Below are 230,686 nucleotides of genomic sequence, written 5' to 3' on the forward strand. Positions count from 1 at the left end.
TGTATAATGCCACGGCAATATTTTATCTATTCTTACATCCACCTTGGTGAGATATTGCCCATGCTACGTATCGCTAAAGAAGCACTGACGTTTGACGACGTCCTCCTTGTTCCCGCACACTCCACTGTCCTGCCTAACACGGCTGATTTAACCACCCAACTGACGAAAACCATTCGTCTGAATATTCCTATGCTGTCGGCTGCGATGGATACGGTAACCGAATCTGGTCTGGCGATTGCGCTGGCTCAGGAAGGGGGGCTGGGCTTTATTCATAAAAATATGTCTATTGAACGTCAGGCTGAAGAAGTCAGCCGCGTTAAGAAGCATGAAAGCGGCGTGGTCGTTGACCCACAAACCGTTACGCCAAATACCACATTGCGTCAGGTAAAAGAATTGACCGAGCGTAATGGTTTCGCGGGTTACCCTGTTGTTGCCGAAGGTAATGAGCTGGTCGGTATTATTACCGGTCGTGATGTCCGCTTTGTGACCGATCTGGAACTGCCAGTCAGCGCGGTCATGACGCCGAAAGAACGTCTGGTCACGGTGAAAGAAGGCGAGGCGCGCGAAGTTGTTTTGCAGAAAATGCATGAAAAACGCGTGGAAAAAGCGCTGGTGGTGGATAGTCATTTCCGTCTGCTCGGCATGATTACCGTGAAAGACTTCCAGAAAGCGGAACGTAAACCTAACGCCTGTAAAGATGAGCACGGCCGTCTGCGCGTCGGTGCGGCGGTTGGCGCAGGCGCCGGTAACGAAGAGCGCATTGATGCGCTGGTCGCAGCGGGTGTTGATGTACTGCTGATTGATTCCTCACACGGTCATTCCGAAGGCGTGTTACAGCGCATCCGTGAAACGCGTGACAAGTACCCTGATCTACAGATTATTGGCGGCAACGTAGCAACCGGTGCGGGCGCCAGAGCGCTGGTGGAAGCCGGCGTCAGCGCCGTGAAAGTTGGTATTGGCCCTGGCTCCATTTGTACAACCCGTATCGTGACCGGTGTGGGTGTGCCGCAGATTACGGCCATTTCTGATGCGGTTGAAGCATTGGAAGGCATGGGGGTACCGGTTATCGCCGACGGCGGTATTCGCTTCTCCGGCGATATCGCCAAGGCAATTGCAGCAGGCGCCGCCTGCGTGATGGTCGGTTCCATGCTGGCAGGGACGGAGGAATCTCCGGGGGAAATCGAACTGTATCAGGGCCGCTCTTTCAAATCTTACCGCGGTATGGGGTCACTGGGCGCGATGTCCAAAGGCTCTTCCGACCGTTATTTCCAAAGCGATAATGCCGCGGACAAGCTGGTGCCGGAAGGTATCGAAGGCCGCGTAGCCTATAAAGGCCGCCTGAAAGAAATTGTTCACCAGCAAATGGGCGGCCTGCGTTCCTGCATGGGGCTGACCGGATGCGGAACCATCGACGAACTGCGTACCAAAGCCGAATTCGTGCGCATCAGCGGCGCCGGTATCCAGGAAAGCCACGTTCACGACGTCACCATTACCAAGGAATCACCGAACTACCGTATGGGTTCATAAGGTGATTTGCAGGCTGATTTAACTCGTTAAACCCGGTACTCTTTTTGAACAGCTCAAGGCTGTTCGCCGGGTTTAATCATTTTTGCTTTTTCGTATTTTGGAATACGCCTTTCATGACAGAAAACATTCATCAACACCGCATTCTCATTCTGGATTTCGGCTCGCAGTACACGCAACTGGTAGCGCGACGCGTTCGTGAACTGGGCGTTTATTGTGAACTTTGGGCATGGGATGTCACAGAAGCGCAGATCCGTGGATTCAATCCAAATGGAATTATCCTTTCCGGCGGCCCGGAAAGTACCACTGAGTTTGGTAGTCCGCGCGCGCCTGAGTACGTTTTCCAGGCCGGTGTACCGGTTCTTGGTGTTTGCTATGGTATGCAGACCATGGCGATGCAGTTGGGCGGCCACGTTGAAGGCTCCAACGAGCGCGAGTTCGGCTATGCTCAAGTGGAAGTAAAAACGGACAGCTTGCTGGTGCGTGACATTCAGGATGCGTTGAGCGCTACAGGCTCGCCGTTGCTGGATGTGTGGATGAGTCACGGCGATAAAGTCACGGCGATCCCTGAAGGATTTGTGACCGTTGCCAGTACGGATACCTGTCCGTTCGCCATTATGGCTAATGAAGAAAAACGCTTTTACGGCGTACAGTTCCATCCGGAAGTCACCCATACCCGTCAGGGACAGCGCATGTTAGAGCGTTTTGTTCGTGATATCTGCCAGTGTGAAGCTCTGTGGACGCCGGCCAAGATTATTGATGATGCGGTTGCCCGCATCCGTAAGCAGGTGGGCGACGATCAGGTGATTCTCGGCCTGTCCGGCGGTGTGGACTCCTCCGTCACCGCAATGCTGCTACACCGCGCGATTGGCAAACGGCTGACCTGCGTATTTGTGGATAACGGTTTGCTGCGCTTGAACGAAGCCGATCAGGTACTGGAAATGTTTGGCGACCACTTTGGTCTGAACATTGTCCACGTTCAGGCGGAAGAGCGTTTCCTGAGTGCGCTGGCGGGTGTGGATGAGCCGGAAGCGAAACGTAAAATCATCGGCCGGGTTTTTGTTGAAGTCTTCGACGAAGAGGCCAGCAAACAGTCTGAAGTGAAATGGCTGGCGCAGGGAACTATTTACCCTGACGTTATCGAATCCGCTGCCTCCGCAACGGGTAAGGCTCACGTCATTAAATCTCACCACAACGTCGGTGGCCTGCCGAAAGAGATGAAGCTGGGTCTGGTTGAACCGCTGAAAGAGTTGTTCAAAGATGAAGTCCGCAGGATCGGCCTGGAGCTGGGCTTGCCGTACAACATGCTTTACCGCCATCCGTTCCCGGGACCGGGCCTTGGTGTGCGTGTGCTGGGCGAAGTGAAGAAAGAGTATTGCGACCTGCTGCGTCGTGCCGACGCGATCTTCATTGAAGAGTTGCACAAAGCCGACCTGTATAACAAGGTCAGCCAGGCATTTACCGTCTTCCTGCCGGTTCGTTCTGTGGGCGTAATGGGCGATGGCCGCAAGTACGATTGGGTTGTTGCGTTGCGCGCGGTCGAAACCATCGACTTCATGACCGCGCACTGGGCGCACCTGCCGTATGAATTCCTCGGCCGCGTCTCCAACCGCATCATCAACGAAGTGGACGGCATCTCCCGCGTGGTTTACGACGTATCCGGCAAGCCGCCGGCGACGATTGAGTGGGAGTGAGTTTTTAGCATTCACTAAAATCCGCTAACGTCTAAAATCGCCAGTAAAATCATAGGATTTACTGGCGATTTTTGTTTTCTGGTAGCTATTGATTTCCATCCTGTTCCGTTCATTTTACCGTGGGTGTTTACGGTAAAAACAGAACAGGCAGAGGGGGACCGCATGTTGGCGGAAACTAAGCTCAAGGCGTTAAAGCCCAAAGACAAACTCTACAAGGTGGCCGACCGTGACGGCTTGTATGTTACTGTCGCTAAATCTGGCCTGCTCACCTTTCGTTTTGACTACCAGATCAACAGTCGCCGTGAAACGCTGACGATTGGCAAAGTATCCAATTATTTCGTTGGTGTCGGCGCGAGACGGGATACTTACACCCTTCCAAACTCAAGCCACACAGTAATCAGGCCCTGCAACCTGGTACAGCCTCAAAAATTACAGGTATAATCCCACAAATTATTCAACGGGTTTAGAAACGAAGATGACAAAACTCACCTTACAAGAGCAGATGCTAAAAGCTGGATTAGTGACCAGCAAAAAAATGGTCAAAGTCCAAAGAACGGCTAAAAAATCACGCGTTCAGGCTCGTGAGGCAAGAGCGGCTGTGGAAGAAAATAAAAAAGCACAACTTGAGCGTGATAAACAGCTAAGCGAACAACAAAAACAAGCTGCTTTATCTAAAGAGTATAAAGCTCAGGTGAAGCAGCTCATTGAAATGAACAGAATTGACATTTCAAAAGGCGATATTGGTTTTAACTTCACAGATAATAATTTAATTAAAAAAATAGTTGTGGATAAGATGACTCAAGCTCAGCTGATTAGTGGTCGTCTCGCCATTGCTCGTTTGGTTGTTAATAACAGTGGCGAGAGCGAATACGTCATTATCCCCGCGAGCGTAGCCGATAAAATTGCGCAGCGAGATGCGAACAGTATTGTATTAAATAGTGCGCTTAGTCAGGAAGAGCAGGATGAAGAAGATCCGTATGCCGATTTTAAAGTGCCCGATGATTTGATGTGGTAATTAACGTTTTGCCGATGCTTATGTATGAAAAGTCCCTCAGGACTTTTCATTAAGATTTTATGTTCAGCCAGTTCATGGAAAAACGCAGTGTTATTCTGGATAGTTGCCAACACCTTTGCGGCCTGCCAGACTGGATTACGTCTTTTGGCTTCCCGGCTTTTTATCGTATCTACGCCAGTGTCTTTTTGCTGTTCCGGGTGTAAACGGGCGTGACCGTCAACTTGGTGCAGCGTCGCCGAAAGCCGCAGCACAGACGTTAATTATTAATTAAATGCAGGATGCTAACGCTGTGCGACCATCCGTAATATTCCCGGTTGCTTTACTTATCTCTATATCGCCCTATCTTTTGCAGAGAAGCCGGCATATCGTGTTATGAGCATTAGCTCATCAACAGGAACAGAAAGATGCGTGACCTTCCCCCAACAGCCATGCTGCGCGCGTTTGAAGTAGCTACTCGCCACACCACGTTTACCTCATCCGCCGCAGAGCTATTTATCACCCAAAGCGCGGTCAGTCATCAGTTGAAAAAGCTGGAGGAGATATGGGGCCTGTCGCTTTTTCAGCGTGGTAAAACCCTCAGTCTGACGCCCGCCGGCGCTGCGCTCGCGCCCATTGTGCGCGAATTCTTCAGCAATCTGGAAACCACGCTTGCCGATCTGCGTGAGCAAAAAAGTCGTGTGCGATTGCGCTTGAGTACCACATATTCTTTCGCGCTGAAGTGGTTGCTGCCACGCCTGCCGGAATTAACGCGTCTGCATCCGGAGATTCTGGTGACTCTGGAAAGCACGGATAAAACCATTAACTTCACCAGCACCGATTCCGATGTGGCAATCCGTTTTGGTCACGGTAATTATCCAGCGCTGCACACGGAGTTTATGTTCCGCGAGCAGCTCTTCCCGGTTGCCAGCCCGGCACTATTACAGCGCTTTGGAACACCGTGTGAACCGGCCGAACTGCTGCGCTATCCGCTGCTGACGCGAGACGGTGCCGATCTGGTGCCGAAATGGGACGTCTGGTTTAAGCTGGTCGGCATAAATACTGATGTGTTGCACGAGAGCGTACGCTTCGCCGACACAAATATGACGATTGAAGCGGCGCTACTGGGTCAGGGCATTGCGTTAGCACGCAGCGGACACGTTGAAAAAGAGATCAACGATGGCAGTCTGGTGCGGCTGTTTGATGTACCTTTTCCTTCACCGGCCGCCTATTACTTCGTCTGCCCGAGAGGTATCGAAACGCAGCCGCACATTATGAAATTCCGTAGCTGGTTACTGGCAGAATCACAACAGGCGCAGCTCAGTTACCGTTAAAGCATGAGTATTTATTCATGCCACGATGACGACACTTCACTTTTAATCCGGGCATATGCTGTTTAGCATCAGCACATGCCCAACCATATTATCTTGCTAACGTTATTCGCCGCCTTGCTGCATGCCAGCTGGAACACCCTATTACGTGGCGGTACAGACCGGCTGTGGTCGATGACCATTATGTGCGTGACGATTGCCCTTACCTGCGCCGTAATCACGCCGTTTCTGCCGCCACCTGCCAGCGCCAGTTGGAAGTACGCGCTGCTTTCGGCCCTGCTGCATGTCGGCTATAACCTGTGTCTGATACGCAGTTATCAGAGCGGGGATCTCGGGCAAACCTACCCGATTGCGCGCGGTTCTTCGCCGCTGCTGGTGACGTTTGCGGCGGCAATATTCGCGGGGGAAAAAATTGAATTTAACACGCTTGGCGGCATCATGCTGGTTTCCGCTGGTATTCTGATGCTTGCCGTGAGAGGCCGCAAACTGGCGATGTCGGGCCTGCAATATACACTGGCGACCGGTGCTTTTATCGCCGCGTATAGCGTGGTGGATGGTATGGGCGTGCGCCTGTCCGGCAATGCGCTCTCCTATACCGTGTGGATGAGCGCGTTATGGGGAGTGCTGATGCCCGCACTCTATATCGTGCTGCGCGACAGTAAAAGTTTACTTCGCTGGCGGCCCGGTTTACTCCGCGCGGCGGCAGGTGGTCTTGTTTCGCTACTGGCTTACGGAATCATCATTTATGCCATGACGGTTGCACCGATGGGAACTGTCTCAGCGCTTCGCGAAACCAGCGTACTGTTTGCCGCTGTATTGGGTTATCTGTTTCTCGGCGAAACGCTAACGCTGAGAAAAATGCTGGCGTGCGTGGTGATTGCCACCGGCACGCTGATGATGGGTTAATCACATCAGGAGAATACAAGATGTCTGACCGTCCTACGATTGCCCTTATTGGTCCGGGCGCTATCGGTACTACCATCGCGGCTGTACTGCATGAAGTTGACCGCACACCAGTCCTTTGCGGGCGCACCGCGCATCCGCAATTAATTCTGCGTCACGACGAGTGGGAAGTTGTAGTGCCGGGCCCGGTATTGAGTAATCCGGCGACTATCAGTCAACCGTTCGATCTGGTGTTTATAGCGGTGAAAACCACCCAGGTAGCTGACAGCGCTGACTGGCTGGCCGCGCTGTGCGATGAAAACACCGTGGTGTGCGCACTGCAAAACGGCGTCGAGCAGAAAACCCAGCTGGAGCCCTATGTCAACGGTGCAAAGGTGGTGCCTTCGGTAGTATGGTTCCCGGCACAGCGCGAGCCGGATGCCTCAGTCTGGCTGCGCGCCAAACCGCGCCTGACGCTGCCGGATGTGCCGCAGGCAAAACGGGTAGCTGATGCACTCAGCGGAACACGCTGCGCGGTTGAGCTGTCAAACGATTTTATCTCCATCGCCTGGCGTAAACTGCTACAGAATGCGGTAGCTGGTCTGATGGTACTTGCTAATCGTCGTGCCGGCATGTTCTCTCGCGGGGATATCACTGAACTGGCACTGGCTTATCTGCGCGAGTGTCTGACGGTAGCACGTGCGGCAGGTGCGGTACTGAACGATAACGTTCCGCAGGAGATCGTTGACGGTTTTCATCGTGCTCCTGCGGATTTAGGCACCTCAATCCTCGCCGACCGACAGGCTAACCGCCCGCTGGAGTGGGATATCCGCAACGGCGTGGTACAGCGTTACGGTCACTCACATGGTATTCCTACGCCCATCAGTGACGTGCTGGTACCGCTGCTGGCGGCAGGGAGTGGGGGGCCGGGTTGAAGTCGCTACGAGATCAAGAGTGAATTGCTATGGTTAATCGAGACACTTTTGGGCTGCCGCTCGGGATGTTTTTTTCATGCATTGTGTCCGATCCTCGCGCTACTCAGTCAATTTATTTGATGCATTATGTTAAACAAACGATATTTATTCTCATCTGGTAATGCGTAAAGTAGAGATAACTCAAGGCTGGAACAGGCTTGCTTCATCATGAACGATGTCCCGCCTGCTGATAATTTCCCTGAAAACAGGATAAACACGTCATGAAAAAGATTGGATTTTTGTCATTTGGTCACTGGACGCCGTCGCCGCAGTCCGGAACCCGTTCGGCCGCTGACGCGTTGCTGCAATCCATCGATCTGGCTGTTGCCGCCGAAGAACTGGGTGCAGACGGGGCCTATTTCAGGGTGCATCATTTTGCCCGTCAGCTCAGCTCGCCGTTTCCCCTGCTGGCAGCGATAGGAGCGAAAACCCGGAGTATTGAAATCGGCACTGGTGTTATCGACATGCGCTATGAAAACCCGATGTATATGGTGGAGGATGCGGGGGCGGCGGATTTGATCGCCGGCGGGCGTTTACAGCTTGGTATCAGCCGTGGCTCCCCGGAGCAGGTGATTGATGGCTGGCGCTATTTTGGTTACGTCCCTTCCGAAGGGGAAAACGAGTCTGATATGGCGCGCCGTCACACCGAAGTGCTGTTGGACGTGTTACGTGGCGAAGGCTTTGCGCAACCCAATCCACAGCCGATGTTCCCGAACCCGCCGGGCCTGTTGCGGCTTGAACCTCATGCCGAAGGTTTACGCGACCGTATCTGGTGGGGTGCCGGTTCGAATGCGACAGCGGTGTGGGCCGCGAAACTGGGGATGAACCTGCAAAGTTCCACGCTGAAAGACGATGAAACAGGCGAACCTTTCCACATTCAGCAGGCAAAACAGATCCGTGCGTATCGCGAGGCCTGGGCGCAAGCAGGGCACACACGTACGCCACGGGTCTCGGTCAGCCGCAGCATTTTTGCCCTGATGGACGATCGTGACCGGATGTATTTCGGTTCAAGCCGTGACGACAGCGATAAGGTCGGTTTCCTTGATGAGAAAACCCGGGCGATTTTCGGGCGCGGCTATGCCGCAGAACCGGACAAGCTGATCGAACAGCTGAAACAGGATGAAGCGATTGCCGAAGCGGATACTTTATTGCTGACCGTGCCGAATCAGCTGGGCGTGGATTACAATGTGCATGTTATCGAGTCCATCCTGAAGCATGTTGCTCCGGCAATGGGCTGGCGCGACGAATAAGTTTGCAATGAAAAACGCCTCGCATGTTTTACGATATGCGAGGCGTTAAGTCTGGATTCCGCTGAGCAGGATTATCTTATGGGGTAGTCTGCGGCTGTAACTGATAGATCCATGCAGTAACGTGCTGATCATCAGCCGTGGTCACTTCAACAGCTAAAGCAATGAATACCCCAATGCGCTGAAAAAGTGTCTAGTTTCATTCCCCGTCTTTCCAACTGAAATACTGTGCTTTATCCGGTAAATCATCTAATTATATATAGAGGACTTTTGTTATCTTATCCGCCGTTGCTTGAAGTAGCGTGATAAGGTCCACCATATCAGAGAGACTTTTCCTCACATGCGGCGCTGATATACTCAGACAGGCGATCACTTTTCCTGCCGGATCAAAGACAGGTACGGCAGCTCCCACCACGCCGATCACAAACTCTGAATCATTCACGGCATAGCTTAGTTCCCGCGTCTTAAGTACCTCGCGCTTCAGGTAGTCGGGGTCAATAATGGTGTTCGGTGTCACTTGCTCCCATGGGCCGCTCAGTAGGTAGGCGTCCAGAAGCTTATCAGACATATTGGCAAGGAATATCCGACCGCTGGAGGTGCAATGTAGCGGTGCTTTGTGCCCTCTTTCAAAATATAACGTAAGAGGAGATTTGCTTATAGCACTATCCACGTAAATGACATCCGAACCACGAATCACCCCTAAGCTACATGTTTCATCCGTTTTCCGGGCGAGTTCCATCAATAACGTATGTATAGGGCTTTGTGAAATAGAGGTGGATAAAGCGCCCAGCGCAAGCTGAAGCAGGCGCGGCCCAGCCTGGTATTTCCCCGATTCTAAGGATTCTTCAAGATAACCAAATGCTTCAAGATTATTGACTAATCTATGAGCAGAAGTTTTCGGCAATCCCAATTCTATCATCACATCCGAGACAGCAAAATTGTGGCGCCGGGAGAGTAATTCAAGTGTTTCCAGAGCACGTTCTGTCGGTGATGACTCTTTGGTTTTGGGATTGTCCTGAAAGATGTCTGCTTCGCTCATCATACTCGCCGTTTAATAAATGGATTACCGCCATTTGTTAAAATTTTTTTGACTTAGGCTCTAGCCACTATAACTATTTTCGATGAAACAATAACGCACTTTCAACCAAGATAGTAGTTCTAATAAATTGAAAGTTAGGAACCAGAAAATTGAAAAAATATTATGAACATAAAATATATAAAAAACAATAACAAAGAAACCTTTCTCCATTTATGCTTCATTGCGGTGCGTGCGTTTTAGTTGGGTTTGATGTCCGAATCAGATGAATAAAAAGATTTTTTTCTATTATTTTACAGAATATAATTTAAGGGTTCCCCAAAATGATGCATAAATATATGCTTCATGGTCATCGCGACAAGGGGAAATGAAAAGAAATCATACAAATCATATGAATACAGAAATTTAAATCATTGGCATGGATAATGCTTTTCCCAATTTGTTGTTTGTTTTGTTCCGAAAAATCAAAATTAGAGGGCGAATATGATGCACAAAAGTTCACTGACATTCACAGCATTTGTTGGTTTGTTGTCATTTGGTGTTCAGGGTCAGGTCAATGCCGCTGGCGTGCTGGACAAAATCAAAGATACAAAAACCATTACCATAGGTTACCGGGAATCCTCTGTACCTTTCTCCTATATTGGTAACGATCAACAGCCCATTGGATATACCATTGATCTGTGCAAGCATGTCGTTAATGCGCTGGCCAAGTCTGTAGCTCAACCCTCACTGAATGTGAAATACATTCCGGTTAACTCGGCAAATCGTATTCCGCTGCTGAAAAATGGTACTATCGATATGGAATGTGGCGGGACATCCAGCAGTGTAGAACGCCTGAAACAGGTTTCTTTTTCGGTTGCGACCTTTGCCAGCCGTCCTCGCTGGTTGGTCAAAACCAGTGAGGGAATCAAATCGGTTGATGACCTCAAAGGCAAGAATATTGTGGTTACTCAGGGCTCCAATGCTGTTCCCCTGGCCGTTGAAATTAATAAAAAGGATAACCAGAGTCTTCGTATCCAGCAGGCGAAGGATCATGCTGAATCCATGATGATGCTGTCCCAGGGTAGGGCTAGTGCTTTCCTGGAAGATGATATTCTTCTCGCAGCCAAGAAGGCTGATGCGCCAAATCCTTCTGACTACACCATACTTGCCGGCGGTTATACGGTGACGTATTACGGCATCATGTTGCCGAAAGACGACGCTCCATTTAAAAAGGTTGTTGACGATGAACTCAGCAATTTGATGGCTTCCGGAGAGTTTGAAACCATTTACAAAAAATGGTTTGAAAGCGCGATCCCCCCTAACAATATCAATCTCAATGTTCCAATGGGTGAACAGTTGCGCGCCCGTGTTGCCCATCCTAGTGATGAAGTGCAGTAACCGAAGAAGCCCCTTGTCCAAAGCAAGGGGTATCGGACAATCAAGGAGTTAACATGGACATCCTTTTTCAGACAGCCCCTGACGGAGAGCTTTACATAAGCTGGTTATTGTCAGGTCTGTGCTGGACACTGGCTCTGGCCATCTTTTCTGCAATGCTGGCTTTCTGCATTGGTGTACTGGTAGGGATTTGCAGAAGTGCGGACAGCTTGATACTGAACATCATTGGGCGCATTTATGTGCAGGTATTCAGGAATATTCCTCTTATCGTACAGATGTTTCTGGTTTACTTCGTCTTGCCGGATATGCTGCCGCCATCGCTGGGGGATCCGATAAAACAGCTTGGGGCTCCCTGGGGAAGTTTTATTCCGGCGCTGATTTGTCTGAGCCTGTATACAGGAGCCCGTATTGCGGAACAGGTGAAAGCGGGTTTACTCTCCTTGCCCCGAGGGCAGAAGGAAGCCTCTGAAGCCATCGGACTCAATACGGTACAGAAATATATGCTGATCCTGCTGCCACAGGCGCTGAGAATTATTGTTCCAACGCTTACCAGTGAGGCTATGGGGGTATTCAAAAATACGTCCGTGGCGCTGGCCATCGGTTTACTTGAGCTCACTGCTCAGGCACAGCAAATTAGCGAATTCACCTATGAAACCTTCGAGGCATTTTTTGCTGCCACAGTTTGTTATGGCGTACTGGCTTTAATTATCTGGACGGTCATGACGTACGTTGAGCGACGGATTTATGTCCCAGGTTTTTCGTACGATCGCCCGGGAAAAGGCGCCGGCCTGTTTAGCAAAAGGGGCAATAAAAATGCAGCTTGATTTTTCAACTGTCGCAGCATCCGTACCTTTTCTGTTGACCGGTCTGAAATTCACGCTGGAATTGACGGCAGCAGCATTTATCGGGGGGCTGATTCTGGGGACGGCGCTTGCACTTTTCCGGCATCTGAATGTTCCCTTTCTAAGCGGTTTTTCAGTCGCCTACGTTACTGTCATGCGGTCAATTCCGCTTATTATGGTTCTGTTCTGGCTGTTTTTTCTGTTGCCACTTTTTCTGCAATTTTTCAATCCGGATAATCGCCCGGTGCCCATAGGACCGGTTTACACCGCGTTCGTCACTTTTACCCTGTTTGAGGCCGCCTATTTCTGTGAAATTATCCGTGCCGGACTTAATTCCGTGCCAAAAGGGCAATATGAGGCGGCAAATGCATTGGCGATGAATTCATTCCAGGTATATACATGGATCATCTTACCGCAGGTTATTAAAACATCTACGCCGATAATACTGACACAGCTGATTATTCTCTTTCAGGATACCTCTCTGGTTTACGTTTTGTCGCTGACAGATCTTTTGGGCGCAGCGACCAAACTGGGACAACGTGATTCGAAGTTGACCGAATATTATATTATTGTTGCGGTCATCTATTTCATTATCAGTTCATTGGCATCGGAACTGGTTACCTGGTATGCACAGAGAAGAAAAACCTTGCCCTTAATGAAAGATGCACAATGATTTAACAGTGGAGTTATCTATGTTTACATCTGGTTCTGATGTTATTCTGCGTGTTAATGGTCTTGAGAAATTTTACAATGAACAGCAGGTTTTTAAAGGCATTGATCTTACTGTTCGTCGCGGCGAAAAAATTGTTATTTGCGGACCATCAGGATCGGGTAAGTCGACATTGATACGTTGCATTAATGGTCTTGAAAAGTATCAAGGGGGACAGGTGATAGTATCGGACTCTCTGACTGGGAAAACGATAATAGATATCCGTGAAATACGAAAAAAAGTCGGAATGGTTTTCCAGAGTTTTAATCTTTTCCCTCATTTAACTGTTTTGAAAAACTGTATTATCGGGCCAGTAAAAGTGTTGGGAATTTCTCGTGATGAAGCGGAAGCGCGGGCTGAGAACTTTCTCAAACGCGTTAAAATCTTTCCGCATGCGCATAAATATCCTGGACAGTTATCAGGTGGCCAGCAGCAGCGTGTTGCCATTGCCCGGGCATTATGTATGGCTCCGGATGTGATGCTGTTTGATGAACCCACTTCTGCTCTGGATCCAGAAGTTGTCAAGGAAGTACTGGACATCATGGTGACGCTGGCGGAAGACGGTATGACGATGTTGTGTGTGACACATGAAATGGGGTTTGCCCGACGTGTTGCTGACCGCATTATATTCCTGGATGGAGGAAACATTCTGGCGGATGAGCCCCCTGAAGCATTCTTCGGTCCTGATGCGAACCTGAGAATAAAAGAGTTTCTTGGACAAGTTATGGCTTAGGTTAATTTAATTACCCTCCCACAGTTACTTTCAATTCTTTAGAAAAAAGTTGTTGATTTTTGTTTTTTTGTGAACTGAATTATTGTTTGTTAGTAAACTATTCGTAACATATGTATTACTGTTTAAATATGTTGAGTGGTTCTTATTGAATTTCTGAAAATATATGGACTAAAAATGAAGCCTGTTTAATGATTAAATGAGGTGATGGCTGTTATAAATAAATGGATTTATCAAAAAAAACACCATCATTTGAAGTAAATGATGGTGTTTTGAAAAAAAAAGCCCTGGTGTTGGTGTTGTAGCAGTAAAATTACAGCATATTTTTATTTAAATCAAAGTTACAGCTTATTTCTATTTAACTCATTATATTTTAAGTATACCGAACATTTCCTCAATCTATGAAAAATGCTCAGAGGTTTTTCTCAACTATGGCGGAAAACGAATCCACATCATTTTCGTCATTAAACATGGCGAAGGACACACGAATGCCATCCCGTTCAGGAGATACGCGAACCTTGTTTTCCGTGAAATAGGGGAACCATTTGTCTGCATCCAGTCGGAAAACATAAATATGAGGTGCACGCAGATGCTTTTCTCTCGGCCCTACCAGAGCAATCCCCAAGCGATCCATATGATCTAACAGACGGTCTCCCAGGGCATACAAATGTGTTTCAATGTTTTCAACGCCGATGCCTTCTATCAGGTCAATCGCGCGGCCTAACGCAGTAATAGTAGGCAAGTTATAGTTACCGACCTCAAAACGACTGGCCGTCGGCTTCAACGCCATATTGTCGCGGGATGCGAGGAAATCTGCCGGTGGATTTTCCAGACTGGCTGCCGCCATAAATGTTGGCACCAGGCCCTTCACATTTTCGTTGATGTAAAGGATCCCCAACCCCTGCGGAACCAGAAGCCCTTTGTGGGAACCACAGGCCATCACCGATATACCCATTTTTTTCAGGGAAATAGGCGTGATTCCTACACTCTGCATGGCATCTACCAGCAATAAGATCCCTTTCTCCTGACAGAACTCGGCAATGCTTTCGACATCAAATTTATGGCCGGCATGAAATGTGATGTGAGAAAGGGAAATGATACGGGTACGTTCATCAGTGACATGACGGAATGAGTCGGCGTTCACCTTTTCTGTCATGGGGATGAAACGCACCTCAACCCCTTTTTTCTCTATATTGAGAAAGGCATAAGTATTATTTGGATGATCGCCCTCAACCATCAGTACGTTGTCGCCTGCGCGGAATGGGTACGCGTTGGCTACCATGTTAATGCCTTCAGAGGTGTTTTTGGTGAAAGCAATTTCAGAGGCTTTCGCATCAAAGAAACGAGCAACCTGAGAGCGCACATTCTCCAGTCGCTCCAGCCATACTGCCTTCGGTCCACCACTGTACAGACTTTCATCCAGAAAGGTTTCAACACTGTCCTTCACATCAAGCGACAACGGTGACTGATGTGCCGAATCCAGATAGAGATAGTTTTTCGTTACCGGGAATCTTGCACGAACGTCATTAACGTCGTAGCTCATACTGCACCTCGTTTACAAAGTAACATGGCTGACTATACAAGCATCTGTTCAGTTGAATGGCAGTATGCCGCCGCATCGGGTTCATATGATGATCGTTGACCTTTCCTATGAACTAAGAATAAAGGCAATATGAATTTAAGTCAATAATTGGAACCATTAGTTCCGATAAAAATTAATAATTATTTTATGAGATATCAGGGTTTCATTTTAATTTTATGATTTTAAATGATTTTTAAATGCATACTGGTTCGGAAAAAAACGGCCTTGCATGTATGCACCTAAATTGTGCCCGTGTTAAAGGCAATTGCCTCATTTTTGTATTTTTATTTAACTATATGAAAATATTTAAATAATATGAAATTTTCAAATGTGTTTTACCAAATTGCCCCTGACAGGCAACGATCTCGTTTTGGGTGTCCGGATTGAATGGCAGGTTTTTTGAACTTAATATGATTTTATTCCAAAATATCAACCAAAATGTTCCGTATAATTTTTTTCTTTCCCCCGTTTTTATGCTTAAAAATCAACTTTTTATGCCTTGTGTTTTAATTTATTGAAAGTGAGGCAATAAATCTCAGGCGTGTGAAATGGAGTTGATTACCGAGTGGCATTCTGTCGCCAGGAAGAGTCGGAGGTCGAAATCCGACTATTTGTGAGGGGGCGCTACACCACAACCTGTATAATGTTCAGAAATTCTTCAAGCCGCCGTAGCGCGGGGGCTGGGGCTCTGTTATCCGTCACCAGATGATCCAGTTCGCTCCATTCGCTGAATTTGAACAGGCCCGCAATATCAAATTTGGTACTGTCGCTGACAACCACTCTGACTTTGGCGCAGTCAACCATTGCCTTTTTCAATTCGGCTTCTTCGTAGGATACGGTACAAGGGCCTGTCGTGCCGGAGAATCCGTCTGTTCCCAGAAAAGCAACGTCTGCTCGTATGCTGTTGATCCCACTGACTCCCCAGGTTCCTACCGCCCCCATACTGGTGCTTCTTAATTTGCCACCCAGCAGATAGACGTCGTTGCTGCTGGAAGCCAAAATCTGCGCGCTGGTCAACGAATTGGTGAAGATCTTCAGATTTTTCTTCAGCGCAAGTAGTCTGGCAAGGCTGTATACGGTACTGCCCGTGTCCAACACCACCACGCCGCCTTCGGGAACAAATTCCAGTGCTGCCTGGGCCAGCTTGTTCTTTATTTCCGTGTTTTCATTATTTTTTTTATCAAACGGTCGTTCTATCTCCAGAAAATTGCTGATGGGAACCGCCCGCCCATGATTTTTTTTGACAATCCCTTGCTTCTCCAGCTCGATCAGATCCTTTCGGATGGTTTCCGTTGACACGTTAAAGCGCTCGGCCAGAACGCCGACGCGAACACTGCCTTCCGTGATCAGCACTTCAGCCAGATGATTACGTCTTTCCTGGGCAGAACTTAGCGACATGCCGATATTCCTTATTCCTGTTCTCTGCAAATACTCGATGGCATACAGACCTCCGGGTTTCGGCCCGAATTTGCCTTTCCGTCCACCATGATAATCAACCATACCGTTCCGCCGCTACCCGTCGCCAGGTAATCATTCGTGTTCACCCCAGGTTTGTGATCCTGTCCGCATTTTGTATTTTGGGATTTGACAACGATAATCGCAATAAATATGTTGTGATTATATTGTTTTTCGCAATAAATTACATTGTAAATATCCAAATATCGCAAATAAGGTTCAGGAAAATGAAAATACAACTGGCATTGGATGATATTTCACTAAGTGACGCGCTGGCGTTGCTGGATAACGTTCACCCGTACATCGATATCGTTGAAGTGGGAACGCCTTTCATTATTCAGGATGGGATGGTTCCTGTGAGCGCCATCAAGGAACGCTTCCCGCAACTTCATGTTCTGGCGGATACCAAAATCATGGATGCGGGAGACTATGAGGCGCACCTGGCCTTTGCGGCGGGAGCTGATTCCATCACGGTATTGGGCGTCACCGACATGCTGACTGTAAAAGCCTGCCTGAAAGCCGCCGAGCCTTTTGGCGGCACCGTGGTCATCGACATGATCTGCGTGCCTGAACTCGAAGCGCGTGTGGCGCAACTGGAAGATGCTGGCGTTAACGCGCTTGCCGTGCATACCGGTGTTGATCAGCAGGCAGCCGGGCGTACGCCTATGGACGACCTGAAAACGATGAAAGCCTGTAGCAAACAGTCTGTGATTTATGTAGCCGGCGGGATTGGTCTGACGACTATCGAACAGTATCACCAGGCCGGTGCGGATGTCGCCATTATTGGCAGCGGCATTTGTAAGGCGGCGGACCCCATCGGAGAGGCTCGCGCGATTGCCGAAAAGATTCACAACTGATTGAAAAAAGGAAATATTATGAATGGCTGCAAGTATTCAGAAAAAATCCTCAGGGAATTGCAGGGGACTTTATCCCAGATTGACGATACTCAGGCGGAAAATCTGGCCGAGCATATCCTCGCATCTGGAAAAATCCTGGTCGCCGGCGCGGGCCGTTCCGGTTTCGCCGTGAAGGCATTTGCCATGCGCCTGATGCACATGGGCTTTGACGCTTATGTGGTTGGAGAGACGGTAACGCCTAACCTTGAGCCGGAAGATCTGCTCCTGATTGGATCCGGCTCCGGAGAAACAGGCAGCCTGGTGACGATGGCGACCAAAGCGAAAGCGCTGCACGGCAAACTCGCCCTAGTCACTATCTTCCCGGAATCCAGTATTGGCAAACTGGCGGATATGACGGTGCGAATTCCGGCGCCGACGCCGAAAGCCAAAGCCGATAACGGTCTGACGTCCATTCAACCGATGGGCTCTTTGTTTGAACAGAGTCTGTTTCTCTTCCTTGACACCCTCATCCTTAAGCTGATGGAAAAGAAAAGCAAAGACTCCGACACCATGTTCAAACGGCATGCCAACCTCGAATAATTCAATAATCAGGCAAATGAAAAAGCCGGACTGCTCTGGCTTTTTATTCTCGTTCTTACCGTACCCTAAGAGATTAATAATTATGAAAATGTCCGGAAAAAGAGAGCGTATACAGGCCATCGGCGGATTTCTTTCCGGGATGGTATTACCCAACATTGGTGCTTTTATCGCCTGGGGCTTGATTACTGCGTTGTTCATTCCCACCGGGTGGATTCCCAATGCCCATTTGGCTCAATTGGTGGGACCGATGATTAAGTATCTCCTGCCGTTGCTGATTGGTTATACCGGCGGTAAGGCGATCGCCGGTGAACGCGGCGGCGTCATCGGTACGATTACCACGATGGGCGTGATTGTTGGCGCGGATATCCCCATGTTTCTGGGCGCGATGGTGCTGGGGCCACTGTCGGGCTATATCATCAGAAGATTCGACAAACTGGTGGAAGGCAAGGTCCCCGTCGGATTTGAAATGCTGGTCAATAATTTTTCTCTCGGCATTATCGGCATGCTGTTGGCCCTGCTGGCTTACAAAGGTATCGGTCCAGTCATTCTTGAGGTTAATACGTTGCTGATGGATGGCATCCAGTTCATGGTCAAAACAGGATATCTCCCCCTCTTGTCGATTGTGAATGAACCCGCGAAAGTCTTGTTCCTGAATAACGCTATCGAACAAGGCATTTATGCGCCTCTGGGTCTTCAGGACTCGCTGGCGAATGGCGGAAAATCCATCTTCTTTATGCTCGAAACCAGCCCGGGGCCAGGGCTGGGCATTTTGCTGGCATTCTGGCTGTTCGGTAAAGGCGCCAGCAAAGAATCCGCTCCAACGGCGGTGATTATCCATTTCCTCGGCGGGATTCATGAAATCTATTTCCCGTATGTACTAATGAAACCGATCATGATTATTCCGATGATCATCGGGGGAATGGCGGGGGTAATCACCTTCATGTTCTTCAACGCCGGTCTGGTCGCGTTTCCCTCCCCCGGCAGTATTTTTTCCTATTTGGCCATGACGCCCAGAGGGGGATTTACCGGAACAATCGCCGGGGTTCTTGTCGGAGCCGTGGTGTCTTTTGTCATCGGCTCTGTACTGCTGAAACTAAGCCGCGGTGGGGAAGGCGATTTTGCCAGCTCCCGAACGAAAGTTCAGGAGATGAAGCGCAAGGGTAAGGAAGCGTTCGGTGCGGGCCGCGCTGCGTCGGCGCAGACCATAGCCACCCTGCGGGATGTGCCGGCGATTCGGAAAATCGTGGTGGCCTGCGACGCCGGGATGGGGTCGAGTGCGATGGGGGCCGGCATGCTGCGCAAGAAAGTTAGCGAAGCCGGCCTGTCGAACCTTGCCGTGACGAATAGCGCGGTGAATAGCCTGGCGGGAGATGAGGATCTGGTGATTACGCACCGGGATTTGACAGACAATGCTTGCCGCGTTTCGCCCGGTGCGCAACACCTGTCGTTGACCAACTTTCTGGATGGACGTTTCTATTCCGAACTGGTGACAAAACTGCGATCGGCGCACAGTCCGGCTGATTCTCTGGGCAAGGGGGGACCGACGGCCGCGGCGGAAGATCCTGCATTATTTTCTCTGACCGCAGAACATATTTTTCTCAATCTTCATGCGACAAACAAAGAGGAAGCTATACGGTTCGCGGGAGAGCAACTGGTCAAGGGCGGATATGCCGAATCCGAATATGTGGAGGCCATGCTGGAGAGAGAAAAGCTGACTCCGACTTATCTGGGCTATTCCATTGCGGTTCCCCACGGCACCGATGCTGCGAAGGATCGGGTACTGAAAACCGGCATTATCTTCTGCCAGTATCCGGACGGCGTGAAATTCGGTGAAAACGAAGAGGATGTCGCCTACCTGATAATTGGAATAGCCGCAAAAAATAATGAACATATTCAGGTTATCACGCAACTGACGAATGCTCTTGATCATGAAGAGAGGATGGCGCGGCTGATTGGAGCCAAAAATAAACGGGACGTTATGGACATACTTAATCCTGGTAACGAAGAGTAGAACCCAGTCTGGTGTTAATTCCGGAGTACGAATATACATACTCTGCGAGGAACCGAAAAAATGAAGAAAGCCATTCACTTTGGTGCGGGAAATATCGGCCGGGGGTTCATTGCATTGAATCTGACGAAATCTGGCTATGAAGTGGTCTTTGTCGATATCAATAATGAAATTATTGACGAGATTAATCATCGTAAAACTTATACGGTCAATTTTGTCGGGGATCAGCAAAGTAGTGAACAGGTGACGGGGGTGTCGGCAATAAATATTGCCGATGAATCAACCCTTAGCCAATTAATAAGCGAAGCCGATCTGATTACCACCGCTATTGGCCCGCATGTACTGCCGGTCATTGCGCCATCCATCGCGAAAGGGTTGGCTAAGCGGGTGGGCATTAATCATACGCCAGTCAATATCATCGCTTGTGAAAATATGGTCGGCGGAAGTTCGGCATTAAGGAAATATATCCGCGATTGCCTGGATGAGGATCTGAGGGAAACGGTGGACATGCTTACCGGTTTCCCGGATGCCGCCGTGGATCGCATCGTTCCGGTGCAACATAACGCGGATAAACTGCTGGTGAATACGGAACCCTATCAGGAATGGGATGTAAATCGTTCCCGGTATAAAGGTGAGATACCGGAGATTGCCGGGCTGTCGTGGGTGGACGATCTCACCCCTTATATTGAGCGCAAGTTGTATACCATTAATACCACGCATACGGCGATTGCCTGGCTGGGCGCGCTGTACGGCTATCCTCTGGTCCGCGAAGCTCTTAAAGATGAACGTGTTTTATCCCTGGCGAAGCAGGTATTGGCTGAAACCGCCGCCTTTCTGATTGCCAAACACGGGTTTGACCCGATAAAGCATCAGCAATATCTGGATACGACGCTGGTTCGTTTTGCCAACCCGTGGATCGATGATGCCGTGGCGCGCGTCGGCCGCGCGCCAGTGCGTAAAATCAGCCATGGCGAACGGCTCATGGTGCCGATGCTGGGCGCTTATGAGCAAGGGATCGAGCCGAAGGGACTTGCCATGGCAATAGCCGCCGCCTGTCTGTACCATGACGCGGAAGATGCTGAAGCAGAGGCGCTTCAGGAAAAAATTATTCGGGACGGTCTCAGCAAGACCTTACAGTCTCATACGGGGCTGTCCGCAGCGCACCCGTTACTGAAGTTGATCGAATTTAGTTATGCCGAACTCAAAAGTGACGCCTGATGGCGTTTACCACAGGAGGAAAAATGGCGCGGATCGCGGTCGATATGGATGAAGTCATCGCAGACTTCAATGTGAAGATGGTGGCGGCTTTTAATCGTCGTTTCGGTGAAACATTAACGTTGGAACAGCTGAAGGGTCATACTATTCAACAACTACGGTCGGATCTGCGCGAAGAAATTAACCAGATGATCGGAGAGCCCGATTTCTTCGGTGATTTGCCGGTAATACAAGGTAGTCAGGAAACGCTTAGGCTGCTGGCTCTGAAATATGATGTTTTCATTACAACGGCAGCGATGGAATTTCCTTGGTCATTTAATGCGAAATTCCACTGGCTCAGAGAGCACTTTCCTTTTGTTGATCCACTACACATTGTTTTTTGCGGCTACAAGGGAATTTTACACGCGGATTATCTGATAGACGATAACGCCCGGCATTTCGTCGATTTTACCGGGGAAGGTATTTTATTTTCCGCCCCGCACAATATTTATGTAACGGGATGTCGGCGCGTGAATAACTGGAATGATATTGCTGAACTGTTTTTGTAATGGCAATTAATCAGCGGTGGCAATGGGGGAGCGATTGCCTTTTAACCGTGTGAATGAATGTTTCGGAATGGTGCGATTGCACCAACGCTGGGCAAATCAGTCGTGATTTTTTGCGGAAATAAAGCATAATCTGGCGGAAATGCGCTATTTTTATTTTGGCCTTCTTCTTGCATAACAATATATCAGTATATCAAAACAAGGTGGGGGCTATTATGACTACATTAAGCAAACTGGCTGTTGGTGTTCTGGTTGCCGCGGGTCTTGTATCATTCCAGGCAGGCGCGAAAGAGTGGAAAGAAATTCGTATTGCGACGGAAGGCACTTACAAGCCTTTCAGCTATATTGAAAACGGAAAACTTACCGGTTTTGACGTTGATATAGCGAATGCACTTTGCGAGAAGATGCAGGCAAAATGCAGCATCGTTTCTCAGGAATGGGACGGTATGATCCCCGGACTGATGTCTGGTAAATATGATGCGATCGTCGCAAGCATGTCGATTACCGCCGAGCGTATGAAAAGGATCGATTTCACGGATAAATATTACGCCACCCCGGCTCGTTTCATCGCGGCCAAAGACAGTGAGGTCACGACTACCTCCCCGGAGGCGCTTAAAGACGTGACCGTTGGCGCTCAGGGATCGACGACCCAGGCTTCCTATCTCGAAGACAAATATAAAGACACTGACGTAAAACTGTATAAGACGGTTGATGATGCCAATATGGATCTGGCGAACGGACGCATTGATTTAGTGTTTTCTGACGCCGCGATTCTTTCCGACTGGATGAAATCAAAGGATGGCAGCTGCTGTAAATTTGTTGGAGAAGATGTACGCGATGAGAAGTATTTGGGAGAGGGAAAAGGTGTCGGTATTCGTAAATCGGACGCCGATCTGCGGGAGCAATTCAATACCGCAATCAAGGAAATTATCGCGGATGGAACATTCGACAAAATCAACCAGAAATATTTCGATTTCTCAATCAAGTAATATGATGTGATTGGTGCACAAACGTAGGTAAAGCTATGGTTGATTACTTAAACTATTTGTCTTTTGGAAGTGAAGGATGGGCTAAGCCCATCCTTTCCGGAGCATTACTTACGATCGAGTTGGCGTTGGCAACATTGCCGTTTGGTCTTGTTGCCGGCTTGCTGTTGGCAAATGGGATGAATAGCCAGAAATTATGGTTACAGAAACTGTGCATCATTTATGGCACGGTATTCAGAGCGCTTCCTGAGTTGCTGACTATTTTTATTATTTATTATGGTTCTCAACTGGCGATCAAAAGCTTCAGCGATACCATGGGGTGGGAAACGCCGCAGATAAATGGTTTTATTGCCGGGCTGATTGCGTTGGGCGTCGTATTTTCCGCTTTTTCCTGTGAAATTTTTTACACCGCCTTACGGACTATTCCAAAAGGACAGTATGAAGCGGCTTATGCCCTGGGATTATCAACGAAGAGCAGCTATTTCCGCGTTACCCTGCCGCAAATTTGGCGAATTGCTTTGCCGGGATTAGGGAATGTCTGGTTGGTGCTGTTGAAGGATACTTCACTGGTATCGGTGATTGCATTATCGGACCTGATGCGGCAAACCTATGTAGCGGTAAATTCAACAAAAGAACCTTTCTTCTTTTATGCGCTGGCTTGTGCCATTTATCTGGTGTTTTCGGCGGTTTCGGGCGTAATACTCAGTTTTCTTGAGCGCCGCACGAACAGATTCTATGTACGGGGTTAAACCATGTTAGAGCTTCTGGAACAATATGGACCCCGAATGTTGGCGGGGCTGGGATTAACGTTAAATATCGTCCTGATCTCTGTTTTTATCGGGGCAATAATTTCTGTTTTAATTTTGGCTATGCGGTTATCTTCTCTTGGCTTTTTACGCAAGATGGCATATGTCTATATTTATTTCTTCCGCGGTACGCCGCTTCTGGCGCAAACGTTCCTTGTCTATTATGGCGCCGGACAATTCCGGCATGAACTTCAGCATATAGAATTATGGTGGTTTTTCCGTGAAGCGTACTGGTGCACGATATTCACGTTTAGCCTGAATACTGCCGCTTATCAGACGGAAATATGGCGTGGCGCCATACAGTCTGTACCTGCCGGACAGCAGGAAGCGATTTATGCTCTCGGAATGAGTAGAACCGACGGTTTTCTGAAGGTCATTTTACCCCAGTCTGCAATTATTGCGCTGCGGCCATTGGGTAATGAACTTATCCTGATGCTCAAATCTTCGGCTATTGCCAGTACCATCACGGTTATGGAAGTGATGGGAACCACTGCGCTGGCATTCTCCAGAACGTTTGATTTCCAGGTTTATTTATGGGCTGCGGTTATTTATCTGGTGATGGTGGAAATAATACGCCGGATAATTTTATTGATAAGTCAGCGTTTATCTAAACATTTAACTAAAGCCTGAAAATATCGTAGGTGTGATAATGAACTCAAAATCTTCAGACAATAAAATCATTGTTCAGTTTCTTAGTGTGAATAAGTGGTATGGGGATTATCACGCCTTGAATAATATCGACCTCAATATCACTAAAGGCGAAAGAATTGTCGTCTGCGGACCTTCCGGTAGTGGAAAATCCACCCTGATTCGTTGTGTGAACGGTCTTGAGAAATATCAGGAAGGCCGGCTGGTGGTTAATGGCACCGATCTGGGCGTCACCCGTACCGGAGATGATAAAGTGCGTTGCGAGACGGGGATGGTATTTCAGAGTTTCAACTTGTTCCCGCACCTGACGGCGTTGGAAAACTGCATGCTTGCGCCGCAGTCGGTGTTGAAATTGTCAAAAACTGAAGCTCGTGAAAGAGCGGTCAAACATCTGACCAGGGTGGGGATGGATCATAAAATAGATCAGTATCCCAGTCAGTTATCAGGCGGCCAGCAGCAACGCGTGGCTATCGCCCGGGCTCTTTGCATGTCGCCCCAGGTATTACTTTTGGACGAGCCGACTTCTGCTTTGGATCCTGAAATGGTGAAAGAAGTGCTTGATGTCATTCTGTCACTTGCTGAAAGCGGAATTACCATGATGTGTGTAACGCATGAAATGGATTTTGCCCGTAAGGCTGCGGATAGAGTTATTTTTATGGATCAGGGGCAGATTATAGAAATCAGTGCCCCGAACGTCTTTTTCACCAATCCGCAATCAGAGCGGGCTCGTCAGTTTATTGGACAGATTTCGCACTAAATGACAGGCCGCTGCCAATATGTTTACCCCAGCAGCTGTTGCAGCCCTGATTTTGTTTCCAGCTGTGCCAGAAGCGCATCGTTTTTTTCAAAGTAATGACGGTGTTTTTCCAACAGTATCATCAGGCTATCGTAAATTTCGAGATTGATTGTCATTAGTTTATGTGCGCTATCTTCATCACGATCGCGTATGGCCTGATAAAGGACGCTGTGTTCTTTGATAACCGATTCGTAATGCTGTTCTACAGAGAAGGCCAGACGGCGGACACGGTCCAGGTGCCCGGTGCCGCCGTGAAGCGTCAGCCAGATTTCCGATTTATTAGCGCATTTGGCAATGAGCTTGTGAAACGCATCATCAAGCGCGAAGAAGTAGTTGGTATTTTCGCCAGAGGCTGCAAATTTTTGGCGGTTGATTATCTCTTCAAATTCAATCGCCATTTCTTCATTAAAGAAGCGGGCGGCCAGACGGGCAATCCGCGGCTCAAGGGATTCACGTAAAAATTGACCATCAAGCACCATTTTTATGTCGATGGGACTAACGAAGGTTCCCTGATTGGGCCTGACAATAATGAGGTTTTGGGCCGCCAGGGAGAGTAGGGCCTCGCGCACGGGTGTCCGGGAGAGACCAAGCTGTGCGGCAATTTCCTTTTCCTGAATGATTTCACCAGGAGGAAGACGCATCGCTATGATGGCATCGCGCATCAGGGTGAAGACCTGCATGGTCTTTGGTAAACGATGGTCGAGCATATCTGTGGAAAAAAGGAAACTCATTGATACACCTCATGAAAGCCGGGCTATAGTGCAAAAATTAATGCATACCAATATATCACGAATGAGGTTGGAAACAGATGGAAAAAGGTCATCCTCTTTTTGTTTGCAACTGAAAAGGCAACAGCCTGATGATCAAGCCGGTAAAACCGGCAAGGCTTATTATTATTTTTTCTTATGATGGGCTTTTAACTCGCAATTTAAGCCATTAATGGCTTTATTTGAGACATCTGATATGCCAATATATCACTCATCGATAATCAACGGTGCTTACTCATGTCAGAGAATATGATATCTGAAAAGAATGCTTCAGAAGCATTAACCGCAAAGCAGAGTGATATCGATCTCTGCTTTGCCGAATTAGTCCTGAAACGGCATTACGCAATTAACAAGGAAGTGAAAAAACTGCACAGTGAGCGCGATCAGACCTTTCTGGTGGGTACTGAGTATGCTGATAAGTACATAATCAAATTCACTCATCCAAGTGAAGATCCGCTGGTTAGTAATTTCCAGACTGAAATGATGCGTTATATCAACGAGCATGCGCCAGAATTTCCGATTCAAAAGGTTATTCCGACAATAAGTGGAGACTATGAACTTAGTCTGGACTGTCTCGGGCAACAGCGCACGGTTCGCGTCGTCAGCTATCTGGAAGGAATGCTGATGGCAAACGCGCCCCAGACTGCGAAACAAAAACGCAATCTGGGTCGGCTGGGCGGCAAACTGACCGGGATATTATCCGGGTTTAAACACCCCGGGCAGGACCATGTTTTGCTGTGGGATATCCAGCATGCTTCGCAACTACGTAGCTATATGTCTGCCGTGATCGCGCCGGAACGGCAGGCTATGCTCAATTTTTGCCTCGGTAATTTCGAACAGCGGGTTAAACCGCGACTGCCGTCTTTGCGAAAAAGCATCGTACATAATGATTTGAATGGGGATAACGTATTAGTGGATCCCCGCTATACCGATAATGTTACGGCAATTCTCGATTTCGGCGATTCGGTGTATACCGCGATCGTCAACGATATTGCGGTAGGGGCAAGTTACCAGCTTGGGCTAGATGAAACGTTGCTTGAGGGGGCCCTGGCATTTATTGATGGCTATACCTCGGTTATTCCTCTAACGCCGTCAGAATCCAGCCTGATGTTTGATTTGATTCTGATCCGTATGTTTGTCCGCATTGTTATTACCGAGTGGCGCGCGCAGCAGTTCCCTGAAAACCGGAAATATATTTTAAGAAATACCGCCATGAGCTGGTTGCAGTTGGAACAGTTGCTGGCGGCGCCCGTGAATGACATGCGCTCATTATTTCAGTCTGTCTGTAAGGAGTAGTTATGCCTCAGTCTTTTTCTGCGACAGCCGGTATGCAAAACGGTTTTGATATTTCACGACTGAACGAATTGAATCAACGTGAGAAGAATATGGTTACTCGCCGGCAGAAATTACTCGGTCCCTCGTATAAGTTAATGTACGAACATCCGGTGGAATTTGTCCGGGGCGAAGGTGTCTTTCTTTATGATGCCGAGGGAAATGCCTATCTGGACTGTTATAATAATGTTCCTTCCGTAGGGCATTGTAATCCCGCGGTGGTTGACGCCGTTTCCAAACAACTGGCCCTATTAAATACGCACACTCGCTATATGGGCGAGAGCATACTCGACTATTCAGAACAGTTGCTGAATACGTTTGACTCCGAACTCGGCCATGTAATGTATACCTGTACGGGCAGTGAAGCTGTCGATCTTGCATTGCGTATTGCCAAATTTTACACCGGCGGTACCGGGATAATCGTCACTGACTATGCTTATCACGGCATTACCACTACTGTGGCGGCGATTTCCACCACGATGGGCGAATATGTGCCGGTCGATCAGCATGTCAGAACTGTCCGCGCTCCCGATGCCTGGCGTGCAGGCGACGGCGTAGATATCGCCCAGCGTCTGGCGGACGATATTGAGGCCGCCATTAAAGACATGCATCGGCATGGTATCAAGTTCGCCGGATTTATCGCGGACAGCATATTCTCCACCGACGGTCTGCTGACGGAACCCGCAGGGTTTTTGCAGCAGGCGCTCGGGGTGGTGCATCAATATGGCGGCGTTTACATCGCTGATGAGGTGCAGCCGGGTTTTGCCCGTACCGGCAGTCATATGTGGGGCTACCAGCGTCATGGCATTGTTCCAGACCTGGTGGTGATGGGGAAACCCATGGGTAATGGCCTGCCTATTGCGGGGGTTGTCGCCAAACCCGAACTGCTGGACGATTTTGGGCGTAAGGTTCGCTATTTCAACACGTTCGCCGGCAATCCCGTCTGCATCGCTGCCGCGCAGGCGGTATTAAATGAAATCCAGACCAAACATCTGCAAGAAAATTCCAGGATTATAGGCAACTATCTTTTGAATGGTTTCCGCGCTATCGCTGAAAATTACCCTCAGATAGGTGACGTGCGCGGCGCAGGACTTTACCATGCGATTGAGTTTGTTAAAGACACCAGGAGTAAGGAGCCGGACGCCGAAGTAACCCGGCAAGTGGTTAGCGAACTGCGTGAACGTCGGGTGTTGATCAGTACGACCGGTAAGGGGGGAAATAGCTTGAAAATTCGTCCCCTGTTAACATTCAGGCAGGAGCATGCCGATAAGTTGCTCAACACGTTTGAAGATACGCTGAAATCAGTCATAGGTTAAACCTAAGGAATTATCGTGGCATTCCGTCATGTTCTGATCGTTATCGGTGTTGTCGCCATGTGGGCATTTAATGTCGTGGCGATTAAATTAGGCGTGACGGAATTGCCGCCGCTGTTCATGACGTTGTTGCGATTTGTTGTGGTTGCCGTCGTCGTCGTGCCTTTTACCCGAATTAACCGGGCGCAATTGCGCACCGTATCGCTGCTGGCCTTTACCTTCGGTTTCATGCATTTCTCTCTGTTATTTGTGGCGCTACTCTATACCGATGCAGGAACCGCGGCGATCGTCGTTCAACTGGGGACGCCTTTTGCCATGATCATGGCAGCGCTGTTCCTCAAAGAAAAACTCCGTTTGATTCAGGTTCTTGGGATCTTGCTTTCGCTTTCCGGGGTCTTTTTCCTGGCTGGCAGCCCATCGCTGGCATCCGGGCTGGCATTGGTCTTGCTGTTGACCAGCGCGTTGGGATGGGCCATCACAAATATTATCGTGAAAAGTTCTCCTGCCATACATCCGTTGACGATGGCTGGATGGTTGTCATTCTTTGCGATCCCGATGGTCGGTACGGCGTCGTTGATATTTGAGCACGACCAATTCACTTCCCTGATTCACTCATCCTGGCGGGGATGGTTTGCGGTACTTTACAGCGCACTTGGTTCATCGGTCATCGCCTATTCTCTGTGGTACTGGTTGTTAAAAAAATATCCAGTGAATAAAGTGATACCGTATTCTTTATTGAGCCCTGTATTTGCTATTTTCATGGGAGCCTATTTCCTTGACGATAGCCTTAATCATTATAAGTTAATTGGCGCAGCACTTATTGTTGGAGGGATATTTATTGCATTAGTTAATCTTAAAGACATATTCAAAACACCAGGGAAAACCATTGTTAGTTAAAATAAGAACGTTTTTAAAACATTATAAATGAATACCAGGCATTTGATGTAAGAAGTTTAAACCGATTCAGCGATGATTCAACAGATGAAATCGTCGATCGGAAGCAAATCAGGCAGTACGTTGCTTGAGGCTTGGTGAGCGGTGCAACAATGGCGATAGGTCTGCTACCGACCTATCGCCGAATAGGTATCGGGGCTCCGGTATGGCGCGGGTGCGGAAATCGCCGTGCGCCGGAGAACAAGGAGATGATTAAACAACAAGGCGATATCGTGCCAATTGAGCCATGAAATACAGGCGCTGAACAGATAAAACAGGCGCGCCGTTACCATAACATTGCAAAATGAATGGTGGCGGCGCGCCTGTTTCCGTACCCTGACAGATAATAATAGTCAATGCCCGATAGGAAGCGATAAGCCAGGTGATTGATCGCGTGAATTCCAGTGGATGAGATATAACGCACATTTCTGAAGAGGGAATTATTAATTCCCCTTTTTTATCTCTTCAGTTGGGTTATTAATACCAAAGAGATTTACGCAAGGGGGAAGAACAACATGAACAAAACAGAATTCTCTCAACGCATTGCTCAATTGGATAATCTGACGGAAACGGATAAACGCATTGTTGCTTATTTTGATAAGCATTTTCTGTCGATACCCTACAGTAAAGTTATTGATATTTGTAAGGAAATAAACATCGCGAAATCAACACTGGGGCGTTTTATGATAAAAATCGGGTTTAATGGCTTTCAGGATTTTAAACAGTCCACGATTAAACCTGAGCTTCGCAGAAATATTTCTCCAATAGAAAGATTTAATAGAGAAAACAACATCAACAGCGGGGCGGAGTATATCGAAGGCTATTTCGGTAAAATATCTGAAAACATTAACAATACACTGGAGAAAATCAATAAAAAGGATCTGGAAAAGGCTGTTGATCTGATCTGCGATCCGCAAAAAAGATTGTATGTTATCGGGAGCGCCACCGCACATTCGCTAGCGGAATATTTTTATCTGCTGGGGAGGTATATCAAAAGAGATATCGTTTTACTGGATGCGAATATTGCTAACCTGCCGCATAAGCTGGTTGATTCGCGCAAGGGTGATGTCTTGTTGGCAATATCATACTATCGGTTTTCCAGTGTGACTACGCGCTTGGTCAGGTGGTTTCATCAGAACCGGGGAGATACGGTGGTGATCACTAACCGTGATGTGAATCCGTTCAGCCATTTTGCCACCGCATTGCTCCTTATGGACAGTCAACATGGCGGCCTTTTTAATAGCCGAAGTTCCGGGTTTGTTCTTGTGGAAGCGTTGGTTAATTATATGGGAGAAGTAACAGGAAATGAACTCGGTAATAACTTTGACGTCATGGAATCATTATTTGAGGAGTTTAATGTCTTTAATAAATAGTGATTAAATATTTTAAAAGTAAACTTCTGGTTTAATTCCTATATATGAGTATCTGTCTATAGATAGCTCTATATTATCACTGCAATAAACATAGCAGATAAATCTTTGCTGTTTTCTATCAAAAGAGGTTTGAATTATGAGTGATGGAAATAAAAAAATAGTACCGGCTTGCCCTGAAAAACAGATTATTACCACGTCTCAGGGGAAATTATCATTCCGCTCTTCCGGGGATGGCGAAGTCATTATTTTTTTACACGGTCTTTTGGGAAGTTCCAAAGCATGGCCATTCCAGTTTGCCGAGTTGTCTCCTGCTTATAACGTGATCGCATGGGATGCGCCGGGCTACGGCGACTCCACTCTGGTTGAGGCGGATATCGGGGCTTACGAACAAGCGTTACATGAACTTATTCAGCATTGCGGCGAGAAAAAAATCTCCATCGTGGGGCACTCGATGGGCGGGACGGTTGCCAGCCGATATGTCGCCAGACATCCTGATAAGATAAAGCGCCTGGTGTTATCCTGTACCCATCCGGGCTATGGCGACCCCGAAACCGCACCGGCCTCGGAAAAACTGGAAAAACGCCTTCAGGAACTCGCTAAGATTGGTCCCGAGGCTTACGGCTGGAACCGGGCGCATGATTTATTACCTTTCCCCGACATCCCCGAGTCGATTTTGTCATATGCGGCAAATATTGCCTCTGAAACTAATCCGGAAGGTCTCAGACGAGCCTCGCGCATGTTGCAGCTTGCCGATAATCGCCCGCTGCTGCCGAAAATAGCCGTTCCGACACTCATATTAACCGGGGAAAAAGACCATGTTGTGCAGCCGAAGTTAAAAGCGGAGCTGCTTTCTTTAGTTCCTTTTACGCAACATATTGAAATGGCGGGTCTGGCGCATGCGCCTTATTTCCAGGCGCCAGAATATTATAGCTCTCTGATCAGGGATTTTATATCCAATAACTCAATACAATAGGGGGATGAGATGGCTGGATTTATAATAGGAATATTGATTACGATATTTGCCGCTTATTTTATTATAAAAAATTATCAACCACAGGCTGTACTGCTTCTGGCCGGATTAAGTTTATTGTTAATTACGGTAATCTTTTTTCCTGAACAATCTATATTGTACGGCAAGGCGAAATCAATTGGTTGGGTTGGCGGGGATATTTTCGCGTTTGTCAAAGAGTCTTTGACAACGCAGGTGGCGGGCATTGGTTTGATCATTATGGCGGCGGGCGGATTTGCCGATTATATGGATCATATCAAAGCCTCTAATTCAATGGTTGATATGTGTATCAAACCCTTGCGGATGATAAAGGCTCCCTATGTCATTCTTTCGATAGGATACATATTATCTCAGTTACTTCATGTCGCGATATCCAGTGCGGCAGGGCTCGCCATGCTGCTGCTGGTCACTTTTTTCCCGGTGCTGGTGAGGTTAGGGGTCAGTAAGGCGGCGGCCGCATCAATGATCGGCATGTCCGCGTTTATGGATCTCGGCCCGGCGGTGGGAACGGCTAACCTGGCGGCGAAACACGCCGGTATGGAAACCGCGGTGTATTTTGCCCATTATCAGATGCCGGTGGCTATCGGCGTCATGCTGACGGTCTCAATACTGATATTCTTCACCGCACGCTATTTTGATGCCAAAGATGGACACGTGGTGGTTCAGCAATCTGACGAGCAGCCAAAAAATGAAGATGAGGTCAGGGTTCCGGCGTTTTATGCTTTTCTGCCTGTATTCCCGGTTGTTCTGGTTATTGTCTTCAGCCCGCTGGTGGTCAGCACTATAAAGGTTGATGTTGTCACCGCGATGATTATCGGTACCCTGCTGGCGTTTTTTTGCGAACTGTTATTGAAACGGGACTTTAAAGCGGCGTGCAAAGGCATTCAGGTCTTTTTCAAAGGCATGGGCTCGATGTTTGCCAGCATTGTGTCGCTGCTGGTCTGCGCCGATGTTTTTGCTCAGGGATTACAAATTATAGGCGCCGTGGATTTCATCATACAGACGGTGCAGACCGCAGGATTCGGTTTCGGCAGTATGACCGTTGTCATGGCGATTTTGGTCTGCGTCACGGCCGCTCTGACGGGATCTGGCGTTGCGGCGTTTTTCTCGTTTTCTGGTCTTGCGCCAGGCATTGCCGCCAAATTCGGTGAAAGCGCGGTGAATATGATTCTGCCTATGCAGTTGATGGCCGGAATGGGCAGAGCCATCTCGCCGGTTTCAGGGGTGATCATTGCCGTCAGTAAAGCCGGGGAGTGTTCGCCATTTATGATTGTCCGCAGAACGCTTATTCCCGGACTTGGCGGTATGGTGACGATGTTAATTATTAATGGCTTTCTTAATTGAGAGGTGAACCGATTATAAAAAAATAAAGAATAGAATAAGCCTGTTTATTAATACATGCCCGGATTTCCGGGTAATAAATCCTGCGTTTTCAAACGGGATGCTTAACCGTGATGAAAATAAGAACTTTCTTTAAAAATAACACAATTATCGATGTTGTATGAGGTATGTTATTTATCAATGACAGGATAATATAATGAAAAAATATATTGCTTTTTATTCCTCTGTACTCTTTTTTATTACCACCTCTGTTCATGCAGTAACCGTATATAACAATAAAGATACGCGACTGGATATCTATGGCCGTGTCGAAGCGCAAATGGGCAATGGGTGGACGAACGATAATTCTAACGCCGCCAACCTGACCGGGCGGCTGGGTTTTGAGGCACAGCAAAAGCTGGATGAGTCCTTTAACCTGTTCGGCAAACTGGAATGGCAGGTTACCACGCAAAAGAATGACACCAAAAATACGGAGGATAACTGGGATGTTCGCTACGCTTATGCCGGCGTCGGCAGCAAGGATTATGGCAGGATCATGGTCGGTCGTACCCGCAATCCGATGTATCAATGGATGGGGCTGACCGATCGGTATATGAATTATACCGCCAATGTCTATTCAAACTGGGTGGGTAGCCGCATTGATTCATCCTGGCAATGGAACCGGCAGGACGGCACGATCCAGTATGAGTATGAGAATAACGGGGTGGATGTCCGCCTTGCGTATGTAATGGGAAATGGCGCCGCAGACAGCACGATTGATGACGGGTATATGGCCAGTCTGGGTTATTCCTTTGATATTCAAATCGCCGGAAAGCCGTTAAAGATAAAGCCGGTGATTGCCTGGCAGTCACTGACCAAAGATCCTAAAAACACGACGCTCAGCGGTAATTATACCGACTATAGCCAAAAAGGCGCGGGTATCCGGTTGAATTATGACAAAGCCTGGCTTGCGGTGAATATCGGCAGGCAAACCTATGAGCGTCAGGGGCGGCCGGATATAGATTATGACGTGTTCGATTCTTTAGCCGAGTATTGGTTTACCGATAAAATCGCGTTACGCGGTGGTTATTCTCAACTGATTGAAACAAAGAATAACTATGTGCATCGCAGGCAGTGGGTGACAGAAGCTGAATACCGGCTGAAAAGGAATATCCACTTCTCCGTCACCTGGATTTATGATGAACGGGAAAGTTACGACTCCGCTGAAAATCTGTGGATAGCCGGATTGCGTTACGATTTCTAATCCATGAGTGAAGGAATAAAAAATGAAAAACAAAGCTGGCTGGATTATTTTTCTGACCCTGACGATGAATTTCGCTTACGGCGCGGAATTACCGGCGGAAAGCGGCAGTTTCAACGTTGAATTACCGCAGAACGGCAACAAAATGGAGGTATTTAGTTACAAGCCCGCGGGCGCCACTAAAGATACGCCGGTTGTATTTGTCCTCACCGGTTTAAATCGTAATGCGGCTGAATATCGCGATTCATGGATCGAGAATGCCAGAAAAAATAAATTAATCGTTATCGCGCCACTTTTCTCAACAGCCGATTATCCCGGGGTTGATGGTTACAATATGGGGAATATGGAAAATAAACAGACGAATACCCTCAATCCCCGGGAGGCGTGGGCATTCAGCGTCATCGATCGGCTGTTTGGCGATATGCAAAAGCAGGGGATTACCCAGCAGAAAAGCTATTATCTGTTTGGTAACAGCGCGGGCTGTCAGTTTGTCCATCGGATGATGACGTTTGTTCCTGAGGCGAAAGTAAAAGCCGCAATTTGCGCCGCCGCAGGCTGGTGGACTATGCCTGATGTGGAAAATCCCTGGCCCTACGGTCTGGATCAGGCGCCGGTTAAGGTGACGCAAAAACAGCTGGCGGATTATTTTGCCAAGCCCGTGTTGATCACGGTAGGCGCAAAGGATAACGATCCGTATCATCCATTGCTGCGTCGCTCTTATCAGGCAATGGCGCAAGGCGATAGCCGGCTTGAACGGGCGCAAACCTACTATCTCACGGGCCAGCAGAAGGCTAAGCGCTATAAAGTTGATTTCAACTGGCAGTTCACGACGCTGCCGGACGTTGGCCATAGTGGAAGCAAGATGTCGGCCTACGGCGCTGAACAGTTTGCCTGGTTTGAACAGCATGGCGCGTTCAACGTGCAGCCATAGCGGAGAAGTTATCGGGAAACCATAAACGAGGACATCAACGTTCCGGGGGAGAGGCCGCCAGCTAAATCAGGCTGGTGGCGCTAGCCAGACGCTGCACCGGGGCGATGGGTCCGACCTGATTATCGGCAATCAGCGCAGGCGCACCGTTTTACGCCATACCGGCGCGGCCTGAAACAGCCGCTTGCCCGGCACACGCGGCGTTGATGAAGGAAGTAATAACTCGATGATGGCGTTCGCCATATCCGTCAGGGGTTGGGAAAAGGTTGTCAACTGATAGCCGACCCAGCCAGCCTGTTCAATGTCATCAAAACCGATAACGCAGATATCCTCGGGAATACGCAAACCAAACTCATGACGCGCAACGTCGATAAAACCGCAGGCAATCAAATCCGTGACGCAAAATACGCCATCCGGTCGCTCTTGATCCGCGAGCAGTTTTCGCGCTGCGGCCGCGCCGGTTGCATAACTGGCCGGTCCCGGACGCTCTAACCGGCACGGTTCCCGGGCATAACCGGCGGCTTCAAGAAACTTCGTTTCCCGAATGACCATACTGGGCGATCGGGCGGAGGAGGAAACCAGCGCGATGCGCTGACAGCCCGCCTGTGAAAGCATGTGGTAAGCATCCGCCATCGTCGATGTATAGTCGATTTCGATGTTGTCGGCGCCATCAAACTGCCCCATACGGTTAATCAGTATGACCTGCTGACCGCTTTGCAGGCAGGTTTCAATCAGTGACGCCTGAGGCGTGCCTGACAGAACAATGGTGGCGGCGGCGCGGTAATTAAGGGTCTGACGCAATGCCGCGTTCGAATTTTCTTCTCCGCCATCCGTGTTGATCACCATGACTGCGCGCTGCGCCTGATGCAGACGCCGGGTGATCTGGTCAAGCAGGCTCGCCTGATAAGGGGCGCTGAGGTTGCCCCCGAGAATACATACCGGGCGGCAGGCCGCTTTGGACAGGCCGCGCGCCAGATGATTCACGTGGTAGTTAAGCGCTTCGGCGGCGGCCAGAACCTTACGGCGCGTTTCGGCCGACACGCTGCTGCCGGGGGTAAAGGTGCGGGAAACCGCCGAACGGGAAACACCGGCCAGGCGGGCCACTTCCGCGGCGCTGGACATGCCTTTATCCGACAGAGCAGCCATCTGTTTACCTCTTATCTGTTGGTTGCTTATATTTTTTGTTGGGCAACGCCCAAACCCGCAGCTATTAATGTCTGTTCCATCTCAATGGCTCGCTGCGCCAGTGAAATCAGCTCCGGCTTCGGGGTTTCGTACCACTCATCCGGGTGCAACTGACGTTTATCCCGGATATGCGCGATCGCCGATGCTAACGTGGGGTAGCGTTCCGGGCATTCCAAATGGATAAATAAAGCGACTAACGTCACAGAACGGCTGCGTCCCCCACGGCAGTTGACCAGAATATTGCCCGGTTCCCGGTTGCGGTAAGACGGCTTGTCGGGAATTTGTTGTAACAGGGCGGAACGCATCAGGTGATAGCCGGCATGCAACATGGTCGGCGCGTTCCCCGAGCCGTCGACCAGCCCGAGTTTATAGTAGCGGATAGGGCCAGAGCCATGGCCGATCTGATGGGCGCGCATATTTGGTTCCGGCGAGGAGACCCAGTCGATATCGAGGTTTACTGCGCAGTTGATGACGGTCCTGATGTCATGCTGTTCCAGCAGCGCCAGATCGGTCGCTCCGTCGGCGCCGCCGATATAAATATCCATGCCCCAGCCGGGAAAGTCGGATTCTATCAGGCTGATAGCGGGGCGGGCGTAGTGTGGCGCGGCTGATTTGGCGTCTGCCGAATCATCGGCAAGGGGCATCTCTGCTGTGGCGACAGGGATCCCGGTGGCACGCGCCAATGCCGGTGCCACATCCGGCGCCGCGGCTAACACCGGGCAGCCGTTAAAGATTTCTGTGATAGTCGTAGGCATATATCCGGTACTGCCGCCGGCTTCACGCACCAGCAGTAAACCGGCCAGACAGTCCCAGGCATTCATATGCAATTCGGCGTAACCGTCGGTCCGGCCTTCCGCCACCCAGGCCAGCGCCAGCGCGCCTGACGATCCGCGGCGCACATTCGCTCCCTGGCTGAGTATCGCGGTCATCACGTCCAGATAACGCCGCTGGGGGATTCGGGTGGACCAGCCAAGTTCGATAGTGGCGTTATGTACATGATCAGTTTGGGCGGTATGCAACGCCTGACCGTTTTTCTGCGCATAGCGGCCGCGACGCGCCATATACAGTTCCTGACTCATTGGGTTGTAAATGGCGCCCAGCTCGGTGATGCCCTGATGGACGAACGCCATAGCGACGCAAAAGTGCTCGATGCCGCGCGCAAAATTGGCGGTGCCGTCGATGGGATCGACCACCCACAGGCAGGCGGTGTCACAGGCTTTACTGCCGGTTTCCTCGCCCAGCAGGGCATCGTCAGGAAACGCATCGGCAATGGCCTGGCGAATCTGCTGTTCTACCAGAGTATCGGCTTCGGTCAGAAAGTCCTGGGGGCCTTTAAGCGAGAACTCCCCCGGCTGACGGGAACGAAAGCGCCGGAGTGCGGTAGCGCCGGCGTCGAGAATAATACGTTTTAACGCGGCTTCACGCCGCTCCAGATTAATTTGAGTCAAGGAACGCTCCCGATACGAAAATAGCGGAGAGAACCAAAAGCCCCCTCCTGTTGCGATTTTATTTCTGGTAGTTCAGATTCCAGAGATCCTGCCAGTCCTGGCGGCTTTGCCAGTCGGTTTTTGCCGTTGAGGTTTTATATACCATTAACTCATCGCGATATTTTTCGATCCCGGAGGCTTCATCCGCCGGCAGTTTTATCGTCTGGTTGGTGGACATCTTGCCGTCCACCCCCTGCGGCGCGATGCCTTCGGCGGTCATCAGGTAATGCATAAACAGCCTGGCGGCGTTCGGGCTATGGCTTCCGGTGGCGATAACCCCCAGACTCGGGTAATTCCAGCCGATAAACGGCTTCATGCCGTGGCAAAGGCCCAGTTTCATACCCTGTTTGTTGTCACGGAATTTCGCCGTGGAAACCAGTCCGACGAAATCGCCTTTGCCATCTGGCGCGCCAATCGCTTCGGCGGCATCGTTGTCGGAATGCGTCAGCAGCGGACTATTGGCCGCCAGCGCTTTCACGAACGCCGCCGTTGCCGAGCTTTCTTCCGTTTGCAGCGGTTTGCCGAACTCCTGTTGATAGGCGTCGCGCACCAGTTGATCGTAGTTGGCGGCCATCTGGCTGAACCAGTCCGTGTAGGCCGGCTTGCTGGTCGGATCCTGCATCGCGACTTTGCCGCGCCACTTCGGTTCGGTCAGTTGCCAGATGTTAGCGATCGGGCAACTGCTGTAATGCTCGGTATTATAGGCAAAGACATTCGGCGCCAGCACCACCGTCATCGGATCCTGATAGTGCGCCGGAATATGGGCTTTCATGTCATCCGGCACCCAGCTTTGCACATAGCCTTTGCTCAGCAACTGCGCCATGCCGGCGGGGGCGTCTTCTATGATCGCGACATCGGCTTTGACATTACGCGCCTGCGCTTCACGGCTGATGATCTCGATAATCTGCGGTGCATCGGCCTTAATACCCACGGCGTTAACGCCGTATTGCTGGCTGAAATCTTTAGCCTGCTGAACGATCTTGCCGGTTGAGGCGTAGACGGTGATCGGCGCTTCTTTTTTCGCTTCGGCAATCAGCGATTGCAGATCGAAGGACTCCTCGGCGTGCGCACCGGTCGCGCACGCCGCGAGGATGACCAGGCTCGTTATCAATTTGCGATTCATAACATTTCCTTGGGTTGCAAGTTTGGGTTGGTCTTGAGCGAATGCTTTTTACCGTTGCCGCCGTTAGCGCACAGCGTGATCCTGGCGTTGCCCCTGCTGATTGAAAAAGTGCAACGAGGCCGCGGGCAACTGACAGTGCACCTGCTGATTGGCCTGCCAGCGTGGACGTAATTGTGTGGAGTGGAATAGGCGATCGCCGTCTCTGACCAGCTCAATCACCCAGCTACCGCCGGTTGGCATAATGTTGTCGATAATCATCGGCACGCTATCAGTCTGCGGCCGTTCGGATAACAGGACTTCTTCGGGACGAATGCCGCAGACATGCATCTCGTTCTGCGGGGAAACGCGCTGCTGAATATGCGTTGCCAGCGCGCTGGACGGCTGATTGAGCGGGATCATGTTCAGTTTCGGGGTGCCGATAAACTCGGCGACAAATCGGTTGGCGGGTCTGGCATAAATATCATCGGGCGTGCCGACCTGTTGTAAATGTCCGGCGCTCATTACCGCGATGGTGGTGGCGAGGGTCATCGCTTCCCATTGATCGTGGCTGACAAAGACAATGGTGGTGCCAAAGGTTTCGTGCAGCCGGCGCAATTCCGCACGCATTTCCAGACGCAGGGTGGCATCAAGATTGGATAGCGGTTCGTCGAGCAGCAATACGCCGGGGTTGACCGCCAGCATGCGGGCCAGGGCGACGCGCTGCTGCTGGCCGCCCGAAAGCTGGGCCGGATAGCGGCCGGCATATTCGGCGATGCGCAGCTTTTCCATCACATCCTGACAACGCGTCACGCGCTCCGTGGCGGGGACTTTTTGCAACCGCAGGCCAAAATCAACGTTCTGCTCAACCGTCATATGCGGCCACAGGGCATAGCTCTGAAATACCAGGCCGACGCGGCGCTGCTCCGGCGGAACAAACCTTGCCCGCGCAACGGAGTCCATCACCGTATCGCCAATCGTAATTTCGCCGCCGCTGGCGTGTTCAATGCCGGCAATCATGCGCAGGATGGTGGTTTTACCGCAGCCGGATGGACCAAGCAGACACATGAACTCGCCGTCTTTGACGGTCAGGTTGATGGCGTCCACGGCAGGTTTCTGGCTGCCGGGATAGGTTTTCATCAGGTTGGTCAGGGTAATTGCAGGCATATCAATTCTCCAGTCCTTCAGCCAGACCGGTACCGGAAATCTTCTGGATCAGTACCGTTCCAGCCCATGAAATCAGCGCGATCATCAACACCACGGCATTGGCCGCCTGCTGGTAGTTGTAATCAATCAAACGCAGGGAATAGGTAGTGAGAACGTCAGTGGCGGGGATCGCCAGAATAATGAACAGGCTGACGCCCTTAATACCAGAAATAAACGGCAGCAGAATGCCGGTAATCAGCGGCGCTGCCTGGATGGGGATCACAATCCGTCCGATACGGGTAAACCACCCGGCGCCGGCGACACGGGCGGCTTCTTCCGGCTCTTTGCCCAGTTGGGTCATCGCGGCGATACCTGAGCGGCTGGCATACGGCATTTTTTCCGCGATCAGCGCAATCACCAGTATCAGGGGCGTACCGTACAGGGCGGGCACCGGACCGCGAGCAACGGCGAACAGCGACAGGAACGCGGCGGCAAATGCAATGCCGGGAACCAGATAGGGCAGGAAGGTAATCTGGCGTAGCAATCCCCCGACCCAGCGGAAGGAACAACGTATCACCGCATAGCCCACCAGCAGACCCAATATGCCCGAGGCGAGTGAGGCGGAACCGACAATAATGACGGTATTCCATACCGCGCGCCAGAAATCAGGCGTAAGCAGAATACCGTTATGCAGCGCCACCGTATCCAGGTTATGACCAATCCAGAAGTCAAAGGTGAAGTTATCGGCGGTAAAGCGTCCGGGCAGCTTCATGATGGTGGAAAAAAACAGGGTGAGGAGCGGAATGACCACGCCCAGCAGCACAAAAACAAGCGCGATGCCGGACGTGGCGAAACGCCAGCGGCCAAGCTGACGACGGCGATCCATCCCGCCTTTACCGCTCACGGTCACGAAGCGTCTGGCTTCGCGCAGCATCCGCATATCCAGCAGCAGCGTGATCATGCCCATCAGCATAATGACGGCGGCGATCACCGCCGCAACGCCGGTCTGGCGCGATCCCAGCGCCCGGTACAGACCGGTGGAAAGCGTATCAAAGCGTACGGGTAAGCCGAGAATATAAGGAATGGCGAACTCGCCGATACAGTCGGCAAAAATCAGCAGAGCGGCCGACAGCAGCGCCGGACGGACCAGGGGGACAACGATTTTAAATGCGATAATCTTACGCGACGCGCCGAGTACCCGCGCGCAATCTTCCAACTGGGTGTCCATTCGTTTCAACGCGTTACCCACGATCAGGATAACCAGCGGCGCGTAGTGGAGCACCATAATCACCACGATCGGAAAATAGCCGTAAGCCAGCCAGTCAGGCGTATGGAAGCCGAGCGTTTCCAGCCAGCCGGGTTGACCGCCCACGGTGTGGTTTTTAAAGAGGGTGGTCCAGGCCAGAGCAAAGGTCCAGGATGGCAGCATGAACGGCACAATCAGCGCGGTTGCGAACCATTTCCGCCCGGCCATATCGGTACGATTGACCAGCCAGGCCAGCGTTACGCCGATGACCAGCGCGCCGAACACGGTACTTACCGCGACGGCAAGGGTGTTGATCAACGGCGTCCACAGCAGCAGGTCAGACATGCGCGACGCCAGCGTGCGCAGCAGATAATAGTCGGTAAAGGCGCCTTCGACGGCGTGTACGCGTTCGCTATCGCCGTTTTGTACCACGATGGCGTCGAGCAGAATGGACAATACCGGGGCCAGAATAATCCAGGCAAATAGCAATATCAGCACGATGCCAATTAAGTTCGCCGGCTCGTGACGAGCGATGGCAAACCGGTGTCGTAACTTGTACCACCATGAAGGTTCTGTGTGGTTAACCGTTTCGGATGTCACTTGGCTTATCTCTTTTCTGGTCTCAGACAGGAAGGACTATATCGGGGCTTTATGACGGTTCGGTGATTGTTTTGCACATATGTGCAATTATTTTTATACCCGACGGTTGGCTGTTTTGTGCGGCAGGGGCGTCCGGCTGAATTCGGTAAACAAGGATAGGCAAAGCAGGGGGCGGTCTGATCGATTTGTCTGTATTCCCGGGGATTTCCATATGGGCTTTTTAATCGCCAGACATCACGTTTCCTGTCGTCTATAGAACGTCACCCGGTTTAAGCAAGCATAAAGTAAAGCTTGGTCAAGATATTAACCGACGCTTTAATCTGTCTGCCAACTCACTGTAAACTGCCTGGATGAATTTTTAACCGATATCGCATGTGGAAACATGCGCTCAGTCATATCCGTTTCGTTCAATTCCTTTTCAGTGGATTAGTTGCTATATGACGTACCTTAAAGCGTTGGGTCTTGGTTTTATCTGTGTACTGCTGCTGTCATTTTGGCAGAGTTGGGCACATTCAGCGCGGAGCGAAGGGGCGTCCGGCGGCCAGGGCTGGTGGTCGTCCCGGCGCGATTCTGCCGGAGTGGCGCCAAATCCGGTACAGTTTCGCGATATCGCGATCGTTCAGGTTTATGCCGCGCCCACCTATGGCTGGCGCGGTCTGGTCGCGGTCCATCCGTGGATCATTTTCAAGAACGCGGGGGAAAGCCAATATCGCCGCTACGAGGTGGTCAGATGGGGCAGCGATAATGTCATTCGCCGCAACTATGCCAATCCCGATGGATTCTGGTATGGCTCGATGCCGAAGCTATTGGCGACGCATCGCGGCGCCGAGGCGGAAGCCATGATCCCGCGCATCGAAGCGGCGATTGAAAGCTATCCCTGGCCGCATACCTATCGCGCCTGGCCGGGTCCGAACAGCAATACGTTTATTGCTCATATCGGCCGGGAAGTGCCGGAACTGAAGCTGGATCTGCCCGCCAATGCCGTCGGTAAAGATTACCGGACGATAACTCATCCCATTGGCTTACCGCCGTCGGGCAAGGGGGTACAGATATCGCTGCTGGGGGTTCTTGGCGTGACGGTAGGCGTGGAAGAGGGGATTGAAGCCAACATTCTGGGGATGAATATTGGCGTAGATGTTAATCCCCCTGCGCTGCGCTTACCGTTTATCGGCCGACTGGGTTATGACAATGTGGAAAAGAATAAAAGCTGAGTCTGGTTCGCCGGCGCGTTCCTGTTTCTCAACGCCACAAAAAATCTGAGCTTGAAGATGGCAGGAGGCGATAAAAAACCACGGCGTGAATTGATGTAGTTCAGCTTGTTGTCACATTTCTTATGTAACGATGTAATTTAGTTGCATCTGGTGGTTTTCCTGACAGACAAAGGACATTGAGTATTCATGGCGTCGGTGTGCCGCCGGAATGACCGTTGTTTACCTGCCTGAAAAGCGGTTGCTCCAGATATTCTCACCACACGGGTCATTTCATTACGTTATGTTTAGCTTAATGGTTTTCAGCGATATTTTATTGTGTTTGCTTTTGGGGGTTGGGCTGGGAGTTTGTGGGGGAATGCTTGGCATTGGCGGAGGATTGATCGCCATTCCGATATTAGGCATCCTTTTCAATATGGATCAGCACCTTGCTCAGGGAACCGCGCTGGTCATGATTACGCCCAATGTTCTGATTGGGTTTCTGCGCTATCGGCAGCGTAATAGAATCGATGCGCGGGTGGCGTTGATCATGTGCGCCTTTGCCTCGGTGTCTTCATACCTTGCGGCGCATATCGCATCGTCGATCGACGTCTACCACCTTCAGCGCGCCTTTGCCCTCTTTTTACTCCTGCTGGCGGCGTACTACATGTGGCAGTGGTATAACCGGCAGCGTAATCAAGCGCCGGGAATCGTGTTATCAACCAGATACCTGCCCTTACTGGGAGTGGCGAGTGGGGTGATGTCAGGCATTTTTACCGTGGGCGGCGGGTTGGTGGTGGTTCCGCTATTGGTCACGCTGTTTGCATTCGCCCAGACGCAGGCGCAGGGGATGGCGCTGATATTGGTCGTACCGGGGGCGCTGGCGGCGCTGCTCTCGTATTCGCAGGCGGGTAATGTCGACTGGCTCATCGGTATTCCTCTGGCGCTGGGCGGCATATTCAGCGTGTCCTGGGGCGTTGCATTAGCACACAAACTGCCGGTTGCTTATCTGCGCGCCGCATTTTGCCTGGTTCTGGTCGGTGTGGGAATCACGATGCTGGTACTGAAATAACAGGCGGCGCGGGTTACCGGCAAGAACAAATGCTTATTGGCGATAGCGCAGAAGGAAAGAAAAATACCGTCTTGCAGCCATAGCGGACGCTGACAGACGGTATTCAAGGATGATGCGGATTATTTTTGCTGCGCAATGACGTCAGCAAGCGTCTTCATTTGTTCAGTAATCAATGCCACGATTTTTTCGTCTTGCAGATTACCCCGATCGTCAAAACCACCGGCAAAGGCATTCGAGAACACTTCCGGCTTATTCAGCGGGTGAATGTTCAGGAAGACGCAGGTTTGACGCAGATGGTATTGTGAGCGGGACGTTCCCATCCCGCCGCCGGCGCCCATCAGGGCGGCTGGTTTGCCGTCCAGCACATGGGTATCGGGAAGACGGGAAAGCCAGTCGAGGATGTTCTTGAGCGCGGGCGCCATGGAATAGTTATATTCCGTACAGGCGAAAACAAATCCGTCGGCGTTTTGCGCCTGACGAGCGATACGCTGCACGGATTCGGGCACGTCGGTCAGGTCGGCGTTGTAAAAGGGCACATCCAATAGATCGGCGATTTCCAGTGAAACACCCGCCGGAAGAACAGATTGGGCTGCACGCAGCAGTCCCCGGTTGGTAGAGGCCTTCCGCAGGCTGCCTGCAATACCTAACAGTTTAATCGTGCTCATCGTGTTGTCCTTAAAATTCAGCATCAATATCGACAATAGAAATTAATTTGTGGTTCACAAACTCTTTGATTCCCAAACCAGTGAGTTCACGTCCGTAGCCCGAACGACGAACGCCGCCGAATGGCAGGTCGGCTTTCACCCGCGTCGGGTGATTGATGTACACCATCCCCGTGGAGATTCGTTTTGCCACTTCCGCACCGTGCGCCGTGTCGCGTGTGAACACGGAACCGCCAAGGCCAAAGGGCGAATCGTTGGCAATGTTGATCGCGTCATCTTCATCCTTGGCGCGAAATAGCATGGACACCGGACCGAAAAACTCCATGTGATAAGCCGGATTATCCGGTGTCACATCCGTCAGGATCGTCGGCTGAACGAAAGCGCCTTGTCGAGGCACGCTGGGACCGACTTCCAGCGCGACGGCGCCGTGAGACACGGCCTGCTGGATTTTTTGTTTTACTTCATCGGCCGCTTCCTGTGAAGAGAGCGGGGCCAGCGTGGTGTTTTCGTCGAACGGATCGCCTGCGCGCAGCGCCGCGACACCTTGTGTATAGCGATCCAGAAATTCGTCGTATACCGCGTCAACGATGATCATTCGTTTGGAGGACACGCAGACCTGGCCCCCGTTCCAGTGACGGCCAAACACGGCCCATTTCGCTGATTTTTCCAAATCGGCGTCGGCCAGAACGACGAACGCATCGGCGCCGCCGAGTTCCAGCGTCGATTTCTTCAGGGCCTTGGCCGCCTGCTGGGCCACCGTTGCTCCGGCGCCTTCTGAACCGGTTAATGCCACGCCGTGAACGCGGGGGTCGTCCAGAATCATGTCAATATGGTGACGGGTGGCATACAGATTGATAAAGGCGCCATCCGGCAACCCCGCATCCTTCATCAATTGTTCAAAGCGGGCGGAGCTTTGCGGTACGTTCGACGCATGTTTCAGGAGAATGGTGTTACCCGCGGAAAGCTGCGGCGCAATAATGCGGGCGATCTGGTAATACGGGAAGTTCCACGGTTCGATAGCCAGCAGCACGCCTAACGGTTCATGAACAATCTGAGCCGTCGCTTCTTTCGGATTGGCGACGGGCAGCGTTTCCGGCGCCAGTAAACGTTCTGCGTTGTGGACATAATACTCGAAGATTTGGGCAGACAATTCGACTTCTGCATGCGCTTCGCCAATCAGTTTCCCCATTTCCAACGTCAGTAAACGCGCGAATTCGTCTTTATGCTGGCGCAACAGGTCTGCGGCTTTTTGCAATATTGCCGCCCGTGTTGAAAAAGAGGCGTTTCTCCAGCCAAGAAAGGCGCTATGCGCTTTGGTGATGGCGTCCGCGACAATCGTGTCGGTGGCGTCCGGGAACGTTTTGATGACCTCGCCCGTATACGGATTGGTTGTTGCATATCCCACTGTAAACCTCCTGAAAACAAGATGTTCAAAAGTATGGTGCTCACATGAGTTTCGGCGATCGCACTACCTGCGTGATGAGGCGGAATGCACCGAGGATTGACGCTTTCTCCCTGTCATAATAGACAAGGATTCGTATAACCGTGTCATCTGGCTATGATACGCTTTATCACGGTCGTGAAGTGAATTTTCTGGATGGTAATTGCAGCGTCGGGCTGTGCGTGTCATGGCGCCGGTATACGATCGTTTCACCGGATAGGGCGGATTTTTATGGTATTGGCGTCCTGCCGGAAAAATTTAAATCCCAATGGCGGGTGGTCGTAACACTGATTGAATTTATTAGCGGGCCAGCACGCTCATTGCCGTAATAATCGGGCCGCCCACGGTACGTTTCAAGGCGCCGATCGCCAGGCCTTTCAGCAAGGTTTTTGCGCCACGCCGAATCGTGCTGTCGATGTAATCCCTGTCTTTGGCCGAACGCAGCCAGCCAAGCTGCTCAAACTTCTCGAGCAATTGTTCGACAGCAACCTTACGACTATCAAAACAGATAGCCACCGATCCTGCATAGATACGATGGGTTATCTCCCGCACACCATCCAACTGCGCCAGCTGCCGGACAACGTGTTCTACCTGTTTGGGGTTCCGCTGAATATAGTCGGAACGGACGCGAACACGGTTCTGGGTCTGGTGCAGGTAGGGGGTCATGGCAACCTCGAACATGAAAATTGGAATGCGAATAATTTACGTTACCAATATTAACTTGTCCACTTATTGCCAGTAAACCTGCTGTTTTTTTGCCCTCCGGCTGACAAAAGCCAGAACCACTTGATAAACCGCAAAGAATCAAAACCACACCGGCTGATAATGACTTTATATTTGTAGGGTTTTTATGTTTGCCTGCTATTAGGCCAGACGGGTTTTAATATCAGGAGGACGATGTCCGCCACGATCGCAGATGATGCAGGAAACAATATGGAGTCAGATGATTTAAGCGGGCTGATGATGTTACGTCGTTTTATGGCTGTAGAACATCATATACCGGGACGCATACGTTTACGTTTCACCAATCGGCTGATCCCCGGTCTTGGTAAGGGAAAGCTGGAAAAACTTGAGGCGTTATGCCATCCCGACAATGCGCTGCGCAGCTATGCGCTCAATACCCATACCGGAAGCCTGTTACTGGAGTATGACGTCAGGCAGATCAAACCGGCAGTGTTGACGCAGCTTTTCGGTGCGGATGATGCAGCGGCCCGGCAAGTGCTGGAACAGTTGATTCAGACGCTCTCGCCGTCATCCTAATCATGAAGGAATCGAATATGAGCAATGATAATAACAATCCTGTGAATCCGGGGGGCGCCTATTACCCTCCGTTTGGCTATCCTTACTACCCGCCCGCTCCCACCCCCGCGCCGGAGGCGCCGCCGCCTCAGCAGCCCATGTATTGGCCTCACCCTCCGATGTGGTATCCACAAATGATGCCGGGATTCCCGCCAATGGGATATCCCATGCCGCCACAGGCTATGGCGGCGGCGCAGCCTTCTCATCCTGCCCAGCCCGCTTTTGACTGGAACCAGCAGGCGCAGAGCATGGTGGAAAATATGATGGGCGAACAGGCCGGGATACTGAAAAACATTATCGGGACGGTTGGTATGGATGATAAAGAATTCTGGAAAGGCGCCATGATCGGCGCTGCGGTCACGCTGTTGTTAACCAATGAGAGCGTGCGCAATATGCTGCTGCAAACCGTTGCCAACACGGGCGATTTACTCAAAACGGGCGGTGCCAAAGTCAAAGATGGCGTGAAAAGCGGTGCGGAAAGCCTGAAAGAAACCGCAACCACCAGTTCGACTATTTTCCGCGATACGCTGAAAGCCGGGAAAGAGGGCTTTAATGAATCGGTAGAGCGCCATCGTCAACAAGGGCAACCCGCAGGCGAGGAACCGCAGAATGAGCAACAATCGTGACAGCCTGAGCCCGGTGAGCCGAGCCGTCATTGCCGGTGCGCTGGTGGGCACCACGGCTTCTTGCGTTGAACAGTGGCGTCGCTATCAGAACGGCGAGAAAACGTTGCACCAGACTGCCGCCACCGTGATGTGCGACGCCGCCAAAGGCGGAATGGTCGGCGGCGTGGTGATGGCCGTCGCGAATGCGACCGCCGGTCGGCCCGCGTTAACGTTGCTGACATTGCTCAGTGCCGGTGCTGCCGGCATCTATCTGATGGATGCGATAAGTAAAAAGGACGCACATAATGAAACCGTCTAATTATCCTTATGCTTACTACCCGTATTATGCTGCTTATGTCCCGGCGCCTCCGGCGGCGCCAGCGCCTTATCGTCAGGCCAACGGCAGGGCGCATTTGCTGACTGGCGTGGTCGCCGGAGCGGCGATTGCCTATTTGCTGAGTAATCGCGACGTTCAGCAAGGGATCACGACAACGGCCAGCAAAGCGTGGGGAACGGTTCGTGGTGAAGTAGAAGAGTTAAAAGAACGTCTGGCCGATTTACAGGCCGAGTTAGAGTACTACCGTAATCGCGAACAGGACGCTGAGTGATCCATCATTTGCCTGACACCATCTCGCTGGTTCATCAACTGCCGGGACGGATACGGCTGCGCATTCCACAGATGCGGTATCACCCGCAGGGCCTGGTCTGGTTGAAACGCCAACTGCTGTCTTTCCGCGGTGTCAATGGCGTTCGTCTGCGTCCTGAAGCCTGTTCCGCGGTCATTACCTACGACCGCGGGCAGACCAAAGGCGATGCCCTGTTGCAGAAGGCGCTGGCGCTGGATTGGCCGACGCATACCGAGGGGGAGTACGACGCTGAATATTGTAATAGCGATAACCTGCTCAATCTCGGGGGCGTGGTGCTGGCTCAGCTGCTGCCCAACAATTGGGCTGCGCTGCCAGCCTTATTGTTAACCGCGCCTACTCTGGTGGAAGGCGCAGAGAGCCTTGCGCACGGCCAACTGAAAGTGGAAGTGCTGGATGCGATGGCATTGGGATTATCGATGGCGCGGGGCGATCACCGTACTGCGATGATCACCCAATCCCTGCTGACGCTCGGTGAGTACCTCGAGCAGGAAACCAGCCGTCACTCCGATGCGCTTCTGGCGGATCTGATGCAACCCAGAGAACACGCGGTCTGGGTTGAGCGGCAGGATCGACGCGCAGCGATCCAAAGTAGCGAGTTGGTGAATGGCGATTTGATGTTGTTGGGGCCGGGAGACAATATTCCCGCCGATGGAACGGTTCTGCGCGGCGTGGGGCTGATTAATCAGTCATCCATGACCGGTGAGAGCGTGCCGGTTCGCCGGGAGCGCGGCGCCTGGGTCTACGCGGGCACTCAGGTGCAGGATGGCAATATTACCGTTCGCGCCGAACGGGTTGGCGATGAATCGTCAGCCGCCAATATCCGGCGCTTTATCAGTGATTCTCTAAGCCAGCGCAGTGAAACGCAGCGTGTCACTCAACAAATGGCCGATCGGCGGGTCGCCATCACCATGGGAGTCGGCGCGATGGTTTTTGCTTTAACCCGTGACTGGCAGCGTCTGGCCTCCGTCTTTTTGGTCGATTATTCATGTGCGTTGAAACTGAGTACGCCGATTGCGTTTAAATCCATCATGAGTCGTGCGGCCGGTCAGGGATTACTGCTGAAAGGAGGGCGGGCGATTGAGAAACTGGCCACCGTCGATACCGCGGTATTTGATAAAACCGGCACGCTGACGCATGGTGATATGCTGGTGACCGACGTGGTCAGTTTTGATCCGAAAAAGGCCTGGGCCGAGCGCCTGCTGGCTATTGCCGCCTCTGTCGAGGAACACAGTAACCATCCGTTGGCGAAGGCGGTGGTTGCCGCGGCCGCCCATCATGAGTTACCGCATATTAATCATGGTGAAGTAGAGTATGTCATCGCCCACGGTTTACAGTGCGAGATGGATGGCCATCGCATGGTGGTGGGCAGCCGTCATTTTCTCAGTTGCCACTGTCATATTGATTTTATCCCGTTTGAAAACGAAATTGCCGCATTGGAAGCATTGGGACGCCACCTGCTGTTTATCGGTCTGGATGATAGTCTGGTGGGAATGATTGGCCTACAGGATGATGTTCGGGCAGAGGCCGTGAACGTGATTCAACGGTTGCGTGAACTGGGCGTGAAAAACGTCATCATGTTGACCGGTGACGGCGCTGAGAAGGCACAACAACTGGCGCAGGCGTTATCGATCGATCGCTTTTTTGCCCAGGCGACGCCGGAAAGTAAAGTCGACATCGTCCGCGATCTGCAACAGCAAGGCCATCGCGTGCTGTTTATCGGTGATGGCATCAATGATGCCCCGGTATTAACTCAGGCTGATGTGGGGATGGCGATGAACCAAAGCACGGAACTGGCGCAGCAGGCCGCCGATGCGGTGTTGTTGCAGGATAGTCTCGACGGGGTGGTTACCGCCTGTGAAATGGCGCAGGCGGCGATGCGGTTGGTTAACAGCAATATCCGACTGACGGAGTGGGTGAACAGTTCTATCATGCTGGCGGCGGCAATGGGCTGGCTGAAACCGACTGCCAGTGCGTTATTGCACAATGGAACCACTCTGGGCGTGTTACTGCGTTCATTGGCGGCGGCCAAAAACCGCCGGCATCCCGATGCCGGTAGCGCTGATTAATGCGGCGGGCTATCGCGGTCTACATTGACTGCTTGCCCGAATCGTCATAACGGCAGGAAAGCGGTACGATTCCACGCTTTCGCCTGCGATGCGCCTGAGCAGGGTTTCAACGGCCAGATAGCCTTGTTCATACATACAAGTGCTGATACTGGTTAGCGGGATCTGTAAATGCGCGGCCAGCGGCGTGTCGTTATAGCCGACTACCGCAATATCCTGTCCTGGTATCAACCCGCGGTTACGCATGGCGCCGAACAGCCCGATGGCGAGAAAATCATTAACGGCAAAAATGGCGGTAGGGCGTTCAGGCTGCGCCAGCAAGGTTTCTCCAATGGCAAAACCGGTCGCGGCGTCGAACGGTCCGTGGATAATGTTGTGGGGGAGAATAGTGATGCCCCGTTCGCGGTAGTAATCCAGAAAGTGAGTCACGCGCTCAAGAGCATTACTGCTATGAGCCTGACCCGCAATAATGCCAACCCGCGTATGACCTTGCTCAAATAAATGCTGTGCGGCCATACGCCCGCCTTCACCGTCATTCGAAGTGACGGAACATAGCTCCCCTTTACGACGGCTGACCAGCACCAGCGGGATGCGCTGCTTTTCCAACTCGCCGATGAAATCTTCTTCGGGCGTACAATGCGCATCACTGATGATCAAACCTTCTACATTTCGTGCCAGCGCTTTTTCAGCCAACTGCCGCTGGCGTTCAGGCCGATCGAGCGTATTGGCGACAAAGGCGGTATAGCCGTAATCACAGGCTGCGGCGTCAATGCCTTCATATATATTGGCCAGCACGATATCGGACAGTTGCGGCACCAGTACGGCGATCTCGCGGCTATGCCGGGTTTTCAGGCTAATCGCGTGAGGATTGGGCTGATAGCCGAGACTGGCGGCTAACTCACGAATGCGTTCAATGGTTTCTTTCGACGCCACGCTGGCAATCCTTGCTGTATCACCATTCAGTATGCGCGACACGGTAGAGACATGAACATTCAGTTGTTCAGCAATACTGCGTAATGTGGCGGGACGTTTGCTCATTGAATGACCTTTTCAAAATGATAGCCCGATCCATGGTAAAGGTTCGATGATATTTCCGTCATAAAATTATGCGTACGGCCGACCAGAATGTATACGATTGGCCGGGTGATCCAGACTGGTGCGTCATGCCCTGTTTTATTGCATATCAGGTTTTCTTACTCTACCCAAACGTTTGGGTGAAATTTTAATTGTTTTTTCTGTAAAAGTAATCCATTGATAAAAAATAAAATTCCTCCTTTGTTTCTTGAAAAGCCGTATTACTGAGAAAGTTGGTACATACATTGCGTCTGTCATAGGCAAACGACTCTGACAACCTAAAGGGAAGTGCCAACATGCGATATAAAACTAACCGACGTTCTTCTCGTTTTACTCTCCTGACATTGGCCGGAGCGCTGGCGGTAAGCGCATGGACTCCGTTTTCTGCTTCCGCCGCCAGTACCCTGAGTATCGCGATGACCGCAGCCGATATCCCCTTGACACTGGGACAGCCGGATCAGGGCTATGAAGGCAACCGTTTTACCGGCATCACGCTGTATGACTCGCTGGTGCTGTGGGATCTGTCGCAGGGGGAGAAGCCCAGTGAACTGGTTCCGGGGCTGGCAACCGAATGGCATGTGGATCCGCAGGATCATACCAAATGGATTTTCAAACTGCGTCCTGAGGTTAAATTCCATGATGGCACCTCGTTCAACGCCGACGCGGTGGTCTGGAACGTTGATAAGGTGCTGAATAAACAAGCGCCGCAATATGCCCCGGCGCAGATCGGCAACACGGCGTCTCGTATGCCGACGCTGCTTTCCGCGCGCAAGATTGACGACCTGACCGTGGAGCTGACCACCAGCGAACCGGATTCCATATTGCCATTCGGCCTCACAAATCTTTTTATCGTGTCTCCGTCTGCCTGGCAAAAAGATTTCGATGCGGTTCCCGCTTCGGTTACGGATCCCGCCGAGCGTTCTAAACAAGCCTGGACGGCCTTTGCGTTTCACGCCGTGGGCACCGGGCCGTTCAAAATGAATAAGCTGGTGGCAAGGCAGCAGCTTATGCTGGATAAAAACCCCGACTATTGGGATCCTAAACGGATACCGAAAGTGGATCATGTCATGTTGATCCCGCTGCCTGAAGCCAATGCGCGGACCGCCGCGCTGTTATCCGGACAGGTCGACTGGATTGAAGCCCCCGCACCTGACGCGATGGCGCAGATCCAGAGCAGAGGCTTTAAAATTTATGCCAATGCGCAACCGCACCTCTGGCCGTGGCAGTTCTCATTCGCTCCCGGCTCCCCCTGGCTGGACAAGCGCGTGCGCCAGGCGGCAAATCTTTGCCTGAACCGCAGCGAGCTTAAGTCCTATCTTGGCGGCTATATGCAGGAGGCCACCGGGACGTATGAAAAGGATTCGGCATGGTATGGCGACCCCGATTTCAAAATCCGCTACGACGAAGACGCCGCACGTAAAATGATGAGCGAAGCCGGCTTCAGCAGCGCGAAACCGGTAAAAGTGAAGGTGCTGACATCCGCATCGGGTTCCGGCCAAATGCAGCCGCTGCCGATGAATGAATATATTCAGCAGAGCCTGAAAAATTGCTATTTCGATGTGGATATCGTGGTGATGGAGTGGAATACCCTGTTCAGCAGCTGGCGTCTGGGCGCAAAAGATCCGGCCGCCCAGGGAGCCGATGCGATTAACGTCAGCGCCGCGGTTATGGACCCCTTCTTTGGCCTGATGCGTTTTGCCAGTGAAAAAACCTTCCCGCCGGTCTCCACCAACTGGGGTTATTTCACCACGCCGAAAATCGAAGAGCTGATTAGCAAAGCGCGTAATGCTTTTGATCCCAAAGCGCTGGACGCCGCAACCGCTGAATTACATAAGGAAATGGTCGACGAAACGCCCTTTTTGTACGTCGCTCATGATATGGCGCCCCGTGCTATCTCGCCTGCGGTCAGCGGCGTGGTTCAGGCTCAGAGCTGGATGATCGACCTTACCTCGGTTGTAAAGGGAAACTGAGTGGCGGTCTCTCTCCGGCCGGCTTATCTCCGTATTTCCCCTGATCAATGCGCCGGGCGTGTGTTTAAACCCGGCGCAGACTACCGGCCCTGAGGGAAACGTTAATCGCGCTTAAGTGACCGGCATCAACGGTGTCGCGGGTGCTTTGTATCTTCGGTCTGCGAGGTTTGTCATGCTCACTTATATTATTCGTCGCCTGCTGCTGGCGACGCCTATTCTGCTCGGGGTGGCGCTGGTCTGTTTCATGCTGGTGCATATGACGCCAGGCGATCCGCTGGTTTCCGTTATGCCGCCGGACGCGTCCGAAGCGCTACGGCAGCAGCTTATCCAGGCCTATGGTTTTGATAAACCCTTGCCGGTGCAGTTCGGCCTCTGGCTGTGGCATGCCGTGCAGGGCGATTTGGGCATGTCTATCGCCAGCGGCCGTCCGGTAAGCAGCGAAGTGATGAATGCCGTGGGCTATTCACTGCGCCTTGCCTTGCTCGCCTCGTTCATCGGTTTTGCTTTAGGCAGCCTGTTTGGTTTTGTGGCGGGCTATTTTCAGGATAGCTGGATTGATCGAATCGCCTCCGCCTTTTCCATCTTTGGCGTCAGCGTGCCGCATTATTGGCTGGGTATGCTGCTGGTCATCATTTTTTCTTCACAGCTTAACTGGCTGCCTGCCACCGGCGGCGGTCCGATGGGGGCGATGGATTGGGCCTGGGATTGGGCGCATCTGAAATTCATGTTATTGCCCGCCATTACGCTATCCGTCATCCCAACGGGCATCATCGCGCGGACCGTGCGTGCGCAGGTAGCGGAAACGCTGGCGCAGGAATTTATTATCGGACTGCGGGCCAAAGGGATCGGCGAATTTGCGCTATTTACCCATGTGGCGAAAAACGCGGCGCCTACCGCGCTGGCGGTGATGGGGTTGCAGATCGGCTACCTGATGGGGGGCTCCATTCTGGTTGAAACCGTATTTGCCTGGCCGGGAACCGGGCTGTTGCTCAATTCGGCGATTTTCCAACGTGATTTGCCGCTGCTGCAAGGCACTATCTGGGTGCTGGCGCTGTTCTTTGTTCTGCTCAATTTGCTGGTTGATATCCTGCAAACGCTGTTCGATCCGCGCATCAAGAGGGCCTGATGATGAATCTGAATCTTGTTCGCCCGGTTCCGCAACTGGCGCCGACAGAAAAATCGCCGGGATACTGGCGCGTCGTACTGGAACGGGTGATGCGCGATCCTTCGGCGCTGAGCGTGGGGGCGGTGATTTTATGTCTTCTGATTCTGGCGGTGCTGGGGCCGTGGATCGTTCCGAGCGACCCCTATGCCACCTCCATGTTCAATCGCCTGAAACCCATCGGCTCTCCTGGCTTCCCGCTGGGGTCCGACGAGCTGGGGCGCGATATGCTGTCGCGTCTGCTGCTGGGAACCCGGTTGTCTTTATTTATGGGGATTACGCCGGTGGTGATCGCATTTTTTATCGGTTCGACGATTGGCATTATTGCCGGCTACGCGGGCGGTTGGCTGAACAGCGCGATCATGCGTACCGTCGATGTTTTTTATGCGTTTCCTTCCGTATTGCTGGCGATTGCCTTATCCGGCGCGATGGGCGCCGGGGTGGTGAATGCCCTGATCTCCCTGACGCTGGTTTTTGTGCCGCAGGTGGCGCGTATCGCGGAGAGTGTGACGACGCAGGTGCGCAACCGCGATTACATCGAAGCGGCGCGCGCCTCCGGCGCTTCAGCGTTCACCATTATACGCACTCAGGTGTTGGGGAATGTGCTGGGGCCGATCTTCGTATTCACCACCGGCCTGATTTCGGTATCGATGATTCTGGCCTCGGGGCTCTCTTTTCTGGGGCTGGGAGTCACCCCGCCGGAGCCGGAATGGGGATTGATGCTGAATACGCTGCGTACCGCGATTTATACCCAGCCGTGGGTCTGCGCGCTGCCCGGCGTGATGATTTTCGTCACCTCGGTCTCTTTTAATATTCTGGCCGATCGTCTGCGGATGGCTATGGCTGTACGGAGTTGACTATGGATAATCACGACATCGGCGGGCCGGCTCAGCCGCTGCTTATCGGGCAGAAACTGGTCAAACATTTTCCGGTGAAAGGCGTGCTGGGAAAACGCGCTCTGGTGCGGGCGGTTGACGGCATCGATTTCTCGGTGCTGAAGGGGGAAACGCTGGGGGTTGTGGGGGAGTCCGGATGTGGAAAGTCCACGACCGCCCGCGTACTTATGCAGCTGATTGAACAAGACAGCGGCGAGCTTATTTTCGATGGGCAGTCCGTCGGCGGCCAGCGATTGCCGCTGCACCACTACCGGCGCCAGGTGCAAATGGTATTTCAGGATAGCTATTCATCGCTTAATCCCCGGCTGACCATGGAACAATCAGTGGCATTTGGTCCGCTGGTGCATGGCGTCGGCAAGCGGGAGGCTCAGGCGCGGGCGCGGGATTTGATGGCGCGCGTCGGGCTGGAGCCGTCACGTTTTGCCGGTCGTTACGCGCATGAATTATCTGGCGGACAGCGCCAGCGGGTCAACATCGCCCGCGCTCTGGCTGTCGATCCGCGTCTGGTGATCCTTGATGAAGCGGTATCCGCGCTGGATAAATCCGTTGAGGCGCAGGTGATTAACCTGCTGTTGGATCTGAAAGATAGCCTGAGTCTGACCTATGTATTTATCAGTCATGATTTGCACGTTGTGCGCTATCTCTCCGATCGCATCATGGTGATGTATCTGGGGGAAGTGGTTGAAATTGGGCCGGCGGAGGCGCTGTTTGCCGGGGCATTACATCCTTATACCCGCGCGTTGCTCAGCTCCATGCCATCCATGGACCCGACGCAGCGTACGCTGCGATCCCCGTTGAGCGGCGATCCGCCCAGTCCGATCGATCCGCCTTCGGGCTGCCGTTTTCACACGCGTTGCCCGTATGCCGAACCGGTGTGCGCGCAGCGCACGCCGCGGTTGTATTCCGCCGTGCATCAGCATTTCGCCGCCTGCCTGATGATTGAGCCCGACAGCGGACATTCGCGGCGTTCCGCCGATCTTATCCCCGTTAAGGAGGCCTGAATGGCAGAGCAACTCATGATCGATGTACGGGATCTTAAGGTGCGTTTCCGCCGGGGCAACCAGACGGTATCGGCGGTCAATGGGGTGAGCCTGGAGGTGGCCTGCGGCGAAGTTCTGGCGCTGATTGGCGAATCCGGTTCGGGAAAAAGCGTCACCCTGCGGGCCCTGATGCGTCTCCATCCTGAACGTAGTACCGCCATTGAAGGCCAGATTCATATCGCCGGCCAGGATGTGATGGCGCTTTCCAAAAGCCAGCTGCGCGCCCTGCGTGGCCCGGTGGCGGCGATGATCTTTCAGGAACCGTTGCTGGCGATGGATCCGGTTTATACCGTTGGCGCGCAAATCATCGAAGCGCTGCGCCAGCATCGCCCGTTGTCTTATGCCGAGGCGCGGCTTGCGGCGCTGGAGGCTCTGCGCCGGGTGCGCATTCCCAGCCCCGAACAGCGGCTCGATGCCTATCCGCATGAAATGTCCGGCGGGATGCGTCAGCGGGCGATGATCGCGCTGGCGTTATCGTGCCAGCCACAGTTATTGCTGGCCGATGAGCCGACGACCGCGCTGGACGCGACGGTGCAAATCCAGATACTGATCCTGCTGCGCGAGTTACAGCAGGACCTCGGTCTTTCAATCGTTTTCGTGACGCATGATATCGGGGCGGCCGTCGAGGTGGCCGACCGGGTTGCCGTGATGTACGGCGGCCGCATTGTCGAACAGGCGCCGCTACAGGAGCTATTGAATAATCCCCGCCACCCATACACCCAGGTGCTGCTGAGCACCCGGCCGAAAGACGGGCTCAGAAAAGGCGAAAGGCTGGTCAGTATTCCCGGCTCACCGCCGGACCTGACGCGCTTACCCGACGGGTGCGCTTTTTCTCCCCGCTGCCCGCGCGCCAGCGATGTGTGCCGCAGCCAACTGCCGGCTTCGCAGAACGTGGCCGCCGGGCATCAGATTCGTTGTCATCACTGGCTGGCAGATCGCCTGAGCGATCCGGCGTCATGAATGAAGGAATAATCACTATGCAGGATAATGCGTTTGCTTTTATGCCCTACCCGGCGGTTGCCGTCGGGCACGCGCCGCAAGGCCCGCTGGCCGGGTTTACGTTCGCGGTGAAAGATCTGTTTGACGTGGCGGGTTATCCGACCGGGGGCGGCAATCCTCACGTGCTCGCCATGTCGGGGATAAAACAGCGCACGGCGCCGACGGTGCAGCGGCTGCTGGATGCGGGGGCGGAACTGGTGGGGAAAACCCATACCAACGAGATGGCGTTCTCCATGAGCGGCAAGAATATGCATTATGGCACCCCGCGTAACGGCGCGGCGCCCGATCGTATTCCCGGCGGATCGTCATCGGGTTCGGCGTCGGCGGTGTCTAACCATCTGTGCGATTTCGCCCTCGGCACGGATACCGGCGGTTCGGTGCGCACGCCGGCGAGTTACTGCGGCCTGTACGGATTGCGCCCCAGCCACGGCCGGATTTCTCTACAGGACTGTCAGCCGCTTTGTCCGAGTATGGATACGGCGGGCTATTTTACCCGCGACGCCGGCTTGTTCGCCCGGGTCGGGGAGTGCCTGCTGGGTGAGGACGACGCGCCGCTGCCCGCCCGGCCGGAATGGGTGATTGGCGAGGCGCTGTTTGCGTTACTGCCCGCGGCATCGCGAGCGGCGCTGTTGCCCGCGCTGGAACAAATCAAGGCCGTCGCCGGCGAATTGGCGCCGCTGGCCGGACCGCTTCCTTCGCTGGAGGACGCTTACTGGGCCTTCCGTTTTATTCAGGGACGCGAGGCCTGGCTGGCGCAGGGGGAAAGAATAAAGCGTGATGGTTTGGTCCTGGGGCCGGACGTTGCCGGTCGTTTCGCCTGGAGTGAAAGCGTGACCGATGAGCAATATCTTACTAGCTGTGCTGTTCGTGAGCGTTTTCGCGCGGCCTGGCAGGCGCTGGCGGGCAATCGTATTCTGGTCTTGCCCACGGTGCCGGATATTGCGCCGCTGCTGAACGCGAATGATGCTGATATCGAAGAAACCCGGCGTTTGTCTCACCATCTGTTAGCGATTGCCGTACTGTGCGGCGTACCGCAGGTTAATCTGCCGCTGGCGCAAAAAGAGGGCGCGCCGCTGGGGATTTCTCTGATTGGGCCTCGCGGCAGCGATCTGAGTCTGGTCAACGCCGCCGCGCAGATTGGCCGCCCGGATTTTTTGCCTGCGGAGCGATAAATTGGGATTGTTGCCGGCCTGTTTGTTAGACATACTGTAAAACAATATGGCTGGCGGTCGCTCGCTCGATCATCTCCATATATTAGTGTGAATTAAATGACTCGGGGTGCCCGTGCGGTAACGCATGGCTGAGAAATACCCGTATTACCTGATCTGGATAATATAATTATATTATTTATCATGGTGTTATGAATTGTTTTCCCTATTCACTTCCCTAACCATTCCTAATCTTAGGGAAGTGAGGTGGTACCTATCTCGCTCAATCCCCTGAAATACTCTGCAACAAAACACCAGAAACTGTGCTTTTCGTTTCCTGTCTTCCATCTGTGAGATAGCGTTGTTGCTATTGCTTGGCATAAGATAACGCTCAGATAAATCGGGCATAAAAAATCGTTCGGTATCAGAACAGGATAATAAGAATGAAGTCAGGTGAGGTTATCAAAGCTGCGAAGCAATGGTTCAGGCTGAGCAACTATGATGTTTTACAGGAAATCACGTTAAACGACCTAAGTGACGAGCTGAGTCGCCGGGCAGTTTTGTTCCGTTATGATTCCACCAATGAACAAAGTCCACGCTATCAGCGCTATCTAGAAGAAGAAGCCAAGATACTGGCTGGCACTCCGCTATTAATCAGCTCAACCAAAACTATCCCCCCATCATCCAAAAAGAAAAACCCTCTGGCTGATGCCACATTACATGTTCAGCATATCACCGTTGGGGATATTAGCCGCTATGAGGCAGACTTACGGAAACTCAATTTACTCCAACGTAGCGATGCTTCGCCTGATGCACCATCAGTACCAGTATCAAGAGAACAGGGTAAACAGCGATTAACGGACATCGATCGTCTGAATGATGATCACCCCTTGTATCTGTGGCTAAACATCAAACGTCTGACTGATGATGAAGTTATCGAACATATCAAAATCATGCTCCCACAATGGCGTAAGGAGTATGGCATAACGGAACCAGAGATCGGTTTATTTCGCTTTGGTCTGAGCACGATTAAGAAAGTGATCTCCCTGAGAACTATCCCTATGCTGGACCTGATGTTATGGGCTAATCATCGAGGGGTAAAAATCTCTAACGAGCAAATGTCACGTTTACTCTATCCGAATGATTCAGAGGTGATTAGAGGAGGAGCGCAAATTAAGGATACCGATAAACCTTTTGCGGAAAAAGCACGGACCCGTGAGTTTGCGCGTTTGTTTAACCTCTATCTGAGCAAAGACAGCTACATGATGGATGTCAGAGTGGCTGATGCCATGAAGATGAACGAAAAAGAAGAAGAAAACTAACCTTTCCCACTATCTCCGGGAGCCTGCCATCAAGACAGGTTCCCTTATGCAAAACCAGCGACATTCGCACATTTTCATTTTCCCCAAAATCATATCCCTTCATTGTCTCGAAAGATGTTGTTTACCAACGTCTGCATCTTGTCATTGCCACTTTCCCTAGAATTACTCCTGTCGAAACAAACAGGAGAAGACAATGAAAAATAACAATAAAAATCAACAACGAACAGCGCTCCATGAGCAAAACGAAGTCACACCAAGAAGGCTTATCCGCCTCCCGGAAGTGCTCAAAAGGGTAGGGTTAAGTAGGGCAAGAATGTATGGACTGATCAATGCTGGTCGCTTTCCTAAACAGGTCAGGATTGGTCTGAGATCGGTTGCCTTTATCGAAAGTGAGATAGAAGCGTGGATGGATAGTGTTATTGCTGCCCGTAATGAATCTCACCAATAATATTTTAATAACAACAAGAGGAAATAAAATGAATAATCAAGAAATGAAAAATATCAAAGAGTCATCTACCAAAACTTTTGTAGCTATGGCGAAGAATCTTTATATAACGGGGATACGTATATATAAAGAACAAGAAGAATATGAGGTATTGGCATCCATTATGTTGGATAGTAATAGAACGGAATCATATATTTTGCATGTTAAAGAATATCTGGCAACACGCTTTGATGAACATATGGAAGAAGCAGGTAAAAGAGAAAGACTGATTTATGTTGATATGGATAAAGTTATGTCTGAAATGAGATATGTACATACTCAAGCATTACTTTTTAGTATGAGCTAACAACAGAATATTCGGCCCCGAAAAGGGGCTAATAAAAAACATAATGAATTAAATAAGCATTTAACTATGAGGATATAAATATGTCTAAAGAGAAGATAGGTGTTAATAAATCAACTGAACTGTTCTATGACCTTGCCTGTAGATCATTTTTCGCAAGCTGGAATATGTTCATGGAAGTCAATGGTGATGGTGACGCCAATGATTATTTAGATGACCCGGATTTTATGAGTCCATTTATTATCCATGTGATTAATCATATTCAGAACAACTTTGAAAGATTCACTGCCCAAGAAGGAAATCACAGTGATATTAATCAGGTTAACTTTGAACTGGTCGCTGCCATGTTAGTAGGGTATTCAGAAAGCTTTAGAAAGTAAGAACTAATCTTGCCCCGTAAGGGGCTAACAATAGTAATAAAGGAAAATATAAATGGCTAATAAAATATCTGTAGTAGTAAGCATGTTGTGTGACGGAACTCCAGAAGTAATGAATACCATTCAAGAAAGCTTTGATGTGTTTGTTGCCCTTAGTGGGTATTCAGTAGAAGAAATGATAGAGAATAAGGGTTTGATTGATGCCTTAAATCGACATATCAATAACGATTTAGTTGATGAGTTAGATCTGGAATATGGCTCTGTTATTGTTAACATATTTTATAACAACTAATTATTTTTACTAACCATTAACATAATAAAAGGATTAAAGATGAAAGAGATTATATTAAATAAGAATGAAAAAGAACTAAACGAACTTATTGCCAATATCTTGCAAGGATACTGTGATGAAATATATACCATTTATGAAAAACATCCTGAAACAGCAATCGATATTTTGAAGGATGGCTTCATGTCAAGCGTCATATATGATGTTTTGATAACTCGTGAGATGAAGAAATACTCTATCAGAAATGATGTATCTGATATCAATAGAAGAGATTTAAAAGCCACAATCTTGTATTGGCATCAAGAACACATTATTGAACTTGTTTCGAAAAATATAAATCAGGATGAAAATAAAGATCCTGTTTATTGGAAGATAAAAATGACAGTTGTTTGATATTAAGATGTAATGAGTATTCCCTCGAAAGAGGGAAATAACATGAATGATAAAAATGAGGTAATCAATATGATTGATGAATTCCATGTTATGTATATGTATAAAAAAGTCCAAGCTGAAGCTGCGACGACAGATATGAAAACACTGGAACAGCTTTTGAAGAAATTCCGTAAAGTTGTTGCGGAGCGCCGGGAAGAATACTATCGGGAGATTGGTGAGAAAAAGGCTCAGAATTTGAGGGCTAAGAGATTACAACAGTTGCTTGAGAAAATGGGGCGTGATCGTGTATCACCGGAGGATCTCATTGACTGGCAATAGCCAGTCATAATAATGTATCTTTACCAAGCAACGGAGGTGTCTATGGGCTGGGAACTTCACATAATAAGAACAGAAAATTGGTTCGATAGTTCAAGCAATCCAATCAGTAGTGAGGAATGGCTCCAGCTTGTTGATGATGATAAAGAACTATCAATAAATCGCAAGAATGGGGAGTTTTTTGCTATATGGAGTGGTCAAAGTGAACACGATGAACCTTGGCTTGATTGGAATGATGGAAGGATTTCAACTAAGCATCCTGATGAAGCTCTTTATTGTAAGATGTTGCAGATAGCTGATAAGCTAAATGCTGTAGTCGTTGATGAGGATGATCATAAATATTTACTTCAAAGTGATCTTATAAATCCAACATGGGCAAACTCATCACCGAGTAGTAAAAAACAATCTTTATGGGGAAGATTAATTTCAAAGCTAAAATAATATTTTTATAGTGTGTTATCAGAGATACTATCAATCTCTTCTTTTTTAATGGTCTTAATCTCAGAAATATAAGAGTCCCAAAGTTGAATACATTCTCTGGCTAGTTGTAAAGCATCATACAATGTGTTGTTGCATAAAATTGTATATTTGCATTTCATTACTTTGCCACTCCCTGATCCTGTAAGCCAAGTTGACGTTTCTTTTTGTTTACCTGCAATATGAGGCTGACGGCCAGTTCGTAATGAACGAGTTAAATTACAATGTTTAGAACCATTAGCCAAATCTGCACATATCTTCAACGCTTGATGTTTATTGATGAATATATCCACCTGACTCGCATTAATATTTAACCGATTAAGATGAATAAACCAATCTCTTATGTGATAGCAGTGAATGAAAAAAGAAATGACATCATCATCATAACCTTCTTTATCATGGTCTGAAGAAGAAAATATGCCTGAGTAGATTTTCTCCATTCGAGTAAGGTATCTTTTACTTCTTTCAATCTGTTCCATTTATCGTTCCTGTAGACTTCATTATCAATTGATTAGATTACCAGTATTATATTATTAAGGTATGCATTTAGAAAGACATTTTCCTGCGTTTGGGCTTGATGATTCGAACTCTGAATTTCTCAAGACTCTGTTCAACAGAGCGCTAAAACTCAAGTGTAGCTTCTGTGTGCTGTTTTATAACCAAGGCAACTATTTCGTCATCGCTTTTATCAAGAATATTTCTCTTGTAGAGGCTATACGTTCCGATCTTGTCAATGTTTTTAGAAGCAAAAGTGCAAGCTTGGTTAACAGGGTTAAGCGCATCGATAAATTTATCAAGCAGAGATTCTTTCTTCCTGTCGAGCCTGAGTAGTTCAGTATGAGCAGATTTAAATTTCTTTGCTTCAGTGAGTTGAGTTGCATCAGAGCGCAGCCAGCGATATTCCTCTCTGTACTCAGATATTGATATATGTTGTTATAATGCTTCAACGGTAGTTAAATATTTAATTAAGCCATCGTTGTCCAACGTTACATTCTTCATATATGCCGAGTAAATAAAATAGTATATATATTACGATTTATGGAATGGCTGTCAAGCAGTATAGGAAAAAATAAGGGAAAGTGTCAGGTAAAGTCGTAACTAATACATATTAAATACAAAATATTCAACCTGAAGATTTATTAAAATTTCACTTTTCTCTGTTGAAGTCCGCCTTGTGCAGGTCTTTTTATAGACTTCCAGCTCCTTCCTTGTTATATATTTTTCATAACCCACAAAAATGTGATGTGTATGAACCCTTTCCCGCAGCAAACTCAAAGCTATAATTTCTTTTACGATGAATCTAATAACGTCCGTAAACTATATCTTTCCAAACAAATTGATGGTTATAACATTGACCATGATCCTGATAAGCATAACAGCGTAAACTTCGTGTTAGCCGGTGTTGCTCATACTGATTCCTCATCGAATGCTGACTTTGACGACTTACGCCAGCGCATACAGCTACACGCCAACGCTAACGAGTTCAAGTTGAAACACATAGCTAAAGGCGACTTCCTGACTATGCTCACCTCCAAGAAGCTTACAGCGTTCTTTGAGTGGCTTCTCTACGGTGATCTCTATTTACACTACTTCCATCTGAATATGGAGTATTGGGGATACGTTGACATCATTGATGACTGTATCCTGTTTGGGCGTGAGAAAGGTTTTATCAGAATAACGAGTGATGAACTGTTCTATGGCTACATGATGGCAAACAAGGATGCACTACATACCTACGTCAAGGCTAACAAGGTTCCTTTCATTCAGTTCCTCAAGTCCTATGACTTCCCTTACATCGAAGGCCGGGAAAAGGACTTCATACAGGGGCTATCAAGCCAGATCACCGCTCATTGCGTAAAACTATATACAGCAGCTAATAAGGATTATTTTCAGCTCCGGTTAGCTCATGGCCTGCAGCAGCTCCTGATGGCCTGCTCTGACCAAAGCATAGATGATATGACACTCACTATGGATATTAGAGATGAACCGCCTGCAGACGACGATAACCGCCTTGTAGATGGCTTTGCTATCTTCTACCAGAACCGGGCGCAGATGTTTGAGGCATCCAGCCATATCTTTGACATAGAGAAGGTTGTTGAAGCTGATTTAGTTGAGGCCGCAGAAGCTAATCCAAATTTAGCAGCACTTAACTACTCTTTTGCTGATTCTAAACAAAATCCACTTATTCAGGTTAGTGATGTTGTCGCTGGTTTTATGCAGCACTATTTTGATTACCTTAATAGCAACAGCTATGAACAAATTATTAATGACAGAAAGAATCTTAATGAAAAACAGAGATTAAATATGGAGTTTTTACGACTCCTGATTAATAAATCACATGATAACAATCCAACATTATTACATTGTATCATGTCAGCTTTAGAACATGAAAAACACAAAAAATTTACTTACCCGGATGAACCTTAATATATGGATGGACTTAACACCCCTTTTATCTTGTGTTTACCTATACCGCTTGTGCTGTTTTATTAATTAATACCATGCTTTAATTTTATTTTTATTGAGAGTGTAATGTAATTGACATGCCCCAGAATTAGTCTGTTTTTCTCAGACTGCTTTCGTAGATGTTCCTCGTGGATCAAGCTCTTGATGACTGAAGCCGGAACAGCTCTGATATTATCAGACAAAAACTGGTAAGGATTATTCGCCTGAATGTTTTCAACGGTGGTAAGTATTTTATCCACATCAAGTTTTTTATCAAAAGAAATGATACGGTTATTACCATCTTTTGAGATTAATTTAGCTGTATTCTCTAAATTATCATGACTTTTTAAATTAAATGAGCCTATAACAGTATTGCGACCTTTGTGATATAAAGCTTGTTTTTGATTTTCACAATAACACTCAAGGTAAGAATAGAGTTTGAACTCTTGTATACCAAATGTTTCCTCAAGCATAGTCATTTGTTCTGCTAAGATATTCAGAATATCATTTTTGGATAGTTTTTTATGAAGTTTTATTTCAAGTGAACCGGGTATTTTTTTTTCATTTTTTCTTCTTGTTATTATTATGTTTTTCAGGAAACAGCTTTTAAATGGTTGGCGGTATCAACTAAGTCTTTTCTAGCTGCTTCATTTTCCTTTGTTCGCTTATATACTTTTCTGGGTTTATCGATCTTGATGCTGTTTTTAGGATTGGGAATAGCGTTATTCTTTTTCTTCTTACTGAAAATAAAGGCATCGGTATAGATCTCTTTAGTTTCAGTTTCTAAAGCTAAGCTTCGTCTTTCTTGTTTTGAGTAATCGGTATAGTTTTCTGGATATTGTTCAATCTCAGCATTAAGGCTTCTGGCATTACTTAAATGCTCTTTACGTTTCTCATCAAGTTGGTGACTCATACCCTTGGCGAAAATATTCGAGTTAATATACAGGTGTCCATGATGCTCAACGAGGATGCCTTTCTGTTTTAGCTTTTTGAATATGTTTGACATATTTCCTGATGCAATATTCAGCGCCTTACAGAGTGATGACTGAGAAAGGTTTATAAGGTTTCCGAACTCCATGTATTCTAAGATGTAAGTTAATACACGGAATTCATTCTTAGATATATCCAGATCAGAAAAAACACGAAAGTTAGATGTAAAAGCAAAAACATAGGGCTGTGCAAATGATATTGCTTTATCTTCTTCTGTTGCAATAACGGTAGTTGATTTTATATCTTTGTTTTGCAACAAGTGTCTTGCGATATCAATCTTTTGTTCAGTAGTTAATGTTTCAAATAAACGAAGTAGTTCAGTGTCATTAGTATTCATATTATTCTCTCTTATAGTTTTTATTCTGTTATTTTTAATACTATGCAGAAAAATAAAAGTCAATAGTTAAACTATAAATAAAATAGTACTTTTATTATGATATTGCTATATGTTAAAAAATCTATGTTCAAACATAGATCTTGCTATGTTCGAACATAGGATGGATCTATGTGCGCACATAGGCATTTGCTATGTTCGAACATAGCAAAAAAAGGTGTGAATCCTTGATTTTATTGGGCTGGGGTAGTGCTTATAATTAAACAATTAGTAAGAAGTTAAGAGAGTAAAGTTTTCCATTTGTTTTATGCTGGAGCGGTTTTACAGAAAATATGTGCTTTTCTTCATACTTATTTTCAGCGAAGTGATTGTTTCATACAATCACGAAGCGCTGCTTTTTGTTACTAAATTTATAATCATAGTATTACTATAGGGGAAGAGCTTTTCTCTTAACTTTATTAGCGGCTATCGCCGCAATTCTCTATGGATAAATCCATCATTAACAGGGGCAAGCCCTGTTTCAGCAATGTGATTGTTTTGGACAATCACTAAGTGCTGCTTCTTTGAATATAGTTTTCCTATACGTTTAAGAGCAAATGCTATATGTTATCGCGGTAATGCTATGTTCAAAAATAGGATCAATTTTTTATTTTATGATGGAATGATCTGGAAAAGATCTTTCCTCTTTTTATTATCAATATTGAAAAGTTACCTCATCAAGATGAAAATACATATTTCAGAGTTAGGGCGTAGCCGTGCGGCAGCACATGAGCGTTAGCTCATAAGATAAATATCTTTTCAAAAGAAGATTAAAACATTACGGAAAACGTTATTATCCAAAAGTTAAATTTGATTTTCCTAAAATAAATATGGTATTAAAAAATAAAACAAAAAGGAAAATAAAAGAATGAAAAATATTAAGATTATTACACTCTTTCACGCCCATGAAAAAATTCCATTTCTGACCTGCATAGTAAAAGACATGGAAGAAAATGAACAAGGAATAAATCTTTTCCTTGAAAACGGTAATAACATTTATGTGAAAGATTACGATTCTTACTTCTTATCAGAATCTGCAAATGCCTGTGATAGTGAGCGAATGGTAAATGTTTATGGGAGATTAATTTCTGAACTCAGCCAAGTCAGCGAAGAAACAATAAGATCGCTGATGTCAGAAACTGAAACCTATAACAGTCAGCATCCCAACACGCCCGTTAGCAAACTGGATGATTATTATTACTGTGGCAGAATGAAAGTTAATGGCCCGGATGAACCCAAACTGATGAACGCACTTGGCCTGCAAGATCTGTATGAGGCTCTACAGCAAGATAGCTTTCTGTCGGTGCTGGAAGCCGATGGTGATATCGTTATCCACGATAACACCGGCTATCCAGTGGCTGAGTATTTACATTCTGGCATCATCATTGGCATAGAGCCGATAAACCTTGCATATAGGCGAGATCTGACCAATGGCTATGTGGTGATGTTTAGAAACAGTGAATACGAGCAAGAGATGGAGGGCGATCTCTATGAGGCACTATCTCAGGCTGTTGATAGGCTTAAGATCGCTGTTGTGTTGTATGGGAATAAGTAATAACCTACTTTATAGAACTCTCCATGGAACAGTTATGGTAAAATTAAAAACATAGCTTGTTTTAAAAATATTTATTATCCATATAAAGCTTTTTATAAAATTTATTTTTTAATTAATAGAGGAAATTATGGCCGGAAAAAGACAGCATTTTATTCCCCGATTCTTACAACGAGGATTTTCTATAGAGAAAAATGGGAAGTATTTTTCTTGTTTATGCAAAAAAGAATTTATAAAAGAAAATATATTAATTGAAAATATTGGTTTGGAAAATCAGTTTTATACCTTGAATGATGATTTCTCAATTGATGAAGAGATAACCAAAAAAGAAACATATATATACTCTGGGATTGTCCGCAAACTATTGGATGAATCGTTTTTATTAGATGATAAAGTTGCTCTTGCAGATTTTATTTATCATATGGAAATAAGGACTAAAAGTTTACGAGCTAATTTTACAAACTCAGCATCTTATTTGATTGATCAAATGAAAATGAGGTTCTTAAGTAAGGAATCAATTTCTACGTACTTTGAAAAAAACATTATGGCTGATCCATTAAAACTAGATAAGTTGATTAAAGTAGAATTAAATAAGCTATCTGCCCCTCATTTTATGCATCAAAATATTAAGCAATATTTACTTGATAATATTCATATCTGGCTACCAAATATAGCTGATGAATTTTTGTTGCAACTTATACCGATGTTTGAAAAAATGATTGATTCAGGTATTCCAGAAGCAGCTAAAAAAGGTCATCTAAAAGGGCTTGAATTGGATTCCAGTTTAAAAATAGAAGAATATAAAAAATTATATTACAGAATAATAAAAACAGATCAACCATTAATATTAGGTGATTGCATAGTCTTTTTTGAGGTGAAAGGAATGCGAAAATTCAAACCATTCTATGAAAAAGATGATGATTTGAAATCAATATTTATGCCATTGGATTCATATACATTACTGTATGGCGCTAAAAATCCAGAAGATAAACCAGATATTAATGAAATTAATTATGTAATGGCGAAATGTTCAACTGATTTTTTTATTTGCAAGAATTATATTTCACAAGTTGATGAACTTCAAAAAATAATTGGTGATAATTCCTATCTCTTAACAAATGAAGATATAGATAAAATAATTGAACCATTGATAAGTAATGTACTAGGATGAGCTTTGTCTATTAAAAAGGAGTTTGTTCGCATTCACTCCTTTTTTATAAACATAACCCAGTAAATAAAATTTGAGATTTTATTTATTAATCCAACAACCCACGAGACACCTTACTCGCCGTTTGACTGAAATTATATCGGTCAACAACATTCCCTTTGAACCAAATATCCAATGATTTCATATGGGCTGTGTTGCTGTTCTTAAGCAGGGCTAGGCCGGGAATGTAGTTTGAGATCTGGCTCTCGCCTGACATGCTGGAATAGGACCACATTTCTTGCCCATCATTAGTAGCTCGTGTCTGAGGCTCCCCGAATGCGTTAATAACATCTTGCTGGGTAGTTTTCCCTTTAACGATTTTGGTTTTTACGGTTTGTTGGGATTCATCTTTCAGGGATTTGTTGCCATAAGTGGTGCAGGCAGAGAGAGGAAGGATCATCATTGCCGCAATAAGCAATTTTTTCATGTTATCTCCATAAATAAAAACTATTTCATCGACGTGTTTAAATATCTTCTATGGCTATAGAATATATTTCTGAAATACCAATATCCAACGCTCGCAAAGACCTTGATTGCCTGCAGAAGATTTATTCACGGCTGGGATATTTACTTTCCAAGCCGGATTATGAATATCATCGGTTAAGATCGTTATCCCTGAACGTTGATTCGCTAAAAGCTTTTCTTTTCCATTAGCGATAGCGGCATTATTCATTCCGCGTAAAGTGCCATTACCATAAAATTTACCTGCTTCTGATATAGTGTAGTTAATTTCCCTGATGTTGTCATAAGAGTAGGTTTTATCTTGTTCTTTATTAAAGATGCGAACGGTGCGCTGCTTGGTATCAATGACAAACCCCGTATTCTGGCATTCATACGATAAAACATCACCGTCCAATACTTCTGAAAAAGAGTTGTAATGCTTCTTTTTTTGTATGTCTATGGTGGTCATGATAATGATAAAAGCTACCACTAAAAATATGATAAGAACAGCTTCCACTTCGCCTGTCTCCGCACCAATGCCTTAACTACATCCGTTAATCATTAAAAGACGCTTCTGGCTTGGTTTTCTTCTGCTGAAGCATCTATCCCTGCGTGGCAAGCATACCACTCCGAAAGCCGAACTCAAGCAAAATGATCGGTATAACAGATCGATTATTATATATTGATAGTTAATAGCGATTAAAAATCGTTTATCGATCGGTGTTTTAATTAGTTTAATCGATCGAATAACTAGTTATGATAGTTTATATCTATCATTATTTTGTTTTTGATCGTTATAAACGATATGACGACAGGAAAAAATAATTAAATTATATCAATTGGTTAAACAGGTTGTTTTGTTGGAGCATGCCTATTAGAGCCTGATGAAGCTTCTACTGGCGCAGGTAGAACACCTAAGAACACGCATTGGTAATCATTCAGAAAGGGATGGAAAGATGAAGAAGATTTTACTCGTTACTTGCACAGCTCTGGTTTTGGCGGGATGTGGTGAGAAAGGCGACTTTGAGAAAGCGATTAATGCGAAAATTTCAAAGTCCAAGCTGTGCTACTCATTGCAGGACAATAACATTGTATTTAATAAAGGTTTTCCTATCCGGGTTAACAGTGGCTATCGTTCTGCCGGATACAGCGCCAGCGATGAAATTTTAAGGGGGTTATCTGATCAAGGGTTGCTTGCTGTTTCGAGGCAGTCTAACGGCTTTAGTAGCGTTGATGTTCTGGAAGTGACGGATCAAGGCCAACAGGTTGAGTTTTGGGACAAAAAAGACGGTGCCTGTGTTGGTCATCGTGTTGTAGCTGAGATAACGAACTGGACAGAACCCAGTGAAGCTGATGGCCTAAAAGTGACGCAGGTTTCATATACATGGAAATTGGCCGATGTGCCGGGATGGGTTGATAAAGATGTCTTCTCTGGTGTGAAAGGTATGGCTGAACCAGAAGAAGCCAAAATTGTTCTGGTGAAAACCAATAACGGCTGGTCGGCTCGGTAATTTCAGGAAAAGACGCTATGAACACTATCTATTGGGTGATTTTCATGGGGCTGCTGATAAACATACCATCACTGGCACCGGTGCTGTTTCTCAAAAAGATACAAAAGAACTTGAAGGTATCGTTGGCCCTTAGACTTTTTCTGCTTAACGCTTTCTTAGTCATATCTCTGGTAACGTTATCCCAGAACACTACGCAAAAATATGGGCTGTTCCCGATATGGCTGGTATTTACTGCTATTGGGCTGTTCGTGGTCATGCTAATTCCAACCGTAAAATTTACTCGTAAGTATTTAACCGTCGGTAAAAGCCGGGTTGTTATGCTTTCATCATTCCTGATCGCCTATGTCGTAAGATTTCATGGCGTGTTTTCAGATGTGAATGGCAGTGGATATACGCTTAATGGATACAATGTGGTATGGACGTTGTTCTTCTTGTTTGCGTGTCTACTGGCTTATCTCGGTTGTGCTGGGGATAAAAATTATTCTGGTGCTTCTGCGCCGTCATCTACACCGCAATCAGATTATTTTAAACCGACCAAAGAGTACGAGACACAATCACAAATCGATTATGATATTGCTGTGAAGGGATCAAGTGTTCTATCTGATCCAAATCTGAGCATCGTTGAGCAACAGCGTTATAGAGATGCTATAAAGAATAGTAAAGATACAGATTTGGAGTGATATTTTTCTTGAGATCGCACAAAGAATAGTAATTGGGTAAATATAATAAAGGGATTTTTTCATAAGATGCCGGCCATCGATTGATGGCCGGAATATATTATCTGCTATTTTATTTGTCTTTATCAGAAATAGTCACATCCATTCTTCTTCTCTCAATGGTTTTAATAATATTCATGATTATCACATCTCGATTTTGTCTCGAGGTGGATTTTATACCAATTGTATTAGCCAGTGCCTTTAATGATTGTATTGTTGGAAATAACAATTCATTAGAAAGGTTTTTATTTATTTCTTCTATAGGTAAATTTTTCATTTTATCCGCATACTCAGTGAATTCTGCATGAGTTGCGTTATTAGCAGATGCTACAGATAATTCTTTTGACTTTTTATTGCTAGAGGATATAATCTTACTTTGTTTATTTTTTTCTTCCAGTAATCTTAATATGTCATCTAATGCATAATCCAAGTTTTTATTAGGATAGAATGACATTATTTTTGTTATATATTGAGCAAGGGATATTAACTCATGAGTCTTTATCATAAATCCTCCAGTTTTTCGCACAATTCACTTACTACTTCTTCGAAATAGTTACTCTGCTTTTCCGCATTCGCTTTAGAACGGGGTAAATTGTCATAGCTATAAACAGTAAGGTTATTTTCTGCCGCAACAGATATACCATCTCCATCTGTAATATACTTCTCAAAAACCATTCCGGGATGTTGGGATTTTACATCGTTTATTGTTCCTTCATGTGTATCTTTAGGCTTTTTATCATACTCATCGACCATGTTGAATATAATTCCTAGCATTTCTGTGTCGGTGAAGTTAATCTGAGAATTAGAGTACTGTATCATTCCTCTGAAATTTGTATTCAATTTATCCATCTCTGTTTTGATAAGAGATATACCCACAGTGGATAAGAAATCTGGTATTGCTGGAATTAGATATAGTTCACTGGCAAAAAAAGCATTTTGAGTAACTAGATTAATATTCGGGGGACAGTCAAGAAGTATATAATCATACTCATCACTTACTTGGTCAATAGCATGTTTTATAATAGCCATTTTTTCTAATTCAAGTTCTGTTTCTTTTTGATGTGTGGCTGCACTTTTCTTTTCACGCGCCAACATCATATCAACAAGAACTAATTCGTGATGGGATGGAAGTAAATCAACATTTTTCCATACCTTACCGGGCCTAGCACTTATTGATTTTTTTATAATGGCTTTTTTTGTATCAAAAACATTACCATCAAAATAATCATCAAAAATATTTTTTAGTGTCGGTTTTTTATCGGTGTAAACATATTTTACGTATCCATCAACCCCTAGAGCCAGATAAGATAAATTGGATTGTGGGTCTAAGTCAATTAATAATACTCTCGGGTGTTCATCTGAGTTCCGCATTAGCCCTACACCAAGATGTAATGTTAAAGTGGATTTGCCAACTCCGCCTTTCCAATTTATCATGCTGATTATTTTAGCCATGTGAATATCCTTTTGTTAACTTTTATTTTAATCAATCAATACACTTTTTCTTTAACAAGGTCATAATTTTTTTCTGATATTTCTGAATTCTACTTGCATCATATAATTACATATGGTTACTATTAAACTCTATATTTTTATAAAAAATAATCCCGTATCAAAAATTTTGAATTCTTGAGTATATCAATGAGTTTGTTTTTTTTGAACACATCATTATTCGATTTTAACCCTTTCGGTAGCATAAAATTTTGGATGTCTGAGTTTTGGTGTTTCTGGTTTCATACCAGTTGAAAGTGTTGGTATGTAGTCCAGATCGCTATCAGTCAGTTCGCGCAGCGGACGACTTGGAAAACGTCTGATCTCCTCTTTGGTTGGACTATAAGTGTCATTGTTAAATTTGGCACGTCTTTCATACTCAGCGCGTGCCACATAGATACCCAGCACCTCATCAAACACGTAGTTTTCAGCAATACGCTTATCGTGATCAGCATCAATGGAAACAGGAGCTGGTTTCTTTCTGGCCCAGACAAATTTCTCTTTTATATATTCAACCACCAACAAGGTGAAACGCTTGAACAAACTAGTCTGACGAGGTTTAACCTGCTTCCTCTTACTTTTAACAGGAGCGCGTTTGGTCGCTTTGGCCGTTGAAGAGGATGAGGTTTTCAATTTAGTGCGTGTATGAGGTGCAGGGGCAACCAGAACAGGCTTTTGGCCTTCTGATGATGACTGTGAACCTGTTTCAGGTAAGACAATTTCAACAGGCTCTGACATTTCGGATACGGTGAAACTTCTAAGGTCAACAACGATCTGTAGATCCAAGTCCTTGAAGGTGTTGTATGTAGCCAGCGCTTCTTGTTTCATCTCATCACGAACAGTCTGTTCAGCAGCACGCTGCTCCTGAACCTGTTTGCTGTTCCACTTGGCACGATGAACACGTTGCATTGGTGGACGGCTGGTTGCTGTTGCCTTGGCAAGCCATAGTGCTTTTTCTTCAACATTTAATGTAATAGCAGCATTTTCGAGTGCTTCATTGTGCTGAGTATCAATTGAACGGTGATCAATACGCTCATTGCTGCCAGCTTCAGTAAGATAGCGATTGGCAATCGCAGACCATGATTCACGCCAAAGGATTACATTTTTCTTGTCATTCCAGCTTCTATCTTTTTTGCCAAAGCCATCAGCGGTGATTGGCTTTAATGTCAACATCACATGCGCATGAGGATTTTTACCATTGAGATCATGAAAAGCGATATCAGCAATCATTCCCTTATCAACGAAATTTTTCTGACAGTATTCGGCTACTAATTTTATCTTGTCTTCATTGCTAATTTCAGTGGGAATAGCAACATCAAAATAACGGGCTGTTTGACCGTCTTTCTGACGCTCAACCTTTTCAACTTCATTCCATAGTGCGGTAGAGCTTTCAATAATATGAGCGGGTGCGGAAACAGGTGCTAATATCTGATGATGGAATAAATCGGAACGATGGCTGAAATCATAGGTATTGCCTGTGCGATCATCTGTTATTTTGCAACGCGCATGGTAGGCAGCCTTCCTACAGGAAGACATGCCCTCCGAGCGTTTCACAATTTTAAACTCCAGATGAAATATCGCCATAAAATACAAACCTCAAATATAACTATGCTGCTGTTAGTTTTTCGTAAGAAAAACTTTTGTGTTGATGTTGACCTTTCTTTTAGCCTGCGGCAGGCAACCGTCGGTAGACCCCACACGCTCACGAAGTGAGTGTATAAGTGGGCATTGTTTTTTTGAACAATGTAAAACCCTCTACTTAATTAATACGAAATATATTAATGACTGTAAAACAAAACGCCGAATTAAGCGGCGCAATCTGGATGAAAGGGCGAAGTATTCCGCGATATTACATAGATGGGTTTTAGATAGCGTCCGAAGGACAAGAGAAGTGTTAATTTATCCCGCCGTAAGGCGGGAAAGACCTAAAATAAGAAAATAAGAGTCTCGTTAGATAGTTTTTCCTGTTGCACAATTCACAGGTTTAAATAAAATATTAGATTAAAAATCAATAGGTGAAATTAAAAGCACTAAATAACAAAAATAAGTAACGCGGAGAGATCGGGTTTTTTAACACAGGGTGATTTTGCATACTATGTTTTTAAATTTCATTTTTCTTTTCACTTTATCACCATTATTTTTTCTGGTCTGACCTGTTTTGTGTAAGTGAGCGCTAGCAAAATATCTAACTAAAAACATGATTGGATAAACACAATATTAACAGGGGCAGACCCTGTTTTCAGCGATGTGATTGTTTGCGACAACCACAAAGTGCTGCTTTTGACAAAGATAACTATATCGAATAAAACCAGTATAGTCATCGAACTAAAGGATAAATATAATGAATAAAAAAGATGAGAGACCAATAAAAGCAAAGAAACCGCTTGAGCATATCAATTTATGCATAACACGAGATTTTTATTTTTATGGTAAATTTTATGATGAGTTAAAGGAAATCATAAAAACATATAATGATAGAGGATGCTGATATACAATTTAATGCTACTATTGAACGGTTCAAGCAGATAGTTTTAATGAAAATGATTGATTGGTTAGATAGCGGTAGGATCGTGCATTCTGACGTTCCAATGGTTATTACTATTTTTCAACAAGAAGCTTATGGATTCAATTTTCGAAAACTAAAAATAAGATTATACATAAATGACGGACTGATTAAAAAGTTTGGTAAAAGAATCGAGTATGGGATGGTTAAATGGTAAGGGATTTGAGTTAAAATACTAAAGAGTAATATTGAATATTGATTATACCATGTGTTATGTTTGATAATGTTTAGGCCAAGTGATAGAGGTATTATGGAATGCTACAATAATAACTTGTTTGCAGGATCTAGAAGATAAGGCTAAAGATCAAGCTTTTGAAGATGCGAGGAAAGGTTTAACCGATAAAGAATTCAAAACCATCGCCTATAAAATTGTATTTAAAGAACAAAATAAGAAAGAAGAGTTTTCAGGAAGAACTTATTACGAAGAGATAGATTTTCAAGAAGAACAAAGTATTCAGAATAATATATTTTATATTCATGAAAGATATAAAGTATATAAGGATTATGCATATGGGGTAGGGTTAACAATAGTTGTTAATGAAAGAACCTTGGATCAAAAAGCTGTTGAAAGAGCTATCGAAGACTTTTATAAGCGTGGCGAGAAAGAATGGATAAATGATAATCCTGTTGACAAAAAAGAGCTTGTGGAACTTTACAACGAGGTTTTTAAAAAGACAAATTGTGGTTCCGCTGCAATAAAAATGGATTAATTTTTAACCAGTAAAACAGAGGTTCAGTTATGCAGATCATCCCCGTCAGTCCTGAACACATTGCCAGCATTCAAGAAATCTATGCTTGGCATGTTATGAATGGAAAATCAGTCGGTTTTAAACACGGACGTTGGGTTGATACGGTTATTATGCAAAAGGCGCTTGGTGATGGGGATACGACTCTTCCAGAAGAATAAAATATCTGTATTGTGGCTGAACTTTTACCATAGGGACAAGCCCATTACAGCAGATGTTTTACCATGATTCATTTGTTTATTTTTTTATATTTAAAAATGAAATTAATTAATAAAAACATGGAGGTAATTAATATGACAACCCATAAAGTAATATACATATAGTCATAATAAAATTCAGGGTTTCCATCGTAAAGACGATTGTGGTTATAAGAGTAAGGGATGTAAATTGCATTTGATAATTCTGCACATGATATCGCGATAGCAATGATGTAATAAAACAGCGAGTTTCTGTTATGTTTGTTTTTTTTAATGCCATTAATTATTAATTTCAAACAAATTAGAGACACTACCGATAATATAATGAAGTCAACGGTCATTTAAAAAATCCTTGAATGGTTATAATTATTTTTATTTTAATATTTTTTTAAATAATAATCCAGAAAAACTCTATTTTTGATAAAAACCACAACGAACAAAATGCTATGAAAAATGCGTTAAAAAAATCATATCGTTCTTGTATGTTTATAGCTGTTTTCGTGAAAACATTTTTTAGATTTCCCAAATAAGTTATAGAGGGCTTGGTATTAAAATACTACACGCTGAATGTTATTTTTTCAATTTGCCATTTCAATAAAAATAAAGTAAACAATAACAGACGTGAAATAAAAGGAGAACAACATGAGGCTTGGTGAGTTGGATGAGACAGCATTAATTTTAATGACAATAAATGCTGTTGCTTGGGGAATAAATATTGGGCTATTAAGTATGTGGATTATCAGATAAAAATATAATGTTATATCCTGTTGATAATTATTCAAAATGTGTTAATTGAATTGCACTGAATATTACAAGGAGAGGGTATGCATAAAAATCATGATGAGGCCATTGATTGGGTAGCAAGACGATTAATTGAGGATGGTATCTACACCGATATTGAACAAGCTTATTCCGATGCAACAGATATCATTAACAGAAAGAGAGAGGAGGTTAGACTCAAACAGGAAAAGGATTATTTCCGTTTTCGTATTAAGACTATAAAGAAAAGAATAGCATCTGGATACGAATACGCAAATATTCCATACAAACCGAAAAAACCGATAGTTAAAAACAACAATTCAGATTCATTTTGGGATTGGGATTCTGACGACAAATAAAACAATAAGAATATAAAGGAGAAAAACCATGACAACAAAAACAATCAAACAACAAATTGCTTCCGCGCAGGAACGTTTATATTTCTTGGAAGCTAAAAAGAAACAACAAACTAAAAAAGAAAATACCCGCCAGAAAATTATTTTCGGCGCAGAGGTTGCAAAAGTCTTAGGATGTGATATTGGTTATGTAGATAAAGAGTTAGTCTTTGGTGTTTTACTTAACATATCCAATCTTCATGAGAGTGATGTTGAGGCATACAGAGCACAAGGACAAACTTATATCGAAAGTATTTTAAATAAATCCAAGCAGTAAATTTTCTCTTTTCACGTCCGAACGGTGAACCGGTTTAAAACTTGTTTTTAGACCGGTGAACTGTTGATAAATACTAAAGATAAAATCATTATCATGCTAATTAGTTGACTAGCCTTATTAGGAATAATCTTGGCTTTATTCGTGTGTTTCTAACAAGACATTTGACGGCTAAGACGATAGTATAAACGCAGACTAAATAGGTTGACAGGGAGTCGTATGAGTAAGCGTAGTGATATTCTTGAAGATCCTTTCAATGCCAAGCTATCTTCACAATCATCTGGACTTATCTATACCGAAGAGTTGGGATGGATAGACCTTGGTCATGCACGGGGAGCTGATATCGTTGATTTACTTCAAAAATTTCGAACCGGAGAGTCAGGTAGCAAAGATACGTACCGGATCAGATATAACCAAATGATGTTTATTGGTCATCGTTCAATTGGTACGGGGCGATTTGTTGAATGGGAGATAAAACGAGGCAGAACAAATTCTGAGATTGAAAGTATTGCTTTGGCAATGATGATGCACACATCTTATAATTTTGAATATTGGCAAACTCATTTTGGTTGGTTCACTGATAGTGGTTATAGTGCGGAAGATTTGATCTCTAACCTTCTGGGTTTTTATTATGCGATTTCATCTAAAAACTATCTTTTGAATCTCAAGACTGTTTCTCAGGAAGCTGCTTTTCGTCGTTGGGACTATTATGGATCGTTAGGGCAGCATAAAAACAAATCATTTTTGCCGCTGCTTTTTCCTGATCCTCAAATATCCGGTATAAAGCATCAACCATACTTTGGTAAGTTGCCTGTATGGATGCAACGCATAATTCCTTTTACTGATGTTCAGTCAAGTATTGCTTATCCGGTTAATAAAAATGGTATGAGTCTCAGTTTTTTTGCTCCGAAGCATGTGAAGGTCTGATGATGAAATTAATACGTGGGCTTATTATTTTTATTGCGGTTTTTATACTATTAATTCTTGCTATAATGTGGGGGATGGGAAAAACTATTGATGCTCGCCCTGAGTATAAACAAAGTGATTTTTTTAGTTATCATTATTTTACTGATGATGAAATCCAGAATGCTCCACGAATTAGCGCGGACTATAGTTTTAAATTCCGCGCTCAAGATGGAATGGTGCCATTAATGAGTAGTATTATCTTTAAAAATGTAAAAGATGATACGCCATTAAAAAAATATGTTGAATCTTTGGGATATAAATATATGGGTAAAGATGAAACATATGGTGACCATTGGAAAGACATGGAAACTAACACTACGTTTTGGTTGTGGGTAAGCAAAAATAAAAATGAAGTTATTTTGACTAAAGAAACCTATTATTAATTTATTTCCGCCAGTGTGATTACTGGCGGTTTTTATTCAGTAGTAAGTCTGTCAGAACATGTCGAGTTTAAATAGCGAAATCTTCCAGCTTCTTACCGTTTTCAAGCGCGGTAGCAACAGCTTTAGGCGTCCGTCCCTGACCCGTCCATAACTTTTCGTTACCATTTTCATCAACGTATTTATATTTAGCTGGACGGGGAGCACGTTTAGCTTTTGCTGATTTACTTGTGGACACCGAGCCAAGCAGTTCAGCCGGATCGATGCCATCTTCCAGTAGCTGGGCGCGTAAAGCTTCGATTTTGGCCTGACGTTCAGCCCGTTCTTTTTGACCACTTGCTTCTTCTTCACGGCGATCTTCAACAATAGCCGTAAGCTTTTCCAGCATTTCTTCCAGTGTTTCCAGATCGATTTCACGCGCCTGAGCACGCAGGGTACGAATGTTATTTAATACTTTAAGGGCTTCACTCATTGGGCGTCATCCTGATGGAGGAATAAATCATGGTTAGGTGGTATGTCAAAATTTGACAATTGGCAACGGAGAATTATATATCAATAGAACTAAGGAGGAAATAATGAAGAAGAAAAAATCAACTCGCAATCCCCTTGAAGACACGGCTATTTTAACGCGTTTGGCACGAAAAGCATCCAGAAAAGCGATTAAAGAGGCTTTTCAGTCTGGTGTGGCTATTCATTATATTGCTGAAGGGAAAATTGTCAGAGAATATCCTGATGGTAAGAAAGAAATTATCCATTAAAAATGTTTTATAAAATCATCAGTTTTAATTGACTTCATGATAAATAGTGATATTTATATTGAAGTAATAAACATTTTTTTAGTTTTTAACTCTCCATAAAAGGCAAAGGTATCATCCTTTGCCTTTTCCATATACCTCGTCGTTAACCGTTCATCGGTAAAAAAGCTAAGTATCCGTTTTTTGCTCTTGTTCAATAAAAATTAATTGATTATCTCTTTTTTATCATTTAAATGACAAAGGAGATAAAAATGATCTTGTTGAAGAAAAGAAAAAGTAAAAAAGGGTTTTCCCTGCTTGAACTACTTTTAGTTCTTGGGATTATCGCAGCGTTAGTGGTTGCGGCATTTATTGTTTATCCAAAGGTTCAGTCCTCGCAAAGAGCCACAGCGGAAAGTAATAATATAGCGACAATTCAGGCTGGGGTAAAAGCACTTTATACGGCAGTATCCAGTTATTCCGGGCTAAATGAAACAGTAGCGGTTCAGGCAAGTATTTTTCCTGACAATATGTTAGTCAGCAGCAAACCGGTAAATGCTTTTAAAGGCAACGTCTTGTTAGGCACATCAACCGATAGTCCTTCCGGCGTGGCTAACTCGGCATTTACTATTACCTATATTGGTGTCCCAGCATCCGAATGCACCAAGATTGTTTCTGGCGTTGGCGCTAACTTTTACAGTGTAGCGATTGGAACGGGCAGCACAGCATTAACAACAGGAAACATCAGAAAAGCCAGCAGTGATATGAATATGGCGACCGTGGCGTCAACGTGTCAGTCTGGTGGAAACAGCAATACTATTACCTTCACATCATTATAAATAAAAGGGCATTCGCCCTTTTATCAATTAATCCCTTATAGATATCTTGACCACTTTTTTATTTTTGCTAATTGATTAATAGGTGAAATAAAAAAGGACGAGAAAAAATGAATAAATATAAAAAAGGGTTTTCCTTACTGGAAATTATTCTGGTGTTAGGTATTGGTGCGGCAACGGCTTTCATGAAGTTTCAGGATATGAAAAACGATCAAGAAGGCATCATGGCAAATACCGTTGGATCGCAAATGAAACAGATGGGAGAAGCGGTAAACCGTTATATCAGCATCCGCTATGACAAACTATCAACCCTGTCTTCCAGTAGCAGTCAAACCAGTGATCCGGGGCCAAGAACCTGTTCAGCGGCAGGCTGTGAAATCACTTACCAGACATTGATTAATGAAGGCTTATTACCTGCTGGCAATAAAGGGGTTAACACGCAGAAGTCCTCTTATAAGATCTTATTGAAACGCTCTGGCACCTCACCCAACTATGTTGTTAATGGCCTAATCACAACAACATTACCGTGGATTGAAGGTAGTAGAGTTCGTTACGACCTGTTAGGCCGTGCCATGCAGGCCGCAGGAATTGATAGCGGTATGACGCAATCATCAACCGTTGCATCAGGATCGGGTGGTCAATGGACAGAGAACCAAAATAGCTATGCGGGGATCAATGCGGCGGGGCTGTTGGCTTATTGTGTTGGTTATGACAGCGCTATGTATTCGGTTTATCTGCGTCGTGATGGGACATTGCCAATGACGGGCGATCTCAATATGGGTGGGAATGACATCAATAATGTTGTGGACATTGCGGCATCAGGAACCGCGACAGCCACAACATTGAAATCAACAGGGGCAACCAATGTTGGAACCACGTTAACGGTTGCAGGCGCATCCAGTCTTAAAGGTGCAGCATCTTTAGGCTCAACATTAACCGTTGCCGGGGCTTCTTCCTATACGGGAGTAATGACGGTTAACAACAATATCAACGCGTCAGGAACAATCACCGCAGGCGGTCAGCTCATTGGACATAACACCGCCGGAGATAAATTTTCTATTGGTAGTGGAAATACTAACGCCTATGAATTCCGTCTGGATGCGGCCAAGCCACTTACTATTTGGCGTAATGGTGGTGAAGCGACAGAAGAAAGATTACTTGTTTCAGGTTCGCAACGAAACCTTGGAGATTTGAAAATCGTAGCCAGTGGTTCGGCTACCGGTTCAATCACGTCATCAGGAAATATTACATCCGGTGGCACAGTAGCTGCTCAGTATTTACAGCCAACATCGACGGTGGTTGCCGGGGCTGCTTGTTCTGCTTCGGGAATAATTAGTAAAGACTCTGGAGGTGCTTTACTCACCTGCCAATCAGGTAAATGGACGGGGATTGATATTAAACAAGGAGCCTTATGTGGGTTTTCATCGGATGATCATAGTTATGGAAATATTAATGTATATTTATGCAAAGGTCATAATCCGATGGTTTCCTGTCCAACAGGTTATATTAGATCAAAAATATTTCAAGCTGATGTGAATTATTTATATTCCTGTGTAATTACAGAAAATCTAAGTGGTGAATGATATGGATAATATATTATTGGAGAACGTAAATGAAAGAATTAACTATAAAAAAGGATTGTTGTTATTTATATGTTTGTCTTACAGTGGAGTCGCTGCCTCTGAAGAGATGATATTCAAATCACCGGTTGGTAGCCTTTATTTACTTGAATATAACAACGAATATACTGGCGCTAATGTATTAAAGCTAACAATGACACATGTCTCTGATGATGCATGTGCAAAGCTTGCTCCTGAGTTAGCTGGTAAATATTTTGAAGTGCAGGTAAACAGTCAATATGTTCCATTGACTCCGCCTGCATCAGGAACAACATGGAACCGAAATTATGTTGTTGTTGATAAGGCCGCTGCGTTATGTCAATCAGGGAAAAATAATACCATAGTAGTGAATCATTTTATCTATCCAAAAACGTATGCGTTATATAACGAAAATGGCGACATTGTGAATTCAGTAAGTGGTTCGTCTGCCAAAGAAAACATTGTTAACAGTAGCTATGAAATCTACAGAAAAACTATGCAGACCAGAGAGAACCATCAGTTATCAGTTAAATAAGGACACATTATATGAGAAATAAAAAAGGATACTCAATATTAGAAATGGTATTAACACTGGCTATCGTGTCCGGTGTGGCCTATGCGGTGTTGAGTTATTATCGCAGTGAAAAGAAAGACAGGGCAATAAGGGAAAACGCCCAACAGATTGAAACGATATTCAAGGCATCGGATTCCTATCTTATTGGTTTAAGATCTGATGGCTCCAATCAGGACAGAAACAAGATCTCCATGCAGATCCTGAAAAATATGAATGCGTTGCCGATAAACCTCGGTGCGTTTACCAAACAGGAGATACTGGTTGATACGCTGCCAGCCGCGCAGATACCAGAGCCAGAAACGAATGAGAGCAGTAATCAACCAGAAGAGCCGGAAATCATACCGGAAACCCCATCCATACCTGAAACCCCGATTGTTGATAACGTCTCTTTCCCTGATGAATGGCTGAAGAGCGATCCTGTCGTTGTGGTTAATAATCCAGTTCCTGTTGAGCCAATACCTGAGATGCCAGTAGAAACAACACCGGAGCCAAGTATTCCGGTAGAGCCTGTTGAGGATGATACGACTACAGGTGCCGTTGAGAAGGAGATAGATGAAGCATTATCAAAAGAAAGCTACTTCCTTTGGAGTGATGGGGGAAAATACGATGGATATCAAATAACAATTGCTATGAAATTAACAGACGGCATTTTATATGTTCTACAAGGAAATGATAATCATAATCTCACTCCATTATTACATTCAGGAACTACCTACTTAAATTATAATGAAAAAATATCAAATATGTTGAAACAAACGCAGGTGGCGGATTTATCATATGGTTCTTCCCTATATACATCGACTACTGATTGTTCCAAACTGTCTAATAGCTATTATGATGAATGTGCGTATACATCTGATTATGCATATCTAAATTACTCTATTTATAATGCATTTAATATCCCTAAAGTATTAACCACAGATAAAGCTGCAAATAATTTAATCAACTATTGGGTAAATAATAACTTATCTTCGCTAAAAGGAGAAGTGAGCAGTGGTGGATATGCATGTAAAGTTCCAAATATAAAAACAAGAAATATTTTAACAGCAAAACCGAATAATGGTCTATGGCTGTCATATGAATTAGCTACAGATGGGATGTTGTATATCGTTTCTACAAGCAGTTCTTCTTTGTCTTGTAATTCTAATAGCAATCGAACCATCACTAAAGTGGGTGATTATTGGTAAAATTTTTAAGAATAAATAATGTTGTTAACCAGTTTAATAAAATGATAAATATATTTGACAAGCAAAAAATAATATATTACTTAATATATGTCTTTAAAGATATTCACTTCAATAAAGTGTCTGATTGCTCCATATATGGAGAGTTTGTTTACAGCTCAATGGGCTGATATCGTTGCCCCAAATGTGGGGCTAAGTATTCTATCCTATGGATAGTGCCTCAATGAGGCAGTAAAATGGCCTAACGGCCATTTTTTGCGTTTCAGCTTATTATAAAAATTTATTCGGAAATTAACTCACTTCTTTTGTTTGGTAGGTTCGATATAGAACATCGAGCCTTTCCCACAACACAAAAGACAGGATCTCTTTGGCTTGGGGATTTTCAACCTCAACAACAGCGTAAATTAATGCCCGACATTGATCGATGATTTCTTCAAGTTCCAACGGCGTGTTATCGAACATAATAAGCCTCCGCTGCTGGATATTGAGATGTAGCAAAAAAGCTAATATCCAGATGCAGATTTTCAGGTGGGGAATAGGTAAACTGACAGACAGCCATAGCGTTATCCTTCTAACGTTGTGGTTAGCCCCTGTCTGGTATTGCTGTACCTTTCAGGGGCGACTGGTGTTCAGGGGGGCTTGTTAAGGCACGTACCTGATTGGCTGCAATTTAAGGCTAGGATTGGTGCTAGTCAATTGTTAATAGTGGTACAAGAAAATCTACGGTTGGCAATTCAGGTCTGCATAGTTCAGATCTGCTGAACAGTTGGATGAATAGATTAATGGTTTGAGTATAAATTAACTTTATATGCCTGACAAACCTTAAGTTTTAGGGTTGTCAGGCCAAAGTGAATTTGTACTAGAAATAAAAATTTTCGTCATTTGACTCATTTACGTTTGTAAATAAGGTACCACAAGTTAAGTAGTCATCATCGTTATTTTCAATTGTCTCGGTGGATATTGTAATATCATGTAATACATTTTTAACACTATTTCCCATTCCTCTTACTCCTGTTTCGTCCATAGAAATATATATATAATCTTCGTCACTATTCTCATTAACCTTTGTTATTGAGGTTCCTGCATTGATTAAATCGTTATCGTCTGATTCAATTGTGAAAGTTCTTAATGTTGTATCATTTAATTTTAATAAATCATCTGGAAGATGTTTTTTTTCATATGTTTCACTGTAAAGCATTATATATGGTTTCATGTGAACATTCCTAAATTATAAATAATTATATTATATGTGTGTCGGGAACGGATAAGAAAATTTCAGTTTTTATTTCCGAACTGCTTCCTGAAGATAAAGTAATAATGATAAATGCTATTATCCCAATACAAATTGCACGATATAAATATTTTTCGGAGTTTTTTACGATCCCTGAAAAATATCTTACATCATCATTTTTAGCCAACCAATCTCTATACAATGATTTTGTTAGCTCATGCTTATAGCTTGAGTTTTTAAGATCTTTAAATGATGATTGGTAAAATGAGCTTACCATCATTCCTTTTCTTAGGAATAAAGCCAGATTAATGATCTGGGCTGTGATTATTATAAGCAAATAACAAAAAAACAAAGATAAATAATTTGATAAATCGGCTATGGATATTTTTGTATATAAATAGGTTAAGGCACCAGTTAAAGCGAGCATGATAGTTGTATAGTGAGTTATTTTATTTCGTACGGTTGACATACTATCATTATTTTCTGATATTTTTTGCTTTAAAAACTCATCTTGGTTTTTTATTTTCTCAATAGGCTGATTATCAATGTGTATCTTATAATCATTCACCAGTGATTCTATAATATCTTCTTTCTTTCTTCCCCATTTTAGGTCGTAGTCTAAAACAAAAAACGAATTGAAATTTTCTTTTTCAAAGAAAATACAGCCTTCTTTTTTATATGTAAGAAAGTAAAAAATACGACTTCCAAATGGTATAGTAATTAAAGATATTCTTACATTTACATGGCTGACCTGTTCCATTTTTTCAATAGTATCAAAATTATCATCAATAGATGTATGAAAGAGTAATGAATAATTTAATATTTTTACAACAATGAAAATGATTTTATTTATCATTTAAGTATCTCATTATTTCTTTTGAAATTTCCAGTTCGGTTTCGTGTTCAAGCCATGCCCATTGTCCATTAGCATTCATTTCCAAAAAAAACCATTCTTCATTAAGAACTACAAAATCAAAACAACCGAAATTAATCTCAAAGAATTGCATATAAAGCAAACATTTATCTTTTATTTTCTTTGGTGTATCGGTTCTACTGTATATGATTTTATTATTTTTCTTTCTCCAGTCAATTTTATTTTCAGATTCAATTTTTACGGGGAAAAATTCTTTATCCACAACTGTAATTCTTACTTCGTATTGTTTTTTTGAATATGTTTGGAAATAAGCCGGGCAGAACTTTAGAGCATTAATGTCTTTGTTTCTATCAAATATATTTGTTTGAACAATTTCTTTGCTCTGTTCATCCTCGACAACTCCATTAGATAGAGGTTTAACTATAATTTTAGCATCCAAATGAGACATTAATAGACGGGCGCTGTTTGTTAAACAATAATCTGGAGTTGAAAATCCAATCTTATTAGCTATTTTCGCTTGTAATATCTTATTATCTGCCTTTCTAAGGACAGATGGTCGGGATAAACATTTCCCATCAAAAGCTTCAACTATTCCTTCAACTAGTGAGAAAACTTCTCTATAACAATGATTGTGATATTTTACATCAATCACATCATTAAGGTTTTCTGGAGTTGGCTTTCTATAATAAATAGATGAACAATCTTTTTCTAAAATAACGCCGTAATATTTATTTCTTATCTCGAACCCATTCTTAGTATAAGATACCTGATATTCGGAAAATTTATCAATGTTGAAAACATAAAAGTTATCAACACCTTGTCTTTTAGTTATATAATCTATGGTTTTATCAAAACTCGATGTTATAACTAAAATCATAAATTAATCTCACCCTATTTTTCTTTTATATTATTACATTGCTGACTTGTATGCAAAACATGCAACGCGATCGCATATCAGCCTTCCTTGGCGTATGCGTATAACTATTACATACGAGCAAACTCAAACGGCCTAACCATATCGTTGCTATTGGCATCCAGAAAATCAGCCCACCATTGCAGCATCAGGCGACGCTGTTCAAGGTGTTTGGCCTTATGAGTATAGGCCGCGCGAACATTGTTCTTTTCCATGTGGCTCATCTGAAGTTCTACCACATCTTCCGGCCAGATACCCGATTCAATTAAGGCACTGCATGCCAGCGTTCGTAAGCCATGACCACACAAATCGGTTTTGGTGTCATAGCCCATTTTGCGTAGCGCCTTGTTGATGGTGTTCTCACTCATTTACTTGTATCCGCAAGTTTAGGCAGTCCCTCTTGCCATTCCTTTGGCTTCTTGTTGATGATATTTTTCTCAAACCACTGAAACCAAACAGGCCAAGCCTTATCGACCTTTTTCTGAAAGGCTTTTGGTTGGTAAGTTGCCAGAATCTTTGACATTACCATACTGAGGCTATGACCTAACATCAGGTCTACAATAATGGGATCAATTCCGGCCTCGTTGCTCATCATTGATGCCGTACTGCGTCTCAGATCGTGAGTCGTAAAATCATTTCCTACCGTTTCTCGTAGCCTGACAGCGGAATGAGACATCGTGGTATGTCCGATATGTGTCCATATCTGTTTGCTAAGGTTATGCTTTGTCCAAGACCATTCTTCTAACAGACTGATCAGGTAGTCAGGAAGAGGGTATACACGCTCCTGTTTTGTTTTGGTGCGTTCTGCGGGTAAGGTCCATGTTTTAGCCTTTAAATCTATTTCAGGCCATACCAGCTTTGCTGATTCCGACTTGCGAGTACCAAAGACCATAATAAAGCGCATCGCTGCATGAGAAGGGGTGTTACCCAAGGAATGCCAGAGTATGCGGTATTGTTCTGCCTGTAGATGGTTATCACGTATTTTACCTATTACAGCAGCAACTTTTTTTCTGTCATGGATCTCTGACAATTTTTGCGGAACATACACGGGTTGTCCCGGTTGTTGCCCCTGTATGCCATGCACCTGAAAGGCATATAACATCACCATTTTAATTATCTGACAAATACGATGAGAAGCGTTGCTGACCCCCATCGCCAAAATATGAGAATAGACATGGTGGTAAGTAAGCTGCTCAGGGTCTACGTTATGCAGGGCTTTACCATGTTTATTCCAGATCGCCCGTCTTCCCGGTTTTGACGGTTTAGCGCATTTTACTTCCAGCCACTCCTGAACCAGACCATCCATAGTGGTGGGTTTTCCGGTGAGTGTTTTGCTGGGTGCAAAGCCTTGTCTGGTTTTTTGTACCTGTTGCAAATGCCATTTTCTGGCATCTTCCAGACTGTAGGCTGGATAGGTGCCTAAAGTAACATCATTGCTACCTACAATATAACGCCAGCTTTTTGTTATCACGCCTGATGGATTTCTTCGGGCAGCAAAGTACAATCCTGTTAATCCGTTGTTGAAGACGATTTCTTTCTTCATTGTCTTACCATCGGGGATGGTGAAACGCTGGATGTCAGTTTTAGTTTTGAGCATTGGCATTATCCGATTTTTTCACGTCCCTAGTATGTACCTAAAATGCACCGAGATGAATAGAAATCTTATGAGACATAGTGAACTATTATCTAATTGTTTTATTGCTACTATTTAACTTTGTTAGATGTTCTGAGACACTAGCTTTCTATTTGAACTGGATAATGCCAGCGGAGGGAAGTCACGGTATTCCCCAACCGGTTACCGCCTTCTTGAACGCCGGTTGGGAGAATGATGAATACTCGACCTGTCCCTTTGCCTGCTGCCTGTGCGGCGGCCTGTCTAACACAATTTCATGCGCTGTCTCCGCTTGTACACTGTCTGACCAACGATGTGGTGCAGTCGTTTACGGCGAATGTCCTGCTGGCGTTGAACGCGTCGCCCGCGATGGTTGTCGACCCCGGCGAAGCCGCGCAGTTCAGCGCGCTGGCGGATGCGCTGCTGATTAACGTAGGGACGCTGGAGCGGGATCGCGCAGAGGCCATGCTGGCTGCGGTTCACAGTGCGAATCAGGCGGGAACGCCGTGGGTGCTTGATCCCGTCGCCGTCGGTGGACTGACGTTCCGCACGCAGTTTTCTCATGAGTTATTAGCCCTGAAACCGGCGGCGGTTCGTGGAAACGCCTCAGAGATCATGGCGCTGTCCGGGCTGAACGCACAGGGACGCGGTGTGGACAGTACCAACGATTCGTTAAGTGCGCTGCCAGCCGCTCGCGATCTGGCGCGCCGTCTGTCTGCCGTCGTCGCCGTGACGGGAGAAATCGATTACGTCACCGATGGTGAACGGGATTTTTCGATTAACGGCGGCGATAAAATCATGACTCGCGTCGTCGGAACCGGCTGCGCCTTATCCGCGGTGACGGCGGGATTCTGTGCGCTTGACGGCGATCGGTTGCAGCATGTGGCGACCGCCTGCTATGTCATGTCGCTGGCCGGCAGACTGGCTGCGTTACAGGCCCAGGGACCGGGCAGTTTTATCCCGGCCTTTCTCGACCGGCTTTATGGTCTGCGTGCGGAGGATCTGACATGAAACGGATTAACGCACTTACGATCGCAGGCACCGATCCCAGTGGCGGCGCGGGCATTCAGGCGGATTTAAAAACGTTTTCCGCGTTAGGGGCTTATGGCGCCTCGGTCATTACCGCGCTGGTGGCGCAGAACACGCGCGGCGTGCAGTCGGTCTACCGGATTGAACCTGCCTTTGTCGCGGCCCAATTGGATTCGGTGTTGAGTGACGTCCGTATTGATAGCGCCAAAATTGGGATGCTGGCGCAGGCGGACATTGTTGAAGCCGTTGCCGAACGGTTGCATCATTACCCACTGCCTTACCTCGTGTTGGATACGGTTATGCTGGCGAAAAGCGGCGATCCGCTGCTTTCGCCCGAGGCCGTGGAGGCGCTGCGGCGTTTATTGCTCCCTCTGGCGTCGCTGATTACGCCGAACCTGCCGGAGGCCGCCGCGCTGCTTGATTGTCAGCCTGCCGCCAGCGAGCGGGAGATGGTCGAACAGGGGGAAGCATTGCTGGCAATGGGGTGTCAGGCGGTATTGATAAAGGGCGGACACCTGAGCGAAGAGGAAAGCCCGGACTGGTTGTTCAGCCGGCAGGCATCGCCGCTGCGTTTTACCTCCCCGCGAGTCAATACCCGGCATACGCATGGCACCGGGTGTACCCTCTCCGCCGCGCTTGCGGCATTGCGACCGCGGCATGCGTCCTGGGCGGATACGGTGAGAGAAGCCAAAGCGTATTTACAACAGGCGTTGCAACAGGCGGATTCGCTGGAGGTCGGGCAGGGGATCGGGCCGGTACATCATTTCTATCGCTGGTGGTGAAAGAAAGGAATAAGAAAATCACCTGGATAAAATAGTCTGAATTCATGGACATCCTGACATACTCCCGGTAATTTTTGCTGATAAATAAGCGGGTTGCTCTTTAAGTGGTGACTCGTTTTGCCTTGATTTCTTCATTCCTGTATTTGCATTTAAAGAGGACAACAAGTATAAGCCGTTGGCATTGTGGCGCGGACTCAGGTCGTGCGGCACGATGATAAACAAGTCGTCGGTAAATCGTGATCAGAGGCAGTAGTGACACATAAGAATAATAACCTTGCAGGCGAGCAAGAGCGCAGGCAGTACCAGCAGCCGTTAAACAGCAGTGAGGGAAAGGCGATGGCAGGTTCAACACGTGGCATCATGATCGCCAAAATACTTCAGACGATACTCAATGTCGGATTACTGTTATTGGCCACCATACTGGTTATTTTTCTGGCCAAGGAAACCATTCATCTGGCAAAGGTATTATTGTTCAGCAGCGAGAGGGACTCTGCCTATCAGTTGATCGAAGGTATTGTTATCTATTTCCTCTATTTTGAGTTTATTGCGCTGATCGTGAAATATTTCCAGGCCGGATATCATTTTCCGCTGCGCTATTTTATCTATATCGGTATTACTGCGATTATCCGGCTGATTATTGTCGACCACAAAAGCCCGAGCGACACGTTGATATACTCGGGCGCAATTTTGTTGCTGGTGGTGACGCTTTATCTGGCAAACAGTAACCGGCTAAAACGCGAATAATCCCGATTCCGGTTATACCGACAGGCCGCCATACCTGCTATCCCAACAGGGCGCACTGTGGCGGCAAACGACACTGAATGGCGGCGGGCAATACCTCGATATGAAAACGTTTTGCCCTGAGCGGTTCACCGTCCAGATTGAATGTCATCTCGTCCGGCGCGATGATTTCCAGCCAGGGTAACGTAGCGGAAATCATGTTCTGGTTTTCACTGCCGGTGAACCACGTCTGTAGCATATTGGGCAGCAGTTCCTGCGCGGAAAGCACGCTGAGCTCCAGAAACCCGTCGTTAATCAATGCCTCCGGGCAAAGCTGTTGTCCTCCGCCTGCCTGACGGCCATTCCCCACGGCAATGACCAGCGTATCGCCCGACCAGCTAAAGTCCGGCCCGCGGATCTCACAGCGTTCGGATTGCAGCATATCCATGCGGAATAGCGCATGGAGCACATAAGACGCGCCCCCCAACGCCGATTTCATCCTGGCAGGCGTTTCTGTGGTAATCCGCGTGGTGAATCCGCCTGTCGCCATGTTGATGAAATAGTGTTCGTCATTCACTTTCGCCATATCGATCGCCGTTGCCCGGCCTTTGATCGCCAGCGTCAACGCGTGGTGCAGGTCGATGGGGATCTGACAACTGGTCGAGAAGTCATTGGCGGTTCCCAATGGAACAATGCCAAGACAAGGGCGTCGTCCTTCCGGTTGTCTGGCAATCGCTGCCGCAACCTCATTAACCGTGCCATCGCCGCCTGCGGCGATCACATTGTCGGCCTTCAGGCGGATTGCTTCTTCTACATAGCGTTGCGCATCGCCAAATTCCCAGGTTACGCGCACATCCAGATGATAGCCGTCCTGACGCAGCGCCCCAATCGCCTCACGAAGTTCCTCATTATCTGCGCTTTTCCCGTTCAGAATCAGTAAAGTCATCGGGCGTTTATCCATAGCATTCTCCATATCAGGACATTCAGATGAAAGGCGGCGGATTTAACCCTGATAATCATAGTCAGGAAATACCAACACAGGTATCAGAAGAATCGGTGAATTGAGCGCCGTGGGGGCACGCGTGCAGTCAGGATCGTGTGGCGACGGGAGATATGTTGAGGGACAGATAAAGAAAAAGCCAGCTCAAGGGAGATTGAGCTGGCCAAGGAGGTGGTTCCTAGTAGTATCACTACGCTTATTTTTCGTTCTAGATTTTCTCAGCAAGGCAATACTAACCAGAAGGATTGGTCATTGATGTGATCCGATTCTAATATTTGTCAAAAACCATGTTGTTTGTGGTTATACCCGCTATATTTATCCCGCTTTATCGGTGATTTTGCCTGCCGGATCCGGTAACGACGAAGGTGCGTCATGCGTTGACAACCGATTACCGGCGGCAATCGGTTGTCATACCGGACTATTTGGCGTTTGGATTACGGGTGGTGGTGCCGGGCAAATTACGCAACAGCAGCGCATATTCCAGCGCAACATCTGCGGGAACCGGCAAATAGACAATGTGTCCGTTACCCGGCGCGACGTCTGCCGCCTGGCCTTTGGCATTTTGCATGGCTTCAATGGTGAACTGAATATTGCCGCCGGGCGTCATCATTTCCACACTGTCGCCGCAGGAAAATTTGTTTTTTACCGCCACTTCCGCCAGACCGTCACGGCGCACGCCGGTAAATTCACCCACAAACTGCTGGCGATCGGAGACGGAATAGCCGTAGTCGTAATTCTGGTAATCTTCATGGACGTGGCGGCGCAGGAAACCTTCGGTGTAGCCGCGGTGGGCCAGACCTTCCAGCGTTTGCAGCAGCGTCGGATCGAAGGGTTTCCCCGCGGCCGCGTCATCAATGGCACGACGATACACCTGAGCGGTGCGGGCACAGTAGTAGAAGGACTTGGTGCGGCCTTCGATCTTCAGCGAATGAACCTGCATTTGCGTCAGGCGTTCTACGTGCTGAATCGCGCGTAAATCGCGGGAGTTCATAATGTAGGTGCCGTGCTCGTCTTCAAATGCGCTCATGTACTCGCCGGGGCGCTGATTTTCTTCCAGCATAAAGACTTTGTCGGTAGGCGCGCCGATACCCAGCGTCGGCTCAACGTTTTTCACCGCAATGGGTTCGTGCTGGTGGACAATATTGCCCGCGTCGTCTTCTTTTCCTTCCTGTACGTTATATTCCCAGCGGCAGGCGTTGGTGCAGGTGCCTTGATTGGGGTCGCGTTTGTTGATGTAGCCGGACAGCAGGCAACGCCCGGAATAGGCCATGCACAGGGCGCCGTGGACAAAGATCTCCAGCTCCATTTCCGGCACCTGTCTGCGGATTTCCTCGATCTCTTCCAGCGACAGCTCGCGGGATAAAATTACGCGGCTGAGCCCCATTTGCTGCCAGAACTTCACCGTGGCCCAGTTCACGGCGTTGGCCTGAACGGAAAGATGAATCGGCATCTGCGGAAAGTTTTCCCGTACCAGCATAATCAAGCCGGGATCGGACATGATCAACGCATCCGGCCCCATATCAACGACGGGTTGCAGATCGCGCAGGAAAGTTTTCAGCTTGGCGTTGTGGGGCGCAATGTTGACCACAACATAGAATTTTTTACCCAGATCGTGCGCTTCCGTAATGGCTTGCGCCAGCGTCTGGTGGTTGAATTCGTTGTTGCGGACTCGCAGGCTGTAGCGGGGTTGACCGGCATAAATCGCATCAGCGCCATAGGCAAAGGCGTAACGCATATTTTTCAGCGTACCGGCCGGAGAAAGTAATTCCGGTTTGAACATGGGAGAGCTCTCGATTCTGATCACAAGTCAGGCTGCTCCCGGCGGGAGCAGTAAAGGCGGCGATTCTAGCGCTAATAAATAAAAAATGCAGCAGACGGTCTACAAAAAGTAGGCCTATTCTTTGATGTGCATCAAGTGTGACGGCCCGCGAAGTCACATTGCCTCACGGGCGTGATGATGGCGATTAACGGCTGGCGATAACCGACTTGCCAAGTTGTTCGCGATTATGCAAACGATACAGATCAACCAGCGGACCTTTTGGAATGATGCCGGTAGGATTCAGCCATAAAATGCCGTAATAACCGGCTTTGATATGATCGATGTTGACGGTTTCCGCGATACCCGGCCACTGATAAAGTTCGCGCAGGTAGTTCGACAGATTCGGATAATCTTCAATACGGCGCAGATTACATTTGAAGGCGCCGTGGTAGGCGACATCAAAACGAATCAGCGTAACGAACAGACGCCAGTCCGCTTCGGTCAGGGTATTACCGGCAATATAGCGATGGGTTGCCAGATGTTTTTCGAGTTCATCCAAGGTGCTGAACAGGGCGGTAACCGATTGATCGTAGCTTTTCTGCGTTCTGGAGAAGCCCGTTTTGTACACGCCGTTGTTCACATTGTGATAGATCGTTTCATTCCAGCTATCGATCTCGCCACGCAGGGCGGCCGGGTAAAAATCCAGACGGTTATCGTTCAGATCGTTAAAGGCATCGTTCAGAATGCGGATGATTTCTGAGGATTCATTGTTAATAATCCGGCCTTCCTGACGATCCCACAGTACGGGAACCGAGACTTTTCCCGTATAGTGCGGCTCGCTGGCGGTGTAAAGCTGGTGCAGAAAACGAATGGGCGCAACATGTTCTCCCGCATCCTGCGGGGTAGAAAATTCCCAGCCGTTATCGCCGATGCGCGGCTCTGCTATGGAGACCGGAATGATCTTCTCCAGCGTTTTCAACTTGCGGAAAATCAGCGTACGCGATGCCCACGGACAGAGATACGAGACAAAAAGCTGGTAACGCCCGGCTTCAGGAACAATCTCGGTTTGCCGGAATCTGGTTTTCTGCCGATGAAAGGCGCCGTTTTTTATTTCTTCGGCCGCGACATCGCCGCTGACCCATTTGCCGTCTACTAAACCTGACATCGTATTATCCTCTAAATGGGCCTCGCCCCGGCGTTGCCCGTGCATCATGTTTCAATTTGATGAAACGTGGCCTGGTTTAAACCTCCTCACAGGGCGCCGCTTCCCAGCGATAGCCCATCCCGTAAACGGTGCGGATAAAGGAGGTTTCCTCATCAAGCTGTTCCAGTTTGCGGCGCAGGTTCTTGATGTGGCTATCGATCGTGCGATCGGTGACGACGCGGTAGTCGTCATAGAGTTTATCCAGCAGTTCCTCACGGGAAAAAACCTTGCCCGGTTCGGTGGATAATGTTTTTAACAGCCTGAACTCTGCCGGGGTCAGGTCGAGATTCTGGCCGAGGTAGCTGGCCTGAAAACCGCTTTTATCGATCAGTAACGCGGTTTTCTCCATCGGTTGGCGGGGATCGTTTTGCCAGCCGCAGCGGCGGAGTAAGGTCCTGACTCTGACCACCACTTCGCGTGGGCTGAAGGGTTTGCAAATGTAATCATCCGCGCCGATTTCCAACCCGAGCAGGCGATCGATCTCTTCGCTGCGGGCGGTCACCATAATGATGGGCACGTTGGAGAACTGACGGATGGTGCAGCAGATGGTCAGGCCATCGCAGCCCGGCAGCATCAGATCCAGCAGAATCAGGGCGGGTGGATTTTTTCGTACCCAATCAACGACGTCACTGCCGTTGGTGATCCAGTGGGTTTGATAATCTGCCGCCTGAAGATAATCGACCAGTAATTGTCCCAGCTTTGGCTCGTCTTCAACGATCAATACGGGTAAAGGATTAGCGAAAGTCGATTCAGTTGTCATTATTCCGGGTTCTGTTGTGACGCGTTATTCCGATGAATGTAAAGGTAGCTCGACGGTAATCAACAGGCCACCCCATGAGGAGTGTTCAGCATACAGTCGTCCGCCATGAGCCTCAACGATATTATTGCAAATGGCCAACCCCAGTCCGGAGCCGCCGCTGGCGCGATTGCGCGAGCTTTCCGCCCGGTAAAACCGTTCAAAAATCAGCGTAAGCTGTTCATCGGTGACGCCGGGGGCGCTGTCCTGCCAGGTTATCAGCAGCTGCTTCTGACGCAGCGCAACCTGGATAGCCAGTTTCCCTTGCTCATCAGTATAGCGCAGGCTGTTTTCCAGCAGGTTATTAAACAGCTGGCTCAATCGATCCGGATCGCCGAAAACCGTAGCCTGTAAAACCATAGCCTGTAAAACCATAGCCTGTAAAACCGGTGCCTGTAAAACCGGGGATGGCGAAGGACAGTCCATCGTCAGCGTTATGTGTTTTTTCTGATAGCGATCGCTGAATGCGGCAATCGCGATATGCAGCAGTTGCACAATATCCACGGGAACCTTGCGATAGGCCAGCGCGCCCAGATCGGAGAACGACAGCTGGTGAAGATCGTCGACCAGCTTGGTTAACGTCGCCACTTCCGCCTGTAGCGAACTCAGCGAATTGGCATTAGGTTGCCGAACGCCATCCTGTAACGCCTCGAGTTCTCCACGCAGTACGGCCAGCGGCGTGCGCAGTTCGTGGGAAACATCGGCCATGAAATCCCGTCGGGACTGTTCATTTTTTTCTAATGCACTGGCGAGCTGATTAAAATCCTGTGCCAGACGGCCGAGTTCATCGTGCGTACTGGCGGATACGCGTGCGCTAAAATCTCCGGCGGCCAGATGGTGTATGCCGTTTACCAGCCGTTTTACCGGGGCCAGCAGACCGCGTGCGGTTAACCAGGTCACAATAATGGCCAGCAGGGTCGACAGCGCGACAATCAGCCAGCTGGTTCGCTGCTGCTGCTTGTCAAAATTGATATCGGCATCGCGGGTTAGCCGTTCGATGGGAGAGGCGACAATCCAGCCGACCGTCTGATTCTGGACGATAATCGGCTGCCACGTGCTATCCCTGGATACCGGCGCCGGAGAACCAAACAGCCTGTTTTTGGCGGCATCCAGCACCCAGAGGCGTACTCGCCAGCCCTGCATGCTGTTGCTGGTATTGTTGTCGTCAGTACTCTGATCCATCGAATGCAGCATTTTAAAAACCAGCCGTTCGTTATTTCGCAGAAACGACCAGTCGCCTCGCAGCTGATATTGCTCGGCCAGCGCGTCACGCAACTGAATGACCCGTTGTTCGTTGCCGTTCTTGATGTAGTCAATAAATCCGCGCTCGAAGCTCATGCGCACGCCCCAGTGCATGGTGATCAAGACCAGCATACAGGTGGCGAAAATGGCGAGGAAAAGCTTGGCGGTAATTCCGAATTTCATAGCAACCTCACGACCGACGGGAAAGCGTCGACTGTTTGATGGTATCCGGCGGTACGCGATTAAAAATCAGGGCCGGCAGCGCGATGATGACCATCATGCTGAGATAGGTATAGAGGAACACGGCGTGCGTTTCTGATGCGCCCATGTTCATATGCTGCTGTGAAAACATCCCCAGCAAAATCCCGGCCACGCTGACGCCCAGACTGGTGGAGAGCTGCATGGTCATGGAAAGCAGGCTGTTGCCGCCGCTGGCAAGGGCATCCGGCAGATCTTTCAGCGTCAGCGTATTCATGCAGGAAAAGCGAATTGAATTCACGGTGCCGAGGAAAAACAGCACCACGGGCAGCAGCCACATCCAGTTCATTAACGCCACCAGCGCAAAGAGCAGCGTCACCAGCGCCAGCAGTAAGGTCGAGGCCACCAGCATACGGCGATAGCCAAACCGATTCACGATTTGCACCACGACGCGTTTGATCCCCATGCTGCCCAGCACCATGGGGATCATCATCAGCCCGGCATGAAACGGTGAAAATCCCATTCCCAGTTGCAGGAACAGCGGCGTGGTGAATGGCAGCATGCCGCTGCCGATGCGGGCCAGCAGCCCGCCGGTCAAACCGATGGAAAAGGTTTGCGTATTGAACAGTTGCAGGTTAAACAGCGCCCGGCTGTTGTTGCGGGCGTGCAGCCAATAGCTCAGCAGGGAAATCAGCCCGACGACGATCAAGGCGAAAATAACAATGGGCGGAATGCCGAGATTGTTGTGTCCGTCCAGCGCCAGCGTCAACGTCGCCATCCCCACGGCGAGCCACAGAAAACCGCGAATATCGAAACGCTGCGTTTGCATGGTGTAGTTCGGCATCAGAAACCAGGTGGCCAGCGCGCCGGCAATTCCCACCGGCAGATTGATCAGGAAGATCCAGTGCCAGCTGGCGTATTCCACCAGAAAACCGCCGAGGGCCGGCCCCATCAGCGGACCAATCTGACCGGGAAGGGTCACGAAGGTCATCGCCGCCATATACTGATCGCGCGGCACAATCTTCATGACGGTCAGGCGTCCGACCGGCACCATCATTGCCCCGCCGACGCCCTGAATCACACGGGAGATCAGTAATTCGTTCAGGGTTTCAGAACGGGCGCACAACAGCGAACCCAGCGTAAAGAGCAGGATGGCGGAGAAAAAGATATTTTTAACGCCGATCCGATCGGCCAGCCAGCCGCTGGCCGGCAGCATGACGGCGACGGTCAGCACATAGGACACAATCACCGAGTGCATATGCAACGGGCTTTCATTCAGGCTGGCGGCCATCGACGGCAGCGCGGTATTCACGATGGTGGTATCCAGCGTTTGCATAAAAAAGCCGAAGGCGACGATCCAGAGTTGCCAGCGCACCGAGGCGGGCTGAGTGATCATTCTTCAGGATTCTCCTGGTGACTGAATGGAAAATATACACGTTTATCAACACGCTATGGCGGCTCGTTCTGAAGGCATCTCTCCCGGCCCAGCCCCTTTCACGCCGGATTTGTGCTAATTAGCGCGGCTTTCTCTATTTATTGGTATCGGTTTCTTGCGCCGCAAATTCCGCAGTTTATCAAAGAACAGGTACACCACCGGCGTGGTGTAGAGCGTGAGTAGCTGGCTCATCACCAGTCCGCCGACAATGGTAATCCCCAGCGGCTGGCGCAGCTCGGCGCCGTCGCCGCTGGTAAGAACCAACGGCAGGGCGCCAAACAGCGCGGCCAGCGTGGTCATCATAATCGGGCGGAAGCGCAGCAGGCTGGCCTGAAAGATAGCGTCTTTGGCGCTGAGTCCGCCAGTACGCTGCGCCACCAATGCAAAATCCACCATCATAATCGCATTCTTTTTAACGATACCTATCAGCAGCATGATTCCAATCAGCGCGATCAAACTGAACGGCGCATCAAACCACTCCAGCGCCAGTAACGCCCCCACGCCGGCTGAAGGCAGCGTGGAGAGAATGGTTAACGGATGCACGTAACTTTCGTATAGCACACCCAGTACAATATAGACCGTAACGATCGCCGCCAGAATCAACACCAGCTGAGAAGATTGCGACTGCTGGAAAGCCTGCGCCGTACCGGCGAACTGTCCCCGCACGGTGGAAGGCACGCCCAGCGAGGTCATTGCCCGCTCAATCGCGGCGGTCGCTTCGGAAAGCGTCCCCCCTTCCGGTAAGTTAAAGGCAATGGTTGAAGACGCAGACAATCCCTGATGGTTGACCGACAGCGGCGCGTTAATTGGCTGCCAGCTGGCAAAGTAAGAGAGCGGGATCGGTTTACCGTCAGCGCTGATGACAAACATTTTATCCAGCGAGCTCACATCCTGCGTATAGGCGGAATCCACTTCCATCACCACCTTGTACTGATTGAGCGGCTGATAAATGGTGGAGATCTGACGCTGGCCGAACGCATTGTTCAATAGCGCATTGACGCTGGAAACGCTGATCCCCAACTGCGCCATGGCATCGCGATTATAGGACAGCGCCATTTCCGATCCTTTATTCTGCTGATCGGAGTTCACATCGGCCAGTTCGGGCAGCTTGCTCAGGGCCTCGCGGATTTTCGGCTCCCAGGCGCGCAGATCGCCGAGATCGTCAGACAACAGGCTGAACTGGTAGCTTGCATTCGCTTCACGCCCGCCGATGCGGATATCCTGCACCGGCGTTAAAAACAGGTTGGCTCCCGGTTCTTTCGACAGTTTGATCCGCAGGCGGCTGATGACCTGCTGGGCGCTGACATCGCGTTCGGACAGCGGCTTGAGGGAAATAAACATCGAACCGCTGTTGGTTCGCGTCCCGCCGGTAAAGCCGGTCACGTTATCCACGGCGGGATCGCTGCGGACGATGGTCATGAAATCCTGTAGCTTCACTTTCATTGCCTGGAAGGAGATGCTTTGATCCGCCTGAATGAACCCCATAAGCCTGCCGGTATCCTGCTCGGGGAAAAAGGTTTTTGGGATGCTGATATACAGCCAGACACTCAGCGCCATCGTTCCCAGCAACAGCATCAATACCCAGCGGGTATGGTTAAGCACCCACTTGAGCGAACGGCCGTAGTGCCGCTGTACCGCCGTGATAACCCGGCTGAAACCGCGTTTACGCGGTTGGCTTTGTTTGGGCACGGCCCGCAGCAGCCGGGCGCACATCATGGGGGTCAGCGTGAGTGAAATCAGCAGAGAAATCATGATCGCCACCGACAGCGTTACGGCAAATTCCCGGAACAGCCGGCCCGGTAAGCCATCCATCAGCAACAGCGGGATGAAAACCGCCACCAGCGACAGACTCATCGACAACACGGTGAAACCGACTTCGCGTACCCCTTGCAACGAGGCTTGCATCGGCTTCATCCCTGCTTCAATGTGACGGGAAATATTTTCCAGCACCACAATCGCGTCATCCACCACAAAACCGGTCGCGATGGTGAGCGCCATCAGTGACAGGTTATTCAGACTGAACCCGCACAAATACATGGCGGCGAAGGTGCCGATCAGGGAAACCGGAACGGCTACCGCAGGAATGAGGGTGGCGGGCCCGGAACGCAGGAACAGGAATACCACCAGAATGACCAGCGCGACGGCAATCACCAGCGATTGTTCGACCTCGGCGAGCGAGGCGCGGATGGTCGGCGAGCGATCCTGAGCAACGTCGAGCTGGATCGCCGCGGGCAGGCTGGCGCGCAGTTCCGGCAGGGCGGCGCGCACATTATCTACGGTATTGATGATGTTGGCGTCGGGGGTGCGGCGGATCATCACCAGAATGGCGGGTTTGGAATTGGACATGCCGGCGTTACGCGCATCTTGCACCGAATTTTCCACCGTCGCCACATCGCTCAGCCGTACGGCGGCCCCGTTGCTGTAGTGAATAATCAACGGCTTGTAGACGTCGGCGGTCTTCAGTTCATCGTTGGTCTGTATCTGCCAGTTTTGCTGGTGGTTTTCGATATTGCCGAGCGGTTGACGAACATTGGCCTGACTGATGGCCTGACGCACGTCATCCAGCGAAATCCCCTGATTAAACAGCGCCAGCGGATTGAGCGCCACACGCACTGCGGGCAGCGAACTGCCGCCGATCGAAACATCCCCCACGCCCTCCATCTGGGAAATTTTCTGCGCCAGTTGGGTTGATGCAAAATCGTAGAGCTGTCCCTGATCATAGGTATCGGAAGACAGCGTCAGGATCATAATCGGCGCATCGGACGGGTTGACCTTCCGATAGGTCGGACGACTCGCCATGCCTGACGGCAACATATTCTGGGCGGCGTTGATGGCGGCCTGTACATCACGGGCGGCGCCGTTGATATCCCGATCGAGGTTGAACACCAGAATAATGCGCGTACTACCGAGCGAACTGGTGGACGTCATTTCGCTGACGCCGGCAATCCGGCCCAAAGAACGCTCCAGCGGCGTGGCGACCGAGGAGGCCATGGTTTCCGGCGAGGCGCCCGGCAGCGAGGCACTGATCGAGATCACCGGGAAATCCACCTGCGGCAGAGGAGAAACCGGCAGCAGGCGAAACCCAATCACGCCACAGATGGCGATAGCCAATGTCAGCAGCGTGGTGGCAACCGGCCGGTGAATGAACAGGGCGAAGAACTTCACTCGGTTTCTTCCTCCTGACGCGGCGCACGGCGTAAATGCAGCGCCAGCCTGTCAAACAGCAGATAAATCACCGGGGTGGTAAACAGGGTCAGGATCTGGCTCATCACCAGACCGCCGACCATACAGATTCCCAGCGGTTGCCGTAGCTCCGCACCCACGCCGGTGCTGAGCATCAGCGGCAAGGCGCTGAGCAGCGCCGCCATGGTGGTCATCAGGATCGGACGAAAACGCAACAGACAAGCCTGATAGATGGCGTCATAGGGGGTCATGCCCTGTTCCCGTTCGGCGGCCAGCGCGAAGTCGATCATCATAATGGCGTTCTTCTTCACGATACCGATCAGCAGAATGATGCCGATAATGGCGATCACATCCAGTTCGCTGCCCGCCATCATCAGCGCCAGCAACGCCCCCACTCCCGCGGTGGGTAAGGTCGAGAGGATGGTTACCGGATGGATAAAACTTTCATACAGCACGCCAAGCACAATGTACATGGCGACAACGGCCGCCACGATCAGCCAGACGGTGCTGCTCAGCGCCGCCTGAAACGCCAGCGTACTGCCCTGGAAACGGGTCGTGATATCCGCAGGCAGATTCATCTGCTGTTCCGCCTGGGTGATGGCATCCACCGCTTCACCCAGTGAGTAGCTGCTGCTCACGTTAAAGGAGATGGTGGTTGAGGGAAATTGATCGATGCGATTGATCGCCAAAGGCCCCTGACGCTCCTCAACGGTCGCGATGCTGTTCAGTGGAATGGTGCCGCCGTCGCTGCTGATTAACCGTATGTCATTCAGCGCGTCCAGACCGTTGTTGTTGGCGGTGTTGTGTTCCAGCACGACGCGATACTGGCTGGCCTGCGTATAAATTGTGGAAACCAGACGTTGTCCGAACGCGTTATACAGCGCGCTGTCGACCTGCGACATGGTAATGCCCAGACGGCTGGCGCTGTCGCGGTTGACGTTGACATAGGCAATCGGCGCCCGATCCTGCCAGTCGCTGCTGACGTCTTCCAACTGCGGCAGTTTTTGCAGCTCCGCCATCAGCTGCGGCACCCACAGACTCAGTTCGTCCAGCGACATGGCCTGCAACGTAAACTGATATTGCGTGCGGCTGACCTGGGTATCGATAGTCAAATCCTGCACCGGTTGCAGGTAAAGCTGAATCCCGGGGATCTGTGCGGTCTGCTGTTGCAGCCGGCTAATGATTTCGGGAATACGTTCGCTGCGTTCACTGAGCGGCCGCAGATTGATCTGTAAACGGCCGCTGTTCAGCGCCGCATTGGTGCCGTCAACGCCCACGAAGGAGGAGACGCTCTGTACCGCCGGATCCTTCATGATGATCGACGTCACCTGCTGCTGACGATCCGCCATATTACTGAAGGAGACGGACTGCGGCGCCTGCACGGTTCCCTGAATAATACTGTTGTCCTGTACCGGGAAAAATCCTTTGGGGATCCACAGGTAGAGCAGGATGGTCATCAGCAGGGTGCCTAATGCGACGCTCAGCGTCAGCCATGGATGATTCAGTACTTTGCGCAGATAACGACCATACGCCTCCACCAGTCTGGTAAAGAACCGTTCGCTGGCGCGGGTAAAGCGGTTCTGTTTGTGAAGTGACTGATGGCTGAGCATCCGGGCGCACATCATGGGGGTGAGGGTGAGCGAGACCACCGCTGAAATCAGAATGGAGACGGCCAGCGTGATGGCGAATTCCCGAAACAGACGGCCAATGATGTCACCCATAAACAGCAGCGGGATCAGTACGGCAATCAGCGAGAACGTCAATGAAATAATGGTAAAACCGATTTCCCCGGCGCCTTTCAACGCCGCATTAAGCGGTTTTTCCCCCTTTTCGATATAGCGGGTAATGTTTTCGATGACCACGATCGCATCATCCACCACAAAACCGGTCGCGATGGTGAGCGCCATCAGCGTCAGGTTGTTGATGGAAAAACCGAGGAAATACATGGCGGCAAACGAGCCAACCAGCGAGAGCGGCACCGCGATGCTTGGGATCAGCGTGGCAACCGCATTACGCAGAAACAGGTAAATCACCATCACGACCAGCGCGATAGCCAGCAGCAGCTCGAATTGTACATCTTTGACGGATGCCCGGATGCTGGTGGTGCGATCGGTCAGCGTGGTGACCTCAACCGTTTTCGGCAGGCTGGCCGTCAATCCCGGCAGCATGTTGCGGATATTGTCGGTGGTGGTGATCACGTTGGCGCCCGGTTGGCGCTGAACGTTGATAATGATCGCTTGCTGTCGATTGGCCCAGGCGGCCAGATGGGTATTCTCCGCAGCCTGTTCGATGGTGGCGACGTCACGCAGACGTACCGGCGCGTCATTATTCCAGGCGACAATCAGCTGCCGGTAATCTTCAACGGATTTCATCTGATCGTTGGCGGAGAGCGTGACGGAGCGCGTCGGGCCGTCGAGGCTGCCTTTGGCGGAATTGACGTTGGCGGCGGTGATCGCCGTGCGGATCGTTTCGCTGGTTAACCCATAGGCCGCCAGCGCCGGCGCGTTCAGTTTCACCCGGACCGCAGGGCGTTGTCCGCCCGCCAGCGAAACCAGACCGACGCCGGCCACCTGCGAGATTTTCTGCGCGATACGATTATCGACCATGTCCTGAACCTGCGTCATCGGCATGGCGCTGGAGGTGACCGCCAGCGTCATAATCGGCGGATCGGCCGGGTTTACCTTGCTGTAGGTCGGCGGATAGGGCAGATCGGTCGGCAGCAGATTGGTCGCCGCGTTAATGGCGGCCTGCACATCCTGTTCCGCAATATCCAGCGACAGTTCAAGCTGGAATTGCAGGGTGATGACCGACGCCCCGCCCGAACTCTGAGTCGACATCTGTTTCAGCCCTGACATCTGGCCGAACTGCCGCTCCAACGGTGCGGTAATCGCCGAGGTAATCACCTCGGGACTGGCGCCGGGGTAAAGGGTGATAACCTGAATCGTCGGGTAATCCACTTCCGGCAGGGCCGAAACGGGCAGCGCGCGATAGCCGATGATCCCCGCCAGCAGGATGGCGATCATCAGCAGCGTGGTGGCGACCGGACGCAGTATAAAAAGCCGTGATGGTCCGCCACCACTGGCTGGCACGGTATCCTGCATCAGGATTTCTCCCCGGTGGTTACCGGTGTTTGCTCTATTTTGGCCGAGGGCAGCACCTCGACTTTTGCCCCTTCCGTCAGACGGTCAATACCATCGGTAACGACCTGCACCCCGGCATCCAAACCTGCGGTAATCACGATTTGCTGACCGTATTGAATGCTGGTTGTCACCTGTCGTTTGCTGACTTCCTGTTTATCATTCAGTATCCAGACAAAACGGCCTTCGTTGCCCATTTGCACGGCGGCGGCCGGAGCAACCACGGCATTTTGCAGCGTATCAACCTTCATACGGATGTTGACGAACTGATTAGGGAACAAGGCATCATCCAGATTTTCAAAGCGCGCTTTGAGCTTAATGGTGCCGGTGGTGGTATCGATCTGGTTGTCCATGCTGAGCAGGCTGCCCTGCGACAGCTTTTTCTGATTGGCGCGATCCCAGGCCTCGACTATCGGCGACTGGCCCGATTTTTGCGCATTCAGAATCGTGGCGATTTCACCTTCCGGTACGGTAAACACCACATCAATAGGGTGTGTCTGCGTGATGACGATAAGTCCGTTGGTATCGCCGCTGGTGATGTAATTCCCCACGTCCACCTGTTTCAGACCGACCCGGCCGCTGATGGGCGCGGTAATTTTGCTGTAGGCCAACTGGAGTTCTGCACTGGCCACCGCGCCCTCATCGGCCTTCAGGGTGCCTTCCGCCTGACGGACCTGCGCAATTTGCGCATCCAGTTCCTGACGGGAAATCAGGTTGGTTTTCACCAGTTGCTGATAACGGGATAAATCCTGACGAGCATTTTCCAGCACCGACCGATCTTTTGCCAGTTGGCCCTGAGCCTGAGTCAGCTCAACCTGAAAAGGACGCGGATCAATCTCTGCCAGTAAATCGCCCGCGTTGACCTGCTGCCCTTCCTGAAAGTGCAGGGCCATCAATTCACCGCTCACGCGGCTGCGGATGGTCACGGTGTTGGCGGCGGTCACGGTGCCGAGGCCGGACAGGTAGTAAGGGACGGCGGCCGATTGCGTCAACGCCGCCTGTACGGGCGGCAGCACTCTCATCGCCGCCCGTCGTCCAGCGCTGCCGCCTTCGCGTGACTGTTGCGCGGTGCTGTTTCCTCCCGGACCTGCAACGGCCTGGGGTTGACTGAAATGTCTCCAGAGCAGCAGGGCTGCAATGATGATGGCGGCAACGAGTATCAACAGACGTGAGAGGCGTTTGGCATTCATAATAATTGGATTAATCTCTCCAGATTGCGCTGAGAACGGCTCAGGCTCCATAAAAAACAAGACACTACATAAACCAGGTTTATCATACTAGTTTAAACAGTTCATACAGGACAAAAATGAAGGAAATGTGGAAGATGTGTCAGGGTTTGTAGGGGGGTATTTCGACTTGCGAGACGGGCTGGATATTATCACAGAAATGCCACCTTGTCCTGGCAGGGTAGGTGGCAAGGTGGCATTGGGTATTTCGGGTGAACGGTTAAATCAATCTTGCAGCAGGTGCGCCGCGATTTTTACAACCAGTTTGCGCAGCGGCGCGGGTTGCGTCAGCGTCGCCATCGGACGGTGTAATTCGCCGGGGAATAACAAGGCGAAGTCGCCGGGTGATAAGGCCAGCAGCGTTTCGTTGCTGATGTTTTCATAGAAACCATAGTCCCGCTCGGTGTCGAATTCCATGGTCGGGGATTGTCCCTGAGTTCCGGGCGCCGCACCGATATATTCATGGCCTTCGATTAGAAAATGAAGATCAATGTAGTAACGATGTAATTCCGGCTTCTGTTCATGCAGGGGCTTCGTCTGCCCGATGATATGGTTCAGATAAATTTCACGGCCTTCAATGTCCTGTTCGCCCGCGGGGAGCGTGGCAAGATCCAGCTTACTGATAGCGTTAAGCGTCCGGCGAATGGCATCGGGATAACCGGGGTTGTCCAGCGCGTTTTCAAGTGTGTCGACGATCATAATCAATCCTTGTTTTTATACCCTTTATCTTTCAAAGGCCTGCCGCTCGCCGGCACCTCGAAACCTGTGGGTATGGCGTGTATTTTCAGGCGTATTGCGGCGTTGTCTCCTGGGGCAACGCCGTCACGCAGCGGTTGACCACGCCGTCAAATGACGTGGCGATATCGATAGGGATAACGTCGGTTTCCCGCTCATCGGGGCACTCAAGGGTAGCAAACTGACTTCTCAGCAGACTTTCCGGCATGAAATGACCCGCGCGGCGTTTCATCCGGTCCAATACCAGTTCATAGTCACCGTGCAGCCACAGGAAGGCCAAATCGTTATTTCCTTCCCTTAGCCGATCGCGATAGCGCTTTTTCAGGGAAGAACAGACCAGAATACCCGTCTCGTTTTTTTGTTGCAGGCTATAGGCCACATCGCTCAGGCGTTCAAGCCAGGGCATACGGTCGTCATCGTTCAAGGGATGACCCGACGCCATTTTCTGGATGTTGGCGCGCGGGTGCAGGTCATCTCCATCGATGAATTTGGCATGGAGATGATTGGCCAGCGCTAGTCCGACGCTGGATTTTCCCGTGCCGGACACGCCCATGATGATGATACATTTACCGGACATAATACCCTCTGTCAGTTACACTGCGACCAGCATGCCACCGTCAACAAACAGCAGGTGTCCGTTGACAAAATCCGATGCCCGGGAGGAGAGATAGACGGCGGCGCCGATTAACTCCTCGGGATCTCCCCAGCGTGCGGCGGGCGTCCGTTTACATAACCAGCCGGTAAATGCCTGATCATCGACCAGCGCTTTGGTCATCTCGGTTTTAAAATAGCCGGGAGCGATGCCGTTAACCTGAATGTTATGGCGGGCAAGCTCCACGCACATGCCCCGCGTCAGCATTTTTACCGCGCCCTTGGATGCGGCGTAAGGCGTGATGGTGTCGCGGCCTAATTCACTCTGCATCGAGCAGATATTAATGATTTTCCCGCTCTGACGTTTCACCATATACCGGGAAACCGCCTGAGAAACCAAAAAGACAGATTTTTGATTAACGTTAATGACATCGTCCCAATCTTTTTCCGGAAATTCGGTAAAAGGATGGCGACGCTGGATGCCGGCGTTATTAATTAACACATCAATGGCGCCAATATTCTCTTCTATGTAATGAATCGATTCCTGAACGGCGTCGTGGTCGGTAACGTTAAATGCGGCGGCATGAGCCTGAAAGCCCGCTTCCCGTAATTTCCCGACGGCATTTTCCGCGCGTTCGGTGGTGATATCATTAATAATGACTTCCGCGCCAAATTCAGATAAACCTTTAGCCAGCAGAAAGCCGATGCCTTGTGCAGAGCCTGTAATAAGCACTTTCTTTTTTGATAGTGAAAACAGATCTTTCATAAATAATTCCTGATGGCTGAGTAAATCATGTTTAGGGTCAACGTTATTTTATATTTCGCAATGTCATGAATACGGCACGGATGAATAAAACCATCCAGCATTAACCGGGCCAAAAATTAACAACGTAATATTGGATGATGGTTAATACGATATTGATGACGGATAACGAAATAAAACGATAAATTATGTGGGATTATGAAACCGTTTTACGGCAGGTAAAACTGTGATGAAGATCACCTTTAAAAGTGTTACTGCGGGATGTTACCGCTTACGTGACACTCATCCGCTCCACATGAGAGACAGCGATAAATAATTGCAGTAAATAGAGGGGTATTTTAATTTAACCACTTGATAAATAATAAATTTAATTTATATGGAGGGAATGTTACCGCCGACGTGGCGGGGTATCATGCTTTCCATGATGGGGTATCGCAGGGCATAATCCTGCTATCTACTTACGGTATTTCTCTGGGACTCCGGCATGAAAAACCAGCGTGTTACGTTACAGGATATCGCTTTACTGGCAGGCGTAACGAAAATGACAGTGAGCCGCTATTTGCGTACTCCGGATAAGGTGTCGCCAGAAACCGGCGAGCGTATCGCTCAGGTTATGGCCGAAGTGAATTTTACACCGGATAGCCAGCCTGACGCGGGAGGCGTGCGCAGCCCCCGTATCGGCGTTCTGGTGCCTTCTTTTAATAACCAGATTTTTTCCGATCTGCTGGCAGGCATTGAATCCGTCACGCTTGCCCAGGGCTATCAGACGCTGGTGGTTAACTACGATTACAATAAAGCGCGTGAAGAAGAACAGATCATTAATCTGCTCTCTTTTCCCATCGCCGGCCTGATCCTGACGGATTCCGAGCACACGCTACGCGCCGATAAATACCTGAATGCCGCATCCATTCCGGTTGCTCAGGTGATGGATTTAGAGGTGATCCCCGGCCGTATTGTGGTCGGGTTTGATAATTACCGGGCCGCTTATGATATGACCTCGACCCTGCTGGCCAGTGGGAAAAAGCAGGTGGTCTATTTTGGTTCCATGTCTGACCGGCGTGATAGAAAGCGTTATCAGGGTTACAGCCAGGCGATGTTGGACGCAGGGGAGCAGCCGATGCATATTACGCCAAACCGGGTTTCCTCCATTTCAATCGGCGGCGGGATGCTGGCTCTGGCTCGCCAGATGTATCCACAGGCCGATGCGATTTTCTGCACCAATGATGATATTGCCGTCGGTGTGTTACAGGAATGTCTGCGACTGTCACTTGATGTCCCGGCTCAGATGGCGATATCCGGGTTTCATGGTCTTGATATTGGTCAGGCGACAACGCCGGTCATGGCCAGCGTCATTACCCCCCGTTTTGAGATGGGGAAAGTTGCCGCAGAGATTTTACTTAAGAAAATCAATCAGATTCCTACTATTGAATATGTTGACCTGCATTATCGTATTTCGCTCGGCGGTACGCTGTGATTTTCACTGACGCCATCTTCTTCTGCATGCGGATATGGCCGCGGGCAGCCCGTTTTCTTCCCTGAATGAGTGGTATGGATTGCGCTGCGCGGTGGAAAATGACGGCGCGATCACGTTACCAGTAACATATTTTGTTAACATGATTTGCAGTGATGTCCGTCACAAAATTGAACATCAAAAACAGGTGTGATAACCGCAACGAAGAAAAGGCCTTATCAGAAACGGAATATGCAGTTGCGCGCGGACCAGCGAATTGAACTGCGAACCGAACGGGTGACACCGGTGTCGATAGTGCTTTTTTAATGATTTTTATTAAATCTATCAGGTGGTTATGTAATGAAAAATGATGCTCAGTCTGTCCTGGTCGTGGCGCCGATTTTGCCGCATCTGATGAATAATCTGGAAGCGAACTTCACGGTACATAAACTTTTTGAGCAGGAAAACCCGCAGGCATTTCTTGCGGCGCAGGGTAAAAATATCAAGGGGATCGTTACTCGCGGTGATATTGGCGTAACGAACAGCGTGCTTGAAGAACTGCCGAATCTGGGGGTTATCGCCATATTCGGCGTGGGAACCGATGCCGTTGATCTGCAATATACCCGTCAGCGGGGCATCGCCGTGACAACAACACCGGGCGTGTTGACGGACGACGTCGCAGATACCGCGCTAGGGTTGATACTGTCCGTCTGCCGCCGTTTATGCCAGGCCGATAAATTTGTGCGGGACGGCCAATGGCTGCATGCGGGCCTGCCGCTGGGAACGAAAGTGACGGGAAAACGTATCGGCATTTTTGGTATGGGGAACATCGGCCGCGCAATTGCCCGCCGTGCCGCCGGTTTTGACATGCAGATTGCCTATACCGATTTGAAAGAAAACCCCGCTCTGCCGTATCAATATGTCGCGGAATTACCGGATCTGGCAAAACAGAGCGATATTCTGGTCATCGCTATTTCAGGCGGACCGGGTCGTGAAGGATTAATTAATGCTGATATTTTCTCGCTGATGCCTGAAAGCGCCATCCTGATTAATATTGCCCGGGGCAATATGGTGAATCAGCAGGATCTTATTGATGCGTTGCAGCAGAAAAAAATAGCCGGCGCAGGATTGGATGTATTTAGCAATGAGCCTCATGTTCCCGACGAGTTTATTGGCATGGATAATGTGGTTTTATTACCGCATATCGCCAGTGCGACAATAGAAACACGTATTCAGATGAGTAATATTGTTTTCTCAAATATCGATGCTCATTTTAAAGGTGAGAAAGAGCCTACGGCGATTTATTAATTAACTTATTTTTTAACTTTAATCGCGCCACTAATTTTTTATCTGTTTTATGTACGGACAATCCTCTGTTGTTCTCATTAACTGTTCTAATCAACAGAGGATCGTTTCTCTTATTTTGAAGAGGCATGACAAGCATGGACAATAAGATCCCTAATGCTCGCTGGTTACGTGTCATCGTTCCTATCATGATTGCATGTATTATTTCTTTTATGGACCGGGTCAATATCAGTTTTGCGCTGCCTGGAGGAATGGAGACGGATTTAGGCATGGGCAGCCAAATGGCCGGACTTGCCGGAGGCATATTTTTCATTGGCTATCTGTTTCTGCAAATTCCCGGCGGACGGATGGCGGTGCATGGCAGCGGTCGGAAATTTATTGCCTTTTCCCTGTTCGGGTGGGCGATTATTTCCATCCTGACCGGTCTGGTAACCAATCACTATCAATTGTTGTTCCTGCGCTTTTTACTGGGCGTTTCGGAAGGCGGGATGCTGCCGGTGGTTCTGACGATGGTCAGCAACTGGTTTCCGGAAAAAGAAATTGGCCGCGCGAACGCGTTTGTCATGATGTTTGCCCCGCTGGGCGGCATGTTTACCGCGCCGTTATCCGGGTTCATCATCAACGCGCTTGACTGGCGCTGGCTGTTTATTCTGGAAGGCGGGCTGTCGGCCGTGGTTCTGGTGATGTGGTGGTTTGTTATCAGCGATCGTCCTGAAGAGGCCAAATGGCTGTCTGAAAAAGAACGCCATTATCTGATCACGGAGCTGGCCCGGGAGAGGGAAGAACGGGTCCGTATCGCGCCGGTGACCAATGCACCGTTGAAAGAGGTGTTTCTGAATAATGGTCTGGTTAAGCTGATTATCCTGAATTTCTTTTATCAAACAGGTGATTATGGTTATACGCTTTGGCTTCCCACCATTTTGAAAAACCTGACCGGCGGCAGCATGGCGTCGGTGGGCGTTCTGGCTATCCTGCCGTTTGTCGCGACCATTCTGGGCATTTATGCCATCTCCATTCTGGTGGATAAGACCGGTAAACGTCGTCTGTTCATTATGCTGTCGCTGTTCTGCTTTGCGGCGGGTTTGATTTGTTCAGTGCTGTTCAGAAATTATCCCGTCGCGTCTTACATTTCTCTGGTGGTGTGCGGTTTCTTCCTGAAAGCGGCAACCGGGCCTTTCTGGTCTATTCCGGGACGGATTGCCGTTCCTGAAGTCGCAGGGGGCGCTCGCGGCGTGATTAATGGACTGGGGAATCTGGGCGGTTTTTGCGGTCCTTATCTGGTCGGCGTGATGCTCTATTTCTTCGGGCAGGCTACGGCGGTTTGCGTACTGGCCGCCTCCCTGATTATTGCCGGGCTGATTACCTGCCTGTTGCCGGAAACGTGCGATGTGTCCGTTGATAAAAACACCAGGGTAAAGCCGCTTGGTCGCGTTGAACGAACATAGTGTCGTATTGAGCAAAACAGCGTTATCCCGCTGGCTGCGATACGTTGCGATCGCAGCCGGTAGTGTAGAAGTCGGAGTGGGTTATGAATGTGCAGCACCAGTTTGAATTATGTCAACAACAGCAGCAGTTGATTGTTTTACCTGAATTTAATCGCCAACTGGCCTGGTCATTGGGCGAAGCAATAAAACATCAGGCGGAACGCCAGTCTCTGTCGTTGGCGATGAGTATTACCGTTAATCACCAAACCTGGTTCAGCTATGCCATGCCGGGTACGACGCAGGAAAATCTGGATTGGCTGCGCCGTAAACGTAATGTGGTGGAACTGCTGGAGATGAGTTCCTATGCCGCCAGCCTGATGTTACAAGTGCGCCAGACCACGTTGTCTGCCCGTTATGGGGTCAATGAACGTGACTATGCCGCGTTTGGCGGCGGATTCCCCTTACAGGTTAAACATGCCGGGATCGTGGGCAGCGTGGTGGTATCGGGCGCGCCGCATCGTGAAGATCACTATTTTCTGGTCGGCGTGTTGGCGCGTTTTGCCGGTCTGACAGAAGAAACGCTTGACCGCCTGATGCAGGAGGCTCAATGAACCCTGTCGTTGAGTGCGTCACACAGCAAATTATTACGCGTTCAGCGGCGAGCCGTCGGGCATATCTTGACCGGATTGCCGCCGCCAAAGAGACGAAAGTTCAGCGCTCCCAACTGGCCTGCGGCAACCTGGCGCACGGTTTCGCCGCCTGTACGCCCGATGATAAAGCGGTGCTCAGAAATATGGTGCATAGCGATATCGCGATTATTACGGCGTATAACGACATGCTTTCCGCCCATCAGCCCTACGAGCATTATCCGGAGCAGTTAAAATCGGCTTTACGTACCGTCGGCGCCGTGGGGCAGGTGGCGGGCGGCGTACCGGCCATGTGTGATGGCGTGACGCAAGGGCAGGACGGTATGGAGCTGTCGCTAATGAGCCGCGACGTTATCGCCATGTCCGCGGCGGTGGGGTTGTCGCATAACATGTTTGACGGGGCCCTGTATCTCGGCGTGTGTGACAAAATTGTTCCCGGCCTGTTGATGGCGGCGCTGTCGTTTGGTCATCTGCCGGCTCTGTTTATTCCTGCCGGGCCGATGACCAGCGGGTTGCCTAATAAAGAAAAAGTGCGGGTAAGGCAGCTTTACGCAGAAGGAAAGGTCGATCGTCAGGCGCTGCTGGAAGCAGAAGCCGCGTCCTATCACGGTATTGGCACCTGCACGTTTTACGGTACGGCCAATTCTAACCAGATGGTCATGGAGGTTATGGGGCTGCATTTGCCCGGAGCGTCTTTTGTGCATCCTGATACGCCCTTGCGTCAGGCGTTGAATGATGCCGCCGCTCGTCAGATTGTGCGTATGACGGCGGTTTCCGGCAATTATCTGCCCGTCGGTCATCTGGTCAATGAACAGGTTATCGTCAATGGCATTGTGGCGCTGCTGGCCAGCGGCGGATCGACGAATCTTACCATGCATCTGATCGCCATCGCCCGCGCCGCCGGGATTCTGATCAACTGGGATGATTTTTCCCGGTTGTCTGAGGTTGTTCCCCTGCTGTGCCGTATTTATCCGAATGGTCCGGCGGATATTAACTACTTCCAGGCCGCGGGTGGCGTTCCCTTGCTGGTGCGTGAATTACTCAATAGCGGTCTGCTGCATGAGGATGTGGAAACGGTTGCCGGCCGGGGATTGCAGCGTTACACCCTGGAACCTTATCTTGCAGAAGAAGGCCTTCGGTGGCGGAGTGGCCCGGAGATCTCGATGGATACGTCGGTCATTACCGCTGTCGGCCAGCCTTATTCGCCACACGGCGGATTAAAAGTGCTGTCCGGTAATATAGGCCGCGCCGTGATGAAAACCTCAGCGGTTCCCGATGATGCGCTGATCGTTGAAGCGCCGGCGGTGGTGTTTGACAGCCAGCATGACGTGGGCCCCGCCTTTGACCGCGGTGAGCTGGATAAGGATTGTGTCGTCGTGGTGCGCTATCAGGGACCGCAAGCCGTGGGCATGCCGGAGTTGCATAAGCTGATGCCGCCGCTGGGGGTGCTGATGGATAAAGGGTTTCGCGTGGCGCTGGTCACCGATGGCCGTCTGTCGGGCGCCTCGGGGAAAGTGCCGTCAGCGATACATGTCACCCCGGAGGCCTGTGATGGCGGGCTGCTGGCGAAAATCCGCACTGGCGACATCATCCGTATTAACGGACACACCGGGGAGATTTCACTACGGGTTGAGGATGAGGTGCTAACGCAGCGCGTCGTTAAACCGTATGATTTAACGCCCTACCATCAGGGGTGCGGCAGGGAACTTTTTACCGCGCTGCGTGAGCGGCTTTCCGGCGCGGAACAAGGAGCCTGCTGTATTCCTTTCTGAAGGTAAAACCGGGAACTTATTGTTCCCGGTTTAGACATCGTGTTACAGCACCAATCCTGCGATAGATGCGGAAAGAATGCTCACCAGCGTTGAACCATAAACCAGTTTCAGACCGAAACGGGAAACCACGTTGCCCTGTTGTTCATTCAGACCTTTAATCGCACCGGCGATAATACCGATCGATGAAAAGTTGGCGAAAGACACCAGGAAGACAGACAGGATGCCCACACTGCGCGGCGACAGCGTGTCCGCTACTTTTTGCAGCTCCAGCATGGCCACGAATTCATTGGATACAAGTTTGGTCGCCATAATGCTGCCAACTTGCAGGGCTTCATGAGAGGGGATACCCATAATCCAGGCAAACGGATAGAAAGCGTAGCCGAGGATATCCTGGAAGCTCACGCCGAAGACGGCGCTGAAAATGGCGTTAATGGCGGCGATCAGGGCGATAAAGCCAATCAGCATGGCGGCAACGATAACCGCGACTTTGAAACCGGCCAGGATATATTCGCCCAGCATTTCAAAAAAGCTCTGACCCTCGTGCAGATTACCTAACTGTAGCTCCGGTTCGTCGCCCACTTTGTAAGGATTGATGAGTGACAGCACGATAAAGGTACTGAACATGTTCAGGATCAGGGCGGCGACCACGAACTTGGCATCGAGCATGGACATGTAGGCGCCGACGATGGACATGGAAACCGTCGACATGGCGGTGGCGGCCATGGTGTACATCCGTTTTTCGGACATCTTGCCCAAAATGTCTTTGTAGGCAATGAAGTTTTCGGACTGGCCGAGAATCAGTGAACTGACGGCGTTAAAGGATTCGAGTTTCCCCATGCCATTCACTTTGGACAGTACCGTACCGATCACACGAATGATGATGGGCAGCACTTTGATGTATTGCAAAATCCCGATCAGCGCAGAAATGAAGACGATAGGGCAGAGCACTTTGAAGAAGAACGAGATCAGGTTCTTTTCACTATTGACCATGTCACCGAAGACGAAATCAGTCCCCTGACCGGCGAATCCGAGCAGTTTATCGAAGAGCGCCGCGACCCCTTTTACCGCACCCAACCCGATATTCGAATAGAGGAAAAAGTAGGCCAGCAGGATTTCAATAACCAGCAGTTGAATAATAAAACGGATACGGATGCTTTTACGATCCCGGCAGACAAGTAGCGCCAGAGCGGCAATGACAACCAACGCCAAAACAAATTGCGCAATATGGGATAGAGACATGTTTGCTCCAAATATGAGGCAGGCCAAGTTTTCCACGTCATTCTATGTAACGCGTTCACTAAAAATGAGATGAAGAACACAAAAACGCAATTATATCTTGGGAAGATATCGAAACTAAACGGTGTATCTCGTTATGGAGGCACTTTTATCCATTCATTATTTTGATACCACCTTTGGCAGGCGATATTTTCATCAGTCAAGCGCGTTAGTCATCCGCTTTTGCCAAATCGGGGGGAGCTTACGGCTTTGTCGATCAGGTATTCCGGGCCTGATTTTTCAGCCATTGGATAAACGCGTTGATTTTTGGCCACTGCCGGTCCGACAAGGTGGTGATGTAGTAGCGCTGTTCGCACTTCATTTCCAGCCCCGGAAACGGCACGATCAGTTCTTTGCTTTCCAGCCGTTTGCTTACCAGTTTACGTCGCCCCATCGCCACGCCGATATGGTTCATGGCGGCGATCACCGCCAGATCGGAGCGATCAAATCCCATCCCGCACTGTCTTTCATCAAGCGCTATCGAAAAATGGCTGGCCCAGGCGCTCCATTCACCGACGTCCGAGTCATAGCTCCATGCCTGCCGATCGTGTAATAACGTGCAGCGGCGCAGATTGTCCGGCTTGGCGATCAGGTCAAAACGCTGGGCGTATTCCGGGCTGCATACCGGCACCATCGATTCATCCATCAGATGCTCGCAGGCCAGTTTTTCCGGCGTTTTGTCGTCGAAGTAAATGGCCAAATCGATGCCCGCGCCGCTGAAATCCACCATCTCATTGCCGGTCAGAATATTCAGGCTGATGGCCGGGTAATGACGGGCAAAGTCAGCCAGCTTCGGCACCAGCCAGCATTGGGCGACGGATGGCCGGGAATAGACGGTCAGCACCCCAGAGAGTTCCTGGCTTTTGATCTCCAGGATCTCCTGATTGAGGTAGTTAAGCGATGATTTGAACACGGAAAACAGCCGTTCGCCTTCCGGGGTCAGTTCCACCCTGCGGTGGAAGCGCTGAAACAGGCGAAAACCCAGCTCATCTTCCAGATGATTGATACGGTGGCTGACGGCGCTGGGGGTCAGGGATAGCTCTTCTGCCGCCAGCGCAAAGGAGCAGTGGCGGGCGGCGACTTCAAAGGTGTGTAGCCGCGATAACTGGTAGCCGTTCAGGTGTTTATTTCGGACAAGATAATGGTTGGCGTCGTACATGGCTGAGTTCAGTGATGGTTTCTGGATGATGCGAGCATAGCGTAATTATCCGGGCTGCGGTGTATAAGGATGAATTCTTATGATGCAAAAGCAGGATTATGGCGGGGTTATGACCAATATCACGTATTTGATTTAATCTGCTTCATGCGTAGCGTATTTTTGATCGTTTGTCAGCTCTGTCAACTTCTTATCCAATAGCAGGGTAAATTCAACATGGCTGAGAACAGATATGAACGAACAAATCTGGGTAGTCTGTACCTTATTAACAAGCATAATCATCATCATATTGACTATCGTTAAATTCAAAGTGCACCCTTTCCTGGCGCTGCTGCTGGCCAGTTTCTATGTTGGCGCGCTGATGGGGATGAACCCGCTGGACATGGTAAACGCCATTGAAGGCGGGATCGGCGGAACGCTCGGGTTTCTTGCCGCCGTTATTGGTCTGGGGACGATTCTGGGCAAGATGATGGAAGTTTCCGGCGCGGCGGAGCGTATCGGTATTACGTTGCAAAAGTGCCGCTGGCTGTCGCCGGACGTCATCATGGTGCTGGTGGGATTGATCTGCGGTATTACCCTGTTCGTGGAGGTTGGGGTCGTGCTGTTGATTCCGCTGGCATTCTCCATTGCCAAAAAGACCCATACTTCACTGCTGAAACTGGCCATCCCGCTGTGTACCGCGCTGATGGCCGTTCACTGCGTGGTGCCTCCCCATCCGGCGGCGCTGTATGTCACCAATAAACTGGGCGCGGATATTGGCTCGGTGATCGTTTATGGCCTGCTCGTCGGGCTGGTTGCTTCACTGATCGGCGGCCCGCTGTTCCTCAAGTTTCTCGGTAACCGTCTGCCATTTAAAACCGTGCCCGCGGCGTTTTCAGAACTGGAGGTGCGCCGGGAAGAGGATCTGCCCTCGCTGGGCGCCACGTTGTTCACCGTACTGCTGCCGATTGTGCTGATGCTGATCAAAACCGCAGCGGAACTGAACATGGAAAAAGGTTCTGCGCTGTACAACTTCCTGGAGTTTATCGGTAATCCCATCACGGCCATGTTTATCGCCGCGTTTGTCGCCTATTACGTGCTGGGCATTCGCCGGAATATGGGGATGAGTACGCTGCTGACCAAAACGGAAGACTGCTTCTCCTCCATCGCCAATATTCTGCTGATTATCGGGGCGGGCGGCGCGTTTAACGGCATCCTCAAAGCGAGCGGATTGGCCGATACGCTGGCGGCGGTGCTGTCGAATATGCACATGCACCCGATTCTGCTGGCGTGGCTGGTCGCCATCATTCTGCACGCCGCCGTGGGCTCCGCCACGGTGGCGATGATGGGGGCGACCGCCATTGTCGCGCCGGTGTTGCCTCTGTATCCAGACATCAGCCCGGAGATCATTACGTTGGCTATCGGCTCCGGCGCCATCGGTTGTACCATCGTGACGGATTCCCTGTTCTGGCTGGTGAAGCAGTATTGCGGCGCGACGTTGAGTGAGACATTCAGGTATTACACCGTGGCGACCTTTATTGCCTCGTTGATTGCGCTGGGCGCGACCTTCCTGCTTTCTTATGTTGTGTGATCAAGAAGAGAAAAGTGATGAACAAGACCGAAATTGAAAAACTCGTTGTGCAATATCCATTGGTGCAGCGCCTCATCGATTTAGACGCTGTCACCTGGTTTAACCCCAACGTAACATCGCTGGAACAAGGGCTGCCCTATGTCGGACTGACGGCAGAGGATGTTGCCGATGCGGAAGCCCGTTTGCAGCGCTTTGCTCCTTTTCTATGCCTGGCTTTTCCGGAAACGGCCAGAACGATGGGCATCATTGAGTCCGAGGTGGTGGCCATTCCGGCGATGCAGAAAGCGCTGGAGCAGCGCTACCAGCAGACGATCGCCGGTCAGGTATGGTTGAAAAAAGATAGCCACCTGCCAATTTCCGGCTCTATCAAGGCGCGGGGGGGAATTTATGAAGTCCTGGCCCATGCGGAAAAACTGGCGTTGGACGCAGGCATGCTCAGTCTGGAGGATGATTACCGCATTCTCTGTTCCGACAAATTTCGCCGGTTTTTCAGTCAGTACAGCATTGCGGTGGGCTCTACCGGCAATCTGGGGATGTCGATTGGCATCATGAGCGCTAAATTGGGCTTCAGCGTCAGCGTACACATGTCTGCCGACGCCCGCGCCTGGAAAAAGCAAAAGCTGCGCGATAATGGCGTGAATGTGGTGGAGTACGCCGAAGATTATGGCGTTGCCGTGGCGCAGGGACGAAAAGAGGCGGAGTCTGATCCCCACTGCTTTTTCATCGACGATGAAAATTCGCGCACGCTGTTTCTGGGGTATGCCGTAGCCGGAAACCGCCTGCGTCGGCAGTTTGAACAGATGAATTTGCAGGTTGATGAGCAGCACCCGCTGTTTGTCTATCTGCCGTGCGGCGTGGGCGGGGGGCCCGGCGGCGTGGCGTTTGGCCTGAAGCTGGCGTTCGGCGATTGCGTACACTGTATTTTTGCTGAGCCGACCCATTCGCCCTGTATGCTGTTAGGCGTTCATACCGGGCTGCATGATGGGATCTCGGTACAGGATATCGGTATTGATAATCTGACGGCGGCAGACGGGCTGGCCGTGGGCCGCGCCTCCGGCTTCGTCGGACGGGCGATGGAGCGCCTGCTGGACGGGTTTTATACCCTGAGCGATCGGGAAATGTATGAGCTGCTTGGCCTGCTTGATGACTGTGAAGGCATTCAACTGGAACCCTCCGCGCTGGCCGGCATGGCCGGTCCGCTGCGGGTGTGTGCGGATACGGCGTACCAACATCGTATGGGGATGGACGCTGGCATGATGCAGCGGGCGACGCATCTGGTCTGGGCGACCGGCGGCGGTATGGTGCCGCCCGACGAAATGGCGAAATATCTGGCGGCGGCCCGGCAGGCCTGATGCGGCGGCGCACCGCGGTTACGCGTGTCGCTGCACGGAGATAGACGGTAAACACATCCTGAATCGCAGATGCGATTCAGGATGAACGCCAGCGACGCGCGGTCAGCGCGGGTCAGGGGTATTGAGTTCGAATAGCGTCGCCAGTTCGTGTCGCAGATTATCGGACTGTTTACCGAAGATCGCCTGTACCTGATGGCCGACAATAATGACCCCCAGTGCGCCAAGTTTTTGCAGATGAGCGCTGTTGACCAACCGCAGACTGTGTACCTCGACACGCAGACGGGTAATGCAGGCATCCAGACTGACAATATTCTCTTTGCCGCCGAACGCACTGACCAACTGCTGTAGATTCTCTTCATCCATTGGCGATGCGATCTCGATTTCCGATAGTTGCTTCTTGCCAAGCATTGATGTGAACAATTTCTTGAATTTGTGGATTTTCCCCATCGTCGTCACCTTCTTTGGTTTGGCTGACCAATTCTAACGTTGGTCAGCATCTTGAAAGCCATTGGATATGCCGTTTAGCCTGCCGCGCTGACGGCACGACGCAGTACCCGGCAGCCGTATCCCTGAATGGTGATATCCCCGGATAAGGATTCGCCGGTGGTCATTTCCTCATAGGTCGCCGGTAGTACGATGCGCTGCGCGTGTCCCATATAGTTCTGCACGAAAATAAACTCGCTTTCACCATCGCTGCGGCGCTGGGCCGTCACCCCTGATGGCAGTGAGGTCGGCAGCGCCTGTGGCAGCTTCAGCTCTTGTATCAGCGTCGTGAAAAAATCGCGCTGGAAGGTCAGATCATTACGGGAAGCGATGTAGTACGCTTTGCCATGACCGTAGTCGTTCACCGTGACGGCCGGACGTCCGGCATAAAAATCACTGTTGTAATGCGCCAGGGCGCGGGCGCCTTCCAGATGGATAATCTCACACAGATGCGTGACCGTATAAGGCCCCTGCAACTGATGGTCATTCTGCGCCAACCCGCTGATGCTGTTGCTTTCATGATCGTACAGACTGTCAATTTCCTCAGCCCAGATGCCCATAATAGGGCGTAGCGGTCCGGGGAAGCCGCCAAGGTGGCAGAGATCGGTTTCATTCACGATCCCTGACCAGTAGGTTGTGACGAAACGCCCGCCTTTCTGCACAAAGCTATCGACGCGTTCGGCAAATCCATCACGCACCATATATAGCATCGGCGCGATAACCAGTTGATAAGCGGTGAGATCGGCGTCGGCATTGATCACATCCACGGCCACACCCTGTTCCCAGAACGGCCGGTAATGCTCGGTGACGGTTTTTTCATAGAACAGACCGGCGTTACGCGGGCCCTGAGCATTATCCATTGCCCAGCGGCTTTCCCAGTCAAAAACGATCGCGACGTTGGCTTCGACCCGGCTTCCTGCGACTGGAGCAAGTTTCGTCAGTATTTCGCCCAGCGCCTGTACCTCCCGCCCTACTCGCGTGTCGATGTGACCCACATGGTCGACCACTGCGCCGTGAAATTTCTCAACCGATCCCCGGCTTTTGCGCCATTGGAAATACTGTACGGAGTCGGAACCGTGGGCGACGGCCTGAAGTGAAGACAGAATATGCATGCCGGGTTTCTTCAACTTGCTGATAGGCTGCCAGTTGGTCATGCTGGGCGTAGATTCCATCAGATAGAAGGGTTTTCCGCCTTTCAACGTACGCATCAGGTCGTGATACATCGCGATATAAGCGCCCAGCGTGCAATCATCTTCTTCCTTATGCCATAGCGGATAACTGTCCCAGGAGATGAAATCGATCGCTTTTGCTAATTGCCAGTAATCATAATCATAGAAATATTCCATGAAATTGGTGGTGGTTGGCAATGACGGGTTTTCCGCTTTCAGCGGCTGAATTTCAGCGGCGCAGAAATCGGTGACTTGTGCGGTATTGAAACGTTTCCAGTCCAGATTCAGGCCGTGGATAGACATTTCCCCTACAGGAGAGGGCGGTTCGATCTGTGACCAGTCGGTATAGATATGGCTCCAGAATGAACTCCACCAGGCTTTATTCAGCGCCTCCAGCGTGCCGTAGCGTGATTTCAGCCAGTGTCGGAATGCATTCTGACAAAAATGGCAGTGACATTCCCCGCTGTATTCATTGGAAATATGCCAGCCAATCACCGCAGGATGATGAGAATAACGTTGAGCCAGTTTCGTATTGATTTGCCGAACTTTCTCTCGGTAAACCGGCGAGGTCAGGCAGTGATTGTGACGACCACCGTGCAGGGCCCGCATCTGATCGCTCCCCACCCGCAACACTTCGGGATATTTCCCGGACAACCATGCCGGGCGCGCGCCGCTCGGCGTAGCCAGAAAGACGAAAATACCGTTGGCGTACAAGCGATCCAGGATGTTATCCAGCCAGCCAAACTGATACCGTCCCTCTTGCGGCTCCAGCGCGGACCAGCTGAAAATGCCGACTGACATAACGTTGCACTGGGTTTGCTTCATCATCTCAATGTCGTTGGCCAGGACTTCAGGGCTATCCAGCCATTGATCCGGGTTGTAATCGGCGCCGTGCAGCAGAACGGGAACCTTGCTGCTGAGTGGGGGAAACTTGAACATCTCGTTCTCCTATAGGATAAAACATTGCCGGTACGGACTGACTATCCGGCAGATCGATGACAATCCCTTCCACCGCCGTCCTCTCCGGGGCGATGGAGGTCTGCGAGTGAAGCAAATCAGGACAGAATCAGAGGGCCATCAATGCTGGTTAAATACTTTGATTGACGGCAGCACGTTGCCCTGACAGTTGAACAGCGCCTGATTTTCCCGGGCGTTGCCTTCCTTCCATTCATCCTTGTTGTATTTCATACCGGCTTTGGTCGCCCAGGTGGCGCCAGGCGTCGGCAGCCAGATCGGTTCCCAGTAAAATACGCCTTTGCCACGATGGTCCGGCACGTTGATAACGCTTTGCATCAGGTCGTGAAGATAGTCTGCCTGACCTTGTACGGACGCCGGGTAGCCGCCTGCATCCAGCTCTTTCTGCTGGAAGCTGTTTTCCGCGTTGTCGCAGTTTTCCAGCGTGTAGGCGTAAGCGGCCTCAACAACGATGATGTCTTTGTTGTAGCGCTTGGTAACGTCATTCATGTTGTATTGCAGCGCGCTGATCGGACCGTTCCAGTAGGTGTAGAACGACGCGCCGATGATATCGAACGGAACGTTGCGTTTGGTAATTTCATCAAACCACCAGATAAAGGTGTCGTTTTTGGTGCCTTCCGCCAGATGCAACATGATCTTGACGTTATCGTCCGCGCCCTGCGCGTCTTTGACGCCCTGAATCCCGGCTTTCAACAGCGTCGCCAGGCGATCAAATTCACCGCCGCCCTGGCCCCAGCTTTTACCTTCCGGCCACAGCATACCGCCGTTCAGTTCGTTACCCACCTGCACCATATCCGGCATCACGCCGGCTTTCCTGAATTCGCTGATAGTGGTTTTGGTGTAATCGTGAACTGCTGCCGTCAACTGCTCCATGTTCAGGCTGTCCCAGGCTTTGGGCTTATTCTGATGGGCCGGATCGGTCCAGAAATCACTGTAGTGGAAATCCAGCAGCAGCTTCATGCCGTTGGCTTTGGCGCGTTTGGCCAGCGCCAGTGTGGTAGCCAAATCGTTGTTACCGCCGCCGTAGGCGTTACCTGCCGCATCTTTCGGATCGTTCCAGATGCGCAGACGGATAGTGTTAATCCCGTTTTCTTTCAGGATCAGTATGGCGTCTTTTTGCCTGCCCTGTTCGTCATAGAACTTGCCGCCATGCTTTTCCACTTCATGCAGCATGGAGATATCCGCGCCTTTGATAAAATCGGCAGGGACGTTCAGCAGCTTATTGATGGTGACATTTTCCGCCGCGTGCAGCGTTTGCGGCAGGGAGAAGGACAACAGGCCGGTCGCGAGCATGGCGGCCATCAGTACGCGTTTTTTCATTTTCATTTTGACGTTCCTGGAATGTATACAGATGTTGATGTCGTTATCCTTTGGTTCCGCCCGAGGTCAGGCCAGAAACAAAATACTTTTGCAAAGAGAGATAAAGAATGGCGACGGGCACGGCAATCAATACGGCCCCGGCCGCGTAAGTGGTGTAGCTGGCCCCCATCTTTTGCGCGACCAGGTTGTACAACCCGATCGGCAGCGTGAACTGATCCGGGGTGCGTAAAATGGTGCTCGCCAGAATGAAATCCCCCAGCGGACCGGTGAAGGAAAACAGGGCGATAACCGCAATGATCGGCTTCGACAACGGCATGATAATTTCGATGAAGATGCGGAAATTACCGGCTCCATCCATTCTGGCCGACTCATCCAGATCCTTGGGAATGGCATCCAGATAACCTTTCATCAGATAGGTATTCATTGGGATCATGCCGCCGACATACACCAGCACCAGGGCGATATGGCTGTTAACCAGTCCCAGCATTTGCGCCAGTACAAAGATGGCGATTAGCGCGGAGAACTGCGGGATCATCTGCAACAGCAGGAACAACATCAGCCCGTTCTGACGTCCGCGAAAGCGAAAACGGGAGAACGAGTAGGCGGTAAAGCTGACGCTGATCAGGGTTAGAATCATGGTCAGCAGGCTGATTTTCATCGAGTTCCAATACCAGGACGCATAATCGATTTGCCCGTTAAACAGCTCCTGATAATGAATAAATGAAAAATTCTCCGGAATAATGGAGGTATTCAGCAGGCTGCTGCCAGGATTCAGGGAAGCGCCCACCGTCCAGATCAGCGGATAAATGATAATGACGGCCACCATCAGCAGCAGATAGGTCAGCCCGAGCTTGATGAAATTCTGCCTTTTTGCGCTGTGTTTCATTTTCATCGGTGTGCTTCCCTAGGCCATGTTGTCTTGTTTAAAGGAGTTGGTCGCACGGAACTGCCATAGCGCGATGCCTACCACAAAAATCGACAGCAGTATGGTGATGCTGGCGGCAATCGCGTACTGGGAAGACGACATCGTGAGTTTGTAAATCCATGAAACCAGAATATCCGTTCCGCCCGCGTTGGAGCCGATGACCGCCGGCCCACCGTTATTGAACAGATAGATGATGTTGAAGTTGTTAAAATTGAACGTGTACTGCGTGATGATGATCGGGGCAATGGAGTAAAGCACCAGCGGCAAGGTAATCGTCGTCAGCTTGTACCAACTGCTTGCTCCGTCAATGGTGGCGGCTTCATAGAGATCGTCGGGAATCGCTTGCAGAACGCCGGTCGTCATGGCGAATACGAACGGGAATCCGAGCCAGGTTTGCATCAGAATCAGCGCGGTTTTGGTCCAGAACGGATCGGTCATCCAGGCTTTGGGTTCAATGCCCCACGCCGCCAGAATCCCGTTATTGATTACCCCGAAGGTTTCGTTGAACATGCCGGCAAATACCAGGATGGTGACAAAACCCGGCACCGCCCACGGTAAAATCAGAATGGTACGAATCAACGGTTTGAAACGCAGCCCTTTCTGATTCACCAGAATGGCCAGCAGAATACCGACGGCACACTGTAATGTGGTAGCGATAAGCGTCCAGATGACCGTCCATTGCAGTACGTCAAAGAAGGTGGAACGCCACAAATCGAGCCGGAAAATATTGATAAAGTTCTTCATGCCGACCCAGTCAACCAGCTTGGCAGGCGGCGTGTGATACAGATCGTAATTGGTAAAGGCAATCGAAAAACCGAAGATGATGGGGAAAATCACCACGAACACCAGCAGGATAAAACCGGGGGTGATCATCAGGTAGGGGAAGCCTTCACTCAGCAATAACTGATACTGTTTTTTTATGCTGCTCAGCGGCAGACCGTTATCCCGTCTGGCGCCGCAAGCATAGGCATCACGCAGGCTATAGTAGTAAACACCGATGCCGAAGGCGGCAACGATCAGGCTGATAATCCCTTTCGCCAGCAAAAAAATGGAGTGATCGCGTGGCAGTTCTGTACCCAGCGTAATTAATCCCCAGGTGCCTTCCCGTAAAAAGTCATGAAATACGCTGATGAAGCAGACGATGACAACGGAAAAAAAAGCGCCTTTAACAAACTGGCGGTTATAAATTTGCCCGAGTCCGGGGATCAGCCCCAGCAAGAGCGCGAGTCTTGCATGGCGACTGCCACCTTCATGTTGCGCAAGGCCGCGAGTATTGACGATCACACTATACCTCCTGTCTATCAAGAACATGGGTAAACGCCAAACGCCGGGTTTACCCATGCTCACCAACCATGATGCGATGGCTTATTGGTTACTGTGGTTGGCTTCGATCTGCATGTTTATGGTTTTCACGGCGGATTCCAGCGCGGCCTTGGTATCTTGTTTGCCCGTCACGCTCAGTTGCAGGGCGCTGTTGGCGGGTGTCCAGACTTCCTGCATCTCTGGCACGCTCGGCATCGGTACGGCATAACCGGACTGAATCGCAACGGCGCGTGCTTTTTCATCATTCTTGATGAGAGGATCGTCAACCAGTGCGGTGATTGGCGGGATTTCACCCGTCATCTGGAAGCGAATTTTGGCGTATTCAGGCTGGTTGATGAACTCGATAAACTTCTGCGCCAGCGCTTTGTTTTTGGAGTAGGTGGAGATGCTGTAGCCTTTTACGCCCAACAGAGAACGTGGGTGCTCGCCGTTAGGCAGCAATGGCAGCGGGGCGACGCCATAGTTAACGCCCGCATTTTTATAAGGCTGGAATGCCCAGGGACCGGTAATGACCGCCGCGGCTTTTTTCTCGGTAAACAGGGAGTCGATGGCGTTGGCGCCGGTTTCACCGACAATGCCCGGCGGGAACAGACCATCGGCATAGAATTTCTTGATGTAGTTAACCGCATCGATAGTGGCTTTTTTATCCAGGCCAATGTCTTTGACGTTCGGCGAACCATTGCTGTTCTGGCCGAAAATGTAGCCGCCCATGCCGGCGATCACGCCATAGGCGTAATAGATTTCATCGAATTTTGCCAGCAGACCGTAACGGCCTTCAGATCGTTGCTGTGCGGAGAAGGTAAACAGGTCGTCAAATTTTTCCGGCGGCTGCGGCATTAAATCTTTGTTGTATACCAGTACGATGGTTTCCACCGCTTTAGGAATGCCATACAGCTTGCCATTGTAGGTTTGTGCCTCCAATGCGGGTTTGGTAAAGCTGGCGAGGTAAGTCGGGTCGGGGTTCAGTTCAGTTATCAGCCCTTGTACCACTGCCGTACCGATTTGATCGTGGGGCATAACAAAGACGTCAGGACCGATGCCTGCCGGGCCATCGAGACGGAGTTTTTCAATCTGCTGCGCATAAGGGGATTCCAGCACTTTGATTTTGACATTGTTCTGTGCTTCAAAGGCCTTAATTGCATCGGCAATCCCGTCGGATTTTTTTATGTCTTCCCATACCAGGAGTTCCTGCTCGGCGGATAAGGCCGATTTGCTGAAAATTCCTGTGATACCCAGTGATATCATCATGACGGTCGTCAATGTTTTCATTTTCATTATTAATCCTCGCGCTGTTGTTAGGCATAAATCATGTCAGGCAAAAATCATGGTAAGGAAATCCTCGCTTACCTTCCTTCACACCGACGCTGGCTATTTCATTGTAACGTTACATAAAACACCTGATTACGACGGATTAGGCGGTAAACTCTGCTTCCGGCATATATCAATAGAGCCGATCGGCTTTTTGCTGCGTGATGCTGAATCGAACGAAGGGATCCAGTAATCGATTAATTAATAAGAGATTCACGCATATTGCTGCCAGCTGTGTCGCCTCGGTTATCCGCTTTCCTTGCAGAAAGAGAAACGTCATAAAATAGGGTAACGGTTACACCGGCGACGATTACATTAAGCAGAGTGCGCCACGTCTGCCAGTGAAACATGTAAAGGCTGTGATCTTATGCACAAAAGTAACCCCCTGTTTGTGCAAACGGTTACACCATGCTGTTATATTGATGCCATGACCAGAATATAGCGGCGTTTTACCCGACGTTATCGCATTACAGTGTGATGGCGAAGCCAGGTTGCACAGGGAAAGATCTGGCGGTTTTATTCAACGCCTGAGCTATGAAAATCAAAATTATCAAGAGGTTATTGTTATGGCGGCGATCCAGCTGGCGAGAGTTAGTAAGCATTTTGGTAAGAATGTGACGCTTCACGATATCAACCTGGCGATTGCCGATGGGGAATTCGCCGTTTTCGTTGGGCCTTCTGGATGTGGTAAGTCAACGCTGCTGAGAATGATTGCCGGACTGGAAGATGTCACCGGTGGTGAGATCATGATTGATGATACCGTGGTCAACGATGTGACACCGTCGCATCGTGGTGTCGCCATGGTGTTTCAGTCCTATGCGCTGTACCCACATATGACCGTCGCTGAAAACATGGGATATGGGTTACGCGTCAATGGCGTACCGAAAGATCAGATTAAACACCAGATCGACATGGTGGCGAAGACGTTGCAACTCTCTCATCTGCTGGAGCGTAAGCCGAAAGAGCTATCCGGCGGGCAGCGGCAGCGTGTCGCGATTGGTCGCGCCATTGTGCGCAACCCTAAGGTCTTCTTGTTTGATGAGCCGCTCTCGAACCTGGATGCCGAGCTGCGTGTCGACATGCGTTTACATATTGCCAGGCTGCATCAGGAACTGAAGACGACCATGATCTACGTGACGCACGATCAGGTTGAAGCGATGACGTTGGCCGATAAAATCGTTGTGATGAATTACGGTAAAGTTGAACAGGTTGGCTCGCCGATGGAGCTTTACTATCGGCCGGTTAACCAGTTTGTGGCGGGCTTCATCGGTTCGCCGAAAATGAATTTTCTGCCCGCTCAGGTAACCGCCTGGACGTCCGATATGCTTAGCGTCAATGTCGCGGAACGGTTGGATCTTGAGCTTCCGATTCGAACCCGCGAACTGGTGGCCGGCGACACGGTGACGCTGGGGCTGCGTCCTGAGCACGTAATGCCGCAGGGGGAGGGGATTCGCCTTGCTTTTGGTTGTGAGGTCGTTGAGCGTTTGGGAAACAGCACCTATTTGTTCGGACAGTGCTGTGGCATCGATAACTTCAAACTTCTGTTAGCAGGGGACAGCGATTTTAAACCGTATCAGAATATTGACGTATTCTTCTCACCGGGCAACTGTCTGGTGTTCGACGAAGCGGGACTGCGCATTAACGAAACCAGACTGTAACTTACGCTGAAAATTTACGATTTGCGGTGTAACTGTTCCACGCCGGCGCGCTAAAAACGCGCCGGCGTGTTGCTAAGCAGGGCGACAAAGGAGTACGGGGTGCTATCTTGTGGGGAAATAAAAGCTCAGCGGCAAAATGCCGCTGAGCTTTGTTTTATCTGGGGGTTTATTACCACCAGGCTTCGGCCTGGATACCGAAATTCATGGTGTTGTTGCGTGTACCGTCATTGAAGGAGCGGCCTTCGCCATCTTTCAGATAAGAGACATAGAAGCGCAGTTCAGGACGGGTCAACATCGGAATGTCTGCGGTGAGCGCCTGGGCAATCGTATACTTCTGGCCGCTGTATTTATCTTTGTCACCACTGGTCCATGTTTCGGATTCATGGAACGTCCCCACTTCCAGATAAGTTTTATGGTTCTTGTTCCAGGCATATTGGCCACGGGCGACAGCAGAGAAAAGCTCTCGTTCATCACTCCAGCGGCTGGTTTTCTCGGCTTTGCCGTAGGTTAATACATGGCTGATGGCCACACGATCGCCCAGTGGCAAATCGCCGGTCTGGATCACACGGTAACCCGTCGCGCTGGTGTTGTTGTTCCAGACGTCATACCAGCCTCCCCCTTGCGACACCATGTTTTGCGCCATACCTTTATCGGCATATTGCAATACCAGCTTCTGGTTGGTGTTCAACCCAGAGAAATAGTGTCCGACTTCAGCCGTCAGCATAATGCCGTTTTTGACGTCATAGGGGGCGTCGTTGGCTCGGAGGATATTTTTTTGTACATCTCGTTCATTGGGCATGGCATAAGTGACGCCGAACTCTGTCCAGGCGCCGTTCCATGGCTTCCAGCCGGCATAACGGGCATCAAGGAAGTTGATGTTGAGATCGTCATATTTGTCTCTTTCACTCTGATCGTTCACGCAGTTCGGATCGGTATTGCCTGCGCAAATGCCGGTCAGGTCAACATCCATATTTTCGCCGTCGCCGCGTATCCAGGCAAAGGAGAATGCGCCTTCACCCGCCTTGATATTCTCGATGCCCGCGCCGGCACCTGAAATGTTGTAATATTTAGTATCAATGATATGGATATCACGGCGCTGATAATAACGTTTACCGGCCCAGATAGTGGCTTCGGGAAACGCGGTAATAAAGCCTGTGGCTTGCAGGTTGAACTGGCGCAGGCCAAATTCCGTATCATCATTTTTCGTGGTTTCGTTATCGTTGGAACCATCCGATGACATCGATATCATGCTGTCAACGTAAAACGTTTTACCGTCTTCATTGTATAATTGCTGCCCCAGCCCAATTTCTGCATAGGTATCGCCTTCATTACCCAAACGGCCAAGTTTGCTTTGGTTGCCCGTTTGCTCTTTCCCATCATTGGAAACGCCAACGCCTGATCTAAAGTAACCAGAAAAATCAACTGCATAGGCGTTTGCTGCGGTGAGCGCGATGGCAAGAGCGACAGAAGTCGTCAGTATTTTCTCTTTCATGGAAATTCCTTTCTATTTTCACAGATAACCGTGAATTACGTTGTCAGTGTGTGATCTTTTAGGGTAATCGGTTTCACTAAATGGCGAGGGGATTATGGGGTAATAAAATGACTCGTGACATGATTACACTCACAAAATACAAAATAGTTACACTGCTTTTTACAATGCTTAACGTTGGGTTAATTTGATTTAATGCTGCATAATAATGATTATTCGGGGTTAATTTTCTATCTTTGCGGTGTAATCAGTTTTATGTTTCGTCAGAGATATAAAATTCAGCATTTAAATTTATTTGCCGGTTTGTTGTTTTACCGATCGGTGCGGCAGAGAATGAGTGAAACAAGGCACTGAGGAGTGAGAACGCCTACTTTGTTACCTGCAAGGCGTGGTGACCGATGTGATGACGGCGGAGTAAAGGGAATTGCAGGGCGCGCCGTTTGGCGCTCTGGGTGGCGGTTCCCCTCAGGGACGATTTGTCCTGCGGGAGAACCGGATGCGGCGGTGCCGTCAACCGTTCGACGGCGATTTCTTTTGCGGCGGCGCGCTGACGGAATGGCGACGAACCAATGTCGGACTGAACATGTTGGTGGTTTCTTTGAGTGGCGTGCCATGAGACAGCGCAATGGCCAGCTCCGCTGCGTGTATTGCCATCGCTGAAACCGGATAATGTATGGTGGTTAACCGCGGGCGCAGATAACGGGCGATCAGAACATCATCAAACCCCACCACGGACATATCCTGCGGCACGTTAATGCTATTATCACTCAGCACCGACAGGGCGCCGGCCGCCATGGAGTCGTTGTAACACACCACGGCCGTCATATTGCCGCCGCGGCTGAGCAACTCGGTCATCGCCGATTCTCCGCCCAGTTCATCCGGCGATGCCCGGGCAATCAGGCGTTCATCCAGTTCAATACCATGCTCCTGTAAGGCATCAATATAGCCTTGCAGACGGTCGAATGAGTCGGAAATCTGGTGGTTCGAGCAGAGGAAACCGATTTTCTGATGCCCTTCCTGAATCAGATGACGGGTGGACAGCCAGGAACCGTAACGGTCATCCAGCGCGACGCAGCGGGTTTCGTAACCCGGCAGCGTGCGGTTGATCAACACCATATCCGGTATATGGCTCATCAACGTCGCCAGTTCCTGATCGGAAATCATTTTGGCGTGTACCACCAGTCCGGCACAGCGATGCCGAATCAGCTGTTCGATCGCTTTTTTTTCCTGTTCGGCGTTGTGATAGCCATTGCCGATGAGCAGAAACTTTCCTGTTTGCTGAGCGATCTGTTCCACGGATTTGACCATGGTGCCGAAGAAAGGATCGGAAACATCCGCGACCACAATGCCAAGCGTTTCCGCACTTTGGTGGGCAAGCGCGCGGGCATTGGCGTTTGGATGATACTGTAACTCAGCCATTGCCTTATGCACGGCTTCCCGTGAAGCGCTGCTGGCTTTTGGGGAATTGTTGATAACCCGCGAGACCGTTGCAACGGATACACCTGATAGACGAGCGACATCCTTTATTGTTGCCATTGAGCATTCCTGAGCAGTGAAATGCGTTGTCGTGTGACATAAATACCAGAGGGTTTTTATGTTTTATATACCTTTCTTTCCTGAAGCGGCGGCATTGTTGGCTGCGCTTGCCCATGTGAACCACTTATCCGGGTAAGTGTATCGGGACTCGCTCGAGCCATCTTGCTGCATGTCGCTCCAATAACTTCAGGTATAGCCTAACGCACAGATTATGAGAAAAAACAGGTGGCTTATGCTTATAAATGTACAGGTTTTCTATTGATGTTACCTATTCGCCACCTTCCTTGCGGTACCCAGACCGTGCTTATGTGATCTGTATCAACAATCATTTCCAACTTGTCTCTTCCCAAACGGTATTCCGAGGTTTAAATTTAGGGTAACCGATTACACTTAAACGATAAGTCAACAGGCCTTATTGCGCCGGATTTAATGATATGAGCATGATTATTGCTTATTTTTTCGTGAAACTGATTACATCTTTAGGTCTGAACGGCTTTGCGCTGTGAATTTATCTGATGTATCTCCCAGACAAAAGGCGGTGGCGTGGCGCATCCTGTTGACGACTGAACAGATATCGCGCGGCCGTACAGAGTTTATGTCTTGTTTTGAGGAATGATCTTATGCTGTTTGAACCAACTGAACACCCGCATCGCCGTTTTAATCCGCTGAAAGGCGAGTGGGTGCTGGTGTCGCCGCATCGGGCCAAACGTCCATGGCAAGGACAGCAGGACGAGCCCGATCGTAGTACGCGACCGTCTCACGATCCGAGCTGCTATCTGTGCGCGGGTAACACACGGATCACCGGCGATATTAATCCGCAATATCAGGGAACGTTTGTTTTCACGAATGATTTTTCGGCCCTGATGGAAGATACCCCGGCCGTACCCGTGCGCGATGATCCGCTGTTTCGTATTGAGCGCGCCCGAGGCGTCAGCCGTGTGATCTGTTTCTCGCCCGATCACGGTAAAAGCCTGCCAGAGCTTGCGCTGCCTGCGCTGAGAGGCGTGATCGACACCTGGAGCCAGCAGACGTCGGAGTTGGGGAAACGCTATTCATGGATTCAGGTCTTTGAAAACAAAGGTGCGATGATGGGGTGTTCTAACCCGCATCCGCACGGGCAGATATGGGCCAACGATTTTTTACCGAACGAAGCACGGCGTGAAGATCGGCATCAGCGTGATTACTTTGCTCAATATGGTGCGCCGTTGCTGCTGGATTATGTTCAGCGCGAGCTGGCGGAGGGAACGCGTCTGGTCGTGGAAACGGAACACTGGCTGGCCGTTGTCCCTTATTGGGCCTCCTGGCCGTTTGAAACGCTGCTGCTGCCTAAGTTTGCCGTACAGCGGTTACCACAGCTGAACGATGCCCAGCGGGACGATTTGGCCGTTGCGCTGAAAAAATTGACCAGCCGTTACGATAACCTGTTTCAGTGTTCATTCCCTTATTCGATGGGATGGCATGGGGCGCCGTTCAATGGCGAAGATAACACCCACTGGCAGCTTCATGCCCACTTTTATCCCCCATTATTACGCTCTGCCAGCGTGCGCAAGTTTATGGTCGGCTACGAGATGCTGGCTGAAGCGCAGCGCGATCTGACGGCAGAACAGGCTGCTGAACGCCTGCGCGGCGTGAGTGATATTCATTTCCATGAGCAAATTTGAGGTCATTTTATGAGCCGTATCGATTCTCTGCGACAGTCTGCCGAGTCCGTCTTTGTCCATGTGTTCGGCTATGCGCCGGATGCCAATATTCAGGCGCCCGGCCGGGTGAACCTGATCGGGGAACATACCGACTATAACGACGGTTTTGTGTTGCCCTGTGCTATCGACTATCAGACGGTCATCAGCGCTGCCGTGCGGCAGGACAGCATGGTACGGGTCGTGGCGGTAAACAGCGATAGCCAGCAGGACGAGTTCGATCTTACCCGCGACATTGAACGTCATCCGGAATACACCTGGGCCAACTATGTGCGGGGAACCGTCAAGTTCCTGCAAGCGCGCGGGCTGTCGCTCAGCGGTATGGATATGGTGATTTCAGGGAATGTGCCGTCGGGGGCCGGACTGAGTTCTTCCGCCTCGCTGGAGGTGGCGATCGGTCAGACATTCAAGACACTGAATAACCTGAGTGTGAGCCAATTAGATCTGGCACTGACGGGACAGCAGGCAGAGAACGATTTTGTGGGCTGTAGCTGCGGTATCATGGATCAGTTTATTTCCGCTCAGGGGCAGGCGGGTCATGCGCTGTTGATCGATTGCCGTTCTCTGGAAGGTCGTGCCGTGCGGATGTTGGCTGGCGTGGACGTGCTGATTGTTAATTCCAATGTTCGCCGCGGGCTGGTGGACAGTGAGTACAACACGCGCCGCCAGCAGTGCGAAGCGGCGGCTCGTCATTTTGGCGTCAAAGCGCTGCGCGATCTTTCTCTGCCGCAGTTTGAAGCGGGGGCGGGAGGGCTCGATCCGCTGGTAGCCCGCCGCGCCCGGCATGTTATCACGGAAAATAGCCGCACGCTGGAAGCCGCCGATGCACTGGCGCGTCAGGATGCGGAACGGCTGTTTACGCTGATGGCGGAATCACATGTTTCTATGCGTGATGATTTTGAAATCACCGTGCCACAGATTGATACGCTGGTTGAGCTGATTAAGGAGCACGTCGGCGGGCGCGGGGGCGTAAGGATGACCGGCGGCGGCTTTGGCGGTTGCATCGTCGCGCTGATCCCGTCGGCGCTGACGAACGACGTTATTCAGGTGATTGAACGCGAATATCCCGTTCGCACCGGCTTAACCCCCTCGATATATCTGTGCCAGCCGTCAGATGGGGCCGGGCGGCTGAATTGAGACTAAGAACGGATTTAGATGCGCTTTTCGGCCTAAGCTATTACCTTTCCTCCCTCCCTGAGAAGAAGGGGAGGAGGAAACCTGAAACATGGGTCATCAACCTGCGTTTTGCAACGGCCATACCGCATTCACGGTAATAAAAATAGGGTCGCCAGCCCCAGAAAAATAAAAAATCCGCCGGTATCGGTGATGGCCGTAATCATCACGCTGGAGCCCACCGCAGGGTCGCGCCCGAGAGCGACCATCGATAGCGGGATCAATACGCCCATCAGCGCCGCCAGCAACAGATTAAGCAAGATGGCCAGCATCATGACTCCGCCCATTGCCATATTGCCATACAGCGCATAGGTCACCAGCCCCATAATGGAGCCCCATATCACGCCGTTGACCAGCGCCACCCCTAACTCTTTCAGCAACAGGTAAGATTTTTTGCCGTGCTCCAACTGGTGTAGCGCCAGCGCCCGTACAATCATGGTGATGGTCTGATTACCGGTGTTGCCTCCGATACCGGCAACAATGGGCATCAGCGTCGCCAGCGCCACCAGATGGGCGAGCGTATCTTCAAACAGACCGATGACGCGTGAGGCGACCAGTGCGGTGCAGAGATTGATGGCCAGCCATGCCCAACGGTTACGCACCGCTTTATAGACCGGGGCGTACACATCTTCGGATGGGGTTAACCCGCCCGAACGACGCAGATGGCTGTCACTTTCTTTATTCACGACATCCATAATATCTTCGACCGTCAGGCGTCCCATCAGCTTGCCTTTGCTATCGACGACGGCGGTGGAGATCAGGTTGTAACGCTCAAATGCGCCCGATGCCTCTTCGAGTCGCTCTTCAGGCTGGAACATCAGCGGATGGGTTTCCATGACCGTCGCAACCGGCGTTTTGGGCGGGTGCAGTAAAATATCCGCCAGAGAGAGCTCGCCAATCAGCGTATTTTTTCTATCGGTGACGAACAGTTTATCGGTGGAGTCTGGGATGGTTTTACGGTAACGCAGGTAACGCTGAACCGCGGCCAGCGTGACATCGGCACGGATGGTGATGAGTTTGAAATCCATCAGATAGCCGATGCAATCTTCGTCGTAGTTAATCGCTTCCCGTAGCTGTGCCCGCTGCCTGGCCTCCAGCGTGGTCAATATTCTCCCCAGCAGGCTGCGAGGCAGGCGACGCGACAGCTGTGCCTGTTCATCCACATCCAGTATGCGCACCGCTCTCAGGATTTCTTTATCCTTCATGTCCTTGATCAGGTCGTCAGAAATGCTGTCCGACACTTCAATCAACACGCGTCCGCGCTTTTCAATGGGGATTAGCCGCCACAGGGCCAGGCGTTCATCATGCGGCAATGATTCCAGCAGATCGGCCAGGTCGGCAGCATGCAATTCGGCGATCAACTGGCAGATTTCGGCCGTTTGATCGAGTAATTGTTTGTTTTCTTTGGCAGTAACGCGAGGCTGTCGGTTGAGAATATCTTCAACCAACTCCTTGTTTTCCAATAAGAGAAGTGAGATACGACGCCGCTGGGCGCTCAGTTTTTTTACTGTCGACATGGGTGATTTCCGCTCTATGTTTGGCGTTCCTGATCTGATTTTTATTTCCGTTATTCTGTTTCCGACTGAAATGCAGGCGTGTAACGGTGAGCGAGTGCCCCTGTAAAAGTCCGTTCATGAATAAACGTAGCGCAAAATCAGAGAATTAAGAATAGCGATATAATGTTTCAGCCTGATGGTTTATGGATCGCTAAGTACGAATAGGCGTTTGGGATCGCTTAAGTTGACAAGAAAAAAATGCGCTGGCGACGCATGCGCCATGCGGCCGTTTTTTTATGTTTTATATTCAGAGTTCGGTGTACAAAACCGTAGGCCGTGGATATTCCTGGATGAATAATGTAACAAAGCGAGGGCGTCTCAGCGTCCTTATAAAAAATCAGAACATAAAATGGGTCAGATAAGGTTTGGCGCTATTCTTTCTTATTAATTAGCACATTATCTGCGGCAGGGGCGAGGGATTGTTCAACACGCTGTTGTTGTTTGTCCTGATGATAGACAAATGCGCTGACGGTGGAGTAGGCGAAACGACCTAAAAGAATGAAAAAACTGATGAGTAACACGGCACGAGCAATACGAGAACCACTTCGTCGAGGGCGTATTGATAATTGTCGTTTATGGGTAAGCGTGGACATTACCGGTAAATCTCCAATGGAAGCGAATATTCGCTGTTTTTCATTTAGGCACAAGCGCAGGGATAGGTCAATCTGCCTGAACAAAAAAGATCGCGTTCGATCTTCTTTTCGCACATTCGGTAAAAGAGAATTTATATTTCAGGAAAGGAATAGTCTGCTTACGCTGGAAACGAAATCCCGCCCGAAAACCGGACGGGGAGGATGGATTTTACGCGGTGGTATTGATGTTGCGCCCGATTGCCGGATTAGCCGGTAACGGCGGCAATGCCTGAAGAATACCGGCAGCAACAGCCTCTTGGTTGTCGAGCGCTTTTTTCAGCACCAGCGCGCTGGCCTCACTACTGGTCTGTAGGTTACTGAGGTCGGTGGCAAGTGATGCAATCTGTGAGACATCCATTGGTACGTTCCTTACGGTGTATGAGATGGATTGATGCCCACCATGGAAAAAAGGGGGCCCCTTGTCTGCCAATGTTACATGATGTCAGCAACGGACTTTTGCCGGCCATCGTCTTGGTATCGGCTTTATTTCCGCAAACTTTACGTTAGCCTTGTCAAGCCATTCAGTATAGTTTCTGCGCCGCCGATCCTCAATCAAGCCTTTTCTTCTTCAATAATCAGTTTCCAGCCCGTCACATCCTGCCAGTACTCCTGTTCCCGCTCCAGATCGAGTTGTATCAGCGTGTTCTGAGTAAAAAAATCATGCGGGAAGATCAGCGTCCAATGATTATCGTCCGTCAGCAGTTTGAGCGTTTCCGGCGTGGTTGTCGCCTGTCGTTGATTATTCAGCAACGTCGCCAGGCGCAACAGCTGAACCATCGGCAAGTACTGTTTCTTTTTGAAGAGATTCAGGCGCGGCAACTCTTCGAGCTTGATGGCTTTACGATGCAGACGCACAATCAGCGACAGCAGGATTTGCTGTTCCTGATTGAAACCGGGCAGATTGGTGTTTTGCAGAATGTACGCTGAATGGCGATGCATGCCGCTGTGGTTAATGCCCAGTCCGACCTCATGCAGCATAGCCGCCCAGTTCAGAATGGCCTCAAGCTGCGGATGCACCAGATTGGGGTTTTGCTTGGCCCATTGCGCATACAGTTGCTCGGTCGTCTCTTTCACCCGACCGGCCTGTTCACGATCGATATTGTAATGACTGGCAAGGCTTTGCGCCGTGCGGATACGGATATCCTGATGGCGGAAGCGGCCTTCCATTTCATACAACACGCCTTCCCGCAGGGCGCCATCGGACAGGCGCAGTTCTTTGATGGCCAGCGCGTCAAATATACCGCACAGAATCGCCAGACCGGGCACCAGCACAGACTGACGATCTTCCGGCAGACCCGGCAGACTAAGCGATTTAAAGTTTTTAAACTGTAAAATCTGATCGCGCAGCATCTCCAGACGTTCCGGGGTGATCAGACCGTCTTTCTCACCCATTTCCACCAGAATTTCATGCGTTGCCTTGATCGTGCCGGACGCGCCGAGGGCATATTGCCAGCCATAAATGCGGTATTCCCAGGCCAGGGTCTCCAGCTTCTGGGCGGCGGCTAAGCGAGCGCGTTTGAAATTGGTTTCGCTGATTTCACCGTGGGGAAAGAATTGCTGCGCGAAGCTGACGCAGCCCATGCGGCGGCTTTCCACCAGCATGGGTTCAAAGTCTTCACCGATAACCAATTCGGTAGAGCCGCCGCCAATATCGATAACCAGCTTGCGTCCCTTTTCCGGCTGAGTATGTTCAACGCCCATAAAGATCAGACGAGCTTCCTCATGGCCTGAAATGATTTCAATCGGATAAGGAATGATTTCCGCGGCGCGGCGCAGGAACTCCTGCGCATTTACCGCCTGACGCAGAGCGTGCGTCCCCACAATGGAGACGTTCAGCGCTGAAAAGCCCTGTAATCGTTCGGCAAACAGCGCCAGACAGCTTAACCCCCGCTCCATGGATTCTTCACTGAGCATGTTCTTGCTATCCAGACCGTCAGCCAGATGAACCCGATGTTTCAAACGGCTGAGCACCTGAAGTGCACCGTTTACCACACGCGCCACCACCATATGAAAACTGTTGGAACCCAGATCGACAGCGGCAAATTCCTGGGGTTTCTCAACGTCTTTATCGTTGTTGTTCGTTAATGGCATTATTCAGGCTTATCTCCGGGTTGCTCAAGCGCCTTGATGTAATCATAAATGGCATTTTGCGCGCGTACTTTACGCCTGTTGCCGCGTAACACATAGCGGTTACTCAACTCTTTATCAATGATGCGGGCTTTGACGGTATCGCTGAACAGAATATCCAGGATTTCCAATACCCGATTTTTCAATATAGGGTCGAGCATTTCTACGGCCACTTCAATACGATAATCGATGTTGCGCGTCATCCAATCGGCGGAAGAGAGGTAGACTTTCTTATCCCCTCCATTGTGGAACACATATACACGGTCATGTTCCAGATAGCGATCGACAATACTGATTACCTGAATATTTTCGCTGATGCCGGGTAAATTCGGGAGCAGCGAGCACATGCCACGAACCAGCAGGTTAATCTTAACGCCCGCGGCGGAGGCCTGATACAGTCTTTCCGCCAGCCCCTTGTCAACCAGGTTGTTGACCTTGAGCGTAATCCCTGCCGCGATCCCTGACCGGGCATTGTCGATCTCTTTATCGATTAATTTATAGAGCTTGTCACGCGAGTTCTGCGGCGAAACCAGCAAGTACTCGAAGGAGACCGGACGATAAGGGTTCTCGATGAAGTTGAATACCCGGCGCACCTCGTTGGTAATTCGCTCATCGGCGGTAATCAACGAGTAGTCGGTATACAGACGGGCGGTTTTTTCGTTGAAGTTACCGGTGCCGATGTGGGCGTAACGCACAATGTTTTCTCCCTCGCGGCGCGAGATTAAAAACAGCTTGGCGTGAATTTTCAGTCCGGGCACGGAGAAAATGACGTGAACGCCCGCTTCGGTGAGCCGCTTCGCCCAGTGAATATTCGCCTCTTCATCGAAGCGCGCCTGCAATTCCACCACCACGGTGACTTTTTTGCCATTGTGCGCGGCATGGATCATTGAGGTGATGATGCGGGAATCTTTTGCCACGCGGTAAATATTGATTTTGATAGCCAGCACGCTGGGATCAAATGAGGCCTGACGCAGCAATTCCAGAATGTGCTCGAAAGTATGGTACGGATAGTAAAGCAGGACATCCCGCTCACGGATGGCATCAAAACCATTACGGAAATGAGTGAACCAATTGTGGCGCAGACGCGGCAGCGGTTTGTTGACCAGATTGGCGCGGCCCACGTTCGGGAAGCTGATGAAGTCTTTAAAGTTATGGTAGCGGCCGCCGGGGATCACTGAATCAAAGGAAGAAATTCCCAGTTTCTCTTGTAACATTGTCACCATGGCATCGGGCATATCGCGCTGATAGACAAATCTCACCGGTTCCGCCGTGAGGCGCTGCTTCAGACTGGATGACATCAGTTCCAACAGGCTGGATTCCATTTCCGTCACCAGATCGTACTCCGCATCACGCGTCATTTTCATGGAGTAAGCGTTCAAGGCGTCGTAATCGAAAAAGCCTTTGAAAATGTCATCCAGACAGTAGCGCAGGATGTTATCGATCAGAATCATGGTTTTTCGACGGCGAGGCGCTTCCGCCGGCAGATTGACGAAACGCGGTACTTTGTCTGAAGGAATTTCCAGCAGAGCATAATTAATCCGATCGCCGCGGATGATTTCGACCGCAAGATAGGTGTAGTCGTCTTTCAGGAACTGCACCAGATTGGTGTCGTGCTGGATCAGTATCGGGGTGATATGCGGGCGCAGGTATTGTCTGAAATACTCTCTTAACCACTCTTGCTGATTTGGGGAAACCTGACGCTCGTTGACCAGGAAAATCTGGTTTCGCGCCATTTCGAGCAATAGCTCGTTGTAAAGGTTGTCGAATATCTGGTCTGTTTTCAGTACGCGCGCCTGAATTTTCCCCAGAAGGTGGCGTAGATTACCGTCCGATCCCTGTTCTTCGTTAATCAGAATTCGTCTTTTCAGATCGGCAAAACGGACTTTGTAAAACTCATCAAGATTGTTGGAGTAAATGCCAAGAAAGCGCATGCGCTCGATCAATGGGTTGCTTTTATCCGCCGCTTCCTGAAGTACGCGTTCATTAAAGGACAACCAACTTAACTCTTTCTCAATGTAGAGTTTGCCCTGACTCATTGTCACTCCATTCAATTTAGTATGCCGAGATCTATCCAATTATTCCCACCCAGTAGATTTCAAGGTGCAATGACGATGGCTGCCCGTCCATACGCCGGCGGCGGTGCTCCGAAGGCCTGGTTAATCTGATGATCGGAAGCCAACACCACTGTAACCTGAAAGATGAAGGGTGTAACAACATGGTATAACAACATTATGGCGCGTTCATGACGATAAAATCGAATACACCTGCTGCCTTACCATTGTCATATTATGAGTGTAAAGGCAACATATGCTACCCGCTTTTTCTGCGGGAAAATAATGCATTCAGACTCTGACGACAGACACTTAACGGCGAGTTCAATGGCAAACACAGAAAGCAGATTACAGTATCAGGATCGCCGGCGGGCATGGATAGATCGCCTGACTTACCGCATGGTCGCAGGTAGCGGTTTGCTGGTGCTGATGGCGCTGCTGCTGATTTTCTTCTATCTGCTGTATGTTGTGACGCCGCTGTTTCTTTCGCCGTCGATGAGCGGGCAAAAGTCGATACCGCTGAAAGCGGCCGCACCCGCGCTGACGATTGGCATCAGCGATAACGGACAGATTGGGTACAGGATTGATCGGCAAGGCTACGGTGAGTTTCTCTCGCTGGCGTCCGGCACTCCGATAGCGCGTATCCCTCTGGCGCCGTCAGTCGTGCAAGTGGCCGGGAGCCACGGCGAACGACAGGTTTATGCGCTGGGGCAGTCGGATGGCAGGATAAGTATTGTGCAGCCGATCTTGCCGTTACGGAACGATCAGCCGGCGTACTGGCAGTATCCATTTGGTGAGCAGCCGTTGTCGCTGGGATTACCTGCGCAACCACTGCGTCATTTGGCTGTGGCGTCCGTCGCGGAGAATCATCTGATGGTGGCGGCGATAACTCAGGATAATCGCCTGATGCTTATCGCCGTGGGGGAAAACGGCGTACAGCAGAAAGCGCAGGCGGCGCTCCAGAATGCCGCTGTAGAACAGCTGTTGCTGACGCCGGACGGACAGCAAATTTACCTGCTGGAAGGGACGAAAATCAGCTTATGGCAGCCCGAATCCAATTTACTGAAACTGAGGGAAAACCGGCAGTTGAGCGTGCCGGGGCCATTGCGTCTGGCGTTATTGTCCGGCGGGCGTTCGCTGCTGGTTCAGTCCGCCGATGGACACATTAGTCAATGGTTCGATGTGCCGACGGAAAAGGGCATGCAACTGACGGAAATCCGCCAGTTTCCTGCGACGGCCGGGATGGATGCCTTGCTGGCTACCGAGGTTCAGCGGCGGGTTTTTGCAACGTTAACGCCACAAGGGAACCTGTCACTGTTTGGCGGTAAACAATCGACCGCGTTGTTGACCAAAACGCTGCCGCCGGATGTGCAGCAACTGGTGTTTTCCCCACGCGGTAAAGCCATGCTGGCCGAAACGGCGCAGGGCTGGCAGATCTGGCAGATTGATAATCCCTATCCGGATATTGGCTGGAGCGGTTTGTGGCAAAAGCAGTGGTATGAAAATTACCCGGAACCGGAATATATCTGGCAATCAACCTCGGCAGATGACAGTTATCAGGCAAAGTTCAGCATGATGCCGCTGATGTTTGGCACATTGAAAGCCGCGATTTATGCCATGCTTTTTGCTACGCCGCTGGCGCTATCGGCGGCGGTGTATACCGCCAGTTTTATGTCGCCGGCCCTGCGCCGCTGGATCAAACCCACGATGGAAATCATGGGGGCGTTGCCCACGGTGGTGATTGGATTGATCGCTGCCATCTGGCTGGCGCCTTATTTTGAAACCTACCTCTCCGCCATTTTGGTGATGCCGGTGTTATGGGTGATTGCGGTTCTGGGATGCGGCTGGTTGATCGAACGTCTTCCTGCCGGCGTCCATCGTTGGTTTCCTGCGGGTTGGGATGTGTTGATCCTGCTGCCTGCCATTTTCCTGACCCTGTTTCTCGGTTGCTGGCTGGCGCCGATACTGGAGGCGTGGATATGGGGGCAGCCGCTGTATCAGTGGATGGGGGAAAGTTTTGTACAGCGCAACACGCTGGTGGCGGGCGTCGCGCTGGGGTTCGCGTTGATTCCGCTGATTTTTTCGTTGGCTGAAGATGCGTTGTTCAGCGTGCCTTCCCGTTTGAGTCAGGGATCGCTGGCGCTGGGAGCCACGCCGTGGCAAACCTTGTGGCGGGTCGTGTTGCCGTCTGCCAGCGCCGGGATTTTTGCGGCGCTGATGCTGAGCTTTGGCCGAGCCGTGGGAGAAACCATGATCATATTAATGGCAACGGGCAATACCCCGATTATGGATGAGGGATTGTTGCAGGGACTGCGCTCGCTGGCTGCCAATATCGCGATTGAAATGCCGGAAGCCGTCACCAACAGCGGGCATTACCGGGTGTTATTCCTGACCGCGCTGACGCTTTTTATCTTTACCTTTGTGGTGAATACGCTGGCCGAGTCGATTCGCCAGCGTTTACGCCAACGCTACCGTGGTGAAGGAGAAAACGCGTGAGGCAGTGGTTTCGCTCCGGCAGGCCATGGGTATGGCTAACGGCTTCATCGATTAGTATCAGTCTGCTAGCCATGCTGACTATTTTCGTTCTGCTGGCCGGGCAGGGGATGCGCTACCTGTGGCCGCAACCTGTCTGGCTCTTCACTTTGCACAACCAGGTGCAACAGGGTGAGGCCTTACCGGCCAGTACCGGGGAGACGCGGGCGCTGATCGGTGAAATTTACGGTGAACAAACCTTATCCTCCCGGCAGCTAAGCAATGCGGGCTTATCTCCCTCGCCGGAGGGGGAATCCGAAACGCGCTATCTGATCAAAACGGGTCAGCGCGAAATTTACGGGCAAAGCTTCCGTACGCTGTTATCCCGCGATATCGCCAGCCTGAGCAAACCCGTTGATATATTGGTGCTTAAACGGGCCAATAACGGCACTGCCTACGGTTATCTGGCTGGTATGCTGGAGGATGGGCAACCGTTGCTGGCTGATGATTTACCCGGCACGTTACAGCGACGTATAAGCCAGGTTCAGAGCCTGCTGGCGATGGCGCAATCGATCCGACTGGGTGATATGACGAAGTTGAATCAACAGTCTGAAGCGCTGCGTCTGGAAGAAAAACGGCGGCGGCAGGGAAACTCGTTGGATAGCCAGGCGCAGGCCCGTCTGAATGCGGAGAGAATTGAACTGCAACGGCGTTTTGATGAACTGTCACAGCAGCTGGCCGTGCTGAATCAGGAGATTAACCGGGATAGGGTGCAACTGCTTGATGCGAACGGCATGGTTCACTTTGTTCCGCTGAAAGACATTGAACAGGCCTGGTATCCCAACGCGATGGGGGTGGGCGATAAAATCCGGCACTGGGGCCAGCAGATCGGAGTCATGCTGACCCGCTATTCACCTGACAGCAATAGCGCGGGGCATCTGTTCCCGGCGATTTTCGGTACGGTATTGATGGTTATTCTGATGTCGATCATCGTGATGCCGCTGGGGGTGGTGGCCGCGGTGTATTTACACGAATATGCCGGTAAAAATATTCTGACGCGCTGGGTGAGGATTGCCGTGGTCAATCTTGCCGGGGTGCCGTCTATTGTGTATGGCGTATTCGGACTGGGCTTTTTTGTCTATCTGATAGGGGGCTCACTGGATCAGCTCTTCTATTCCGAGGCGTTGCCCAATCCGACGTTTGGCACGCCTGGATTACTGTGGGCGTCCCTGACGCTGGCGTTGTTGACGCTGCCGGTAGTGATTGTCGCGACGGAAGAGGGACTATCACGTATTCCCATGTCGTTGCGCTATAGTTCACTGGCGCTGGGGGCGACCAAAGCGGAAACGCTGTGGCATGTGGTGTTACCGATGGCCGTGCCTGCCATGATGACCGGACTGATTCTTGCCGTGGCGCGCGCGGCGGGCGAAACGGCGCCGCTGATGCTGGTGGGGGTGGTAAAATCCGTACCGGTACTACCGATTGATGATACTTTTCCTTACCTTCATCTTGAACGGAAGTTTATGCATCTGGGCTTTCAGATTTACGATCTGGCTTTTCAGAGTCCCGATGTGGAAGCGGCGCGGCCGTTGGTGTATATCACCGCGCTGTTGCTGGTCTTGATTGTGGTTGGGTTGAATCTTGCGGCGATCGGCATACGCCATGTGCTGCGCGAGAAATATCGTACGCTGTCATTCTGAATGTAGGGCGAGGTTATGAGGTTAAGGACGCAGATGGAAAAATTGCCGCTGCTGGATGTTCACCAGCTAAGCGATGAGCAGACCGCGCTGGCCGTGGAGCATCTCAATCTGTATTACGGCAAGAAACAGGCATTGAACGATATTTCACTGCGCATTCCCAAAAACCAGGTGACGGCGCTGATTGGTCCCTCCGGCTGCGGCAAATCGACGCTGTTGCGCTGTTTTAACCGTATGAACGATCTGGTCGATAACTGCCGGACGGAGGGGGATATCTGGCTGTACGGCATGCCGGTAAACGATCCCGAACTGGATGTTGCGGTCTTGCGTCGCCGGGTCGGTATGGTATTTCAGCGTCCCAATCCGTTTCCTAAATCCATCTATGAAAACGTCATTTACGGCCTGCGATTGCAGGGACTGCGGGATCGTCGCCTATTGGACGACGCGGTGGAGCAGGCGTTGCGTGCGGCGGCGTTGTGGCATGAAGTAAAAGATCGGCTAAGCGATAACGCGTTGACGCTTTCCAGCGGCCAGCAGCAGCGGCTGGTGATTGCCCGCGCCATCGCCATCGAGCCGGAAGTCTTACTGCTTGATGAGCCTACCTCGGCGCTTGATCCTATCTCAACGCTGGTGATTGAAGAACTGATCGGCACGCTCAAGCAGTATTTTACGCTAGTGCTGGTAACGCATAATATGCAGCAGGCCGCGCGCGTTTCCGACTACACCGCGTTTATCAATCAGGGAAAATTGATAGAATATAATCAAACGGATGATTTATTTACTTCGCCTTCCCGGCGACGGACGGAAGACTATATTACCGGACGTTTCGGCTAATAAATGCGTGGTTCTGTTATCTGTCGTCCGGCCATTAATCAGGGAGAATAGGCGAAAGTTTATTCGGCTGTCCTCGTTCTGTATCTTGAAATTTACTGCCTGATGTTGCCAAAATATGATGTTTTTCGTCGTTTTTATGTGTCGGATCAAGATTATTGATACTGTTCATCAATTGTCCGTGCCATTTGAAAAATTGATGATAAAATGCGCGCAATTCAGCAGATCGGGTAATGGCGGATAAAATGAGATTCAGCACAATGAGTGAAGGCGAAATTGTTACGGAACTTTGCCGCAGAATAAAAGACGCCCGCATTCAGCAACGCCTGTCTCAGGTTGATCTGGCTGAACGGGCCGGATTAGGTATTGCCACCATTAAACGTGCCGAGATGGGTGAGTCGATAACGCTCAGCAGCCTGCTGTGTATACTGCGTGGGCTCAACCGCTTGCATCAACTGGAAGGCGTTCTGTTTGATGCTGAAGTTGAATCATTTAATGCCCTGGTCAGCGGTGAGAAAAAGCATACGCCGCTGCGTATCAGAAAGAAATCTGCCGCATTTCAAGCCAAATCAATCGCTAAGCATGAGAGTGTGAAAAAGCCGTCCGGCAGTACCGTGGATTGGTATATCGCTGCTGCTGAGAACAATATTATCTGGTCATGGCCGGAGAGCGAAAAGAAATAACTCACCGGTTGATGCGTCAAGCCATTCTCTTTCCGGTTTAAATCTATCCCCGCCCTTTGAAAGAGAATGGGGATAGACGGATTATTCATGCCGTTCGCTTTATTCACACAGCACAACTTTAATTGCCAACCCGCCGCGTGAGGTTTCGCGGTATTTCGCATTCATATCCTTACCGGTTTCGTACATCGTTTCGATGACTTTATCCAGTGAAACACGTGGTTCGCTGGTGCGGCGCATGGCCATCCTGGCGGCATTAATCGCTTTTACCGAAGCAATGGCGTTTCGTTCGATGCACGGAACCTGAACCTGACCCGCTACGGGATCGCAGGTTAATCCCAGATTATGTTCCATACCAATTTCTGCCGCGATGCATACCTGTTCAGGATTGGCGCCGAGTAATTCGGCCAGCCCAGCCGCCGCCATGGAGCACGCCACGCCAACTTCGCCCTGACAGCCTACTTCTGCGCCGGAAATGGAAGCATTCATTTTATAAAGTGTCCCAATTGCGCCGGACGCCATGAAATAGCGTAGATAGGATTCTGGCGTAACAGGCTGAATATAATGATTATAGTAAGACAGAACCGCCGGGATGATGCCGCAGGCGCCGTTGGTTGGCGCGGTGACAACGCGACCGCCTGACGCATTTTCCTCCGCAACCGCCATGGCAAACATATTGACCCAGTCCATGGCATCCATCGGATCGTTAGAAAAGCGATCGTTGATGAACAGCAGGCGGTGCAGCGCCGAAGCACGACGGGGAACGCGTAAGGGACCCGGTAAAACACCTTCTGTATTCATGCCGCGGTGAATGCCGTCCTGCATGATTTTCCAGACTTCGGCAAAATACTGTTCAATCGTTTCCCGACCGTGCATGGCGATTTCGTTTTTCATGACGATAGCGGATAAGGAGAGGCAGTGATCGTGACAGTGCTTCAGTAACTTTTGCGCGGAGAAGAACGGATAGGGCACATTTTCTTCGGTCAGACTGGTTTTACCAAAATTTTCCTGATCGACGACAAACCCGCCGCCGATGGAATAATAGGTTTTACTATAGACTAACTCCTGATGGCGATAGGCGCGAATTGTCATGCCGTTTTCATGCAGCGGCAGGTTTTCCGATTGAAAACACATAGAGGTTTCCAGCGGGAAGCTGACTTCATACTGGCCGTCGAGCATTGGCAGGCGGTTCGTTTCCTTGACCCGTTGTATGAAGGCGGAAATACCGTCGATGTCGACGCTGTCCGGCAGATTACCCGCCAGACCCATAATAATAGCGATATCGGTATGGTGGCCTTTGCCCGTCAGGGACAATGAACCATAAACATCTACAACGATGCGCGTTACCGATGAAATGAGTGACTTGCTGACCAGATCATCCGTAAACATTTTGCCAGCTTTCATCGGACCTACGGTATGTGAACTGGATGGACCGATACCAATTTTGAAAATATCAAATACGCTGACCATTAGCGACTTCCTTTAAAAAACGCCGGTAGTTGCATAACGTACCGGCGTTGAGATGAGTGAATCAGGGCGGAATTGAATTAGCCAAACAGGCTGTAAACGATCGCGCTGATTGCAATCAGACCCATGATGGTGACAAAGACGTTGCTGATCTGGCCGCTGTATTGCTTCATCGCAGGAACTTTCTGAATGGCATACATCGGCATCAGGAACAGCAGACAAGCGATAATCGGGCCACCCAGGGTTTCGATCATCCCCAGAATGCTTGGGTTCAGGGTGGCAACTATCCAGGTGGTGATCAGCATGAACAGCGCCGTGATGCGGTTCAGTTTGGTGCTGGAGATGGTTTTACCTTTGCTGCGCAGAGACTTGACGACCATGCCGTTAAAGCCTTCGCCGGCGCCCAGATAGTGTCCCAGGAAAGACTTGGAAATCGCGATAGTGGCGATGATCGGGGCCAGGTAACCCATAACCGGGTTATTAAAGTGGTTAGCCAGGTAAGACAGAATGGAAATGTTCTGTGTTTTCGCTTCCATCAGCTCGGTAGGCGACAGGCTCAGTACGCAGCTGAAGACAAAGAACATGACGGTCAGCACCATCATGATGTGGCTGTATGACAGAATGCGTGAGCATTTTTTTTCAGCATCGTCACCGTATTCTTTACGTTTGGCGACGGCGAAAGAGGAAATGATCGGTGAGTGGTTAAAGGAGAAAACCATCACCGGAATAGCCAGCCACAGCGTCGCCAGCAAACCATTGCCGGTGACATTATTGCCCAGAGAAATATTTTCAAAAACAGAGGTATTCCAGTGAGGAATTAAATACAACGCCAGCATCATTAATACAGCAACAAACGGATAAACAAGAATACTCATTGCTTTAACGATCATGGCTTCGCCAAAGCGAACGATGAACATCAAACCGAGAATCAATATTAATGAAAGCACTGCTCTTGGTGGAGAAGGTAAATGTAATTGGTGAGTAATAAAGCTATCTACCGTATTGGTAATAGCAACGCTGTAAACCAGAAGAATCGGATAGATGGCGAAAAAATACAGCAATGTGATTAGTTTTCCAGCGCCAACGCCGAAATGTTCTTCAACCACTTCTGTAATATCTTCACCACCTTTTTTACCGGATAATACAAAACGGCATAAAGCGCGGTGAGAATAATAGGTCATCGGGAAAGCAATAATTGCCATAATAATTAATGGGATCAGCCCACCAATACCCGCATTTATCGGCAAAAATAGCACACCAGCGCCAATGGCTGTGCCGTAAAGGCCCAGCATCCAGACTGTATCGCTTTTACGCCAGCCCGAAGCCTGCTCTAATACCTGGCTGCTATCTTGAATTGTGCTCATGGTAGTGTCTCCTTAGTGAACACAGATAATAAAAAGTACAGTATCGGCAAGTTGCCGTTACAGGGATGAAAAGTTGTACATGACATATAATTATGTCGATGAGTCAATACTGTTTTTGTGGGTTGCATTCTATATCGCGGCGGTCGGGGAATAATATTGTGGCGATCACATAAATGAATTGAAGGGAATTATTTTAATAAATTTTATCGGAAATTAAAATATCAATGATGATACTTTATTTTAATTATTTTTAATGGCTCTTTATTGATGCTTTATTTGATGTCTGAGTGATAAAAAATAACCAGAAATAGGAGGTTTATTAAAAAATCGTACCGTTTAAATAATAAACCCAAATATTGAGATGTCACGCTTAAAAATCATTTTTTTTCTTTTATCTTTCCGGCTGTTGCTTTCATTTTGTTCATGATCGGCGGAGAAAGGGGTAAACCTGTCATGGCAAATGAATGCCTATGGGTGGCTACCGTCAATACGAAGTACGCTCCAGGCAACGGTACTGGAGCGCAGATCGGTTTATTCAATAGACAGTTTTTCCTGTGCCCAACGCAAACCGCTTTGATATTCATCCGTCAGCATTGCTGCCAGCGACTGCAATGTCTGCTGAAGTTGAGCGTTATCCTGGGCCTGTAAGTTCAGGTGCCCGACTTTACGCCCTGGCCGCACCTCTTTTTCATACCAGTGTAAATGCGCCAGTGGCAACGAAAGCCAGTCGATATTCACACCGGTGCCGATCAGGTTGACCATCACCGACGCAGTATCGACAACCGGTACAGGCATTGGCAGATCCAGAATGGCGCGCAGGTGCAGTTCAAACTGGCTGATGGAGGCGCCGTTTTGCGTCCAGTGTCCACTATTGTGTACACGTGGCGCGAGCTCATTGATCAGCAGGCGATCGCCTACGATGAAACACTCCATCGCCATGACGCCCACATAATCCAGTTCGTTCATAATAGCCGATAACATCTGTTCGGCCTGCTGCTGGAGTTGAGGTATCGGCTGCGGCAGAACGACGCTGGTGCGCAGAATACCGTCCTGATGCAGGTTATGCGTCAGCGGGTAGAACACGCATCGGCCATGCACGTTGCGGGCGCCGACCAGCGACACCTCACCGGAGAAGTTAATGCCTTGTTCAACAATACATTCGCCGTAGCAGTCGGCAGGCAACGTCGTTTGTTCACCCTCGCGTAAACGCCATTGGCCCCGGCCGTCGTAACCACCTACGCGGCGTTTGACGATAGCCAACTCGCCCAGCCGGGCAAAAACCTGCGGCCATTCTTCTTCGCTGGCAAGTAGCTGCCAGGGGGCAGTAGCCAGATGCAGAGAATCCAGCAACTGCTTTTGCGTGAGGCGATCGGCCAGACGTGGGAAAATGTCACGGTTAACGAATGCGGTGTGTGCCGCCAGTTCATTCGTAAGGGCGGTTTCCGGCCAACGTTCGATCTCGGCGGTAATCACACTGTTCTGAAATGGAACCGATTCCGGTTCCGCATCCAGACCGACCGGATAAACGGCGATGCCTAACGGCTCACCGGCCTGACGCAGCATCCTGCCCAACTGACCGTTACCTAACACGCAAACCGGTTTCATACTTCCCCCCGGGGGTCAGGATTGGATAACACTTCATCGGTCTGGCTCTGCCGCCAGCCAGCCAGACGCGTGGCGATGGCGCTATCATGCAGGGCAAGGATTTGTGCGGCCAGCAGTGCGGCATTGGCCGCGCCGGCTTTACCGATCGCCAGCGTGCCTACGGGTATGCCGCGCGGCATCTGGACAATTGAATACAGGCTGTCAACGCCGCTCAGGGCGGCGCTTTGTACCGGAACGCCCAGTACGGGAACCAGCGTTTTAGCGGCCAGCATACCCGGCAAGTGCGCTGCGCCACCGGCACCGGCGATAATCACATCAAAACCGTTCTGAGAGGCTTGCTCCGCGAAACTGAACAATTTATCGGGGGTACGGTGGGCGGAGATAACTTCAACATGAAAAGGGATATTCAGTGTGGTGAGAATCTCTGCGGCAAACTGCATGGTGGCCCAGTCACTTTTGGAACCCATGACGATGGCGATTTTAGCCGGGGCAACGTTGGATGACATGCCTGTAAAGCTCCTGTGATTTTACATGATCGTGACGCAGGGCAAGAGAACTGCGTCGGCCAGATCGAGATAGACCGTGCTCTGGCGTTGAGGGCGTAGAGCATACCATGACCTCATGGCGAGGAAAACGGTTGCGTGGGCCTGAATGACGGATTGCCGCTGCCATCGTGGGCTAACCCAATGAGGAAAAAGAATTAACACCAGCAAGGCGTCAGAATGGGAAGGTGATCAGTTCAATGTCCTGCCTGGTCACTTTAATCATGGAGCCTTCACGGTGCCAGGCGCCCAGGACAGCACGTTGTGCTTCAACGTGGTTGACAACGAGCTGATGAATGGCCGGACGATGGGTATGACCGTGGATCATGGTGTTGACCTGATAATGCTGGAGGCGGCGGACGACCGCTTCGGGGTTCACATCCATAATATGCAGTGACTTATGCTGATTGGCATGCCGGCTGGCTGCCCGCATTCTTGCTGCGATGTTGAGTCGCAGGCACAACGGCAACAGCAGGAAGAGGCGCTGTATCAACGGATTGTGTACCCGGCGGCGAAATCTCTGGTAGGCAGGATCGTCGGTACACAGCGTATCGCCATGTAAAATGAGAACCTGCCGGCCATACAGATTGAGTACCGTTTCTGTTGGCAAGAGCGTCAGCCCGCTTTGCCGGGCAAAGCGCTTGCCGATCAGAAAATCACGATTGCCATGTACGAAATAGCAGGGAACGCCGTGCTGATGCAGTTCATACAGTGCGGATGCAACCGTCGCGTGCAGCGGTTGCGGATCGTCATCGCCGATCCAGGCGTCAAACAGATCGCCCAGAATATAAAGCGCATCCGCGTTCACGGCTTCATGGCGTAAAAAACGCAGAAAACCGGCGGTAGTCGCCGGTTCGTGAAGACTTAAATGCAGATCGGCAATAAACAGAGTCGCCATAGACTGCCGGGATTACTCGCTGACGGTTACGCTGGTGATCACGACGTCTTCTTTCGGTACGTCCTGATGCATACCGCTGCGACCGGTCGCGACGCCTTTGATTTTATCAACCACGTCCATGCCTTCGGCGACTTCAGCAAATACACAGTAGCCCCAACCGTCAGCACGTTCTGAGCGGAAGTTCAGGAAGTCGTTGTCGACGACATTAATAAAGAACTGCGCCGTAGCGGAATGCGGATCGTTGGTACGCGCCATGGCCAGCGTGCCGCGGGTATTTTTCAAGCCATTATTGGCTTCATTCTTAATCGCCGCGTTGGTGCTTTTTTGCGCCATTCCCGGTGCAAAACCGCCACCCTGGATCATAAAACCATTGATAACGCGGTGGAAAATAGTATTGTCGTAAAAACCGCTGCGGCAGTAATTCAGGAAGTTTTCTACGGTGACCGGCGCTTTGTCTGCGAAGGTATTGATAACGATATCGCCGTGGTTTGTATGAAACGTGATCATAGTAATGAACCCTAGATAGCCATAATAATGAGAATGATGTTCACCATACGCGGTGAGCGATCAAGAGCGCTCTTATAACATAACTGACGGGCCGAGTCAGCAGAGCCGTTATCTTAAGCAGCGGTTGTCCCCATATCGCGGGAGATATCAGCAAACATCACTAATACAAATAAATTGATCAAATTTGGGTTTTTTTGATGATTTATTTGAATGATATTTTTCTTGCGCTAGATCAATGTATGGAGTAATCATCATATTCTTTATTAATGACCCAGATTAATCTGAGAGTGATTCGTATTACCTTCCGAATAACGCTAAATAGATAGGTGAATTATGCTGGACAGTATTAATCGAGTATTAGATAAGCCCGATTTTGGAAAACTGCTACTGCGTTTGTCTTTCAGTATTCTGATGTTGTTCCATGGATGGCATAAGGTGCACGGCGGCATTGGCAGCGTTGAAGGCATGCTCACTGCGGCGGGGATTCCGACGTTTGTCGGCTATGGCGTTTATATTGGTGAAGTTGCTATGCCCGTGCTGATGATTCTGGGAATTCTGACCCGTCCTGCGGCACTGATTTTCTCTTTCACCATGATCGTTGCCGCTTTATTGTCAAACCCGGCCGCTTTCGCCATGCTGACGAAAACGGGGGCATGGGGCGTTGAACCGGCGGCGGTTTTCTTCTTTGCCGGTCTGGCTATCGCCCTGTTGGGCAGCGGTAAATACTCAGTCATGTCGAACCCGCGCTGGCGCTGATATGGCGTTCTGACAAGGGTACAGCATGTTATGAAAGGTCCGGATTCCCGGGCCTTTTTGTTGCCATTCTTACACGTTATCCTGCCGCGATCGTTTCCGCTTTACCTCATGTCGTTGGAAGACGATGATTTTATTCCCTGTCAATTATCTGTTTATTCCGTTGTATCAGTCTTGCAATAGAATGGGGTTCAGGTTTCAATACGCCGTTAGGGTTGCGAAGCCCTTAGCAAATTTGATGTTATGCGCACGCTGACAGCGAACGATGATCCACCTATCCTGCGAACACCATGGAATGCCCTGATGCTAAAGATTTTTAATACGCTGAGTCGCCAAAAAGAGGAATTCAAACCTATCCACGCCGGTCAAGTGGGGATGTATGTGTGTGGAATTACCGTATATGACCTGTGTCATATCGGTCACGGGCGTACTTTTGTGGCGTTTGATGTGGTGGCTCGGTATTTACGTTATTTGGGATACTCGCTGAAATATGTGCGGAATATCACCGATATTGACGATAAAATTATCAAACGTGCGGCGGAGAATGGTGAAACCAGCGAGCAGCTGACCACCAGAATGATCGCGGAAATGCATGCTGATTTCGATGCGCTGAATATTTTGCGTCCGGATACGGAGCCGCGTGCGACTCATCATATCGCCGAGATTATTGAACTGGTTGAAAAGCTGATTGCACGTCGCCATGCCTATGTCGCTTCGAACGGCGATGTCATGTTCTCGGTGGATACTGCGCCGGGATATGGCGTGCTGTCCCGCCAGGATCTGGCTCAACTTCAGGCGGGGGCTCGCGTAGAGATCACTGAAGTTAAACATAACCCAATGGATTTTGTACTGTGGAAAATGTCTAAGCCGGGCGAGCCGCATTGGTCTTCACCGTGGGGAGAAGGGCGTCCCGGTTGGCATATCGAGTGTTCGGCCATGAACTGTAAACAGTTGGGCGAACATTTTGATATTCACGGGGGAGGATCGGATTTGATGTTCCCGCACCATGAAAATGAAATTGCCCAGTCCAGTTGTGCGCATGACGGCCCTTATGTGAACTATTGGATGCACTCTGGCATGGTGATGGTTGATCGGGAAAAAATGTCGAAGTCGCTGAATAACTTCTTCACCGTACGCGATGTGCTGGCCTATTACGACCCGGAAACAGTGCGTTACTTCCTGATGTCGGGCCACTACCGCAGTCAGTTGAATTACAGCGAAGAAAATCTGAAACAGGCGCGTTCGGCGCTTGAGCGGTTATATACGGCGCTGCGTGGTACCGATCGCCATGTTGCAGCACAGGGGGGCGAAGCGTTTGAAGCTCGCTTCCGTGAAGCCATGAACGACGATTTCAATACGCCGGAAGCATACTCCGTGCTGTTTGATATGGCGCGTGACGTAAACCGCCTTAAAACGGAAGATCCGCAGGCAGCGAATCAGCTGGCATCGGCGTTGCGCAATCTGGCTAACGTGCTTGGCCTTTTAGAGCAAGATCCAGAGGTCTTCCTGCAAAGCGGCGCACAGGCCGATGACGACGAAGTTAAGGAAATTGAAGGGTTGATCAAACAGCGTAAAGACGCCAGAGCGGCCAAAGATTGGGCATTGGCGGATCAGGCTCGCGATAGACTGAATGAACTCGGGATCATCCTGGAAGACGGTCCACAGGGAACAACCTGGCGACGTAAGTAATCCGTTATCGTCTTCAGTAAACAAAAAGCCCGCGGTGATATCATCGCGGGCTTTTTTACGCCGGCTTATCCTGCGACGGATCGCCGCCGGCGACTTTTTATCCGGGATATCAGGCTGCGATTTCTACCGTCTCGCCATCAAACCCGACTTTCTGACCCGCGACAATTTTGCAGCGCTTACGCGTTTCAACTTGTCCGTCAACGGTCACTTCGCCTGCCGCGATAGCCAATTTGGCCGCCGCGCCGCTCTCACTCCAACCCAATAGCTTCAACAAATCGCACAGTTCAACATGCTGGTGGTTTTCGAGATGAAAAATATTCATAAATTCCTGATTTCTTGATGTTTGGATAGTCGGCCGAATTATTCGGCGCTATCGTGATATTCTTCGCAAGCCTGCAACGTGTTCTGAATCAGGGTGGCGACCGTCATTGGTCCAACGCCGCCCGGCACCGGACTGATATAAGAGGCTCTTTCCTGTGCGGTTGCAAACTCCACATCGCCGACGACTTTGCCATTTTCGAGGCGGTTGATACCCACATCCAGCACGATCGCGCCGGGTTTGATCCACTCGCCGGGAATAAAGCCCGGTTTACCCACGGCGACCACCAGCAGATCGGCATTTTCTATGTGATGACGCAGATTTTTGGTAAAACGATGCGCCACGGTAGTCGTACAACCTGCCAGCAGCAATTCCAGGCTCATCGGACGACCAACGATATTGGATGCGCCGACAACCACCGCGTTCAGGCCAAAAGTATCAATATTGTAGCGTTCCAGCAGCGTGATGATACCGCGAGGAGTACAGGCCCGCAGCAGCGGGGCGCGCTGGCACAAACGGCCAACATTGTAGGGGTGGAAACCATCGACGTCTTTATCTGGCGCAATACGTTCGATGACTTTGGTGTTATCAATCCCTTCCGGCAGAGGGAGCTGAACCAGGATGCCGTCAATCGTTTTGTCTGCGTTCAGTTTATCAATAAGCGCCAGCAATTCCGGTTCCGTAGTTGTGGCGGGTAAATCATAAGAGCGGGAAATGAAACCGACTTCTTCGCAGACTTTACGTTTACTGGCAACGTAAATCTGTGAGGCGGGATTTTCACCGACGAGGACAACGGCCAGCCCCGGTGCGCGTTTTCCTGCCGCCAGACGCTGTTTTACCTGCGCAGCCACTTCGTCTTTGACCTGCTGCGCAATCGTTTTACCATCAATAATCTTTGCTGCCATCTGAGATGAGGTCCATCAGTATTAAGTGCGGGAGATGGCGCTATTTTGTCAGAAGCGGCGCTTGCTGTCAGGCATTGCGTCAACATAAATTGTGTCAATGAGGCTATTTTCGCCAATTATGAATTAACCGCCATGCCGTTTCTGCCGGTGTGTTCGGTGAGATATTGCGCTTTATCGGTGATTTTGATAACCGCGGCAAGGTCTGCTCACCGCCATCATGAATTTATCATCTATATTTAATTGTCAGGCTGTGATTAATAACAGAAAAAGATGCCCGTCACCTTTCAGGCTGTAGGCACATCTGTCGTCTATTTGTATTCAGGATTTATTGGGCACAACAAAAGGATCGATCAACTGGTGAAAAAATGACGTAACAACGGTTTTTAATTCGGGGGAAGAGAAAATGGATGTGGAAACTCGGATGATTGAGCTCATTGTTAAATCTGGCGAAACACGTTCCTGTTCGATGGAAGCGCTTCGTTCGGCCCGCAGGGGTGAATGGGAACATGTCGATCAACTGCTGAAAATGGCGGCAGCGGCTTTGAATAAGGCGCAACTTATCCAGACGGGATTTATTGGCAGCCATGATAAGGAAAAGACGAGCCTCGATCTCATCGTGGTACATGCGCAGGATCATTTAATGAATGCGATGCTGTGTCGTGAACTGGCTGAAGAGATTATTGCTCTTAGAAAAGAGGTGGCTAGCGTAAGGTAAAATGAAAAGGATCTCTATTACAACCGCAATGCAAAGCCATTCAGCCTGGAACGGAAAGGCTTTGCTTACTACCGTTCGTTTCGATGCCTTCCGGCAGGAAGCGCTTCAATTCAATATATTCCGGGATTCAGTCTGCCGCCTTTTATCGTTATGCCTGCGCCGCGTTGGTGATACGACGCAGGCCATCATTTCACGAATGGCGCATCAAGCTCTGGATGCGGCTTTTCCCGGAGAGGGTATGCGAGTCGGATTGCTCTTCGGAGGCGTTATCCGTACTCAGTTTAAAGGTGGAGACAGTCTCGACCAGTTGAGCCGCTTCTTCTTTCAACGTCTGCATTCTTGCCGCGGATTCATCGATCAGCGATGCATTCTGCTGAATGGTGCTTTCCATCTGCGAGACGGCCAGCGTCACTTCGGAAATGCCTTTGCTTTGCTCTTCGCCCGCGGTGCGGATTTCCCCCATCACCTGCCGCACCCGACGCACATTGTTGACCAAATCATCCAACTGATCCCCCGCGTCCCGCACTCGCTGACTGCCTATCGCTACGTTGGAAACCGACTCTCCGATCAAGTCTTTGATTTCCCGCGCGGCTGTCGCGCTACGCTGTGCCAGCACCCGCACTTCGGATGCAACAACGGCAAAGCCTCGTCCCTGTTCACCGGCGCGCGCCGCTTCCACTGCCGCATTCAGCGCCAGAATGTTGGTCTGGAAGGCAATGCTGTCTATCACGCCAACAATCTCTTCCATACGGGTAGATGATTTATTAATCACGTCCATGGTATTCACGACTTCATGCATGGTGTCGCCACTGCTCTGGGCAGTTAGCGCCGTCTGTTCGGCCAGTTCATCCGCCAGCTTGGTATTGGTGGCGTTTTGCTGCACGGTGGCGTTGAGTTGCTCCATCGCGGCGGCGCTTTGCGCCAGCGCCGCCGCCTGCTGGGTAATACGGGAAGAAAGCTCGATATTACTCTCGGCCAGACCGGACGCATTGGACGCCACGATTTCACTGCTGTTTTTCACATTGAGCAGAACGCCTGCCAGCTTATCGACAAATACGTTGAAAGAGGCGGAAATGGCGGACAATTCATCCTGTCCTTTGCTGGTTAAACGGCGCGTCAGATCGCCGTCTCCCTGGGCTATTTCATCCAGCGCCACGCGCGTTGCGTTTAGCCGGGCGATAAGATGACGCACGGCGAATCCAGCGATCATCAACAGAATCATCATAATCGGCAACAGTACGCCGAGAATATCCCACATCATGGTTCGGGACAGCATTGTCACCCGGTCTTCTGGTGTCGCCAGTCCGATAATCCAGCCGGTATTCGGCATGGAAAACAACATGATGCGGGAAGCGTCATCCAGCAGTGCATCATTTGACAAGGCGACGGTGCGCGTCGCGCCGTTTCCCGCCAGCATCGTACGCAGTGGGTCGGCGACTGGCGCCAGCCAGCCGGATTGTTTTATCAAATCGTTAAATGTACGTGTCTTACGCGTATCCGTTTGCGGGAAAGAGAGCAGTTGCCCCTGCCGATCCAGAGCGAAAGCATAGCCGCTGGTGCTGCCGCCGTTGTCTTTCATGAAATTCGACAGATTATCCAACTGGATGTCGAACGTGACTACCCCGGCGAATTGCCCTGACAGATGATAGGGCACGCTGCATGTCACCATATCAACGCCGGAAACCGGATCCTGATAAACATCCGACCAGACGCATTGATTGGCAGGACTCGTTTTGGCGCTGCTATACCAGCTTTCCTGATGATAACCCGGTCCGCTGTCGTCGTTGTATTCATCGGAATAGACCAGCTTGCCGTCATCGCCACGCGCCCAGAAAAAACTACGGCGAGGAACGCCCGGCGTAAACCCATCAGGCTCCGGCCAGACGCCGCCGCCGACAATTGTCGGATCGCCCAGTCCATCAATCAATTGCGGAATTACCTGTTTATACAACGTTTCTTCGCGGGGCAGCACCTCTGCCACGCGCGCCATGCCGACGGTTTCCCCTTCTATACGCGACATTCGCGAGTCAAGTTGCCGAATAATATTTTCACCGGTCTTTTCGATCAGCGCGCTGCTGGCTTCGACAACTCTGGGTTGCCCGCGCCATAACATGACTGCCACGATGACGAATGCCATAATAAATAGTAATAGTATTCCCCCCAGCGTCAACTTGCCGGAAATACGAGTTGGAAATAGAGTCATATCATCCCTCAGAATACGAATAGAAATAATTTCTGTTACGTCGTGTTTTTCATTGTGCATTACCGGGGTTGAATTGTTTACCGTTCATCCATGGTTTTCATGACAATCGGAGACGGTTAATTCGCTGGCGGTTAATGTTAAGTATTCTATGTATCGAAAATGACGATAAAGTGAAATAGTGTCCAAGAAAAGATAATAAAATAATATATCTCCGTCGTTAACGACATATAAATAATATTAAAGATTATTCTAAATTTTCCGATAACTTACAGCGATTTTTCACCTGAAAACAAATGCTACTATCATCGAGCAGGATAGGTGTTCCGCGGTCAGACAAAGTGCCTGACCTGCGTGGATGATTTTGAAGATGTGTCTGACAGTGACCGTAGCCCTCGGGATTTTTGGCGCAGGTCACGAGTACTCACCGCAGTACTTTAGGCGAATGGTCAACGTCAATACTTGAGGCGCTTCCCGGAACGCCGTATGACATCAGTATTCCGGGGGAACTTGAAATAAATGGAAGCGGGAAACGCTGATAATCCTTTGCGGTTTGAGGGGCTGGATTAAGATTGTGTCCATTGCTGAGAGACAGAACCAGAATATTCAATTAAACCTGTTTTACATTCATATATGGCGAACATGCGATGATTCTTTTGTGGGCCTGATATCGTCACCGCTAACGTGTAGAAATCTGGTGATTTAAAAGAATCGTTCTTATGAAAACTAATTTCCGGTGTACTGGTTCCAAGTTTATCCTGTCTAAGTTTAGGCCATCGGGGAATTCTATATTTAACCAGATCACTTCTTACCTCCATGACTATCTTGTCATAAAGTACTTCATCGCAAGTCGGTCCGGTATATCGGATATAATTTTTGTAACAGATGCCTGCAATCAGAACGAAAAAAACACCAAAGGTTGTCTTTTTTTTCCATCCCACAATTAATTTTCCTTAAAGGTAAAACTATGTGTCAACTTATTCGTGAATGATAACTGTTATCATATAAAAGTTAAAGTGAACCAACCCCGGCATTGTGGTATCTGCGGGGGTTTTCTGTATACAAAAAGGGCTACGCCCGGTTAAGGCATAGCCCTTCCTTCATTTTCAGTTTCCCCTACGCACGCCGATTAAACGCCCCATACACCACATTACCGCCGTTCCCAAGGCTTTCTCATAGCCGCGGCCTGACAAAAGTCAGCAAGACCAAGGAGAAATTCACGCAGGAAATGAAACAGGCATGGTGGTCACAAATCCTGTTTTATCAGCGTATCCGCAGTACCCAGGATAAACCGGTCAGTGATGGCTGGTGCTCCCATACATATCGCAAAAAATTCGGCGTCTGGCCCAAAGGGTTGCATCGCACATCGTTGTCGTCGAGTACGCAGATCGTCGTTCCGTGATAGTTGATAGTTGTCATTACAGCACCTGTTAAAGCACCTGTTAATGTGGAGTGGATATAAAAATAAAGCTTAACTGATTGAACCCTACAGGATTCGAATATGTAATCTATTGCATTGAATTTAAATGGATAAATTGTGTTCGATAAATTTTATACCAACATTTATACCAACATATTGTTTTGCGCTGAATTTAAGATATTGAGAGAGTAAACCAGAGTCGCTTGAGTATCAGTGATCGTCTCTGGTTTGTTCTTCAGGTAGATCGCGTTCCGGCATGAAGTCCAGTGTTACATTTGGACCGTTGAACCAGCTATCCCAATTCTCCCGGTTTTGAATATTATTTTCTGGTGTATCAGATGTCGATACGGATGAACCTAGATATTTGGCAATCCACTCCATAGCCTGCCTCCATTGATTGATGGGGACGTTAGTTTTGATTTTCCATGCGTTTGGGCAGTGATGTAGTGCCAGCAGAAATGTCACCTGAACCAGAAAATTGTAAGGGTGACCGTATGTATGGCATGAATAGCGATCTATTGTGCGGCGTAAACGGTGCAACACGAATGATTCGCCTGCCAACTGCAAAGCACGACATCCATTAAAAGCAATCACGCAGACCAATTAAGCTGTCATCGTACCGTAGCGGCGTATTCCCTGACATTTCGCAGATTGTCAGATTATGGTATCCGGTAGTTTCCGGCTTTTGGCGAATAAGATGGTGGGCTTGTGTGACATCACGACAAAGTAGAAGCCAGTTTTCTTGTAGTGCATCGGTAATATGTTGAACATGGTAAAGCCCACCTTCAACAGAAAGTGACGTATTCATTAAGTAGTTTCCTGAAAAATAAGAGGGAAGGGGAAAAGAACCTTATCGTTTGTGGCTTGTAGCGAATCACCTCGATGCCAACATCCCCGGATAATGTTTGGCGATAATGTCGTTCATCTGATCGATCAGGTCGGGACGTTTAAAGGTGAGATGCCCTGTGCCTTTCTGAAAATAACGAATGCTGAAGAACTCATCCTCGTAAGCCTGTTGATGCGGATTATCGCGGATATGATCCATCAGCCGAATGGTGATATCGGCACGGTTATCGGGAATAGGTTTGCCATCCAGCAGATACAGAATGCGCTCCAGATCGGCCAGTTGATCGCGTCGCCAGCCCCAGTTTAAGCCAAAGCCCCAACGGTGATGCACCACCAGATTGCTGATAATGATTTTCTTGCCAAAGTAACAGGGATGGTTGGTTTTGTAGTCCCATGATAACCCTTTGAACACGTTAATCACCCCGCGCTCGAACACCGCCTGCTTGCCCTGGTGAAGCTGTTCAAAGGTGGTCAGGATATTTTCTTCACTGATCGGCGGCAGTTCGCCCTCGTCCAGATTCTTGTGCCACTGGCTGCGGGCTTCGGCGTCCATCAGCGACAGCATGCCGGACTTGAGCATCAGGTCGCGCCAGATATTGCGATCCAGCGTGCGGGTGATGGCCGGAATCGCCTTGTCCGGCGATTCCGTCAGCCAGCAATCATAGCGGTGTCCCTGCTTTAGCGCCCAGTCTTCAACGGTGCTGCCGCCAATGGTGGCCGTAAGCTGGGAAATTGCCTGTAACTGATGGATAAGCTGTTCTATCTGTTGCAGGGCTGCGTCACGTCCGGCGACGATGTGCTCAATGCTGGTCGAGCACATCAGATCGGTGTGTTCGGTTAGTACCTCGGGTTCAGTTTGCATAGTTTGTATTCCGTACATAAAAGCAAACACGCCTGCCGGGAGTGGCAGGCGCATTATGCAACGGGAAAAGGGAGAAGAAACTTCAGGCAGGCAATTCAGGGAAGCGGCTCGCAATTTTTAGCGACTTGCATTAACCCCGTAGCGCGTCGGGCGTGGAGAATATCGACCGCCGTTATAAACGGCGACTGCTCCAGCCAGGAGAAACCGCGTCGGTTGGTACGCACCAGTTCATATTTTTCCACCATAAAGTTCAGGGTATCGACCAGCGAGATACCGGCGTCGATATGCTCCTGGATCACTTTTTCTTCACAGAACGGCGTGTCGTTAAGTGTCAGTCTGTAGTGTTTTTCCAGTAGATGACTCAGTAACCGCTGCCAAATATTAACCGGCGACAATACGCTATTACCCGGCTCGTCGGGTGCCGGTATGGAGTTGTCAGACATTGTTTTTCCTTATATATAGAGAGATAAAACTGAGGTGAATGTTGGTGAAAAGTATCGTGGCGTTACAGCCAGCCGCGTTCGGCAAACGACACCACATCGGTGCCGCCGATCACCAGATGGTCAAGTAGCCGTACGTCAAGCTGTGACAGCGCCTCTTTCAGCCTGTCGGTGATATGCCGGTCGGCCTGGCTGGGTTCGGCGTAGCCGGACGGATGGTTATGCGCCACGATCACTGCGGCGGCATTATGGTGCAATGCCGACTTGAGGATTTCGCGCGGATGCACTTCGGTATTATTGATGGTGCCCAGCGCGGTAATTTCCTTCTCTATCAGCCGGTGCTGGTTATCCAGATACAGCACCATAAACACCTCGCGCTCCAAGCCACTGAGTTCCAGCATCAGCCAGTCTTTGGTGTCGTCTGACGTTCTGAACTGACGCGCATTTTTACGCACGCGCTTTTCCAGCAAGGAAAGCGCCTGACGGATAATGCGCTGTTCTCTCGACGCAACGCGGTCTGCCAATTGAGTACATGACATAGTTATTCCTTCATAGATATGAAAAGACATTCGAAAAACGTGTTGTTGAATTACCAAATAGTGATGCGGATGGTTGAATTATTTAGGCAAAAATACATGTCGGGCAAATTCGCCAGTGGCGCGAACGGTAAGCCAATCCAAACCACCTCCGATAAAACCACCAAGCAGCGGAGTATATCGGGGAGCAGTACCTAAAAGTCGTCCTGTTGCTAATTGACCGATCAATCTTGTAGTCACTAATTTACTAATTCCCTGAACGCCCTTATTTGATAGACGGGATAATAAATGTCCGCCACCTAACCGCAATGTTTCTTTCGCAGCACTGGCCCCCAGACAGATATAAATAAAGTTCCGGGTACGAATATCGTAAACACTGTAACCGCCAATAATTGCAATAGCGGCGATCATGCGAATCTGAATAAACAGTAATCCGGTCAGACTGGCGGGTAATGTTACGGGTAGAACAGCAATACCACCCAGTCCGGTAATAAATCCACTGGTAGCAGCTTTTACTGACTCCCAGCGAATCAAGTTCGCTACTGCATCGTTCTTTATCGGAAATGCCTGCCGATAGTTGTCCGCCAGTTTTTGGGCCGAATCCATACCGGGAATTCCCTGAATGGCGTGATCGTACAGCATATCCAACCAACGGGAAAAGTTTTTGAAAGAATTATTTTGATCCATATATCACCTTTTGGGTTAAATGAAAAAAAAGCCCCAGCGAATGGCCGGGGATAGAGTTCGTATTGGTGATATAGGTTTATGATTTTTTTATTTCAATTCGTTGTACTTCTTTTCGATCAATGATTCAATTAATTCACCGATAGTCATTTTATTTTTCTTTGATAATTCTTTTAGCTTTTCCCTGGCACCAATAGTAACGTAAGCATTTATCGCCACCCTATTTTCTTTTTCCATTCGACTACGATGACATATCTGATTCCATGCTCTGGATGCTTTATTTCTAAACAATTCTTTTGCTTCTTTTGAACCGTTCCAATTATCATAGCAAGCATAAATTGCAAGATACAGTTCATCTTTTCTCAATGGTGCGGGGAATAATTGTGTTATGTTGCCAATACCGTCATAATCTTGTGTGTATGACCACATCCATTCTATTTGGTCTTTATTGTTTTTATTTAGCCATTTTAAAACCCCCGCGTTTTTGTATGTGTGAATCCAAAAGTTTTTAAGATCATCAAGAGCTTGTTTTTTTTCATCTGTCATTGCATAAATTGAGTTAAAACAATCAACAATAGTCCTATAACGTAATTCGTGGTTAAGTAAGTCATGATTATATTTCAACATTCGACATGCGGTTTTTAAAGAATAAACCAGGTTATCTAGTTCATTAAAATTAATTTCAGGTATGAATAAGGAATTATTCAAACGTAACCATAGCCAGCAACATGCTCGCTCACTGTTTTTTAACCATGTAAATTTTTCCTTTCCCAAGATGAACTTATTTTTATTTTTATTCCAATCTTGAGCGAAGTCTTTAATTTTTTCATCATCAGAATCACACATTATATTAATTGTTGTGTAAATGTCATTATTAAAATAGCCGCTAATTATGTCATTATCTTCTATTTTAAAAAAAATTAATTTAGGAGAGAACTGGTCACGAATAATATATCTTTTTATATGCGGGTATTCGGGATTTATTTGATGATAAATACAATAACTCATGAATACTTTTGCATCATCAACGCTGTTACATTGTAACAGTATTGATGGACAGTCCTTATCATTTATAGCCATGCTTTCATTCTTACACTAAGTAATATAAAAGTGATATTTTAGTGTATATCAAGTGGTTTTCAAGTGTTTTTTTAGTGATAAAATATAGAGGTTAATCCTGTCTATATCTAGAAATATCTCCCATTTTGTACAACCCCCCCTACAAGAGAACAATGACATTCTCCCTGTTGCTTTCAAGCTTCTCCAGCCGCTACTGGGGAAGTGCGGGGCTTCCACCAACGTCAAAACATTCGAAGCGATCGTCATTGAAGTTTCGCACTAAGATATTCGCTTATCCCCACCTTAAGAACGGGGTTTGTATGATCATGGGCTTTTATTTTTTATCCACTTCTGCTACTTGGTACTCTGGTATCTTGCCATCATGAAAGCACTGGTTGTGGGATGTACCGTAATTTTTTACCAATGAAAGGTATGGGATGAGTGATGACGACAATATGATAAATCAATCCGTCGTTATTGCTCTTTACTTAAACTAATAAAGAGGATAATCCCATGCCAGACTTACTCAATGATGAAATGGTTGATATGCAATTCATCACCGCTTACACCAAGATGACAGACAAATATTTCTATAAGCTAATAAGTGAAGGAAAATTTCCCAAACAGGTAAAAATTGGGAGAAGCTCCCGCTGGTTCAAGAAAGAAGTCGTAGAATGGTTGATGGAACGGGTCAGAGAATCGAGAGGGTAATATCTTTTCATCAATATTTTCGTCATTACTAACTCCAGAGTAGTTCAAACAAAAAAATCAAGCCAATATCTCTCTTTACACAAACACAGGGATACTTTTAGCGTGATTCGCCGTTATCTGTCATGTCGGTTTGTTAATATATTAAATAGAGTAGCAATACTGATAACCACACAAATAAACCCTATCGAACGATATCACTCGACTGGTGGTAAACATTCCATCACACACAGGTGATAGCTATCGCTGTAAGCATCCCATTACTATCAATAAATAATAGCCAAAGGGTGATTTATGTATGAGCTTAATCACAATCATGGTCCACTGAATTATGACTACCTTGATAAAATCATTGAAGTCATAGACCGTTCAGTAGCAGAGCATCCGAGGACGTTTGCTTTACGATTCGATCTTCACTTACCTAAAACTCAACAAAATGCAATTTATGGCCAGGATGCAATAGCAGGAAGAACCGATGCAGCGGTTATCTCCCGTTTTATTGATTCACTGAAATCGCATATCAGAGCAAATATTGCCAGAAAAAGAAAAAATGCGCGTGTGCATCCCTGTACGATGAGATATGTTTGGGTTCGGGAATTTAACCCGTCATCTGTCATTATTAAAAAATGGCATTATCACGTACTCATTTTATTAAACAAGGATACCTACGCTTATCCAGGGAATTATCGAAGTAATGATAATCTGGCATCAATGATAGTAAATGCGTGGGCCAGTGCATTAGGGCTGAACATGAAAGAATGTGACAATCTGGTGCATATTCCTGAAAATCCATATTGCTATCTCAATAGTAGAGATCCAATTACGTTTCAGGAGAACAGAAGACAGCTAATCTATCGGGTAAGCTACATGGCTAAATTAGCGACCAAAAGCACGGAGGACGGGTATCGCTCATTTGGGTGCAGCCAGCGTTGACAAGCAATATATATCCAGACAGTAATCCATTATTAAACCCTCAACATATTTTATTTACACGCCGGTATCTTTCCGGCGTATTCCAATCATCTGCCTCATGGAAAAAAACGAAAACATATAAATGGTTAGATGGAATAAATTTTAACAAGAAAAAGAAATAACATGAGAGCAAACCAAAGTTTGGTTAGTACCAATCAGACAACATGTTTACGGTGAACAATATGGAATTTAAGAAAATATATTTTGCAGAAGACAAGCAAGGTAAATCATTAAGCATCGATTTATTACCTATACGCACCGCGGCGCATTTCTATTGCAAGTCGTGCCATAACCCTTTATTGACGTGTACCACACATGACAGAGGGCGTTTCTTTGAACATGACCTGGATCGTTCAGATATAGAGAGTCTAATGCAATGCGAGTATTACATCTCACCGGAATTATCTAAAATCCCCACGATCATTAACCCGAATATCCAACAAGATACCTGCATGCTTGGTTTCCCTCAGACCAAAGACTATCTCTGCTTGAGTTGTCATCATCAGTACCACGGCGAAAAAGCCTGTCCATTCTGTAAATGCAGTATTCACACCGTAGGGATTGAAAAATGCGATATGTACACCGAATACGATGATCTTGATACCACCGAACTGGAAAGCAGCGGAGATAACATCGATGAATGACTTACACACACCGCCAGCCATTCAGGAGTGGCTACAGACCTGCCAGCGCTGGCTTAATGACTGCTCACGCCTTTCCATTCGCTACGGCCTTAGCAGGAAGGAGGTACGGGCCTTTCATCAGTTATGTCTGACAAGCGCTACGTTGCAGGGGAGGTATAACACAATCGTAGCCCCACAGTTTTTGCTTCCCGCTGGAAGAGTGACGGATATCAGTTGCATGGTGTCAAACGGCCCATGCCTGGATGCGTCTTATCCGCCTGGGAAAATCCAAACTGTTAACCCGCTTCATCCATTGACCGACATTCTGCTAAGCGAGTGCATCCGCATACAGCAAGATGAGCTAAGCCACGCTCTGCAACAGTTAACACTATCTTGCATTATCCCCGGTGTAACAGAACAACTGACATTAATCTGCTGGCATGGCCTGATTAACGGATATGGCGCGAATGACATTCTCTCTCTGGTAGGTAAACCGGCATATGGTATCGACGACTTTCTTCAGCAGTGGAGGAAGCACCATCCTATTCTGTTCTCACAAATTGAGGATTATGTATTCTTTGCCTGTTTCAGTAACTGGTCCACTTACCGTTAGCTTGATTTTCAACCTCTTACACATATCACTAACAATGAGCGTTCGATCGTTATCACCGATCGATAGGATCGAATCGATCTATAAAAACGATTATCTTTTGATCAAAAACACAGATAGGATATTTCTTAAAACACTCATAACCACATGTGTTTAAAAGATTTATTCCCATTCCTGGGAAGGGGGATGGCGTGTTCTTTATCAGACGAAAATCCAAACCATAAACCGTTACGCAGACTGCTGGCGGCAACGAACCACTTTGGATAATGAAAATATGAATCAGGAGCCTCCCGTGAAAACGATTATTAATAAATGCACAGACGATGATTTCAAATACCTGTCGGAGATCCTTGATAGTTATGTTTCATTTACGAATGATAAGCGCAGAAAAAATTTACTGGCTGAAAGTAAACACAATGCCAACTCAAAAACTCAGTTAGTCAATCTGATAGATAGCCAAATTAAATACTATGGTTCATCTGATATTGCCTACTTGAAGAGAAAACTTCTTCAGGGTAATGGCGGCACCGAAGCCAGGGAAATTGTCGAAGATGCGTGTAATAAACTAAAAGTAAAAATAAAACACGGTGGGTCGACAGAGTCTCTGCTTGAGCGTCTTGTGTATGCAGTGGTTGAAAAAGAGCTTATCAGCAAAACCCCTGAAGAATTATCACGTTCATTTAAAACTATGGGACTTGATGAGGCGGACAGAGAGCTGATCTTGACTCATTTGAAATCCAGCGGGAAAGTCCTCGTATTGCCGATTCTCCTTAAAGTACTCGGTCAAAAGATCACGTTGGGGATAATTGAAACCATCATCGTCAGTCTGATTACGCAAATTATTGGACGCGAGGCAGCCAAGGTACTGGTAAAAGAAATAATGAAGAGAAACCCTTGGATAAATGCCCTGGGGCCAGCCGTTTGGGTTCTTTCCAGCGCATGGCTTGCATTCGATCTTCAAGGTCCCGCGTACCGTAAAACAATTCCTATTTGTTTATATTTAGGCATTGTCGCTTTACGTGATGGTAAAGAGGATGCCGAAGAATAGTGCTGAACAGATAATCGTATCAATTCGGTAATAATTGCATTCGCTGCGAAATAATGGCATCGCGGCCAGTGCCAAAAAGAAACCAGATATTTTTATAACCTCTGAACAGGTGTCCTATGATCCCGGTTAATACCCTCTATTTAACGATTCTTAATCAGCAGGGTAAATCATCCAGCAGCCTGAGTCAGGCGATTGAACGTCTGGCTTCAGGTATACGCATCAACAGCGCAAAGGATGACGCTGCGGGTCAGGCAATCTCTAACCGGATGACCAGCCAGTACCATGGACTCTCCCAGGCAAAGAACAACGCAAATGACGGCATTTCCCTGCTTCAGACGGCGGAGGGCACGCTGGACGAAATCAATAGGCGTCTACAGCGTATACGTGAACTTACCGTTCAGGGGTTGAATGGAACCTATAGCCAGGAGCAATCGGATGCTATCCAGGCTGAAATCAACATGAATTTGAAAGAGATAGATCGCCTGACTTCCCAAACCAGCTATAACAGCCTGACCCTGCTTGATGGCAGTTCAGGTCAGGTGGATATACAGGTTGGCGCGAACGATGGCGAAACCCTATCGCTGGATTTTTCTCCGCCGGGATTCAGCGTTGACGAACTTGGGCTGACTGATCTGGTGATCAGCGGCATCAGTGGAGAAGTGTATGATGAAAATACGCTAACGGGCGCGGCCTCGAATATTATTCTGGACAGCACAACGACTACGACAAGTTATTATTATCCGGACAGTCCATTAACCTCGCCGACATTTGTACGTAGCGGCAGTAACAACCGGTATTATATTCAGGCGCAGGATGAACAGGGAAAGCCGGTTTATTATCTGGCGGCTTATACTGCATCGCATGATACGGCGACAGGAAATAGCACGGCGACTATCCGGGCAGCTGCGTCGTCCGAACTTTACACGCCGGTGACACGAATTGATGACCAGGATATTACTACCGCAACATTGTCATTTACAGACAGTAATGGGAATACCATTGATTCGGAGAACGCCAGATTATTACAGCAGGGCAGCCAGTATATTCTTGAAGTCGATGATGGCTCGGGAAACTATCAATACTATAATGCTGCGGTTACCGTAAAGACTGACGGCACCGATGCGCAGGTCGATATTGTGGCAAGTAGTGGTACGGCAATTAACATATTTTCTGATGTCGCCAGTGTGAGCGGCACGTCCAGCATCACAATTGACTCAGATAATGTCGTTGTCAATTATACCGATAGCGAAGGTAATCAATATAGCAACGTATTGACAGAAGACGCTGATGGGAATTATGTCATGAACATATCCGATGACGGCGTATCAGGCTATAAAAGCGCGACAATCGTCAGTCAGGCAGATAATAGCCTTTTGCTCAAAACAATAAACGGCAGTAGGGAAGTTCAAATCTATTATGAAATGAATTACACCGCTTATACCGATGCCAGTACTAATCAGACCGTCATTAACATCTCCGAAGTGGGAGAAGGAATTAGACTGCGTAATCCTGAAAACCCATTGGCCGCGATTGATAATGCCATCTCCTTGGTGGATGAAAAACGCAGTAGTTTGGGCGCAATGGAAAACCGTCTGGAGTCAGTGATGAATGTTCAGACGAATACAACCGAGGCGATTCGCGCCGCCCGTTCCCGTATTGCGGACGCGGATTATGCCGTCGAGGTATCTGCGATGGTCAGAGCTCAAATTCTGCAACAGACAACCGTTTCCATGTTATCTCAGGCCAACCAGCAGTCGGAAATTGTATTAACGCTATTGCAAGAGTAACAACAGAAAAACTCAGGGAAGCTCGAAATATATTTTCGTGAAACGTCCCATTAAAGGCATTTTAATATAAATGAATAAAAAAAATAAAAAAATCTTTCAGATTATCGAGTCGCCATTTAATTAGTAATGGTGCGGAAAACATCAATATCGATATGTCGAGGGTTTAACCAGCGGCAAAAACTCAACTATAAATATAATCAACTTGAATGACAATGATTTATCTTGACGTCAGCCTTCTAATATCGAAAGGCCAACACCGGGCATGCTATCGCCATCCATTAATGCTGGACAAATGTATCAAGGTGCATTTAAACGGAGAATATAATCGGGAAACCATCAGGGAAATCAAATACTATAAGAAAATAGCCGACAAGACATTTTCAGTACCAATCATAGCACAATATCACGGAGTGGTTAAAACCAATCTGGGGTCGGGTTATGTATTTGATCTGATAAAAGATTACAACGGAGAGGTATCAGGAACGCTGTCGTCTTACCTGTCGGAAAAAACACTGTGCGAAAAACATAAAGCGGGAATATTGCAGGCTTACAACCGTATGAAAGCACTGGCAGAACAGCATGCCATCGTCACCATGACATTAAAACCTTACAACATATTGTATCAACTAAGAAGTCAGATCGAGGGAAATTTGATTATCATCGATAATCTGGGATGCGCGAATTTATTTCCGCTGGCTTATTATTTCAGTTTTTTCGCCAGACAAAAACTATCCCGTCGCTTTGATGATTTTGAAAACATGCTGATGCGTGAATATGGCATAACATTTTCTTTTTCTATCATCATGAATACACAAGGCAATTAATTATGTTTGATTTTAATATCATAAAAAACATTATTGATATTGATAACACCATGAAACAGGAAAAAAATACTTTTCATGTAGCATATGGCGTCGATGGGGATTTTGTTTATGGCGTTGGCGTTTCAATAGCATCACTATTGTTAACCAATAAAGATATTGGCTTTAATTTTCATGTTTTTATCGATTCTGTAGATGAATCAAAAATTAAGTTGTTTCAGGAGTTATCTTTAATAAATAAAACAAGGATAGTCCTTTATGAAATAGACGGGAGTGGATTCAATAAATTACCTATTCCATCAAAGGCATGGAGTCCTGCAATTTACTATAGATTGTTAATAATTCGTTATTTATCCAAGTCATTAAATCATGTTTTATATTTGGATGCAGATGTTATATGCAAGGGAAGTGTTTCGTACTTTTTGAGTTTGAATTTTGAAAACGATGTAATTGCATATACTGTTGCTGATGATCATGCAAAGGAAAAGTCAAATCTTGATAAGATAGACACGAGAAAATATTTCAATTCTGGTGTTATGTACATGTCAGTTAAAAAGATGGCAGAAAAAAACGTACCAGAAAATGTACTACAACTTGTTCAGAACAACAATTTTTTATATCCAGATCAGGATGCGTTAAACATACTCCTAAATAAATATGTTGTTAATATCGATAAAGTTTATAACTATATATTTTCTATCGATAGTCATATAACAAAAAGAAGGTCTGGAAATTTAATTATTAGCGATGATGTCGTTTTAATTCATTATGTTGGATTGACCAAGCCATTTCATGGCTGGAGTACATTTTACAAGGAGATACGTTTTTTTGAACAGGCAAGAGAAACATCCCCCTGGCGTAACGTACCACTATTAAACCCTGTAAATTATAAGCAAATGTCGAGGCAAAAGTCTCACTTTAAACACAACCACAAGTATGTTCTTTTTCTTGTATCTTATTTCAAATATTTAAAACTTAAATTTTTTTCAAAGAAATGACAGGTTACAAATGAAAATTTTCAGCAAAATAAAAGGCGCCGGTTTTTTTGGGAAAAAATACGAGTATAAATTATTAAATATTAATGTGTTATCTATTATAAGACATTATACACATGATGAAATCCGGTTATTCAATTTTCCAATTTGGCACAAAAATAGAAACGATAACCCAGGAATTATCCTGAATGAACAGAAACAGTTAAGAAATCTGTCAATCGCAAACGTCTTGTCTTCTGGCGAGAGTAAACGTCGTATTCTTTTTGTCGTGGATTATCTTCAGGAAACTGGCGGTGTGGAATCACGTATAACACGCCTATTTTCTTTTTTACAAGAAAATGGCTACTCTCCGATGATCATCTCCACATGCAATCGTTACAAACAACTTCTTACCTTTCCTAATTTTTCGCTTGATTACAAAGCTCCTAATGCAACTAAACTATTTATGGCACTAATAGAAACGATAAAGCCTGATGTTGTGGAGTTTCAATTTAAATCGACTCGTTTTTTTCATGATATAGATCTCGATAAATTACTTAAAATAACACGAGTAGGATGCTGTATTCATGAACAACTAAAAATTGATCAGGAACGGCTCAATAAACTCAACTACAGAACAGCTAGTGCTTATCGGAAAGGTATTTCCAATGTAACTCATATCTTAAATTGGATTGAGCATCTTACTCCTGTATGGCAGCATAAGAAACAAAGTAAAGCGCTTTTCATCTCTCGCATTGAACCCGATAAGATACTTACCATCATTAATTTTATTACTATATGCGATGAAAATGGATGGGATTTTGAAATTACCGGCACCTATGATAAAGGAAAAAATAGAAAAACAGTTGAAAAGATAGTGTCCTTGGGTGTCCCCAAAAGCGCATTTATTGGCCATATCGACACGATAAAACATCTGAAAGGGAATGTAGATAAATATCTTTTTATTAGCGGCGTTGGTCAGATTCCTATAGAAGCGGCATCTTTAGGATATCCCGTGCTCATAACACCACATTTTGATAATCCTAATCTATCTACATTTGTCACGCCTCAGAACATTGCTTTTCTCCAACACCAGAATTTTGTACTTCGAGAAATTCCTGAAAATTATCTTTCTGTATTGGGGAATGTTAATGAATTTAAAGATTCATTAAATGAAGAACGGAGATTGGCTAACTTTCTTCCCCATAATGAAATGCAAAAATTATGTAGCCAAGACACCATTCTTGAAAAATATTTGGCGTTGTTAAATAAATTGGGAAATAATAAAAAATGAATTCATCTTCAATTCAGAAAAGATTCTCATGGTCTTCCATGTCATGGCTTTTGGTGTTTTTCTGGTATTTCTCATGTACCTTTCAACTGATTATTCTTTCTTCCAGATACAGTGGATTTAACAGATTAAGGGATGCATTACTGTATAATTTGCTGGCTCATTCCGATATTTTTCTTTCCCTATCAGGGTCGCGCTTACGCTTAAATTCTGAGGTGACGTATGGGTAATAAATTTTTTTCTTTACCGAAACGGAGTAATACCCCGCGTTTTAAATGCTCAATTCGGTTTGTCTGGCTGACAGCAATCTTTATTTGTTTGGTCTTCTGGATTGCCGTGATTGTGGGAGTCATACATGTTTATTCGTTGTTGATGGGAGTATGAATATGTCAGTCATTAAAGAAAGTATTCAGTTAAAATGCACCCGTTGCCGTAATATGCATCTGGAATCTGACCGGTTATCAATAAGCTACGTACATCTGCGGAGCTTAACGCCTTGACTGGTGTCCGTATCACGTTTATTGGCGCACTGTTGGGAGGCTAAATCTGTCGCGGTACGGTGAGTCGGTAGACCCGCATACGCCCAATCTGGCTGCCGGTACGTTATCGCCTCGTTTCCACACTGCTTATCCTCACGGTACTGTTTGGTGTACCGGTCTACAACAAAATGATAAAGCAGCATCTGCCGGGAAAAGAAGCCGTTGCCTACCTGGCCGGACGCATGGGACCATCGCACCGTGGCAATTCGTCGGCAGCTATCAGGAATACCGGCACCAGCTCGCCAGTATGTAATTCATGTAGTAACTGTACGCTTACCATTATTTCTACGAATCGGGGAAAAGTCTGGTCAGCGAGGAGTTCAGGCCGGCGATCCGTATTAGAAGAACGGACTGAAGGATTTTGATGCGTTGCCTTCGGTTATCAATGTGCCTAAAACTGAGTAATAAAAACACAAGCTGGCTATTAATAATAAAACGCGATTATTATAAATAAAAGTACTTTATTTACCGGTAGTTAACCTACATATGCCGGTTTCAGTTCCTTATATGCGGTATGTGGTGCAAACCACTTGAACCACGCTGATTTTGCGAGCATTATCGCAATAATCCCTTTTTTTGCCTATTTTGAATTATGTCATCTGTTCAAGCACTTCAAACGGCGATAACCAACATGTCTATGTGGCGTAAAGGCGACCAGCGTGCGCCCCATAAACCATTGTTATTGCTTTATGTGCTTTCCGCCTATCAGAAAGGGCATTCGCGCCTGTTTCACTATGGCGACGAAATTCGTCCGCATCTCCTGGCCCTTCTGAACAGCTTTGGACCACAGCGTCGCTCTCATTATCCGGAGATGCCATTCTGGCGGCTGAGGGGGGATGGCTTTTGGCAATTGCTGAATGATGAGCGCTGTTCGCCGCAGAAAGGGAGCCGACAACCGCCTAATCGTGAGTTGATTCAGCACGATGTCATGGGGGGATTTGATGAAGCCAGCTATCAGCTATTATGCAAACAGCCGCAACTCATCGCTAAACTGGCTCAGCAGATTTTAAGCGAACATTTTCCTGAAAGCGTGCAGGAGGTAATTGCCAACCGCCTGGAACTGTCGATAGACGATGTACGCAAATCCCGCGATCCCCATTTTCGTCAGGCGGTATTACGTGCGTATCAGTACCGTTGTGCAGTCTGCGGTTATGATTTACGCCACGATACGACGCTCGTCGGCCTGGAAGCGGCACACATCAAATGGAAACAATACGGCGGCCCTTGCACCGTGACCAACGGGCTGGCCCTGTGCTCGGTACATCATTCTGCATTTGATATTGGTGTTATCGGTATTGATGGCAGCATGAAACTGATGGTTTCGGAAGGCGTGAACGGCAGCAAGATCGTCGAGCGACTGTTCTGGGACTTTGAGGGGAAACCGCTGCTTATGCCTAAAAAGCGAGAGTATTACCCTCTTGATAGGTTTATTGAGTGGCATCGCGGGCAGGTTTTTAAAGGTGCTTGAGCGATCTGAATAGGAATATCTGGATTGTCGTACATTGGATAGCCGTCTACAGGTCATAAATTAATTGATGCTCAACCATTGATGATAATGCCTTGGTGATTGTTATGGTTCTATTTCTAACAGTCTTCGAGCTTGTTACTGGTAACTAAATATGCCAAAAAATCAGCAGCAGCAAGGTAAAACCTTAGCATAACTCCCAAGAATTTTAAGTAGCACTAATATAATCTTGAGCGTACATTTTCATATTTTTATGGTGAAGATTTCCTTTATACTAATACTAAGAAAAAAATTAATTAGCCGATGAATCATTTTAAAATAAATAATTGCTTCCACAAAGAAATTTTCACATTAATTGCAGAGAGGAAAAAATGGAATCTGCACGTGATAAACGTACCCGTGAGATTGTTGAGGCCGAGGATCTTTGGTTGCTTGATAGCGTTGATACTGAAGGCTACGTGTGTTGGGGATGCGGAATTGAGATGTACCCTTCAGCTTGGCAAAAGGGAAGTAAGAAAAGACCTTCTTTTAACCGGATGCCGGGCAAAGAACATAAAATCGATTGTGATGCTGACGCGGAAAGTACAATTGTTAAACAGGGTCAGAAGAAAAGTGTCCGCAACGCACTGGACTGCGCTCCTGGCTTGATGCCTTCAGGGTTAAAGTTAATTGAACAACGCCCGGTTGTTGATCCTAGTGCTACTGGCTGTGAAAACAATTCCAGTACGATACGTTCTGCATCGTCAACATCCGGTGAGAGCAATTCCCCGGTGCGACAATCCCGCCGTCCTGTCAATGCTATTCGCCAGATTTGCCGAGCATTTATTCGCTTTCCGTATGATCGTGGTATGTCATTAAACATGCCTGGCATTGATGCTAATACTTACATGACAGTCTTTAGAAAGCTTAAAGAACCGATTCAGTCTTACCCGGACCGTCGAGTTTTCTATTCACAGTTGTTGTGGCAGAAATTTGAGCAAGACGAGAGCCGGATTATCATCCCTCTTTCGGGCGAGTGGGCTAAGGATGAGTTCGGGAAACTTAAACCCTCGCGGAGTTACAAACTTCATGTCGAATGGGCCAACTGGTCTCAGGCTAAACGTACAGCGCTTCGAAACGAGCTGGATGCCGCCCAGGAAGAAGCAAAGGATGCAGGAAAGAAAAAGTTAAAAGACAGAGCCCAAGTTTTCTTTATCGGCGAGCAAAGTGCCGATAACCATGAGATCTTCTTCGTTACCGACTACCGGCTAATTTGTGTGATCATCGGATATGTTTTTTATCCTAAATATTGAAAAATAATAAAATCAATGAGTTGATGCAAAAATTTTAACGGCTTGATAGCCGGAATAGACATCTTGAATAGACCCTGCCATGGATGATTTGGACCTTCCATCAATCGAGAAAATAAAGGATAAGCAGATGTGGTCAGACAAGGAATCATCAGAAGATTACCTAAATTTTGGTGAAGTGTCGCAGTTAGCCGTGGATGTGCTCATCACGGAAGGTATGTTACCTGTATCTATAGGAATTTTTGGTAATTGGGGGGCTGGCAAATCCTCTCTGTTAAAATTGATAGAGAAAAAACTTGAACAGGATGACAAAGATTGGATTGTTATCAACTTTGACTCTTGGCTCTATCAGGGTTATGACGACGCTCGAGCTGCTCTTCTCGAAATCATCGCTACAGCATTGACAAAAGCTGCGGATGGAAATGCTACCCTTACCTCAAAAGCGAAGGGGCTCCTTAGTCGAGTTGATGGGTTTAGGGCAATGGGTCTTCTGGCTGAAGGAGCTGCTTTACTTGCAGGAGTTCCGACTGGCGGTTTCCTTTCCAAAGGCATTGGTGCATTAAAAAATATTACTCATGGTATCCAGAGCCAAGAAGAGTATGAGGCTTTGGGCAATTTAGCTAAAGAAGGTAAAGAAAAGACTGCCAGTTTGCTTAAACCAGAGGCTAAAAAAAGCCCTCCTCAGCAGATTGATGCTTTTCGTAAGGAATATGGGGAAATTTTAGATGAGCTTGGTAAGCCGCTCATCGTGGTAATAGATAACCTTGATCGCTGCCTACCTGCCAATGCTATTCATACGCTTGAAGCTATCAGGTTATTCCTTTTCTTAACTAATACTGCCTTTATCATTGCAGCAGATGAGGACATGATTCGTTCTTCTGTGGCTGATTACTTCAAGGGGGCATCACAGCGCCATCAAATAGACTATCTCGATAAGCTCATCCAGGTTCCTATTCGGGTGCCAAGAGCTGGGGTACGTGAGATTCGTTCATATCTGTTCATGCTTTATGCTATTGAACATGGCTTAAAAGGCGAAAAACTTACCACTCTCCGTGATGGCTTAGAAAAGGCATTACAGCAATCCTGGAAAGATGAACCAATCTCACGTCAGGATGCCCTAAAAATGACTGGTGAATCGGAGGATAGTAATCTCGCTTTGGCATTTGCACGCGCGGACCGTATTGCTCCTGTATTAGCCAACTCTCCAATTATTCATGGCAATCCTAGGATCGTTAAGCGCTTGTTGAATGTTGTGAAAATGCGATCTCAAATTGCGAAGCGACGAGCGATGCCTTTGGATGAAGCAATTATCACTAAGTTAGTAATCTTTGAGCGATGTGTTGGAGTAGATGGTACTGCTGATTTATATCACCTTGTAGATATTGAACAAGGTATGCCCCAGCTACTAAAACAGCTTGAGGATGCTGACGGTCAAATACCTTCAGAAGCGCCAAAGACATGGACTGATAATCCAACGACTAAAGCTTTCATCAGCCAATGGGCCCAACTTGAACCACGCCTTGGCGGAATCGACTTGAGAGCCGCCATATATCTGTCCCGAGAAACTATGCCAATAGGTGCATATGTGGTTGGTTTATCGCCATCTGGCCGGGAAGCACTGAATGCACTTATTGAACTGAAAAATACAAGCTCTCCTACAGCTGATACTCTTTTAGAAATGCTTCCTCGTGAGGAGCAAGTACCTGTTATGGAGGGTTTAATCAGCCAGTTAAGGCAAGTGTCAGATTGGGCTCGTAGACCTAAAGGTTTTTCCGGCGCATGTCTGCTGGCTCGTTACTCGGCAGATGCGGCTAGTATATTGATTCGTTATCTGCAGGAGTTGCAGCTGGGGATGAAACGGCCAGTGTGGATGACTGCAGCACTAAAAGATGAGCAATGGAATAAGGACGCTTAATGGGAACTTCACAATCAAGTACAGGTCCAGGAGGTGGTTCTCCACTGGTTCCCCCCTGGGCTGATGACCAGCCACAGCAACCGTTACCCTCTCCACAAGAAAGAAGGTTTGCACCATTTCGAGAATCTTTGGGAAATGCGGTTTCAAACGGTAATAGAGGAGACTTCAGGAAGGCCATAGGGCACTACGCGCGAAAAGCCTCTGGGGGAAGCAGTAGTGCGGCTCGACGATTAGGTAGTGTTACACAAGCAGGGGCCGGATTGTTTGGGATCTTGGCAGGAATACCTGCTGCTCCCGGAGAACCAGGCATCGATATAGGCAGTTTGGCTGGTCTCCCATGCGAACTGGCAATATCAGCTATTGCTCAAGCTTTAACATCTCAGGATGGTGACTCAGAGAAGATTTGCGCAGCAATGAATCATGCTTTAGTGGAGGCTCTCGATGGTGTGGAAATTTTCGATCCTCAAAGCATAACCGATGGTGTGATTGTTGATACCATGATTGGTTATTTAGCGGAAAGTATTTTTCTTCAGATGGTTATGGATTCTAGCAAGGCATGGAATAAAGCAGATACTCCTTCAAAAGCAATCCATGCAGAAATTGAACTTCGAGAACTAATCAAAGTTGTTGTTGATAAGCACATGGCTCCAAAACTTGTCGGTAACATCAGAACTTTTTCAAAAAATCAAATGCTTCAAATTGAGCGTCAGGCAATCATTGAGGCTTGGCAAGAGTGGGAGGCCTACCAATGACACAATTAGTTTTCCATCATGATCATCGCCAATTACCGCTAGCAGGTGATAACTTGTTGCCCGTACAGCTCTATGGATTAAGCGGACAGGGTCGCGGTGATATATCTGTAATCGGGAATCCTGCGATTGATCGAATTAGGCGTTTGGGAGTACAAATTCCAGCTCAAGTCATGGATTTTCTGAGCATCGCACTAGCGGTAACAGCTGCTGATACCTTCGTTCAGCGTGAAAGTTCCGAAGATGGTTGGACTCGTCAATTATCGCTACGACTTCCCCTTCATGAGCCATCTCGATGGATTGGTCTAAAGAAAGAGCTTGAAAGCGCTTTGCATTTCCTAAGTGGGGACATCTGGGATTTTGAATTTTGTGACGGTGGTTATGCACCGCCAGAACCTTATAGTCAACATTCAAGGTTTCATCTGATTAAGCTCAAAGAGCTTGATTGCGTCAGCTTATTTTCGGGTGGATTGGACTCGGCTATTGGCGCAATAGATCTTCTGACACTAGGGCGTGCTCCGCTTTTGGTTAGTCATGCCTATAAAGGAGATAAGTCACGCCAAGATCAAATTGCTGAAAGATTGAATGGTCGATACTCACGATTTGAAATTAATGCTGATCCGCATCTATATCAAGGAGCGACTGACATTACGATGCGAACGCGGAGCCTCAATTTTCTTGCTTTTGCGGCTGTAGGCGCTTGTGCTGTGCAAGAAGTATCTCAACAAAAAAAGATCGATCTGTTTGTACCTGAAAATGGGTTTATCTCGTTAAATGCGCCACTAACCCCCCGCCGGATAGGTACGCTGAGTACACGAACAACACATCCACATTTTATTGCCAGCATACAACAGCTATTTGATGCGGTCGGAATTCCTTGCCAAATAATCAACCCATATCAGTTCAAAACAAAGGGGCAAATGGTTTATCAATGCTTGGATAAGCAACTCCTATCTGAAGTTGTAGAAAGTACGGTATCTTGCAGCCATTGGAAACGAACGGATCAGCAGTGTGGGGTATGTGTACCGTGCATCATTCGACGAGCATCGCTTCATGCAGGTGGGATTAATAGAGACGCTGATTACACTTTCCAGTCCCTGGCTAAAGTAATGAATGAAATTGATCGCAGGGATGATCTTATCGCTCTTAGGATTGCAATCGCACAGAAATCGACTTTGAAAATAGGAACATGGGTCGCCAAGAGCGGTCCCTTGCCTGTGGCAGCATTCAATAATTTTAAGCAGGTGTTTATGGATGGCCTAAATGAAGTCGAAAACTACTTACTGAGTGAGGGAATTGTGTGAGCATCGACATGCACTGTCATCTTGACTTATATCCTCAGCCAGAACAAGTGGCTGAGGAGTGCAGGCGTCGAGGGACTTATATACTATCGGTAACAACGACACCGAGAGCATGGCATGGGACCTCTTTACTAGCTAAAGGAAGCCAACGAATCCGAACTGCTCTTGGGCTCCATCCCCAAATTGCACATCAAAGATCGCATGAGTTAGAGCTGTTTGATTCATTGCTTTCGCAGACTAGATATGTTGGCGAAATAGGGCTGGATGGTGGTAAGGGATTTAAAGATCATTGGGATGTCCAGTTGAAGGTATTCCGGCACATACTCAATAGCGTAAATCGGGCTGGGGGCAAGATTATGACCATTCATAGCCGAGGAAGTGCGCCAGCTGTACTTGATGAGATCGAAAATATTGACGGGGTAGCAATATTACATTGGTTCACTGGGACACCTAAGCAGCTAGAAAGGGCAATCGATTTAGGGTGTTGGTTCTCTGTGGGGCCAGCTATGCTCGATACAATAAAGGGGAAAGCCTTAGCTTTGAAAATTCCCAAATCACGAATTCTGACAGAAACCGATGGGCCATTTGGTAAGTTTCGTAATGATCCTTTAATGCCATGGGAAGGGGAGATTGCAGAGAGGCAGCTAGCCACATTATGGGGGATTAGCCAGATGGAGGTTAAAGCTCAGCTTTTTGATAATTTCAAGACGTTATGTAGTTCTTAGTTGTATTAGTGTGATTACCAAGATTGGTACATCCCTATGTTCGTGAACCCCATCAGTGCTGATTAAAATTTCGAACTTCCGCTCCTCTCTCTCACAGCCGACAGTCAGATTTAGCGGCACTTTGTCGGATCAGTGCCTTGTTGCAATGACTAACCTGTGTATTTCAGTTTTATCTTCTGATATGTGCTTGGATATCCCTGCTCCACGGCATCTCTTTAGCGTGAACCCTATGAAACCAGTGAACTACATACACACTGTACTAAAGCCGGAACAATTCCGGCCAATTGTTTTTCTGCCTACTTTCGCTTACACATCATCACAACCTTCCCAGAATCCCCACGCTCCAACCCATCAATAAAATCCCCATACCACTGCAACATCCCCCTCCGTTGTTCCAAATACTGCGCATGGTTATACGTGCCACGAATGGTGTTCTTATCCACATGAGCGAGCTGTAACTCGATCCAGGCGGTGTTATACCCTTGTTCGTGTAGTATGGTGCTCATGGTGTGGCGAAAGCCGTGGCCTGTCGCTTTCCCATGATATCCAATTCGTTTCAGTACTTGGTTGATGCTGGCTTCACTCATTGGTTTAGTGATGTCGTTACGGCCAGGGAAAACCAGATTATAGCGCCCGGTAACGGCATGGAGCTGTTGCAGAGCATCGATCACCTGATCGGATAGGGGGACGAGGTGAGGGCGGCGCATTTTCATCCGTTCCTTCGGTACTTCCCAGATCCGTTTGTCAAAATCAAACTCTTTCCATTCTGACTGCCGTAATTCAATGGTACGAACGCCGGTCAGCATCAGTATGCGGGTTGCCAGTTGCGTGATTTTACTACCGGAGTAAGACGATAGGGCACGCAGGAAATCCGGTAATTCATCAGTCAGCAGGTGAGGGAAGTGTTCTGCCTTGGGCGGGGTTAACGCACTGGCGAGTTCCGAGACCGGATTGTTTTCCGCTCTGCCGGTAACGATGGCATAGCGAAATACCTGACTACAGGCCTGTCGGATCTTGCGTAGCTTATCGAGCACGCCGCGTTTTTCCAGTTTGCGCAGTGTAGTCAGCATTTCCAGCGGTTTGATCTCGGCGACAGGACGTTTACCGATATCAGGGAAGATATCGTTTTCAAACGCTTCCATCAGATCGTCAGCGTAGCCTTTAGACCAGTTCGGTCGTTTGTATTCATGCCACTCCAGTGCGACGGCCTTGAAGTTGTTTTCAATACCGGTTTGACGAGCCTGTTTTTCCAGCTTTTTTTGTTCACCGGGATCGATGCCATTGGCGATCTGCTTTCTGGCCTCATCCTTGCGCTGACGGGCCTCGGATAATGTGACTTGAGGATAAACGCCCAGTGCCAGCATGCGCTGTTTACCATCAAAGCGATATTGCAGACGCCAGTACTTTGAACCGTTAGGATGCACCATTAAATGCATTCCTTCCCCATCAGTGAGTTTGTAGGGTTTATCTGTGGGTTTTGAACTTCTCACCTTTACATCGGTAAGCGCCATATGCTGCCCTCCGTTGCTGGTTGTTGGTATAAGAATTCATTGAACGGGCTTGTACCATCAGATGTACCAACAAAGATTACTTGATGTACATTGATGTTGATAGAGTTCAGTAGAGTGAAAATAGCCGAATTAAGGCTAATTAGCTGAATTTTAGGCACAAAAAAAGACGTCGGTTGACGTCTATTTACTTCGAAATGGTACGCCCTACAGGATTCGAACCTGTGACCTACGGCTTAGAAGGCCGTTGCTCTATCCAGCTGAGCTAAGGGCGCGTTGCGAGGAGATAACGCTGTCAGTGAGATAACAGTGGGCTGGATTATACCCACACGCCTCAGTGAGTCAACGAATTGGCGTGTGATTTCCGCTATACGGTGAATCCCTGTACAGCTTTGGTCTGTCTCACTATCGTCTGCGCTTTTTTTGGGTCCATCATCCCTGGCGTCCACCCTTGCGGGTCGTCGCGTTAGTGAGCTTCATTCATGCTAAATATGAAAAGGATGCGTCTTTCAGCATTCTCCGCTGTGCCGCTTCAGAAATCCGCTGTAAGTTATGTTCGGACGTATTCGCCAGAATACGACGTTGGTACACTAGATAAAGTGACAATTTGGGTTGTCTGGTACGGTTACTGTTGTTTATAACCTCCGCAATTTCTGTCGAACTGGGAATTTTTCGATTTATGCATAATTTGTTATCCGCATTATTGCGTATTTGTCTTTTGGCGATGTTTATGTTGCCTGCCGGATATGCAGCTGCGGCAGAATCCGATGCTGACTCGCAGCCTGTACAAACTGAAGAGCCAGTGAAAATAAATATTGATGCTGAACTGGTGAAGTTGCAGAAGCAGTTGGATAGCATCAAACAGCAGGTGTCGGGTGCCAACAGCGATAGCAAGTTCGGGGCGTTGAACGACACGACGCTGCAACTGGTCAACAGTGCCGATGACCTTGCCGCGTCTGTCGCTCCGCTCGGGGCGCAATTACAGGCGCAACTGGATGTTCTTGGGCCTGCGCCGGAATCGGGCTCTACCATTAATGAAACCAATGAGGTCACCCGTAAGCGCAACAATCTGAATGCGCAGAAGGCAAAGCTGGATACCCAGATTGAGAAAATTCAGGCATTGCGGGCCGGCGCGTCCAATCTTTCCGCGCAGATTATCACCCTGCGGCGTAATGCGTTGAAAACCCAGTTGGCATTGAATTCCGGCAGTATTTTAGGCGCACGTTTCTGGTCGCCGATTGTGACGCCGCAAGCGGAGGATCTGCGGCGGCTCAGCGTGTTTCAGGGACAGTTGAATCAGGCATTCCTGGCTTCCTGGGAACCGGACTGGCGATATGGTTCCATCTTTCTGCTGTTGGCCGCTGCCGCCCTGGTTTCCGCGGGACGCCGTTATCTGGAAAAGTACCTGGCCTGGGCCGGGATCCATCTGTTGCCGGAAGGACGCCTAAGACGAAGTTTTCTGGCAACGGCAAGCGTTATTTCCACCGTGTTGACGATAGGCATTGCCGCAAATTTAGTGGATTTCACGTTTACCCGTCATGGTGAGTCGGCCGAACGGGTAAAAACGTTTCTGGATACGCTGACGCAACTGGTGATCTTTTGTTCGGTGATTGCAGGGCTGGGGCGTGCGTTTCTTTCGAATCAGCGACCATCCTGGCGGTTGCCCGCGATCGCGAATCCGGTAGCCAAGGCGATGAAGCCTTTCCCCGTGGTCGCCGCGGTTTTCATTCTGTTTTTTGGCATGGTTGAACAGGTTACGGCTACAGTGGGAACGTCGGTGGCTGCTACTATCATGGTCAATGGGCTTTCCGCCTTTTTTCTGGCGTTGACCTCTGGCGCGATTACGTTAAAGAGCGATCAAATCCGTCGCCAGATGGTGCGTGATGGTGCGCAGCCGGAAGCGCGTTCCACGTTGGCCGGACTAATTCACCTTGCTGTATTGGCTACCTCGTTCTCTGTACTGTTTTCACTGGTCATCGGTTATATCTCGCTGGCGCGGTTCCTGACCTATGAGCTGGTCTGGATCGGTATGGTCTTTTCCTGCCTTTATCTATTTTCGACGTTTATTACCGATATCTGTGAAAGCGTATTTTCGCCTAATAACGCCAGCGGCCGGCGAATTAAAAACTCGCTCAATCTTGACGATCGGCATTTAGCGCAGGCAGCGGCGTTGCTTTCCGCTGCTGGTAAAGTGTTTTTGATTCTGATGGCGGCCGTCGCGTTACTGAACGGCACGTTTGGCACCACGACGCCGCTGGCGCTGATACAAAAAGCCGTTGAGCTCTGGGGTGGCAAAGGGCTGGAAACATTAAGTATTGTGCCTGCCCATTTGGTGAATGCGCTGCTTTTGCTGGCGATCGGGGTCTATGTTTTACGCTCCTCGAAACGCTGGCTGGAGGAGGAATTCCTTCCCAAAACGATGCTGGATCGCGGTATCCGAGCGTCACTGGTGACGTTGTTCAGTAATATAGGTTATATCCTGATTATCCTGCTGACGTTGGCAACGCTCGGTATTCAGTGGAGTAAGCTGGCATGGATTGTCAGCGCGTTGTCGGTGGGTATCGGTTTTGGCTTACAGGAGATCGTAAAAAACTTCATTTCCGGGTTGATTCTGCTGACCGAGCGTCCGGTTAAGGTGGGTGACCTGGTGAATATCAGCGGCGTGGAAGGGGATATCAGACGGATTAACGTGCGGGCAACGGAAATTCAGTTGAGTGACCGTTCAACGGTTATTGTCCCTAACTCGCAGTTTATCTCGCAGAATGTGCGCAACATTACAATGGGGAATGCGCTTGGGGTGGCGACGCTTGCATTGACGTTCCCGCTGGATATCGATCCTGAGGAAGTCAGATCCATTTTGCTGGATGCCTATACTGCCCATGACTCTGTTCTTGACTCGCCAGCGCCATCCGTCACGTTCAGCCAGTTAACCCCGACGGGTATGGTGTTGAGCGTGACCGGCTATGTCAGCAGCCCGCGTCTGGTTTCAGGCGCGAAAAGCGATCTGCTGTTTGATATTATCAGACGGTTGAGGGAATCCAGTATTCCTCTGGCGGTTCCGCAGAGAATGGTGTTGGAAACCCCAGTCGCTGGCCTGTCGGATGATGTTGGGATCGAAGGAAAACCGTAATGCGCCGTTAGGGAATGTGGGCGATGGTGCTGAGATCGTTCCATTGTGACATAAAGTAAAAAGGCTCCGGTGTTGACACCGGAGCCTTTTTGCCTGAAGCGGTCTGGAGCTTACCTGACCTGCTGTTTCACCATCTCAATATAGATTTCTCTTAGCCGACGAGCGACCGGGCCGGGTTTACCGTCTCCAATGGTTTTGCCGTCAAGCGTAACCACCGGTAAAACGAAGGTGGTTGCTGAACTGATGAAAATTTCACTGGCGTGGTAGGCTTCTTCCGGAGTGAAGAGCCGTTCTTCCAGTTTGATCTGATCGCCGGAGGCCAGCTTCAGCAATGACTGACGGGTAATGCCGTGCAGGATGTCGTTGCTTAGCGGGCGTGTTACCACGGTTTTATCGTGCAGGACGATATAGCAGTTACAGGAGCTGCCTTCGGTAATAAATCCGTTTTCTACCATAAAGGCATCATCGGCATGCTGAGCGTGGGCATACTCTTTCGCCAGACAAGCTGCAAGCAGGCCGACGGTTTTAATATCCCGGCGATGCCAGCGTATGTCGGGGCAGGTTACGACATGCAGGCCGCTGTCCGCTTTGGGGTTGTCCAGAACGGCGCGGGCCTGGGTAAACAGTACCAGCGTGGGTTTCACTTCGGCTGAAGGAAAATGGAAATCACGATCGCCAGCGTTACCGCGACTTAGTTGTAAATAGATCGCGCCTTCTTTCATGCCATTTTTTTCGATCAGGGCATGATGGATATCCTTCAGTTCGGTTGGGGTAACGGGCAGCGTGAGCGACAGTTCACGGCAGGAACGCTGTAGACGCGCCATATGACCGTCAAACTCGGCCAGTTTGCCATTCACAACCGCGGTCACTTCATATACGGCGTCGGCGAAGAGGAATCCACGGTCAAATACAGAAACTTTTGCCTCGCTCTCCAGCACATATTGCCCATCAACATAAACAAGACGTTGCATTACAACACTCCTTAATAGTCGTTCAATGCAGCTTAACGCGTTTTAGCCCCAAAGCGCCGCTGCTGACGTGTGTATTTTGCTGCCGTCATAATGCAGCCTGTTGGTTCGATCGCGCTGTAATAACAGTGGGCCGTCCAGATCGACAACCTGTGCACCCTGAGCCACGATAAAGGCTGGCGCCATCGACAGCGACGTGCCTACCATACAGCCAACCATGATCTGCAAACCCTGATCCAGTGCGCGGGCGCGCAGGCGAAGAGCCTCGGTCAAACCGCCGGTTTTGTCCAGCTTGATATTGATCATGTCATAGCACCCGGCGATGGCCTCAAGTGAATGGCTGTCATGGCAGGACTCATCGGCGCATATCGGGATCGGGTGTGGCAATTCAGCCAATACGCCGTCTTTCCCGGCGGGAAGCGGCTGTTCGATCATCGCAACGCCGAGCGCGGCGAGTTCCGGCACCAGCTTGAGATAGAGATCGGCATCCCATCCTTCGTTGGCATCCACAATCAAGCGTGCGGAAGGGGCCCCTTTGCGTACCGCCGTTACTCTGGCCAGATCGTCTTTGTCCGCCAGTTTCAGCTTGAGCAACGGACGGTTGGCGTTTTGCTGCGCCGCCTGCTGCATCCGTGCCGGGGTGTCCAGCGACAAGGTATAGGCTGTTTCCAATACGTCCGGCGCCGGCAGATTCAGACGCTGCCAGATTCGCTGGTTATGCTGCTTGCATTCCAGATCCCAAAAGGCACAGTCGAGCGCATTACGCGCCGCGCCCGCCGGTAGCCGGGTTTGCAGAGATTCGCGATCCAGCCCGTGACGGATATCGCTGTTTAACGCGGTGATTTGTTCCATCACGCTGGCGATGGATTCTCCGTAACGGGCATAGGGCACGCATTCACCATAGCCCGTGGCTTCCCCGGATCGCAGCGTAACCACGACCACATCAGCCTGAGTTTTGCTGCCGCGCGAGATGGTAAATGTACCCTGTAACGGCCAGCTTTCATGGGATAACTGAATGTCGATCATAGGTCAGCCAATTGGTCAACAATACGTCCTACTCCCTGCCGGAACGGATCCACAACAGGCAGGCCAAATTTCTTCTCAAGATCGACCATTAATTGTAATGCTTCTTCTTCATTGAGTGCGGCACTGTTTATTGAAATTCCGACAAAGCGCGCATTAGGGTTGGTCAACTTCGCCATTGATAGATTCAGGGCCATGCAGGCGGCTAAATCAGGGATAGGGTAATCGACACCGCGCATGGTTTTGCGCGTCGGTTCATGACATAGCACCAGCGCATCCGGTTGAGCGCCATGGATAATGCCGGTTGTGACGCCGGCAAAGGAAGGGTGGAACAGTGAACCCTGGCCTTCGATGACATCCCAATGGTTTTCGTCATTGGCTGGAGCGAGGGTTTCAACCGCACCCGCGATGAAGTCGGATACCACGGCATCGATACTGACGCCGGAGCCGCTAATCAGGATCCCGGTTTGGCCGGTTGCCCGGAATGTTGCCTTGCCGCCACGTGATAAAATTTCTTTTTCGATTGCCAGCGCGGTATACATCTTGCCACAGGAGCAGTCGGTTCCGACGGGTAACAAGCGTTTACCTGAACGTTTACGTCCGTTAGCGACCGGGTAGATTTGTGAAGGGTGGCGCACGTCGAACAGCGACCGGCCAAGTTTGGCGGCCAATTCTTTGAGCTCCGGGACATCAGACAAACGATTGTGCAGACCCGCAGCGAGATCCATGCCGCTTTCCAGTGCCTCACTCAGCACCGTAATCCATTGTTCAGAAATGATACCGCCGCGGTTGGCAACGCCAATCACCAACGTTTGTGCGCCTGCTGCGCGAGCGGCGCTGATGTCGAGATCGGGTAAGTCACAGTCGGCATGGCAACCATCCATACGATATTGCCCAACGCAATACTCCGGGTGCCATTGCTTAATCCCGATCGCCACCTTGGCTGCCAGCTGATCGTGTGCATCCCCCAGAAATAACAAATAAGGTTTTTTGATATCCATTATTTATCCTCATAAATATAGGAAAATGTTGATTGAAAGATCGCTTTTTTGAAAAGTTAAATTTGATAAATGATATGAAGTTAAAACTGATAATAATGATGAATATATTATTGTCAATATCAATGCTTATTAAGTTATAGGAACTGCAATTTAATCATTTTATTGAAATAAAAAACTGGTATTTATGACTTGTTACAAATTAAATTTTGCAATTGATGTTTATTTTTAAATATGACGGATTTTTATAAAAAAGAATGGGGCGCTATGTTTTTGTTTTTATTAATTAATTGATTTTATTTGTCTATTTTATTTTTCCTGACTGGCTTAAATGCGCCAATTTGGTGAGTTGACTTATTATGGGGCCCCATAATAAAGCAATGACATTTTTTGTTTTTAATTTGTTAATGAAAATTCGATTTCCCTATTATCAGTATCAATGATTCTGATGTTTTGCAGGTTGTAAAAAGAATAATTAATATCTCTGATAAAGGCAGGTATAAATAAAAACGATGGAAATACATTATTTTCTACTGGATAGCCCGGACGTACGTTTGGGTAGTCAAGCGATTCGGATGAATGACCAACCTGCCTGCCCGCTTTTCGCGGCATAAAAATTTATGAAATGTCATATCGACAGATTCCATAATCTGGGATAGCTTTAATAACTGATCCGCGAAACGGATCCAGGCGTCGCTCGGACGGTCCGGGCGCTCACGTTACTTTGAGGATGCTATGGCTGATTCTAATTCTCCGCGCCGTTTTACGCGCATCGATCGTCTCCCCCCTTACGTATTCAATATTACTGCTGAATTAAAAATGGCGGCTCGTCGTCGTGGCGAGGACATTATTGATTTCAGCATGGGTAACCCGGACGGTCCGACACCCCCTCATATCGTGGAAAAGCTATGTACTGTTGCTCAGCGCGAGGATACCCACGGTTATTCGACCTCCAGGGGCATTCCTCGTTTACGTCGTGCCATTTCGCGCTGGTATGCCGACCGTTATCAGGTGGAAATCGATCCGGAAAGTGAAGCGATCGTCACTATCGGTTCTAAAGAGGGATTGGCGCACCTGATGCTGGCAACGTTGGATCATGGTGATACTGTGCTGGTGCCAAACCCAAGCTACCCGATTCACATCTATGGGGCGGTGATCGCCGGGGCTCAGGTGCGTTCTGTTCCACTTGTTGACGGTGTGGATTTCTTTAATGAACTGGAACGGGCGATCCGCGAAAGCATACCGAAACCCAAAATGATGATTCTTGGGTTCCCTTCCAATCCGACTGCGCAGTGTGTCGAGCTGGATTTCTTTGAGCGGGTGGTGGCGCTGGCAAAACAGTATGGCGTGTTGGTGATTCACGATCTGGCTTATGCCGACATCGTTTATGACGGTTGGAAGGCGCCATCAATTATGGAGGTGCCCGGCGCAAAGGATATTGCTGTCGAGTTTTTCACGTTGTCGAAAAGCTACAACATGGCCGGCTGGCGTATTGGTTTTATGGTGGGTAACCAGGAGTTGGTCAACGCGCTGTCTCGCATCAAGAGTTATCACGACTACGGCACATTCACCCCCTTGCAGGTGGCGGCGATTGCGGCGCTGGAAGGCGATCAGCAATGTGTTCGGGATATTGCCGAGCAGTATCGCCAGCGACGCAATGTTTTGGTGCGCGGTCTGCATGAAGCGGGCTGGATGGTGGATGAACCGAAGGCTTCCATGTATGTCTGGGCTAAAATTCCGGACGCGTATGCGCATATGGGATCGCTGGAGTTCGCCAAGCGTCTGTTGGCTGAAGCAAAGGTGTGCGTGTCCCCGGGGATTGGATTCGGTGACTATGGTGATACGCATGTCCGATTCGCGTTGATAGAGAATCAGGATCGTATCCGACAGGCGGTTCGCGGCATCAAGGCCATGTTCCGTGCCGATGGCATTTTACCGCCGCCGAAAACGGCGTCAGGCAAGGTTTCCGCTGCCTGAATGATACCGATGTTCCCGGTCTGTCGGCCGGGAATGTTTTTCGGTCATCGTCGGCTTCTTTTTTTGCGTTTTATCGATGATATGGGATATCGATAAAGTGCCAGCTGGCGAACATTTGTTAGAATACCCGCCGTTAATCTCAATCAGGATGAGTTGTGTCATGCCGTTATCTCTGTTCAAATTTTCTGTTTTTACTCTATTTTGTGTCAGTCTGGCCGGCTGCCAGCAGGCGGGTTCGTCTGCCAATCAAGAAAATGCGGCGAACAACGCTGTTGCCGTACCGGTTAATGATCAACTGAATCAACTGTCGTCGCTGGTGGCGGCGACCCGGTATCTGAAATCGCAATGCAACCGCAGCGATCTTCCCGATGAAGCAACGATTAATAATGTCGCGCTGGCAGTGGCGAAGCAGCGGGGATGGGATGTTTCAAATTATCAGGGGTTGCCGCAGCGCAGTGAAAGTCTGTATCAGGGATTGCTGAAAGACAGCACGCCGAAGGAAGCACAGTGTTCCGAGTTTAACCGCACGCTAACGCCTTTTATTGATGCATTACGCAGCTACCGTTAAGCGTCAGAGATCATCCGGCGAAATAATTCCATCGTGTATCACAGCGGGAGGAATGGTTTTCTGATGCGGCGTCCGGTCTGAGTTTGCCGCGGCATGGGCGGCCGCGATTGGCGGGGCGGAGGCGTCCGGTGCTTTATCCACGCGCTGAGTCCTTAGGTAAACCATTATCGCGATGTTAATATCAGAATTGCTTTTCCTTTCCAACTTTTTTAAGCATCAACGTTACGGGATTCACGTTTCCGTGTTGATGGTTGATGCGCGGTGGCGGTGGATCATTTTCATGGGAATAATGGCCTTGCTTGTACCGGATTCTCCTTGCAAAGCATGCCGCATGGCGGAAAACGCCTGTTCGACCCAGGCATCCTCATTTTGGCGCATTGACCAGATATTGTTTGATAGAAATCCCAGCATGGCGTGTTCATCAAAGGTGCCGATATTCATTTCCGCCGGGATATGCCCATAGCGTTCGCGTAATACGCTCAATACCCCTTCGAGCACCGGCAGGGATGAGGCGATAAATGCGTGCGGAGCATCGGTATGGCGGGTGAAAAACTCACGCATCATCTGTTCACCATCTTCACGGCGGTTGTGGCTGGCTTCCAGGATCCAGTCCTGACTTTCCCTGAACAGCCCTTGCTGTTCCATGACCTGCTGATAACCGCGCAAACGCTCTTTAATGGCCGGCTGCTGGATATCCCCGGCCATGAAAAATAGCGAAGTGGAATAATGGTTCGCCAGCATCGCTTCGGTTAATTGAACGGCGCCTTGAAAGTTATCACTCATGACCAGCGGCGCGTCACAGGCGCCGAAGTCACGATCGAGAAACACCAGCGGCCGATTTATCAGCTTCAGATGGTGGTTTTGCGTTTGCTGAGTTGAAGGGACAACAAATAAACCGTCGATATTACGCTGTAGTAAGGATTCGACCAGTTTGTTCTCGTAGCGTTCATCACTATACGTACAGCTGATCATTAATTGATAACCTGCCTCACGACAGCGCATTTCCAGCTTTTCCGCCAGCGTGGAAAAAAACAGGTTGGAAAGGCGGGGCACAATCAGCCCCAGCGTATCGGTTTTATTGAGCTTGAGACTACGGGCGGTATGGTTAACGACGTAACCATGTTCCGCTACGTAATGGTTAATCCGCGTCTGTGTTTTTTCACTAATACGGTACTGTTCCGCTTTGTCGTTCAGCACTAAACGCACTGTTGTAATGGAGAGATTCAGTGCATTGGCAATTTGTTCTACCGTCTTTGCCATAAATGTACGCCAGATTAATTCCGTTAACGATTTTACCCTGCTTCTTTCAGGTTACAGGCGGTTGGTTTCCTGCAACTTGCAAAAAACGTCGCATCAGCGACAGCCCGCAGGGGGGCGGGTATGGATGCCCGCCATCAATCTATTGAGGTTGGCGGCAAAGTATATCATTTGAGCATTTCACCACCAGTTCAGAACCTGACTTACAGGCTTATTAATTCGGTTTCTCACACACGTTGCGCCTTTTCTGACGCCATTTTTTTATTGCCGGAGAAAAAATCGGCAGCAACAGCGTCAATAACGCGATGATAATGAAAACGGCACAGACCGGTCGCGTGAAGAATATGGATGGATCCCCCTGCGACATCATCAGCGAACGTCGTAAATTCGTCTCGGCCAATGGACCGAGAATGATGCCAATGACAATCGGAGACATGGAAAAATCCAGTTTAATCAGGATATAAGCCACAATGCCGGCGCCCATCATGACAAACACATCGACCATGCTGTGGTTGACCGTGTAAGCCCCAACGGTGCACAACAACAGAATGGTGGGGACCAGAATCGTGCGGGGAATGTCCATTACCTTGACGAATAGCTTCATGCCCATAAAGCCCAGCAGCCCCATGAACAGGTTAGCCAGCATCAGGCCGATAAAAATCGTATTCACTTCGACAGGGTGTTCCGTAAACAGCTGGGGTCCCAGCGCCAGCCCCTGAACCAGAAAGGCCCCCATGATGATCGCCGTAGCGCCATCACCGGGAATACCCAGCGTCATCAGCGGCACCATACACCCGCCGGATACGGCATTGGCGCCGGCTTCTGGCGCGGACACGCCTTCAGGCGAACCGTGACCGAACTCTTCGGGTTTCTTTGACCAGCGCTTGGCTTCGTTGTAGGCAATCCACGATGAAATATCTCCCCCGACGCCCGGTATCGTACCGATGGCAGTACCAATGACCGATGAGCGTAACCAGGTTGGCAGACAGCGCCGGAAATCTTCCCAACTGGGCAGGATGCGAGAGATTCTGGCAACGTTTCGCTGAACGCTGTTGGAAAACCGCTCACGATAATCTTCTTCAAAGCTGAGCAATCCCTGAGAAAAAGCAAACAGGCCAACCAGAATGGGAATAAATGAAATACCGCCCATCAGATACACCGAGTCAAAGGTAAAGCGCATGCCGCTGGTCATGGGGTCAAGCCCGATGGTGGCGATGGCCAGTCCGATACCGCCGCCGATCAACCCTTTTATCATCGATTGCGACGACACGCTGGTGATGATGCTGATACCGAAAATCGCCAGCGCAAAATATTCCGGCGCCGAAAACCCGGTGGCGACGGTGGCCAGCATTGGCGCGACCAGGATAAGCGCGATGGTGCTGAAGACGCCGCCAAAGAGAGAACCCATGGTTGATAACCCTAGCGCTCTGCCGGCTTCGCCGCGTTTTGCCATCGGGTAACCATCCAGCACGGTGGCCGCAGAGGCCGGCGTGCCCGGGGTGCTGATCAGTATCGCGGTAATTGAACCGCCATATATCGCGCCACAATAAACGCCCAGCAATAATAAAATACCGCTGACGCCCTGGAAGGAGTAGGTGAGGGGGAGCAACAGCGCGATCCCCATATTAACCGTCAGGCCGGGAATAATACCGATGAGAATACCGGCCAGCGCGCCTAAGAAAACCACAATTATTGTGTCAAAACTGAACACAATAGAGAATGCCATAAGGACGTCGTTCATAATTATTCCCTTTTCAGGATTCGCTGAAAACTGATGTTGGTAAAGGCGAATTGAACAAATAAGTGAAAGAGAGGTAAACCGCCGTCACAATTAACAGGGTTGATAGCGCGATATACCATGTCCGACGTTCATTCATAAATAGCATGGTGACCGGAATAAAGATCATTGCGGACAGAATAAAACCGGCCCAGGAAAGCACAATGCCGTATACGACGGCGATTATGCTCAGAACATAGGTTAACCGGACAAATTTGGAAGACAAATCCACGGGTTTATCGGTTGCTAGACGATCTTTGACGACCACAACCCACTGTAGAATGCCCAATCCGATAAATAGCCATGCCAGACCGTAAGGCCAAAATCTTTCCCCTGGTACACCATATTCATCAAACATCGACATATCTTTCGACAGGAACAAAATTAATCCGCCCATGCCTACGGACATTAAACCGATGAGGATATTAAACTTGCGCATAGATATTCTCCCTCCTGCTGACAAGCGTCAGCAGGAGCGTTTGCCCTATTATTTTTTCAATGTGTCGGCAATGAGTTGTTTATACATCTCATCATCTTCCTGCATCATCTTATAAGCATCCTGACCGACGATGCTGACAGGCATAATCCCTTGTTTTTTGACCGCATCCTGATAGCTCGGATCGTTGATGACATCCGTAAATGCCTGGACTAACTGGTCGGTGATGTCAGATGGTACTTTGGCGGTTGTCGCCAACACGGCCCAGGCCCGCATCTTCACGTTGAAATCCAGATTGAGCGCTTCCTTGACGGTGGGAACATCCGGGAATAATTCAAAGCGTTTTTCATCCATGACCGCCAGTACGCGAAGAATACCGGCATCAACCTGAGATTTTACCGCGCCGGGCGTGGTGAGAACGGCATCAATATGCCCGCCGACCAGCGCCGCAATAGAAGGCCCGGTGCCTTCGTTGTAAGGAATGTGGTTAAATTTGGTGCCCGTATTTTTCTCAATATTCACCGCGGCCAGATGGTAAATGGCGCCCATGCCGGAATTACCGATCTTGAGTTGGCCGGGTTGTTGTTTTGCGGCATTAATAAATTCTTCCAGCGTGTTGAGGCCTGAATCGGCCTTGACCACGATAGCAACCGGATCGGCAATGGTCGTGACCAGCGGCGTGAAGTCTTTATAAGTGACCGGTGATTTATTTTGATAAGGGAACATGGCTAATTCCACCGTCGTCATGACCAGTTTATAACCATCAGGTCTGGCTTTGGCGACCTCAATTAATCCGGTGATGCCATTGCCAGCCGGTTTATTGACCGGAACAAAGATAATCCCTTTCGGTAACCGATCTTTGGCATATTCAATTAAGGTACGAGCCGAGGTATCCGTACCGCCACCGGGGTTCTTGGGTATGACGACTTCAATATTCTTTTTGGCATAGGTAATGGTTTGCTCTGCCAGCGCCTGGCTGCCGCAGAGTGGTAATGCTGAAGCTAATAATAAAAGTAAATACTTTTTCATCGTCTTATCCTTTATGTGTAGGGTTGGATCAAGTACGTCATTACGCTAAAAAAGACATTCTCTGATAAATAATGTTTTTACGGTTCCAGGTATAGGTAATATGAATGTTTTCCCGCTCAGCAATAATGGCAGGGTAGGAAAACTCGCCGTTTTCACTTTCTAAATCACTGTGTTTTTCCCAGGTGAGGCCGTTATCTGTCGAATAAGCCACCGATAAGGGGTAGCGCCGGTTCCAGTTACCCGGTATCGGATTATAGACCAGCACCAGCTTTCCTTCGCCTAAATGCACAACATCAATGCCGCTGTTATTATTCGGTAATTCAGTAGGATAAGCGTCCGTCCAACTTTGACCGAAATCCATTGAGTCACTACGGTAGATGCGACCACGCGTACTGCGCATCAGAAGATGAATCCGTCCGGGGGACGATTCCCACGCGGTTGGCTGAATCACTCCATCCCACTGGAACACGCGGGATAAATCATTTTCCCATAGCGCGTCCTGTTGTAAACCTTGCCACAGTTGGTCTTGAGTACCGTCTGTTGGCGACTGGTGCACCAGAGGTATGGCGACGGATTTCCAATGCTTCCCATCGTCCGTGATATCAACGAAAGCGTCCCAGTAACGATCGTCTTCGACAGAGGACGGCGCCAGCCATTGACCATTGGACATCACCAGCAATTTGTTTTTCACCGGGCCGCGAGGCCGGGGATCGCCCTCAACCAGCGGTTGCGGAGATGACCAGCTTGCGCCGTCGTCGTCAGAGGTCACAACCCGGGTCGTCCAGTGGTGTACATCAGGGCCGACCTTATAGAATAACCAGATGCGGCCATCCTGCCGGTGTAGTACCGGGTTCCAGTGCGCCAGATTGTCCTGTGCGACGACACGCTGGGGAGCGGACCACCCCTCCCGTTGACGTCGCGACATCCAGATGGCCGTATCACCGCTTCCCTCTTTGTGCCCGGCAAACCAGGCGGCCAGTAGTTGGCTATCCGGTAACGCAATCAGCGTGGATGCATGGCAGTTACCGAAATAGCGATGATCGACCGGCATCAGATTTTCTCGTCGTTCACTTGTTAATCTCATGCGTTTAACCCGTTATGACAACGTTAGATTCTGCTGGAGCGATTCCCCAAGGCGCATCATGCTGTTTATGGCCTCAGGGAAAAAACCAGCGCTGTAGGTGGCGCTATTGCGCACCCGGCAAACATGGGTCGTGAAATTTCCGTGCTGTTGCTGAAAGAATTTAGCGCAGGCCGGATAATCCAAATGTTCGACTAATGCTGCGGTCGACAGATAATCGGATAACGACTGTGCTTTTTGTGGCTGACTGCGCCAGTTTTCGTATAGCCACACGTACAACTGCGGATGGAAGTTTGCCATAACGCCGCTGTAAGCCTGGCATCCGGCCTGGAACGATGCCAGCAGCGTCTGGCTGTTGGCGTTGGCCAAATGCAAGCGGCTGCCTTGTGCGAGTTGCAACCGGCGTTGAATGGTCGGCAAGTCGCAGCAGGTATCTTTGATAAAGGTGTAGCGTTGGCTTGCGGCACACCAGGCGACGATTTCATCAGACAGCAGGCGCTTATACGGATAAGGGCATTCATAGATGCCTAAATCAACCTGTGTCGGCAACTGCGCGGTAAGCTGCTGTAGCGATAGCAGAGCCTGTTGATCCGACTCGCCGGCCAGAGCAAGACGGTTGCTGATCAGAATCAATCCATCAACCCCGGTTTCAGCCATGGCGTTGAGCTGTTCGACCTGTTGGCTCACGCCACACGCGGTATGCCCTGACGCGACCACCGGCACTCTGCCGTCCACCTGCCGGACGATAAAGCTAACCAGTTCCTGTGTTTCCTTATCGCTGAGGAAAAACATTTCACTGGACTGACATGCGGCGAATAGCCCATGCACGCCAGATGCCAGATACCATTCCACCAGACGTTCGAGCGAGTCGTAATCGATTTCGCGTTGCGCATTAAAAGGGGTCAGCATCACCGGCCAGACGCCCACGTACTTTTGCTGTTCATTTAGCGAGTGTTCATGTGGACTGGACATTATTCTGCCTCGATGAGTGTAGTGTAAGCATCACCGGCAAGACGAACCCGGATGTTCTGTGTCAGTGCCTGTGCGACAAAAGCCTTGAGTACTTCGGGCAACGCGGCTTCTGCGACGTAGGCGATGGTCAGGTGATTACTCTGATGCCCCGCCATCAAATCGTCACGGGTGACGCCATCCAGCACGGCGTTCAGCAGCGGCCATTCATAATTTGTTGCGCGGCGACGACGTTCAAATTCCGCTTCCGGCAGTTCGACGCCGGTTCCCGTACCGATATGCATAATGACTTGCGTACCTTCGTAATGCGCCCGCGCCCAGATAAAGCGTCCCGCTTTCCCTTGACCGGCAATGGTTGAGCCGCCATAAGGGAAAAACATCGCAGGTTGACGATATCCGGTTGCGCCGGCAATGCCGTTTTTCAGATGGGCAAATGGCACCGCGCCGGAAATTTCCAAATCCCAATAGAAGGTTCCCTGATATTCACTACCCCAGCGAATATCATGCAACGTGGTTTCGGCCGGCAGTCCCAGCGCCTGTAATAACTGGCATAGCATAACCTGCGGGATGGCGCTGCCCATATCGACTTCGTTAATACAAGGAATTGCGCGATCAGGCCAGATAATCTCGCCATTTTCATCGGGAATGGGGAAACGCTCCGCATTCCCGATCGCGCCTTCGGCAAAATCAGAGGCGGCACAGCAATCTTTTAATCCCTGCTGGTATTGAACGCCGACGGCGCTTAAGCCAAAACGTTTCACAAAACGCGCCATCGCGATCATCATGGCGCATTGTTCCAGCACCTGTTCCCGGGTTAAATGCTGACGACCGTCATCACCAAACTGGAATTGCATGCCTCGTTGTTCGTACCATTGCAGGCACGCTTCTCGTAACGAAAGGGGGACTTTTGCCATCTCAACCAGCAGAGCCGATTGCGACAGCGACTCAATCGGGATACCCGTATTGATCATGGCCTGTTGCGGGAAGACACCATTAATCATCCCCATACAAAACGTATCAAACAGTCCGACAATGGCTTTGTGTTGCAAAATATACTGACCGACCTGTCTGCCGATTTTCCCGGCATCGCTGGACATCACTTCATGCGTTGGCGGGATATCGCGCAGATAGTGGGTTTTATGATTTAAGGCGCCATCGCGCAGCCACGTATTCAAACCCTGTAAAAAAGGCTCATCTTCAAAGCTCTCGGACCACAAACGGGAAAACGGACGCCCCAGGCTGGTCAGACAGCCTGCCATGCACAGCATGCCGACCAAACCCGGCCAGGTGCCATCGAAATTGGCCAGTAACAGGATGGGGCCGCGATGGTACACCAGTGATGGCGCAATATGGTGGGAATACTGCCAGGCGGTTAGCAGAACAATAACCGGCGCATCGGGATGAATAACCGCAAATAAATCACTGCCTTCTTTCTGGCTGCTGATAAAGCCATGTCCGCGTTGCTTATCAATGGCATGGGCCCGTTTCATCTGGTACCCGAGTTTTTCCAGCGCGGTCTGTAAGCGGGTTTCGAATTGCTGTTGCGTGGGCCAACAGGTGACATTTGCCGGTTCGCGTAAATCCGCGTTAGTGACCAGCAGAACTTCGTTCTGAGCGGTCGTAATCGTTGCCGGAGACGGCGGAAGCGTAAGTTTCAGCATGTTTTTCTCCTGGTTTGAAATGAATGTTCATATCCTGTTTGAGTGCAATCGCCGGTGTAATGGCGACGCATTCGGAAACACTGACCTTGTCGTTTTTCTGGTGTCGGTTCGTTTTCCTGCTATCTGATTTGCTTTATTTATCTGGCGGGTTGGTTGCGGTTATCCCGCACGCCGAACCCCGCCAGAGATATCAAAATGGCGTTCGCATCTGTTGTTGCGCAAACAGAACGTCCTGATACATCTGAAGATAGACGCGGTATTTTGCGTCGTGGAAATTTCGTTGTGCCTTATCTGCTTTTATGATTTTCCCCTGGTGTACCAATGCGGCGGCGGCCTCAGGCAACGACTCATATTTGCCGCAGGCGACGGCCCCGAGTAACGCGGCGCCTAAGGTTACGGCGTCGTCCTCGCTGACCTGATGAATGTCACAGCCGGTAATGTCGGCGTACTCGCGCAGCCATAAAGGATTTTTGGTGGCGCCGCCGCATAGCACCAGTCGGTGAATGCGATGGCCTGCTTCACTGAGGCTATCAATAATGTGACGGGTGCCATAGGCGATTGCCTGAAGCGTGGCGAGATAAAGCCGGGCGAGCGAGTCGGGGCCTTGTTCCAATGTCAGGCCGAAAACCGCGCCGCGTGCGTGAGGGTTGGCCCGCGGTGAGCGATTGCCATGATGATCGGCCAGTACATGTAAATGCTGTGTGGGATAGGGCTCGCGCTGTTCAAGCGAATCAACCCATTGATTCAGCAGCGCATAAGGGCTGCACTGTTGTTTCTCGGATTCCTGCTGCAAGCGCAGCCAGCAGCTATGCTGACGCAATGTCCAGTCAACCAGCGCGCCCGCCGCACTCTGCCCGCCTTCGTTCAGCCACCATTGCGGCAACATGGCGCTCCAGTAGGGGCCCCATACTCCCGGCACCATGACGGGATCGCGGCTCACCAGCATATGGCAGTTGGACGTTCCGCTAATCAGCGCCAGACTACCCTGGGGCTGCTGGCCGATCAGCGCTAATCCGCCCGCGTGGGCGTCGATGATGCCGCTGGCGACCACGACCTGTGATGTCAGCCCGCACTGGCGGGCAACCTGCGCCTGAAGGTGGCCGGCTTTTTCACCAAGATTGAGAATGCGGGTAGGAATTTTAGCGGGTAGATCGGCCAGATCAATCGCGTTGAGCAGAGGGGCACTGAAGCGGTTCTCGTGTGCCAGATAGTTCCATTTGCATGTCAGCGTACACACGCTGGCCACATCGGCCCCCGTCGCTTTCCACACCAGATAATCTGCCAGATCGAATAAACGCCATGCCTGTTGATAACGTTCCGGAAAGTGCCGCTTAAGCCACATGATTTTTGGCAGTTCCATCTCGATGCTGACCTCGCCGCCGACATAGCGCAGCGCGTCATCGCCGGTCGCATTGATCGCGGCGGTTTCGGCATCTGCCCGATGATCCATCCACATGATGATGTCGTGTTCAGCTTCACCTTGTTCTGAAACCGAGATGGCGTCGCCGTTCTGGCCGACGACCACCAGTGAACAGGTCGCGTCAAACCCGATTGACCGAATTTGCTCCGGCGCGACGCCGGATAACGTAACGGCTTCTTTAATCGTGTCACAGACGGCCTGCCAGATTTCGACGGACGATTGTTCCACCACATTGACTCGCGGATGGAACTGGTTTATCGGGCGTACCGCAAAGGCAAGACGCTGGCCGTCGTGGTCAAAAACACCGGATCTGACACTGGCCGAACCAACATCTACGCCAATAAAACAATCATCTCTCATCGCTTTATCTCTTTTGCTAACTCGAGTTAGCAATCTATTTTAAGCAAGGGAAAGAGACAACGGGTTTAGGTTGGATTTGTGAACTGGATCGATGTTCAAAAAGCAATCAATTGAAATAACAAAGATTTAACATTGTCTGTTCTGAGTGCAGAGAAAGGGTGTCAGGGAGGAGTGGGGTCGTCAGCGCATTTTACGCAGTAGCCTGTCCGTAACTTAACGTCAATCGGATACCTGTCGTTTATGTGACAGAAACTTCATTTTGGTAAAAATCCAATATTTTCATCATAGTCACAAATGAAATCTTGACGGCTGTCGCAAAAAAAAAGTGGAAATGTGGTTTAATGAAACTATGTTTTATTATTAAAGATATAACGTTTCTTTTTGTTGTATTCTGCAATTAAAAAAGCGAGGTTGGATGAAGGGAATTTATTAATCATCAGTCTGAAAAATAAAAACAGCATTGCTGACTTTGTGGTTTTTTTACCACGGGTATGTTAATGCCTCTTTAAATTAGGCTATTGGATTGATTTTTTCCATCAGGAAGTCGTTGGGATATTTATGTAAAAATATGCGGTTAGAGATCGCAGGGCTTTTGTTGGGCTTTTTTTGATTTACATATTAATAATGAAGCCTCTGGGGAATGTTTACAACATTAATGGGCGCGGCCGGATTGCGCACCCGTGCGGTAGCTTTTGCCTTTTCAGGGCGATTATTGGCTGAATAAAACAGTAACGCGAATATAAAAGATATGAGTCCCTTTTATTGACAGGCAAAAAGCGTGCTTTGGCTCTATATGAATAAGTAATGTTTATAAATATATGGCGCTAATTAAAATGCTATCGGCGGTCAAAACCGATGACAGGATAAATCATTTTTTTGGAAGTTACGTGTAATATTAAAAAATAAAGGAAATGATTATATGACTTATTTTTTACCTCGCTCCAGAATGACGCTTGGTGCTGCACTGGTATTAAGTGGTTTATTGGCAGGATGCACGGATAGCGATTCTACTCAGGATACTACGGTAGATCGTTCGGCCGCGCCGCAAAATGTGAAGATTCCCACTCTGGCATATGATGATACCAGCGTGGTGCTGGCCTGGGAAAAACCGGCGCAGGCGCCATCCAATATCAAGGATTACCATGTCTACATGAACGGGCAACTGCTGGGTGGAACGATCGATAACCAGGATATCCATTCACCGGCAAAGCCTTATATCGATAATTTTTATAGTGCCATCGACACGGCGGGGTGGCATACCCGCGTCAGTTTCCATAACTTTAAGGTAACGGGGCTATCGCCGGACACTGAATACCGGTTTACCGTGCGTACGGTTTATGACGATGGTAAAGAATCGGTCGATAGCGAAACCATCGTGCAGAAAACCACCGCCGTGCCTCAGACGCTGAATGTGACCAATTACGGAGCCAAAGGCGACGGCGTCACTAACGATACGCTGGCGATTCAGAAAGCGATTGATGACTGTACGATAGCGACTTATCCGCAGGGATGTAAGGTGGTGGTTGAAGGCGGCGAGTTTAAGACTGGCGCGTTGTTTCTGCACAGCAATATGACTTTTGAAGTGGCTGAAGGCGCGACGCTGCGCGGTTCGGAAACCGGCGATGATTATCCGCTGGCGCGCGGTTATTACCTCTATCCCTACACCAATCCACCGTTGCCAAAACGTCCGCCTTCACTGATTAACGTTTTAGAAGTTAATGATCAAGGCAGTACGCACGCGGGTACATTTGAAAATATCCGTATCGTCGGCAAAGGCTTCATTGATGGTAATGGCTGGACGAGCGGAGTCAAGGCCGGTGGCGCGGCAACCATTACGGATGAACTGGGTAAAACGTTGCCGCAGTACCGGGCGAGCAAAGCGGCCAACGTATCCAGCGATGGGATTCTGGCCAAGGATCAAGCCGAAAAAGCAGTAGCGGAAGGGATGTCGCTTGATGAAGCCTACAAGAATCGCCGCTCCAGCCTGATGACGCTGCGCGGTGTCAGCAACCTGTATCTGGAAGGGCTGACAATCCTGAATCCGGCCTACCATGGTGTGATGGTGCTGGAATCTGAAAATGTGGCCATCAATGCATTGGTGCATACCACATATGATGCGAATAATGGGGATGGCATTGAGTTTGGTAACAGCCAAAACGTGATGGTATTCAATAACTTTTTTGATACCGGGGATGACTGCGTTAACTTCGCGGCAGGCTATGGCGCGGAAGTGGCGACACTGCAACAGAAAACGCAAAGCGGTGCGTGGATCTTCAATAACTACTTCCGTAAAGGCCACGGCGCGGTGGTGACCGGTAGCCACACCGGCGCCTGGATTGAAAAGATCGTTGCTGAAAATAATGTCATGAATCTGACCGATATCGGGTTGCGCATGAAAAGTCGTCCATACTATGGCGGAGGCGCGCGTGACGTGGTATTCCGCAATAATGCAATGCGTGATATGGTCAACGAGCCGTTTGTGTTTACCATCAAATATCAAGCCGATGTGAACGATACCCAGCCTGCGGCTGAACCGGCTCAGTTCCGTGATGTGAAAGTGTCTGACGTCACCATTGATGGTACCGCGAGTAAAAACAGCATTCTGGTCGATGGGATGACCATGGCTGAAATGGAGGATTCATACGGGTTTGCTTTTGATCGTGATGCTTATCACCAGGGCTTTCATTTTGAAAATGTAAAATTCAAAAACACCAAAGCCACGGATATCACCTTCCTGAAAGACAGCGAGTTCAATCATGTGATTTTTGAAAATGTCGCTGCGGCCTGGAAGTTTGGTCATATCGAAAATATCAAACTGGAAGATCGGGTTAATAGCGATGCTTCCCTGACGACGACGGGGGATGATACCATCACCCGCGAGGCAGCAACGGAATAAGGATGCCCCCCCACGGCGCAAGGCGTGGGGGATATTATGGATAATAAATGATGCCGCAATTGCAATCATGGTCGCGTAAAGCACTCTCATTAAACACACTGGCATTAAACTCACTGGTTGTAAAATGCCAGTCTTTACCTTTACCCCTTATCCGGCGTGTGCTTCTGGGTTGTATCCTGCTGCTGATTTGTCAGCAATTGGCGGTACTCACCTGGCGTGTGCTGCTGCCTGAAAATCCTCGAACGGTCAGCATGTCCTTCAAGCCGGCTCAGGCCAAAGAAAACCCTGCCGCGCCGGGTGATTTTACGTTGTTTGGCCGCTCACCTGAAGTCAATAACCCCGCCGTGCCGGAAAGCGCGTTGAACGGGGATATTCCGCGTTCTGCATTGAATATCAGTCTTACCGGTATTTTAGCGAGTGAAGATGCCAGCCGATCCATCGCCATTATCGCCAAAGATAGTCAGCAATACAGCCGTAGCGTGGGTGATGCGGTGCCGGGCTACGAAGCCAGGATTGTGACTATTTTTGCCGATCGTGTCGTATTGCAATATCAGGGACGCTATGAGGCCCTGCATTTATATCAGGATGATGCCGAAAAGGCGGCCCCTGAGCGGACCGGCGCGTTCAGTCAGCTGAAGGAAAAAATACAGAAGCAGCCCATGAGCGCCATGGACTACCTCACGGTTTCCCCCGTGATGGAGGAGGGAGTTTTAAAAGGCTATCAGCTTAATCCCGGTAAAAAAACGGATCTGTTTTATCGCGCAGGTCTACAGGATAACGACCTCGCGGTGGCTTTAAACGGTATTGATTTACGTGACGCCGGGCAGGCGCAACAGGCGGTCGCCCAATTGTCTGGAATGAACAAAATTAATTTGACCGTGGAACGTGACGGTCAACGACAGGATATTTATCTGGCACTGGATGGAGATAACTAATTTGTTTAGCAAAGGACAACTGTTTCCTAAAAGAAAATGGTTTGGCAACGCGCGGCGTAAAGGATTACGCCTGCTGGGGGGCGGTCTGCTTCTGATGGCCAGCTCACTGGCATGGAGCGCTGAGTTCTCCGCCAGTTTCAAAGGTACGGATATTCAGGAGTTCATCAATACCGTCAGTAAAAACCTGAATAAAACGGTGATCATCGATCCTTCCGTCAGCGGCAATATTACCGTGCGCAGCTACGACATGATGAATGAAGAACAGTATTACCAGTTCTTTATCAGCGTGCTGGATGTGTATGGCTTTACCGTTGTGCCGATGGACAACAATGTATTGAAAATCATCCGTTCGAAAGATGCGAAATCCACCTCGATGCCGCTGGCCAGCGAAACCGAACCGGGCGTTGGGGATGAAGTGGTGACGCGCGTCGTACCGGTTAATAACGTTGCGGCTCGTGATTTGGCCCCGCTGCTGCGTCAGTTGAATGACAATGCCGGTGCCGGGAGCGTGGTGCATTACGAGCCTTCCAACGTGCTGCTGATGACCGGCCGCGCCACCGTGATTAAACGACTGATGGCGATAGTTGAACGTGTGGATAAAACCGGCGATCGCAATGTGGCAACGGTGCCGCTTTCTTACGCTTCCTCGCTGGAAGTGGTGAAAATGGTGAATGAGCTGAATAAAACCGACGAGAAAACGGCGTTGCCGGGCATGATGACCGCCAATGTCGTCGCTGATGAGCGGACCAACTCCGTGCTGGTTCGCGGCGAGCCAAACTCCCGTCAGCGGGTAATCGATATGATCAAACAGCTCGATCGTCAGCAGGCCGTTCAGGGCAACACGAAAGTTATCTATCTCAAATATGCGAAAGCCGCTGATTTGGTCGAAGTGCTGACGGGCGTGGGCGACAGCATCAAGACAGAACAGCAGAATGCGTTGCCGGCGCTGCGCAAAGAAATATCCATTAAGGCGCATGAACAGACGAACTCACTGATTGTCAATGCGGCGCCGGACGTGATGCGCGATCTGGAGCAGGTGATCGCTCAACTGGATATCCGTCGCCCTCAGGTGCTGGTGGAGGCGATCATCGCGGAAGTTCAGGATGCGGACGGGATGAATCTGGGTATTCAATGGTCGAATAAAAATGCCGGAATGACTCAATTCACCAGTACCGGCTTGCCGATTTCCACGATGGTGATGGGGGCGGAACAGTACCAAAGAGACGGCACGATCAACACGTCGGCAGCGAGTGCGCTCAACAGCTTTAACGGTATTGCCGCCGGATTCTATCAGGGTAACTGGTCGATGCTGCTGACTGCGCTGTCCAGCAACAGCAAGAACGACATTCTGGCGACGCCGAGCATCGTGACGCTGGACAACATGGAGGCCACGTTTAATGTCGGTCAGGAAGTACCGGTCCTGTCAGGATCACAGACTACCTCTGGCGACAATATTTTCAATACGGTGGAACGTAAGACCGTCGGTATTAAGCTGAAAGTGAAGCCACAGATTAATGAAGGCGACTCCGTCTTGCTGGAGATTGAACAGGAAGTTTCCAGCGTGGCCGACGCGACTTCCAGCAGCAGTTCGGAACTGGGGGCCACGTTTAACACGCGTACCGTGAATAATGCCGTATTGGTTAGCAGCGGTGAAACCGTCGTTGTGGGCGGTTTGTTGGATAAAAGTTCGCGGGAAACCGCGGATAAAGTGCCCTTGCTGGGCGATATTCCGATATTGGGCTACCTGTTCCGCTCCAACAGCCGTCAGGTGTCGAAACGTAATCTGATGTTGTTCATCCGTCCCTCCATCATTCGCGATCGCAATCAGTATCAGAATGCTTCTGCGGAAAAATACCATGCATTTAGCGAGGAGCAGGAACAACAGCGCGATGTCAGACGCGGCGAAGGCATGTTGAGCAACGATCTCCTGCGCTTGCCGACGGGCAATGCCTACACCTTCCGTCAGGTGCAATCCTCTATTGCCGCGTTTTATCCTGCGGGGGGGCGATGAGCGACGTTTCACCGCGCATGATTGAATTACGTCCGGTGTTGCCTTTCGCCTATGCGAAAGGGCGGCAGATTCTGTTGTTGCAAGGCGATGCAGACGACAATCCGCTGGCGATCTGTGTTGCACAGACGCCGGCCTCCGCGTTGCTGGAAGCGCGTCGCGTGGCTGGTTATCCGTTAACGATCCAACGTGTGACGGAAGCGGAATTCGAGCGGCATCTGGTCGTCAGCTATCAGCGTGATTCCGAAGAGGCGCGGCGGCTGATGGAGGATATCGGCAATGAAATGGATTTCTATACGCTGGTCGAAGAGCTGCCGGACAGTGACGATCTTCTGGATACCGATGATGACGCGCCCATCATTCGCTTGATCAATGCCATGCTGACCGAAGCAATCAAAAACAAGGCATCGGATATCCATATCGAAACCTATGAACGCTATCTGCAAATTCGCTTTCGGGTGGACGGCGTGCTGCGCGAAATTCTGCGGCCGCAGCGTAAGCTGGCGTCTCTTCTGGTGTCGCGTATCAAGGTGATGGCGAAGCTGGATATTGCCGAAAAGCGGATACCACAGGATGGCCGCATGGCATTGCGTATCGGCGGCCGGGCCATTGACGTGCGGGTGTCCACGCTGCCTTCCAGTCATGGCGAGCGTGTGGTTTTGCGGTTGCTGGATAAAAACAGCGTTCGCCTGGATCTGGAAGCGCTGGGGATGTCGTCCAACCATCGGCAGCAGTTGGATACGCTGATCCACCGGGCGCACGGCATTATTCTGGTTACCGGTCCCACCGGATCGGGGAAAAGCACCACCCTCTATGCGGCGCTCAGCCGCCTTAATGCTTCGGAACGCAATATCATGACGGTGGAAGATCCCATCGAATATGAGCTGGAGGGGATTGGGCAAACGCAGGTTAACGCCAAAGTAGACATGACCTTTGCCCGGGGATTGCGGGCGATTTTGCGTCAGGACCCGGATGTCGTTCTGGTAGGGGAAATCCGTGATGGCGAAACCGCGCAGATTGCGGTGCAGGCTTCGTTGACCGGTCACCTGGTGCTCTCCACGCTGCATACCAACAGCGCGTTGGGCGCGCTGTCGCGCTTGCAGGATATGGGGGTGGAGCCGTTTCTGCTGTCGACATCGTTGCTGGGGGTGCTGGCGCAACGTCTGGTGCGCACGCTGTGCCCCGAGTGCCGTCAGCCGCAGCGGGTTGATGCCGTTCAGGCAGAGCAAATGGGCGTATCGCCCGACACGCAGCTGATGCATCCCGCCGGATGTCCGCAGTGTAACTTCACCGGCTATCGTGGCCGCGTCGGGATTCATGAACTGGTATTGATCGATGATCGGGTACGGGCGGCCATTCACCGCAGTGAGGGGGAAATGGCGATTGCGCAAATCCTGGGCGCGGGCAGGACGACGATCCGGCACGACGGGCTGGAGAAAGTGCTGGCGGGGGTCACCACCTGGGAAGAAGTGATCCGCGTAACCAAAGAGGAATGATATGGCGCAGTATCACTATCAGGCACTGGATGCTCAGGGAAAAAAATGCCGGGGCGCTCAGGAGGCGGATTCCGCCAGACACGCGCGTCAGTTACTGCGTGAACGCGGTCTGATGCCGATTGCGGTGAGCGAAAGCCTGAACGGACAGCAAAAATCGGGCGCTGCCGGCTTCGCTCTGCGGCGACAGCGTCGCATCAGCACGTCCGATCTGGCGTTACTCACCCGGCAACTGGCGACGTTGGTCGCCGCCGCGTTGCCGCTGGAAGAAGCGCTGGATGCTGTCGCCAAACAGAGTGAAAAACCCCACTTAAGCCAATTGATGGCGGCGGTACGCGGCAAGGTCATGGAAGGGCATTCGCTGGCGGACGCCATGAAGTGTTTTCCCGGCAGTTTTGAACGCCTGTATTGCGCGATGGTGGCCGCGGGGGAAACATCCGGTCATCTCGATGTGGTGCTCAACCGACTGGCGGACTATACCGAGCAGCGTCAACAGATGCGCAGCCGGATACAGCAGGCCATGATTTATCCCTGTGTGTTGACCGTTGTGGCGGTTGCCGTCGTGAGCATTTTGCTGTCGGCCGTCGTACCCAAAGTGGTCGAACAGTTTATCCATATGAAACAGGCGCTGCCATTGTCAACGCGTCTGCTGATGGGCATGAGTGATGCGGTACGCACGGCGGGGCCGTGGGTCGTGCTGGCGCTGCTGGCCGGTTTTGTGGCGCTGCGCGTCCTGTTGCGTCAGGAAAAACGCCGTATTGTTTTCCACCGGCGCTTGCTCTATCTGCCTGTGTTGGGTCGTATTGCCCGCGGACTGAATACCGCACGCTATGCCCGTACGCTGAGTATCCTGAATGCCAGCGCCGTACCGCTGTTGCAGGCTATGCGTATCAGCGGCGATGTCATGACCAATGACTACGCCCGGTATCGGCTGGCATTGGCGGCGGATGCGGTGCGGGAAGGCGTCAGTTTGCACAAGGCGCTGGAGCAGAGCGCGCTCTTTCCCCCGATGATGCGCCATATGATTGCCAGCGGCGAACGCAGTGGAGAACTGGACAGCATGCTGGAACGGGCGGCGGATAATCAGGATCGTGAATTCAGTGCGCAGATGGCGCTGGCATTGGGACTGTTTGAACCTTTGCTGGTGGTGAGTATGGCGGCAATCGTGTTGTTTATCGTCCTCGCCATCCTACAGCCGATCCTGCAACTGAATACGTTAATGAGTTTGTGAAAAAACCAACACTTGAGTGAGGAAAAGTAAGGATGCAACAACGTCAGCGTGGTTTTACCCTGTTGGAAATTATGGTGGTTATCGTCATTCTCGGCGTATTGGCGAGCCTGGTCGTACCGAACCTGATGGGGAACAAGGAGAAGGCGGATCGCCAGAAAGCGGTCAGTGACATTGTGTCACTGGAAAGCGCGCTGGATATGTACAAACTTGACAACAGCCGCTATCCGACAACGGAACAGGGATTGCCGGCGCTGGTGAAAAAGCCGACGGTGCAACCGGAACCACGTAATTATCCACAAGATGGCTATATCCGACGTTTACCGCAGGATCCGTGGGGCGCGGAATATCAACTCATGAACCCCGGTCAGCACGGCAAGCTGGATATTTTTTCATTCGGGCCTGACGGTATGCCGGGCACGGAAGATGACATCGGCAACTGGAATCTCAACGGCAGCAAATAAATGTGTCATACCGTTCGTAAACCGGAATAAAGAAGTCAGGTGCAATGACAATAGCGCGGCCGATGGGGAGATATCAGCAAGGATTCACTTTGCTGGAAATGATGCTGGTCATTCTGCTGGCCGGAGTGGCGGCCAGTCTGGTGGTGATGGCATTCCCCACAGAACGCCAGAATGACAGTGCCTGGCAGCTGGCCCGTTTTCAGACGCAGCTGGAGTTGGCGTCTGAAACCAGCCAACTCCATGAATTCATGCTGGGCGTGCGGATATACCCTGATCGTTGGCAGTTTTATCAGTTACAAAGGGACGCCTCATCTGCGGTACTCACCGGGGGCGGCGATACGCGCTGGACAGGTTATAAATGGCGTCTCTGGCAGCCCCATCGTGTTAATCCTTCCGCGGTTCTGCCGGATTCGTTGCGCCTTGAACTGTTGCAGGTAAATGGGAAGAAAACGGAAAAAATACGCGGTAAAGATGACGACGAACCCGACATATTGATTCTTCCCGGCGGGGAAATCACGCCTTTCAGGCTTCTGTTGCAATCCGAGAATAAATCTCTGTCGCACTGGCTGGAGGTGGATGTCAGCGGAATGATACGAACATCGCTCAAACAGGGAGAGCAGCCATGAGCCGACAGCAGGGCATGACCTTAATGGAAGTGCTGGTGGCGCTAACGGTTTTTGCCTTGGCCGGCGTCGCCGTGTTGCAGACGACGGCAAAACAGGCCGGAAGTCTGAGCCGACTGGAGGAGAAAACCTTTGCCGGCTGGATTGCGGAAAATCAGCAGGTGCGGCTGCGGCTTGAACAGCGCTGGCCTGAAACCAGTTGGGTAAAAGGAGAAACATCGTTCGCAGGCCAGCGCTGGTATTGGCGGTGGCGAGGCGAGGAAACGGGCGAATCTCAGCTTCGCGCGCTGGATGTTGAAGTTCGGCGTAATAAAGACGCATTGGCCGCCGACGGTACGCTGCGCACTTATGTGGTGAAGCAATAATGCCGGTGAAGATAGCACCGGGAAAACCGAGAAGCAACGCGCGCCAGCAGGGGTTTACGTTACTGGAAATGATTATGGCGCTGGCCATCTTTGCGGCACTGAGCCTCAGCGCCTTTCAGGTATTGAACGGGGTCATGCGCAACGACGAAATTTCCCAACGCAAGGCGGAACGTCTGGCTGAACTGCAACGGGCTTTTACCCAGATGGACAACGATTTCTCTCAGATGATTGCCCGCGGCAGCCGCGGCAGTACCTCTTTGTTTTATGCCGGCAGAGATCAACTGAAAAGCGACGACTGGGGCGTCAGTTTTATGCGTAATGGCTGGCAGAATCCGTTCGGTCTGCTACCTCGCTCCGAGCTTCAGCCGGTGGCTTACCGGTTACGTAATAACACGCTGGAGCGCCTTACCTACCCGTATCCCGATCCTATAGAGGGACAGGAGCCGGGCGTAAAACCGCTGCTTGCGCAGGTTGACGGATTCCGCCTGCGTTTCTTTACCAATAAAGTCTGGCGGGATCGCTGGGAGAATCCTGCCCAACTGCCACAGGGAATCGAAGTGATATTGACGTTAAGGGACTATGGCGAAATGTCGCGCATGTTTTTTATTACCACCGGGCCGGTTAAATAATGAAGTCTCGCCAGCGTGGTGTCGCGTTACTGGTCGTGTTGTTGATACTGGCGCTGATGGTAACGGTGGCCGCCGTCATTGCTGAACGCAGCGGCAAGGCGTTTCTGCGAACAGACAGTCAGCTCAGCCGTCAACAGGCCAAATGGTATGCCCTGGGAGCAGAAGCCCTGGCTGGCAAACTTTTGCTGCGCGATGCGTTGAATGCGCCTGACAGAACGCATCTGGCGCAAAATTGGGCGCAACAGGGGCGCAGATTCCCCGTCGAGGGCGGCGACGTGTATGCGCAGTTACAGGATGCCCGTACCTGTTTCAATCTCAATTCGATCAATCAGGGCATAGACAATGAAAGCACGCAGGTAACAACGCCCTATCCGGCTCTGGTGTTTAGCATGCTGTTGCAACATCTGGGCGAAGAAGCGACCCGAGCGGAACAGATTACGGCCGCCGTGCGCGACTGGATTGATATTGATAGTCATCCGCTGACGAATGGCGCCGAAGATGAAATTTATGGCTCGCTGCCTGCGCCTTACCATCCGGGAAACCGGGCGATGAGCGAGATCAGCGAATTACGTGCGGTATACGGCATGGACAGCGAGCTGTATCGGCGTTTATTGCCGTATGTCTGCGCGTTACCCGTCGATACGATGCTGATAAACATCAATACGCTGACGGAGTCGCAGGCGCCGTTGCTGGCGGCGCTTTTTCTGAAAGAAATGACGGTGACGCAGGCGGTGACATTAATACAGCAAAGACCGCGTACTGGTTGGGGAAGTGTGTCCGTACTTCAGCAAACGGGGCTATTGCCCGCAAACAGTAAAAATATCGTGCAAAAAATACTGGCGGTGAAAAGTGAATGGTTTTTCGCACAGCTGCATGTGCGCGTCGGCGACAATGATTTTTATCAACGCAGCTTGATTCAGCTCAGTGGTCAGAAGGCTCTGGTCGTGCAGCGGCAATATGGAGGATATAGGACGGTGAATCCATGAATCAACACCAGCACATCAGAAAACCCTGCCTGATTGTCCGGCTTCCGGCGGAAACGGGAGAAGCCATCGAATGGCAGGTGAGGGCAAACGGCGGCGATCATATTCTGGCTCAAGGGCGCGGTCGCGCGGAACAGGTGTGTAAATCATTAGAGACCTACCATGCACTGGCGTTTACCCGAGTGCTGGTGCCTGCCGCCGACGTAACCTTTCATTCTGTGACGCTTCCCCGGCAGGCGCGGCGTCAACTGGCACAAGTGATGCCGTTTATGCTGGAAGACCAGCTAGCCACCGATATCGAAAAGTTACACTTTGCTTTATTGGCGCGGCAAGGGGACATCGGCACGGTTGCCGTTGTGGAAAAAAAGCGTATGCACCACTGGTTATCACAATGCGCTGAATTGGGGGTCGTAGCGGATTCACTGTTACCTGATGCGTGGATGTTGCCGCGGCATAAAGATGGCTGGAGTACGCTGAATCATCACGGCACGTGGCTGTTTCGACAGGAAAATGGTCATGCCATGGCCGCGGAGTCATCATGGTTTGCCGAGCTATTGACCGCGTTTGCGCCGTTGCCCGCAATCTACAGCTATAGCGCGTTACCCGCAGCTTGCGGGGAACTGTCGCTGACCGAATGGCAGACACAGCCGGAAACCGATTTATTTGCTTTGGCGGCAAGGGCGCACCTTCCACCCTCTGCCGATCTGCGGCAGGGCGAATTCGCGTCGGTCAACGCGTGGCGTAATACCCTGCTTCCCTGGCGAGGCGTCGGCGTCGCGCTGTTATGTTATTTGTTGTTATTGATTGGCGAAATGGGGTGGACGCATTATCAGCTTTACCAGCAGGCAAACCACTGGCGTCAGGAAAGCGTCAGAATCTATCGGCAACTCTTCCCATCAGAAACGACGGTCATTAATCCACGGTTGCAAATGCAGCAACATCTGCAACGGGCGGCGGCGCATGGATCGCAGGGGTTGCTCAGCCAATTGGCGGCATTGCAGCCGCTCATCGCACAGAATGGCAACGTACAGATTCAATCCCTGTCTTACGAGGCGCAAGGCACCGAACTGCGGCTGGCGTTGAAGGCAACGTCGTACCAGGAGCTGGAACAACTGCAACAACAGGCGGCGGCGTACTATCAGGTTCAGGCCGGGGAGATGCGGCAGGAAAAGGGATATGTCGAAGGACGATTAACGTTAAGGAGCCGGCCATGAACGAATTACGTCAGCGCTGGCGTGCCTTAAGCCAACGAGAGCAGCGGCTGCTGTTGGCCTGTGCTGGCGCGCTGCTGCTTTTTCTGGCGTATTCCGCACTATGGCAGCCCTGGCAAACCCGGGAGCATCAGTGGCAGCTCGCTATTTCTCGTGAACAGCAGACCGTCAACTGGATGCAAAAGCAGGCGGCGATGTTGCCACCGGACGGGCAAACGCAGGGGAGCGTCCAACGTCGTGATATCAGCCTGCCTATTCTGGTATCGCAGAGTGCCGGGCGTTATGGCCTGACGGTTGTTCGGCTACAGCCGCAAGGCAGCCAGGTTTCGGTGGCGCTGACACGCAGTGATTTCAACGTGCTGATCCGCTGGTTGAATGAACTGGAACAGAAAAACGGCATAAAGGTTCTGGCCTTAGACGTCGCGGCCGTGGAGCAACGTCCTGGTAACGTGGAGATTACCAGGCTGTTGCTGGAGAGGGTGGATGAAGCGTAAAGCGGTCTGGTTTTTTGCCATGGTGCTGGCATATGGTCTGTTTTTGGTTTTTCATGCACCGGCGCGTTTGATTGCTAATCACTTACCTCCGGACGTATCAATAGATAATGTTTCAGGCACCCTATGGCGGGGTAGCGTGCAGCAGCTTCACTGGAAAACCCTGAAGCTGGATGAGGTGCGGTGGACGATAACCATGTCGTCACTCATGCCTGCGTTACAACTCAATATTCAAAATCCAGAGGGTATTCAGGGCAGGGGGATGATCCGCGGCTGGCAACGGGCGCAGCTTTACCAATGGCAACTCTCTGTTCCCGCAGGCTATCTGCTGCGTTTTATTCCACTCATGGTGCCGGTCAACGCAGAGGGCAATCTGCAATTAAATCTGCGACAGGCGACGCTTGATCGCAACGGCTGCCAGTCACTGGATGCAACGCTGAACTGGCCGGACGCGCAGGTAAAAACCCCACTTGGCGGCATCCTGCTGGCGACGCCCCAGGCTATTTTACGCTGTCAGCAAGGCGGTATTGAAGCGGAGTTGCAGCAGATGTCCTCACATTTGCAATTTTCCGGCAAAGGACGCGTGTCGCCACAGGGTGAATACCAATTTAACGGTCAACTCACCAGCGGCGAGGGATTGCCTGAAACAATAAAAAAACTGCTGACTAAAATCGGAAAAACCGATGCCAAAGGCGTCAGCACCGTGAATATCCAGGGGCGTTTTCCGCAATAATTGCGCAGCGATTCGCAATAACCCACGATCCTCAGTCTGACCCATTGGCGTATCACGCCGGCTATGAAAATATGTACAGGGCTCAAGCGGGATATCTTTTACTCAACGTGATTATATCCACTAGCTTTCAGGACGCAGAAAGGCGGCAACCGGATAACGCGCCTGCAACTTGAAAGAGGATGGATACTCTGTTTACCGGGATGGGATTGGCATGGAAGGAGTACTGGCATTTGCTGAGGGATTTCCCGAATGGTGGTTGGGGGCGCTAGCCCTGGCTGGACTGATTGTGGGCAGCTTCCTGAATGTGGTGATTTACCGATTACCTATCATGCTGGAACGTCGCTGGCAGCGTGACGCTCGCGCCCAACTCGGTTTGCCGCCGTCCGTTGATGAGCCTCGTTACGATCTCTGGTGGCCCCCCTCCGGCTGTCCACACTGCCAGCGCGCCATCGCGATGAAAGACAACATTCCGTTATTCAGTTGGCTATTGCTGCGTGGGCGCTCCCGATGCTGCCAGCGGCCTGTTTCCGCACAATATCCTCTGATTGAAGCGCTCACCATGTTGCTCTTTATGGCCGCGGGACTACTCTGGCAACCGGGCATGGCGCTGGGAGGCGCATTGATCCTGCTATCGTTCCTGTTAGTGCTGACAGTGATGGATATGAAAACATGGCTATTGCCAGATGTGCTGACGCTGCCTTTACTCTGGCTAGGTTTGCTTTTTAACCTGTCAGGTACGTTTGTTTCATTGGATGATGCGGTGATTGGCGCGATTGCGGGTTACTTATCTCTCTGGCTACTGTACTGGGGATTTAAGCTGCTCCGAGGCAAAGACGCGCTGGGATATGGCGATTTCAAGCTACTGGCGGCGTTGGGAGGTTGGCTGGGCTGGCGTGCTTTACCCAATCTGATGCTCATCGCCGCGTTGAGCGGGTTGATTTTCACGATAGTATGGCGCTGGGCGCGACGGGAAAACGCCAATCAGCCTTTGGCATTCGGTCCCTGGCTTGCTGTTGGCGGCGGAATCGGCGTGGTGCTTAATGGAATCGGCGTTATACCCTAACCCTTCTATAACAACGTCCTATGGCAATGCGCAATTCATAGTAAACCGCATCGGGTGAACGAACGCATAAAAATAGGCTGAGGGTGTTAACACCATCAGCCTGCTTTACGCTTGCTATTTTGTACATCTCTGTTTTGCGCCCTTCAGTAAACTTGCTTCTGTCAGGCAAATGACTGGTTATTCCACCATCAGCATAAAAGTACTCACCCAAACGACCAGACAGAATGAGATACCCATAAAAAAATACTTCACCGATATATTCTCCAGCAGAAACCACGCCAGCAACGATCCCGATTGTGCGTTTTATTATGGAAGGGAAATGCATCCCGTTTGCGATCGCGCAGCGGAAAACCATTTCCCGTTGTCATCACCAGGGGTAATACCAGTTATGACGGGATCGGCGCTCAATCTACGCCGAGTGAGGGGCATAATTCAAGAGGGTTCAGACACTATATTTGCAGAAATAGCATTAAAAAGCGTTCATTGCCGACCGCTGCTAAATGGTGAAAAGGGGTGTACGATAAAAGCTGTGGTTGATGAGGCGGTTACGGCCTTTTTCAGCACGTTGTTCTGTGACGATTTTCAGTAGGGAGCGGTATGGAATCAACAGATATTTTCGGGAAATTGTGTTTGCTGCTGGACCAGCAGCAGGCTCGTTATCGCGTGGTGAGTCACGCCAGCGCCGGTCGCTCTGAAGAGGTGGCGCAACAGCGCGGAACACAGCTAGGACAGGGCGCTAAGGCACTGGTGTGTCATGTGAAAGGGAACGGGATTCGTCAGCATGTTTTAGCCGTTTTACCCGCCGACCAGCAGGCTGATTTATCGCGTTTGGCTCAGGGGATCGGGGGAACGCGTGCTTCGTTGGCCAGCCCAAAAGAAGTGGACGATTTAACGCACTGCGTTTTTGGCGCTATTCCGCCGTTTAGCTTTCATCCCGATCTGTTACTGGTTGCCGATCCGTTGTTATTTGTCCGGTTTGATGAGCTTGCGTTCAATGCCGGAACGCTTGAACGTTCTGTCATTCTTGATACGCAGGATTACCGGCGCATTGCCCAACCTCGGCTCCTGCCTTTTCTGAAGCTGCCCGCAGCGGGCTAAGCATAATCCTGCATACTTGATAAGTCCGGGACATTCATTTATCAGGTAAATCGGGCAACCGCGACCATCTCTGTTATTATTGCCGCAAATCACGCGCCATCTTTGGATTGGCGCAGCCTTTCGTCGCGTTACCGTTGGTAATAAGAGTAATTATTGTGAGTACAACCTCTTTTTCTTCCCTTGCTCTGCCTGCCGGGCAGTTATCTAATCTCAATGAACTGGGCTATGCGGCAATGACTCCCGTTCAGGCCGCTACATTACCGGCCATCTTGCGCGGTGCCGATGTACGCGCCAAGGCGAAAACCGGCAGTGGTAAAACGGCTGCTTTCGGTATTGGTCTACTCAATCAGATTGTTGTCGAGGAGTTTGTCACTCAGGCGCTGGTGCTGTGTCCGACGCGTGAACTGGCCGATCAGGTCAGCAAGGAACTGCGTCGTCTGGCGCGTTTTGCACAGAATATCAAGATCCTGACGCTGTGTGGCGGCCAGCCTATGGGGCATCAGCTGGATTCGCTGGTTCACGCGCCACACATCGTGGTGGGGACGCCGGGACGAATTCAGGATCATCTGCGCAAGCAGTCTCTGTCGCTTGATGCATTGAAAGTGCTGGTGCTGGATGAAGCCGACCGCATGCTGGATATGGGATTTACTGACGCGATTGATGATGTGATCGGTTATACGCCGGCGGATCGTCAGACACTCTTGTTTTCTGCCACCTATCCGAATGAGATAGAGCAGATCAGCGCCCGCGTTCAACGTCAACCATTCAACGTCGATGTGGCTGATGAGAATACCGAACCGGCAATCGAACAGCGTTTTTATGAAACCACGAAAGAGCAGCGTCTACCGCTGTTAATGGCTGTGCTGAGCCACTACCAGCCGGCCTCCTGTGTGGTGTTCTGTAATACGAAACGTGATTGTCAGAGCGTATTTGACGCATTGGATTCTCGTGGTATCAGCGTGTTGGCCCTGCATGGCGATCTGGAACAGCGCGAGCGCGATCAGGTATTGGTGCGTTTTTCCAATCGCAGTTGCCGTGTGCTGGTTGCTACCGATGTCGCCGCCCGCGGCCTGGATATTAAAGAGCTGGAACTGGTGGTGAATTTCGAATTGGCCTTCGATCCGGAAGTGCATGTTCACCGTATTGGCCGAACCGGGCGAGCGGGGATGCAGGGGCTGGCGGTTAGTTTATGTGTACCGCAGGAGATGAACCGTGCTCATCTGCTTGAAGATTATCTGGGTATACCAATCAAATGGGCATCAACGGCAGAAATCAGTCGCAGCGGCATAGCCGAACTGGCGCCAGAAATGATGACGCTGTGTATCGACGGCGGCCGTAAAGCCAAAATTCGCCCAGGTGATATTTTGGGGGCATTAACCGGCGAAGCGGGGTTAACCGCGGCAGAAGTCGGTAAAATCGATATGTTTCCTATGCATGCCTATGTCGCCATCCGTAAAGCCAGCGCCAAGCGGGCAATGCAGCAACTTCAGCAGGGCAAGATAAAGGGCAAAAACTGTAAAGTCCGGTTGTTGAAATAACCTTGCGGCTAATACCGATCGGGATAGCGTGGTCGTCGGGTAAAGCGTATGGTTATTTCAGGCGATAGTTTTTATCGTTCGAAATACGTGAGTTACAGTATGACGTTGAGGCGATTTTGCTCAGGAGCTGAACGGCCGGCTGAGTATGGGATGTTTTTTTGATCCTGAAAGATGAAGGATGTAGACGGGGGCGTTGGGCGGATGCAGACAACAGAAGTAGACCGGCGGTTGGCGGAAGCAGGGCGGCAGTTGGCCATGGTACTGGTTCCCGGATTACGTGACAGCGATGAGGATCATTGGCAGAGCCATTGGGAAAAACGCTTTCCTGACTGGCAACGCATACGCCAGCGGGAGTGGTATCAGGCGGATTTGGATCGTTGGGTATTGGCAATTCGCCGGGAACTGGCGAATTGCATGCGTCCAGCGGTGTTGATCGGTCATAGCTTTGGCGCACTGGCTTCCTGTTATGTGGTGCAGCAGGGAATGGAAGGCATTGCGGGGGTGATGATGGTGGCGCCGGCAGAGCCTATGCGTTTTGAAATTGAAGAACGGATTCAGGCCACTCGTCTATCCGTCCCCAGCCTGACGTTTGCCAGCCATAACGATCCACTCATGACGTTCTCTCGTGCACAGCACTGGTCTGAGGAATGGGGGAGTGAGCTGGTGGATGTCGGAGAAGCGGGGCACATCAATGCAGAGGCTGGTTTTGGCCACTGGGAATACGGACTTAATCGACTGGCGACCTTTACTGAGACAATCATTATTTCCCATCAATGATCCGATCTGTTTTTGCATCAGTCAACGATTCCCGGTGCAATGTTTTTTAATTACATATCAGCATATTAAACGATACGTCTGTTATCATGACGTCGCGGATTTACATCCGAATCACTTAGTTAAATAAACTCATCGGAATTCTTTTGCTGACGGATTTCCTGCAATTTAAAATCTATTGCGCGTCCATACAATTTTTTAATTGAAAGATAATCCGTTATTTTAATGTTTAAAACGGTTATTTATTGCCGCTATCGCCGTGCAGCATTTCCTGGATCTGCTGATAGACCTCGGCGGCAGACATATTGCTGTATGATACGGTACTTTCGAAGGTTAATACCTCCTGCGCTGTTCCCGAACCTTGCAGAAAGTTCAATAAGGCGAGGTCTTCCTGCGTTATCCGTTTTCCAGTAAAGGCATCAAACATTTCCGATTGTCCGTCAGGATATTTAACAAGGGAAACCAGTTTGCCGTTGTACAGGGGAATCCCCGTCATCGTAATCGTATATTCGGCGGAGGCTTTTGGCTGCTCTTCTTGGTTTTCTTCGGCTGGTTTTTTCTCCGCATGATCGCTATCGGCCCCGCGTTTTTTATCGGATGACAACGTGACTTTTGTATCGCTGTCCGATGCCATTGAGTTTGAGTGCGATGAGTCGGAATTTGTCGTTGATGTGTCGGTTTTATTGCCCGTATTGATAGGGGGAACGGCATCTGCATTTGTGGCAACCCCCGCCGTAGGCAGATTGAGTTGGAGATTTACATTCAGGGGCTGAATATCTGGAATAACCACAATATAACTCCTTCTTATATCTATTTAATGCCGGCAGTTTTCATACCAGTTCGTCACTTCAATGTGTTAAATCCAAATGATTGATATATAATCATTATTAGTGACCGGATTGATTATTTTAACTGACGGCAGAATAGGTTCCTGTAGCAATCACAGCCCATTCTCCAGTCTCATGACATCAATGACACGGCCCAGCAAAGACGTAATTTATGACAAAGGAATAGCGTTATAAAAACACGTTATCGTAAAGTAAATCGGCTAAAAAATTTTTTTCATTAATAACCAAAGTGCATAATTTTAGATTTTTTTTACTAAAAATGCATTAAGACCTGGTGTGTCGATTGAGTGTTCCGTTTTTCGTAACACAAATCATAACCATATCTAATGTTTTTCTGGCTCAGTGCCGTTATGGTATCGATAATGTAGCGTAAAATCAGACAAGATCCTTTTTTAGTATAGTATTATTGATTATGTTTGCTTATGATTTATTCCCCCTCTCTACAACCGCAACGGAAAAGGCTACACTGACGTTCTGTCTTCTAGCAATATTGAGTATCTGTAACGTCATGAGCAGTATCAAATTGACGGTTAACCATTTATATCGGCAATCTGGCGATCAACGAACTGCGTCGTTGGCCACGGCCAGAATTTTTGTCGGAGAGACGTTGGTCGCCACGGAAGAGATTACGGGTATGACGGAAAGCCCGGTCAGTAAATACCTGCATCACTCACTTGCGGAAGGACAGCCTGTAAGAGTTGAATGGGATTCTGAAGGCGTCACCGCCATGGATGTTTCTGAGGTGCATGTCTGCCCCTGCTGTCAACATGACGAATGTTGATAAATAAGGAATTCGCTTTGAACGACGCAAGTTTGTCGTCGCTACTGGGCGATATTTCCGTCATGAGAACATGGTGGTTAAAGAGACGGCGGGTGTAGGTGTGAGCCATCAATTTAAATTCTGACATATCCTTGTATCATGTTCGAACGGTGGGCTGATTTAAAAATTATTTTTAGATTGGTGAGCCTATAAAAATAATTATCAGGATGCCGTAGCATGAACTCTATTTATTGATAAAAATTATGTTTCAATGAAAAAGTTATGATCAAAATACGATTGGCAAAAATAGATGAACTGGATAAATTATCCGGGATTGAAAAATCTGCGGATCAAGTGTTCAGAGAAATTTCTGAGCTGGCATGGATAGCAAATGATACAGAGCAATATATTGAACGCTATCGTGAGTCAATATTACTTGGCTTTTGCTGGGTTATTGTTGATGATGACACGCCAATAGGCTTTTTAAGCGCTGAAGTCATCGAAGACGAACTGCATATATGGCAATTGGCGGTTCGTTGTGAAAGGCAAGGAGAAGGTTATGGCAGCGCATTGATTAAAAAGGCTATTGAAATGGCTTATAAACATGTTCTTTCTGCTATTACGCTGACTACATTTAGCCATGTGCCTTGGAATGCCCCGTTTTATGCACGTATGGGGTTTAATCTTCTTGATAAAAACGCTATTAGTGAACGACTGAAAAAAACAATGATGTCTGAGGCTGAACATGGATTACCATTGGCGTGGCGCTGTGCCATGCGCTTGGAAATAGATAAAATAACAAGATGATTCTTCCATTTTACGCTGATTATCATCAGAAATATTCAGGAAAACATATTTTTTCATATGATCCTGGGTCATGAAAATTACAAAATATTTAAATTTTAATGAATTTATCTTATCGTCAACTTGGGGTATTAATTGCAGGTACGTTAAAACAGAGACTGACATGTTTCTGACACAGAGGTATGCCATATTAATATCGCTGTATTTTCTCATACGCTAGCCGTAATCAGCGGGTGCCATTTCGGATCAGTCGAGGAGAGGTATGATATGAGCTGTGTCAATAATGTCGTTATAGTGCATGGGTTTTTATCAACGCCTCGCCATCACTGGTTTCAGTGGCTGCGGCAGCAGTGTGAAGACGTCAATATCCGCGTTTTAATCCCCAGAATGCCAATGCCCCGAGCGCCTGAGCCTGATAAATGGCTGGAACAATTGAGTAATACGATTTCACCACCCGATGAAAAAACATGGTTTATTGGACATAGCCTGGGTTGTATTACCGTTTTGCATTACTTGTCCTCTTTGCATGAACAGTTTGCTGTCGGCGGCGTAATATTAGTTTCCGGTTTTTCAGAGCAGGTCGAAAAGTATCCTGAACTTAACCCTTTTACCGAAGAAAGCGTTGATTTCGATCTGCTACGTAAAATAATAAAACATAGAATTACGATTTTATCGTCTGACGATAAAGTGGTTGCCCCTCATCATACGATGAAACTGTGTCAACAACTGGATGCGGAATTATATCGGTTTACCGGGTGTGGACATTTCTCTGACGATGATGGTTTTCATCAGTTTCCGGCATTAAATAACATACTTCGTGATTATTTGAAATGATACGTGTTAATCATGATAACAATATGAAAATAAAGGCGTTTAAATACGATCGTCATACCTGTAGAAACTGCGGCATGACGTTTTCTGGATGTTCAGTTTTATTACTTCTGCAAGCCTGATAAAATAAATGAGATATTTTTTATAAAGATAGATCATTAATTTGATAAGACCGAATTTCATATTCGGTCTTACTTTTTCGAACCATATTTAATATTTATAAATATAATTATGGCTATTGATAGAAGCATTAGTTTCATCCAATGTTCAGGGATGAATGAGACATATAGGAACCATAAGGCAATGATTAAAACAATTGAAATTTCAGTAATTATAAAGTTTTTTATTACATATTTTATTGTTTTCTTTAGGTTCATTGTTTTATCATTCCATTAATCATTTTTATTATCTCTTCTTCACTTCTTGAATTTATTGTAGAATAAGCTGGCATGACTGGTTCGATTAAAAAATATAACATTTCTAAGTTTTGAGAATAAAATAAACCGTATAGAGTGGGATTAATATCCCGTAAGTGTCGAGCTGACATAGCAGCTTCCTGCACTTTGCCATAAAATGCTGTTACTGTAATAGCAACATAAGTAGTTTGATTTATTCTTTTACGCAAAGATGTTTTGAAATTAAGAGATGCGCTAATCGATTTAGCTAACACATACGATATTGATTCTCTTATTGCTCTGTTTGTTGCCATTTCAGATGTGACACCTAAAATTGCTTTGGCTATAGCTATTTGTTTACTCTCATTAAAATCTTTTATTAAAAAATCTATATAGATTTTTACCATGTCAAGAATGACATCATCTCTTTTGAATACTTCTTTTATGGAGTAAACCATTCTAGAATCTTCATGCTGTAATTCTTGACATACATCGTTATAGCTTTCAATAAGGCAAGATGTATACCAACTGGCTCTTTCTATACCATTAGATAAATCAGTTGTTAGACTTATTGTATTATTCTTTAATTTTTTCGTAATATCATTTAACTGGGTTGCGAGAACCCTATCTGCTTCCATTTTGTATTTTAAATATTCTGATGTTTGCATATCGTATCCCTTTCATCAGATCATCCTAAGTCTTTCATCAGTATAGTCTACCTGCAAAACTGATGTGGTTTCAAGGGTGTTTTTTGTTATGTAATCTATATATGCTCTGCATGTGGCATGAAAATGTTGTTTTTTGGGAAAACACCCACAGATATCCTTAACTAAGTAAAATTTTATTTTGGTGATTTTTATATATGCGACAAAAAAGCCCATAGTTAAAACTACAGGCTAATTCTTTCCCTGGCACTGGTTTTTCTTTTACTTAAAAGATGTCTGTTTTTACATTGCTTGCACCGGAATTAAATAGGTAAGAATTGACCTTCTCATCTTGAACAAAATGTAAGTGATTTGGTCTGTGTATCTGCACCGTCAGCTAACAGTCCCACAACGGGGATAAATGGCTTGTCTGTGGGTTTTACGTTTTGACCTTTACCTCACCTCAGTGAGTGCCGACACTGTGATGGTACAAGCAATATCGAACTTACCTACCAACAGTTGTACCAACAAAGATACGTGGATGTTGGTACAATATCGTAGCAGGTAGTAGATGTGACGTATGGTTTAACTATCTGATTATCAGAGATAAAGATGGATTTTGATGGATGTTCGTAGACGGAGTTCTGGCGTCCCCGGCAGGAATCGAACCTACAACTAGCCCTTAGGAGGGGCTCGTTATATCCATTTAACTACGGGGACGAGAAGCGGGGCTATTATACTCATTTTCGTTCTGAGAATAAGCACTTATACCGTGCGTTTGCTTAAACTGTCAGCAATCGGCCTCTTTTCTCTCTTCTGTCTGTCGTGTTTTTCGCCGTGACTGATTTATGACGCTCCCGCGATTTCCTCTTATCTTGTTGGCGTAGCGGCTTTCAAAACAGGTAGTAACGTCTGCCACGTCATCTGTTTTTCCCGGTCCTATGCTATGCTCGTAAAGCTGCTGATGTCAGTCATTCGTCTGTTATCCGGTCGTTTTCATCAACCCCTTCTGCACTGAGAATAATCAGGCAATAGTCTGAAAAAACAGGAACACATAAGCCAAACTAGAAGAGAAACCATAAAATGTTACACTGTTGAAATTATAGCGCTCTGGCTTGCCATCCTGTTGGGCGGACAGGCACTGGGAATGCCTATTCTCAGCCGCGGGGCATAACGCAATATAATCAGGGAGAACAAATATGAATTACCGCCTGAGCGGGGTGGCGTTTGCCAGCGTATTACTTGTCGGCTGCGCCAGTTCCGGTGATCGGTCTCAAGAAGGACGTTCGGATCCGCTTGAAGGCTTTAACCGTACCATGTTTAGTTTTAACTATGATGTGTTGGATCCCTATGTGGTACGGCCAGCGGCTGTCGCCTGGCGCGACTATGTGCCCACACCGGCGCGTAACGGTTTGAACAACTTTTTCAGTAACCTGGAAGAACCGGCCTCTATGGTGAACTATTTTGTTGAGGGTAAGCCGTATAAAGCGATGATCCATTTTAACCGTTTCTTCCTGAATACCTTGCTGGGCATGGGAGGGTTGATTGATGTCGCATCTATGGCTAATCCCAAACTGGCAAAAGAAGAGCCTCGTCGGTTTGGCAGCACATTGGGCAACTACGGTATGGGTTACGGGCCTTATGTCGTGCTACCGGGCTATGGCAGCGCGACGCTGCGTGAAGATGGCGGTGGCGTAGTGGATACGCTGTATCCGGTAATGAGCTACCTGACGTTCTGGATGTCCGCAGGCAAGTGGGCGTTGGAAGGACTGGAAACCCGGGCTCAATTGCTGGATTCTGATGCGCTGCTGCGTAATTCCTCCGATCCGTACCTGATGATTCGTGAAGCGTACTTCCAGCGGCATGATTTCCTGGCCAGCGATGGACAGATTACTCCGCAGGTTAATCCGAATGCGGCGGCGATCCAGGATTCGCTCGACGAAATTGACGCCGGCGAATAGCGTTAACCGCTTATTTCCCTTCTTAACGAGGCACCTTTGGGTGCCTTTCGCTTTTATAAAACACCCGCTAAGCTGGGCGTATGGATAATGTGGCGTTGTCCCCGCGTTGCATCAAACAACATTTTTCCAGGCGGTGGCGGGAACCCGGTCCCACAACCGATGATGAATGATTTCCGCACGCCGGTGATCGCAGGCGCTTTCAAATTCGCTTTGCTCAGTTACGGGAACCTTCTCTTGCATATGTTCATACACGCGTTCCAGCGTATCCAGATTACTGCACCGCCGAAATTTCATTAAATATTCAAGTTTCGTCATCTCTTTTGTCCTTCTATTTTTTTCTACATATATTGGCGGTTTGCGTTTTTTCAAGTGGACAATTTGTTTGGTTTTCGTGCTCGATGTACTGACTGTAAATAAAAGGGTGTCCGGCGGCGTGTTATTCGGGGACTGTGCGATATAGCGGCGGTATGTGGAGGAAGGCTTTCTCCACCGGCTAAAATATACGCTGGATAATAGCCAATTGGGATTGGCTGGAATAAACTGCTTCTGTATATATCCGGCCTCTTTATGCTCATGTTAGCTAAAAATAGCAAAGGTTTTGGGGATCATGACTATGAATACCGAGGGTTCAGCCGTACCGACATTGCCGCCAATGCCTGCCGACGTTATTGCCGCCGTGAATGTCGTTGCTTCCTGGCTTGCCATCGATGATTTTTCTTCTCGCCGGGACGAATTGACCCCCGATGCCATTATTTTGACCGGTAATGCAGTATTAACAACAATCGATGGCGCTTGCTCGCTGGCGCAGGCTTACGGTATTCCTTTGATTATTTCCGGCGGCATCGGTCACTCCACCGCGTTACTTGCCGCAGCTATTGAAAAACATCCTCGGTATCGAGAGATCGATACCTCTGATATGCGTTCGGAAGCCCAGCTTTTTCATGATATCGCCACCCGGTTCTGGGATTTGCCGGACGAACAGATCTTAATGGAAAATGCGTCGCGTAATACGGGGGAAAATGCCAGGTTCACGCGTGATTTGCTTGAAAAAATATCCCTTGAACCGAGGAATATTATTCTTATTCAAGATCCCTTGTTGCAGCGCCGGGCTTACGCCACCTTTTGTCATACGTGGTCGGATTCAGCTAATAGACCAGAGTTTTTTAACTGGCCGACGTATATTCCCAGTCTGGTGAATACAGCAGATGGCGTGCGTTTCTCTGGCGATATTAATTACGGTCTCTGGGAGGTCGATCGTTTTATCTCCTTATTGTTGGGAGAGATACCACGCCTGCGGGATGATGCGCAGGGATATGGACCAAAGGGAAAAAATTATCTTTGCCATGTCGATATACCCAAACCGATTGAAGACGCCTGGCAGTCTATAATGCAGCATCCGTTGCTGTTAGAAAGCGGATGGCGCGAACGCGTCAGCAATACACAATAAGACTGTTCATCGGCGAAACGCGCTATACCCGGCATACTTCAAGTTGCATGTGTGTTGGCTTTAGAAATTCTCTCCGTAAAGACCAATCAGCCTGCGCACCACGCCGTTCGTCCAGCCAAAACCATCCTGAAGCGGATATTCGCCCCCTCTGCCTTCGCGCGGCGTACCGCCGGCGATATGGTATTTTTCAATCAGCTTATGATGCTGCCGATAAAAATGATTC

214 protein-coding genes, 2 tRNA genes and 6 pseudogenes (1 of these 222 running past the window's edge) are annotated in these 230,686 nt (G+C 49.0%); 129 read left to right on the plus strand and 93 right to left on the minus strand.

The features are described 5' to 3' along the window. The first annotated feature begins 60 nt into the window (after positions 1–60). From guaB to DDT52_RS00280, 4 genes are all read left to right on the plus strand, one after another. Positions 61–1,527 (plus strand): IMP dehydrogenase, encoded by a 1,467-nt coding sequence (guaB, locus tag DDT52_RS00265; RefSeq protein ID WP_136154600.1) that lies wholly within the window; start codon positions 61–63, stop codon positions 1,525–1,527. Positions 1,528–1,640: 113 nt separating this feature from the next. Then, the gene (gene guaA, locus DDT52_RS00270) at positions 1,641–3,218 is read left to right on the plus strand and encodes a glutamine-hydrolyzing GMP synthase (RefSeq protein WP_136154601.1); all 1,578 of its coding nucleotides are present in this window, start codon (positions 1,641–1,643) and stop codon (positions 3,216–3,218) included. A 162-nt stretch (positions 3,219–3,380) separates the two neighbouring features. Then, positions 3,381–3,659 carry an Arm DNA-binding domain-containing protein gene (locus DDT52_RS21445; RefSeq protein WP_425591524.1) on the plus strand — a complete coding sequence of 93 codons (279 nt, stop codon included), beginning with the start codon at positions 3,381–3,383 and terminating at the stop codon, positions 3,657–3,659. 34 nt (positions 3,660–3,693) lie between these two features. Next, positions 3,694–4,233 (plus strand): DUF2058 domain-containing protein, encoded by a 540-nt coding sequence (locus DDT52_RS00280; RefSeq protein WP_136154602.1) that lies wholly within the window; start codon positions 3,694–3,696, stop codon positions 4,231–4,233. A 59-nt stretch (positions 4,234–4,292) separates the two neighbouring features. Here DDT52_RS00280 and DDT52_RS21070 read toward each other — a convergent pair. Further along, positions 4,293–4,412: pseudogene (locus DDT52_RS21070) on the minus strand (NadS family protein); the annotation flags it as partial. Between the two features lie 225 nt (positions 4,413–4,637). On the opposite strand from DDT52_RS21070, the gene gcvA reads away from it, so the two are divergent. From gcvA to DDT52_RS00305, 4 genes are all read left to right on the plus strand, one after another. Further along, positions 4,638–5,543: a transcriptional regulator GcvA gene (gene gcvA, locus DDT52_RS00290; RefSeq protein ID WP_136154603.1), complete on the plus strand. Its 906-nt coding sequence runs from the start codon at positions 4,638–4,640 to the stop codon at positions 5,541–5,543. A 75-nt stretch (positions 5,544–5,618) separates the two neighbouring features. Continuing rightward, positions 5,619–6,446, plus strand: coding sequence for a DMT family transporter (locus tag DDT52_RS00295; protein ID WP_136154604.1), 828 nt, complete (start codon positions 5,619–5,621; stop codon positions 6,444–6,446). 20 nt (positions 6,447–6,466) lie between these two features. After that, positions 6,467–7,357 carry an oxidoreductase gene (locus DDT52_RS00300; protein WP_136154605.1) on the plus strand — a complete coding sequence of 297 codons (891 nt, stop codon included), beginning with the start codon at positions 6,467–6,469 and terminating at the stop codon, positions 7,355–7,357. Positions 7,358–7,617: 260 nt separating this feature from the next. After that, complete coding sequence (locus DDT52_RS00305; RefSeq protein ID WP_136154606.1) at positions 7,618–8,646, plus strand: LLM class flavin-dependent oxidoreductase; 1,029 nt, start codon at positions 7,618–7,620, stop codon at positions 8,644–8,646. Between the two features lie 250 nt (positions 8,647–8,896). Here DDT52_RS00305 and DDT52_RS00310 read toward each other — a convergent pair whose 3' ends face one another. Further along, positions 8,897–9,685 carry an IclR family transcriptional regulator gene (locus DDT52_RS00310; protein ID WP_136154607.1) on the minus strand — a complete coding sequence of 263 codons (789 nt, stop codon included), beginning with the start codon at positions 9,683–9,685 and terminating at the stop codon, positions 8,897–8,899. A 477-nt stretch (positions 9,686–10,162) separates the two neighbouring features. Here DDT52_RS00310 and DDT52_RS00315 point away from each other — a divergent pair, with 477 nt between their 5' ends. Genes DDT52_RS00315 through DDT52_RS00330 form a run of 4 tightly spaced genes read left to right on the plus strand, consistent with a single transcriptional unit; the run spans position 10,163 to position 13,340 of the window. Continuing rightward, positions 10,163–11,059: an amino acid ABC transporter substrate-binding protein gene (locus tag DDT52_RS00315; RefSeq protein ID WP_136154608.1), complete on the plus strand. Its 897-nt coding sequence runs from the start codon at positions 10,163–10,165 to the stop codon at positions 11,057–11,059. Between the two features lie 53 nt (positions 11,060–11,112). Beyond that, on the plus strand, positions 11,113–11,880 hold the full coding sequence (locus DDT52_RS00320; RefSeq protein ID WP_136154609.1) for an amino acid ABC transporter permease: 768 nt from the start codon (positions 11,113–11,115) through the stop codon (positions 11,878–11,880). Continuing rightward, the gene (locus DDT52_RS00325; protein WP_136154610.1) at positions 11,870–12,571 is read left to right on the plus strand and encodes an amino acid ABC transporter permease; all 702 of its coding nucleotides are present in this window, start codon (positions 11,870–11,872) and stop codon (positions 12,569–12,571) included. The genes DDT52_RS00320 and DDT52_RS00325 overlap by 11 nt, the downstream gene beginning before the upstream one ends. Before the next feature lie 19 nt (positions 12,572–12,590). After that, positions 12,591–13,340 carry an amino acid ABC transporter ATP-binding protein gene (locus tag DDT52_RS00330; protein ID WP_136154611.1) on the plus strand — a complete coding sequence of 250 codons (750 nt, stop codon included), beginning with the start codon at positions 12,591–12,593 and terminating at the stop codon, positions 13,338–13,340. Positions 13,341–13,749: 409 nt separating this feature from the next. Here DDT52_RS00330 and DDT52_RS00335 read toward each other — a convergent pair whose 3' ends face one another. Continuing rightward, positions 13,750–14,880, minus strand: a complete 1,131-nt coding sequence (locus tag DDT52_RS00335; RefSeq protein WP_136154612.1) for an aminotransferase class V-fold PLP-dependent enzyme — start codon at positions 14,878–14,880, stop codon at positions 13,750–13,752. Between the two features lie 663 nt (positions 14,881–15,543). Then, entirely contained in the window at positions 15,544–16,317 is a 774-nt protein-coding gene (locus DDT52_RS00340) for a DeoR/GlpR family DNA-binding transcription regulator (protein ID WP_168709709.1), read from the minus strand. A 284-nt stretch (positions 16,318–16,601) separates the two neighbouring features. Between DDT52_RS00340 and hxlA the strand changes: the two genes are divergently transcribed. The 9 genes from hxlA to DDT52_RS00385 all read left to right on the plus strand — a co-directional run bounded on the left by hxlA (position 16,602) and on the right by DDT52_RS00385 (position 24,775). Further along, the gene (gene hxlA, locus DDT52_RS00345) at positions 16,602–17,231 is read left to right on the plus strand and encodes a 3-hexulose-6-phosphate synthase (protein ID WP_136154614.1); all 630 of its coding nucleotides are present in this window, start codon (positions 16,602–16,604) and stop codon (positions 17,229–17,231) included. Between the two features lie 18 nt (positions 17,232–17,249). After that, positions 17,250–17,810: a 6-phospho-3-hexuloisomerase gene (hxlB, locus tag DDT52_RS00350; protein ID WP_136154615.1), complete on the plus strand. Its 561-nt coding sequence runs from the start codon at positions 17,250–17,252 to the stop codon at positions 17,808–17,810. An 82-nt stretch (positions 17,811–17,892) separates the two neighbouring features. Further along, positions 17,893–19,821 (plus strand): PTS mannitol transporter subunit IICBA, encoded by a 1,929-nt coding sequence (locus DDT52_RS00355; protein WP_281728892.1) that lies wholly within the window; start codon positions 17,893–17,895, stop codon positions 19,819–19,821. A gap of 60 nt (positions 19,822–19,881) precedes the next feature. After that, the gene (locus DDT52_RS00360; protein WP_136154616.1) at positions 19,882–21,036 is read left to right on the plus strand and encodes a mannitol-1-phosphate 5-dehydrogenase; all 1,155 of its coding nucleotides are present in this window, start codon (positions 19,882–19,884) and stop codon (positions 21,034–21,036) included. Continuing rightward, positions 21,036–21,581, plus strand: coding sequence for a 5' nucleotidase, NT5C type (locus DDT52_RS00365; protein WP_345719077.1), 546 nt, complete (start codon positions 21,036–21,038; stop codon positions 21,579–21,581). Before DDT52_RS00360 ends, DDT52_RS00365 begins: the two co-directional genes overlap by 1 nt. 212 nt (positions 21,582–21,793) lie before the next feature. Further along, positions 21,794–22,567, plus strand: a complete 774-nt coding sequence (locus tag DDT52_RS00370; RefSeq protein ID WP_136154617.1) for a lysine/arginine/ornithine ABC transporter substrate-binding protein — start codon at positions 21,794–21,796, stop codon at positions 22,565–22,567. 35 nt (positions 22,568–22,602) lie between these two features. Further along, positions 22,603–23,313, plus strand: a complete 711-nt coding sequence (locus DDT52_RS00375) for an ABC transporter permease (RefSeq protein WP_136154618.1) — start codon at positions 22,603–22,605, stop codon at positions 23,311–23,313. Between the two features lie 3 nt (positions 23,314–23,316). Beyond that, positions 23,317–24,000, plus strand: a complete 684-nt coding sequence (locus tag DDT52_RS00380; protein ID WP_136154619.1) for an ABC transporter permease — start codon at positions 23,317–23,319, stop codon at positions 23,998–24,000. Positions 24,001–24,019: 19 nt separating this feature from the next. Then, positions 24,020–24,775, plus strand: coding sequence for an amino acid ABC transporter ATP-binding protein (locus tag DDT52_RS00385; RefSeq protein ID WP_281728893.1), 756 nt, complete (start codon positions 24,020–24,022; stop codon positions 24,773–24,775). 23 nt (positions 24,776–24,798) lie between these two features. Here the strand turns inward: DDT52_RS00385 and DDT52_RS00390 are convergent, their stop codons facing one another. After that, the gene (locus DDT52_RS00390) at positions 24,799–25,545 is read right to left on the minus strand and encodes a GntR family transcriptional regulator (RefSeq protein ID WP_136154620.1); all 747 of its coding nucleotides are present in this window, start codon (positions 25,543–25,545) and stop codon (positions 24,799–24,801) included. A gap of 273 nt (positions 25,546–25,818) precedes the next feature. Here DDT52_RS00390 and DDT52_RS00395 point away from each other — a divergent pair, with 273 nt between their 5' ends. The 8 genes from DDT52_RS00395 to DDT52_RS21075 all read left to right on the plus strand — a co-directional run bounded on the left by DDT52_RS00395 (position 25,819) and on the right by DDT52_RS21075 (position 35,053). Beyond that, entirely contained in the window at positions 25,819–26,877 is a 1,059-nt protein-coding gene (locus tag DDT52_RS00395) for a phosphotransferase (RefSeq protein WP_136154621.1), read from the plus strand. Positions 26,878–26,879: 2 nt separating this feature from the next. Next, positions 26,880–28,229 (plus strand): aspartate aminotransferase family protein, encoded by a 1,350-nt coding sequence (locus DDT52_RS00400; RefSeq protein ID WP_136154622.1) that lies wholly within the window; start codon positions 26,880–26,882, stop codon positions 28,227–28,229. Between the two features lie 15 nt (positions 28,230–28,244). Then, positions 28,245–29,123 carry a DMT family transporter gene (locus DDT52_RS00405; protein WP_136154623.1) on the plus strand — a complete coding sequence of 293 codons (879 nt, stop codon included), beginning with the start codon at positions 28,245–28,247 and terminating at the stop codon, positions 29,121–29,123. A gap of 551 nt (positions 29,124–29,674) precedes the next feature. Then, positions 29,675–30,532, plus strand: a complete 858-nt coding sequence (locus tag DDT52_RS00410; protein WP_136154624.1) for a MurR/RpiR family transcriptional regulator — start codon at positions 29,675–29,677, stop codon at positions 30,530–30,532. A gap of 136 nt (positions 30,533–30,668) precedes the next feature. Further along, positions 30,669–31,505: an alpha/beta fold hydrolase gene (locus DDT52_RS00415; protein ID WP_136154625.1), complete on the plus strand. Its 837-nt coding sequence runs from the start codon at positions 30,669–30,671 to the stop codon at positions 31,503–31,505. Positions 31,506–31,514: 9 nt separating this feature from the next. After that, positions 31,515–32,885, plus strand: a complete 1,371-nt coding sequence (gene dcuC / locus DDT52_RS00420; protein ID WP_136154626.1) for a C4-dicarboxylate transporter DcuC — start codon at positions 31,515–31,517, stop codon at positions 32,883–32,885. Positions 32,886–33,078: 193 nt separating this feature from the next. Beyond that, on the plus strand, positions 33,079–34,125 hold the full coding sequence (locus DDT52_RS00425; RefSeq protein ID WP_136154627.1) for a porin: 1,047 nt from the start codon (positions 33,079–33,081) through the stop codon (positions 34,123–34,125). Between the two features lie 22 nt (positions 34,126–34,147). After that, positions 34,148–35,053 carry a hypothetical protein gene (locus DDT52_RS21075; RefSeq protein WP_136154628.1) on the plus strand — a complete coding sequence of 302 codons (906 nt, stop codon included), beginning with the start codon at positions 34,148–34,150 and terminating at the stop codon, positions 35,051–35,053. Between the two features lie 129 nt (positions 35,054–35,182). On the opposite strand, the gene DDT52_RS00435 is transcribed toward DDT52_RS21075, so the two are convergent. The 5 genes from DDT52_RS00435 to DDT52_RS00455 form a co-directional block, all read right to left on the minus strand. After that, the gene (locus tag DDT52_RS00435; RefSeq protein ID WP_136154629.1) at positions 35,183–36,196 is read right to left on the minus strand and encodes a LacI family DNA-binding transcriptional regulator; all 1,014 of its coding nucleotides are present in this window, start codon (positions 36,194–36,196) and stop codon (positions 35,183–35,185) included. Between the two features lie 26 nt (positions 36,197–36,222). Beyond that, the gene (locus DDT52_RS00440) at positions 36,223–37,683 is read right to left on the minus strand and encodes an inositol monophosphatase family protein (RefSeq protein ID WP_136154630.1); all 1,461 of its coding nucleotides are present in this window, start codon (positions 37,681–37,683) and stop codon (positions 36,223–36,225) included. A gap of 58 nt (positions 37,684–37,741) precedes the next feature. Then, the gene (locus DDT52_RS00445; RefSeq protein WP_136154631.1) at positions 37,742–38,845 is read right to left on the minus strand and encodes an ABC transporter substrate-binding protein; all 1,104 of its coding nucleotides are present in this window, start codon (positions 38,843–38,845) and stop codon (positions 37,742–37,744) included. Between the two features lie 63 nt (positions 38,846–38,908). Then, complete coding sequence (locus DDT52_RS00450) at positions 38,909–39,988, minus strand: ABC transporter ATP-binding protein (protein ID WP_136154632.1); 1,080 nt, start codon at positions 39,986–39,988, stop codon at positions 38,909–38,911. 1 nt (position 39,989) lies between these two features. Next, positions 39,990–41,813 (minus strand): ABC transporter permease, encoded by a 1,824-nt coding sequence (locus DDT52_RS00455; RefSeq protein WP_136154633.1) that lies wholly within the window; start codon positions 41,811–41,813, stop codon positions 39,990–39,992. Positions 41,814–42,250: 437 nt separating this feature from the next. Here DDT52_RS00455 and DDT52_RS00460 point away from each other — a divergent pair, with 437 nt between their 5' ends. Together DDT52_RS00460 and DDT52_RS00465 are read left to right on the plus strand one after the other, a co-directional pair. Next, complete coding sequence (locus DDT52_RS00460; protein WP_136154634.1) at positions 42,251–43,024, plus strand: DUF3750 domain-containing protein; 774 nt, start codon at positions 42,251–42,253, stop codon at positions 43,022–43,024. A gap of 280 nt (positions 43,025–43,304) precedes the next feature. Beyond that, a complete protein-coding gene (locus tag DDT52_RS00465; protein WP_136154635.1) occupies positions 43,305–44,072 on the plus strand; it encodes a sulfite exporter TauE/SafE family protein in 768 nt (255 codons plus the stop codon). 119 nt (positions 44,073–44,191) lie between these two features. Here DDT52_RS00465 and DDT52_RS00470 read toward each other — a convergent pair whose 3' ends face one another. Both DDT52_RS00470 and DDT52_RS00475 read right to left on the minus strand, forming a co-directional pair. Further along, the gene (locus tag DDT52_RS00470; protein WP_136154636.1) at positions 44,192–44,737 is read right to left on the minus strand and encodes an NADPH-dependent FMN reductase; all 546 of its coding nucleotides are present in this window, start codon (positions 44,735–44,737) and stop codon (positions 44,192–44,194) included. Positions 44,738–44,747: 10 nt separating this feature from the next. Beyond that, the gene (locus tag DDT52_RS00475; RefSeq protein ID WP_136154637.1) at positions 44,748–46,139 is read right to left on the minus strand and encodes an NAD-dependent succinate-semialdehyde dehydrogenase; all 1,392 of its coding nucleotides are present in this window, start codon (positions 46,137–46,139) and stop codon (positions 44,748–44,750) included. 140 nt (positions 46,140–46,279) lie between these two features. Here DDT52_RS00475 and DDT52_RS00480 point away from each other — a divergent pair, with 140 nt between their 5' ends. Further along, entirely contained in the window at positions 46,280–46,504 is a 225-nt protein-coding gene (locus DDT52_RS00480; RefSeq protein WP_136154638.1) for a hypothetical protein, read from the plus strand. Here DDT52_RS00480 and DDT52_RS00485 read toward each other — a convergent pair. Further along, positions 46,476–46,841, minus strand: coding sequence for an HMA2 domain-containing protein (locus DDT52_RS00485; RefSeq protein WP_247595449.1), 366 nt, complete (start codon positions 46,839–46,841; stop codon positions 46,476–46,478). The genes DDT52_RS00480 and DDT52_RS00485 overlap by 29 nt on opposite strands. Before the next feature lie 231 nt (positions 46,842–47,072). On the opposite strand from DDT52_RS00485, the gene DDT52_RS00490 reads away from it, so the two are divergent. The 5 genes from DDT52_RS00490 to DDT52_RS00510 are packed head-to-tail and all read left to right on the plus strand — an operon-like array spanning position 47,073 to position 50,792. Continuing rightward, positions 47,073–47,435, plus strand: coding sequence for an HMA2 domain-containing protein (locus DDT52_RS00490; protein ID WP_247595450.1), 363 nt, complete (start codon positions 47,073–47,075; stop codon positions 47,433–47,435). A gap of 17 nt (positions 47,436–47,452) precedes the next feature. Continuing rightward, complete coding sequence (locus tag DDT52_RS00495; RefSeq protein ID WP_136154640.1) at positions 47,453–48,100, plus strand: YtxH domain-containing protein; 648 nt, start codon at positions 47,453–47,455, stop codon at positions 48,098–48,100. Beyond that, positions 48,084–48,398, plus strand: a complete 315-nt coding sequence (locus DDT52_RS00500) for a magnetosome protein MamC family protein (RefSeq protein ID WP_109055090.1) — start codon at positions 48,084–48,086, stop codon at positions 48,396–48,398. The genes DDT52_RS00495 and DDT52_RS00500 overlap by 17 nt, the downstream gene beginning before the upstream one ends. Further along, the gene (locus DDT52_RS00505) at positions 48,385–48,687 is read left to right on the plus strand and encodes a YtxH domain-containing protein (protein ID WP_136154641.1); all 303 of its coding nucleotides are present in this window, start codon (positions 48,385–48,387) and stop codon (positions 48,685–48,687) included. The genes DDT52_RS00500 and DDT52_RS00505 overlap by 14 nt, the downstream gene beginning before the upstream one ends. Beyond that, on the plus strand, positions 48,684–50,792 hold the full coding sequence (locus tag DDT52_RS00510; protein ID WP_247595451.1) for a heavy metal translocating P-type ATPase: 2,109 nt from the start codon (positions 48,684–48,686) through the stop codon (positions 50,790–50,792). The genes DDT52_RS00505 and DDT52_RS00510 overlap by 4 nt, the downstream gene beginning before the upstream one ends. A gap of 9 nt (positions 50,793–50,801) precedes the next feature. Here DDT52_RS00510 and DDT52_RS00515 read toward each other — a convergent pair whose 3' ends face one another. Then, positions 50,802–51,827: a LacI family DNA-binding transcriptional regulator gene (locus DDT52_RS00515; RefSeq protein ID WP_136154642.1), complete on the minus strand. Its 1,026-nt coding sequence runs from the start codon at positions 51,825–51,827 to the stop codon at positions 50,802–50,804. A 332-nt stretch (positions 51,828–52,159) separates the two neighbouring features. Here DDT52_RS00515 and DDT52_RS00520 point away from each other — a divergent pair, with 332 nt between their 5' ends. The 14 genes from DDT52_RS00520 to DDT52_RS00585 all read left to right on the plus strand — a co-directional run bounded on the left by DDT52_RS00520 (position 52,160) and on the right by DDT52_RS00585 (position 63,003). Further along, on the plus strand, positions 52,160–53,833 hold the full coding sequence (locus tag DDT52_RS00520) for an ABC transporter substrate-binding protein (protein WP_136154643.1): 1,674 nt from the start codon (positions 52,160–52,162) through the stop codon (positions 53,831–53,833). 172 nt (positions 53,834–54,005) lie between these two features. Then, positions 54,006–54,959 carry an ABC transporter permease gene (locus DDT52_RS00525; protein ID WP_109055094.1) on the plus strand — a complete coding sequence of 318 codons (954 nt, stop codon included), beginning with the start codon at positions 54,006–54,008 and terminating at the stop codon, positions 54,957–54,959. Between the two features lie 2 nt (positions 54,960–54,961). Continuing rightward, positions 54,962–55,852: an ABC transporter permease gene (locus DDT52_RS00530; protein WP_136154915.1), complete on the plus strand. Its 891-nt coding sequence runs from the start codon at positions 54,962–54,964 to the stop codon at positions 55,850–55,852. Positions 55,853–55,854: 2 nt separating this feature from the next. Beyond that, positions 55,855–56,892 carry an ABC transporter ATP-binding protein gene (locus DDT52_RS00535; RefSeq protein ID WP_136154644.1) on the plus strand — a complete coding sequence of 346 codons (1,038 nt, stop codon included), beginning with the start codon at positions 55,855–55,857 and terminating at the stop codon, positions 56,890–56,892. Beyond that, positions 56,893–57,891: an ABC transporter ATP-binding protein gene (locus tag DDT52_RS00540; RefSeq protein WP_136154645.1), complete on the plus strand. Its 999-nt coding sequence runs from the start codon at positions 56,893–56,895 to the stop codon at positions 57,889–57,891. 17 nt (positions 57,892–57,908) lie between these two features. Next, positions 57,909–59,102, plus strand: a complete 1,194-nt coding sequence (locus DDT52_RS00545) for an amidase (protein ID WP_136154646.1) — start codon at positions 57,909–57,911, stop codon at positions 59,100–59,102. 419 nt (positions 59,103–59,521) lie between these two features. After that, positions 59,522–60,400, plus strand: coding sequence for a DUF6387 family protein (locus DDT52_RS00550; protein ID WP_136154647.1), 879 nt, complete (start codon positions 59,522–59,524; stop codon positions 60,398–60,400). A gap of 193 nt (positions 60,401–60,593) precedes the next feature. Beyond that, a complete protein-coding gene (locus DDT52_RS00555) occupies positions 60,594–60,848 on the plus strand; it encodes a helix-turn-helix transcriptional regulator (protein ID WP_136154648.1) in 255 nt (84 codons plus the stop codon). Positions 60,849–60,876: 28 nt separating this feature from the next. Continuing rightward, positions 60,877–61,191, plus strand: a complete 315-nt coding sequence (locus tag DDT52_RS00560) for a hypothetical protein (protein ID WP_136154649.1) — start codon at positions 60,877–60,879, stop codon at positions 61,189–61,191. An 80-nt stretch (positions 61,192–61,271) separates the two neighbouring features. After that, complete coding sequence (locus tag DDT52_RS00565; protein ID WP_136154650.1) at positions 61,272–61,568, plus strand: hypothetical protein; 297 nt, start codon at positions 61,272–61,274, stop codon at positions 61,566–61,568. Positions 61,569–61,620: 52 nt separating this feature from the next. After that, positions 61,621–61,857: a hypothetical protein gene (locus DDT52_RS00570; protein WP_136154651.1), complete on the plus strand. Its 237-nt coding sequence runs from the start codon at positions 61,621–61,623 to the stop codon at positions 61,855–61,857. 39 nt (positions 61,858–61,896) lie between these two features. Next, positions 61,897–62,247 carry a hypothetical protein gene (locus DDT52_RS00575; RefSeq protein WP_136154652.1) on the plus strand — a complete coding sequence of 117 codons (351 nt, stop codon included), beginning with the start codon at positions 61,897–61,899 and terminating at the stop codon, positions 62,245–62,247. 69 nt (positions 62,248–62,316) lie between these two features. After that, complete coding sequence (locus DDT52_RS00580; RefSeq protein ID WP_136154916.1) at positions 62,317–62,565, plus strand: H-NS family histone-like protein; 249 nt, start codon at positions 62,317–62,319, stop codon at positions 62,563–62,565. 42 nt (positions 62,566–62,607) lie between these two features. Beyond that, complete coding sequence (locus DDT52_RS00585; RefSeq protein ID WP_136154653.1) at positions 62,608–63,003, plus strand: hypothetical protein; 396 nt, start codon at positions 62,608–62,610, stop codon at positions 63,001–63,003. Positions 63,004–63,008: 5 nt separating this feature from the next. Here DDT52_RS00585 and DDT52_RS00590 read toward each other — a convergent pair whose 3' ends face one another. Next, positions 63,009–63,518 carry a hypothetical protein gene (locus tag DDT52_RS00590; protein ID WP_136154654.1) on the minus strand — a complete coding sequence of 170 codons (510 nt, stop codon included), beginning with the start codon at positions 63,516–63,518 and terminating at the stop codon, positions 63,009–63,011. 67 nt (positions 63,519–63,585) lie between these two features. Further along, positions 63,586–64,038 (minus strand): annotated as a pseudogene (locus tag DDT52_RS00595) (DUF4756 family protein). Positions 64,039–64,281: 243 nt separating this feature from the next. On the opposite strand from DDT52_RS00595, the gene DDT52_RS00600 reads away from it, so the two are divergent. Next, a complete protein-coding gene (locus tag DDT52_RS00600) occupies positions 64,282–65,466 on the plus strand; it encodes a DUF3800 domain-containing protein (protein WP_136154655.1) in 1,185 nt (394 codons plus the stop codon). A 62-nt stretch (positions 65,467–65,528) separates the two neighbouring features. Here the strand turns inward: DDT52_RS00600 and DDT52_RS00605 are convergent, their stop codons facing one another. After that, positions 65,529–65,957 carry a hypothetical protein gene (locus DDT52_RS00605; RefSeq protein WP_425591525.1) on the minus strand — a complete coding sequence of 143 codons (429 nt, stop codon included), beginning with the start codon at positions 65,955–65,957 and terminating at the stop codon, positions 65,529–65,531. A 119-nt stretch (positions 65,958–66,076) separates the two neighbouring features. After that, positions 66,077–66,811, minus strand: coding sequence for a helix-turn-helix domain-containing protein (locus DDT52_RS00610; RefSeq protein WP_136154657.1), 735 nt, complete (start codon positions 66,809–66,811; stop codon positions 66,077–66,079). A gap of 904 nt (positions 66,812–67,715) precedes the next feature. On the opposite strand from DDT52_RS00610, the gene DDT52_RS00620 reads away from it, so the two are divergent. After that, positions 67,716–68,402 carry a hypothetical protein gene (locus DDT52_RS00620; RefSeq protein ID WP_136154659.1) on the plus strand — a complete coding sequence of 229 codons (687 nt, stop codon included), beginning with the start codon at positions 67,716–67,718 and terminating at the stop codon, positions 68,400–68,402. 127 nt (positions 68,403–68,529) lie between these two features. Continuing rightward, the gene (locus tag DDT52_RS00625) at positions 68,530–69,570 is read left to right on the plus strand and encodes a DUF4238 domain-containing protein (protein ID WP_136154660.1); all 1,041 of its coding nucleotides are present in this window, start codon (positions 68,530–68,532) and stop codon (positions 69,568–69,570) included. Positions 69,571–69,655: 85 nt separating this feature from the next. On the opposite strand, the gene DDT52_RS00630 is transcribed toward DDT52_RS00625, so the two are convergent. Both DDT52_RS00630 and DDT52_RS00635 read right to left on the minus strand, forming a co-directional pair. After that, on the minus strand, positions 69,656–70,033 hold the full coding sequence (locus tag DDT52_RS00630; protein WP_136154661.1) for a hypothetical protein: 378 nt from the start codon (positions 70,031–70,033) through the stop codon (positions 69,656–69,658). A gap of 54 nt (positions 70,034–70,087) precedes the next feature. Next, positions 70,088–70,564: a DUF4755 domain-containing protein gene (locus tag DDT52_RS00635; RefSeq protein WP_136154662.1), complete on the minus strand. Its 477-nt coding sequence runs from the start codon at positions 70,562–70,564 to the stop codon at positions 70,088–70,090. A gap of 439 nt (positions 70,565–71,003) precedes the next feature. Between DDT52_RS00635 and DDT52_RS00640 the strand changes: the two genes are divergently transcribed. Continuing rightward, a complete protein-coding gene (locus DDT52_RS00640; protein ID WP_136154663.1) occupies positions 71,004–71,558 on the plus strand; it encodes a membrane lipoprotein lipid attachment site-containing protein in 555 nt (184 codons plus the stop codon). Positions 71,559–71,575: 17 nt separating this feature from the next. Then, positions 71,576–72,238: a hypothetical protein gene (locus DDT52_RS00645; protein ID WP_136154664.1), complete on the plus strand. Its 663-nt coding sequence runs from the start codon at positions 71,576–71,578 to the stop codon at positions 72,236–72,238. Positions 72,239–72,347: 109 nt separating this feature from the next. Here DDT52_RS00645 and DDT52_RS00650 read toward each other — a convergent pair whose 3' ends face one another. The 3 genes from DDT52_RS00650 to mobQ form a co-directional block, all read right to left on the minus strand. Beyond that, a complete protein-coding gene (locus DDT52_RS00650; protein ID WP_210732662.1) occupies positions 72,348–72,779 on the minus strand; it encodes a hypothetical protein in 432 nt (143 codons plus the stop codon). After that, positions 72,776–73,726, minus strand: a complete 951-nt coding sequence (locus tag DDT52_RS00655; RefSeq protein WP_136154665.1) for a ParA family protein — start codon at positions 73,724–73,726, stop codon at positions 72,776–72,778. The genes DDT52_RS00650 and DDT52_RS00655 overlap by 4 nt, the downstream gene beginning before the upstream one ends. A gap of 213 nt (positions 73,727–73,939) precedes the next feature. After that, positions 73,940–75,346: a MobQ family relaxase gene (mobQ, locus tag DDT52_RS00660; protein WP_136154666.1), complete on the minus strand. Its 1,407-nt coding sequence runs from the start codon at positions 75,344–75,346 to the stop codon at positions 73,940–73,942. A 757-nt stretch (positions 75,347–76,103) separates the two neighbouring features. On the opposite strand from mobQ, the pseudogene DDT52_RS00665 reads away from it, so the two are divergent. From DDT52_RS00665 to DDT52_RS00690, 7 genes and pseudogenes are all read left to right on the plus strand, one after another. After that, positions 76,104–76,482, plus strand: a pseudogene (locus tag DDT52_RS00665) (hypothetical protein). 79 nt (positions 76,483–76,561) lie between these two features. Then, positions 76,562–77,035 carry a hypothetical protein gene (locus DDT52_RS00670; protein WP_136154667.1) on the plus strand — a complete coding sequence of 158 codons (474 nt, stop codon included), beginning with the start codon at positions 76,562–76,564 and terminating at the stop codon, positions 77,033–77,035. Between the two features lie 104 nt (positions 77,036–77,139). Beyond that, positions 77,140–77,232: pseudogene (locus DDT52_RS21080) on the plus strand (GNAT family N-acetyltransferase); the annotation flags it as partial. 860 nt (positions 77,233–78,092) lie between these two features. Continuing rightward, positions 78,093–78,386: a hypothetical protein gene (locus tag DDT52_RS00675; RefSeq protein ID WP_136154668.1), complete on the plus strand. Its 294-nt coding sequence runs from the start codon at positions 78,093–78,095 to the stop codon at positions 78,384–78,386. Between the two features lie 28 nt (positions 78,387–78,414). Continuing rightward, positions 78,415–78,699, plus strand: a complete 285-nt coding sequence (locus tag DDT52_RS00680) for a conjugal transfer protein TraD (RefSeq protein WP_136154669.1) — start codon at positions 78,415–78,417, stop codon at positions 78,697–78,699. Between the two features lie 216 nt (positions 78,700–78,915). Next, entirely contained in the window at positions 78,916–79,623 is a 708-nt protein-coding gene (locus tag DDT52_RS00685) for a DUF4056 domain-containing protein (RefSeq protein WP_136154670.1), read from the plus strand. After that, entirely contained in the window at positions 79,623–80,045 is a 423-nt protein-coding gene (locus DDT52_RS00690; RefSeq protein ID WP_136154671.1) for a hypothetical protein, read from the plus strand. The genes DDT52_RS00685 and DDT52_RS00690 overlap by 1 nt, the downstream gene beginning before the upstream one ends. 67 nt (positions 80,046–80,112) lie before the next feature. Here the strand turns inward: DDT52_RS00690 and DDT52_RS00695 are convergent, their stop codons facing one another. Continuing rightward, positions 80,113–80,514 carry an H-NS family histone-like protein gene (locus tag DDT52_RS00695; RefSeq protein ID WP_136154672.1) on the minus strand — a complete coding sequence of 134 codons (402 nt, stop codon included), beginning with the start codon at positions 80,512–80,514 and terminating at the stop codon, positions 80,113–80,115. A gap of 103 nt (positions 80,515–80,617) precedes the next feature. On the opposite strand from DDT52_RS00695, the gene DDT52_RS00700 reads away from it, so the two are divergent. The 5 genes from DDT52_RS00700 (at position 80,618) to DDT52_RS00720 (ending at position 84,971) form a co-directional block, all read left to right on the plus strand. After that, complete coding sequence (locus DDT52_RS00700) at positions 80,618–80,800, plus strand: hypothetical protein (protein WP_136154673.1); 183 nt, start codon at positions 80,618–80,620, stop codon at positions 80,798–80,800. A 248-nt stretch (positions 80,801–81,048) separates the two neighbouring features. Then, complete coding sequence (locus DDT52_RS00705) at positions 81,049–81,615, plus strand: type 4 pilus major pilin (RefSeq protein WP_136154674.1); 567 nt, start codon at positions 81,049–81,051, stop codon at positions 81,613–81,615. 107 nt (positions 81,616–81,722) lie between these two features. After that, positions 81,723–83,195, plus strand: a complete 1,473-nt coding sequence (locus tag DDT52_RS00710; RefSeq protein ID WP_136154675.1) for a shufflon system plasmid conjugative transfer pilus tip adhesin PilV — start codon at positions 81,723–81,725, stop codon at positions 83,193–83,195. Between the two features lies 1 nt (position 83,196). Further along, positions 83,197–83,745 (plus strand): hypothetical protein, encoded by a 549-nt coding sequence (locus DDT52_RS00715; protein WP_136154676.1) that lies wholly within the window; start codon positions 83,197–83,199, stop codon positions 83,743–83,745. An 11-nt stretch (positions 83,746–83,756) separates the two neighbouring features. Then, positions 83,757–84,971 carry a hypothetical protein gene (locus DDT52_RS00720; protein WP_136154677.1) on the plus strand — a complete coding sequence of 405 codons (1,215 nt, stop codon included), beginning with the start codon at positions 83,757–83,759 and terminating at the stop codon, positions 84,969–84,971. A 288-nt stretch (positions 84,972–85,259) separates the two neighbouring features. On the opposite strand, the gene DDT52_RS20875 is transcribed toward DDT52_RS00720, so the two are convergent. The 6 genes and pseudogenes from DDT52_RS20875 to DDT52_RS00745 all read right to left on the minus strand — a co-directional run bounded on the left by DDT52_RS20875 (position 85,260) and on the right by DDT52_RS00745 (position 89,589). Next, entirely contained in the window at positions 85,260–85,430 is a 171-nt protein-coding gene (locus DDT52_RS20875) for a hypothetical protein (RefSeq protein ID WP_168709712.1), read from the minus strand. A gap of 397 nt (positions 85,431–85,827) precedes the next feature. Continuing rightward, complete coding sequence (locus tag DDT52_RS00725; protein ID WP_136154678.1) at positions 85,828–86,181, minus strand: hypothetical protein; 354 nt, start codon at positions 86,179–86,181, stop codon at positions 85,828–85,830. Between the two features lie 25 nt (positions 86,182–86,206). Continuing rightward, complete coding sequence (locus DDT52_RS00730; protein ID WP_136154679.1) at positions 86,207–87,055, minus strand: hypothetical protein; 849 nt, start codon at positions 87,053–87,055, stop codon at positions 86,207–86,209. Next, positions 87,045–87,950, minus strand: a complete 906-nt coding sequence (locus tag DDT52_RS00735; protein WP_136154680.1) for an MvdC/MvdD family ATP grasp protein — start codon at positions 87,948–87,950, stop codon at positions 87,045–87,047. Before DDT52_RS00735 ends, DDT52_RS00730 begins: the two co-directional genes overlap by 11 nt. 107 nt (positions 87,951–88,057) lie before the next feature. Further along, positions 88,058–88,354, minus strand: a pseudogene (locus DDT52_RS00740) (tyrosine-type recombinase/integrase); the annotation flags it as partial. After that, positions 88,351–89,589, minus strand: a complete 1,239-nt coding sequence (locus DDT52_RS00745) for a tyrosine-type recombinase/integrase (protein ID WP_136154681.1) — start codon at positions 89,587–89,589, stop codon at positions 88,351–88,353. The gene DDT52_RS00745 and the pseudogene DDT52_RS00740, both read right to left, overlap by 4 nt. 225 nt (positions 89,590–89,814) lie before the next feature. Between DDT52_RS00745 and thiM the strand changes: the two genes are divergently transcribed. From thiM to psiE, 3 genes are all read left to right on the plus strand, one after another. After that, positions 89,815–90,609, plus strand: a complete 795-nt coding sequence (gene thiM, locus DDT52_RS00750) for a hydroxyethylthiazole kinase (protein WP_136154918.1) — start codon at positions 89,815–89,817, stop codon at positions 90,607–90,609. Beyond that, entirely contained in the window at positions 90,606–91,409 is an 804-nt protein-coding gene (gene thiD, locus DDT52_RS00755; RefSeq protein WP_136154682.1) for a bifunctional hydroxymethylpyrimidine kinase/phosphomethylpyrimidine kinase, read from the plus strand. The genes thiM and thiD overlap by 4 nt, the downstream gene beginning before the upstream one ends. 336 nt (positions 91,410–91,745) lie before the next feature. Continuing rightward, positions 91,746–92,153 (plus strand): phosphate-starvation-inducible protein PsiE, encoded by a 408-nt coding sequence (gene psiE / locus DDT52_RS00760; protein ID WP_136154683.1) that lies wholly within the window; start codon positions 91,746–91,748, stop codon positions 92,151–92,153. A gap of 37 nt (positions 92,154–92,190) precedes the next feature. Here the strand turns inward: psiE and yegS are convergent, their stop codons facing one another. From yegS to idnO, 12 genes are all read right to left on the minus strand, one after another. After that, positions 92,191–93,090, minus strand: coding sequence for a lipid kinase YegS (gene yegS, locus DDT52_RS00765; RefSeq protein ID WP_136154684.1), 900 nt, complete (start codon positions 93,088–93,090; stop codon positions 92,191–92,193). Positions 93,091–93,547: 457 nt separating this feature from the next. Continuing rightward, positions 93,548–94,909: a prephenate-dependent tRNA uridine(34) hydroxylase TrhP gene (gene trhP / locus DDT52_RS00770; RefSeq protein WP_136154919.1), complete on the minus strand. Its 1,362-nt coding sequence runs from the start codon at positions 94,907–94,909 to the stop codon at positions 93,548–93,550. A gap of 184 nt (positions 94,910–95,093) precedes the next feature. Continuing rightward, a complete protein-coding gene (locus DDT52_RS00775) occupies positions 95,094–96,053 on the minus strand; it encodes a glutathione S-transferase family protein (protein WP_136154685.1) in 960 nt (319 codons plus the stop codon). 76 nt (positions 96,054–96,129) lie between these two features. Next, positions 96,130–96,852 carry an envelope stress response regulator BaeR gene (gene baeR / locus DDT52_RS00780; protein ID WP_136154686.1) on the minus strand — a complete coding sequence of 241 codons (723 nt, stop codon included), beginning with the start codon at positions 96,850–96,852 and terminating at the stop codon, positions 96,130–96,132. A 24-nt stretch (positions 96,853–96,876) separates the two neighbouring features. Continuing rightward, a complete protein-coding gene (gene baeS, locus DDT52_RS00785; RefSeq protein WP_136154687.1) occupies positions 96,877–98,313 on the minus strand; it encodes an envelope stress sensor histidine kinase BaeS in 1,437 nt (478 codons plus the stop codon). Between the two features lie 7 nt (positions 98,314–98,320). Continuing rightward, positions 98,321–99,724 carry an MFS transporter gene (gene mdtD / locus DDT52_RS00790; protein WP_210732652.1) on the minus strand — a complete coding sequence of 468 codons (1,404 nt, stop codon included), beginning with the start codon at positions 99,722–99,724 and terminating at the stop codon, positions 98,321–98,323. A gap of 114 nt (positions 99,725–99,838) precedes the next feature. After that, on the minus strand, positions 99,839–102,928 hold the full coding sequence (mdtC, locus tag DDT52_RS00795) for a multidrug efflux RND transporter permease subunit MdtC (RefSeq protein ID WP_136154688.1): 3,090 nt from the start codon (positions 102,926–102,928) through the stop codon (positions 99,839–99,841). Further along, positions 102,925–106,047: an MdtB/MuxB family multidrug efflux RND transporter permease subunit gene (locus DDT52_RS00800; RefSeq protein ID WP_136154689.1), complete on the minus strand. Its 3,123-nt coding sequence runs from the start codon at positions 106,045–106,047 to the stop codon at positions 102,925–102,927. The genes mdtC and DDT52_RS00800 overlap by 4 nt, the downstream gene beginning before the upstream one ends. After that, positions 106,047–107,273, minus strand: a complete 1,227-nt coding sequence (locus DDT52_RS00805) for an MdtA/MuxA family multidrug efflux RND transporter periplasmic adaptor subunit (RefSeq protein ID WP_136154690.1) — start codon at positions 107,271–107,273, stop codon at positions 106,047–106,049. The genes DDT52_RS00800 and DDT52_RS00805 overlap by 1 nt, the downstream gene beginning before the upstream one ends. A gap of 261 nt (positions 107,274–107,534) precedes the next feature. After that, on the minus strand, positions 107,535–108,008 hold the full coding sequence (locus DDT52_RS00810; protein ID WP_136154691.1) for a NanQ anomerase/TabA/YiaL family protein: 474 nt from the start codon (positions 108,006–108,008) through the stop codon (positions 107,535–107,537). A gap of 85 nt (positions 108,009–108,093) precedes the next feature. Continuing rightward, complete coding sequence (locus DDT52_RS00815) at positions 108,094–108,621, minus strand: gluconokinase (protein WP_136154692.1); 528 nt, start codon at positions 108,619–108,621, stop codon at positions 108,094–108,096. 15 nt (positions 108,622–108,636) lie between these two features. Next, positions 108,637–109,401 carry a gluconate 5-dehydrogenase gene (idnO, locus tag DDT52_RS00820; protein ID WP_109055111.1) on the minus strand — a complete coding sequence of 255 codons (765 nt, stop codon included), beginning with the start codon at positions 109,399–109,401 and terminating at the stop codon, positions 108,637–108,639. 481 nt (positions 109,402–109,882) lie between these two features. On the opposite strand from idnO, the gene DDT52_RS00825 reads away from it, so the two are divergent. From DDT52_RS00825 to edd, 5 genes are all read left to right on the plus strand, one after another. After that, positions 109,883–110,872, plus strand: a complete 990-nt coding sequence (locus tag DDT52_RS00825) for a LacI family DNA-binding transcriptional regulator (RefSeq protein WP_136154693.1) — start codon at positions 109,883–109,885, stop codon at positions 110,870–110,872. A 336-nt stretch (positions 110,873–111,208) separates the two neighbouring features. Beyond that, entirely contained in the window at positions 111,209–112,156 is a 948-nt protein-coding gene (locus tag DDT52_RS00830; RefSeq protein ID WP_136154694.1) for a 2-hydroxyacid dehydrogenase, read from the plus strand. A 134-nt stretch (positions 112,157–112,290) separates the two neighbouring features. Next, on the plus strand, positions 112,291–113,598 hold the full coding sequence (locus DDT52_RS00835; RefSeq protein ID WP_136154695.1) for an MFS transporter: 1,308 nt from the start codon (positions 112,291–112,293) through the stop codon (positions 113,596–113,598). Between the two features lie 83 nt (positions 113,599–113,681). Beyond that, positions 113,682–114,188 (plus strand): heme-degrading domain-containing protein, encoded by a 507-nt coding sequence (locus tag DDT52_RS00840; protein WP_136154696.1) that lies wholly within the window; start codon positions 113,682–113,684, stop codon positions 114,186–114,188. Beyond that, positions 114,185–115,996 (plus strand): phosphogluconate dehydratase, encoded by a 1,812-nt coding sequence (edd, locus tag DDT52_RS00845; RefSeq protein ID WP_136154697.1) that lies wholly within the window; start codon positions 114,185–114,187, stop codon positions 115,994–115,996. Before DDT52_RS00840 ends, edd begins: the two co-directional genes overlap by 4 nt. 42 nt (positions 115,997–116,038) lie before the next feature. Here the strand turns inward: edd and DDT52_RS00850 are convergent, their stop codons facing one another. Further along, the gene (locus DDT52_RS00850; RefSeq protein ID WP_136154698.1) at positions 116,039–117,235 is read right to left on the minus strand and encodes a NupC/NupG family nucleoside CNT transporter; all 1,197 of its coding nucleotides are present in this window, start codon (positions 117,233–117,235) and stop codon (positions 116,039–116,041) included. 253 nt (positions 117,236–117,488) lie between these two features. Continuing rightward, positions 117,489–118,430 carry a DNA-binding transcriptional regulator DsdC gene (dsdC, locus tag DDT52_RS00855; RefSeq protein ID WP_136154699.1) on the minus strand — a complete coding sequence of 314 codons (942 nt, stop codon included), beginning with the start codon at positions 118,428–118,430 and terminating at the stop codon, positions 117,489–117,491. 229 nt (positions 118,431–118,659) lie between these two features. On the opposite strand from dsdC, the gene dsdX reads away from it, so the two are divergent. Both dsdX and dsdA read left to right on the plus strand, forming a co-directional pair. Then, the gene (gene dsdX, locus DDT52_RS00860) at positions 118,660–119,997 is read left to right on the plus strand and encodes a D-serine transporter DsdX (RefSeq protein ID WP_136154700.1); all 1,338 of its coding nucleotides are present in this window, start codon (positions 118,660–118,662) and stop codon (positions 119,995–119,997) included. 17 nt (positions 119,998–120,014) lie between these two features. Continuing rightward, entirely contained in the window at positions 120,015–121,349 is a 1,335-nt protein-coding gene (dsdA, locus tag DDT52_RS00865) for a D-serine ammonia-lyase (protein ID WP_136154701.1), read from the plus strand. 102 nt (positions 121,350–121,451) lie between these two features. Here dsdA and DDT52_RS00870 read toward each other — a convergent pair whose 3' ends face one another. The 6 genes from DDT52_RS00870 to DDT52_RS00895 form a co-directional block, all read right to left on the minus strand. Then, a complete protein-coding gene (locus tag DDT52_RS00870; protein ID WP_136154702.1) occupies positions 121,452–121,796 on the minus strand; it encodes a PTS sugar transporter subunit IIB in 345 nt (114 codons plus the stop codon). 74 nt (positions 121,797–121,870) lie between these two features. Next, the gene (locus DDT52_RS00875) at positions 121,871–123,940 is read right to left on the minus strand and encodes a beta-galactosidase (RefSeq protein ID WP_136154703.1); all 2,070 of its coding nucleotides are present in this window, start codon (positions 123,938–123,940) and stop codon (positions 121,871–121,873) included. Positions 123,941–124,078: 138 nt separating this feature from the next. Beyond that, positions 124,079–125,302, minus strand: a complete 1,224-nt coding sequence (locus DDT52_RS00880; RefSeq protein WP_136154704.1) for a glycoside hydrolase family 53 protein — start codon at positions 125,300–125,302, stop codon at positions 124,079–124,081. A gap of 37 nt (positions 125,303–125,339) precedes the next feature. Beyond that, positions 125,340–126,188 (minus strand): sugar ABC transporter permease, encoded by an 849-nt coding sequence (locus DDT52_RS00885; RefSeq protein ID WP_136154705.1) that lies wholly within the window; start codon positions 126,186–126,188, stop codon positions 125,340–125,342. 12 nt (positions 126,189–126,200) lie between these two features. After that, complete coding sequence (locus DDT52_RS00890) at positions 126,201–127,505, minus strand: carbohydrate ABC transporter permease (RefSeq protein ID WP_136154706.1); 1,305 nt, start codon at positions 127,503–127,505, stop codon at positions 126,201–126,203. 81 nt (positions 127,506–127,586) lie between these two features. After that, positions 127,587–128,819 carry an extracellular solute-binding protein gene (locus DDT52_RS00895; RefSeq protein ID WP_136154707.1) on the minus strand — a complete coding sequence of 411 codons (1,233 nt, stop codon included), beginning with the start codon at positions 128,817–128,819 and terminating at the stop codon, positions 127,587–127,589. A 599-nt stretch (positions 128,820–129,418) separates the two neighbouring features. Here DDT52_RS00895 and DDT52_RS00900 point away from each other — a divergent pair. After that, a complete protein-coding gene (locus DDT52_RS00900; protein ID WP_136154708.1) occupies positions 129,419–130,510 on the plus strand; it encodes an ABC transporter ATP-binding protein in 1,092 nt (363 codons plus the stop codon). Positions 130,511–130,679: 169 nt separating this feature from the next. On the opposite strand, the gene DDT52_RS00905 is transcribed toward DDT52_RS00900, so the two are convergent. Next, positions 130,680–132,002 carry a maltoporin gene (locus DDT52_RS00905; protein ID WP_136154709.1) on the minus strand — a complete coding sequence of 441 codons (1,323 nt, stop codon included), beginning with the start codon at positions 132,000–132,002 and terminating at the stop codon, positions 130,680–130,682. Between the two features lie 507 nt (positions 132,003–132,509). Further along, positions 132,510–133,535 (minus strand): HTH-type transcriptional regulator GalR, encoded by a 1,026-nt coding sequence (gene galR, locus DDT52_RS00910; protein ID WP_109055121.1) that lies wholly within the window; start codon positions 133,533–133,535, stop codon positions 132,510–132,512. A gap of 620 nt (positions 133,536–134,155) precedes the next feature. Here galR and galT point away from each other — a divergent pair. Beyond that, on the plus strand, positions 134,156–135,196 hold the full coding sequence (gene galT / locus DDT52_RS00915; RefSeq protein ID WP_136154710.1) for a galactose-1-phosphate uridylyltransferase: 1,041 nt from the start codon (positions 134,156–134,158) through the stop codon (positions 135,194–135,196). Positions 135,197–135,205: 9 nt separating this feature from the next. Continuing rightward, positions 135,206–136,369 (plus strand): galactokinase, encoded by a 1,164-nt coding sequence (galK, locus tag DDT52_RS00920; protein WP_136154711.1) that lies wholly within the window; start codon positions 135,206–135,208, stop codon positions 136,367–136,369. A 128-nt stretch (positions 136,370–136,497) separates the two neighbouring features. Here the strand turns inward: galK and mgtE are convergent, their stop codons facing one another. From mgtE to ppk1, 5 genes are all read right to left on the minus strand, one after another. Next, positions 136,498–137,922: a magnesium transporter gene (gene mgtE / locus DDT52_RS00925; protein ID WP_136154712.1), complete on the minus strand. Its 1,425-nt coding sequence runs from the start codon at positions 137,920–137,922 to the stop codon at positions 136,498–136,500. 410 nt (positions 137,923–138,332) lie between these two features. Beyond that, on the minus strand, positions 138,333–138,554 hold the full coding sequence (locus tag DDT52_RS00930; protein ID WP_136154713.1) for a YfgG family protein: 222 nt from the start codon (positions 138,552–138,554) through the stop codon (positions 138,333–138,335). A gap of 208 nt (positions 138,555–138,762) precedes the next feature. Beyond that, a complete protein-coding gene (locus DDT52_RS00935; RefSeq protein ID WP_109055126.1) occupies positions 138,763–138,951 on the minus strand; it encodes a YjfB family protein in 189 nt (62 codons plus the stop codon). A 194-nt stretch (positions 138,952–139,145) separates the two neighbouring features. After that, positions 139,146–140,684, minus strand: coding sequence for an exopolyphosphatase (ppx, locus tag DDT52_RS00940; protein WP_136154714.1), 1,539 nt, complete (start codon positions 140,682–140,684; stop codon positions 139,146–139,148). Continuing rightward, complete coding sequence (gene ppk1 / locus DDT52_RS00945; RefSeq protein WP_136154715.1) at positions 140,684–142,756, minus strand: polyphosphate kinase 1; 2,073 nt, start codon at positions 142,754–142,756, stop codon at positions 140,684–140,686. Before ppk1 ends, ppx begins: the two co-directional genes overlap by 1 nt. A 342-nt stretch (positions 142,757–143,098) precedes the next feature. On the opposite strand from ppk1, the gene DDT52_RS00950 reads away from it, so the two are divergent. The 4 genes from DDT52_RS00950 (at position 143,099) to DDT52_RS00965 (ending at position 148,454) form a co-directional block, all read left to right on the plus strand. Further along, entirely contained in the window at positions 143,099–145,267 is a 2,169-nt protein-coding gene (locus DDT52_RS00950; protein ID WP_136154716.1) for an ABC transporter permease subunit, read from the plus strand. After that, positions 145,264–146,943: a phosphate ABC transporter permease PstA gene (pstA, locus tag DDT52_RS00955; protein ID WP_136154717.1), complete on the plus strand. Its 1,680-nt coding sequence runs from the start codon at positions 145,264–145,266 to the stop codon at positions 146,941–146,943. Before DDT52_RS00950 ends, pstA begins: the two co-directional genes overlap by 4 nt. 15 nt (positions 146,944–146,958) lie before the next feature. Continuing rightward, positions 146,959–147,774: a phosphate ABC transporter ATP-binding protein PstB gene (gene pstB / locus DDT52_RS00960; RefSeq protein ID WP_136154718.1), complete on the plus strand. Its 816-nt coding sequence runs from the start codon at positions 146,959–146,961 to the stop codon at positions 147,772–147,774. 242 nt (positions 147,775–148,016) lie between these two features. Continuing rightward, the gene (locus DDT52_RS00965) at positions 148,017–148,454 is read left to right on the plus strand and encodes a helix-turn-helix domain-containing protein (protein WP_109055133.1); all 438 of its coding nucleotides are present in this window, start codon (positions 148,017–148,019) and stop codon (positions 148,452–148,454) included. Between the two features lie 99 nt (positions 148,455–148,553). On the opposite strand, the gene DDT52_RS00970 is transcribed toward DDT52_RS00965, so the two are convergent. From DDT52_RS00970 to ppiB, 6 genes are all read right to left on the minus strand, one after another. Then, the gene (locus DDT52_RS00970; RefSeq protein ID WP_136154719.1) at positions 148,554–149,921 is read right to left on the minus strand and encodes an L-serine ammonia-lyase; all 1,368 of its coding nucleotides are present in this window, start codon (positions 149,919–149,921) and stop codon (positions 148,554–148,556) included. A gap of 77 nt (positions 149,922–149,998) precedes the next feature. Then, positions 149,999–151,282 carry an HAAAP family serine/threonine permease gene (locus DDT52_RS00975; RefSeq protein WP_109055135.1) on the minus strand — a complete coding sequence of 428 codons (1,284 nt, stop codon included), beginning with the start codon at positions 151,280–151,282 and terminating at the stop codon, positions 149,999–150,001. 531 nt (positions 151,283–151,813) lie between these two features. Continuing rightward, complete coding sequence (gene purK, locus DDT52_RS00980) at positions 151,814–152,887, minus strand: 5-(carboxyamino)imidazole ribonucleotide synthase (RefSeq protein WP_136154720.1); 1,074 nt, start codon at positions 152,885–152,887, stop codon at positions 151,814–151,816. Then, on the minus strand, positions 152,884–153,393 hold the full coding sequence (purE, locus tag DDT52_RS00985; protein WP_136154721.1) for a 5-(carboxyamino)imidazole ribonucleotide mutase: 510 nt from the start codon (positions 153,391–153,393) through the stop codon (positions 152,884–152,886). Before purE ends, purK begins: the two co-directional genes overlap by 4 nt. A gap of 211 nt (positions 153,394–153,604) precedes the next feature. Then, positions 153,605–154,327 carry a UDP-2,3-diacylglucosamine diphosphatase gene (gene lpxH, locus DDT52_RS00990; protein ID WP_136154722.1) on the minus strand — a complete coding sequence of 241 codons (723 nt, stop codon included), beginning with the start codon at positions 154,325–154,327 and terminating at the stop codon, positions 153,605–153,607. Positions 154,328–154,339: 12 nt separating this feature from the next. Continuing rightward, the gene (gene ppiB, locus DDT52_RS00995; protein WP_136154723.1) at positions 154,340–154,834 is read right to left on the minus strand and encodes a peptidylprolyl isomerase B; all 495 of its coding nucleotides are present in this window, start codon (positions 154,832–154,834) and stop codon (positions 154,340–154,342) included. Between the two features lie 333 nt (positions 154,835–155,167). Between ppiB and DDT52_RS01000 the strand changes: the two genes are divergently transcribed. Both DDT52_RS01000 and cysS read left to right on the plus strand, forming a co-directional pair. Further along, a complete protein-coding gene (locus tag DDT52_RS01000) occupies positions 155,168–155,590 on the plus strand; it encodes a DoxX family protein (RefSeq protein WP_136154724.1) in 423 nt (140 codons plus the stop codon). Positions 155,591–155,890: 300 nt separating this feature from the next. After that, on the plus strand, positions 155,891–157,276 hold the full coding sequence (gene cysS, locus DDT52_RS01005) for a cysteine--tRNA ligase (protein WP_136154725.1): 1,386 nt from the start codon (positions 155,891–155,893) through the stop codon (positions 157,274–157,276). A 109-nt stretch (positions 157,277–157,385) separates the two neighbouring features. Here the strand turns inward: cysS and ybcJ are convergent, their stop codons facing one another. Both ybcJ and folD read right to left on the minus strand, forming a co-directional pair. After that, on the minus strand, positions 157,386–157,598 hold the full coding sequence (gene ybcJ, locus DDT52_RS01010; protein ID WP_136154726.1) for a ribosome-associated protein YbcJ: 213 nt from the start codon (positions 157,596–157,598) through the stop codon (positions 157,386–157,388). Between the two features lie 38 nt (positions 157,599–157,636). After that, a complete protein-coding gene (gene folD, locus DDT52_RS01015; protein WP_136154727.1) occupies positions 157,637–158,500 on the minus strand; it encodes a bifunctional methylenetetrahydrofolate dehydrogenase/methenyltetrahydrofolate cyclohydrolase FolD in 864 nt (287 codons plus the stop codon). Positions 158,501–158,903: 403 nt separating this feature from the next. Here folD and DDT52_RS01020 point away from each other — a divergent pair, with 403 nt between their 5' ends. Beyond that, positions 158,904–159,215 carry a PTS lactose/cellobiose transporter subunit IIA gene (locus DDT52_RS01020; RefSeq protein ID WP_136154728.1) on the plus strand — a complete coding sequence of 104 codons (312 nt, stop codon included), beginning with the start codon at positions 158,904–158,906 and terminating at the stop codon, positions 159,213–159,215. A 190-nt stretch (positions 159,216–159,405) separates the two neighbouring features. Here DDT52_RS01020 and DDT52_RS01025 read toward each other — a convergent pair whose 3' ends face one another. Together DDT52_RS01025 and DDT52_RS01030 are read right to left on the minus strand one after the other, a co-directional pair. After that, positions 159,406–161,418 (minus strand): methyl-accepting chemotaxis protein, encoded by a 2,013-nt coding sequence (locus tag DDT52_RS01025; RefSeq protein ID WP_136154729.1) that lies wholly within the window; start codon positions 161,416–161,418, stop codon positions 159,406–159,408. 563 nt (positions 161,419–161,981) lie between these two features. Beyond that, positions 161,982–162,356, minus strand: a complete 375-nt coding sequence (locus DDT52_RS01030; protein WP_136154730.1) for a YebF family protein — start codon at positions 162,354–162,356, stop codon at positions 161,982–161,984. Positions 162,357–162,592: 236 nt separating this feature from the next. Between DDT52_RS01030 and DDT52_RS01035 the strand changes: the two are divergent. Further along, positions 162,593–162,817 (plus strand): annotated as a pseudogene (locus DDT52_RS01035) (DEAD/DEAH box helicase); the annotation flags it as partial. Between the two features lie 228 nt (positions 162,818–163,045). Here DDT52_RS01035 and DDT52_RS20880 read toward each other — a convergent pair. The 7 genes from DDT52_RS20880 to DDT52_RS01065 form a co-directional block, all read right to left on the minus strand. Further along, positions 163,046–163,216, minus strand: coding sequence for an AbrB/MazE/SpoVT family DNA-binding domain-containing protein (locus tag DDT52_RS20880; protein WP_156186748.1), 171 nt, complete (start codon positions 163,214–163,216; stop codon positions 163,046–163,048). A 199-nt stretch (positions 163,217–163,415) separates the two neighbouring features. Next, positions 163,416–163,643 (minus strand): hypothetical protein, encoded by a 228-nt coding sequence (locus DDT52_RS01040; protein WP_136154731.1) that lies wholly within the window; start codon positions 163,641–163,643, stop codon positions 163,416–163,418. A 66-nt stretch (positions 163,644–163,709) separates the two neighbouring features. Continuing rightward, a complete protein-coding gene (locus DDT52_RS01045; RefSeq protein WP_048638015.1) occupies positions 163,710–164,543 on the minus strand; it encodes a DUF4942 domain-containing protein in 834 nt (277 codons plus the stop codon). 95 nt (positions 164,544–164,638) lie between these two features. Next, entirely contained in the window at positions 164,639–164,986 is a 348-nt protein-coding gene (locus tag DDT52_RS01050) for a TA system toxin CbtA family protein (RefSeq protein ID WP_136154732.1), read from the minus strand. Between the two features lie 62 nt (positions 164,987–165,048). After that, positions 165,049–165,522 (minus strand): RadC family protein, encoded by a 474-nt coding sequence (gene radC / locus DDT52_RS01055; protein WP_048638017.1) that lies wholly within the window; start codon positions 165,520–165,522, stop codon positions 165,049–165,051. 78 nt (positions 165,523–165,600) lie between these two features. After that, a complete protein-coding gene (locus DDT52_RS01060; protein ID WP_048638018.1) occupies positions 165,601–166,206 on the minus strand; it encodes an EcsC family protein in 606 nt (201 codons plus the stop codon). A gap of 87 nt (positions 166,207–166,293) precedes the next feature. Next, complete coding sequence (locus DDT52_RS01065) at positions 166,294–167,283, minus strand: hypothetical protein (RefSeq protein ID WP_048638019.1); 990 nt, start codon at positions 167,281–167,283, stop codon at positions 166,294–166,296. A gap of 492 nt (positions 167,284–167,775) precedes the next feature. Here DDT52_RS01065 and DDT52_RS01070 point away from each other — a divergent pair, with 492 nt between their 5' ends. The 15 genes from DDT52_RS01070 to qatD all read left to right on the plus strand — a co-directional run bounded on the left by DDT52_RS01070 (position 167,776) and on the right by qatD (position 184,079). Beyond that, complete coding sequence (locus DDT52_RS01070; protein ID WP_048638020.1) at positions 167,776–167,973, plus strand: helix-turn-helix transcriptional regulator; 198 nt, start codon at positions 167,776–167,778, stop codon at positions 167,971–167,973. 291 nt (positions 167,974–168,264) lie between these two features. Further along, positions 168,265–168,903 (plus strand): inovirus Gp2 family protein, encoded by a 639-nt coding sequence (locus DDT52_RS01075; RefSeq protein WP_048638021.1) that lies wholly within the window; start codon positions 168,265–168,267, stop codon positions 168,901–168,903. 221 nt (positions 168,904–169,124) lie between these two features. Beyond that, positions 169,125–169,586, plus strand: coding sequence for a putative zinc ribbon protein (locus tag DDT52_RS01080; protein WP_168709714.1), 462 nt, complete (start codon positions 169,125–169,127; stop codon positions 169,584–169,586). Then, positions 169,579–170,178, plus strand: coding sequence for a hypothetical protein (locus DDT52_RS01085; protein ID WP_048638023.1), 600 nt, complete (start codon positions 169,579–169,581; stop codon positions 170,176–170,178). The genes DDT52_RS01080 and DDT52_RS01085 overlap by 8 nt, the downstream gene beginning before the upstream one ends. Before the next feature lie 289 nt (positions 170,179–170,467). After that, complete coding sequence (locus tag DDT52_RS01090) at positions 170,468–171,223, plus strand: YaaW family protein (RefSeq protein ID WP_048638024.1); 756 nt, start codon at positions 170,468–170,470, stop codon at positions 171,221–171,223. Positions 171,224–171,339: 116 nt separating this feature from the next. Further along, the gene (locus DDT52_RS01095) at positions 171,340–173,010 is read left to right on the plus strand and encodes a flagellin N-terminal helical domain-containing protein (protein WP_048638025.1); all 1,671 of its coding nucleotides are present in this window, start codon (positions 171,340–171,342) and stop codon (positions 173,008–173,010) included. A 212-nt stretch (positions 173,011–173,222) separates the two neighbouring features. Continuing rightward, on the plus strand, positions 173,223–173,834 hold the full coding sequence (locus DDT52_RS01100) for a YrbL family protein (RefSeq protein WP_231604138.1): 612 nt from the start codon (positions 173,223–173,225) through the stop codon (positions 173,832–173,834). 2 nt (positions 173,835–173,836) lie between these two features. Beyond that, positions 173,837–174,829: a glycosyltransferase gene (locus DDT52_RS01105; RefSeq protein ID WP_048638027.1), complete on the plus strand. Its 993-nt coding sequence runs from the start codon at positions 173,837–173,839 to the stop codon at positions 174,827–174,829. Between the two features lie 10 nt (positions 174,830–174,839). After that, positions 174,840–176,099 carry a glycosyltransferase family protein gene (locus tag DDT52_RS01110; protein WP_048638028.1) on the plus strand — a complete coding sequence of 420 codons (1,260 nt, stop codon included), beginning with the start codon at positions 174,840–174,842 and terminating at the stop codon, positions 176,097–176,099. A gap of 1,128 nt (positions 176,100–177,227) precedes the next feature. Next, positions 177,228–178,103: a phosphorothioated DNA-binding restriction endonuclease gene (locus DDT52_RS01115; RefSeq protein ID WP_048638029.1), complete on the plus strand. Its 876-nt coding sequence runs from the start codon at positions 177,228–177,230 to the stop codon at positions 178,101–178,103. Between the two features lie 368 nt (positions 178,104–178,471). Further along, complete coding sequence (locus DDT52_RS01120) at positions 178,472–179,392, plus strand: hypothetical protein (RefSeq protein WP_048638030.1); 921 nt, start codon at positions 178,472–178,474, stop codon at positions 179,390–179,392. Positions 179,393–179,471: 79 nt separating this feature from the next. Next, positions 179,472–181,304 carry a KAP family P-loop NTPase fold protein gene (locus DDT52_RS01125; protein ID WP_231604140.1) on the plus strand — a complete coding sequence of 611 codons (1,833 nt, stop codon included), beginning with the start codon at positions 179,472–179,474 and terminating at the stop codon, positions 181,302–181,304. Further along, the gene (locus DDT52_RS01130) at positions 181,304–182,056 is read left to right on the plus strand and encodes a hypothetical protein (RefSeq protein WP_048638031.1); all 753 of its coding nucleotides are present in this window, start codon (positions 181,304–181,306) and stop codon (positions 182,054–182,056) included. Before DDT52_RS01125 ends, DDT52_RS01130 begins: the two co-directional genes overlap by 1 nt. Next, on the plus strand, positions 182,053–183,357 hold the full coding sequence (gene qatC, locus DDT52_RS01135) for a Qat anti-phage system QueC-like protein QatC (protein WP_048638032.1): 1,305 nt from the start codon (positions 182,053–182,055) through the stop codon (positions 183,355–183,357). The genes DDT52_RS01130 and qatC overlap by 4 nt, the downstream gene beginning before the upstream one ends. An 8-nt stretch (positions 183,358–183,365) precedes the next feature. Next, on the plus strand, positions 183,366–184,079 hold the full coding sequence (qatD, locus tag DDT52_RS01140) for a Qat anti-phage system TatD family nuclease QatD (protein ID WP_048639843.1): 714 nt from the start codon (positions 183,366–183,368) through the stop codon (positions 184,077–184,079). A gap of 296 nt (positions 184,080–184,375) precedes the next feature. On the opposite strand, the gene DDT52_RS01145 is transcribed toward qatD, so the two are convergent. Next, positions 184,376–185,590: a tyrosine-type recombinase/integrase gene (locus DDT52_RS01145; protein ID WP_048638033.1), complete on the minus strand. Its 1,215-nt coding sequence runs from the start codon at positions 185,588–185,590 to the stop codon at positions 184,376–184,378. 195 nt (positions 185,591–185,785) lie between these two features. Continuing rightward, positions 185,786–185,862, minus strand: a tRNA-Arg gene (locus tag DDT52_RS01150). Positions 185,863–186,266: 404 nt separating this feature from the next. On the opposite strand from DDT52_RS01150, the gene DDT52_RS01155 reads away from it, so the two are divergent. Beyond that, positions 186,267–188,717, plus strand: a complete 2,451-nt coding sequence (locus DDT52_RS01155; RefSeq protein ID WP_136154734.1) for a DUF3772 domain-containing protein — start codon at positions 186,267–186,269, stop codon at positions 188,715–188,717. Positions 188,718–188,827: 110 nt separating this feature from the next. On the opposite strand, the gene DDT52_RS01160 is transcribed toward DDT52_RS01155, so the two are convergent. The 3 genes from DDT52_RS01160 to dgcN are packed head-to-tail and all read right to left on the minus strand — an operon-like array spanning position 188,828 to position 191,709. Further along, the gene (locus tag DDT52_RS01160) at positions 188,828–189,688 is read right to left on the minus strand and encodes a D-amino-acid transaminase (RefSeq protein ID WP_136154735.1); all 861 of its coding nucleotides are present in this window, start codon (positions 189,686–189,688) and stop codon (positions 188,828–188,830) included. A 42-nt stretch (positions 189,689–189,730) separates the two neighbouring features. Then, positions 189,731–190,711, minus strand: a complete 981-nt coding sequence (dgcA, locus tag DDT52_RS01165) for an N-acetyl-D-Glu racemase DgcA (RefSeq protein WP_136154736.1) — start codon at positions 190,709–190,711, stop codon at positions 189,731–189,733. Then, entirely contained in the window at positions 190,708–191,709 is a 1,002-nt protein-coding gene (dgcN, locus tag DDT52_RS01170) for an N-acetyltransferase DgcN (protein WP_136154737.1), read from the minus strand. Before dgcN ends, dgcA begins: the two co-directional genes overlap by 4 nt. 732 nt (positions 191,710–192,441) lie before the next feature. On the opposite strand from dgcN, the gene alaC reads away from it, so the two are divergent. Both alaC and gspS read left to right on the plus strand, forming a co-directional pair. Then, positions 192,442–193,683 (plus strand): alanine transaminase, encoded by a 1,242-nt coding sequence (gene alaC / locus DDT52_RS01175; RefSeq protein ID WP_136154738.1) that lies wholly within the window; start codon positions 192,442–192,444, stop codon positions 193,681–193,683. Between the two features lie 160 nt (positions 193,684–193,843). Beyond that, a complete protein-coding gene (gspS, locus tag DDT52_RS01180; RefSeq protein ID WP_136154739.1) occupies positions 193,844–194,251 on the plus strand; it encodes a type II secretion system pilot lipoprotein GspS in 408 nt (135 codons plus the stop codon). Positions 194,252–194,482: 231 nt separating this feature from the next. Here gspS and DDT52_RS01185 read toward each other — a convergent pair whose 3' ends face one another. The 8 genes from DDT52_RS01185 to DDT52_RS01220 all read right to left on the minus strand — a co-directional run bounded on the left by DDT52_RS01185 (position 194,483) and on the right by DDT52_RS01220 (position 204,241). Next, complete coding sequence (locus DDT52_RS01185; protein ID WP_136154740.1) at positions 194,483–195,511, minus strand: LacI family DNA-binding transcriptional regulator; 1,029 nt, start codon at positions 195,509–195,511, stop codon at positions 194,483–194,485. A gap of 211 nt (positions 195,512–195,722) precedes the next feature. Next, positions 195,723–197,249, minus strand: coding sequence for a tripartite tricarboxylate transporter permease (locus tag DDT52_RS01190; protein WP_136154741.1), 1,527 nt, complete (start codon positions 197,247–197,249; stop codon positions 195,723–195,725). Positions 197,250–197,262: 13 nt separating this feature from the next. Beyond that, entirely contained in the window at positions 197,263–197,724 is a 462-nt protein-coding gene (locus DDT52_RS01195; protein ID WP_136154742.1) for a tripartite tricarboxylate transporter TctB family protein, read from the minus strand. 48 nt (positions 197,725–197,772) lie between these two features. Continuing rightward, the gene (locus tag DDT52_RS01200; protein ID WP_136154743.1) at positions 197,773–198,750 is read right to left on the minus strand and encodes a tripartite tricarboxylate transporter substrate binding protein; all 978 of its coding nucleotides are present in this window, start codon (positions 198,748–198,750) and stop codon (positions 197,773–197,775) included. Positions 198,751–198,790: 40 nt separating this feature from the next. Beyond that, on the minus strand, positions 198,791–199,834 hold the full coding sequence (locus DDT52_RS01205; protein ID WP_136154744.1) for a sialidase family protein: 1,044 nt from the start codon (positions 199,832–199,834) through the stop codon (positions 198,791–198,793). Between the two features lie 12 nt (positions 199,835–199,846). After that, complete coding sequence (locus tag DDT52_RS01210) at positions 199,847–200,803, minus strand: dihydrodipicolinate synthase family protein (RefSeq protein WP_136154745.1); 957 nt, start codon at positions 200,801–200,803, stop codon at positions 199,847–199,849. After that, complete coding sequence (locus DDT52_RS01215; protein WP_136154746.1) at positions 200,803–202,461, minus strand: signal transduction protein; 1,659 nt, start codon at positions 202,459–202,461, stop codon at positions 200,803–200,805. Before DDT52_RS01215 ends, DDT52_RS01210 begins: the two co-directional genes overlap by 1 nt. Before the next feature lie 190 nt (positions 202,462–202,651). Next, the gene (locus DDT52_RS01220) at positions 202,652–204,241 is read right to left on the minus strand and encodes an FGGY-family carbohydrate kinase (RefSeq protein WP_136154747.1); all 1,590 of its coding nucleotides are present in this window, start codon (positions 204,239–204,241) and stop codon (positions 202,652–202,654) included. Between the two features lie 919 nt (positions 204,242–205,160). Between DDT52_RS01220 and DDT52_RS01225 the strand changes: the two genes are divergently transcribed. The 14 genes from DDT52_RS01225 to DDT52_RS01290 all read left to right on the plus strand — a co-directional run bounded on the left by DDT52_RS01225 (position 205,161) and on the right by DDT52_RS01290 (position 219,363). After that, positions 205,161–207,137, plus strand: coding sequence for a glycosyl hydrolase family 28 protein (locus DDT52_RS01225; protein WP_136154748.1), 1,977 nt, complete (start codon positions 205,161–205,163; stop codon positions 207,135–207,137). Positions 207,138–207,184: 47 nt separating this feature from the next. Then, entirely contained in the window at positions 207,185–208,072 is an 888-nt protein-coding gene (gene gspC, locus DDT52_RS01230; RefSeq protein ID WP_247595452.1) for a type II secretion system protein GspC, read from the plus strand. A 94-nt stretch (positions 208,073–208,166) separates the two neighbouring features. Then, complete coding sequence (gene gspD / locus DDT52_RS01235) at positions 208,167–210,083, plus strand: type II secretion system secretin GspD (protein ID WP_210732657.1); 1,917 nt, start codon at positions 208,167–208,169, stop codon at positions 210,081–210,083. Further along, positions 210,080–211,576, plus strand: coding sequence for a type II secretion system ATPase GspE (gspE, locus tag DDT52_RS01240; protein ID WP_136154750.1), 1,497 nt, complete (start codon positions 210,080–210,082; stop codon positions 211,574–211,576). The genes gspD and gspE overlap by 4 nt, the downstream gene beginning before the upstream one ends. A gap of 1 nt (position 211,577) precedes the next feature. Beyond that, positions 211,578–212,804, plus strand: a complete 1,227-nt coding sequence (gene gspF / locus DDT52_RS01245; protein WP_136154751.1) for a type II secretion system inner membrane protein GspF — start codon at positions 211,578–211,580, stop codon at positions 212,802–212,804. 32 nt (positions 212,805–212,836) lie between these two features. After that, complete coding sequence (gspG, locus tag DDT52_RS01250) at positions 212,837–213,265, plus strand: type II secretion system major pseudopilin GspG (protein ID WP_136154752.1); 429 nt, start codon at positions 212,837–212,839, stop codon at positions 213,263–213,265. 44 nt (positions 213,266–213,309) lie between these two features. Beyond that, entirely contained in the window at positions 213,310–213,891 is a 582-nt protein-coding gene (gene gspH / locus DDT52_RS01255) for a type II secretion system minor pseudopilin GspH (protein ID WP_247595453.1), read from the plus strand. Then, the gene (gspI, locus tag DDT52_RS01260) at positions 213,888–214,253 is read left to right on the plus strand and encodes a type II secretion system minor pseudopilin GspI (RefSeq protein ID WP_136154753.1); all 366 of its coding nucleotides are present in this window, start codon (positions 213,888–213,890) and stop codon (positions 214,251–214,253) included. Before gspH ends, gspI begins: the two co-directional genes overlap by 4 nt. After that, complete coding sequence (gspJ, locus tag DDT52_RS01265) at positions 214,253–214,882, plus strand: type II secretion system minor pseudopilin GspJ (protein ID WP_136154754.1); 630 nt, start codon at positions 214,253–214,255, stop codon at positions 214,880–214,882. The genes gspI and gspJ overlap by 1 nt, the downstream gene beginning before the upstream one ends. Continuing rightward, on the plus strand, positions 214,882–215,868 hold the full coding sequence (gene gspK, locus DDT52_RS01270; RefSeq protein ID WP_136154755.1) for a type II secretion system minor pseudopilin GspK: 987 nt from the start codon (positions 214,882–214,884) through the stop codon (positions 215,866–215,868). The genes gspJ and gspK overlap by 1 nt, the downstream gene beginning before the upstream one ends. Then, positions 215,865–217,079 (plus strand): type II secretion system protein GspL, encoded by a 1,215-nt coding sequence (gene gspL, locus DDT52_RS01275; protein WP_136154756.1) that lies wholly within the window; start codon positions 215,865–215,867, stop codon positions 217,077–217,079. Before gspK ends, gspL begins: the two co-directional genes overlap by 4 nt. Continuing rightward, complete coding sequence (gene gspM / locus DDT52_RS01280; protein WP_136154757.1) at positions 217,076–217,570, plus strand: type II secretion system protein GspM; 495 nt, start codon at positions 217,076–217,078, stop codon at positions 217,568–217,570. The genes gspL and gspM overlap by 4 nt, the downstream gene beginning before the upstream one ends. After that, entirely contained in the window at positions 217,560–218,300 is a 741-nt protein-coding gene (locus DDT52_RS01285; protein ID WP_136154758.1) for a type II secretion system protein N, read from the plus strand. Before gspM ends, DDT52_RS01285 begins: the two co-directional genes overlap by 11 nt. 211 nt (positions 218,301–218,511) lie before the next feature. Continuing rightward, positions 218,512–219,363 carry a prepilin peptidase gene (locus DDT52_RS01290; RefSeq protein ID WP_136154759.1) on the plus strand — a complete coding sequence of 284 codons (852 nt, stop codon included), beginning with the start codon at positions 218,512–218,514 and terminating at the stop codon, positions 219,361–219,363. 177 nt (positions 219,364–219,540) lie between these two features. Here the strand turns inward: DDT52_RS01290 and ypdK are convergent, their stop codons facing one another. Continuing rightward, on the minus strand, positions 219,541–219,615 hold the full coding sequence (ypdK, locus tag DDT52_RS01295; protein ID WP_099606229.1) for a membrane protein YpdK: 75 nt from the start codon (positions 219,613–219,615) through the stop codon (positions 219,541–219,543). Positions 219,616–219,960: 345 nt separating this feature from the next. Here ypdK and DDT52_RS01300 point away from each other — a divergent pair, with 345 nt between their 5' ends. The 3 genes from DDT52_RS01300 to DDT52_RS01310 all read left to right on the plus strand — a co-directional run bounded on the left by DDT52_RS01300 (position 219,961) and on the right by DDT52_RS01310 (position 222,776). Then, positions 219,961–220,461 carry a YbaK/prolyl-tRNA synthetase associated domain-containing protein gene (locus tag DDT52_RS01300; RefSeq protein WP_136154760.1) on the plus strand — a complete coding sequence of 167 codons (501 nt, stop codon included), beginning with the start codon at positions 219,961–219,963 and terminating at the stop codon, positions 220,459–220,461. A 155-nt stretch (positions 220,462–220,616) separates the two neighbouring features. Beyond that, positions 220,617–221,999 (plus strand): ATP-dependent RNA helicase DbpA, encoded by a 1,383-nt coding sequence (dbpA, locus tag DDT52_RS01305; RefSeq protein ID WP_136154761.1) that lies wholly within the window; start codon positions 220,617–220,619, stop codon positions 221,997–221,999. 201 nt (positions 222,000–222,200) lie between these two features. Continuing rightward, positions 222,201–222,776, plus strand: coding sequence for an alpha/beta hydrolase (locus tag DDT52_RS01310; protein WP_136154762.1), 576 nt, complete (start codon positions 222,201–222,203; stop codon positions 222,774–222,776). 235 nt (positions 222,777–223,011) lie between these two features. On the opposite strand, the gene DDT52_RS01315 is transcribed toward DDT52_RS01310, so the two are convergent. Continuing rightward, positions 223,012–223,563, minus strand: a complete 552-nt coding sequence (locus DDT52_RS01315) for a hypothetical protein (protein ID WP_136154763.1) — start codon at positions 223,561–223,563, stop codon at positions 223,012–223,014. 566 nt (positions 223,564–224,129) lie between these two features. On the opposite strand from DDT52_RS01315, the gene DDT52_RS01320 reads away from it, so the two are divergent. The 3 genes from DDT52_RS01320 (at position 224,130) to DDT52_RS01330 (ending at position 226,019) form a co-directional block, all read left to right on the plus strand. After that, the gene (locus DDT52_RS01320) at positions 224,130–224,402 is read left to right on the plus strand and encodes a hypothetical protein (protein WP_136154764.1); all 273 of its coding nucleotides are present in this window, start codon (positions 224,130–224,132) and stop codon (positions 224,400–224,402) included. Positions 224,403–224,663: 261 nt separating this feature from the next. After that, on the plus strand, positions 224,664–225,188 hold the full coding sequence (locus DDT52_RS01325) for a GNAT family N-acetyltransferase (protein WP_136154765.1): 525 nt from the start codon (positions 224,664–224,666) through the stop codon (positions 225,186–225,188). Positions 225,189–225,452: 264 nt separating this feature from the next. After that, the gene (locus DDT52_RS01330) at positions 225,453–226,019 is read left to right on the plus strand and encodes an RBBP9/YdeN family alpha/beta hydrolase (RefSeq protein ID WP_136154766.1); all 567 of its coding nucleotides are present in this window, start codon (positions 225,453–225,455) and stop codon (positions 226,017–226,019) included. Positions 226,020–226,389: 370 nt separating this feature from the next. Here the strand turns inward: DDT52_RS01330 and DDT52_RS01340 are convergent, their stop codons facing one another. Both DDT52_RS01340 and DDT52_RS01345 read right to left on the minus strand, forming a co-directional pair. Further along, positions 226,390–227,079, minus strand: a complete 690-nt coding sequence (locus DDT52_RS01340; protein WP_136154768.1) for a hypothetical protein — start codon at positions 227,077–227,079, stop codon at positions 226,390–226,392. Between the two features lie 621 nt (positions 227,080–227,700). Continuing rightward, positions 227,701–227,775, minus strand: a tRNA-Arg gene (locus tag DDT52_RS01345). A gap of 479 nt (positions 227,776–228,254) precedes the next feature. Here DDT52_RS01345 and mlaA point away from each other — a divergent pair. Continuing rightward, a complete protein-coding gene (gene mlaA / locus DDT52_RS01350; protein WP_109055586.1) occupies positions 228,255–229,016 on the plus strand; it encodes a phospholipid-binding lipoprotein MlaA in 762 nt (253 codons plus the stop codon). A gap of 111 nt (positions 229,017–229,127) precedes the next feature. Here mlaA and DDT52_RS01355 read toward each other — a convergent pair whose 3' ends face one another. Next, a complete protein-coding gene (locus tag DDT52_RS01355; protein WP_109055587.1) occupies positions 229,128–229,331 on the minus strand; it encodes an Hha/YmoA family nucleoid-associated regulatory protein in 204 nt (67 codons plus the stop codon). Between the two features lie 292 nt (positions 229,332–229,623). On the opposite strand from DDT52_RS01355, the gene DDT52_RS01360 reads away from it, so the two are divergent. Further along, positions 229,624–230,463, plus strand: a complete 840-nt coding sequence (locus DDT52_RS01360; RefSeq protein WP_247595454.1) for a YdcF family protein — start codon at positions 229,624–229,626, stop codon at positions 230,461–230,463. Between the two features lie 60 nt (positions 230,464–230,523). Here DDT52_RS01360 and DDT52_RS01365 read toward each other — a convergent pair whose 3' ends face one another. After that, positions 230,524–230,686 carry the final stretch of an alpha,alpha-trehalase gene (locus DDT52_RS01365; protein WP_136154769.1) on the minus strand. Its footprint extends 1,490 nt past the window's final position, so 163 of the gene's 1,653 nt are visible here — the last part of the coding sequence; its start codon lies beyond the right edge, outside the window; its stop codon occupies positions 230,524–230,526.

Source organism: Brenneria roseae subsp. roseae, from assembly GCF_003115845.1.
GTDB classification, from domain to species: Bacteria; Pseudomonadota; Gammaproteobacteria; order Enterobacterales; family Enterobacteriaceae; genus Brenneria; species Brenneria roseae.

Excerpts from the sequence above, each read along its gene's own strand:
- guaA (WP_136154601.1), top strand. The coding sequence starts at position 1,641 with ATGACAGAAAACATTCATCAACACCGCATTCTCATTCTGGATTTCGGC.
- qatD (WP_048639843.1), top strand. The coding sequence starts at position 183,366 with ATGCACTGTCATCTTGACTTATATCCTCAGCCAGAACAAGTGGCTGAG.
- thiM (WP_136154918.1), top strand. The coding sequence starts at position 89,815 with ATGAATACTCGACCTGTCCCTTTGCCTGCTGCCTGTGCGGCGGCCTGT.
- trhP (WP_136154919.1), bottom strand. The coding sequence starts at position 94,909 with ATGTTCAAACCGGAATTACTTTCTCCGGCCGGTACGCTGAAAAATATG.
- DDT52_RS00735 (WP_136154680.1), bottom strand. The coding sequence starts at position 87,950 with ATGATTTTAGTTATAACATCGAGTTTTGATAAAACCATAGATTATATA.
- DDT52_RS00305 (WP_136154606.1), top strand. The coding sequence starts at position 7,618 with ATGAAAAAGATTGGATTTTTGTCATTTGGTCACTGGACGCCGTCGCCG.
- DDT52_RS01060 (WP_048638018.1), bottom strand. The coding sequence starts at position 166,206 with ATGGATCAAAATAATTCTTTCAAAAACTTTTCCCGTTGGTTGGATATG.
- DDT52_RS21445 (WP_425591524.1), top strand. The coding sequence starts at position 3,381 with ATGTTGGCGGAAACTAAGCTCAAGGCGTTAAAGCCCAAAGACAAACTC.
- galT (WP_136154710.1), top strand. The coding sequence starts at position 134,156 with ATGCTGTTTGAACCAACTGAACACCCGCATCGCCGTTTTAATCCGCTG.
- purK (WP_136154720.1), bottom strand. The coding sequence starts at position 152,887 with ATGAAACCGGTTTGCGTGTTAGGTAACGGTCAGTTGGGCAGGATGCTG.
- DDT52_RS00675 (WP_136154668.1), top strand. The coding sequence starts at position 78,093 with ATGCATAAAAATCATGATGAGGCCATTGATTGGGTAGCAAGACGATTA.
- DDT52_RS00730 (WP_136154679.1), bottom strand. The coding sequence starts at position 87,055 with ATGATAAATAAAATCATTTTCATTGTTGTAAAAATATTAAATTATTCA.
- DDT52_RS00555 (WP_136154648.1), top strand. The coding sequence starts at position 60,594 with ATGAAAAATAACAATAAAAATCAACAACGAACAGCGCTCCATGAGCAA.
- DDT52_RS00585 (WP_136154653.1), top strand. The coding sequence starts at position 62,608 with ATGGGCTGGGAACTTCACATAATAAGAACAGAAAATTGGTTCGATAGT.
- DDT52_RS00880 (WP_136154704.1), bottom strand. The coding sequence starts at position 125,302 with ATGAAAATGAAAAAACGCGTACTGATGGCCGCCATGCTCGCGACCGGC.
- DDT52_RS01145 (WP_048638033.1), bottom strand. The coding sequence starts at position 185,590 with ATGGCGCTTACCGATGTAAAGGTGAGAAGTTCAAAACCCACAGATAAA.
- DDT52_RS01070 (WP_048638020.1), top strand. The coding sequence starts at position 167,776 with ATGCCAGACTTACTCAATGATGAAATGGTTGATATGCAATTCATCACC.
- DDT52_RS00380 (WP_136154619.1), top strand. The coding sequence starts at position 23,317 with ATGTTAGAGCTTCTGGAACAATATGGACCCCGAATGTTGGCGGGGCTG.
- DDT52_RS00520 (WP_136154643.1), top strand. The coding sequence starts at position 52,160 with ATGCGATATAAAACTAACCGACGTTCTTCTCGTTTTACTCTCCTGACA.
- DDT52_RS01050 (WP_136154732.1), bottom strand. The coding sequence starts at position 164,986 with ATGTCTGACAACTCCATACCGGCACCCGACGAGCCGGGTAATAGCGTA.
- DDT52_RS00900 (WP_136154708.1), top strand. The coding sequence starts at position 129,419 with ATGGCGGCGATCCAGCTGGCGAGAGTTAGTAAGCATTTTGGTAAGAAT.
- DDT52_RS00725 (WP_136154678.1), bottom strand. The coding sequence starts at position 86,181 with ATGAAACCATATATAATGCTTTACAGTGAAACATATGAAAAAAAACAT.
- DDT52_RS00710 (WP_136154675.1), top strand. The coding sequence starts at position 81,723 with ATGAATAAATATAAAAAAGGGTTTTCCTTACTGGAAATTATTCTGGTG.
- DDT52_RS00540 (WP_136154645.1), top strand. The coding sequence starts at position 56,893 with ATGGCAGAGCAACTCATGATCGATGTACGGGATCTTAAGGTGCGTTTC.
- mlaA (WP_109055586.1), top strand. The coding sequence starts at position 228,255 with ATGAATTACCGCCTGAGCGGGGTGGCGTTTGCCAGCGTATTACTTGTC.
- qatC (WP_048638032.1), top strand. The coding sequence starts at position 182,053 with ATGACACAATTAGTTTTCCATCATGATCATCGCCAATTACCGCTAGCA.
- DDT52_RS00470 (WP_136154636.1), bottom strand. The coding sequence starts at position 44,737 with ATGAGCACGATTAAACTGTTAGGTATTGCAGGCAGCCTGCGGAAGGCC.
- DDT52_RS00495 (WP_136154640.1), top strand. The coding sequence starts at position 47,453 with ATGAGCAATGATAATAACAATCCTGTGAATCCGGGGGGCGCCTATTAC.
- DDT52_RS00340 (WP_168709709.1), bottom strand. The coding sequence starts at position 16,317 with ATGTCGCTAAGTTCTGCCCAGGAAAGACGTAATCATCTGGCTGAAGTG.
- DDT52_RS01095 (WP_048638025.1), top strand. The coding sequence starts at position 171,340 with ATGATCCCGGTTAATACCCTCTATTTAACGATTCTTAATCAGCAGGGT.
- DDT52_RS01075 (WP_048638021.1), top strand. The coding sequence starts at position 168,265 with ATGTATGAGCTTAATCACAATCATGGTCCACTGAATTATGACTACCTT.
- alaC (WP_136154738.1), top strand. The coding sequence starts at position 192,442 with ATGGCTGATTCTAATTCTCCGCGCCGTTTTACGCGCATCGATCGTCTC.
- DDT52_RS00610 (WP_136154657.1), bottom strand. The coding sequence starts at position 66,811 with ATGAATACTAATGACACTGAACTACTTCGTTTATTTGAAACATTAACT.
- DDT52_RS00850 (WP_136154698.1), bottom strand. The coding sequence starts at position 117,235 with ATGTCTCTATCCCATATTGCGCAATTTGTTTTGGCGTTGGTTGTCATT.
- DDT52_RS01080 (WP_168709714.1), top strand. The coding sequence starts at position 169,125 with ATGGAATTTAAGAAAATATATTTTGCAGAAGACAAGCAAGGTAAATCA.
- DDT52_RS01065 (WP_048638019.1), bottom strand. The coding sequence starts at position 167,283 with ATGGCTATAAATGATAAGGACTGTCCATCAATACTGTTACAATGTAAC.
- DDT52_RS00360 (WP_136154616.1), top strand. The coding sequence starts at position 19,882 with ATGAAGAAAGCCATTCACTTTGGTGCGGGAAATATCGGCCGGGGGTTC.
- gspS (WP_136154739.1), top strand. The coding sequence starts at position 193,844 with ATGCCGTTATCTCTGTTCAAATTTTCTGTTTTTACTCTATTTTGTGTC.
- gspE (WP_136154750.1), top strand. The coding sequence starts at position 210,080 with ATGAGCGACGTTTCACCGCGCATGATTGAATTACGTCCGGTGTTGCCT.
- DDT52_RS01320 (WP_136154764.1), top strand. The coding sequence starts at position 224,130 with ATGAGCAGTATCAAATTGACGGTTAACCATTTATATCGGCAATCTGGC.
- DDT52_RS00450 (WP_136154632.1), bottom strand. The coding sequence starts at position 39,988 with ATGCCTGCAATTACCCTGACCAACCTGATGAAAACCTATCCCGGCAGC.
- pstB (WP_136154718.1), top strand. The coding sequence starts at position 146,959 with ATGAGGTTAAGGACGCAGATGGAAAAATTGCCGCTGCTGGATGTTCAC.
- DDT52_RS00620 (WP_136154659.1), top strand. The coding sequence starts at position 67,716 with ATGAAAAATATTAAGATTATTACACTCTTTCACGCCCATGAAAAAATT.
- DDT52_RS20875 (WP_168709712.1), bottom strand. The coding sequence starts at position 85,430 with ATGTTCGATAACACGCCGTTGGAACTTGAAGAAATCATCGATCAATGT.
- DDT52_RS00280 (WP_136154602.1), top strand. The coding sequence starts at position 3,694 with ATGACAAAACTCACCTTACAAGAGCAGATGCTAAAAGCTGGATTAGTG.
- DDT52_RS00375 (WP_136154618.1), top strand. The coding sequence starts at position 22,603 with ATGGTTGATTACTTAAACTATTTGTCTTTTGGAAGTGAAGGATGGGCT.
- DDT52_RS00885 (WP_136154705.1), bottom strand. The coding sequence starts at position 126,188 with ATGAAAATGAAACACAGCGCAAAAAGGCAGAATTTCATCAAGCTCGGG.
- DDT52_RS00505 (WP_136154641.1), top strand. The coding sequence starts at position 48,385 with ATGAAACCGTCTAATTATCCTTATGCTTACTACCCGTATTATGCTGCT.
- DDT52_RS01190 (WP_136154741.1), bottom strand. The coding sequence starts at position 197,249 with ATGAACGACGTCCTTATGGCATTCTCTATTGTGTTCAGTTTTGACACA.
- cysS (WP_136154725.1), top strand. The coding sequence starts at position 155,891 with ATGCTAAAGATTTTTAATACGCTGAGTCGCCAAAAAGAGGAATTCAAA.
- purE (WP_136154721.1), bottom strand. The coding sequence starts at position 153,393 with ATGTCATCCAACGTTGCCCCGGCTAAAATCGCCATCGTCATGGGTTCC.
- DDT52_RS01000 (WP_136154724.1), top strand. The coding sequence starts at position 155,168 with ATGCTGGACAGTATTAATCGAGTATTAGATAAGCCCGATTTTGGAAAA.
- DDT52_RS01225 (WP_136154748.1), top strand. The coding sequence starts at position 205,161 with ATGACTTATTTTTTACCTCGCTCCAGAATGACGCTTGGTGCTGCACTG.
- DDT52_RS00835 (WP_136154695.1), top strand. The coding sequence starts at position 112,291 with ATGGACAATAAGATCCCTAATGCTCGCTGGTTACGTGTCATCGTTCCT.
- DDT52_RS00715 (WP_136154676.1), top strand. The coding sequence starts at position 83,197 with ATGGATAATATATTATTGGAGAACGTAAATGAAAGAATTAACTATAAA.
- DDT52_RS01200 (WP_136154743.1), bottom strand. The coding sequence starts at position 198,750 with ATGAAAAAGTATTTACTTTTATTATTAGCTTCAGCATTACCACTCTGC.
- DDT52_RS00800 (WP_136154689.1), bottom strand. The coding sequence starts at position 106,047 with ATGCAGGATACCGTGCCAGCCAGTGGTGGCGGACCATCACGGCTTTTT.
- mdtD (WP_210732652.1), bottom strand. The coding sequence starts at position 99,724 with ATGATCACTCAGCCCGCCTCGGTGCGCTGGCAACTCTGGATCGTCGCC.
- ppiB (WP_136154723.1), bottom strand. The coding sequence starts at position 154,834 with ATGATCACGTTTCATACAAACCACGGCGATATCGTTATCAATACCTTC.
- ybcJ (WP_136154726.1), bottom strand. The coding sequence starts at position 157,598 with ATGAATATTTTTCATCTCGAAAACCACCAGCATGTTGAACTGTGCGAT.
- DDT52_RS00975 (WP_109055135.1), bottom strand. The coding sequence starts at position 151,282 with ATGAGCACAATTCAAGATAGCAGCCAGGTATTAGAGCAGGCTTCGGGC.
- DDT52_RS00465 (WP_136154635.1), top strand. The coding sequence starts at position 43,305 with ATGTTTAGCTTAATGGTTTTCAGCGATATTTTATTGTGTTTGCTTTTG.
- DDT52_RS00805 (WP_136154690.1), bottom strand. The coding sequence starts at position 107,273 with ATGAATGCCAAACGCCTCTCACGTCTGTTGATACTCGTTGCCGCCATC.
- DDT52_RS21075 (WP_136154628.1), top strand. The coding sequence starts at position 34,148 with ATGAAAAACAAAGCTGGCTGGATTATTTTTCTGACCCTGACGATGAAT.
- DDT52_RS00425 (WP_136154627.1), top strand. The coding sequence starts at position 33,079 with ATGAAAAAATATATTGCTTTTTATTCCTCTGTACTCTTTTTTATTACC.
- DDT52_RS00575 (WP_136154652.1), top strand. The coding sequence starts at position 61,897 with ATGAAAGAGATTATATTAAATAAGAATGAAAAAGAACTAAACGAACTT.
- DDT52_RS00550 (WP_136154647.1), top strand. The coding sequence starts at position 59,522 with ATGAAGTCAGGTGAGGTTATCAAAGCTGCGAAGCAATGGTTCAGGCTG.
- gspK (WP_136154755.1), top strand. The coding sequence starts at position 214,882 with ATGAAGTCTCGCCAGCGTGGTGTCGCGTTACTGGTCGTGTTGTTGATA.
- baeS (WP_136154687.1), bottom strand. The coding sequence starts at position 98,313 with ATGAAATTCGGAATTACCGCCAAGCTTTTCCTCGCCATTTTCGCCACC.
- DDT52_RS00415 (WP_136154625.1), top strand. The coding sequence starts at position 30,669 with ATGAGTGATGGAAATAAAAAAATAGTACCGGCTTGCCCTGAAAAACAG.
- DDT52_RS00720 (WP_136154677.1), top strand. The coding sequence starts at position 83,757 with ATGAGAAATAAAAAAGGATACTCAATATTAGAAATGGTATTAACACTG.
- hxlA (WP_136154614.1), top strand. The coding sequence starts at position 16,602 with ATGAAAATACAACTGGCATTGGATGATATTTCACTAAGTGACGCGCTG.
- DDT52_RS00605 (WP_425591525.1), bottom strand. The coding sequence starts at position 65,957 with ATGCTTGAGGAAACATTTGGTATACAAGAGTTCAAACTCTATTCTTAC.
- radC (WP_048638017.1), bottom strand. The coding sequence starts at position 165,522 with ATGTCATGTACTCAATTGGCAGACCGCGTTGCGTCGAGAGAACAGCGC.
- DDT52_RS01045 (WP_048638015.1), bottom strand. The coding sequence starts at position 164,543 with ATGCAAACTGAACCCGAGGTACTAACCGAACACACCGATCTGATGTGC.
- DDT52_RS01130 (WP_048638031.1), top strand. The coding sequence starts at position 181,304 with ATGGGAACTTCACAATCAAGTACAGGTCCAGGAGGTGGTTCTCCACTG.
- DDT52_RS00935 (WP_109055126.1), bottom strand. The coding sequence starts at position 138,951 with ATGGATGTCTCACAGATTGCATCACTTGCCACCGACCTCAGTAACCTA.
- DDT52_RS00365 (WP_345719077.1), top strand. The coding sequence starts at position 21,036 with ATGGCGTTTACCACAGGAGGAAAAATGGCGCGGATCGCGGTCGATATG.
- DDT52_RS01025 (WP_136154729.1), bottom strand. The coding sequence starts at position 161,418 with ATGACTCTATTTCCAACTCGTATTTCCGGCAAGTTGACGCTGGGGGGA.
- idnO (WP_109055111.1), bottom strand. The coding sequence starts at position 109,401 with ATGAAAGATCTGTTTTCACTATCAAAAAAGAAAGTGCTTATTACAGGC.
- DDT52_RS00335 (WP_136154612.1), bottom strand. The coding sequence starts at position 14,880 with ATGAGCTACGACGTTAATGACGTTCGTGCAAGATTCCCGGTAACGAAA.
- edd (WP_136154697.1), top strand. The coding sequence starts at position 114,185 with ATGAACCCTGTCGTTGAGTGCGTCACACAGCAAATTATTACGCGTTCA.
- DDT52_RS00545 (WP_136154646.1), top strand. The coding sequence starts at position 57,909 with ATGCAGGATAATGCGTTTGCTTTTATGCCCTACCCGGCGGTTGCCGTC.
- DDT52_RS00970 (WP_136154719.1), bottom strand. The coding sequence starts at position 149,921 with ATGGTCAGCGTATTTGATATTTTCAAAATTGGTATCGGTCCATCCAGT.
- DDT52_RS00965 (WP_109055133.1), top strand. The coding sequence starts at position 148,017 with ATGAGATTCAGCACAATGAGTGAAGGCGAAATTGTTACGGAACTTTGC.
- DDT52_RS01110 (WP_048638028.1), top strand. The coding sequence starts at position 174,840 with ATGAAAATTTTCAGCAAAATAAAAGGCGCCGGTTTTTTTGGGAAAAAA.
- DDT52_RS01115 (WP_048638029.1), top strand. The coding sequence starts at position 177,228 with ATGTCATCTGTTCAAGCACTTCAAACGGCGATAACCAACATGTCTATG.
- DDT52_RS00410 (WP_136154624.1), top strand. The coding sequence starts at position 29,675 with ATGAACAAAACAGAATTCTCTCAACGCATTGCTCAATTGGATAATCTG.
- DDT52_RS00535 (WP_136154644.1), top strand. The coding sequence starts at position 55,855 with ATGGATAATCACGACATCGGCGGGCCGGCTCAGCCGCTGCTTATCGGG.
- dsdX (WP_136154700.1), top strand. The coding sequence starts at position 118,660 with ATGAACGAACAAATCTGGGTAGTCTGTACCTTATTAACAAGCATAATC.
- DDT52_RS01120 (WP_048638030.1), top strand. The coding sequence starts at position 178,472 with ATGGAATCTGCACGTGATAAACGTACCCGTGAGATTGTTGAGGCCGAG.
- gspD (WP_210732657.1), top strand. The coding sequence starts at position 208,167 with ATGGCCAGCTCACTGGCATGGAGCGCTGAGTTCTCCGCCAGTTTCAAA.
- DDT52_RS00690 (WP_136154671.1), top strand. The coding sequence starts at position 79,623 with ATGATGAAATTAATACGTGGGCTTATTATTTTTATTGCGGTTTTTATA.
- gspC (WP_247595452.1), top strand. The coding sequence starts at position 207,185 with ATGATGCCGCAATTGCAATCATGGTCGCGTAAAGCACTCTCATTAAAC.
- dgcA (WP_136154736.1), bottom strand. The coding sequence starts at position 190,711 with ATGATCGACATTCAGTTATCCCATGAAAGCTGGCCGTTACAGGGTACA.
- DDT52_RS00645 (WP_136154664.1), top strand. The coding sequence starts at position 71,576 with ATGAACACTATCTATTGGGTGATTTTCATGGGGCTGCTGATAAACATA.
- gspJ (WP_136154754.1), top strand. The coding sequence starts at position 214,253 with ATGCCGGTGAAGATAGCACCGGGAAAACCGAGAAGCAACGCGCGCCAG.
- gspH (WP_247595453.1), top strand. The coding sequence starts at position 213,310 with ATGACAATAGCGCGGCCGATGGGGAGATATCAGCAAGGATTCACTTTG.
- yegS (WP_136154684.1), bottom strand. The coding sequence starts at position 93,090 with ATGGATAAACGCCCGATGACTTTACTGATTCTGAACGGGAAAAGCGCA.
- DDT52_RS00515 (WP_136154642.1), bottom strand. The coding sequence starts at position 51,827 with ATGAGCAAACGTCCCGCCACATTACGCAGTATTGCTGAACAACTGAAT.
- galK (WP_136154711.1), top strand. The coding sequence starts at position 135,206 with ATGAGCCGTATCGATTCTCTGCGACAGTCTGCCGAGTCCGTCTTTGTC.
- DDT52_RS01340 (WP_136154768.1), bottom strand. The coding sequence starts at position 227,079 with ATGCAAACATCAGAATATTTAAAATACAAAATGGAAGCAGATAGGGTT.
- DDT52_RS00695 (WP_136154672.1), bottom strand. The coding sequence starts at position 80,514 with ATGAGTGAAGCCCTTAAAGTATTAAATAACATTCGTACCCTGCGTGCT.
- DDT52_RS00500 (WP_109055090.1), top strand. The coding sequence starts at position 48,084 with ATGAGCAACAATCGTGACAGCCTGAGCCCGGTGAGCCGAGCCGTCATT.
- psiE (WP_136154683.1), top strand. The coding sequence starts at position 91,746 with ATGGCAGGTTCAACACGTGGCATCATGATCGCCAAAATACTTCAGACG.
- DDT52_RS00650 (WP_210732662.1), bottom strand. The coding sequence starts at position 72,779 with ATGATAAAGACTCATGAGTTAATATCCCTTGCTCAATATATAACAAAA.
- DDT52_RS00435 (WP_136154629.1), bottom strand. The coding sequence starts at position 36,196 with ATGGCTGCTCTGTCGGATAAAGGCATGTCCAGCGCCGCGGAAGTGGCC.
- DDT52_RS00745 (WP_136154681.1), bottom strand. The coding sequence starts at position 89,589 with ATGCCAATGCTCAAAACTAAAACTGACATCCAGCGTTTCACCATCCCC.
- DDT52_RS00895 (WP_136154707.1), bottom strand. The coding sequence starts at position 128,819 with ATGAAAATGAAAACATTGACGACCGTCATGATGATATCACTGGGTATC.
- gspI (WP_136154753.1), top strand. The coding sequence starts at position 213,888 with ATGAGCCGACAGCAGGGCATGACCTTAATGGAAGTGCTGGTGGCGCTA.
- DDT52_RS01040 (WP_136154731.1), bottom strand. The coding sequence starts at position 163,643 with ATGAATACGTCACTTTCTGTTGAAGGTGGGCTTTACCATGTTCAACAT.
- DDT52_RS00300 (WP_136154605.1), top strand. The coding sequence starts at position 6,467 with ATGTCTGACCGTCCTACGATTGCCCTTATTGGTCCGGGCGCTATCGGT.
- DDT52_RS00875 (WP_136154703.1), bottom strand. The coding sequence starts at position 123,940 with ATGTTCAAGTTTCCCCCACTCAGCAGCAAGGTTCCCGTTCTGCTGCAC.
- DDT52_RS01105 (WP_048638027.1), top strand. The coding sequence starts at position 173,837 with ATGTTTGATTTTAATATCATAAAAAACATTATTGATATTGATAACACC.
- DDT52_RS00870 (WP_136154702.1), bottom strand. The coding sequence starts at position 121,796 with ATGGGGAAAATCCACAAATTCAAGAAATTGTTCACATCAATGCTTGGC.
- DDT52_RS00395 (WP_136154621.1), top strand. The coding sequence starts at position 25,819 with ATGTCAGAGAATATGATATCTGAAAAGAATGCTTCAGAAGCATTAACC.
- DDT52_RS00580 (WP_136154916.1), top strand. The coding sequence starts at position 62,317 with ATGATTGATGAATTCCATGTTATGTATATGTATAAAAAAGTCCAAGCT.
- mgtE (WP_136154712.1), bottom strand. The coding sequence starts at position 137,922 with ATGTCGACAGTAAAAAAACTGAGCGCCCAGCGGCGTCGTATCTCACTT.
- guaB (WP_136154600.1), top strand. The coding sequence starts at position 61 with ATGCTACGTATCGCTAAAGAAGCACTGACGTTTGACGACGTCCTCCTT.
- DDT52_RS00705 (WP_136154674.1), top strand. The coding sequence starts at position 81,049 with ATGATCTTGTTGAAGAAAAGAAAAAGTAAAAAAGGGTTTTCCCTGCTT.
- DDT52_RS01205 (WP_136154744.1), bottom strand. The coding sequence starts at position 199,834 with ATGAGATTAACAAGTGAACGACGAGAAAATCTGATGCCGGTCGATCAT.
- DDT52_RS00560 (WP_136154649.1), top strand. The coding sequence starts at position 60,877 with ATGAATAATCAAGAAATGAAAAATATCAAAGAGTCATCTACCAAAACT.
- DDT52_RS00460 (WP_136154634.1), top strand. The coding sequence starts at position 42,251 with ATGACGTACCTTAAAGCGTTGGGTCTTGGTTTTATCTGTGTACTGCTG.
- DDT52_RS00400 (WP_136154622.1), top strand. The coding sequence starts at position 26,880 with ATGCCTCAGTCTTTTTCTGCGACAGCCGGTATGCAAAACGGTTTTGAT.
- galR (WP_109055121.1), bottom strand. The coding sequence starts at position 133,535 with ATGGCAACAATAAAGGATGTCGCTCGTCTATCAGGTGTATCCGTTGCA.
- baeR (WP_136154686.1), bottom strand. The coding sequence starts at position 96,852 with ATGACAACTGAATCGACTTTCGCTAATCCTTTACCCGTATTGATCGTT.
- DDT52_RS00815 (WP_136154692.1), bottom strand. The coding sequence starts at position 108,621 with ATGTCCGGTAAATGTATCATCATCATGGGCGTGTCCGGCACGGGAAAA.
- DDT52_RS01020 (WP_136154728.1), top strand. The coding sequence starts at position 158,904 with ATGGATGTGGAAACTCGGATGATTGAGCTCATTGTTAAATCTGGCGAA.
- DDT52_RS00830 (WP_136154694.1), top strand. The coding sequence starts at position 111,209 with ATGAAAAATGATGCTCAGTCTGTCCTGGTCGTGGCGCCGATTTTGCCG.
- DDT52_RS01085 (WP_048638023.1), top strand. The coding sequence starts at position 169,579 with ATGAATGACTTACACACACCGCCAGCCATTCAGGAGTGGCTACAGACC.
- DDT52_RS00565 (WP_136154650.1), top strand. The coding sequence starts at position 61,272 with ATGTCTAAAGAGAAGATAGGTGTTAATAAATCAACTGAACTGTTCTAT.
- DDT52_RS00655 (WP_136154665.1), bottom strand. The coding sequence starts at position 73,726 with ATGGCTAAAATAATCAGCATGATAAATTGGAAAGGCGGAGTTGGCAAA.
- DDT52_RS00385 (WP_281728893.1), top strand. The coding sequence starts at position 24,020 with ATGAACTCAAAATCTTCAGACAATAAAATCATTGTTCAGTTTCTTAGT.
- DDT52_RS01290 (WP_136154759.1), top strand. The coding sequence starts at position 218,512 with ATGGAAGGAGTACTGGCATTTGCTGAGGGATTTCCCGAATGGTGGTTG.
- DDT52_RS00625 (WP_136154660.1), top strand. The coding sequence starts at position 68,530 with ATGGCCGGAAAAAGACAGCATTTTATTCCCCGATTCTTACAACGAGGA.
- DDT52_RS00840 (WP_136154696.1), top strand. The coding sequence starts at position 113,682 with ATGAATGTGCAGCACCAGTTTGAATTATGTCAACAACAGCAGCAGTTG.
- DDT52_RS00330 (WP_136154611.1), top strand. The coding sequence starts at position 12,591 with ATGTTTACATCTGGTTCTGATGTTATTCTGCGTGTTAATGGTCTTGAG.
- dsdC (WP_136154699.1), bottom strand. The coding sequence starts at position 118,430 with ATGTACGACGCCAACCATTATCTTGTCCGAAATAAACACCTGAACGGC.
- ppk1 (WP_136154715.1), bottom strand. The coding sequence starts at position 142,756 with ATGAGTCAGGGCAAACTCTACATTGAGAAAGAGTTAAGTTGGTTGTCC.
- DDT52_RS00310 (WP_136154607.1), bottom strand. The coding sequence starts at position 9,685 with ATGATGAGCGAAGCAGACATCTTTCAGGACAATCCCAAAACCAAAGAG.
- DDT52_RS00355 (WP_281728892.1), top strand. The coding sequence starts at position 17,893 with ATGAAAATGTCCGGAAAAAGAGAGCGTATACAGGCCATCGGCGGATTT.
- gspF (WP_136154751.1), top strand. The coding sequence starts at position 211,578 with ATGGCGCAGTATCACTATCAGGCACTGGATGCTCAGGGAAAAAAATGC.
- DDT52_RS00320 (WP_136154609.1), top strand. The coding sequence starts at position 11,113 with ATGGACATCCTTTTTCAGACAGCCCCTGACGGAGAGCTTTACATAAGC.
- DDT52_RS00590 (WP_136154654.1), bottom strand. The coding sequence starts at position 63,518 with ATGGAACAGATTGAAAGAAGTAAAAGATACCTTACTCGAATGGAGAAA.
- gcvA (WP_136154603.1), top strand. The coding sequence starts at position 4,638 with ATGCGTGACCTTCCCCCAACAGCCATGCTGCGCGCGTTTGAAGTAGCT.
- gspM (WP_136154757.1), top strand. The coding sequence starts at position 217,076 with ATGAACGAATTACGTCAGCGCTGGCGTGCCTTAAGCCAACGAGAGCAG.
- DDT52_RS00680 (WP_136154669.1), top strand. The coding sequence starts at position 78,415 with ATGACAACAAAAACAATCAAACAACAAATTGCTTCCGCGCAGGAACGT.
- DDT52_RS00325 (WP_136154610.1), top strand. The coding sequence starts at position 11,870 with ATGCAGCTTGATTTTTCAACTGTCGCAGCATCCGTACCTTTTCTGTTG.
- DDT52_RS01160 (WP_136154735.1), bottom strand. The coding sequence starts at position 189,688 with ATGCAACGTCTTGTTTATGTTGATGGGCAATATGTGCTGGAGAGCGAG.
- DDT52_RS00775 (WP_136154685.1), bottom strand. The coding sequence starts at position 96,053 with ATGTCAGGTTTAGTAGACGGCAAATGGGTCAGCGGCGATGTCGCGGCC.
- hxlB (WP_136154615.1), top strand. The coding sequence starts at position 17,250 with ATGAATGGCTGCAAGTATTCAGAAAAAATCCTCAGGGAATTGCAGGGG.
- DDT52_RS01325 (WP_136154765.1), top strand. The coding sequence starts at position 224,664 with ATGATCAAAATACGATTGGCAAAAATAGATGAACTGGATAAATTATCC.
- DDT52_RS01355 (WP_109055587.1), bottom strand. The coding sequence starts at position 229,331 with ATGACGAAACTTGAATATTTAATGAAATTTCGGCGGTGCAGTAATCTG.
- DDT52_RS01215 (WP_136154746.1), bottom strand. The coding sequence starts at position 202,461 with ATGCTGAAACTTACGCTTCCGCCGTCTCCGGCAACGATTACGACCGCT.
- DDT52_RS01300 (WP_136154760.1), top strand. The coding sequence starts at position 219,961 with ATGGAATCAACAGATATTTTCGGGAAATTGTGTTTGCTGCTGGACCAG.
- folD (WP_136154727.1), bottom strand. The coding sequence starts at position 158,500 with ATGGCAGCAAAGATTATTGATGGTAAAACGATTGCGCAGCAGGTCAAA.
- DDT52_RS00685 (WP_136154670.1), top strand. The coding sequence starts at position 78,916 with ATGAGTAAGCGTAGTGATATTCTTGAAGATCCTTTCAATGCCAAGCTA.
- DDT52_RS00905 (WP_136154709.1), bottom strand. The coding sequence starts at position 132,002 with ATGAAAGAGAAAATACTGACGACTTCTGTCGCTCTTGCCATCGCGCTC.
- DDT52_RS00810 (WP_136154691.1), bottom strand. The coding sequence starts at position 108,008 with ATGATCGTCGACACACTTGAAAACGCGCTGGACAACCCCGGTTATCCC.
- dsdA (WP_136154701.1), top strand. The coding sequence starts at position 120,015 with ATGAACAAGACCGAAATTGAAAAACTCGTTGTGCAATATCCATTGGTG.
- DDT52_RS00600 (WP_136154655.1), top strand. The coding sequence starts at position 64,282 with ATGTGTATGAACCCTTTCCCGCAGCAAACTCAAAGCTATAATTTCTTT.
- DDT52_RS01100 (WP_231604138.1), top strand. The coding sequence starts at position 173,223 with ATGATTTATCTTGACGTCAGCCTTCTAATATCGAAAGGCCAACACCGG.
- DDT52_RS01220 (WP_136154747.1), bottom strand. The coding sequence starts at position 204,241 with ATGAGAGATGATTGTTTTATTGGCGTAGATGTTGGTTCGGCCAGTGTC.
- DDT52_RS00525 (WP_109055094.1), top strand. The coding sequence starts at position 54,006 with ATGCTCACTTATATTATTCGTCGCCTGCTGCTGGCGACGCCTATTCTG.
- gspG (WP_136154752.1), top strand. The coding sequence starts at position 212,837 with ATGCAACAACGTCAGCGTGGTTTTACCCTGTTGGAAATTATGGTGGTT.
- thiD (WP_136154682.1), top strand. The coding sequence starts at position 90,606 with ATGAAACGGATTAACGCACTTACGATCGCAGGCACCGATCCCAGTGGC.
- mobQ (WP_136154666.1), bottom strand. The coding sequence starts at position 75,346 with ATGGCGATATTTCATCTGGAGTTTAAAATTGTGAAACGCTCGGAGGGC.
- DDT52_RS20880 (WP_156186748.1), bottom strand. The coding sequence starts at position 163,216 with ATGGAGTGGATTGCCAAATATCTAGGTTCATCCGTATCGACATCTGAT.
- DDT52_RS00930 (WP_136154713.1), bottom strand. The coding sequence starts at position 138,554 with ATGTCCACGCTTACCCATAAACGACAATTATCAATACGCCCTCGACGA.
- DDT52_RS00700 (WP_136154673.1), top strand. The coding sequence starts at position 80,618 with ATGAAGAAGAAAAAATCAACTCGCAATCCCCTTGAAGACACGGCTATT.
- DDT52_RS00445 (WP_136154631.1), bottom strand. The coding sequence starts at position 38,845 with ATGAATCGCAAATTGATAACGAGCCTGGTCATCCTCGCGGCGTGCGCG.
- DDT52_RS01210 (WP_136154745.1), bottom strand. The coding sequence starts at position 200,803 with ATGTCCAGTCCACATGAACACTCGCTAAATGAACAGCAAAAGTACGTG.
- DDT52_RS01285 (WP_136154758.1), top strand. The coding sequence starts at position 217,560 with ATGAAGCGTAAAGCGGTCTGGTTTTTTGCCATGGTGCTGGCATATGGT.
- DDT52_RS01125 (WP_231604140.1), top strand. The coding sequence starts at position 179,472 with ATGGATGATTTGGACCTTCCATCAATCGAGAAAATAAAGGATAAGCAG.
- DDT52_RS01195 (WP_136154742.1), bottom strand. The coding sequence starts at position 197,724 with ATGCGCAAGTTTAATATCCTCATCGGTTTAATGTCCGTAGGCATGGGC.
- DDT52_RS01360 (WP_247595454.1), top strand. The coding sequence starts at position 229,624 with ATGACTATGAATACCGAGGGTTCAGCCGTACCGACATTGCCGCCAATG.
- DDT52_RS00315 (WP_136154608.1), top strand. The coding sequence starts at position 10,163 with ATGATGCACAAAAGTTCACTGACATTCACAGCATTTGTTGGTTTGTTG.
- ppx (WP_136154714.1), bottom strand. The coding sequence starts at position 140,684 with ATGCCATTAACGAACAACAACGATAAAGACGTTGAGAAACCCCAGGAA.
- gspL (WP_136154756.1), top strand. The coding sequence starts at position 215,865 with ATGAATCAACACCAGCACATCAGAAAACCCTGCCTGATTGTCCGGCTT.
- lpxH (WP_136154722.1), bottom strand. The coding sequence starts at position 154,327 with ATGGCGACTCTGTTTATTGCCGATCTGCATTTAAGTCTTCACGAACCG.
- DDT52_RS01185 (WP_136154740.1), bottom strand. The coding sequence starts at position 195,511 with ATGGCAAAGACGGTAGAACAAATTGCCAATGCACTGAATCTCTCCATT.
- DDT52_RS00570 (WP_136154651.1), top strand. The coding sequence starts at position 61,621 with ATGGCTAATAAAATATCTGTAGTAGTAAGCATGTTGTGTGACGGAACT.
- DDT52_RS00370 (WP_136154617.1), top strand. The coding sequence starts at position 21,794 with ATGACTACATTAAGCAAACTGGCTGTTGGTGTTCTGGTTGCCGCGGGT.
- DDT52_RS00630 (WP_136154661.1), bottom strand. The coding sequence starts at position 70,033 with ATGAAAAAATTGCTTATTGCGGCAATGATGATCCTTCCTCTCTCTGCC.
- DDT52_RS00295 (WP_136154604.1), top strand. The coding sequence starts at position 5,619 with ATGCCCAACCATATTATCTTGCTAACGTTATTCGCCGCCTTGCTGCAT.
- DDT52_RS00485 (WP_247595449.1), bottom strand. The coding sequence starts at position 46,841 with ATGACCCCCTACCTGCACCAGACCCAGAACCGTGTTCGCGTCCGTTCC.
- DDT52_RS00950 (WP_136154716.1), top strand. The coding sequence starts at position 143,099 with ATGGCAAACACAGAAAGCAGATTACAGTATCAGGATCGCCGGCGGGCA.
- DDT52_RS00640 (WP_136154663.1), top strand. The coding sequence starts at position 71,004 with ATGAAGAAGATTTTACTCGTTACTTGCACAGCTCTGGTTTTGGCGGGA.
- DDT52_RS00390 (WP_136154620.1), bottom strand. The coding sequence starts at position 25,545 with ATGAGTTTCCTTTTTTCCACAGATATGCTCGACCATCGTTTACCAAAG.
- DDT52_RS01330 (WP_136154766.1), top strand. The coding sequence starts at position 225,453 with ATGAGCTGTGTCAATAATGTCGTTATAGTGCATGGGTTTTTATCAACG.
- DDT52_RS00530 (WP_136154915.1), top strand. The coding sequence starts at position 54,962 with ATGAATCTGAATCTTGTTCGCCCGGTTCCGCAACTGGCGCCGACAGAA.
- DDT52_RS00490 (WP_247595450.1), top strand. The coding sequence starts at position 47,073 with ATGTCCGCCACGATCGCAGATGATGCAGGAAACAATATGGAGTCAGAT.
- DDT52_RS00825 (WP_136154693.1), top strand. The coding sequence starts at position 109,883 with ATGAAAAACCAGCGTGTTACGTTACAGGATATCGCTTTACTGGCAGGC.
- dcuC (WP_136154626.1), top strand. The coding sequence starts at position 31,515 with ATGGCTGGATTTATAATAGGAATATTGATTACGATATTTGCCGCTTAT.
- DDT52_RS01310 (WP_136154762.1), top strand. The coding sequence starts at position 222,201 with ATGCAGACAACAGAAGTAGACCGGCGGTTGGCGGAAGCAGGGCGGCAG.
- dgcN (WP_136154737.1), bottom strand. The coding sequence starts at position 191,709 with ATGGATATCAAAAAACCTTATTTGTTATTTCTGGGGGATGCACACGAT.
- DDT52_RS01155 (WP_136154734.1), top strand. The coding sequence starts at position 186,267 with ATGCATAATTTGTTATCCGCATTATTGCGTATTTGTCTTTTGGCGATG.